Origin of the sequence: Actinomadura coerulea (assembly GCF_014208105.1) — a bacterium.
In the GTDB taxonomy this organism is placed as follows: domain Bacteria; phylum Actinomycetota; class Actinomycetes; order Streptosporangiales; family Streptosporangiaceae; genus Spirillospora; species Spirillospora coerulea.
This window is the reverse complement of record NZ_JACHMQ010000001.1, coordinates 5,157,217-5,384,585: the sequence shown is the minus strand read 5'-3', so window position 1 is coordinate 5,384,585 and position 227,369 is coordinate 5,157,217. Positions and strand designations below refer to the sequence as shown.

The 227,369-nt window shown below is 70.9% G+C and carries 221 protein-coding genes and 4 tRNA genes (1 of these 225 running past the window's edge); 162 read left to right on the top strand and 63 right to left on the bottom strand.

Annotated features, from left to right (window positions below; all coding sequences use genetic code 11):
• The first annotated feature begins 145 nt into the window (after positions 1-145).
• The 20 genes from BKA00_RS24725 (at position 146) to BKA00_RS24630 (ending at position 21,185) form a co-directional block, all read left to right on the top strand.
• Positions 146-1,159 (top strand): threonine ammonia-lyase, encoded by a 1,014-nt coding sequence (locus BKA00_RS24725; RefSeq protein ID WP_185028689.1) that lies wholly within the window; start codon positions 146-148, stop codon positions 1,157-1,159.
• Positions 1,160-1,171: 12 nt separating this feature from the next.
• Positions 1,172-1,429, top strand: a complete 258-nt coding sequence (locus BKA00_RS24720) for a DUF4229 domain-containing protein (protein WP_185028687.1) — start codon at positions 1,172-1,174, stop codon at positions 1,427-1,429.
• 69 nt (positions 1,430-1,498) lie between these two features.
• Positions 1,499-2,212 carry a demethylmenaquinone methyltransferase gene (locus BKA00_RS24715; RefSeq protein WP_185028685.1) on the top strand — a complete coding sequence of 238 codons (714 nt, stop codon included), beginning with the start codon at positions 1,499-1,501 and terminating at the stop codon, positions 2,210-2,212.
• Between the two features lie 135 nt (positions 2,213-2,347).
• Positions 2,348-3,604 (top strand): geranylgeranyl reductase family protein, encoded by a 1,257-nt coding sequence (locus BKA00_RS24710; protein WP_185028683.1) that lies wholly within the window; start codon positions 2,348-2,350, stop codon positions 3,602-3,604.
• Positions 3,605-3,761: 157 nt separating this feature from the next.
• Positions 3,762-4,121 (top strand): NADH-quinone oxidoreductase subunit A, encoded by a 360-nt coding sequence (locus BKA00_RS24705; RefSeq protein WP_089315506.1) that lies wholly within the window; start codon positions 3,762-3,764, stop codon positions 4,119-4,121.
• Position 4,122: 1 nt separating this feature from the next.
• Positions 4,123-4,668: a NuoB/complex I 20 kDa subunit family protein gene (locus BKA00_RS24700; protein ID WP_185028681.1), complete on the top strand. Its 546-nt coding sequence runs from the start codon at positions 4,123-4,125 to the stop codon at positions 4,666-4,668.
• A gap of 1 nt (position 4,669) precedes the next feature.
• Entirely contained in the window at positions 4,670-5,416 is a 747-nt protein-coding gene (locus tag BKA00_RS24695) for an NADH-quinone oxidoreductase subunit C (protein WP_185028679.1), read from the top strand.
• A complete protein-coding gene (locus BKA00_RS24690; RefSeq protein WP_185028677.1) occupies positions 5,413-6,759 on the top strand; it encodes an NADH-quinone oxidoreductase subunit D in 1,347 nt (448 codons plus the stop codon). The genes BKA00_RS24695 and BKA00_RS24690 overlap by 4 nt, the downstream gene beginning before the upstream one ends.
• A complete protein-coding gene (gene nuoE / locus BKA00_RS24685; protein ID WP_185028675.1) occupies positions 6,756-7,535 on the top strand; it encodes an NADH-quinone oxidoreductase subunit NuoE in 780 nt (259 codons plus the stop codon). Before BKA00_RS24690 ends, nuoE begins: the two co-directional genes overlap by 4 nt.
• Complete coding sequence (nuoF, locus tag BKA00_RS24680; RefSeq protein WP_185028673.1) at positions 7,532-8,830, top strand: NADH-quinone oxidoreductase subunit NuoF; 1,299 nt, start codon at positions 7,532-7,534, stop codon at positions 8,828-8,830. The genes nuoE and nuoF overlap by 4 nt, the downstream gene beginning before the upstream one ends.
• The gene (locus tag BKA00_RS24675; RefSeq protein ID WP_185028671.1) at positions 8,827-11,292 is read left to right on the top strand and encodes an NADH-quinone oxidoreductase subunit G; all 2,466 of its coding nucleotides are present in this window, start codon (positions 8,827-8,829) and stop codon (positions 11,290-11,292) included. Before nuoF ends, BKA00_RS24675 begins: the two co-directional genes overlap by 4 nt.
• On the top strand, positions 11,289-12,629 hold the full coding sequence (gene nuoH / locus BKA00_RS24670; RefSeq protein ID WP_185028669.1) for an NADH-quinone oxidoreductase subunit NuoH: 1,341 nt from the start codon (positions 11,289-11,291) through the stop codon (positions 12,627-12,629). The genes BKA00_RS24675 and nuoH overlap by 4 nt, the downstream gene beginning before the upstream one ends.
• Positions 12,616-13,251 carry an NADH-quinone oxidoreductase subunit NuoI gene (gene nuoI, locus BKA00_RS24665; protein WP_185028667.1) on the top strand — a complete coding sequence of 212 codons (636 nt, stop codon included), beginning with the start codon at positions 12,616-12,618 and terminating at the stop codon, positions 13,249-13,251. Before nuoH ends, nuoI begins: the two co-directional genes overlap by 14 nt.
• The gene (locus BKA00_RS24660; protein WP_185028665.1) at positions 13,248-14,168 is read left to right on the top strand and encodes an NADH-quinone oxidoreductase subunit J; all 921 of its coding nucleotides are present in this window, start codon (positions 13,248-13,250) and stop codon (positions 14,166-14,168) included. The genes nuoI and BKA00_RS24660 overlap by 4 nt, the downstream gene beginning before the upstream one ends.
• Complete coding sequence (nuoK, locus tag BKA00_RS24655) at positions 14,165-14,464, top strand: NADH-quinone oxidoreductase subunit NuoK (RefSeq protein WP_185028663.1); 300 nt, start codon at positions 14,165-14,167, stop codon at positions 14,462-14,464. The genes BKA00_RS24660 and nuoK (BKA00_RS24655) overlap by 4 nt, the downstream gene beginning before the upstream one ends.
• A 10-nt stretch (positions 14,465-14,474) precedes the next feature.
• Positions 14,475-16,391, top strand: a complete 1,917-nt coding sequence (gene nuoL, locus BKA00_RS24650; RefSeq protein WP_185028661.1) for an NADH-quinone oxidoreductase subunit L — start codon at positions 14,475-14,477, stop codon at positions 16,389-16,391.
• Complete coding sequence (locus BKA00_RS24645) at positions 16,388-17,968, top strand: NADH-quinone oxidoreductase subunit M (RefSeq protein ID WP_185028660.1); 1,581 nt, start codon at positions 16,388-16,390, stop codon at positions 17,966-17,968. Before nuoL ends, BKA00_RS24645 begins: the two co-directional genes overlap by 4 nt.
• Positions 17,965-19,551 carry an NADH-quinone oxidoreductase subunit NuoN gene (nuoN, locus tag BKA00_RS24640; protein WP_185028659.1) on the top strand — a complete coding sequence of 529 codons (1,587 nt, stop codon included), beginning with the start codon at positions 17,965-17,967 and terminating at the stop codon, positions 19,549-19,551. The genes BKA00_RS24645 and nuoN overlap by 4 nt, the downstream gene beginning before the upstream one ends.
• A gap of 49 nt (positions 19,552-19,600) precedes the next feature.
• Positions 19,601-20,602 (top strand): polyprenyl synthetase family protein, encoded by a 1,002-nt coding sequence (locus BKA00_RS24635; RefSeq protein WP_185034736.1) that lies wholly within the window; start codon positions 19,601-19,603, stop codon positions 20,600-20,602.
• A 334-nt stretch (positions 20,603-20,936) separates the two neighbouring features.
• Complete coding sequence (locus BKA00_RS24630; RefSeq protein WP_185028657.1) at positions 20,937-21,185, top strand: hypothetical protein; 249 nt, start codon at positions 20,937-20,939, stop codon at positions 21,183-21,185.
• On the opposite strand, the gene BKA00_RS24625 is transcribed toward BKA00_RS24630, so the two are convergent.
• From BKA00_RS24625 to rarD, 9 genes are all read right to left on the bottom strand, one after another.
• Positions 21,182-21,796 carry a GTP-binding protein gene (locus tag BKA00_RS24625; RefSeq protein ID WP_185028654.1) on the bottom strand — a complete coding sequence of 205 codons (615 nt, stop codon included), beginning with the start codon at positions 21,794-21,796 and terminating at the stop codon, positions 21,182-21,184. The genes BKA00_RS24630 and BKA00_RS24625 overlap by 4 nt on opposite strands.
• Entirely contained in the window at positions 21,777-22,205 is a 429-nt protein-coding gene (locus BKA00_RS24620) for a DUF742 domain-containing protein (RefSeq protein ID WP_185028652.1), read from the bottom strand. The genes BKA00_RS24625 and BKA00_RS24620 overlap by 20 nt, the downstream gene beginning before the upstream one ends.
• The gene (locus BKA00_RS24615) at positions 22,202-22,627 is read right to left on the bottom strand and encodes a roadblock/LC7 domain-containing protein (protein ID WP_185028649.1); all 426 of its coding nucleotides are present in this window, start codon (positions 22,625-22,627) and stop codon (positions 22,202-22,204) included. Before BKA00_RS24615 ends, BKA00_RS24620 begins: the two co-directional genes overlap by 4 nt.
• A complete protein-coding gene (locus BKA00_RS24610) occupies positions 22,624-25,068 on the bottom strand; it encodes a sensor histidine kinase (RefSeq protein WP_185028647.1) in 2,445 nt (814 codons plus the stop codon). The genes BKA00_RS24615 and BKA00_RS24610 overlap by 4 nt, the downstream gene beginning before the upstream one ends.
• A 176-nt stretch (positions 25,069-25,244) precedes the next feature.
• Complete coding sequence (locus tag BKA00_RS24605) at positions 25,245-26,948, bottom strand: prenyltransferase/squalene oxidase repeat-containing protein (RefSeq protein WP_185028645.1); 1,704 nt, start codon at positions 26,946-26,948, stop codon at positions 25,245-25,247.
• Positions 26,945-27,895, bottom strand: a complete 951-nt coding sequence (locus tag BKA00_RS24600; RefSeq protein ID WP_185028643.1) for a terpene synthase family protein — start codon at positions 27,893-27,895, stop codon at positions 26,945-26,947. Before BKA00_RS24600 ends, BKA00_RS24605 begins: the two co-directional genes overlap by 4 nt.
• Positions 27,892-29,256, bottom strand: a complete 1,365-nt coding sequence (locus BKA00_RS24595; protein WP_268248241.1) for a cytochrome P450 — start codon at positions 29,254-29,256, stop codon at positions 27,892-27,894. The genes BKA00_RS24600 and BKA00_RS24595 overlap by 4 nt, the downstream gene beginning before the upstream one ends.
• Before the next feature lie 467 nt (positions 29,257-29,723).
• Complete coding sequence (locus BKA00_RS24590) at positions 29,724-30,137, bottom strand: hypothetical protein (protein WP_185028639.1); 414 nt, start codon at positions 30,135-30,137, stop codon at positions 29,724-29,726.
• Positions 30,138-30,176: 39 nt separating this feature from the next.
• Positions 30,177-31,085, bottom strand: coding sequence for an EamA family transporter RarD (gene rarD / locus BKA00_RS24585; RefSeq protein ID WP_230299115.1), 909 nt, complete (start codon positions 31,083-31,085; stop codon positions 30,177-30,179).
• Positions 31,086-31,159: 74 nt separating this feature from the next.
• Here rarD and msrA point away from each other — a divergent pair, with 74 nt between their 5' ends.
• Positions 31,160-31,810, top strand: a complete 651-nt coding sequence (gene msrA, locus BKA00_RS24580; protein ID WP_185028637.1) for a peptide-methionine (S)-S-oxide reductase MsrA — start codon at positions 31,160-31,162, stop codon at positions 31,808-31,810.
• A gap of 22 nt (positions 31,811-31,832) precedes the next feature.
• On the opposite strand, the gene BKA00_RS24575 is transcribed toward msrA, so the two are convergent.
• Together BKA00_RS24575 and BKA00_RS24570 are read right to left on the bottom strand one after the other, a co-directional pair.
• Complete coding sequence (locus tag BKA00_RS24575) at positions 31,833-33,068, bottom strand: helix-turn-helix domain-containing protein (RefSeq protein ID WP_230299116.1); 1,236 nt, start codon at positions 33,066-33,068, stop codon at positions 31,833-31,835.
• 1,289 nt (positions 33,069-34,357) lie between these two features.
• The gene (locus BKA00_RS24570; RefSeq protein WP_185028635.1) at positions 34,358-34,621 is read right to left on the bottom strand and encodes a hypothetical protein; all 264 of its coding nucleotides are present in this window, start codon (positions 34,619-34,621) and stop codon (positions 34,358-34,360) included.
• A gap of 27 nt (positions 34,622-34,648) precedes the next feature.
• On the opposite strand from BKA00_RS24570, the gene BKA00_RS24565 reads away from it, so the two are divergent.
• A complete protein-coding gene (locus BKA00_RS24565; RefSeq protein ID WP_338072154.1) occupies positions 34,649-35,053 on the top strand; it encodes a helix-turn-helix domain-containing protein in 405 nt (134 codons plus the stop codon).
• A 339-nt stretch (positions 35,054-35,392) separates the two neighbouring features.
• Here the strand turns inward: BKA00_RS24565 and BKA00_RS24555 are convergent, their stop codons facing one another.
• Together BKA00_RS24555 and BKA00_RS24550 are read right to left on the bottom strand one after the other, a co-directional pair.
• Entirely contained in the window at positions 35,393-36,007 is a 615-nt protein-coding gene (locus tag BKA00_RS24555; protein WP_185028633.1) for a maleylpyruvate isomerase N-terminal domain-containing protein, read from the bottom strand.
• Entirely contained in the window at positions 36,004-36,891 is an 888-nt protein-coding gene (locus tag BKA00_RS24550) for an NAD(P)-dependent oxidoreductase (protein ID WP_185028631.1), read from the bottom strand. The genes BKA00_RS24555 and BKA00_RS24550 overlap by 4 nt, the downstream gene beginning before the upstream one ends.
• Before the next feature lie 114 nt (positions 36,892-37,005).
• Here BKA00_RS24550 and BKA00_RS24545 point away from each other — a divergent pair, with 114 nt between their 5' ends.
• From BKA00_RS24545 to BKA00_RS24525, 5 genes are all read left to right on the top strand, one after another.
• On the top strand, positions 37,006-38,019 hold the full coding sequence (locus BKA00_RS24545; protein WP_185028629.1) for a GlxA family transcriptional regulator: 1,014 nt from the start codon (positions 37,006-37,008) through the stop codon (positions 38,017-38,019).
• 133 nt (positions 38,020-38,152) lie between these two features.
• Entirely contained in the window at positions 38,153-39,250 is a 1,098-nt protein-coding gene (locus tag BKA00_RS24540; RefSeq protein ID WP_185028628.1) for a hypothetical protein, read from the top strand.
• 349 nt (positions 39,251-39,599) lie between these two features.
• Positions 39,600-40,013: a hypothetical protein gene (locus tag BKA00_RS24535; protein WP_185028626.1), complete on the top strand. Its 414-nt coding sequence runs from the start codon at positions 39,600-39,602 to the stop codon at positions 40,011-40,013.
• A gap of 434 nt (positions 40,014-40,447) precedes the next feature.
• Positions 40,448-41,008 (top strand): flavoprotein, encoded by a 561-nt coding sequence (locus BKA00_RS24530; protein ID WP_185028624.1) that lies wholly within the window; start codon positions 40,448-40,450, stop codon positions 41,006-41,008.
• A 124-nt stretch (positions 41,009-41,132) separates the two neighbouring features.
• Entirely contained in the window at positions 41,133-41,516 is a 384-nt protein-coding gene (locus BKA00_RS24525) for a thioesterase family protein (protein ID WP_185028622.1), read from the top strand.
• A 280-nt stretch (positions 41,517-41,796) separates the two neighbouring features.
• Here the strand turns inward: BKA00_RS24525 and BKA00_RS24520 are convergent, their stop codons facing one another.
• From BKA00_RS24520 to BKA00_RS24510, 3 genes are all read right to left on the bottom strand, one after another.
• On the bottom strand, positions 41,797-42,627 hold the full coding sequence (locus BKA00_RS24520) for an ABC transporter permease (protein ID WP_185028620.1): 831 nt from the start codon (positions 42,625-42,627) through the stop codon (positions 41,797-41,799).
• Positions 42,624-45,098 (bottom strand): alpha/beta fold hydrolase, encoded by a 2,475-nt coding sequence (locus BKA00_RS24515; RefSeq protein WP_185028618.1) that lies wholly within the window; start codon positions 45,096-45,098, stop codon positions 42,624-42,626. Before BKA00_RS24515 ends, BKA00_RS24520 begins: the two co-directional genes overlap by 4 nt.
• Positions 45,099-45,187: 89 nt before the next feature.
• Positions 45,188-45,796: a TetR/AcrR family transcriptional regulator gene (locus tag BKA00_RS24510; protein ID WP_185028616.1), complete on the bottom strand. Its 609-nt coding sequence runs from the start codon at positions 45,794-45,796 to the stop codon at positions 45,188-45,190.
• 120 nt (positions 45,797-45,916) lie between these two features.
• Between BKA00_RS24510 and BKA00_RS40570 the strand changes: the two genes are divergently transcribed.
• The gene (locus BKA00_RS40570; protein ID WP_185028614.1) at positions 45,917-48,520 is read left to right on the top strand and encodes an MFS transporter; all 2,604 of its coding nucleotides are present in this window, start codon (positions 45,917-45,919) and stop codon (positions 48,518-48,520) included.
• Positions 48,521-48,590: 70 nt separating this feature from the next.
• The gene (locus tag BKA00_RS24500; RefSeq protein ID WP_185028612.1) at positions 48,591-49,412 is read left to right on the top strand and encodes a YceI family protein; all 822 of its coding nucleotides are present in this window, start codon (positions 48,591-48,593) and stop codon (positions 49,410-49,412) included.
• A 202-nt stretch (positions 49,413-49,614) separates the two neighbouring features.
• On the opposite strand, the gene BKA00_RS24495 is transcribed toward BKA00_RS24500, so the two are convergent.
• The 5 genes from BKA00_RS24495 to BKA00_RS24475 all read right to left on the bottom strand — a co-directional run bounded on the left by BKA00_RS24495 (position 49,615) and on the right by BKA00_RS24475 (position 57,059).
• The gene (locus tag BKA00_RS24495) at positions 49,615-50,604 is read right to left on the bottom strand and encodes a SecDF P1 head subdomain-containing protein (protein ID WP_185028610.1); all 990 of its coding nucleotides are present in this window, start codon (positions 50,602-50,604) and stop codon (positions 49,615-49,617) included.
• Positions 50,605-50,794: 190 nt separating this feature from the next.
• Positions 50,795-51,907: a 2-oxoacid:ferredoxin oxidoreductase subunit beta gene (locus BKA00_RS24490; protein ID WP_420829719.1), complete on the bottom strand. Its 1,113-nt coding sequence runs from the start codon at positions 51,905-51,907 to the stop codon at positions 50,795-50,797.
• A gap of 1 nt (position 51,908) precedes the next feature.
• A complete protein-coding gene (locus tag BKA00_RS24485) occupies positions 51,909-53,750 on the bottom strand; it encodes a 2-oxoacid:acceptor oxidoreductase subunit alpha (protein ID WP_185028608.1) in 1,842 nt (613 codons plus the stop codon).
• Between the two features lie 427 nt (positions 53,751-54,177).
• Entirely contained in the window at positions 54,178-55,767 is a 1,590-nt protein-coding gene (locus tag BKA00_RS24480; RefSeq protein WP_185028606.1) for a LolA-like protein, read from the bottom strand.
• Positions 55,768-56,027: 260 nt separating this feature from the next.
• Positions 56,028-57,059, bottom strand: coding sequence for a hypothetical protein (locus BKA00_RS24475; protein WP_230299117.1), 1,032 nt, complete (start codon positions 57,057-57,059; stop codon positions 56,028-56,030).
• 383 nt (positions 57,060-57,442) lie between these two features.
• On the opposite strand from BKA00_RS24475, the gene BKA00_RS24470 reads away from it, so the two are divergent.
• The 4 genes from BKA00_RS24470 to BKA00_RS24455 are packed head-to-tail and all read left to right on the top strand — an operon-like array spanning position 57,443 to position 60,481.
• A complete protein-coding gene (locus BKA00_RS24470) occupies positions 57,443-57,814 on the top strand; it encodes an NADH-quinone oxidoreductase subunit A (protein ID WP_185028602.1) in 372 nt (123 codons plus the stop codon).
• 27 nt (positions 57,815-57,841) lie between these two features.
• A complete protein-coding gene (locus BKA00_RS41000; RefSeq protein ID WP_185028600.1) occupies positions 57,842-58,972 on the top strand; it encodes an NADH-quinone oxidoreductase subunit B in 1,131 nt (376 codons plus the stop codon).
• Positions 58,969-59,535 carry an NADH-quinone oxidoreductase subunit C gene (locus BKA00_RS24460; protein ID WP_185028598.1) on the top strand — a complete coding sequence of 189 codons (567 nt, stop codon included), beginning with the start codon at positions 58,969-58,971 and terminating at the stop codon, positions 59,533-59,535. The genes BKA00_RS41000 and BKA00_RS24460 overlap by 4 nt, the downstream gene beginning before the upstream one ends.
• The gene (locus BKA00_RS24455; protein ID WP_185028596.1) at positions 59,528-60,481 is read left to right on the top strand and encodes a complex I subunit 1/NuoH family protein; all 954 of its coding nucleotides are present in this window, start codon (positions 59,528-59,530) and stop codon (positions 60,479-60,481) included. Before BKA00_RS24460 ends, BKA00_RS24455 begins: the two co-directional genes overlap by 8 nt.
• Before the next feature lie 20 nt (positions 60,482-60,501).
• Here the strand turns inward: BKA00_RS24455 and BKA00_RS40560 are convergent, their stop codons facing one another.
• Positions 60,502-61,098 (bottom strand): helix-hairpin-helix domain-containing protein, encoded by a 597-nt coding sequence (locus tag BKA00_RS40560; RefSeq protein WP_185028594.1) that lies wholly within the window; start codon positions 61,096-61,098, stop codon positions 60,502-60,504.
• A 344-nt stretch (positions 61,099-61,442) separates the two neighbouring features.
• On the opposite strand from BKA00_RS40560, the gene BKA00_RS24445 reads away from it, so the two are divergent.
• The 7 genes from BKA00_RS24445 (at position 61,443) to htpX (ending at position 68,783) form a co-directional block, all read left to right on the top strand.
• A complete protein-coding gene (locus tag BKA00_RS24445) occupies positions 61,443-62,003 on the top strand; it encodes a NuoI/complex I 23 kDa subunit family protein (RefSeq protein ID WP_185028592.1) in 561 nt (186 codons plus the stop codon).
• Complete coding sequence (locus BKA00_RS24440; protein WP_185028591.1) at positions 62,000-62,581, top strand: NADH-quinone oxidoreductase subunit J family protein; 582 nt, start codon at positions 62,000-62,002, stop codon at positions 62,579-62,581. Before BKA00_RS24445 ends, BKA00_RS24440 begins: the two co-directional genes overlap by 4 nt.
• Positions 62,581-63,000 (top strand): NADH-quinone oxidoreductase subunit NuoK, encoded by a 420-nt coding sequence (gene nuoK / locus BKA00_RS24435; RefSeq protein WP_185028588.1) that lies wholly within the window; start codon positions 62,581-62,583, stop codon positions 62,998-63,000. Before BKA00_RS24440 ends, nuoK (BKA00_RS24435) begins: the two co-directional genes overlap by 1 nt.
• A complete protein-coding gene (locus tag BKA00_RS24430; RefSeq protein ID WP_185028587.1) occupies positions 62,997-64,859 on the top strand; it encodes an NADH-quinone oxidoreductase subunit 5 family protein in 1,863 nt (620 codons plus the stop codon). The genes nuoK (BKA00_RS24435) and BKA00_RS24430 overlap by 4 nt, the downstream gene beginning before the upstream one ends.
• The gene (locus tag BKA00_RS24425; RefSeq protein ID WP_338072153.1) at positions 64,856-66,364 is read left to right on the top strand and encodes a complex I subunit 4 family protein; all 1,509 of its coding nucleotides are present in this window, start codon (positions 64,856-64,858) and stop codon (positions 66,362-66,364) included. Before BKA00_RS24430 ends, BKA00_RS24425 begins: the two co-directional genes overlap by 4 nt.
• A complete protein-coding gene (locus tag BKA00_RS24420; RefSeq protein WP_185028584.1) occupies positions 66,364-67,851 on the top strand; it encodes an NADH-quinone oxidoreductase subunit N in 1,488 nt (495 codons plus the stop codon). The genes BKA00_RS24425 and BKA00_RS24420 overlap by 1 nt, the downstream gene beginning before the upstream one ends.
• Before the next feature lie 77 nt (positions 67,852-67,928).
• A complete protein-coding gene (gene htpX, locus BKA00_RS24415; RefSeq protein ID WP_230299124.1) occupies positions 67,929-68,783 on the top strand; it encodes a zinc metalloprotease HtpX in 855 nt (284 codons plus the stop codon).
• A gap of 95 nt (positions 68,784-68,878) precedes the next feature.
• On the opposite strand, the gene BKA00_RS24410 is transcribed toward htpX, so the two are convergent.
• Complete coding sequence (locus tag BKA00_RS24410; protein ID WP_185028580.1) at positions 68,879-69,367, bottom strand: YajQ family cyclic di-GMP-binding protein; 489 nt, start codon at positions 69,365-69,367, stop codon at positions 68,879-68,881.
• A gap of 129 nt (positions 69,368-69,496) precedes the next feature.
• Here BKA00_RS24410 and BKA00_RS24405 point away from each other — a divergent pair.
• Positions 69,497-69,578, top strand: a tRNA-Tyr gene (locus tag BKA00_RS24405).
• A gap of 212 nt (positions 69,579-69,790) precedes the next feature.
• On the opposite strand, the gene BKA00_RS24400 is transcribed toward BKA00_RS24405, so the two are convergent.
• Positions 69,791-70,579: a tyrosine-type recombinase/integrase gene (locus BKA00_RS24400; protein ID WP_185028578.1), complete on the bottom strand. Its 789-nt coding sequence runs from the start codon at positions 70,577-70,579 to the stop codon at positions 69,791-69,793.
• 495 nt (positions 70,580-71,074) lie between these two features.
• On the bottom strand, positions 71,075-71,809 hold the full coding sequence (locus BKA00_RS24395; protein ID WP_185028576.1) for a DUF6891 domain-containing protein: 735 nt from the start codon (positions 71,807-71,809) through the stop codon (positions 71,075-71,077).
• Positions 71,810-72,516: 707 nt separating this feature from the next.
• Here BKA00_RS24395 and BKA00_RS24390 point away from each other — a divergent pair.
• Positions 72,517-73,104, top strand: a complete 588-nt coding sequence (locus tag BKA00_RS24390) for a hypothetical protein (RefSeq protein WP_185028574.1) — start codon at positions 72,517-72,519, stop codon at positions 73,102-73,104.
• Between the two features lie 97 nt (positions 73,105-73,201).
• Here BKA00_RS24390 and BKA00_RS24385 read toward each other — a convergent pair whose 3' ends face one another.
• The gene (locus BKA00_RS24385; protein WP_230299118.1) at positions 73,202-73,981 is read right to left on the bottom strand and encodes a tyrosine-type recombinase/integrase; all 780 of its coding nucleotides are present in this window, start codon (positions 73,979-73,981) and stop codon (positions 73,202-73,204) included.
• Between the two features lie 55 nt (positions 73,982-74,036).
• On the opposite strand from BKA00_RS24385, the gene BKA00_RS40875 reads away from it, so the two are divergent.
• Entirely contained in the window at positions 74,037-74,351 is a 315-nt protein-coding gene (locus tag BKA00_RS40875) for a transposase (RefSeq protein WP_185028572.1), read from the top strand.
• A 509-nt stretch (positions 74,352-74,860) separates the two neighbouring features.
• Here BKA00_RS40875 and BKA00_RS24370 read toward each other — a convergent pair.
• Positions 74,861-76,174 carry a tetratricopeptide repeat protein gene (locus BKA00_RS24370; RefSeq protein WP_185028570.1) on the bottom strand — a complete coding sequence of 438 codons (1,314 nt, stop codon included), beginning with the start codon at positions 76,172-76,174 and terminating at the stop codon, positions 74,861-74,863.
• A gap of 473 nt (positions 76,175-76,647) precedes the next feature.
• Here BKA00_RS24370 and BKA00_RS24365 point away from each other — a divergent pair, with 473 nt between their 5' ends.
• On the top strand, positions 76,648-77,217 hold the full coding sequence (locus BKA00_RS24365) for a GNAT family N-acetyltransferase (protein WP_185028568.1): 570 nt from the start codon (positions 76,648-76,650) through the stop codon (positions 77,215-77,217).
• 686 nt (positions 77,218-77,903) lie between these two features.
• Here the strand turns inward: BKA00_RS24365 and BKA00_RS24360 are convergent.
• The 3 genes from BKA00_RS24360 to BKA00_RS24350 are packed head-to-tail and all read right to left on the bottom strand — an operon-like array spanning position 77,904 to position 79,153.
• A complete protein-coding gene (locus BKA00_RS24360) occupies positions 77,904-78,512 on the bottom strand; it encodes a cadmium resistance transporter (protein WP_185028566.1) in 609 nt (202 codons plus the stop codon).
• Positions 78,513-78,522: 10 nt separating this feature from the next.
• Positions 78,523-78,990 (bottom strand): glycosyltransferase, encoded by a 468-nt coding sequence (locus BKA00_RS38350; RefSeq protein WP_221493280.1) that lies wholly within the window; start codon positions 78,988-78,990, stop codon positions 78,523-78,525.
• A 1-nt stretch (position 78,991) separates the two neighbouring features.
• A complete protein-coding gene (locus tag BKA00_RS24350) occupies positions 78,992-79,153 on the bottom strand; it encodes a class F sortase (RefSeq protein ID WP_230299119.1) in 162 nt (53 codons plus the stop codon).
• Positions 79,154-79,583: 430 nt separating this feature from the next.
• Between BKA00_RS24350 and BKA00_RS24345 the strand changes: the two genes are divergently transcribed.
• The gene (locus BKA00_RS24345) at positions 79,584-80,312 is read left to right on the top strand and encodes a protein phosphatase 2C domain-containing protein (protein WP_230299120.1); all 729 of its coding nucleotides are present in this window, start codon (positions 79,584-79,586) and stop codon (positions 80,310-80,312) included.
• 40 nt (positions 80,313-80,352) lie between these two features.
• Here the strand turns inward: BKA00_RS24345 and BKA00_RS24340 are convergent, their stop codons facing one another.
• Entirely contained in the window at positions 80,353-81,384 is a 1,032-nt protein-coding gene (locus BKA00_RS24340; protein ID WP_185028562.1) for a hypothetical protein, read from the bottom strand.
• Between the two features lie 79 nt (positions 81,385-81,463).
• On the opposite strand from BKA00_RS24340, the gene BKA00_RS24335 reads away from it, so the two are divergent.
• The 4 genes from BKA00_RS24335 to rpmG all read left to right on the top strand — a co-directional run bounded on the left by BKA00_RS24335 (position 81,464) and on the right by rpmG (position 83,393).
• A complete protein-coding gene (locus BKA00_RS24335) occupies positions 81,464-82,591 on the top strand; it encodes an acyl-CoA dehydrogenase family protein (protein ID WP_185028560.1) in 1,128 nt (375 codons plus the stop codon).
• Positions 82,592-82,671: 80 nt separating this feature from the next.
• Positions 82,672-82,744 (top strand) — tRNA-Thr (locus BKA00_RS24330).
• 292 nt (positions 82,745-83,036) lie between these two features.
• A tRNA-Met gene (locus tag BKA00_RS24325) sits at positions 83,037-83,110 on the top strand.
• A 118-nt stretch (positions 83,111-83,228) separates the two neighbouring features.
• Positions 83,229-83,393: a 50S ribosomal protein L33 gene (rpmG, locus tag BKA00_RS24320; protein ID WP_067466611.1), complete on the top strand. Its 165-nt coding sequence runs from the start codon at positions 83,229-83,231 to the stop codon at positions 83,391-83,393.
• A gap of 282 nt (positions 83,394-83,675) precedes the next feature.
• Here rpmG and BKA00_RS24315 read toward each other — a convergent pair whose 3' ends face one another.
• Positions 83,676-84,254 (bottom strand): NUDIX hydrolase, encoded by a 579-nt coding sequence (locus BKA00_RS24315; RefSeq protein WP_185028558.1) that lies wholly within the window; start codon positions 84,252-84,254, stop codon positions 83,676-83,678.
• Between the two features lie 455 nt (positions 84,255-84,709).
• Between BKA00_RS24315 and BKA00_RS24310 the strand changes: the two genes are divergently transcribed.
• From BKA00_RS24310 to BKA00_RS24285, 6 genes are all read left to right on the top strand, one after another.
• Positions 84,710-85,312 (top strand): LOG family protein, encoded by a 603-nt coding sequence (locus BKA00_RS24310; RefSeq protein WP_185028556.1) that lies wholly within the window; start codon positions 84,710-84,712, stop codon positions 85,310-85,312.
• Positions 85,313-85,688: 376 nt separating this feature from the next.
• Complete coding sequence (locus BKA00_RS24305; RefSeq protein WP_089315429.1) at positions 85,689-86,126, top strand: MaoC family dehydratase N-terminal domain-containing protein; 438 nt, start codon at positions 85,689-85,691, stop codon at positions 86,124-86,126.
• Entirely contained in the window at positions 86,126-86,551 is a 426-nt protein-coding gene (locus BKA00_RS24300; RefSeq protein ID WP_185028554.1) for a MaoC family dehydratase, read from the top strand. Before BKA00_RS24305 ends, BKA00_RS24300 begins: the two co-directional genes overlap by 1 nt.
• A 104-nt stretch (positions 86,552-86,655) precedes the next feature.
• Entirely contained in the window at positions 86,656-87,723 is a 1,068-nt protein-coding gene (locus BKA00_RS24295; RefSeq protein WP_185028552.1) for a UDP-N-acetylmuramate dehydrogenase, read from the top strand.
• Between the two features lie 239 nt (positions 87,724-87,962).
• A complete protein-coding gene (locus tag BKA00_RS24290) occupies positions 87,963-88,544 on the top strand; it encodes a TMEM165/GDT1 family protein (protein ID WP_185028550.1) in 582 nt (193 codons plus the stop codon).
• A gap of 81 nt (positions 88,545-88,625) precedes the next feature.
• A complete protein-coding gene (locus tag BKA00_RS24285; RefSeq protein WP_221493278.1) occupies positions 88,626-89,327 on the top strand; it encodes a GntR family transcriptional regulator in 702 nt (233 codons plus the stop codon).
• Positions 89,328-89,360: 33 nt separating this feature from the next.
• Here the strand turns inward: BKA00_RS24285 and BKA00_RS24280 are convergent, their stop codons facing one another.
• The gene (locus BKA00_RS24280) at positions 89,361-90,422 is read right to left on the bottom strand and encodes an adenosine deaminase (protein ID WP_185034725.1); all 1,062 of its coding nucleotides are present in this window, start codon (positions 90,420-90,422) and stop codon (positions 89,361-89,363) included.
• Positions 90,423-90,692: 270 nt separating this feature from the next.
• Here BKA00_RS24280 and BKA00_RS24275 point away from each other — a divergent pair, with 270 nt between their 5' ends.
• The 3 genes from BKA00_RS24275 to BKA00_RS24265 all read left to right on the top strand — a co-directional run bounded on the left by BKA00_RS24275 (position 90,693) and on the right by BKA00_RS24265 (position 93,059).
• Positions 90,693-91,658 carry a hypothetical protein gene (locus BKA00_RS24275; RefSeq protein WP_185028548.1) on the top strand — a complete coding sequence of 322 codons (966 nt, stop codon included), beginning with the start codon at positions 90,693-90,695 and terminating at the stop codon, positions 91,656-91,658.
• A 135-nt stretch (positions 91,659-91,793) separates the two neighbouring features.
• On the top strand, positions 91,794-92,303 hold the full coding sequence (locus BKA00_RS24270) for a SigE family RNA polymerase sigma factor (protein WP_185028546.1): 510 nt from the start codon (positions 91,794-91,796) through the stop codon (positions 92,301-92,303).
• A 3-nt stretch (positions 92,304-92,306) separates the two neighbouring features.
• Complete coding sequence (locus tag BKA00_RS24265) at positions 92,307-93,059, top strand: hypothetical protein (RefSeq protein ID WP_185028544.1); 753 nt, start codon at positions 92,307-92,309, stop codon at positions 93,057-93,059.
• A 172-nt stretch (positions 93,060-93,231) separates the two neighbouring features.
• On the opposite strand, the gene BKA00_RS24260 is transcribed toward BKA00_RS24265, so the two are convergent.
• A complete protein-coding gene (locus BKA00_RS24260) occupies positions 93,232-94,443 on the bottom strand; it encodes a pyridoxal phosphate-dependent aminotransferase (protein ID WP_185028542.1) in 1,212 nt (403 codons plus the stop codon).
• 268 nt (positions 94,444-94,711) lie between these two features.
• Between BKA00_RS24260 and BKA00_RS24255 the strand changes: the two genes are divergently transcribed.
• The 25 genes from BKA00_RS24255 (at position 94,712) to BKA00_RS24135 (ending at position 124,906) form a co-directional block, all read left to right on the top strand.
• A tRNA-Trp gene (locus BKA00_RS24255) sits at positions 94,712-94,784 on the top strand.
• 122 nt (positions 94,785-94,906) lie between these two features.
• Positions 94,907-95,161, top strand: coding sequence for a preprotein translocase subunit SecE (gene secE / locus BKA00_RS24250; RefSeq protein ID WP_185028540.1), 255 nt, complete (start codon positions 94,907-94,909; stop codon positions 95,159-95,161).
• Positions 95,162-95,241: 80 nt separating this feature from the next.
• Positions 95,242-96,123: a transcription termination/antitermination protein NusG gene (gene nusG, locus BKA00_RS24245; protein ID WP_185028538.1), complete on the top strand. Its 882-nt coding sequence runs from the start codon at positions 95,242-95,244 to the stop codon at positions 96,121-96,123.
• Between the two features lie 318 nt (positions 96,124-96,441).
• Positions 96,442-96,873 (top strand): 50S ribosomal protein L11, encoded by a 432-nt coding sequence (rplK, locus tag BKA00_RS24240; RefSeq protein WP_173396320.1) that lies wholly within the window; start codon positions 96,442-96,444, stop codon positions 96,871-96,873.
• A gap of 61 nt (positions 96,874-96,934) precedes the next feature.
• Positions 96,935-97,651 (top strand): 50S ribosomal protein L1, encoded by a 717-nt coding sequence (gene rplA, locus BKA00_RS24235; RefSeq protein ID WP_149259625.1) that lies wholly within the window; start codon positions 96,935-96,937, stop codon positions 97,649-97,651.
• A 179-nt stretch (positions 97,652-97,830) separates the two neighbouring features.
• Positions 97,831-99,372, top strand: a complete 1,542-nt coding sequence (locus BKA00_RS24230) for a class I adenylate-forming enzyme family protein (RefSeq protein ID WP_185028536.1) — start codon at positions 97,831-97,833, stop codon at positions 99,370-99,372.
• 115 nt (positions 99,373-99,487) lie between these two features.
• On the top strand, positions 99,488-100,360 hold the full coding sequence (locus BKA00_RS24225) for a hypothetical protein (RefSeq protein WP_185028534.1): 873 nt from the start codon (positions 99,488-99,490) through the stop codon (positions 100,358-100,360).
• A 162-nt stretch (positions 100,361-100,522) separates the two neighbouring features.
• Positions 100,523-101,374: an SCO4651 family lipoprotein gene (locus tag BKA00_RS24220; RefSeq protein ID WP_221493276.1), complete on the top strand. Its 852-nt coding sequence runs from the start codon at positions 100,523-100,525 to the stop codon at positions 101,372-101,374.
• Positions 101,375-101,464: 90 nt separating this feature from the next.
• Entirely contained in the window at positions 101,465-102,346 is an 882-nt protein-coding gene (locus tag BKA00_RS24215) for an SCO4651 family lipoprotein (protein ID WP_185028532.1), read from the top strand.
• Positions 102,347-102,670: 324 nt separating this feature from the next.
• Positions 102,671-103,234 (top strand): 50S ribosomal protein L10, encoded by a 564-nt coding sequence (gene rplJ / locus BKA00_RS24210; RefSeq protein ID WP_185028530.1) that lies wholly within the window; start codon positions 102,671-102,673, stop codon positions 103,232-103,234.
• A gap of 54 nt (positions 103,235-103,288) precedes the next feature.
• Positions 103,289-103,675: a 50S ribosomal protein L7/L12 gene (rplL, locus tag BKA00_RS24205; protein ID WP_185028528.1), complete on the top strand. Its 387-nt coding sequence runs from the start codon at positions 103,289-103,291 to the stop codon at positions 103,673-103,675.
• 619 nt (positions 103,676-104,294) lie between these two features.
• Entirely contained in the window at positions 104,295-105,419 is a 1,125-nt protein-coding gene (locus BKA00_RS24200) for an ABC transporter ATP-binding protein (RefSeq protein WP_230299121.1), read from the top strand.
• Positions 105,419-106,270, top strand: coding sequence for an MlaE family ABC transporter permease (locus BKA00_RS24195; protein WP_185034717.1), 852 nt, complete (start codon positions 105,419-105,421; stop codon positions 106,268-106,270). Before BKA00_RS24200 ends, BKA00_RS24195 begins: the two co-directional genes overlap by 1 nt.
• Complete coding sequence (locus tag BKA00_RS24190) at positions 106,271-107,119, top strand: MlaE family ABC transporter permease (protein ID WP_185028526.1); 849 nt, start codon at positions 106,271-106,273, stop codon at positions 107,117-107,119.
• Between the two features lie 6 nt (positions 107,120-107,125).
• A complete protein-coding gene (locus tag BKA00_RS24185; protein ID WP_185028524.1) occupies positions 107,126-108,430 on the top strand; it encodes an MCE family protein in 1,305 nt (434 codons plus the stop codon).
• Complete coding sequence (locus BKA00_RS24180) at positions 108,427-109,458, top strand: MCE family protein (RefSeq protein WP_185028522.1); 1,032 nt, start codon at positions 108,427-108,429, stop codon at positions 109,456-109,458. Before BKA00_RS24185 ends, BKA00_RS24180 begins: the two co-directional genes overlap by 4 nt.
• The gene (locus tag BKA00_RS24175; RefSeq protein ID WP_185028520.1) at positions 109,459-110,535 is read left to right on the top strand and encodes an MCE family protein; all 1,077 of its coding nucleotides are present in this window, start codon (positions 109,459-109,461) and stop codon (positions 110,533-110,535) included.
• 15 nt (positions 110,536-110,550) lie between these two features.
• Positions 110,551-111,819: an MCE family protein gene (locus tag BKA00_RS24170; protein ID WP_185028518.1), complete on the top strand. Its 1,269-nt coding sequence runs from the start codon at positions 110,551-110,553 to the stop codon at positions 111,817-111,819.
• On the top strand, positions 111,816-113,138 hold the full coding sequence (locus BKA00_RS24165) for an MCE family protein (protein ID WP_185028516.1): 1,323 nt from the start codon (positions 111,816-111,818) through the stop codon (positions 113,136-113,138). The genes BKA00_RS24170 and BKA00_RS24165 overlap by 4 nt, the downstream gene beginning before the upstream one ends.
• Entirely contained in the window at positions 113,135-114,604 is a 1,470-nt protein-coding gene (locus tag BKA00_RS24160) for an MCE family protein (protein WP_185028514.1), read from the top strand. The genes BKA00_RS24165 and BKA00_RS24160 overlap by 4 nt, the downstream gene beginning before the upstream one ends.
• Positions 114,605-114,614: 10 nt before the next feature.
• Positions 114,615-115,103, top strand: coding sequence for a nuclear transport factor 2 family protein (locus BKA00_RS24155; protein ID WP_185028512.1), 489 nt, complete (start codon positions 114,615-114,617; stop codon positions 115,101-115,103).
• Positions 115,100-116,218 (top strand): hypothetical protein, encoded by a 1,119-nt coding sequence (locus tag BKA00_RS24150; RefSeq protein ID WP_185028510.1) that lies wholly within the window; start codon positions 115,100-115,102, stop codon positions 116,216-116,218. Before BKA00_RS24155 ends, BKA00_RS24150 begins: the two co-directional genes overlap by 4 nt.
• A gap of 474 nt (positions 116,219-116,692) precedes the next feature.
• The gene (gene rpoB, locus BKA00_RS24145) at positions 116,693-120,169 is read left to right on the top strand and encodes a DNA-directed RNA polymerase subunit beta (RefSeq protein WP_185028508.1); all 3,477 of its coding nucleotides are present in this window, start codon (positions 116,693-116,695) and stop codon (positions 120,167-120,169) included.
• Positions 120,170-120,188: 19 nt separating this feature from the next.
• Positions 120,189-124,061, top strand: a complete 3,873-nt coding sequence (locus BKA00_RS24140) for a DNA-directed RNA polymerase subunit beta' (RefSeq protein ID WP_185028506.1) — start codon at positions 120,189-120,191, stop codon at positions 124,059-124,061.
• A gap of 647 nt (positions 124,062-124,708) precedes the next feature.
• Positions 124,709-124,906 (top strand): hypothetical protein, encoded by a 198-nt coding sequence (locus BKA00_RS24135; protein WP_185028503.1) that lies wholly within the window; start codon positions 124,709-124,711, stop codon positions 124,904-124,906.
• An 87-nt stretch (positions 124,907-124,993) separates the two neighbouring features.
• Here BKA00_RS24135 and BKA00_RS40555 read toward each other — a convergent pair whose 3' ends face one another.
• Entirely contained in the window at positions 124,994-128,320 is a 3,327-nt protein-coding gene (locus BKA00_RS40555) for a DUF4132 domain-containing protein (RefSeq protein WP_185028501.1), read from the bottom strand.
• A gap of 239 nt (positions 128,321-128,559) precedes the next feature.
• Between BKA00_RS40555 and BKA00_RS24125 the strand changes: the two genes are divergently transcribed.
• Positions 128,560-129,477: an NADP-dependent oxidoreductase gene (locus tag BKA00_RS24125; RefSeq protein WP_185028499.1), complete on the top strand. Its 918-nt coding sequence runs from the start codon at positions 128,560-128,562 to the stop codon at positions 129,475-129,477.
• Between the two features lie 92 nt (positions 129,478-129,569).
• Here the strand turns inward: BKA00_RS24125 and BKA00_RS24120 are convergent, their stop codons facing one another.
• Positions 129,570-130,445, bottom strand: a complete 876-nt coding sequence (locus tag BKA00_RS24120) for an NmrA family NAD(P)-binding protein (RefSeq protein WP_185028497.1) — start codon at positions 130,443-130,445, stop codon at positions 129,570-129,572.
• 51 nt (positions 130,446-130,496) lie between these two features.
• Here BKA00_RS24120 and BKA00_RS24115 point away from each other — a divergent pair, with 51 nt between their 5' ends.
• From BKA00_RS24115 to BKA00_RS24100, 4 genes are all read left to right on the top strand, one after another.
• Positions 130,497-130,865, top strand: coding sequence for a MerR family transcriptional regulator (locus BKA00_RS24115; protein ID WP_230298924.1), 369 nt, complete (start codon positions 130,497-130,499; stop codon positions 130,863-130,865).
• A 160-nt stretch (positions 130,866-131,025) separates the two neighbouring features.
• Positions 131,026-131,922, top strand: coding sequence for a phosphotransferase family protein (locus BKA00_RS24110; protein WP_185028496.1), 897 nt, complete (start codon positions 131,026-131,028; stop codon positions 131,920-131,922).
• A gap of 112 nt (positions 131,923-132,034) precedes the next feature.
• A complete protein-coding gene (locus BKA00_RS24105; protein WP_185028494.1) occupies positions 132,035-133,057 on the top strand; it encodes a DNA polymerase IV in 1,023 nt (340 codons plus the stop codon).
• Positions 133,058-133,187: 130 nt separating this feature from the next.
• Complete coding sequence (locus BKA00_RS24100) at positions 133,188-133,436, top strand: hypothetical protein (RefSeq protein WP_185028492.1); 249 nt, start codon at positions 133,188-133,190, stop codon at positions 133,434-133,436.
• Positions 133,437-133,497: 61 nt separating this feature from the next.
• Here the strand turns inward: BKA00_RS24100 and BKA00_RS24095 are convergent, their stop codons facing one another.
• On the bottom strand, positions 133,498-134,706 hold the full coding sequence (locus BKA00_RS24095) for a CU044_5270 family protein (protein ID WP_185028490.1): 1,209 nt from the start codon (positions 134,704-134,706) through the stop codon (positions 133,498-133,500).
• 2 nt (positions 134,707-134,708) lie between these two features.
• The gene (locus BKA00_RS24090) at positions 134,709-135,272 is read right to left on the bottom strand and encodes an RNA polymerase sigma factor (RefSeq protein ID WP_230298922.1); all 564 of its coding nucleotides are present in this window, start codon (positions 135,270-135,272) and stop codon (positions 134,709-134,711) included.
• 237 nt (positions 135,273-135,509) lie between these two features.
• Here BKA00_RS24090 and BKA00_RS24085 point away from each other — a divergent pair, with 237 nt between their 5' ends.
• From BKA00_RS24085 to BKA00_RS23925, 33 genes are all read left to right on the top strand, one after another.
• Positions 135,510-135,965: a hypothetical protein gene (locus BKA00_RS24085; protein WP_185028488.1), complete on the top strand. Its 456-nt coding sequence runs from the start codon at positions 135,510-135,512 to the stop codon at positions 135,963-135,965.
• Positions 135,966-136,247: 282 nt separating this feature from the next.
• Complete coding sequence (locus tag BKA00_RS24080) at positions 136,248-136,847, top strand: EamA family transporter (RefSeq protein WP_185028486.1); 600 nt, start codon at positions 136,248-136,250, stop codon at positions 136,845-136,847.
• A gap of 11 nt (positions 136,848-136,858) precedes the next feature.
• Complete coding sequence (locus BKA00_RS24075) at positions 136,859-137,839, top strand: aldo/keto reductase (RefSeq protein WP_185028484.1); 981 nt, start codon at positions 136,859-136,861, stop codon at positions 137,837-137,839.
• A 242-nt stretch (positions 137,840-138,081) separates the two neighbouring features.
• Positions 138,082-139,614, top strand: a complete 1,533-nt coding sequence (locus tag BKA00_RS24070; protein ID WP_185035389.1) for a hypothetical protein — start codon at positions 138,082-138,084, stop codon at positions 139,612-139,614.
• 589 nt (positions 139,615-140,203) lie between these two features.
• Positions 140,204-140,578: a 30S ribosomal protein S12 gene (rpsL, locus tag BKA00_RS24065; protein ID WP_021597495.1), complete on the top strand. Its 375-nt coding sequence runs from the start codon at positions 140,204-140,206 to the stop codon at positions 140,576-140,578.
• A complete protein-coding gene (gene rpsG / locus BKA00_RS24060) occupies positions 140,578-141,048 on the top strand; it encodes a 30S ribosomal protein S7 (protein WP_179845939.1) in 471 nt (156 codons plus the stop codon). The genes rpsL and rpsG overlap by 1 nt, the downstream gene beginning before the upstream one ends.
• A gap of 43 nt (positions 141,049-141,091) precedes the next feature.
• Positions 141,092-143,203 carry an elongation factor G gene (gene fusA / locus BKA00_RS24055; RefSeq protein ID WP_185028482.1) on the top strand — a complete coding sequence of 704 codons (2,112 nt, stop codon included), beginning with the start codon at positions 141,092-141,094 and terminating at the stop codon, positions 143,201-143,203.
• 82 nt (positions 143,204-143,285) lie between these two features.
• Positions 143,286-144,479, top strand: a complete 1,194-nt coding sequence (gene tuf, locus BKA00_RS24050) for an elongation factor Tu (RefSeq protein WP_185028480.1) — start codon at positions 143,286-143,288, stop codon at positions 144,477-144,479.
• Positions 144,480-144,586: 107 nt separating this feature from the next.
• Positions 144,587-144,895 (top strand): 30S ribosomal protein S10, encoded by a 309-nt coding sequence (rpsJ, locus tag BKA00_RS24045; RefSeq protein WP_018657599.1) that lies wholly within the window; start codon positions 144,587-144,589, stop codon positions 144,893-144,895.
• A gap of 15 nt (positions 144,896-144,910) precedes the next feature.
• Positions 144,911-145,561, top strand: a complete 651-nt coding sequence (rplC, locus tag BKA00_RS24040) for a 50S ribosomal protein L3 (RefSeq protein ID WP_179845942.1) — start codon at positions 144,911-144,913, stop codon at positions 145,559-145,561.
• Positions 145,558-146,160 carry a 50S ribosomal protein L4 gene (gene rplD / locus BKA00_RS24035; RefSeq protein WP_185028478.1) on the top strand — a complete coding sequence of 201 codons (603 nt, stop codon included), beginning with the start codon at positions 145,558-145,560 and terminating at the stop codon, positions 146,158-146,160. Before rplC ends, rplD begins: the two co-directional genes overlap by 4 nt.
• 12 nt (positions 146,161-146,172) lie before the next feature.
• On the top strand, positions 146,173-146,472 hold the full coding sequence (gene rplW / locus BKA00_RS24030) for a 50S ribosomal protein L23 (RefSeq protein ID WP_173394922.1): 300 nt from the start codon (positions 146,173-146,175) through the stop codon (positions 146,470-146,472).
• Between the two features lie 45 nt (positions 146,473-146,517).
• Positions 146,518-147,351, top strand: coding sequence for a 50S ribosomal protein L2 (rplB, locus tag BKA00_RS24025; RefSeq protein ID WP_141580631.1), 834 nt, complete (start codon positions 146,518-146,520; stop codon positions 147,349-147,351).
• 12 nt (positions 147,352-147,363) lie between these two features.
• Positions 147,364-147,645 (top strand): 30S ribosomal protein S19, encoded by a 282-nt coding sequence (gene rpsS / locus BKA00_RS24020; RefSeq protein WP_089314946.1) that lies wholly within the window; start codon positions 147,364-147,366, stop codon positions 147,643-147,645.
• Between the two features lie 40 nt (positions 147,646-147,685).
• On the top strand, positions 147,686-148,069 hold the full coding sequence (gene rplV, locus BKA00_RS24015; protein ID WP_179845945.1) for a 50S ribosomal protein L22: 384 nt from the start codon (positions 147,686-147,688) through the stop codon (positions 148,067-148,069).
• A complete protein-coding gene (gene rpsC, locus BKA00_RS24010) occupies positions 148,069-148,929 on the top strand; it encodes a 30S ribosomal protein S3 (protein ID WP_185028476.1) in 861 nt (286 codons plus the stop codon). The genes rplV and rpsC overlap by 1 nt, the downstream gene beginning before the upstream one ends.
• 7 nt (positions 148,930-148,936) lie before the next feature.
• The gene (gene rplP / locus BKA00_RS24005) at positions 148,937-149,356 is read left to right on the top strand and encodes a 50S ribosomal protein L16 (RefSeq protein WP_089314943.1); all 420 of its coding nucleotides are present in this window, start codon (positions 148,937-148,939) and stop codon (positions 149,354-149,356) included.
• A gap of 76 nt (positions 149,357-149,432) precedes the next feature.
• Positions 149,433-149,672, top strand: a complete 240-nt coding sequence (rpmC, locus tag BKA00_RS24000; protein WP_185028474.1) for a 50S ribosomal protein L29 — start codon at positions 149,433-149,435, stop codon at positions 149,670-149,672.
• A complete protein-coding gene (gene rpsQ / locus BKA00_RS23995) occupies positions 149,669-149,941 on the top strand; it encodes a 30S ribosomal protein S17 (protein WP_179845947.1) in 273 nt (90 codons plus the stop codon). Before rpmC ends, rpsQ begins: the two co-directional genes overlap by 4 nt.
• A 110-nt stretch (positions 149,942-150,051) precedes the next feature.
• Complete coding sequence (rplN, locus tag BKA00_RS23990; protein WP_021596728.1) at positions 150,052-150,420, top strand: 50S ribosomal protein L14; 369 nt, start codon at positions 150,052-150,054, stop codon at positions 150,418-150,420.
• Positions 150,420-150,728: a 50S ribosomal protein L24 gene (rplX, locus tag BKA00_RS23985; RefSeq protein ID WP_141580642.1), complete on the top strand. Its 309-nt coding sequence runs from the start codon at positions 150,420-150,422 to the stop codon at positions 150,726-150,728. The genes rplN and rplX overlap by 1 nt, the downstream gene beginning before the upstream one ends.
• Before the next feature lie 5 nt (positions 150,729-150,733).
• The gene (rplE, locus tag BKA00_RS23980; protein WP_185028472.1) at positions 150,734-151,309 is read left to right on the top strand and encodes a 50S ribosomal protein L5; all 576 of its coding nucleotides are present in this window, start codon (positions 150,734-150,736) and stop codon (positions 151,307-151,309) included.
• A gap of 2 nt (positions 151,310-151,311) precedes the next feature.
• Complete coding sequence (locus BKA00_RS23975; RefSeq protein ID WP_018657585.1) at positions 151,312-151,497, top strand: type Z 30S ribosomal protein S14; 186 nt, start codon at positions 151,312-151,314, stop codon at positions 151,495-151,497.
• 146 nt (positions 151,498-151,643) lie between these two features.
• Positions 151,644-152,042, top strand: coding sequence for a 30S ribosomal protein S8 (rpsH, locus tag BKA00_RS23970; protein WP_089314938.1), 399 nt, complete (start codon positions 151,644-151,646; stop codon positions 152,040-152,042).
• Positions 152,043-152,058: 16 nt separating this feature from the next.
• Positions 152,059-152,595, top strand: coding sequence for a 50S ribosomal protein L6 (gene rplF / locus BKA00_RS23965; protein WP_185028470.1), 537 nt, complete (start codon positions 152,059-152,061; stop codon positions 152,593-152,595).
• Between the two features lie 2 nt (positions 152,596-152,597).
• Positions 152,598-152,984: a 50S ribosomal protein L18 gene (gene rplR, locus BKA00_RS23960; protein WP_173394929.1), complete on the top strand. Its 387-nt coding sequence runs from the start codon at positions 152,598-152,600 to the stop codon at positions 152,982-152,984.
• A gap of 34 nt (positions 152,985-153,018) precedes the next feature.
• Complete coding sequence (gene rpsE, locus BKA00_RS23955) at positions 153,019-153,639, top strand: 30S ribosomal protein S5 (RefSeq protein ID WP_372505490.1); 621 nt, start codon at positions 153,019-153,021, stop codon at positions 153,637-153,639.
• Positions 153,636-153,818 (top strand): 50S ribosomal protein L30, encoded by a 183-nt coding sequence (gene rpmD / locus BKA00_RS23950; protein ID WP_179837680.1) that lies wholly within the window; start codon positions 153,636-153,638, stop codon positions 153,816-153,818. Before rpsE ends, rpmD begins: the two co-directional genes overlap by 4 nt.
• A gap of 1 nt (position 153,819) precedes the next feature.
• Positions 153,820-154,305: a 50S ribosomal protein L15 gene (rplO, locus tag BKA00_RS23945; RefSeq protein WP_185028468.1), complete on the top strand. Its 486-nt coding sequence runs from the start codon at positions 153,820-153,822 to the stop codon at positions 154,303-154,305.
• Positions 154,306-154,533: 228 nt separating this feature from the next.
• Positions 154,534-155,829: a preprotein translocase subunit SecY gene (secY, locus tag BKA00_RS23940; protein ID WP_185034711.1), complete on the top strand. Its 1,296-nt coding sequence runs from the start codon at positions 154,534-154,536 to the stop codon at positions 155,827-155,829.
• Complete coding sequence (locus BKA00_RS23935; protein ID WP_185028466.1) at positions 155,829-156,479, top strand: adenylate kinase; 651 nt, start codon at positions 155,829-155,831, stop codon at positions 156,477-156,479. Before secY ends, BKA00_RS23935 begins: the two co-directional genes overlap by 1 nt.
• Before the next feature lie 144 nt (positions 156,480-156,623).
• Entirely contained in the window at positions 156,624-157,448 is an 825-nt protein-coding gene (gene map, locus BKA00_RS23930) for a type I methionyl aminopeptidase (protein WP_185028464.1), read from the top strand.
• A gap of 30 nt (positions 157,449-157,478) precedes the next feature.
• Positions 157,479-157,925 (top strand): DUF1707 SHOCT-like domain-containing protein, encoded by a 447-nt coding sequence (locus tag BKA00_RS23925; protein ID WP_185028462.1) that lies wholly within the window; start codon positions 157,479-157,481, stop codon positions 157,923-157,925.
• Between the two features lie 39 nt (positions 157,926-157,964).
• Here the strand turns inward: BKA00_RS23925 and BKA00_RS23920 are convergent, their stop codons facing one another.
• The gene (locus BKA00_RS23920; RefSeq protein WP_185028459.1) at positions 157,965-158,780 is read right to left on the bottom strand and encodes a phosphodiesterase; all 816 of its coding nucleotides are present in this window, start codon (positions 158,778-158,780) and stop codon (positions 157,965-157,967) included.
• A gap of 214 nt (positions 158,781-158,994) precedes the next feature.
• Positions 158,995-159,606, bottom strand: a complete 612-nt coding sequence (locus BKA00_RS23915) for a hypothetical protein (RefSeq protein WP_185028457.1) — start codon at positions 159,604-159,606, stop codon at positions 158,995-158,997.
• 260 nt (positions 159,607-159,866) lie between these two features.
• On the opposite strand from BKA00_RS23915, the gene infA reads away from it, so the two are divergent.
• The 8 genes from infA (at position 159,867) to truA (ending at position 164,792) form a co-directional block, all read left to right on the top strand.
• Positions 159,867-160,088 carry a translation initiation factor IF-1 gene (infA, locus tag BKA00_RS23910; RefSeq protein ID WP_034519601.1) on the top strand — a complete coding sequence of 74 codons (222 nt, stop codon included), beginning with the start codon at positions 159,867-159,869 and terminating at the stop codon, positions 160,086-160,088.
• 66 nt (positions 160,089-160,154) lie between these two features.
• Positions 160,155-160,268, top strand: coding sequence for a 50S ribosomal protein L36 (gene rpmJ, locus BKA00_RS23905; RefSeq protein WP_021596712.1), 114 nt, complete (start codon positions 160,155-160,157; stop codon positions 160,266-160,268).
• Positions 160,269-160,466: 198 nt separating this feature from the next.
• Positions 160,467-160,847 carry a 30S ribosomal protein S13 gene (rpsM, locus tag BKA00_RS23900; RefSeq protein ID WP_141580668.1) on the top strand — a complete coding sequence of 127 codons (381 nt, stop codon included), beginning with the start codon at positions 160,467-160,469 and terminating at the stop codon, positions 160,845-160,847.
• Between the two features lie 48 nt (positions 160,848-160,895).
• On the top strand, positions 160,896-161,297 hold the full coding sequence (gene rpsK / locus BKA00_RS23895) for a 30S ribosomal protein S11 (RefSeq protein WP_021596710.1): 402 nt from the start codon (positions 160,896-160,898) through the stop codon (positions 161,295-161,297).
• Between the two features lie 19 nt (positions 161,298-161,316).
• Positions 161,317-161,943, top strand: a complete 627-nt coding sequence (gene rpsD / locus BKA00_RS23890) for a 30S ribosomal protein S4 (RefSeq protein ID WP_185028455.1) — start codon at positions 161,317-161,319, stop codon at positions 161,941-161,943.
• Between the two features lie 103 nt (positions 161,944-162,046).
• The gene (locus BKA00_RS23885) at positions 162,047-163,060 is read left to right on the top strand and encodes a DNA-directed RNA polymerase subunit alpha (RefSeq protein ID WP_067454600.1); all 1,014 of its coding nucleotides are present in this window, start codon (positions 162,047-162,049) and stop codon (positions 163,058-163,060) included.
• A 95-nt stretch (positions 163,061-163,155) separates the two neighbouring features.
• The gene (rplQ, locus tag BKA00_RS23880; RefSeq protein ID WP_185028453.1) at positions 163,156-163,686 is read left to right on the top strand and encodes a 50S ribosomal protein L17; all 531 of its coding nucleotides are present in this window, start codon (positions 163,156-163,158) and stop codon (positions 163,684-163,686) included.
• Positions 163,687-163,898: 212 nt separating this feature from the next.
• Complete coding sequence (truA, locus tag BKA00_RS23875; protein ID WP_185028451.1) at positions 163,899-164,792, top strand: tRNA pseudouridine(38-40) synthase TruA; 894 nt, start codon at positions 163,899-163,901, stop codon at positions 164,790-164,792.
• A gap of 31 nt (positions 164,793-164,823) precedes the next feature.
• Here truA and BKA00_RS23870 read toward each other — a convergent pair whose 3' ends face one another.
• The 3 genes from BKA00_RS23870 to BKA00_RS23860 all read right to left on the bottom strand — a co-directional run bounded on the left by BKA00_RS23870 (position 164,824) and on the right by BKA00_RS23860 (position 168,420).
• Positions 164,824-166,296, bottom strand: coding sequence for a hypothetical protein (locus BKA00_RS23870; RefSeq protein ID WP_185028449.1), 1,473 nt, complete (start codon positions 166,294-166,296; stop codon positions 164,824-164,826).
• Between the two features lie 24 nt (positions 166,297-166,320).
• A complete protein-coding gene (locus tag BKA00_RS23865; RefSeq protein ID WP_185028447.1) occupies positions 166,321-167,520 on the bottom strand; it encodes a hypothetical protein in 1,200 nt (399 codons plus the stop codon).
• A 120-nt stretch (positions 167,521-167,640) separates the two neighbouring features.
• Positions 167,641-168,420, bottom strand: coding sequence for a CAP domain-containing protein (locus tag BKA00_RS23860; protein WP_185028445.1), 780 nt, complete (start codon positions 168,418-168,420; stop codon positions 167,641-167,643).
• A gap of 761 nt (positions 168,421-169,181) precedes the next feature.
• On the opposite strand from BKA00_RS23860, the gene rplM reads away from it, so the two are divergent.
• The 3 genes from rplM (at position 169,182) to glmM (ending at position 171,731) form a co-directional block, all read left to right on the top strand.
• Positions 169,182-169,634, top strand: a complete 453-nt coding sequence (gene rplM / locus BKA00_RS23855) for a 50S ribosomal protein L13 (protein WP_089314922.1) — start codon at positions 169,182-169,184, stop codon at positions 169,632-169,634.
• Between the two features lie 101 nt (positions 169,635-169,735).
• Positions 169,736-170,245, top strand: a complete 510-nt coding sequence (gene rpsI, locus BKA00_RS23850; RefSeq protein WP_185028443.1) for a 30S ribosomal protein S9 — start codon at positions 169,736-169,738, stop codon at positions 170,243-170,245.
• 142 nt (positions 170,246-170,387) lie between these two features.
• Positions 170,388-171,731, top strand: coding sequence for a phosphoglucosamine mutase (gene glmM / locus BKA00_RS23845; protein ID WP_185028441.1), 1,344 nt, complete (start codon positions 170,388-170,390; stop codon positions 171,729-171,731).
• A gap of 34 nt (positions 171,732-171,765) precedes the next feature.
• Here glmM and BKA00_RS23840 read toward each other — a convergent pair whose 3' ends face one another.
• Both BKA00_RS23840 and BKA00_RS23835 read right to left on the bottom strand, forming a co-directional pair.
• Entirely contained in the window at positions 171,766-172,089 is a 324-nt protein-coding gene (locus tag BKA00_RS23840; protein WP_185028439.1) for a hypothetical protein, read from the bottom strand.
• A gap of 19 nt (positions 172,090-172,108) precedes the next feature.
• On the bottom strand, positions 172,109-172,801 hold the full coding sequence (locus BKA00_RS23835; RefSeq protein ID WP_185028437.1) for an HNH endonuclease family protein: 693 nt from the start codon (positions 172,799-172,801) through the stop codon (positions 172,109-172,111).
• Between the two features lie 135 nt (positions 172,802-172,936).
• On the opposite strand from BKA00_RS23835, the gene BKA00_RS23830 reads away from it, so the two are divergent.
• The 5 genes from BKA00_RS23830 to BKA00_RS23810 all read left to right on the top strand — a co-directional run bounded on the left by BKA00_RS23830 (position 172,937) and on the right by BKA00_RS23810 (position 177,438).
• Positions 172,937-173,893 carry a DUF389 domain-containing protein gene (locus BKA00_RS23830; RefSeq protein ID WP_185028435.1) on the top strand — a complete coding sequence of 319 codons (957 nt, stop codon included), beginning with the start codon at positions 172,937-172,939 and terminating at the stop codon, positions 173,891-173,893.
• 86 nt (positions 173,894-173,979) lie between these two features.
• Positions 173,980-174,939: an ABC transporter ATP-binding protein gene (locus tag BKA00_RS23825; RefSeq protein WP_185028433.1), complete on the top strand. Its 960-nt coding sequence runs from the start codon at positions 173,980-173,982 to the stop codon at positions 174,937-174,939.
• Positions 174,936-175,814 (top strand): ABC transporter permease subunit, encoded by an 879-nt coding sequence (locus BKA00_RS23820; protein WP_185028431.1) that lies wholly within the window; start codon positions 174,936-174,938, stop codon positions 175,812-175,814. The genes BKA00_RS23825 and BKA00_RS23820 overlap by 4 nt, the downstream gene beginning before the upstream one ends.
• On the top strand, positions 175,814-176,725 hold the full coding sequence (locus tag BKA00_RS23815; RefSeq protein WP_185028429.1) for an ABC transporter ATP-binding protein: 912 nt from the start codon (positions 175,814-175,816) through the stop codon (positions 176,723-176,725). The genes BKA00_RS23820 and BKA00_RS23815 overlap by 1 nt, the downstream gene beginning before the upstream one ends.
• Positions 176,722-177,438 carry an ABC transporter permease gene (locus tag BKA00_RS23810; protein WP_185028427.1) on the top strand — a complete coding sequence of 239 codons (717 nt, stop codon included), beginning with the start codon at positions 176,722-176,724 and terminating at the stop codon, positions 177,436-177,438. The genes BKA00_RS23815 and BKA00_RS23810 overlap by 4 nt, the downstream gene beginning before the upstream one ends.
• Here the strand turns inward: BKA00_RS23810 and BKA00_RS23805 are convergent, their stop codons facing one another.
• From BKA00_RS23805 to BKA00_RS23790, 4 genes are all read right to left on the bottom strand, one after another.
• Positions 177,439-178,065, bottom strand: a complete 627-nt coding sequence (locus tag BKA00_RS23805) for a response regulator (RefSeq protein ID WP_185028425.1) — start codon at positions 178,063-178,065, stop codon at positions 177,439-177,441.
• A 1-nt stretch (position 178,066) separates the two neighbouring features.
• Positions 178,067-179,236 carry a sensor histidine kinase gene (locus BKA00_RS23800; RefSeq protein ID WP_185028423.1) on the bottom strand — a complete coding sequence of 390 codons (1,170 nt, stop codon included), beginning with the start codon at positions 179,234-179,236 and terminating at the stop codon, positions 178,067-178,069.
• Between the two features lie 5 nt (positions 179,237-179,241).
• Positions 179,242-181,410, bottom strand: a complete 2,169-nt coding sequence (locus BKA00_RS23795) for an MMPL family transporter (RefSeq protein WP_185028422.1) — start codon at positions 181,408-181,410, stop codon at positions 179,242-179,244.
• 97 nt (positions 181,411-181,507) lie between these two features.
• Entirely contained in the window at positions 181,508-183,724 is a 2,217-nt protein-coding gene (locus BKA00_RS23790) for a DUF4132 domain-containing protein (protein WP_185028420.1), read from the bottom strand.
• A gap of 153 nt (positions 183,725-183,877) precedes the next feature.
• On the opposite strand from BKA00_RS23790, the gene BKA00_RS23785 reads away from it, so the two are divergent.
• Positions 183,878-185,248 carry an alkaline phosphatase PhoX gene (locus BKA00_RS23785; protein WP_185028418.1) on the top strand — a complete coding sequence of 457 codons (1,371 nt, stop codon included), beginning with the start codon at positions 183,878-183,880 and terminating at the stop codon, positions 185,246-185,248.
• A gap of 6 nt (positions 185,249-185,254) precedes the next feature.
• On the opposite strand, the gene coaA is transcribed toward BKA00_RS23785, so the two are convergent.
• Positions 185,255-186,196: a type I pantothenate kinase gene (gene coaA / locus BKA00_RS23780; RefSeq protein ID WP_185028416.1), complete on the bottom strand. Its 942-nt coding sequence runs from the start codon at positions 186,194-186,196 to the stop codon at positions 185,255-185,257.
• A 121-nt stretch (positions 186,197-186,317) separates the two neighbouring features.
• On the opposite strand from coaA, the gene glmS reads away from it, so the two are divergent.
• From glmS to BKA00_RS23765, 3 genes are all read left to right on the top strand, one after another.
• Complete coding sequence (glmS, locus tag BKA00_RS23775) at positions 186,318-188,162, top strand: glutamine--fructose-6-phosphate transaminase (isomerizing) (RefSeq protein WP_185028414.1); 1,845 nt, start codon at positions 186,318-186,320, stop codon at positions 188,160-188,162.
• Positions 188,163-188,259: 97 nt separating this feature from the next.
• Positions 188,260-189,201, top strand: coding sequence for an ABC transporter ATP-binding protein (locus BKA00_RS23770; RefSeq protein WP_185028412.1), 942 nt, complete (start codon positions 188,260-188,262; stop codon positions 189,199-189,201).
• 46 nt (positions 189,202-189,247) lie between these two features.
• Positions 189,248-190,228, top strand: coding sequence for an ABC transporter permease (locus BKA00_RS23765; RefSeq protein ID WP_221493271.1), 981 nt, complete (start codon positions 189,248-189,250; stop codon positions 190,226-190,228).
• Between the two features lie 157 nt (positions 190,229-190,385).
• Here the strand turns inward: BKA00_RS23765 and BKA00_RS23760 are convergent, their stop codons facing one another.
• The 3 genes from BKA00_RS23760 to BKA00_RS23750 all read right to left on the bottom strand — a co-directional run bounded on the left by BKA00_RS23760 (position 190,386) and on the right by BKA00_RS23750 (position 191,968).
• On the bottom strand, positions 190,386-190,652 hold the full coding sequence (locus BKA00_RS23760) for a DUF397 domain-containing protein (RefSeq protein WP_230298921.1): 267 nt from the start codon (positions 190,650-190,652) through the stop codon (positions 190,386-190,388).
• Between the two features lie 194 nt (positions 190,653-190,846).
• On the bottom strand, positions 190,847-191,068 hold the full coding sequence (locus BKA00_RS23755; RefSeq protein WP_185028410.1) for a DUF397 domain-containing protein: 222 nt from the start codon (positions 191,066-191,068) through the stop codon (positions 190,847-190,849).
• Between the two features lie 39 nt (positions 191,069-191,107).
• Positions 191,108-191,968 carry a helix-turn-helix domain-containing protein gene (locus BKA00_RS23750; RefSeq protein ID WP_185028408.1) on the bottom strand — a complete coding sequence of 287 codons (861 nt, stop codon included), beginning with the start codon at positions 191,966-191,968 and terminating at the stop codon, positions 191,108-191,110.
• A 225-nt stretch (positions 191,969-192,193) separates the two neighbouring features.
• Between BKA00_RS23750 and BKA00_RS23745 the strand changes: the two genes are divergently transcribed.
• From BKA00_RS23745 to tsaD, 8 genes are all read left to right on the top strand, one after another.
• The gene (locus tag BKA00_RS23745; RefSeq protein WP_185028406.1) at positions 192,194-193,669 is read left to right on the top strand and encodes an NAD(P)H-hydrate dehydratase; all 1,476 of its coding nucleotides are present in this window, start codon (positions 192,194-192,196) and stop codon (positions 193,667-193,669) included.
• Between the two features lie 144 nt (positions 193,670-193,813).
• A complete protein-coding gene (gene alr, locus BKA00_RS23740) occupies positions 193,814-194,938 on the top strand; it encodes an alanine racemase (RefSeq protein WP_185028404.1) in 1,125 nt (374 codons plus the stop codon).
• Positions 194,939-194,949: 11 nt separating this feature from the next.
• Positions 194,950-196,029 carry an alpha/beta fold hydrolase gene (locus tag BKA00_RS23735; protein WP_185028402.1) on the top strand — a complete coding sequence of 360 codons (1,080 nt, stop codon included), beginning with the start codon at positions 194,950-194,952 and terminating at the stop codon, positions 196,027-196,029.
• The gene (gene tsaE, locus BKA00_RS23730) at positions 196,026-196,496 is read left to right on the top strand and encodes a tRNA (adenosine(37)-N6)-threonylcarbamoyltransferase complex ATPase subunit type 1 TsaE (protein ID WP_268248228.1); all 471 of its coding nucleotides are present in this window, start codon (positions 196,026-196,028) and stop codon (positions 196,494-196,496) included. Before BKA00_RS23735 ends, tsaE begins: the two co-directional genes overlap by 4 nt.
• 125 nt (positions 196,497-196,621) lie before the next feature.
• A complete protein-coding gene (locus BKA00_RS40005) occupies positions 196,622-197,644 on the top strand; it encodes a hypothetical protein (protein ID WP_268248227.1) in 1,023 nt (340 codons plus the stop codon).
• A 55-nt stretch (positions 197,645-197,699) separates the two neighbouring features.
• The gene (gene tsaB, locus BKA00_RS23710) at positions 197,700-198,380 is read left to right on the top strand and encodes a tRNA (adenosine(37)-N6)-threonylcarbamoyltransferase complex dimerization subunit type 1 TsaB (protein ID WP_185028396.1); all 681 of its coding nucleotides are present in this window, start codon (positions 197,700-197,702) and stop codon (positions 198,378-198,380) included.
• Positions 198,377-198,868, top strand: coding sequence for a ribosomal protein S18-alanine N-acetyltransferase (rimI, locus tag BKA00_RS23705; RefSeq protein ID WP_268248226.1), 492 nt, complete (start codon positions 198,377-198,379; stop codon positions 198,866-198,868). The genes tsaB and rimI overlap by 4 nt, the downstream gene beginning before the upstream one ends.
• A gap of 70 nt (positions 198,869-198,938) precedes the next feature.
• Entirely contained in the window at positions 198,939-199,976 is a 1,038-nt protein-coding gene (gene tsaD, locus BKA00_RS23700) for a tRNA (adenosine(37)-N6)-threonylcarbamoyltransferase complex transferase subunit TsaD (protein ID WP_230298920.1), read from the top strand.
• Positions 199,977-200,012: 36 nt separating this feature from the next.
• Here the strand turns inward: tsaD and BKA00_RS23695 are convergent, their stop codons facing one another.
• The 3 genes from BKA00_RS23695 to BKA00_RS23685 form a co-directional block, all read right to left on the bottom strand.
• Positions 200,013-200,951: an aminoglycoside phosphotransferase family protein gene (locus BKA00_RS23695; protein ID WP_185028394.1), complete on the bottom strand. Its 939-nt coding sequence runs from the start codon at positions 200,949-200,951 to the stop codon at positions 200,013-200,015.
• Positions 200,952-201,139: 188 nt separating this feature from the next.
• Positions 201,140-202,789, bottom strand: coding sequence for a hypothetical protein (locus BKA00_RS23690; RefSeq protein ID WP_185028392.1), 1,650 nt, complete (start codon positions 202,787-202,789; stop codon positions 201,140-201,142).
• A gap of 682 nt (positions 202,790-203,471) precedes the next feature.
• Complete coding sequence (locus tag BKA00_RS23685) at positions 203,472-204,725, bottom strand: class I SAM-dependent methyltransferase (RefSeq protein WP_185028390.1); 1,254 nt, start codon at positions 204,723-204,725, stop codon at positions 203,472-203,474.
• A 266-nt stretch (positions 204,726-204,991) separates the two neighbouring features.
• Here BKA00_RS23685 and groES point away from each other — a divergent pair, with 266 nt between their 5' ends.
• The 4 genes from groES to BKA00_RS23665 all read left to right on the top strand — a co-directional run bounded on the left by groES (position 204,992) and on the right by BKA00_RS23665 (position 208,831).
• On the top strand, positions 204,992-205,300 hold the full coding sequence (gene groES, locus BKA00_RS23680) for a co-chaperone GroES (RefSeq protein ID WP_089324409.1): 309 nt from the start codon (positions 204,992-204,994) through the stop codon (positions 205,298-205,300).
• An 85-nt stretch (positions 205,301-205,385) separates the two neighbouring features.
• On the top strand, positions 205,386-207,014 hold the full coding sequence (gene groL / locus BKA00_RS23675) for a chaperonin GroEL (protein ID WP_185028388.1): 1,629 nt from the start codon (positions 205,386-205,388) through the stop codon (positions 207,012-207,014).
• Positions 207,015-207,302: 288 nt separating this feature from the next.
• Complete coding sequence (locus BKA00_RS23670; protein ID WP_244994426.1) at positions 207,303-207,953, top strand: sigma-70 family RNA polymerase sigma factor; 651 nt, start codon at positions 207,303-207,305, stop codon at positions 207,951-207,953.
• The gene (locus BKA00_RS23665; RefSeq protein ID WP_185028386.1) at positions 207,950-208,831 is read left to right on the top strand and encodes a hypothetical protein; all 882 of its coding nucleotides are present in this window, start codon (positions 207,950-207,952) and stop codon (positions 208,829-208,831) included. Before BKA00_RS23670 ends, BKA00_RS23665 begins: the two co-directional genes overlap by 4 nt.
• 36 nt (positions 208,832-208,867) lie before the next feature.
• On the opposite strand, the gene BKA00_RS23660 is transcribed toward BKA00_RS23665, so the two are convergent.
• Entirely contained in the window at positions 208,868-209,257 is a 390-nt protein-coding gene (locus BKA00_RS23660; protein ID WP_179845994.1) for a DUF5319 domain-containing protein, read from the bottom strand.
• A gap of 260 nt (positions 209,258-209,517) precedes the next feature.
• Between BKA00_RS23660 and guaB the strand changes: the two genes are divergently transcribed.
• The 3 genes from guaB (at position 209,518) to glpD (ending at position 214,050) form a co-directional block, all read left to right on the top strand.
• On the top strand, positions 209,518-211,014 hold the full coding sequence (gene guaB, locus BKA00_RS23655; RefSeq protein ID WP_185028384.1) for an IMP dehydrogenase: 1,497 nt from the start codon (positions 209,518-209,520) through the stop codon (positions 211,012-211,014).
• A gap of 83 nt (positions 211,015-211,097) precedes the next feature.
• Positions 211,098-212,213: a GuaB3 family IMP dehydrogenase-related protein gene (locus BKA00_RS23650; RefSeq protein ID WP_185034687.1), complete on the top strand. Its 1,116-nt coding sequence runs from the start codon at positions 211,098-211,100 to the stop codon at positions 212,211-212,213.
• 97 nt (positions 212,214-212,310) lie between these two features.
• Positions 212,311-214,050 (top strand): glycerol-3-phosphate dehydrogenase, encoded by a 1,740-nt coding sequence (gene glpD, locus BKA00_RS23645; RefSeq protein WP_185028382.1) that lies wholly within the window; start codon positions 212,311-212,313, stop codon positions 214,048-214,050.
• Between the two features lie 16 nt (positions 214,051-214,066).
• Here glpD and BKA00_RS23640 read toward each other — a convergent pair whose 3' ends face one another.
• Positions 214,067-214,726: a TetR/AcrR family transcriptional regulator gene (locus BKA00_RS23640; RefSeq protein ID WP_185028380.1), complete on the bottom strand. Its 660-nt coding sequence runs from the start codon at positions 214,724-214,726 to the stop codon at positions 214,067-214,069.
• 266 nt (positions 214,727-214,992) lie between these two features.
• Between BKA00_RS23640 and BKA00_RS23635 the strand changes: the two genes are divergently transcribed.
• Together BKA00_RS23635 and BKA00_RS23630 are read left to right on the top strand one after the other, a co-directional pair.
• Positions 214,993-216,594 (top strand): succinic semialdehyde dehydrogenase, encoded by a 1,602-nt coding sequence (locus tag BKA00_RS23635; protein ID WP_185028379.1) that lies wholly within the window; start codon positions 214,993-214,995, stop codon positions 216,592-216,594.
• Between the two features lie 9 nt (positions 216,595-216,603).
• On the top strand, positions 216,604-218,355 hold the full coding sequence (locus BKA00_RS23630; RefSeq protein WP_185028377.1) for a GMC oxidoreductase: 1,752 nt from the start codon (positions 216,604-216,606) through the stop codon (positions 218,353-218,355).
• 55 nt (positions 218,356-218,410) lie between these two features.
• On the opposite strand, the gene BKA00_RS23625 is transcribed toward BKA00_RS23630, so the two are convergent.
• Positions 218,411-219,313 carry a zinc metalloprotease gene (locus BKA00_RS23625; RefSeq protein ID WP_185028375.1) on the bottom strand — a complete coding sequence of 301 codons (903 nt, stop codon included), beginning with the start codon at positions 219,311-219,313 and terminating at the stop codon, positions 218,411-218,413.
• Between the two features lie 168 nt (positions 219,314-219,481).
• Between BKA00_RS23625 and BKA00_RS23620 the strand changes: the two genes are divergently transcribed.
• A complete protein-coding gene (locus BKA00_RS23620; RefSeq protein ID WP_185028373.1) occupies positions 219,482-220,228 on the top strand; it encodes a DNA alkylation repair protein in 747 nt (248 codons plus the stop codon).
• A gap of 32 nt (positions 220,229-220,260) precedes the next feature.
• Here BKA00_RS23620 and BKA00_RS23615 read toward each other — a convergent pair whose 3' ends face one another.
• A complete protein-coding gene (locus tag BKA00_RS23615; protein ID WP_230298917.1) occupies positions 220,261-221,250 on the bottom strand; it encodes a zinc metalloprotease in 990 nt (329 codons plus the stop codon).
• A 245-nt stretch (positions 221,251-221,495) separates the two neighbouring features.
• Here BKA00_RS23615 and guaA point away from each other — a divergent pair, with 245 nt between their 5' ends.
• Positions 221,496-223,082 (top strand): glutamine-hydrolyzing GMP synthase, encoded by a 1,587-nt coding sequence (gene guaA, locus BKA00_RS23610; RefSeq protein ID WP_185028369.1) that lies wholly within the window; start codon positions 221,496-221,498, stop codon positions 223,080-223,082.
• Between the two features lie 108 nt (positions 223,083-223,190).
• Here the strand turns inward: guaA and ahpD are convergent, their stop codons facing one another.
• The 3 genes from ahpD to BKA00_RS23595 all read right to left on the bottom strand — a co-directional run bounded on the left by ahpD (position 223,191) and on the right by BKA00_RS23595 (position 225,475).
• Positions 223,191-223,733, bottom strand: a complete 543-nt coding sequence (ahpD, locus tag BKA00_RS23605) for an alkylhydroperoxidase, AhpD family (protein WP_185028367.1) — start codon at positions 223,731-223,733, stop codon at positions 223,191-223,193.
• A gap of 99 nt (positions 223,734-223,832) precedes the next feature.
• Complete coding sequence (locus BKA00_RS23600) at positions 223,833-224,387, bottom strand: peroxiredoxin (RefSeq protein WP_276530155.1); 555 nt, start codon at positions 224,385-224,387, stop codon at positions 223,833-223,835.
• A gap of 410 nt (positions 224,388-224,797) precedes the next feature.
• Positions 224,798-225,475: a TetR family transcriptional regulator gene (locus BKA00_RS23595; protein WP_185028363.1), complete on the bottom strand. Its 678-nt coding sequence runs from the start codon at positions 225,473-225,475 to the stop codon at positions 224,798-224,800.
• A gap of 178 nt (positions 225,476-225,653) precedes the next feature.
• Here BKA00_RS23595 and BKA00_RS23590 point away from each other — a divergent pair, with 178 nt between their 5' ends.
• A complete protein-coding gene (locus BKA00_RS23590) occupies positions 225,654-227,087 on the top strand; it encodes a carotenoid oxygenase family protein (protein ID WP_185028361.1) in 1,434 nt (477 codons plus the stop codon).
• 86 nt (positions 227,088-227,173) lie between these two features.
• Positions 227,174-227,369: the 5' portion of a LysR substrate-binding domain-containing protein gene (locus BKA00_RS23585; protein ID WP_185028360.1), read on the top strand. 782 nt of this gene lie beyond the right edge of the window; only the first 196 of its 978 coding nucleotides appear in the window; the start codon lies at positions 227,174-227,176; its stop codon lies off the right edge, out of view.

Below are 227,369 nucleotides of genomic sequence, written 5' to 3'. Positions count from 1 at the left end.
AAGATCACCGACCGTAGTCCGCCGAACAGGGGTGATCACGGACGGTGATTCCGGCATGGGTCACAGTGATCACCCTGACCCCCGCTGACCTGCCATGTCACGCCCCCGAGGCCCCCGCGACCGGCCGGAGAAGTAGTCTCCGGGCATGTCCGACCTCGTATCGCTGCCGGAGATCGAACGGGCCGCCGAGCGCATCGCGGGCGTCGCCGTCCGGACGCCGCTCGTCCCGTTCTCCCGCGACCCCGCCCCGGCCGCCGCCGGCGCGCCCGCGCTGCTGGTGAAGGCCGAGTCGCTGCAGCCGGTCGGCGCCTTCAAGCTGCGCGGCGCCTACTCCGCCATCTCCTCCCTCGACCCGGAGGAGCGCGAGCGCGGCGTCGTCACGCACTCCAGCGGCAACCACGCGCAGGCCGTCGCCTACGCGGCCCGCGCACTCGGCATCAGGGCCGTCCTGGTCATGCCGCACACCGCCCCGGTCGTGAAGGTCGAGGCGTGCGTCGCGCTCGGCGCCGAGGTCGTCCACGTCGAGCCGACCGCCGAGGCCCGCGCCGAGACCGCGGACAAGCTCGCCGCCGCGCACGGCTTCGCCCTGATCCCGCCCTACGACGACGCCCGGGTCATCGCCGGCCAGGGCACCACCGGGCTGGAGATCGTCCAGGACCGCCCGGACGTGGACGTCGTGCTCGTCCCGGTCAGCGGCGGCGGCCTGATCGCCGGCGTGTCCGCCGCGGTCAGGGCGCTGCGCCCGGAGGCGAGGATCGTCGGCGTCGAGCCGGAGCTCGCCGCGGACGCCCGCGACTCGATGGCGGCGGGGCGTCCGGTCGGGTGGGCGGCGGAGGAGACCGGCCGCACCATCGCCGACGCGCTGCGCGTCCAGCGGATCGGCGACCTGCCGTACGCGCACATGCGCGCCCACGTCGACGGCGTCGTCACGGTCACCGAGGACGAGATCCGGCAGGCGATGCGGCGCCTCGCCCGCGAGGCCCGCCTCATCGCCGAGCCGGCGGGCGCCGTCGCCACCGCCGCCTACCTCTACCACCGCGCGGAGCTTCCCGAGGGCCGTACCTACGTCTCGATCCTGTCCGGCGGCAACGTCGACCCGGCCCTCCTGCTGGACGTGCTGAGCCGACCCCGGGGCGAGGGCGGTCAGGGCCGGGGATAACCTCGAAGGGCCATGCGTTCCGTCATCCTCTACACCCTGGCCCGGGCCGTGATCTTCGCGGTCACCGCGGGGGTGCTCGCGCTGTTCGGGGCCCGCGGGTTCCTGCTCCTGCTGCTGGCGCTGCTGATCAGCGGCGTCGTCAGCTACGTCCTGCTGTCCGCGCAGCGCGACCGGATGTCCGCCGTCGTCGTGCGGGGCGTGCGCTCGCAGCGCGAGAGGTTCGAGAAGTCGGTCGCCAAGGAGGACGCCCCGCGCAGCCGCGCGGAGTGATCCGGCGCACCGGGTGAGGAGTGCCCCCCGCCCCCGCGCGCGGGGGCTCGCGCGGCCTAGGCTGGGAGCATGACCCGCGCTTCACTCGACAAGCAGCCCGCCGACGTCGCGGCGATGTTCGACGGCACCGCCGAGCGGTACGACCTGATGAACTCGCTGATGACCGGCGGCCAGGACCGGCGGTGGCGGCGGGAGGTCGTCCGTGCCCTGGAGGCGCGGCCGGGTGAGCGGGTCCTCGACCTCGCGGCCGGCACGGGGACGTCGTCGGTGCCGTTCGCCGAGGCCGGGGCCGACACGGTCGCGTGCGACTTCTCGCTCGGCATGCTGCGCGTGGGGGTGCGCCGCCAGGCGGACGTCACGGGCCTGCGCTTCGTCGCCGGGGACGCGCTGCGGCTGCCCTTCGCGGACGCCTCCTTCGACGCCGTCACCATCTCCTTCGGGCTCCGCAACGTCGCCGACACCGGCCTCGCGCTGCGCGAGCTGCGCCGGGTCGCCAAGCCCGGCGGGCGGCTGGTGATCTGCGAGGTGAGCCACCCCCCGAACGCGCTGCTGGCGCTCGGCCACAAGGCGCACCTGCGCTACGGGCTGCCGCTGCTGGCGCGGGTCAGCTCCAACCCCGACTCCTACCGCTACCTCGCCGAGTCGACGCTCGCCTGGCCCGACCAGGCGGGGCTGGCGCGGCTCATCCAGGACGCGGGATGGGGCGGGGTGCGCTGGCGCGATCTCACGTTCGGCGTGGTCGCCCTGCACCATGCCGTCAACCCGTCCGTCAAGACTGCTTGACAGACGGCGGCTGGTGGTTGGGACCGGTCCAAACTTGGATCGGCCCGGAAGTACCCACCAGTCGTGATAAAGGAATAGACTCCCCACCGGATCCTTGTGAAGTACTTCACAAGCGAACGAGCGAAGAGGACCATCGTGACCGACTCCACCCGACACGCGGATGCCATCGTCGTCGGGGCGGGCCCCGCCGGATCGTCGACCGCCTATTGGCTCGCGCAGGCCGGCCTGGACGTCTTCCTGCTGGAGAAGGCCACCTTCCCGCGCGACAAGATCTGCGGCGACGGCCTCACCCCGCGGGCCGTCCGCGCCCTCATCGGCATGGGCGTCGACATCAACGACCCCGGCTGGGGGCGCAACAAGGGCCTGCGCATCTACGGCGGCGGCGTCAAGGTCGAGCTGCCCTGGCCGGAGCTCGCGTCCTTCCCCGACTTCGGCCTCGTCCGCAAGCGCACCGACCTCGACCAGCTCCTCGCCGAGCACGCCGCCAAGGCCGGCGCCCAGCTGCTGCAGGGCTGCAACGTGACCGGCCCCATCGTCGACGACCGCACCGACCGCATCACCGGCGTCACCGCCGAGTACCAGGGCGAGGAGATCGAGTTCCACGCGCCGCTGGTCGTCGCCGCCGACGGCAACTCGACCCGGCTGTCGCTCGCCATGGGGCTGCGGCGCCGCGAGGACCGTCCGATGGGCGTCGCGGTCCGCCGCTACTTCAAGACCCCGCGCCACGACGACGACTTCATGGAGGCGTGGCTGGAGCTGTGGGACGGCCAGCGCCTCCTGCCCGGCTACGGCTGGGTGTTCGGCGTCGGCGACGGCACCTCCAACGTCGGCCTCGGTCTGCTCAACACCAGCAAGGCGTTCCAGAACGTCGACTACCGCGGCATGCTCAAGCGCTGGTGCGCGCAGATGCCGGAGGACTGGCAGTTCGACGAGGAGCACGCGACCTCCAAGATCCGCGGCGCGGCGCTGCCGATGGGCTTCAACCGGCAGCCGCACTACACCCGCGGGATGCTGCTCGTCGGCGACGCCGGCGGCATGATCAACCCGTTCAACGGCGAGGGCATCGACTACGCCCTGGAGTCCGGCCGGCTGGCCGCCGACATCATGGTGCAGGCGCTCGCCCGCCGCACTCCCGCGCAGCGCGAGCGGACCCTGTACGAGTACCCGCGCATCCTCAAGGACGACCACGGCGGCTACTTCACCCTCGCCCGCGTGTTCGTCCAGGCGATCGGCGACCCGCGGGTCATGAAGTTCCTGACCGCGCACGGCCTGCCGCACCCCACGCTGATGCGCTTCACGCTGAAGCTCCTCGCGAACCTCACCGACCCCAAGGGCGGGGACGCGATGGACCGCGTCATCAACGCGATGCAGAAGGTGGCGCCGGCGGCATGAACGCACGCGTGGAATTCAGGCTTCCGCAGGTGAGCGGACTAAAGTGCAGTACCCGACCCCCTGAGGGGAGCGCTATTGATCACCTTGGCTAGGGTGGCGGGTCGCAGGCGGCCCGTCCCGTACAACGCCGTACGTCCCGAGGAGAGGCTGTAGAGATATGGATCTCTATATTCCGATCATCGTGCTGGGGGTGCTCGCCTTCGCCTTCGCCGGCGGTTCGGTGGCGATGGCCGCGCTCACGGGACCCAAGCGCTGGAACCGGGCCCGGCTCGACGCCTACGAGTGCGGCATCGAGCCGACCCCGCAGCCGGTCGGCGGCGGGCGCTTCCCGATCAAGTACTACCTGACGGCGATGCTGTTCATCGTCTTCGACATTGAGATCATCTTCCTTTACCCCTGGGCGGTCGCGTTCGACCGGATGGGGCTCTTCGGCCTTGTCGAGATGGTTCTTTTCATCGTCACCGTCCTCGTGGCGTACGCCTACATCTGGCGGCGCGGCGGTCTGGAGTGGGACTGACATGGGCCTAGAGGAGAAACTCCCCAGCGGCTTCCTGCTGACCACGGTCGAGCAGGTCGCGGGGTGGGCGCGCAGCAGCTCGATGTGGCCGGCGACGTTCGGCCTGGCGTGCTGCGCGATCGAGATGATGGCGACCGGCGACCCCCGGCACGACTTCTCCCGGTGGGGGATGGAGCGCGCCTCGGCGACGCCGCGCCAGGCCGACCTGATGATCGTCGCGGGCCGGGTGAGCCAGAAGATGGCGCCGGTGCTGCGGCAGATCTACGACCAGATGACCGAGCCGAAGTGGGTCATCGCGATGGGCGTGTGCGCCTCGTCCGGCGGCATGTTCAACAACTACGCGATCGTGCAGGGCGTGGACCACATCGTCCCGGTGGACATCTACCTGCCCGGCTGCCCGCCGCGGCCGGAGATGCTGCTGGACGCGATCCTCAAGCTGCACGACAAGGTCCAGAACACCAAGCTCGGGCCGCAGCGCGCGAAGCAGATCGCCGAGCTGGAAGAGGCCAAGCGCCGGCGTCTTCCGCTGCTGGGACAGGGAGCGTGACGTGAGTTCCGAGAACCCTGAGCAGCGGGCCGAGCAGAACGCCGACAAGCTCCCCGCGCAGGCCGAGGAGGAGCGCCGCGAGCAGCCGGTCGTCCGCAAGGGCATGTTCGGCGCGCGGACCACCGGCGACACCTCCGGCTACGGCGGGCTCGTCATCCGGCAGAGCCCGAAGGTGTCCGCGCAGCGCCCCTACGGCGGGCCCGGCGGCGCCGCGGAGGCCGGCGAGTTCGACGAGGTCGCCGACGAGCTGGAGCGCGCCTACCCGCACTTCGGTGACGCCGTCGAGCGCGTCGTCGTCGACCGCGGCGAGATCACGTTCTTCGTGAAGCGCGAGCACCTGCTGGAGGTCGCGCGGACCATGCGGGACGAGCCGTCCCTGCGCTTCGAGATGTGCTCGGGCGTGTCGGGCGTGCACTACCCGAAGGACGAGGGCGCCGAGCTGCACTCGGTCGTGCACCTGCTGTCGATCACGCACAACCGGCGCGTCCGGCTGGAAGTGACCTGCCCGGACGCCGACCCGCACGTCCCGTCGCTGGTGCCGGTCTACCCGACGAGCGACTGGCACGAGCGGGAGACCTACGACTTCTTCGGGATCGTCTACGACGGCCACCCGGCGCTCACGCGCATCGAGATGCCCGACGACTGGGTCGGCCATCCGCAGCGCAAGGACTACCCCCTCGGCGGTATTCCCGTCGAGTACCGCGGAGCGGAGATCCCGCCGCCCGACGAGCGGAGGTCGTACGTATGAGTTCCACGAAGTACACCGAGTACGACGCCTACGCCGCGGAGGAGGCGGCCGAAGGCAAGGTCTTCGACGTCAACGGGCAGGACTGGGACCAGGTCGTCGCCGGCGCGGAGGACCTCGGCGACGAGCGGCTCGTCGTCAACATGGGCCCGCAGCACCCGTCCACGCACGGGGTGCTCCGGCTCATCCTGACGCTCGACGGTGAGACGGTGAACGAGGCCCGGGTGGGCATCGGCTACCTGCACACCGGCATCGAGAAGAACATGGAGTTCCGCACCTGGACGCAGGGCACCACGTTCTGCACCCGGATGGACTACCTCGCGCCGATCTTCAACGAGACGGCGTACTGCCTGAGCGTGGAGAAGCTGCTCGGCGTCACCGAGCAGATCCCGGAGCGGGCCCAGATCATCCGCGTGATGATGATGGAGCTGAACCGGATCTCCTCGCACCTGGTCGCGATCGCCACGTTCGGCCTGGAGCTCGGCGCGACGACGGTGATGCTGAACGGCTTCGTCGAGCGCGAGTACACCCTCGACCTGTTCGAGGAGATCACCGGCCTGCGGATGAACATGGCCTACGTCCGCCCGGGCGGGGTCGCGCAGGACCTGCCGAGCGGCGCCACCAGCAAGATCCGCGACTACCTGGACCGGATGCCGAAGCGGATCCAGGCGCTGCGCAAGCTGATGGACGCCAACCCGGTCTACCTGGCGCGCACCCAGAACATCGCGTACCTGGACCTCACCGGCTGCATGGCGCTCGGCATCACCGGCCCCGTGCTGCGCTCGACCGGCCTGCCGTGGGACCTGCGCAAGTCGCAGCCCTACTGCGGCTACGAGACCTACGACTTCGAGGTCGCCACGCAGGACACCTGCGACGTGTACGGCCGCTACCTCGTCCGGATGGACGAGATGGAGGAGTCGCTGAAGATCGTCGAGCAGTGCCTGGACCGGCTCCAGTCGGTCAAGGGCCCGGTGATGATCGAGGACAAGAAGATCGGCTGGCCGGCGCAGCTGGCGATCGGCGCGGACGGCATGGGCAACTCGCCCCGGCACATCGCGCACATCATGGGCACCTCGATGGAGGCCCTGATCCATCACTTCAAGCTGGTGACGGAGGGCTTCCGGGTGCCCGCCGGGCAGGCGTACGCGCCCATCGAGTCGCCGCGCGGCGAGCTCGGCGCCCACGTGGTCAGCGACGGCGGCACCCGGCCGTACCGCGTCCACTTCCGCGAGCCGTCCTTCGTCAACCTTCAGGCCGCCCCGGCGATGGCGGAGGGCGGCATGGTCGCCGACGTCATCGCGGCGGTCGCGAGCATCGACCCGGTCATGGGGGGAGTGGACCGATGACATACGGACCTGAGGTCCGCGAGCGGCTGGAGCGCGACGCCAAGGAGATCATCGGCCGGTACCCCCGGCCGCGCTCGGCGCTGCTGCCGATGCTGCACCTGGTGCAGTCGGTGGAGGGCCACGTCACCGAGGACGGGATCGAGTTCTGCGCGGAGCAGCTCGGCATCACCCCGGCGCAGGTGACGGGCGTCGCGACCTTCTACACGCAGTACAAGCACGCGCCGGTCGGCGAGTACCACGTCGGCGTCTGCATCAACACGCTGTGCGCGGTCATGGGCGGCGACCAGATCTGGCAGGAGCTGAGCGAGCACGCCGGGGTCGGGCACGACGAGGCCACCCCGGACGGCAAGGTCAGCCTTGAGCGGATCGAGTGCAACGCGGCCTGCGACTTCGCGCCCGTGATGATGGTCAACTGGGAGTTCTTCGACAACATGACTCCCGAGAAGGCCAAGCGGCTCGTCGATGACCTGCGCTCGGGTAAGCAAGTGCTTCCTTCGCGTGGGCCGGAGAGCCTGGCCACCTGGAAGGAGGCGTCCCGCGTGCTCGCCGGGTTCCCGGACGGGCGCGCGGGCGAGGGCGTCCAGGCGGGGCCGGAGTCGCTGCGCGGGCTGAAGCTGGCGCAGGAGCGCGGGTGGGAGGCGCCCCGCACGGACGTCGACCGCGAGCGTCCCGAGGAGCCGGTGAAGGCCGAGGAGATGGCCGAGCCGCCGCAGGAGCCGGGCAAGCCCATCGGCGGCGACGCCAAGCCGGGATCCCAGGAGGGGCGGAACAAGTGACCACGCTGACCCCCATCCTCACCAAGAACTGGGACCAGGCCGACTCGTTCACCCGCGCCGGCTACGAGCGCGACGGCGGCTACGAGGCCCTGCGCGCGGCGTTCCGCATGCAGCCGGAGGAGATCGTCCAGGCGGTCAAGGACTCCGGTCTGCGCGGCCGCGGCGGCGCGGGCTTCCCCACCGGGATGAAGTGGGGCTTCCTGCCCCCGACCAGCCCGAACCCGCGCTACCTCGTCGTCAACGCCGACGAGTCCGAGCCGGGCACGTGCAAGGACATCCCGCTGATGATGGCCAACCCGCACGTCCTCGTCGAGGGCGTGATCATCAGCTCGTACGCGATCAAGTCGAACCTCGCGTTCATCTACGTGCGCGGCGAGGTCCTGCACGTGATCCGCCGCCTGCACCAGGCGGTGGCGGAGGCGTACGAGGCCGGCTACCTCGGCAAGGACATCCTCGGCTCCGGCTACGACCTGGACGTGGTCGTGCACAGCGGCGCCGGGGCCTACATCTGCGGCGAGGAGACGGCGCTGCTGGACTCCCTCGAAGGGTTCCGCGGTCAGCCCAGGCTCAAGCCCCCCTTCCCGGCGGTCGCGGGCCTCTACGGCGGGCCCACCGTCATCAACAACGTCGAGTCGATCTCCTCGGTTCCCTCGATCATCGCCAACGGGCCCGAGTGGTTCGCCTCGATGGGCACCGAGAAGTCCCAGGGCTTCGGGATCTTCTCGCTGTCCGGGCACGTCACCCGGCCCGGGCAGTACGAGGCGCCGCTCGGCATCACGCTGCGGGAGCTGCTCGACATGGCGGGCGGCGTCCGCGAGGGCCACCGGCTGAAGTTCTGGACGCCCGGCGGGTCGTCCACCCCGATCTTCACCGACGAGCACCTGGACGTCCCGCTGGACTTCGAGTCCGTCGGCGCCGCCGGGTCCATGCTCGGCACCCGGGCCCTGCAGATCTTCGACGAGACGACCTGCGTCGTCCGCGCCGTGCTGCGCTGGTCGGAGTTCTACGCGCACGAGTCGTGCGGCAAGTGCACGCCGTGCCGCGAGGGCACCTACTGGTACAAGCAGATGCTGAAGCGGCTGGAGGCGGGCCAGGGCTCCGAGGAGGACCTGGAGACCCTGCTGGACCTGTCCGACAACATCCTCGGCCGATCGTTCTGCGCCCTCGGCGACGGCGCCACGAGCCCGGTCGTCTCGTCCATCAAGCTGTTCCGGGACGAGTACCTCCGGCACTTCGAGCTCGGGGCCTGCCCGTTCGACCCGGCCAAGTCCACCCTCTGGGGAGGTGCCAAGTGACCGTCACCGACGACAAGTCGGCGGTGGAGCGGCCGGTGGAGATGGTCTCCTGCACCATCGACGGCTTCGAGATCGAGGTGCCCAAGGGCACGCTCATCATCCGGGCCGCCGAGCTGCTCGGCATCCAGATCCCCCGGTTCTGCGACCACCCCCTGCTGGACCCGATCGGGGCCTGCCGGCAGTGCCTGGTGGAGATCCCCGACGCCGGCAACGGCCGCGGCATGCCGAAGCCGCAGGCGTCGTGCACCACCGCGGTGATGCCGGGGATGGTGGTCAAGACCCAGCTCACCTCGCCGGTCGCCGACAAGGCGCAGCACGGCGTGATGGAGCTGCTGCTGATCAACCACCCGCTGGACTGCCCGATCTGCGACAAGGGCGGCGAGTGCCCGCTGCAGAACCAGGCGATGTCCAACGGGCGCGGCGAGTCCCGGTTCGTGGAGGCCAAGCGGACCTTCCCCAAGCCGATCCCGCTGTCCAGCCAGGTGCTGCTCGACCGGGAGCGCTGCATCCAGTGCGCCCGCTGCACCCGGTTCTCCGACCAGATCGCCGGCGACGCGTTCATCGACCTGTTCGAGCGCGGCGCGAAGGAGCAGGTCGGCGCGGCGGACGGCAAGCCGTTCCAGTCCTACTTCTCCGGCAACACCGTGCAGATCTGCCCGGTGGGCGCGCTGACCGGCGCCGCGTACCGGTTCCGGTCCCGCCCCTTCGACCTGGTCTCGCAGCCGAGCGTCTGCGAGCACTGCGCGTCCGGCTGCGCGATGCGCACCGACCACCGCCGCGGCAAGATCACGCGGCGGCTGGCCGGGGACGACCCGCAGGTCAACGAGGAGTGGAACTGCGACAAGGGCCGCTGGGCGTTCACCTACGGGACGCAGCCCGAGCGGCTCACCCAGCCGCTCGTCCGCGGCGAGGACGGCGAGCTGGAGCCGGCGTCCTGGCCCGAGGCGCTCACCATCGCGGCGCGCGGCCTCGCGGCGGCGCGCGGCTCGGCCGGCGTTCTGACCGGCGGCCGCGTCACCCTTGAGGACGCCTACGCCTACGCCAAGTTCGCCCGGATCGCGCTCGGCACCAACGACGTCGACTTCCGGGCCCGGCCGCTGTCGCGGGAGGAGTCGGAGTTCCTCGCCTCCTCCGTCGCGGGCCACCCCATCGAGGTGACCTACGCCGACCTGGAGAAGGCGCCGGTCGTCCTTCTCGCCGGGTTCGAGCCCGAGGAGGAGTCGCCGATCGTCTTCCTGCGGCTCCGCAAGGCGTTCCGCAAGAACGGCCTGAAGGTGTTCGCGGCGGCCCCGTTCGTGACGCGCGGGCTGGCGAAGGTCGGCGGCACGCTGCTGCCGACGCTCCCCGGCGCGGAGGCCGAGGTCCTCGGCTCCCTCATCGGGGACGACGCCAGATCCGACATCCGCACGCTGCTGGAGACGCCCGGCGCCGTGATCCTCGTCGGCGAGCGGCTCGCCACCAGCCCGGGCGCGCTGACGTCGGCGACCCGGGTGGCGCAGGCCACCGGCGCCCGGCTGGCCTGGGTGCCGCGCCGGGCCGGGGAGCGCGGCGCGATCGAGGCCGGGGCGCTGCCCGGGCTGCTGCCGATCGGCCGTCCGGTCACCGACCCCGCCGCCCGCGCCGAGGTCGCCCGCACCTGGGGCGTCGCCGACCTGCCCGCCGGTCCCGGCGAGGACACGGCCGGCATCATCGCGGAGGCCGCAGCCGGGCGGCGCGGCGCGCTGCTCGTCGGCGGCGTCGACCCCTACGACCTCGCCGACCCGGAGGCGATGCTGCGGGCGCTGGAGGCCACCCCGTTCGTGGTGAGCCTGGAGCAGCGGCCGAGCGCGGTCACCGACCGCGCCGACGTCGTCCTGCCGGTCGCGGCGGTCGCGGAGAAGTCCGGGACGTTCGTCGACTGGGAGGGCCGCGGCCGCCCGTTCGAGGTCGTGCTCAAGTCCGCCGGGCGGATGTCCGACCTGCGGGTCCTGGCCGCGCTGGCCGACGAGATGGACGTCCACCTGGGCCTGCCGGGCCCGGAGGCCGCCCGCCGCGAGATGGCCGGCCTCGGCGCCCACCGCGGCGAGCGCCCGGACGCGCCGAGCGTCGCGCAGGGCCTGGCGCCGCACCCCGAGCGGGGCGAGGCGCTGCTGTCCACCTGGCGGCTGCTCCTCGACCGGGGTCGCCTGCAGGACGGCGAGCCGTTCCTCGCGGGCACCGCCAAGTCCGCCGTCGCCCGGCTGTCGCCCGCGACGGCCGCGGAGATCGGCGCCACCGGCGCCGTGACGGTCTCGGGCCCGCGCGGCGAGGTCACTCTCCCGCTGGAGATCACCCCCGACCTGCCCGACCGGGTGGTGTGGCTGCCGACGAACTCGGCGGGCTGCGCCCTGCACCGGGACCTCGGAGCGGCCGCGGGAGGCGTCGTCAAGATCGCGGGCGCGGTGCCCGCGACCGCGACCGAGAACGCTGGAGGCATCGAATGAGCTCCCTGGCCGCGGCCCCGGCGCCCGACCCGCAGCTGCAGGACTTCGGCTCGGACCCGTGGTGGCTGATCGGCGGCAAGGTCCTCGCCATCTTCGTGTTCCTCGTCGTCACCGTGCTGATGACGATGTGGATCGAGCGGCGCGTCATCGGCCGGATGCAGCTGCGCGTCGGCCCCAACCGCGCCGGGCCCTTCGGCCTGCTGCAGGGCCTCGCCGACGGCGTCAAGCTGGCGCTGAAGGAGGACATCGTCCCCCGCCAGGTCGACAAGATCGTGTTCGTCCTGGCGCCGGTGATGGCGGCGGTGCCCGCGTTCATCTCCTTCATCATCATCCCGTTCGGGCCGACGGTGTCGGTCTTCGGGCACCAGACGGCGCTGCAGGGCACCGACCTTCCGGTCGCGGTGCTGCTCGTCCTCGCGATGTCCTCGATGGCGATCTACGGCATCGTGCTGGCCGGCTGGTCCTCGATGTCGCCGTACTCGCTGCTCGGCGGGCTGCGCTCGTCCGCGCAGATGATCTCCTACGAGATCGCGATGGGCCTGTCGTTCGTGGCCGTGTTCATGTTCGCGGGCTCGATGTCCACCTCGGAGATCGTCGCGGCGCAGCACGACAAGTGGTTCGTGGTGCTGCTCGCGCCGTCGTTCGTCGTGTACGTCATCACGATGATGGGCGAGTCGAACCGCATCCCGTTCGACCTGCCCGAGGGCGAGGGCGAGCTGGTCGGCGGCTTCCACACCGAGTACTCGTCGCTGAAGTTCGCGATGTTCTTCCTCGCGGAGTACATCAACCTCGCGACGCTGTCGGCCCTCGCCACCACCATGTTCCTCGGCGGCTGGCGCGCCCCCGCGCCCATCTCCACGGTGTGGGCGGGCGCCAACTCCGGCTGGTGGCCGGTGCTGTGGTTCCTGATCAAGATCTTCCTGTTCATCTTCTTCTTCATCTGGCTGCGCGGCACGCTGCCGCGCGTGCGCTACGACCAGCTCATGAAGCTCGGCTGGAAGGTGCTGATGCCCTTCTCGCTCGGCTGGATCCTGCTGGTCGCGACGATCCGCGCGCTGCGCAACGACGGCTACGAGATGCGGCAGCTGTTCATCGCCGCCGCCGTGGTCGCCGCGATCGTGCTGGTCGCCACGGTGCTCTGGGAGATGCTCCGCGGCCGCGAGGACGACAAGGAGATCGTCCCGGGGGCGGCGCCGGGGCCGCGCACCGACCCGTCGGCGGGCGGGTTCCCGGTGCCGCCGATGGACGCGCCCCACTACCACGGCCGCGCCCGCGAGCCGGTCCGGCCGGCCACGATCGAAAAGCCCTCCGAGGAGGTCACCAGTGGGACTCACTGATTTCCTGAACCCGGTCAAGGGGTTCGGGGTCTCGTTCCACCAGATGTTCATGAAGAGCGAGACCGTCCAGTACCCCGAGGTGAAGAAGCCGACGGCTCCTCGCTTCCACGGGCGGCACCAGCTGAACCGGTGGCCGGACGGCCTGGAGAAGTGCATCGGCTGCGAGCTGTGCGCGTGGGCGTGTCCCGCGGACGCCATCTTCGTCGAGGGCGCCGACAACACGGCGGACGAGCGGTACTCGCCCGGCGAGCGCTACGGCCGCACCTACCAGATCAACTATCTGCGGTGCATCCTGTGCGGGCTGTGCATCGAGGCGTGCCCGACCCGGGCGCTCACGATGACCAACGAGTACGAGCTCGCCGACGACAGCCGCGAGAGCCTCATCTACACCAAGGAGATGCTGCTCGCGCCGCTGCGCGAGGGCATGGAGGCGCCGCCGCACGAGATGCGGCTCGGCGACACCGAGGAGGACTACTACCGCCTCGGCCTCCAGGAGGGCGAGCAGTCGTCCGGCACCCCGTCGGCTCCGAAGATCCCCTCGGAGGACGGCGGGCGCGCGAGCGTCGACGAGGCCGCCCGGCGCGAGAAGGCGAAGGCGCGCAAGGGCGGTGAGGCCAAGTGACCGGCTCCATCGCGGGCGCGCACGTGCTCGCCGCCGAGGTCGCCGACAAGCAGTCCGGCGAGCCGTTCTTCTTCTGGCTGCTGGCGATCGTCTCGGTGCTCGCCGCGCTCGGCATGATCTTCATGCGGAAGGCGGTGCACTCGGCGCTGCTGCTGGCGACCGTGATGCTCTGCCTGGCCGCGCTGTACGCGATCCAGAACGCGCCCTTCCTGGCGTTCGTCCAGGTGATCGTCTACACCGGCGCGGTGCTGATGCTGTTCCTGTTCGTGCTGATGCTCGTCGGGGTCAGTTCCACCGACTCGCTGGTGGAGACGATCCGGGGCCAGCGGTTCTGGGCCGTGATCGCCGCGGTCGGCTTCCTCGTCCTGCTCAGCGTCGGGGTCGGCAACGCCGCGCTCGGCGGCTCGGCCGGACTGACCCAGGCCAACTCCGAGGGCAACGTCGTCGGGCTGGCCCGGCTGCTGTTCTCCAAGTACGTGTTCGCGTTCGAGGCGACCAGCGCCCTGCTGATCACCGCGGCGCTGGGCGCTATGGTGCTGGCGCACCGGGAGCGCACCGAGCCGAAGGCGACGCAGAAGGACCTGTCGCGGCAGCGGTTCCTGTCCGGCTCCCACCCGGGCCCGCTGCCGGGCCCCGGCACCTACGCCCGGCACAACGCCGTCGACATGCCGGCGCTGCTCCCCGACGGGACGCCCTCGGAACTGTCGGTCAACCCGGTCATCGCTGCCCGCACCGACACCGCGGAGCGGCACCCCGACCTGTACGGCGGCTCCGAGGAGGAGGCCCTCGAACGGGACGTGGCCGCGGTCAAGGCGGTCACCGAGGACGTCCGCGACACCGATGCCGAGGCGCGCTCGGTCAAGTCGGGGACGCCCGCCGCCGGCGGCGGCGCGAGTGAAGGCGAGGCAGGAGAATGAGCCCGGGGCACTACCTGGCGCTCTCGGCGGTCCTGTTCACCATCGGAGCGCTCGGCGTCCTCGTGCGCCGCAACGCCATCGTGGTGTTCATGTGCGTCGAGCTGATGCTGAACGCGACGAACCTTGCGTTCGTCTCGTTCTCCCGAATGCACGGCAACCTGGACGGCCAGATCATCGCCTTCTTCGTGATGGTGGTGGCCGCGGCGGAGGTCGTGGTGGGTCTGGCGATCATCATGACCATCTTCCGGACCCGCAGGTCCTCGTCGGTCGACGACGCGAACCTGCTGAAGTACTGAGAGGCCAGGGATGAAAGCGGAAGGCATCCAGGCCGCGTCCTGGCTCCTCGTCGCGCTCCCGCTGGCGGGCGCGGCGATCCTCCTGCTGGGGGGACGGCGGACCGACAGGTGGGGCCACCTGCTCGGCGCCGCGATGTCGCTGGCGTCGTTCGCGGTGGGCGCCGCGATGTTCGCGCAGATGCTCGGGTACGACGCCGAGGCCCGGCGCCGCACCCTGCACCTGTGGGACTTCATCGACGTCGGCACGTTCAAGGTCGGCATGGACCTGCTGGTGGACCCGCTGTCCATCACCTTCGTCCTGCTGATCACCGGGGTGGGCTCGCTCATCCACATCTACTCCATCGGCTACATGGCCGAGGACCCCGACCGGCGCCGCTTCTTCGCCTACCTGAACCTGTTCCTGGCGTCGATGCTGGTGCTGGTCCTGGGCGGCAACTTCCTGATCCTGTTCCTCGGCTGGGAGGGCGTCGGTCTCGCCTCCTACCTGCTGATCGGGTTCTGGCAGCACAAGCCGACGGCCGCGACCGCCGCGAAGAAGGCCTTCGTCGTCAACCGGGTCGGCGACATGGGGCTGATCATCGCGATCGCGCTGATCTTCGCCTCGTTCGGCAGCATCGACTTCGGCTCGGTGCTCGGCACCGGCGCCGAGCACGTGGGGCTCGCCTCCAAGCTCGGCACCGGCACCGCGACGGCCATCGGCCTGCTGCTCCTGGTCGGCGCGTGCGGCAAGTCGGCGCAGCTCCCGCTGCAGTCCTGGCTGCTGGACGCGATGGAGGGCCCGACCCCGGTGTCGGCCCTCATCCACGCCGCCACGATGGTCACCGCGGGCGTCTACCTGATCGTCCGAGCCGGGCCGATCTTCGAGATGTCCGAGACCGCGCAGCTGGTGGTGACGATCGTCGGCGCGGCCACGCTGCTGGCCGGTGCGATCATCGGTTGCGGCAAGGACGACATCAAGAAGGCCCTCGCCGGATCGACGATGTCGCAGATCGGCTACATGGTGCTGGCCGCCGGGCTCGGCCCGGCGGGCTACGTCTTCGCCATCGCGCACCTCGTCGCGCACGGCTTCTTCAAGGCGGGCCTGTTCCTCGGCGCCGGCTCGGTCATGCACGGCATGAAGGACGACGTGAACATGCGCCACTACGGCGCGCTGCGCACGGTCATGGTGATCACCTACGCGACGTTCGGGCTCGGGTACCTCGCCATCATCGGGTTCCCCGGCCTGTCCGGCTGGTTCACCAAGGACGGCATCATCGAGGCCGCCTACGCCAAGGGCGGCACGTCCGGGATGATCCTCGGCTCCTGCGCCCTGGTCGGCGCCGGGATCACCGCGTACTACATGTCGCGGGTCATGTTCATGACGTTCTTCGGCGAGAAGCGCTGGGAGGACGACGTCCACCCGCACGAGTCGCCCGCCGTCATGACCTGGCCGCTGATGCTGCTCGCGGTCGGCTCCGTCTTCGCGGGCGGGTTCCTCGTCCTCGGCGGCTTCCCCGAGTTCATCGAACCGGTCGTCGGGGCGCCCGAGCACGCGCACGAGTTCAAGTGGCTCACCGCGCCCGGCGCCGCCACCTTCGTCCTGATGATCGTCGGTGCCGGGATCGCCTGGATGCAGTACGGCGCCCGCAAGGTGCCGCGCGAGGCGCCCAAGGGCTCGTTCGTCACCGTCGCGGCCCGCAAGGACCTCTACGGCGACGCGCTCAACGAGTCGCTGCTGATGCGCCCCGGCCAGTGGCTGACCCGGCTCGCGGTCTGGTTCGACGGGCGCGGCGTCGACGGCGCCGTCAACGGGACGGCCGCCGGCGTCGGCGGCAGCTCCGGCCGGCTCCGGCGCGTCCAGACCGGCTTCGCCCGCTCCTACGCCCTCTCGATGCTGGGCGGCGCGGCCCTCGTGGTCGCGGCGCTCCTGGTGGTGAACGTGTCATGAGCGACTTTCCCTGGCTGAGCGTCCTCATCGCGCTGCCACTGGTCGGCGCGGTGCTGCTCAGCGTCATTCCCCGCGAGCGGGAGGCGCTGGTCAAGCGGTTCTCGCTCGGCGTCTCCCTCGTCGTCGCGGTCCTCGCCGGGGTCATGGCGTCGGGCTTCGACGCGGGCGGCGCCCGGTTCCAGTTCACCGAGAAGTACTGGTGGATCAAGGAGTTCGGCGTCCACTGGGCGGTCGGCGTCGACGGCGTCGCGCTGGTGCTGATCCTGCTGTCGGTGGTCCTCGTCCCGCTGGTCATGCTGGCGTCGTGGAGCGAGGCCGACCGGTCCGGGGGCGTGGACGTCCCGGCGAAGCGGTCGGTGAAGACGTACTTCGCGCTGCTGCTGACGATGGAAGCGGCCATGATCGGCGTGTTCGCCGCGACGGACGTGTTCCTGTTCTACGTCTTCTTCGAGGCGATGCTCATCCCGGTGTACTTCATCATCGGGTACTACGGCGGCGCCCAGCGGTCCTACGCCGCGGTGAAGTTCCTGCTGTACTCGCTGTTCGGCGGGCTGCTGATGCTCGTCGCCGTCATCTGGCTGTACCCGCTGTCGAGCCGGTCGGTCGACGCGGGCGGCCTCGGGCAGGGCACGTTCATGTTCGACGAGCTGTCGAAGATGAACATCGACCCGACGACGGCCAAGTGGCTGTTCCTCGGCTTCTTCGTCGCGTTCGCGATCAAGGCGCCGATGGTGCCGGTGCACACCTGGCTGCCGGACGCGGCGCAGCAGTCCCCGGCGGGCGCGCTCGTGCTGATCGTCGGCGTCCTGGACAAGGTCGGCACCTACGGGATGCTCCGGTTCTGCCTGGAGCTGTTCCCCGGCGCCGCCAAGTGGGCGACCCCGGTCGTGCTGGGGTTCGCGGTGCTCAGCATCATCTACGGCGCCGTCCTCGCGATCGGCCAGGTCGACATGAAGCGCCTCATCGCCTACACGTCGGTGTCGCACTTCGGGTTCATCGTCCTCGGCATCTTCGCGATGACGTCGCAGGGCCAGTCCGGCGCGGCGCTCTACATGGTGAACCACGGGTTCTCCACCGGCGCGCTGTTCCTCGTCGTCGGCTTCATGATCGTCCGGCGGCGGTCGGCGCGGATCTCCGACTTCGGCGGGGTGCAGAAGGTCGCGCCCGTCCTCGCCGGGATGTTCCTGATCGCCGGCCTGTCCGCGCTGTCGCTGCCCGGCCTGTCCACGTTCGTCTCGGAGTTCCTCGTCATCGTCGGGACGTTCAGCCGGTACGAGTGGGCGGGCGCGCTCGCGGTGAGCGGCGTCGTGCTCGCGGCCATCTACGTCCTGTGGATGTACCAGCGGACCATGGGCGGCCCGAAGGCGCCCGCGGTCGAGGGCATGAAGGACCTGTCCGCCCGGGAGAAGTGGGCCCTCGCCCCGATCATCGCGATCATCGTGGCGATGGGCTTCTTCCCGCAGCCGGTGCTGCACGTGATCAACCCGTCGGTGGACCACACGCTGGCGCGGGTCGACCAGCACGACCCGGCGCCGGACATCACCGGTAACGTCGCCGAGAACGGAGCCCGTCCATGACCACCACCAGTCAGGTGAGCGCGGTCCTCGCGCAGGGGGGTGACATCCCCGCGCCGCACATCGAGTACGGGCAGATCGCCCCGCTGCTGCTGGTCCTCGGCGTCGCCGTCGCGGGCGTGCTCGTCGAGGCGTTCGTCGGCCGGAACGCGCGCTACTACGTGCAGGTGCCGCTCGCGTTCCTCGGCCTCGCGGGCGGGTTCGCCTGGACGATCGTGCTGGGGTGGCGCGACAACCCGCACCACGTCGCCGCTGAGGGCGCCCTGGGCGTGGACGGCCCCACCCTGTTCATCCAGGGCACCATCCTGGTGCTGGCCCTGGTCAGCCTCCTGCTCATCGCCGAGCGGGGCGACGGCAGGGCCGGCGGCCACTTCGCCGCGCAGGCCTCCGCCCTGCCCGGCAGCGAGGCCGAGCAGCGCACCACCGAGGCGGGGTTCACCCAGACCGAGGTGTTCCCGCTGATGATGTTCGCCGTCGGCGGCATGGTGATGTTCCCGGCGGCCAACGACCTGCTCACCATGTTCGTGGCGCTGGAGGTCATGTCGCTGCCGCTGTACCTGCTGTGCGGGCTCGCCCGCCGGCGCCGCCTCCTCTCCCAGGAGGCGGCGGTCAAGTACTTCCTGCTCGGCGCGTTCTCCTCGGCGTTCTTCCTGTACGGGGCGGCGCTGCTGTACGGGTACGCCGGGTCCGTCCGGCTGTCGGACATCTCCGCGCAGATCGGCAAGGACGCGGGCAGCGAGACCCTGCTCCTCGCGGGCGTCGCGCTGCTGTCGGTCGGGCTGCTGTTCAAGCTCGGCGGCGTCCCCTTCCACATGTGGAAGCCGGACGTCTACCAGGGCGCCCCCACGCCGATCACGGCGCTGATGGCGTCCTGCACCGTCGTCGCGGCGTTCGGCGGAATCCTGCGCGTCTACTACGTCGCGTTCGAGACGCTGAAGTGGGACTGGCGGCCCCTCATGTGGGGTGTGGCCATTCTCACCATGGTCGCCGGATCGATCATCGCGATCACGCAGACCGACATCAAGCGGATGCTGGCCTACTCCTCCATCGCGCACGCGGGCTTCCTGCTCATGGGCGTGATCGCCAGCTCCGCGGACGGCCTGTCCAGCACGATGTTCTACCTGGTCGCCTACGGCTTCACCTCGATCGGCGCGTTCGCCGTCGTGACGATGGTGCGGGACGCCGGCGGCGAGGCCGGCCACCTGTCGCGGTGGGCGGGCCTCGGCAAGCGGTCCCCGGTGGTCGCGGGCGTGTTCGCCTTCTTCCTCCTGGGCTTCGCGGGCATCCCGCTGACCAGCGGCTTCACCGGGAAGTTCGCGGTGTTCAAGGCGGCCGTCGAGGGCGGCGCCACGCCCCTGGTGATCGTCGCCGTGATCTCCTCCGCGGTCGCCGCGTTCTTCTACGTCCGTGTGATCGTCGTCATGTTCTTCAGCGAGCCGGACGCCGAGGGCCCGGTCGTGGTGGCCGGCCCGGCGACCGCGGTCGCGGTCGCGCTCGGCGTGACGGCTACTGTGGTACTCGGCGTGATCCCGCAGCCCGTTCTGGACCTCGCGGGGCAGGCCACGACCCACATGTTCGTCCGGTAGGGAGTCTTGGGTGAGCAACCCATTCGCTGAGAAGTCCGGCGGGCCGGCCATCCAGGAGACCGGCCCGTTCGGGCTTCCCGTCGACGCCGCGCTCGCGTCCGACGCCAAGGACCGCCTCGCCGCCGTCGAGTCCCTTCTGCTCGACTGCGTCCGGGGCGAGGACCCGCTGCTCACCGAGGCCTCGCAGCACCTCGTCGAGGCGGGCGGCAAGCGCTTCCGGCCGATGCTGGTGCTGCTGGCCTCCCACTTCGGCGACCCGGCGGCGCCCGGCGTCGTCCCCGCCGCCGTCGTCGTCGAGCTCACCCACCTCGGCACCCTCTACCACGACGACGTCATGGACGAGGCCACCATCCGCCGCGGCCAGCAGTCCGCCAACTCCCGCTGGACGAACACCGTCGCCATCCTCACCGGCGACTACCTGTTCGCCCGCGCGTCCGACCTGCTCGCCGACCTCGGCCCCGAGGCCGTCCGCATCCAGGCCCGCGCGTTCGCCCGCCTGGTCCGCGGCCAGATCCAGGAGACCGTCGGCCCCGGCGAGGACGCCGACCCCCTCAAGCACTACCTCCAGGTCGTCGCCGACAAGACCGGCTCCCTGATCGCCGTCTCCGGCCAGTTCGGCGCCCTGCTGTCCGGCGCCCCCGCCCACGTCGTCGACACCGTCACCTCCGCCTGCGAGAAGATCGGCATCGCCTTCCAGCTGTCCGACGACATCCTCGACGTCGCCTCCGAGACCGAGGAGTCCGGCAAGACCCCCGGCACCGACCTGCGCGAAGGCATCCGCACCCTCCCGACGCACCACGTCCTCGCCGGCATCGGCTCCGGCCCCGACGACGCCCGCCTCCGCGAGCTCCTCACCCAGGACCTCACCGACGACGCCCTCCACGCCGAGGCCCTCACCCTCCTGCGCGCCCACCCCGCCATGGACCGCGCCCGCGCCGACCTCCGCCGCTGGGCCGAGGACGCCCGCACCGAACTCCTCACCCTCCCCGAAATCCCCGCCCGCGAAGCCCTCACCAACCTCTGCGACTACGTGATCACTCGTACTGGCTAGCTTTTCTCTCCTCCTTCGGGCCTTGAAGGCCCTGGGGTCGGTGCGGTGTTCACGGCAGTGCTCTGCTCCTTGAGGGCCTTCATCGTCGGGTGCTCCGGTGATCGATGCTCTCTGCGCGATCAGGTCCTTGCTTGGCTTGAGCATGCCTTTGGACGCGGTTGCGATGCCCGCCACGCCGTACACCAGCAGCAGCGTGCTGATCAGGTCCGGGTTCACGCCGGATACCCGCTCCAGCACGGGACGCACGTAGGTGTACGCCGCGAAATGTCCGGTGACCAGGAGGAACGTCACCAGCAGACCGACCTGCGCGCGGGGTGCGCGAAGCACCTGCGGCATGGCGGCCAGACCCGCCGTGCCCGTCCCGGGCAACGCCGGCACCAGCGGCGCCGCCGGCCCGCCGGCGATCGCCCACACGCCGCCGATCGCCACGCCGACCAGGACCCGCGACGCCGGCAGTGCGGGCAGCCCGGGCGCGACCGCCGAGCCGAGGTTGGCCGCGGCCAGCAGGCCCGCCAGCCCGGCCAGCACAGCCCGCCGGTCCGGCCGGGCGGCCGGGTTCGTCGCCGCGGGTGTCCGCGGCTAGGCGTTCTGGGGTTCGGGCTCCTCCGTGAGGCCGCGGGTCTTCATGGCGTGCAGGACGAGGTCGATGAGGACCTCCTTGCAGGAGCCGAGGCTGCGGGCGTCGCAGAGCATGACCGGGACCTTGGGGCCCAGGTTCAGGGCCAGCTGGATCTCCGCGAGGTCGTAGCGCTGGGCGCCCTCGAAGCAGTTCACGGCGACGATGAACGGGGTGCCGCGGCGCTCGAAGTAGTCGACGGACGGGAAGCAGTCCGACAGGCGGCGGGTGTCGGCGAGCACGACGGCGCCGAGCGCGCCGAGCGAGACCTCGTCCCACATGAACCAGAAGCGCTCCTGGCCGGGGGTGCCGAACAGGTAGAGGACGTACTCGTCGCGCATCGTGATGCGGCCGAAGTCCATCGCGACCGTGGTGGTCTTCTTGCGCTCGACCCCGGAGATGTCGTCGACGCCGATGCCCTCGTCGGTGAGCAACTCCTCGGTGCGCAGGGGGGCGGTCTCCGAGACCGTGCCCACCATCGTGGTCTTGCCGACCCCGAAGCCGCCCGCGATCACGATCTTGACCGCGGTGGGGAGCCGGCGGGCGCGCGTGTCGCGCCTAGAGGGCCCGGAGACCATCGATCACCGCCTTGTAGAGCCTGATGTCGTGCATGTCCGCCTCCGGTTCGGGTTCCTGCATGGAGACGAACCCCTTGTCGAGCAGGTCTCCGAGCATCACCCGCACGGTCGCGACGGGCAGGTCGAGATGCCCGGTGATCTCGGCGACCGACATCACCGACTGGCAGAGCCGGATGATGGCCACGTGCTCGGGCCCGAGGCCGATCGCGCCCTCGGGCTCGGGGCCGGCCGCCACCACCAGGGTGATGAGGTCGAAACTTCCGCGGGTCGGCTCGATGCGGCCGCTGGTCATCACGTACGGCCGCACCATCGGGCCGGCGTGCTCGTCGAGATACCGGTCCTCGAACGGGGAGTGCGTCGCCGTCTCTTCCCCCCAGGGCTCCTGGGCGGGATCCTCGGGAGGCATCATGCCGGGCGCCCCTCCTGCGGGGACTCCGAGCGCGACGGCGAGGTGAGGTGGTGGCCCATGGCCGTGACGAGCATCGCCATCTCGTAGGCGACGAGCCCGACATCGGCCTCCTCGTCGGCGAGGACGGCGAGGCAGGCGCCCTTGCCGGCCACCGTGACCAGCAGGAACGCCGACGCCATCTCGACGATCGTCTGCCGGACGGGGCCGCCGCCGAAGCGGGTGCCCGCGCCCTTGGCCAGGCTCTGGATGCCGGCGGCGACGGCGGCGAGATGCTCGGCGTCGTCCTGCGACATGGCCTCGGAGGACGCCATGAGCAGGCCGTCCGCCGAGAGCACGACCGCGCTGCGGGCGTTCGGCAGCCGGTGCACCAGGTCGTCCAGCAGCCAGCCCAGATCGGAGGAGGAACTGGTCTTCTGCGTCACTGATCTGCCTCGCCTTCCGCTGCGTTGGTGCCGAGGGCTTCCGCCGCGGCGGAGCGGCCCCGCTGGGTGCCGCGCTGATAAGAGCCCATGATCTGCTTGATCTCCTCGGGGGAGCGGCCTGGGTCGCCCTGCTCCTCGAGCTCGTCGGCGACGACGGGCTCATCGGTGCGCAGGGGTTCGGCCAGGTTCGCCTGCGGCACCCGGACGGGGAGACCGGACGGAGTGGTGGAGATGTCGGGCACGGGTGGCACGTCCTCCAACTGGGTGGGATCGTGTCGGTCGCCGTCCGCGAGGACCTCGTCCTGCCGCAGGCGCGGCTCGGGACCGGTCGCGGGCGGCTCGGAACCGTTCGTTCCGCGGGGCTGCGGCTCGGTGGCCGGCTGTTCCAGGGGAGGGGGCACCGCGACCAGGGCGGGCCCCGTGGACTGCGGGCCGGTGGTCGACGGGCCGAGCGGCGTCGCGGCGCTGAGGGGGCGCCCGCTTGCGGGGGCCCCGACGGCGGCGGGGCGGCGCACCTCGAGGCCGTTGCGGGTGGTGGTGCCCGCCGCGACGGGCGCCGGGCCCTGCTCGGCGATCAGTTCTCGCGGGATGACGACGACCGCCGTGGTCCCGCCGTACGCGGAACGCTTCAGCGAGACCTGCACGTTGTACCGCTCGGCGAGCTTGCTGACCACGAACAGGCCGAGCTGCACCGAGCTCTGCAGGTGGAAGTCGGGCGGGTCGGCGATCCGCGAGTTGATCTCGGCGAGCTTCTCGTCGGTCATGCCGAGCCCGCGGTCCTCGATGTCGATGGCGAAGCCGCTGGCGACCAGGTGCCCGCCGACCTGCACGATGGTGTCGGGCGGCGAGAAGGAGACGGCGTTCTCGATCAGCTCGGCGAGCAGGTGCGTGACGTCGCCGACCGCGCGCCCGGCCAGTTCGACCGGGCCGAACGGCAGGACCGTGACGCGGGTGTAGTCCTCGACCTCGCCGACGGCGGCGCGGACGACGTCCACCATCGGGACGGCGTTGCGCCAGCCGCGGGCGGGGAGGGCGCCGGAGAGCACGATCAGGTTCTCGGCGTTGCGCCGCATGCGGGTGGCGAGGTGGTCGAGCCGGAAGAGCTCCTCCAGCTCCTTGGTCTCGATGTCGCGGCGGCGCTCCATGGTGTCCAGCATGGTGAGCTGCCGGTGCACCAGCGTCTGGGTGCGGCGGGCCAGGCTCAGCAGGACGTCCCGGATGCCGCGGCGCAGCTCCGCCTGCTCGACGGCGGTGCGGATCGCGGTCTCCTGGACGGCGTTGAACGCGCGCCCCACTTGCCCGATCTCGTCAGTGCCGAAACGCAGCGGCGGCGCCTCGACGGCGACGTCCACCTTCTCGCCGTGTCCGAGCCGCTCGACGACGCCGGGCAGCCGCTGCTCGGCCAGCTCCCAGGCGGCGCGGCGCAGGCGTTCGAGCTGCTGGACGAGGGCGCGCGCCGTGGTGATCGACACGACGACGGACGCGATGACCGCGAGGAGCCCCAGTCCGCCCGCCAGCATCAACCTGATGACCACGCCGACCGCGACCGGTGTGGCGCGTTCCACGACGCCGTCGCCGCCCTTGAGGACGAGCTGCTCGTGCGCGGTCAGGACCGGCTGGGCGGTGGTCCGCCAGTTCTCGGCGGAGGTCGGCGGCTTGAGGCCGGTGCGCGCCCGCTGGATGATGCGGTCTTCGAGGAGCCGCAGCCGGCCGTACTCCGCGCCGCCGCGGAACCGCTCGTAGGCGTTGCGGTCGGCGGTGGGAAGCTCGGCCACCGACTCGTCGAACAGGAAGCGCTGGGTGCCGACCAGCTCCGTGAAGTCGATCAGCTCGGCCCCGCTGAAGCGGCCCGCCGTGAGGACCCCGGAGATCAGTGCGTCCTCGCGGGAGAGCACCTCGCGTGCGCGGGTCAGGTCGATCAGCGTCCGGCTGTCCTTGGCGATCTCCTCGTCGTCGACGCCCGCGCTCGAACGGAAGATGCGGAACGTGGAGTCGATGACGGCGTTGTAGGGCTGCGCGGCCTGGCCGCGGTCGATGCCGGCGTCGACGGCGCGGCGGCCCGCGGCGAGACCGTTCAGGGCGGAGAGGGTCTCCTTGATGCGCTTCCAGCCGATGGCGCTCGCGGCGTCCTTGGTGTCGCCGCTGCCGGCGAGACGCCGGAACTTCGCGACGGCCTTGTCGGACTTGGCGCGCTGGGTGGTCAGCGCCGTGCGCTGCTGGGGGCCGGGACGGCCCAGGTAGACCATCGTCGCCCGTCGTTCCGCCTGGAGCGCCGTGATCATGTCGGAGCCGGGCCTGCCGGTGTTCTCGTCGAGCGTGCTGACCGACAGCAGGTCGAGGCCCTCGCGCAGGGTCACCCACGCCGCGAATCCCCAGAGGGCCACAAGGGACAGCAGCAACGCTGTGATCTTGGTCCGCACACGCGAATTGCGCAAGCGCATTTTACCTGCCCAGGAAAATAGAAAGCCTCCCAGAGGCTGCTCCAGGGGCCGGAGGATCCAAAGCGCCCGACGGGTGAGGGCATGGTGGGCTGAAACAGATACGTTCCGCGCCGGGAAGAACCCTAGCAATTCCGTCAATACGACTCAAGGCGGAGGCCTGAGGGGGCCTTGATGTCCTATATGTTAACTTTGGGGCTTTGTTGGCCCTGCTGGGAGGGGCCGCTGCCGCCCGGCCGTGCCGCCGCGAGGTGAAGTGCCGCGAGGATTTCCGCCTCCACCACCGCGGTGGGCAGATACAGATCCTTATCGTGCCACAGTGCGGGACGCTCGTCCTGCCGGGCCGCGCGCAGAAGATACCGATGGCCGGCCGTGACCGCGCGTTCGGTCGCGGGGTCCGCCGAGGGGCCCGCAAGGAGCAGAATCTGGAGCGCGTAGGCGGTCTCTTCGGCGGTGCCGCCCCATATGCCCCAGGAGCCGTCCGGGCGTTGCGTCGCCAGCACCCAGGCCACCGCCCTGCCCACCGCGGCCCCCGCGTTCCCGACGCCGAAGTCGGATAGTGCGAGCGCGCAACACACCGTCGCGTAATACGGGGATGCGTGCCATCGGTCGTGCCAGCTGCCGTCTTCCCGTTGCTCGGCGCACAGCCACGATGAGAGCTTTCTCACGACTTCGACAAAGCGGTTGTGAGTGGCGTCCTGATCGCCGTCCGTCCGCTCTCCGGTTTGCCGGAGATATTGGCCGAAAGCGTCGAGGACGTGCGCGTTCACGCTGGTCGAATGACCGTTCTCTCCCTGCCACGTGCAGAAATGGGTCTCCATCTCGTACCGCAGCAGCGCGTCGGGCGTCCTCCTGACGCCCAGGAGGGAGAGCGCGTACAGCGTCATCGCGGTGGTGTCCGCGTCGGCGGGCAGGCCCGCGGCCGCCGGGGTGCCGTCCGGACCGAGGGCCGCCGCGAGTTCGGCGGACAGGCGGGCGGGGATGGCGGGGGAGAGCCCGGCCCGCAGCAGGCCGCCGACCACCCACGAGCGCTCGAAGACCGTGATGGGAAGCCCGCAGGGCACCGGGCCGCCGAACTTCCGCACTGCGGTCTCCAGGTAACGCAGCGCCGCGCGCTCGCCAGAGGGACCTGGGGCCCGCCCGCCCAGCCACGCCGCGGTGGCCGCCGGGGACGCGCCGACCGTGCCCGTCGAGGCGGGCGGGACCCCCACCGCGCCGACGGCGGCGACGCCGGTCACCTCCAGCGCGTGGAAGAGCTTGCCGGGCAGGGCGGCCCCCGCGTTCAACGCGGCCAGCGCGAGGTCGAGGCGGTCGCGGTCGAAGCCGGGGAGGGCGGGCAGCGTCCACGAATGCCACGACTCCCGACCTTCGGGACGGTTCTCGCGCAGAACGCGCAGATGCTCGGCGATCGAGGACGTCAGCGAGACGGTGATGATGTCCAGGGCGGGCGTGTCCGGTACGTCCACCGTGCCCGCTCCGCCGCCTCCCGTGTCCAGGCTCGGGAGCAGCGATGACAGCATGCGCAGACCACGTTCGGCGGATCTCGCGAGGGCCGCGTCGCCGGCGTCTTCCGGCTCCCGCCGGAGGGTCGCCAGGAGTGCGTCGACCGCGCTCAGCGTCGGGACGAGCGCGTATCCCCCCGGGCCGCCCCACCCGCCGTCCTCCCGCTGGACGTCGAGAAGGTAGGCCAGCCGTTCTTCGTGGCCGGTCAGCCAGGGGGCGAGGGAGACCAGGCGCGCGGTCTCGTAGACCGAGGGCGACACCTGCCCCCAGGGTTCGCGGAAGAGACTCATGACCAGTTCGCCGGCCCGGGCGGTGTAGCCGCCGGCCGCGGCGTGCCGTGCGGGGATCGCGGCGAGGGCCGGGCGGTCATCGACGCTCATAGGGAACCCCAGTAGTCGGTGACGCCGTAGAAGCCGGTGCTGTAGGCGATCTGCCGCTCCAGGTAGGCGGCCTCGACCGGGCAGGTCTCCTTCAGCGGGACGAGCTGCTCCCGGCACTCGCCGACGATCTCGGTGATGCGCTCCATCACCGCGGGGCGGTCCACGCCCAGCATGAGCGAGTTCAGATCACCCCAGGTGAGGTCACGCTCGTAGGTGGCGAGGTCATTGAGCAGGCGCAGGACGCGCTGCACCCCCGCGCTCACCTTCCCCAGGTCGTCCAGATGCGCGAACGTGCGCTCGTCCCCGGTGAAGATCCAGTGCGCGATGTTGACCAGCGAGGACCCGAAGTTGTCGGCGTTCGCCACGTACTCGTCGAAGTCCGGGAGTCCGGGGGCCTTGCGATCCGCGGTGAAGGCGGCCTTCCATTCCCACTCCCGCGCCATCGCTTCGAGGTAGCGGCGAAGCTGACCGCCCCACAGTTCCCTGTGGGCACCGAACGCGGGCGAGGTGGCGAGATCGGCCTGGAGATCGGACAGGCAGCGCGCGAGCCCGACGGCGGCCGTCTCGTCATCCGCGCTCACCAGCCCGGGGTTCAGGTTCGTTCCTTCGGGCTCCAAGAGGGTGAGGCATTCCCGCGTGGCGCGCTCGACGTCGGCCCGCGTCCGGGCCATGTAGTCCACGACCCAGTCGGCCGCGAAGACCCACAGCGACGCGCGGGCCGCGATGCGCAGCCGGTCGGGAGACTCCCAGGGGGCACCGAAAGCGTTGGCCAGGGCGACCGTGCTGAACAACCGCGCGTCGAAGGGGCGCGCCGAGAAGAGGACGGGGAAGGAGGCCGCCCACTCCTGGAGGTCGCGCTGGCAGTCCGCCGCCAGGGCGGCCGTCCGGCCGGACTCCAGTGCCCTCTGGAACTCGTCCTCCACGGCGGGAGCCGCGCCGGCGGTCACCGTGAGCCCACGGGTTCGAGCACCATCTCGACGCGTTCCCGGGGGATCAGCGTCAGCCTCACCTGGGGTTCGACCGGGCCGTCGCCCAGGACCACCGGACGGAACCGCTGAAGCATCGTCGCGGCGATGAGCTGGGCCTCGATGGTGAAGAAGAGGGTGCCCACGCATTGGTGGGGACCGGCCCCGAACGCCATGTACGCGAATCGGTGACGGGACTTGGAACGCGCGGGGGAGAAGCGCTCCGGGTCGAAGACCTCCGGCCGCGGCCACACGTCCGGTAGGCGGTGGGTGAGGTACGGGCTGATGAGGACGGTGTTGCCGCCCCTGATCCGCACACCGTCGATGACGTCGTCGGCGACGGACGTCCGCGGAATGATCCAGCCGATCGAGTACACCCGCATGAGCTCCTGCATGACCATCTTGGTGTAGCGCAGTTCCGGCAGGTGGGCGCGGGTCGGGTGGTCGGACCCCAGCACCCCGTCGATCTCCGCGCGGAGCCTGGCGGCGATCTCGGGCTGGCTGTTCAGGACGACGCAGAGCCACACCAGGGCCGTGGCCGTGGTCTCCGTCCCGGCCGTGAACATGGCGACCACGCCGTCGCGGACCTGCTGGTCGTCGAGGCTGCGGCCCTGCTCGTCGTGCGTCCCGATCAGCATCGAGACGATGTCCCGGTCGAAGACCTCGCCCCGCCGCGCCTCGCGCACCAGGGGGAGGATGACGTCGTCGACGGCCTGGACGGAGCGCTGGAAGGCCCGGTCGCCGGGGAGCGGGACCGAGAGAGGAACGAAGGGCAGCAGCATCCGGGCGCCCATCGATCGCGTCGCCGTCCTGATCGCGTCGGCCAGGTGGTCGGCCTCGGACAGCGGGATCCTGTTGCCGAAGAAGGCGCGGATGACGGCGCGCTGGACGATGCGGGTGAGTTCGGTCTGCGCGTCGACCGGCTGACCCGGCGGGGTGCGTTCGGCCAGGTCGTCCACGCCCTCGACGATCGTCCGCGCCAGCTCGTCGGTGACCTTGGCGATGTTGGGTCCCGACAGCAGCTTCTGGAAGATCCCCCTGTTCAGCGCCCATTCGGGCCCCTCGCCCGCGATCTCGCCGACCAGCCGGGTCAGCGGCTTCCACATCATGCCTCTGCGGGGATAGTTGGCCGCGTTGTCGCGCAGGACGTGCTGGACGTGCTCCGGACGGGTGATGAGGTAAGGACGGGTGAGGCCCAGATTCACCCTCGTAATCTCGCCGTCCGACTCTCGGCCGATCTGCTCGAATGCTCTAAGCGGATCCCGCAACAGCCGGGGAAAGCCGTGTTGGAAGGGAATTTTTCCGGGCTTTCTGATCGCCAGGTCAGCGCCGTCGACGGTCATGCTGCGTGTCCTCATCTGAAGTTGTCCGTGCTGGAGAATTCAGGATGGCGGCGGGACGTCCGGCGCGCCTTTACTGATGCGATCGGGACGAATGTTCTGAGGAGGGTTACTTGTGCAGTTTGCGGCCAGTGGGGCCATCTGGGCGGTTACCCGGAAGTATCACATGATCAACTGTCTGGATCAAGGTTAAGGTCAGGGTGAAATCTGCCACAATGCGTATTGTTCACATCACTGACGGGCGACAAGTCAGGAAAGTCGGCACCGGCTTGACCTCAGAAGTGTCACTGTCCGCACAGGCGAAGTCACCTCGTGCCGCCTCGGTGTTCGAAGAGAGAACCCCGGAGACCAAATCCGAACAATTGTTCGAACATCTGTAGCGGATCGAGCGGATTTCCGCCAGACGTATGTGTGGCCGGAGTGCGCCCGCCCGCGCGGCGAAGCCGGGCCCTCGCCCGCTTCGCTATGGGTCAGCCGACGCGTTGCCCACCATTGGAACCGGTTGAGAGCGCGGCCGGAAGAATGGACGGCCACGGCCGCATCGCGGAGACGACCAGCGTGCCGGACCTCAGATGGGACCCGCAGTGCGCGACCACTTTGTAACTACCCGGATCCGCGGCCTCGCCGACCGTCGCGGCGCCATGACCGGAGTGGAGCGTCACGCGTCTGGCAAAGGCCGCCGACGAGACCCGCGGCCGCGGTGCGTCCGGGCAGCCGCGCACCGTCAATTCCACCCGGTCGCCTGGGTGCACCGTCCCTGGGGTGAACGTCACCCCGCCGTGCTGATCGCCGGTCCCCGTCGCCAACGCCTCGCCCGTCGTCGGCGCGGCCAGGCCCGCAGTGACGAGCGTGGTCCCGAGAACGGCGATGCTGAGCAAACGCAACGTAGGCTCCTGGGCCAGGGGGATGTGACCTCCGGCACTCTAATGCCTCTGTAGCGTTCCCTCCAGACGAACTCGTGCCTGCTCCGACGTCCGCCTCGCGGAGCGCGCCCCGTCCCATGTGAGCGTCACCAGCGCGAGCCAGACCAGCAGGAACCCCGCCCACCGGCTCGGCGGCATCTCCTCATGCTGCACGAACAGCCCGATGGCGAACTGCAGCACCGGCGCCAGGTACTGCAACATGCCGATGACGCTCAACGGCAGCCTGACGGCGGCCGAGTTGAACAGCATCAACGGCACGGCCGTCACGATCCCGGCCCCGGCCAGCAGCACCGCGTGCCCCACCCCGTGATGCCCGAACGCCGCCTCGCCCCGTCCCTCGATCAGCAGCACGAACCCCAGTGCCGGCAGGAACGTCACGGCCGTCTCGACCGCCAGGCTCTCCGCCGAGGGCATGTCGGCGAACTTCTTCAGCAGGCCGTACACCGCGAACGCGGCCGCCAGCACCAGCGCGATCCACGGAGGCCGGCCGTAGCCGACGGTCAGCGCGACCACCGCGGCCGTCCCCATCCCGACCGCCGCCCACTGCCACGGCCGCAGCCGCTCCCGGAAGATCACCACGCCGAACAGCACGGTGATCAGCGGATTGATGAAGTACCCCAGCGCGGACTCGATCGTGTGCCCGCTGTTGACGGCGTAGATGTACGTCCCCCAGTTGACGCTGATCACCAGCGCCGCCAGCGCCAGCAGCACGAGACGCCGCCATCCGAGCGTCCGCAGCCACCCCCGGCTCCGCCGCGCGGCCAGCACCGCGACCACCGCGACCAGCGACCACATGATCCGGTGCGCGAGGATCTCGCCGGCCCCCGCCGGCTTCAGCAGCGGCCAGTAGAGCGGGAACAGCCCCCACAGCACGTACGCCGCGACCCCGCACACCACACCCCGCTTCACGCAGGCAACATATCAGCATGTAATCAACCAAAAGGAGCGACAGTCCTGACGAGTGGGACGAGTAGCCTGAGCGCATGTTCGGCTTTGCGAAGACCAAGATGGTCTCTCCGGAGAAGGCACTCCCCGGCAGGGACGAGCCCATCGCGGTACCGCCGCGCCACGAGGTCCTCGACGCCCCCCTCGCGCCGCCCTACCCCGACGGCGCCGAGATCGCCGAATTCGCCCTCGGCTGCTTCTGGGGTGCGGAACGCAGGTTCTGGGAGACTCCCGGCGTCATCTCCACCTCGGTCGGCTACGAGGGCGGCTACACCCCGAACCCCACCTACGAAGAGGTCTGCAGCGGCCTGACCGGCCACACCGAGACCGTCCGCGTCGTCTACGACCCCGCCAAGACCACCTACGACGACCTGCTCCGCGTCTTCTGGGAGGCCCACGACCCCACCCAGGGCATGCGTCAGGGCAACGACATCGGCTCCCAGTACCGCTCAGCGATCTTCACCCGCACCGCCGCCCAGCACCAGGCCGCCGAAACATCCCGAACCGCCTACCAGCAGACCCTCACGAACGCCGGCTACGGCCCCATCACCACGGAAATCACCACAGCCCCCGACTTCTACTACGCCGAACAAGACCATCAGCAGTACCTCCAGAAGAACCCAAACGGCTACTGCGGCACTGGCGGAACTGGCCTGTCCTGTCCAGTAGGCGTCGCCCCTGCCGAGTAGCGTCTGACCTGCTGCGCTGCGGTCAAGCGGCGTAGGTGTCGAGGACCTCGCGCACTTCGGGGACGTCCCGGTATGGCTCCAGCTTGGTCAGCACGACTCGCCCGCGCTTCGCAGTCCGATCGCTGGGGAAGCGGGCCGAGAGGTCGAGCATGCGCCGCGCGGTGCTGGCCGCCTCTTCGGGCTCGTTGGCGTCCACCAGGGCGACAGCAAGCCATGAGAGATAGAGGGCAAGTTCGCGCGTGCGGGTCGAGTCGTACCGGCTGAGCACCTCTTGCAGAAGCGGGACGGCCCGCAGGGGCTTGTGAAGTTCGGTGTAGACGCGGGCGTCCATCACATTGAGTTCCTCGGGCGAGACCCAGTAGGCCCAATCCGGGGCCTCGCGCGAGCCCTCCTCGTCCATGGCCTCGTGGGCTTGGGCAAGGGCGCGCATGGCTGGTTGGGCATTGCCCGCCTTGGTATTCGCCCAAGCGACTCGATCGAGGTAGAGCGCGCGGGCCTTGGGTGGTGCGTCCGGTCCGGCCTCTTCCAATGCGGCGCGGGCCAGACTCAGCCCGTCCTCTTCGTGGCCGGTGTTGGTGAGCTGGTAGGCCAGACTCCCCGCGAGGTGACCGACGAGTGCGAGGTCTCCGGCCTCCCTGGCCGCCGAGATCCCGAGCCGGTAGGCGCGCGCCGCCTGGTCGTGCTGGCCCGCGTCGCTGGCGATCCACCCGGTGATCTGGGCTATCTCGCCGATACTGCCGAGGAGTGAGCGGCCGGTCTGCTCGGAATGCGTCGTCTCCCGGTAGAGCTGGACTGCGCCGTCCAGCTCTCTGAAGGCTGGCGCGAGCAGATCACGGCTGGCGATGACGTCGTCCCCGAGTCTCAGGCCGTGCGCCCGGTCGGCGAGCGCGACCGCAGTGGACGTCCCGACTCGACGGCCTGTGCTGCTCGCCAGCGGTCCGAGTTCGACGTCTTCGGGCAGGAAATATGAGAGTGCTTCCGCTGGGCTGGGCGCTTCGGGCGGGAAGTCCTCGCCGCGTGCATGGGCGGCGGCCCGTTCAAGGGTCTGAAGAGGTACGTCTAGCGCCTCGGAGAGGGAAGAAATCCAGACATCGGGGATTCGCTCGCCTCGTTCCCATCGGCTGATCTCGTGACGCGTCAGGGACGCCGTTCCTGAGATGTGGCACAACAACTCCGCTAACTGCCGCTGGCTCTTGCGCGCGTCTCGCCGCAACCCCGCGAGATAAAGACCGAACCGTTGCCGCTTTTCGTTGATCACGCTGGCCCCTCCCTCACTCCTCAGTCTGGCCCCTCTCCGGCCCCCTGGTAGGCGCCTCTGAGGAGACAGCCCGAAAAGACAGGCTCTAGCCATGGAAGAGGCGGCAGGTACCAACGGTCAACCCCCGTCCTGTGCCTCGACGAAAGGGTCGGCTTTCATGGCAACGGAGGCTTCGGAGGTGACGGAGGCGCGGCGTCTGCGGGTGTGGGCGCTGGCGAAGGCGCTCAAGGCGCACGGGTACGCGGTGGAGATCGCGGAGTCTCTGCCGCTGCTGGCGGTTCCGGCCGCGTGCGGGTCGCCCGTCGTAGTGCGTTGTGATCGGCGGGCGATCTGTGGGGGTGAGTTATGGTTCGTCTTCGCTGGTGGTGGCGCAATAGCTCCGGCAGACGACGCGCACATTCCTGACGCGGTGGTGGCAGTGAAGGGCCGGCTCGCCGCGCAAGCCGATGGGTAGGCACGCGTCGGCCGAAGCGGTCACCTGGTACGGACGGGCTACCGGAGCGTGGTGGGCGTTGGTCCCTACACCGGACGGGATGCGGTTGCTGGAAGCGGCCACCCGTGACGAGTTGCGGAAAGCGCTCCGTAACCCGGCGGCTTGGCCGTGGCCTGTCCACAAGTTCGCTCCCGGATCTCAGCGCTGATCAGGCGCACCCGGAAGGCCACAAGAGGGACGACTCTATGGGGCGGGCCCAGGGGTCATCCCTCATTCCTGGCGGTGACGCGTGGTCTTGGACCGGGGAGTAAGACCGCTGCTGTCGTCCGCCGCCCCGCCTTTCTGCCTTGCCCCCATGGCAGAGAGGCGGGGCATTCTGATGATCTGCCGCAACGGGGCGAGGGCCGCGGCTTTCCTTTCGCGCTGACAGGGCCGGCGCCGTGTCGGCAATTCCGTCTCAAGCGTCGCCCGGCCTGGAATCCACTGCCCTGCACCTCATGCGGCGAGCCTTTGCACGGGGCCCGCCTCAGGTTGTGCGGTGCGATACGGGCCAAACCCCGCACCCGGCCCCGCGCCCGCTCTTCGCCCCGAACGTACTCGCCGGCCCAGGACCGATGGACGCCGTGCCTTGCCAGACGCGGTGGCCATCGGACGGTCAAAGGTGCAAGGCACAAACAAAAGAAAGGAAGTGGTCGCCGTGACGGACGATCATCCCGAATGCGGGACCTGTGAAGGAACCGGCATCGTCATGGGTGAGGTCTGCTACAACTGCCACGGAACAGGTCGCCTGGGCAAGAAGTTCCGCTTTTTGCGGAACATCTTCCGGATGACGTTGCGATAGCAAGATGATTTTTTTCTAAACTAAATGCCGATAACCTTTTGATTGAATGACGCCCGGCTCCACCTTCTGCAGGTGGAGCCGGGTCTTTGCGTCCAGACGGACGACGGCGTGGAAGTGGATCAGGCCGCGCCGCTGGTACTCGATCACGCAGAGGCCGGCCGCGTAGGCGGCGACCTTGTGTTTCACCACCTTCCAGGCCACCACAAGACGCGCATGCGAGAAGATCGAGAGGTGGAGCGCGCTCGTAGGGCGCTGCGGCTGTGCGTGGCCGAGGCGCACTCGGCGGAGGCTGAGGAAGGTGAGCCGATGGGTGATCGGGCGGACTGGAGTGCGCTGCGCGAGCGCCGCATGTCCGAACCCGGTGCTGCCGAGGCGTACGACGTTGCTCGCTTGGCCTATGAACTGGGGCGGAGTGTTCGGGCGCTCCGTGAGGAGCGTGGCTGGAGTCAGAGCGAACTCGCCAGGGGGGCGGACATGACGCAGTCGGCCGTGGCCCGGTTCGAAGCCGGCGGCACCGTCCCGACACTGGCGGTCCTGAACGCCTGGCCCGAGCTCTCGGTGTCGAACTCGTCGTCGAACTGCGGAGTCCGGCCGCCTGAGGCGGCGACCATGCGCAGAGACGGGTACCACCTGCGGTACCTCGACAAGAACCCGAACGGCTACTGCGGCACAGGCCTCACCTGTCCGGTAGGCGTCGCCCAGGCTGAGTGATCTTGATGGTGGGTGGCGAGGTCTCGGCCCTTTGGGCCGAGCATCTGGAGCTCACGTTTCCGGACGCTCTGCGGTGGCTGGACGCTCCAAGTGGTGAGTCGGTGGCGGCGCTCGACGCCTGTGTAGCGGGGTGCATCTCGGCCTACCTGCGGGGAGGGACCCTTGATAGCGAACGTCGGTCGGCCCTGAACGGCTTGCTGAGCGATCTTCGGGGTGTCCTTCCGCGACTGAGTGGCGAGGGCGCCGAGTATGTGGCCCGCCTGCTGCGGATGGCGGAACTGGTCGATGCTGCTCTGCGGTAGCGGCGTCGGTGTCGAGCGCCTCGCTTACATCAGGGTGTCAGCGGAGGGTGCCGTTCCACTTCCAGTTTGTCTGCCGGGGCAGTTCCGGTAGCGGGACGCGGCCGGTGCACCACAGCAGGGTGTCGGAGGGGGCATGCGTCGTTGGCGCGTGCGGGAAAAGGCGGTCGATGACGGCGGCGCTGGCCTCCTCGGGCGGTGTCCAGCGAACGCCGAGGGCGTGGGCGATGTCGTAGGTGTGGCAGGCCAGCTCCGTGATTCCCATGGCGGCGAATCCGGTGCGGTCGGAATGGCCCCAGGGATGCCAGGCGCGCGCATCGGCGGGCGTGTCCCGGATGGCGGAGGTGAGGAGGGAGGTGGCGATACCGATCCCTTCCAGGCAGGTGGGGATGGGGGCGCCGGCGTCGAGTGAGGCGAAGAGGGCGATGTAGCGGTCGCTGGGCCGGGCGATGAGCAGGCCGGCGTAGCCGATCAGCCCGAGGGCGAGGTGATCGAGAGTTTCGCGGCACGTCCAGTCCAGGTCGTGGGCCGGGCGCGTCCAATCTGAGTCGGCCACGCCGGACAGGAGGTCAAGGCACTCGTCGGCGGTCGCGCGCACCAGGCCCGGCCAGGGCGTCGGCGCCGGACCGGTGAGTGCGGTCGGTGCCGTGGTCACTGGCCCTGCTCCTTTCGCGCCTTCAGGACCTCGATCACGCTGGCGTAGCTGTCGAGGCCGTGGCCGGCCGCCTTCGTCTTCTCCATGACGGTCTTCAGCAGTTCGGGCAGGGCGTTGTCGACGCCTCGGGACTCGGCGGCGTGAAGGAGATGGCCGATGGCCGCGATCTGCACGTCGACGGTGGCGTCGTCGCCCGGGTAGCGGCCGGCGTCCACCTGCGGCGCGTACGTGGTCAGGAAGACCGACACGGTCTTCAGCCAGCGCAGTGCGACGGAGGTGAAGTCGGTGGCCGCGACGCCGTCCGCGCCGACCAGCGCGGTGCCGTGCAGCCAGCCGGTCATCGTGGACCACATCAGGCCGAGCAGGGCGGCGTCGTAAAGAGAGGCCAGCCCCGTGTTCTCCCCAAGGTGGACGGGGTCGCCGAGGGCCGCCAGCGTCGGACGGTGTGCCTGGAAGACGGCCTGAGGGCCGCTGTACAGGAACATCACCTCGGCGCCGCCGACACCGGGCGGGGTGGTCATGATGGCGCCGTCGAGGTAGTCGGCGCCGTGCTCCCGGGCCCATCCGGCCGCCTCGTGCGCCTGCTCCGGCGCGCCGGAGGTGAGATTGACCAGCGTCTTGCCCGCCAGCGCGCTCGTGTCCTGGTCGAGGACGCCGTACAGCGCGTCGTAGTCGAGTACGCAGGCGATGACGAGCGGGCTCGCCGCGACCGCCTCACCGGGTGTCGCGGCAAGGCGTGCGCCCTGTTCCACCAAGGGGGCGGCCTTCTGCGGCGAACGGTTCCACACTGTGGTCGGGTGACCGCGGTCCAGCAGCGCGGTGGCGAGCGCCGAGCCCATCGAACCCAGCCCGATGACGGTCACGGCCTGCTTGTCTGCATCCATCTCACGGCTCCTTGAGTGTCCGAACGTGTGCGGATCACGCTCGCAGGGGGCCTGGAGCCGGACCAGTGACAGTAATGACGGCCGTCACCAAATTCCTGCCATAGCATTCGGCGCATGGGCGCCGGTTCTGTCGCTGTGGTCGTGACCGAGGACATCGACGTCCCCTCCTGGGACCTCTACGAGCTGAGCATCCCGTGCACCGTCTTCGGCAAGCCGCAGTCCGATCTGGCCGATCCCTGGTACGAACTGCGGCTGTGCGGAACCGGAGCGCCGGACCGGGACGGGGCGGCGGCCGGCACCGGGCTCGCGCTGCGGACCCGGTACGGCCTGGACGATCTCGCCGGCGCCGACACGGTCATCGTCCCCTCGGTGCCCGACGCCTGCGTCGAGGACGGCGCGCCGCTCAGTCCGGCGTTGACCGCGGCCCTGCGCGACGCGTACGACGCGGGCGCCCGCATGGTCTCCCTGTGCACCGGCGCGTTCGCGCTCGCCGAGGCGGGACTGCTCGACGGCCGCCGCGCCACGGCCCACTGGATGCACGCGGCCCAGTTGGCCGAGCGCTACCCGAAGGTCCAGGTCGACGCCTCGGTTCTGTACGTGGACGACGGGGACGTGCTGACCAGCGCGGGGCTGACCGCCGGTCTCGACCTGTGCCTGCACCTGGTCCGCCGCGACCTCGGCGCGCAGGTCGCCAACGAGCTCGCCCGCCGGATGGTCGTGGCCGCCCACCGCGCCGGCGGCCAGGCGCAGTTCATCCCCATGGCCGTGGCCGGTACGGATGACGAGGGGATCGGTCCCGTCCTCGACTGGGCCCGCGCCCATCTGGACCGTCCGTTGACGGTCCAGGATCTGGCGCGGCGCGCCGCGATGAGCCCGCGGACGTTCTACCGCCGGCTCCAGGCCGCCACCGGGACGACCCCGGTCCAGTGGCTGCTCAACGAGCGCCTGGGACAGGCCCGCCGCCTGCTGGAATCGACGGACCTCCCCATCGAGCGGATCGGTGAGCTGACCGGCCTGGGCACGGCCAACAACCTCCGCCACCACTTCCTCAAGCACGTCGGGATTCCGCCCAGCGAGTACCGGCGGGCCTTCCCTCGCACTGTGCCTGAGTCGTCCGTCCGGCCCTGACACTCGTTGGCCTGGGCGGTAGCTCATGTGAACGGTTTCGTCTGTTTGAGCGAAGCGATCTTGGGATAGGTAGATCCCGAGAGCTTGCCAGCAAATGGCGGCAAGATCGTCGCTAGGGGCCCCGGGAGTATTGATGGCAGTACATCGAGTTCTCCGCGTCACCGCCTGGACCGCCGCCCTCTCCGGCCTGCTGCTCACGCCGTCCACCGCGGCTGCGGCACCCCTGGAATGGGAAAGAGCGCCCACTCCGCCTCTCGACGGCCTCGGGGTGGTCACCGAGATCGCGGCGGCCGGACCGCGGGCCGCGTGGGCGGCCGGGATCGAGGACGCGACGTCGAGTGGGAGACCCGTCATGCTGGCCTGGAACGGTCGGCAGTGGCAGCGCCAGGTGCTGCCGCCGGGCACGGGCCAGGTCGTCGACCTTGCCGCCGCCGGACGGCGGAACGCCTGGGGCATCTACCTGAACGAGGACGGCTCACCGGCACTGCATTGGAACGGCACCGCTTGGCGCAAGGTCGGTTACCCGGCCGGGGTCCGGCCCACCATGCCGTCCCCCCTGCCCACCTATCTGCAGATCGTCTCGGCGGCGCCCGGCGGACCGGCCTGGTCGCTCGGGTACGACTCGCAGGCGAAGAAGGCCGTCGCCCTGCGCTTCAAGAACGGGCGATGGGTGCGCCAGCAGACCCCGGTGCCGATGGTCAGTGCCTCCACCGTCGCCGTCCGGTCGGCGAAGGACATCTGGATCGCCTGCACCTGCGACATTCCGGACGCTGGGCCGACCGAGGCCATGCTGCATTGGAACGGCACCAGATGGAGCACCGTCCGGTACCCGTCCAAGGGGCAGACCTACATCGCGAGGATCGCGCCGGTCTCGGCCACGAGCGTCTGGGCCTACCGTGCCAGCACTGCCTACGCGACACCCGAACTCATGCACTGGGACGGGGAGAGCTGGACGTCCACGACGGTCCCCGCGTCCCCGTTCGCCTACCACTTCCCCACGCTCGCCGACGACGGCGACCAAGGCGCCTGGGTCTCGGTGAGCACGGTCGACGACGACGAGAGCTACCTGCACTACAGCGGCGGCAGCTGGACCGCCGAGAGCGGCGAAGGACGCCCCGGCACCGCCGTCTGGATCCGCGACCTGGCCCGAGTGCCGGGAACGCGCTCGATCTGGTCGACCGGGCTGCCCAGTTCCCTCGCCGGCGTCCCTTTCATAGAGCGCCGACAGTGACCGTGCGGCCTCCGTACGGGGGATGTGGATCTCAGGCGATCGCTCCGGCGGAATAGAGTCCGCTTCGGTCGGTGAGACCTGGACCGTTACCGCGCGCGGGACGCGCCTCCCGCCCATGGATGGGTGCCCCGAGCGGCAGGCGGTGTCCCGACCCCGGTTCGTTGGACGTGCGTTTAGACGACGAGCGCCGTCTTTTCGGAGCAAGAACCTGATCGCCTGGTCGTTCTGCTGGAGTCTGTGCCGATGTTCCATCGGAACGGTTGCCGTGGCAGCCGAGGGGCGGACGGTCATCCCCGGCAGTCGGTATGCACGGCTGCCCGCTCCGGAACACGAAGAGAGAGGTGGCCGGTTGAAGATCGGCAAGGCATCGAGGCGGATCCTGTCGGCGGCGGTCGCGGGCGCGGCGGTCGTCTGCGGCACGCTGCTCACCACGGCGCCTGAGGCATCGGCTGTCACGTGGAAGTACACGATGCACACCGACGACGGCGACCCCGGCGCGGTCATCAAGTTCCAGCCCAACGGCGACTACGTCCAGGTGTGCGACATCGAGGCCGACGGCAAGGGTGCCTTCGGGGTGGTCTACCTCAACGGGTCCCCGTACTACAACCTGATCGCCGGCGGCAAGGGAAACTGCTCCACGACTAACGCCAATTATCACAATCTCCCCGAATACAAGACCATCGCATTCAAGATCTGCCTGAGCGGCTACTCGACCACGAGCGGTCTCAAGTACTGCGACTCGGCCGCCTGGTACAACGGATGATTTCGCTTATTTGAGTTCTTCCCGATCGAGGCCGCGTCCTCACGCTCTGAGGTCCCCGCCCCTGCACCGAAGGCGCGGGGGCCCAGTTCGTGTCCGACCTCTCGCCAAGCTCTAGGGACCGCGTCCAGGTCGAGTTTGTCGTCGGACTCGCTCACGTGCCGGGCGTTCCTTCGCTCGTGAGCAGCCTCCGGGCCGGTCGCTCGGGAGCCTGCCGGTTGCGGTCGGGCTGAGGCTGGATGCCATGCTCGTCACTGGTCGGCGGAGTACGTGCGTAAGGAGGGCAGGACGATGCCACGCTCGGTCACTTCTACCGGAGGCCCCCTTCCAGGGACTGGAACGAGGTACGCGTCCCGCCGGCCGTACTTCCACAGGGGCCCGCACGGGGCCGTCCGCAGTCGAGGTCTGGGCCCCCTGGCCGGCATCGCGCGGGCCGCATGAAGATGAGCTCGGGGAAGGTGCTCTACGCGATCGTGTGCGGGGCCGGTGCGGCGTCCGATCTGGAGGCTTTCGTGCTGCTGGCCCAGGGCGCGGGCTGGCATGTCCGGGTGATCGCGACCCCCATGGGGGCCAAGTTCCTGGACATGGACCGGCTCGCGGCGCTGACCGGCGGTCCGGTGCGGACCGACTTCCGCGAGCCGCACGAGACGTCGAACGGCCTGCCTCCGGCCGACGCCGTGGTGGTGGCTCCGGCCACGTTCAACACGATCAACAAATGGGCGCTGGGCATCACGGACACCGTCGCCGTCGGCATGCTCTGCGAACACCTCGGCATGGGCGTGCCGACGCTGGCCGTGCCGCAGGTCAAGGCGGAACTGGCCGCCCATCTGGCGTTCGCCCGGAGCCTGGACGCCCTCCGCTCGATGGGCGCCCATGTCCTCTTCGACCCCACCGCCCCTCCGGACGCGCGCATGCCGAGTTGGCGGGAGGTCCTTACCGAGTTGGACGGCATCCTGGACGGGCGGACCGGTGGACGTCCGAAGACGGAGGCGCAGTGACGGACGGCTCGGTCGTCTGGTCCAGGCTCACCGACTCGGATCATGAGCGGGTCTGGGACGACTTCGTGGATCTGACATCGTTTCGCCGCGCCGGTCCCGGCGGGTGGCCGGGCAGGATGGGCGCATGGAGTTGACGCCGGGGTTGCGGGCCGAGGTCGAGGTCGTTGTCACGGAGGCCGACACGGCCGTCCGCATGGGGAGCGGGGACGTGCCCGTGCTGGCGACGCCCAGGCTGCTCGCGCTCGCCGAGGCCGCCACGGTGAAGGCGGTCGGGCCCCGCCTGGGGGACGGGGAGACCTCGGTCGGGACGCGAGCCGAGGTGCGCCATCGCGTCGCCACGCCCGCCGGTGGACGGGTGACCGTGACGGCGGAGTTGCGGGAGGTGGACGGGAGGCGCCTGGCCTTCGTCTTCGAGGCCGTCGACGAGCAGGGCGCGGTCGTGGGCGACGGCCGCGTCGAGCGGGCCGTCGTCGAGCGGGAGGGCTTCCTTTCGCGGCTCTCCCGGTGAGGTCAGTACGGCAGGAGGCGGCCCGAAGGGGTCCGCAGGTCGGATGGGCTCGGTTGACGTGGGGGCCTGGGGCGCTTGACGAGCTGCTGCCGTGCCATGGTGATCATCTCCCCCCGCCGGGCTGCGTTTAAAACCCGGGGATCGGGCCGTTGCCTCGTATGACGCGGCCGGGCCGGTCGAGGTTCGCCGAGCTTATGCCACCTGACCTGCCGGTTCGACCGGTTTTCGGGGCGTTGTGATCGACGGTTCGCGTCCGGGGGAAACCGGAGCGGGGACGGAATCAGGAGACGATGTCGCGCGACCGGAAGCGGCGGAAGGCCAGCGCGAACAGGACGGCGGCGTAGGAGAGGGAGACGGCGGCGCCCTTGGCCATGCCCGCCCACTGGATCTCGGGCTGCAGGGCGTCCATCCAGGAGTACATCCAGTGCGTCGGGAGGAAGTCGCGCCAGGACCCGAGCGCGGTGACGGCGTCCAGGATGTTGCTGACGATGACGAGCCCGACCGCGCCGCCGACCGCGCCGAGGGGCGAGTCGGTCGTCACCGAGAGCAGGAACGCCAGCGCGGCGACGACGAGCTGCGCCACGAGGGAGTAGCCGATGATGATCGCCATGCGGCCGAGTGCGGTGCCGACCGGGACGGTGCCGCCGGTCGGGAGCTCGACGTCGCCCCAGCCGAACCCGGCCGTGCCCGCGACCAGCGACATCAGCGGCAGGCTGACGACCGCGACGACCGCGTAGGAGAGGGCGACGATCAGTTTCTGGCGCAGCAGCCGGGCGCGCGGCACGGGCGCGGCGAGCAGGTAGCGCAGGGACGACCAGCCCGCCTCGCTCGCCACCGTGTCGCCGCAGAACAGGGCGACCGCGACCACCAGCAGGAAACCGGTGGAGACGAACAGGGCGAAGAGGGCGAAGTTCAGCGCGGACGACGTGGCGACGTCGACCAGGCTGGGGACGCCGTCCGGCCCCGGATCTCCGCCGATCTTGAACGCGGCGACCAGCACCCACGGCAGCACGAGCAGGAACGCGAAGGCGACCAGCGTGCGGCGGCGCCGGAACTGGCGGACGGCCTCGACCCGCAGCGGAAGGGTGCGCCGGACGTGGTAGGCGGTCATGAGCCCTCCCCGATGATCTCCAGGAACGCGTCCTCCAGGCGGCGGCCGGATCCGGTGATCTCGGCGACCGGGCCGGCGGCGACGCGGCGGCCGCCCGCCATGACGACGGCGTGGGTGCAGGTCTGCTCGACCTCGGCGAGCAGGTGGCTGGAGACGATGACCGTCCGCCCGGCCGCCGCGTACCGGACGAGTACCTCCCGCATCTCGCGGATCTGGGGCGGGTCCAGGCCGTTGGTGGGCTCGTCCAGGACGAGGAGGTCCGGTAGGCCGAGCATGGCCTGCGCTATGGCGAGACGCTGCCGCATCCCCTGCGAGTACGTGCGGACGGCCCGGTCCAGCGCCGAACCCAGGTTGGCTATCTGCAACGCCTCGTCCAGGTGGGCTTCGTCCAAGGGACGCCCGGTGGCGCGCCAGTAAAGGTCCAGGTTGTCGCGACCGGAGAGGTGTGGCAGGAACCCGGGCCCCTCTACGAAGGAACCCAGTCGGGACAGCACGGGTGCGCCCGGGTACACGCGGTGCCCGAAGATGCGGATCGAGCCTGAGTCTGGGTGGATCAGACCCATCAGCATGCGCAGTGTCGTTGTCTTCCCCGCACCGTTCGGACCCAGGAGCCCCAGCACCTGCCCCTTCTCCACCCGGAACGACAGGTCGGAGACGGCGAGGTGCCCGTTCTTGTACGCCTTCGTCAGCCCCGCTATCTCCAGGGGCACGTCACTGTCGGTTTCGGCGCCGCGCTTACGGCGTCCAGGGAGAAGGATGGCGAGCGCCAAAGCGACCGCAGCGACGGGCAGAGCCCACACCCAGACGGGCAGAGGCGCCGGCGCGGCCTTCAACGACGGGACGGACGGGACGGTCAGCGGCGACACCACCTGCACCTTGTACGACGACGGTTCGGCGGGTGTCGCGAACCCCATGTCGGTGGTGGCGACGACCAGGCGGAGCCGGTGCCCGCGGTCGAAGCGGTAGTCCATCGCCGGGAGCGTCACCGTGACCTCGCCGCCGGACACCCGGAAAGGCGCCGCCAGCCGCCGCGCCGGAGCGGCCGCCCCGCCCGGCGAGACGTCGTAGAGCTTCGCGAACAGCGGACCGTCCCCGGTGACCTTCAGGCGTACGGTCGCGGCGCCCGTCAGCCACAGCGGACGATCCAGTGGACGCGTCTCGAAGGTGGCGGTCTGCCCTGGCATGTCCGACGGCAGCTGCCCGCCCAGGGAGCCTCCCAGCGACCCGCCCAGGGATCCGAGCGCCCCGAGCCCGGGGAGGGCGGAGACCGACGCGGGCGAACCGCCCGCCGGATTGAAGATCGTCTGCTCGCGTCCGGCCAGCGGCAGGCTCGACGCATCACCCGAAAGCCCCGGATAGCGCCGCGTCGACGCCTCGTCCACGACGACCGCCTGGGTGGAGGAGTCGAGACCGCCCGCCCGCGTCACCGTGAAGCCGTCCGGCGAAGCCGCGGACGACCGCATGAGCCGGGCGTCGAAGAAGTCGCGCACGAGCCCTTCGACCCGTGCCGTCTCCGGGTCGCCGCCGTCGTGCCCGCCCTGGAACCACACCACCGACACCGGCGCGCCGTTCCGCGCGATCGCCCGCGCGTTGGCGTCGGCCTGGTCGAGCGGGAACAGCGAGTCGGACTGCCCCTGGACGAGCAGCGCCGGCACCCTGATCCGGTCGGCGACGGACGCGGGGCTCGACCGGTGCAGCATCGCGATCGCCGATTCGGTGGCGCGGCCCTTCTCCGCCACCTCCTGGTACATGTCGCACACGGAGGGCAGGAAACGCCCGCACGCCGTCCGGTCCGCGCTGCCCGTGAAGAAGATCCCCGCCCAGAGCTTCTTGAAGACGCCGTCCACCGGCTTCGCGCCGGAGGCGGCGTCGGGGAAGAGCGCGCCGGGGAGGCTGTTCCAGGTGATCCGCGGGGCGATGGCGTCCACCCGCCGGTCGTAGGCGGCGGTCATCAGCGCGATCGCGCCGCCGTAGGACTCGCCCGCCATCCCGACGCGCGGGTCGCCGGGGCCGTCGAGCCGGACCTCCGGCCGGCGCGCCAGCCAGTCGATCAGCTGCCGGACGTCCTTCACCTCGTAGTCGGGCGAGTTGAGGGCGATCTCGCCCGTCGAGCGCCCGAACCCGCGCGCCGACCAGGCCAGCACCGCGTAGCCGGCGCGGGCGAGCTCGCGCGCCTCGCCCGCGACGTCCCGCTTGCTGCCGCCGAAGCCGTGGCCGAGCAGGACCGCCGGGCCCTTGGCCCGTCCGACCGGCTTGTAGAACGTCGTGTCGAGCGTGACGCGCTGGTCGTCCTTCGGCCCGTCGACGACGGCGACGCGCTGTTCGGACGTCCGGACGGGGGCCTCGCCGCCGGCCGCCGCGCCCCAGGCCGCGGCCCCGCCCGCGAGCGCCACGGCGACCGCCGCCGACGCCCACCGCGCGGGCCGTCCCGTCCTGTCCCACCGCGCCCTGAAAGCGCCCGCCCGCCCCATGACCGAAACCCTATGCGCGGCCCGCGGCCGCCCGCTCCGCCCTGAAGCCGATCCCGCCTGCTCCCGCCGGGGTACGCGGCCCTGGGGCGCTACGTCTCGCGGTGGACGGACGGTGCGAGGGCGGCGGTGAACATCGCGGTGAGGCGGTCGGTGAGGTCGGCGGGGTCGGCGGCGCGCAGGTCGCCGAGGCCGACCAGGCGCCGCACCGGCCCGCCGCCCATGATGATGGTGGACGCGAGCAGCGCCCGCGCCCGCGCGTCGGGCCCCTCCAACTGCGCCACCATCGGCTCGACGATCACGTCCTCCAGGTAGCGGAGCAGGATCTCCTTGACCTCGGGATGGCCGGCCGACCGGTCCAGCATCCGGGACATGGCGGTGACCGAGCGCTGGTCGACCTGCCGGACGAAGTGCTCGGCGAGGCGGCGCGGCAGCCCGCCGGGGTCGCCCGCGATGACGCCGCGGATCACCGACTCCCCGGCCAGCACCTCGCCGAACAGCGCCGCCTTGGAGCCGAAGTACCGGTGGACCAGCGCGGTGTTCGCCTCGGCGTGCGCGGCGATCATGCGGACGGTGACGCCGTCGTAGCCGTGCTCGCCGAACAGGTCGCGGGCGGCGTCCAGGATGCGGCGCCGGGTGGCCTCCCGGTCGCGCTTGCGCCGCCGCGCCGCCGCGCCTGCGGCCTGTTCCCCGACCTGCATTCCGCCAGCCCCCGCCCGCCGTTACAGTCGGTGTCCATTATGTACTGAGTTGCAAGTAAACAAGCGTCTACATAAGATATATGCAAAACACAGGTAATTCATCTGAGTTGTGGGGGCAATGTGGCTCAGGCGAGCGTGGCGTCGCACGGCCCGGCGGCGCCAGAGCAAGCGAGACCGCAGTACACGCACCGACAGATCCTGGAGATCCTCGCCGGTCTGATGATGGCGATGCTGACGTCGATGATCTCGACGTCGGTGGTCGCCACCGCGCTGCCGACGATCGTCGGTGACCTCGGCGGCCAGGACAAGCTGTCCTGGGTCGCGAGCGCGTCGCTGCTGACCATGACCGCGTCCACGCCCCTGTGGGGCAAGCTGTCGGACATCGCCGGCCGCAAGCTCATGTTCCAGACCGCTCTGCTCATCTTCGTGGCGGCCTCGGTGGGCGCGGGCCTGTCGCAGAACATCGGCCAGCTCATCGCCGCCCGCGCGTTCCAGGGCCTCGGCGTCGGCGGCCTGTCGGCCCTGGCCCAGGTCATCCTCGGCGACGTCGTCGAACCCCGCCAGCGCGGCCGCTACGCCGGGTACATGGGCGCGGTGTTCGGCGTCTCGACCGTCGCCGGGCCGCTGCTCGGCGGGTTCATCGTGGACGCCGACGGCCTCGGCTGGCGCTGGTGCTTCTACGTGTGCGTGCCGCTCGCGATCGTCGCGTTCCTCGTCATCCAGAAGGTCCTCAAGCTGCCGAAGGTGCGGCGCGACACCCGCATCGACGTGTTCGGGGCGTTCACCATCACCGGCAGCGCCGCCGTGCTGATGCTGGTGCTGTCCATGGGCGGCACGGAGTTCGAGTGGAACTCCCAGTGGACCTACGTCCTGCTCGGCGCCGCCGCCCTGCTGCTCGTCCTCGCGATCGTCGCCGAGCGCATCGCGCGCGACCCGATCCTGCCGCCCCGGCTGTTCCGCAACCCCACGTTCCTGCTGACCTCGTTCGTGTCCGTCTGCGTCGGTATGGCGATGTTCGGCGTGATGATCTACATGCCGCAGTACCTGCAGATCGTCAAGGGGATGAGCCCGACGGCGTCCGGCCTGATGACGCTGCCGCTGGTCGTCGGGATGCTGATCACCTCCACCGGCTCCGGCCAGATCGTCACCCGCACGGGCCGCTACAAGATCTTCCCGGTGGTCGGGCTGCTGTGCGTCGCCGGCGGGCTCTACCTGCTGTCGCTGCTGCACACCGACTCGCCCGAGGTCCTCGTCGGCGCCGACCTGGCCGTCCTCGGCGTCGGCATGGGCCTCAGCCTGCAGATCCTCATCCTGGCCGCGCAGAACGCCGCCGCGCCCTCCGACCTCGCCTCGACGACGTCCGGCGTCTCGTTCTTCCGCAACCTCGGCGGCGCGATGGGCGTGGCGGCCTTCGGCGCGATCCTCACCAACCGGGTCGCGGAAGAGATCACCAGCGGCTTCCGCGCGGCGGGCATCCCCGTGCCGGCCGGCGGGGGCGCGACCGACCTCGGCTCCCCGGAGGAGATCAGCAAGCTCGATCCGCAGATCAGGGGCATCATCCAGGACGCCTTCACCGACTCGCTGCAGACCGTCTTCCTCGTCGGCATCCCCGTCGCCCTGGTGGGCTTCCTCGCGATGCTGGCGCTGAAGGAGCTCCCGCTGCGCGGCTCGGCGCACCGCGGCAAGGACGCGCCGCCCGAGGCGCCCGTGACCGACGCCCCCGCGGAGAGCGGCGTCGTGCGCCCGCCGTCCGCGGCGGTGCGGACGGGCGCGGTCGGCGCGGTCGGCGCCGGCAGGCACGCACGCGGCAACGGCCGCCCGGACGACGGCCGCTTCGCCTCCGTCGCCGCGCCCCCGGCCCCGCCGGAGGCGCCCGCCGCCGCGGCGGAGACCCCGGCCGCGCCGGAGCTGGCGGCCCAGGCGAAGCTCCTCGCCCAGCAGATCGAGCAGGACGCCCACGGCGGCGGCGTCCCCGTGCGCGGCGTGGTGCGGACCCGCGACGGGGAGCCCGTCCCGTCCGCCGCCCTCACCCTCATCGGCGTCGACGGCCACCAGCTCGCCCGCGCGATCACGCGGGAGGACGGGCGGTACGCGCTGCCGACGCCGGGCCCCGGCAGCTACGTGCTGATCGCCGCGACCGGCGGGCACGAGCCGCAGGCCGCCACCCTCGTCGTCGGCGACCGGCCGATCGAGTTCGACCTGCTGCTGGCCGGCAGCGGCGGCCTCGCCGGAACGGTCCGCAGCGCCGACGGCACCCCCATCGTGAACGCGATGGTCGTCGTCACCGACGTGCGCGGCGACGTCGTCGGCACCGGCCGCACCGACGCGGACGGCCGCTACACGTTCAACGACATCGTGTCCGGCGGCTACACGCTCGCCGTCAGCGCCGCCGCGCACCGCCCGGTCGCGATGCCGGTGGAGGTCACCGGCAACGGCCAGACGCGGCTGGACGTGGAGATGCCGCCCGGCGCCCGCATCCGCGGGACGGTCCGCAACGAGACGGGCGAACCGGTCGGGGACGCGCGGGTCACGCTCGTCGACGCCGCCGGCAACGTCATCGCGATGGTCATCACCGGACCCGACGGCGAGTACGCCTTCACCGACCTCACCGGTGGCCAGTACACGGTGATCGCGTCCGGATATCCTCCGGTCGCGACCGGCCTGTCGCTTTCCGGCGGCGGGCTGGACGACCACGACCTCAAGCTCGGCTACCCGGACGAGTGACGGACCCGAGCGAGCCGGGCCGCCCGCAAGCGGCGGCCACGAGACACGGAACCTGGAGTGCGGGTCGTTGATGGACGCGAACCGAGGTCTGCGCGGAACGGTGCGGACGAAGGACGGCTGGGCGGTGCGGCACGCCATCGTCACGGTCACGAGCCTGGCGGGCGAACAGGTCGCGCGCGAGCAGACCGGGGAGGACGGCGTGCTCGCCGCCGGCCCGCTGCCCCCCGGCACCTACACGGTGATCGTGACGGCCATGGGCTTCCAGCCCGCCGCCGCCACGATGATCGTGTCCAGCGCGGGCAGCGCCGACATCGGCAGGATCGTCCTCGGCCGGGCGGGCGGCACCGAGCTCCCGCCGCCCGGCGTCTGGACGATCGACCCGGCGCACTCCAACATCGGCGCCGTCGCCCAGCACCTCGGCCTGTCGAGCGTCCGCGGCCGGTTCGCCGCCTTCGAGGGGCGCATCGAGATCGCCGAGCCGGTCGAGGAATCCCGCGTGACGGCGCGCATCGAGGCGGCGTCCATCGACACCGGCAACAAGATGCGCGACGACCACCTGCGCTCGGCCGACTTCCTGAACGCCGACGTCCACCCCGTCCTCACCTACGAGGGCGACGGGCTGACCGGCGCCGGCCCCGACCGCTGGACCGTCCACGGCCGCCTGACCCTGAACGGCATCACCCAGCCCGTCGACCTCGACATGACCTACCTCGGCATGGGCACCGACCCATGGGGCGGCCTCCGCGCCGCCTTCCGCGCCACCGCCGAACTGCCCCGCACCGACTTCGGCATCCGCTTCAACCAGATCCTCGAAGCGGGCATCTCCCTCGTCGGCGAAAGCCTGAAGGTCGAGCTGGAGATCCAAGCCGTCCAAGGCGAAGCCCTGCCGTAAGACCGTCCAGCCGCGCACTGACCTAAGCCATCACCGCGACCGCGCAACAACCTCGCTGGTTGCGATCGCGTCCGAAGGCAGGTTCGAGCCTGCGAGAACCTGATCGCGCAGCGAGCCGCCAAGGCGAGTCGGAGCGATGCCAGCGATCGCCCGCTTTTTCGACGATGGAGGGCCGCCAGGCCCGAAGGAGGAGAAAAAGCAATCAAGAACGGAGCTGGCGGACCAGGGCGTTGGCGGAGGGGCGGTCGGGGGAGCCGGTGACGACGACTTTCCCGTCGGTGATGGCCATGTCGACGCGCGGCAGCGTGACCAGGCGGTCGCGGACGACGAAGGCGAGGTCGCGGCCGACCGTCGCGCGGGTCAGTTCGGCGAAAGCGCGGCGGTCGCCGGGGCGCAGCGTCACCGCGACGTCGTACCCGCCCGGCCTCACCCGCGACTTCTGCACGCGCAGGTCGGCGACCTTGTGGATCGCGATCCCCTGGGTGAGCCGGTAGCAGGTCGCCCCGGTGGCGGCCTGCCCGGTGATGCCCTGCGTCCCGGCGGGGCACGGCCCCGGCAGCACCTGCGCGACCGGGTAGACGTGCAGCGGCGCGGCCAGCGTCACCGGGCGCGTCCGCATCGAGGACGCGATCATCCCGCCGGTGACCGCGACGGCCGCGATCAGCAGGCCGAGCGTCAGCACCATGACCAGCATCGCCGACCGGTGCTGGTCGGCGGCCCTCGCGGGCGCGGCCTCCCGGTACGCGCGGCCCCGGCGCCGCGCCGCCCGGCTCCGCTTCATCTCCGCGGCTTCCCGCTGCCGCTGCGCGGCCCGCGCCCGCCGCCTCTCGGCCTCGGTGCCCGGCGGCCGCGCGGCCGCCGGGAGGACGGCCGTCGTGGCCTGCGAGCGCCGGTTCGCGTCCCGGAGGCTCTCCTGGCCCAGCGCCTCCGCGGGGTCGCGGCCCGGCTCCGACCCGGTCTTCATGGGACGGGTGTCCGCGGTGGGCGAGGCCTCCCCGGGCGGGCCGGGGACGGGAGGCTGGGGCCGCGTCGTCTCGGCCGCGTCCTCGGGGATGACCGGGGCGGGCGGGGGCGGCCACTTCAGGCTCGGGTCAGGGGCCGCCGGTTCGGGGGACGGGGCGGGAGGCGCCGGGGCGGGGGCGGGTTTCTCGTCCCGCTGAGGACCCTTGTTACGGCGCGGTATGACCCGCATCGTCACCTCCCGGTTCGTGATCCCCTCAGTCTGTCAGGCGGAGACGCCGCCGCGCACGGCCTCCCGCCCGGAAGACCACGGCGGACCGGCGGCCGACCGGCACGTGGGAGACCGTGCCCCGTCCGAAGGGTTTCAAAGCGCGAAAAGGCCCGGCCCCGGTGCAGCGGGGCCGGGCCTGCGGAGACGCCGTCTAGTCGATGCGCCAGGTGTCGCCGCTGCCGAGCAGGGCCGCGAGGTCGCCCTCGCCCTGCGCCTGGACGGCCTCGTCGAGCTGGGCCCGCATCAGCTCGTCGTAGGACGGGCGGTCGACGTCCCGGAAGATGCCGATCGGGGTGTGCTCGAACGCCGGCTGGTCCAGCCGCGACAGCGCGAACGCCTGCGACGGGTCCGGGTTGTGGGCGTCGTGCACGGCGATCTCGGCCGGGTCGACGTCCGCGACGTTCACGACCTCGAACGACCCGGTCGGGGTGCGGCGCAGCGCCTTGGAGCGGTCCGCCCCGAAGACGATCGGCTGGCCGTGCTCCAGCCGGACGGTGACGTCGTCGCGCACCTCGGCGTCCTTCAGCGGGTCGAACGCGCCGTCGTTGAAGATGTTGCAGTTCTGGTAGATCTCGACGAGCGCGGTGCCGCGGTGCTGCGCGGCGGCCCGCAGGACCGACTGCAGGTGCTTGCGGTCGGAGTCGATGGTGCGGGCGACGAACGTGCCCTCCGCGCCGATCGCGAGCGACAGCGGGTTGAAGGGGGCGTCGAGCGAGCCCATCGGCGTCGACTTGGTGATCTTTCCGATCTCCGAGGTCGGCGAGTACTGGCCCTTCGTCAGCCCGTAGATCCGGTTGTTGAACAGAAGGATCTTGAGGTTGACGTTGCGGCGCAGCGCGTGGATCAGGTGGTTGCCGCCGATGGACAGCGAGTCGCCGTCCCCGGTCACCACCCACACCGACAGGTCCGGGCGGGACGTGGCGAGGCCCGTCGCGATCGCGGGCGCGCGGCCGTGGATCGAGTGGAACCCGTAGGTGTTCATGTAGTACGGGAACCGCGACGAGCAGCCGATGCCGGAGATGAACGTGATGTTCTCGCGGCGCAGCCCGAGCTCGGGAAGGAACGACTGGACGGCCGCGAGGATCGCGTAGTCACCGCACCCGGGGCACCAGCGCACCTCCTGGTCGGTCTTGAAGTCCTTCATCGTCTGCTTCCCGTCCGCCTTCGGGACGAGGGAGAGCAGGCCGTGGCCGCTCGCCGAGCCGTTGCCGTTGCCGTTCGGCGAGCCGCCGCCGTTGGCCGAACCGTTGCCGTTGGCTCCGATGTCACTCACTGTCGATCACATCCTGGATGACGCCCTGGAGCTCCTCGGCCTTGAAGGGCAGGCCGCGGACCTGGTTGTAGCCGATCACGTCGATGAGCAGCCGGCCGCGCAGCAGCAGGCCGAGCTGGCCGAGGTTGATCTCAGGGACGATCACCTTGTCGTAGGAGCGCAGCACCTCGGGCAGGTTCGCGGGGAACGGGTTGAGGTGCCGCAGGTGGGCCTGGGCGACGGTGTGCCCGGACGCCCGGACGCGCCGGACGGCCGCGGAGATGGCCCCGTACGTCCCGCCCCAGCCCATCACCAGGACGCGGGCCGCGCCGGACGGGTCGTCCACGGCGAGCGGCTCGATGTCGTTGGCGATCCCGTCGATCTTGGCCTGGCGGAGCCGGACCATGCGGTCGTGGTTGGCCGGGTCGTAGGAGATGTTGCCGGTGACGTCGGCCTTCTCCAGGCCGCCGATCCGGTGCTCCAGCCCGGCGGTGCCGGGCACCGCCCACGGGCGGGCGAGGGTGGCCGGGTCGCGCTCGAACGGCTGGAACTCCTCCTGCGACGGCTGGGCGAAGTCCGGCTCGATCGTCGGCAGGGTCGCCACGTCCGGAAGCCGCCACGGCTCGGAGCCGTTGGCGAGGTAGCCGTCCGACAGCAGGATGACCGGCGTGCGGTACTTCACCGCGATCCGCGCCGCCTCGATCGCCGCGTCGAAGCAGTCCGACGGGGACTGCGGCGCGATCACCGGGACGGGCGCCTCGCCGTTGCGGCCGTACATGGCCTGGAGCAGGTCGGCCTGCTCGGTCTTGGTGGGCAGCCCGGTGGAGGGGCCGGCCCGCTGCACGTCGATGACGAGCAGCGGCAGCTCGGTCGCGACGCCGAGGCCGATGGTCTCGCTCTTGAGCGCGAGGCCGGGCCCCGACGTGGTGGTGACGCCGAGCGACCCGCCGAACGAGGCGCCGAGCGCCGCGCCGACCGCGGCGATCTCGTCCTCGGCCTGGAAGGTGCGCACGCCGAACCGCTTGTGCTTGGAGATCTCGTGCAGGATGTCGGACGCCGGCGTGATCGGGTAGGAGCCGAGGAAGATCGGCAGCCCGCTCTGCACGCCCGCCGCGACCAGCCCGTACGCCAGCGCGAGGTTCCCGGTGATGTTGCGGTAGAGCCCCGGCTCGTGCTCGGCCGGCTTGATCTCGTACTGCACCGAGAACGCCTCGGTGGTCTCGCCGTAGGACCAGCCCGCCTGGAAGGCCGCGATGTTGGCCTTCATGATCTCGGGCTTGCTGGCGAACTTGCGCTCCAGAAAGGCCAGTGTCCCCTCGGTGGGACGGTGGTACAGCCACGACAGGAGCCCGAGCGCGAACATGTTCTTCGCGCGCTCGGCGTCCTTCTTGGAGATGTCGAAGTCCTCGAGCGCCTTCACCGTCATCGAGGTCAGCGGCAGCGCGTGGACCCGGTACTCCGACAGCGAGCCGTCCTCGACGGGGCTGGCCGCGTAGCCGACCTTGGCGAGGTTGCGCTTGCTGAACTCGTCGGTGTTGACGATGAGGTCGGCGCCGTTCGGGAGATCCCCGAGGTTCGCCTTGAGGGCGGCGGGGTTCATCGCGACCAGGACGTTGGGCGCGTCGCCCGGCGTGAGGATGTCGTGGTCGGCGAAGTGCAACTGGAAACTGGACACGCCGGGGAGGGTCCCGGCGGGGGCGCGGATTTCGGCCGGGAAGTTCGGCAACGTGGAAAGGTCGTTGCCGAACGCCGCGGTCTCCTGGGTGAAGCGGTCGCCGGTCAGCTGCATGCCGTCGCCGGAGTCTCCGGCGAAGCGAATGATGACGCGGTCGAGCTGCTGGACCTGTTTGGTCACAGAGGAAGACCTCCTCGACGCGCAGCATCCGTCCTGGGGGAGGCACCCAGGATCGTGATGCTACTTAGGCTTACCTTCATGGTATGTCCGGGACGGGATGGGTTAGCGGGGACGGGCCGCACACCGGGATGACCGCGCGGGGAAGGCGCGCGTGTCCCGTCCGGCGGCGGTGGCCGCGCGTCATGGAGGCGAGCGACGGGCGGCGAACGCTCCGCGGGTCCTATCGGGCGATACGACCTGCACGGGTCCCCGGGTTCATCCCGAACACAGGCAGCTGCGCTGGCGGCACAGGTCGACGTGCAGACGCCGGACCAGCAGCCGCGCGGGACTCGTCGAGGAGCATCCGCTCCCCAGAGGCGTGGAGTTCACGACCCGAAGTGTAGACATCCGGAATCCCGTTCGACCGCACCGCCCCTCGGCGTGGGGCTCATGGTGTCCCTGGTGTCTGGGATGTGGCGATTTCCGGCGGCCCCGAGCGCTTGCCGGACGGCTCGCCCGACACCGTCGGACCCGGCGTGCCCGCGGCCGCCTTCACCACCGCCTTGCGCTCGCGGTCGACGCGGGCGAGGAGTTTCGGCACGTCGGCGACGTCGACGGCCTCGCCGACGACGCGCGCCTTCGCCTCGTAGGGGTAGGAGCCGGGGTTGTCGAGGGCGGCGCGCATCCAGTGCCGCCACAGTTTGCTCGTCACGGTGCAACGCAGGACGATCGACCGGTTGGCCGGGACCGGTCCCGACCCTGTGCACCCCCCCAGCGGCTCGCCCTTGGAGGAGAGCGCCGCCCGCAGCGCCGCGCGCGCGCCGTGCGGCACCGTCGCGGGCTCGGTGAGCGTGGCGGGCATGCTCACCGTGCAGCCGCTGGTGTTCTGGTCGCAGTTGCTGAACGCCAGCGTCCCCGGTGTGAAGCGCAGGCCGGGATCGAACGCGCCCCCGAGCCGGGCCACCCGCGGACGCAGCTCGGCGAACAGCGTCGCCGGGGCCGCCACGGGCGCGACGGTGAAGCGCTGCGCCGCCTGCCCCTCCGGCCGGACCGCCAGCAGCTGGTGCGGGGCCTCCGCCGTGAGCACGTACTCCGCGCCTGACGCCTTCGCGCCTGACGCCTTGACCCTGAAGGCGCGGACGCCGTTCACGTCCTCCGTGGGCGGCTTCGCCGGGGCCTTCGCCAGCGACTTGGCGATCGCCTTGGGCCCGAGGACGTCCGGGACGTCGAAACCGGGCACCGACGCGGGCGCCTTGGACCAGCGTCCCGCGTAGTACTCCGGGTGCGCGACGCCGCTCGCGTAGGTCTGCCAGAAGGCCGTCCCGGCCCTGATGAAGGTGTCGCCGCCGATCGCGACGACCTCCGCCGTCAGCACGCCCGCCGTGAGCGTGCCGCTCGCGGCCCCCGCCGGTGTCACGCGCAGCCGCGCCTGGACGGGCCGGCCGCTGATCGTCAGGGTGCCGTCGTAGCGCAGGCCCGTCCCGGCGGTGAGGGTCCGGCCCGCCGCGACCGTCCACGCCGGAGGCGGAGCCGGCGCGGTCGCCTTCGGCTTCCTCTTCGGGGCTTCCTCGCCGCCGGTGAGCGCCACGGCCGCCACGGCTCCGACCACCACGACGGCGGCCGCCGCCCCGGCGGCGACGAGCACGCGCCTGCCGCGAGGCTTGCGCTGCCGCCCCGGCGGGACGGGACCGCTCTGCGAGAACGCCGCGCCCGGCTCGCCCGGGACGCCCGCGTCAGGCGCGAAGCCGGCGCCGGAGGAGGCGGCGGAGACCGGCGCCGGGGGGACGAACGAGGGCGTGCCGCGCGGATCGGTGGGGGTCGCGCCCGGGTCCGAGCCGGGGGACCCCGTGTGAGCCGCCTCCGCATCGGATGGCGGGGCCTGGCCCCCGGCGACGCGGACGTCCCCGGGGTGGGGGCCCTGCGGGACGGGAGCGCCCTGGTGGGGGCCGCCGTCCGGGCGGGAGGCGTCTCCGGACTCGTCCGGGGACGGGGGTCGGGAAGAGGCCGTCGGTGACGGCTCGTCCTGTTCAGCGCTCACTCGGGGCTCACTCTGCTCACTTCCGGGGCCAGGTGCCGGCCCGACCGTCAGACACAAAGCAAGGGGTCATGGAGGCGTCCCCCGGTGGGTGCCGACGGGCTCGGGAACGTTCCGGGGGGGAAGGGCGGCCGCCGGGCCCTGGAGGGGCCGTCCACAAAGAGCATAAGGGTGCCCGGCGGCGCGTCCTCCCGGAACGGGAGGAGCGCCACCGGGCACCCTCATGGACGCGGGTCAGCGCGCGGGGCGCCTCACCTGCGGCGTCATTCGCTGTCGAGGCCGTTCTGCAGAGCGGACACCTCGGCGGAGGTGGCGCCGATCACCTTGTACTCGGCGTGCTTGAAGAACGTGCCGCCGGTCGCCTTCGCCCAGCTCGTCCACGCGCTGCTCACGACCCGGCAGCTCGCCCACTGGGAGAGGGTGCTGGAGATCGTGATGCGGGTGGTGCAGTTGCCGAGGTCGCGGCCGGTCAGCGTGCCGGCGGTGAGCCGGAACCGGACGTCGACCGTGACGGGCTTCTCCACGTCGTACGGGGGCCGGATCTTGGCCTCGACCGTGCAGCCGGTGTTGCCGTTGCAGCCGCCCTTCTTCCACTCCTCGACGGTCGGCTTCGACGAGCCGTTGAAGGAGTCCTTCAGCTCGCCCATGCTGGTGCGCATGTCGGAGATGATGGACGAGGCGTCGCCGGAGTCCTTCGGCGTGACGTCCAGCGCGACCCGCGGCGTGGTCGCCTCGTAGCGGATCAGCTCGGCGTCGTCCTCGTCGGTGATGTAGAGCGTGGAGGAGAAGGTGCTGAACTTGAGCGCCTTCTTGCCCATCCACGTCGTCTCGATCGGCTTGACGCGCGACAGCCGGGCCGAGCGGATCTTGCTCGCCAGCGCCGTCGGCGACAGCTGCTCCTTGAAGTCGAGGTCGAGCTCGTCCGCGCTCAGCCGGCCCCACTGCTCACCCGAGGTGAGGTAGTAGGGGTCGTCGGTGGAGGAGATCTGCCGCGTCCAGTAGGACCTGTCGCCCTTCACGAACAGCTTGCCGTCGGCCGACAGCACGGTGACCTGGTCGGTGTTCCAGGTGACGGGTCCCATGGCGCGGCCGCCCTTGGTGACGTTCAGTTCGCCGCGCAGCGTCTCGCTGCCGCCGAACGTGCCCTTCAGCGAGACCGCGCGGGCGGCGTCCATGTTGGTCGCGGCCGCGGTCAGCTTCTCCTCGGGGGACTTGCCGCCGCCCTTGGCCACCACGAACACCACGACCGCGATGATCACCAGCAGGACGAGGCCGCCGCCGATGAGGCCGATCACCAGGCCACCGCCACCACCGCGCCTCGGCGGCGGCATGGGCGGGCCCATCGGCCCGCCGGGGGGCGGGGGGAAGAAGGGGGGCGGTGTTCCGGGACCTCCGAAGCCGCCGGGCGGGGGCGGTCCGCCGGGGCCGCCGGGACCGGGCCCGCCCGGGCCCGCTGGCGGCGGCGGAGGCGGCCAGGAGGCCCCACCCGGGGATTCCCAGCCCGGGGGAGGCGGGGGGTTGCTCATCCGGTCACGTCCTTCCAGGTCAAAACCGACCCATGCGAACCTAGTGTGCAGCAAGAGCATGACATTGTGATCCTCCAGGGTGGAGGTACGACGTCACACTCGTCGATGCTGCTTCGCGAGATACTGGATGTGACGCACGCGAGGAGGATCTGGTGCATAACTATTTCGACACATATGTCGTTCTGGTCGTGTTGCTCCTCGTGGGCGCCGGGCTCGTCGGGGGAGCTCTCGCGGCGAACCGCCTGCTGCGGCCCCATCGTCCCACGGTCGAGAAGCTCACGACGTACGAGTGCGGCGTCGACCCCGTCGGCGAGGGCTGGGCCCACTCCTACGTGCGCTATTACGTCTTCGCCTACCTCTACGTGGTGTTCGCGGTGGACGCGGTGTTCCTCTTCCCCTGGGCGACCGTCTTCTCCGCCCCCGGCTACGGGGCGACGACGCTCGGCGAGATGTTCGTCTTCCTGGCGTTCCTGGCCGCGGGCCTCGCCTACGCGGGCAAGAAGGGCGTCCTGTCCTGGGTCTGACCCCTCGGGCGCTGTAACAATGGCGTCGTGGGCACCATCGATCTTCCTCCGCCGAGCGTCGGGCCGCTGTCGCGGCTCGCGCCCAAGCCGATCAGGTTCGTGCTCAACTGGGGCCGCCGCTACTCGCTGTGGGTCTTCAACTTCGGCCTGGCCTGCTGCGCCATCGAGTTCATCGCGACGTCGATGAGCCGGCACGACTTCATCCGGCTCGGCGTCATCCCGTTCGCGCCGGGCCCCCGGCAGGCCGACCTGATGGTCGTCTCCGGCACCGTCAGCGACAAGATGGCCCCCGCGGTGCGCCGCCTCTACGAGCAGATGCCCGAACCCAAGTACGTCATCTCCTTCGGCGCCTGCTCCAACTGCGGCGGCCCGTACTGGGACTCCTACTGCGTGACCAAGGGCGTCGACCAGATCATCCCGGTGGACGTCTACGTGCCCGGCTGCCCGCCCCGCCCGGAGGCGCTGCTGCAGGGCATCGTCCACCTCCAGGAGAAGATCGCCGGCGAGTCGCTGGGCGACCGCTACGGCGGGGACGGCGGCGGTGAGCCCGTCGCCCCGCCGCCGGCGCCGCGTCCGCTCCCGGCCACCGTCCTGCGCCGCCCGCTCCAGCCGCCGCCCCCGTCCGACCAGCACGAGACCTTCGATCACTGGCACAGCCTGGAGGACGACGGCCACGAGGCCGAGCCCCCGAAGGACGAGGCCGCGGAGACCGAGGCCGCGGAGACCGAGGCCGCGGACAACGAGACGCTGCCCGTCCAGCACGTCGGCGACGCGGAGGTCTCGGCCGAGCGTGAGGCGCCGCCCGTCAAGCCGACCGACACGACGCAGCCCGTCCGGCATCTCCCCGAGGCCGCGCCGGAGCCGCCCGCCGATCCGACCGACGTCACCCAGCCCGTCCGGCACCTGGGTGACGTCGAAGTTTCGGCCGAGCCCGGACCGGAGCCCGAGGCGCCGCCCGTCCGGCCGGAGGACACGACGCCGCCCGCCGGGCCGACGGACACGACGCAGCCCGTCCACCTCGTCGAGGACCAGTACGTCACCGCGCCCGTTCCGGTGGTGGAGGACGACGATCCGGGCGCGGACCCGTCGCACGATCCCTCGATCATCCCCGGCCTGGTGGACGACGACCACGACGACCAGATCGGACGCGACCGATGAGCCCGCGACCCACGGGTGCGGAGCTCGCGGACGCCTGGACGGCGCGCTTCGGCGACGAGGTCACCACCGAGGAGACCTTCGGCGGGCTGGCCGTCGGGGTGGCGCCCGAGCTCTGGGTGGACGCGCTCACCTTCGCGCGCGACGACCTGGCCTGCGGCTTCTTCGACTGGCTGACCGGCGTCGACGAGATGGAGGACGGCTTCGCGGTCGTCGTCCACGTGTACTCGCTGGAGCGCCGCCACCACCTGCTGGTCCGCACGCGCGTCACGAAGCGGGCGCCCGTGCTGGCGACGGCGACGGGCGTCTACCGGGGCGCCGGGTGGCACGAGCGGGAGACGGCGGAGATGTTCGGCATCCTCTTCGAGGGCCACCCGAACCTCGTCCCCCTGCTGCTGCCCGACGGTTTCGAGGGCCACCCGCTGCGCAAGGACTTCGTGCTCGCCGCCCGCGTCGCCAAGCCGTGGCCGGGCGCGAAGGAACCGGGCGAGTCGGGGCACGGGGCGCCGAGCCGCCGCCGCGTCCGTCCGCCCGGGGTCCCGGAGGGCTGGGGGCCCAATGCTTGAGGTCGTGGTCAAGCTGGTGCTGGTCGCGGGCGCGTTCGCGGTGCTCCCGCTGCTGGTGGGGCAGGCCGAGCACAAGGTAATGGCGCACATGCAGGGCCGTCTCGGCCCCATGTACGCGGGCGGTTTCCACGGCTGGGCGCAGCTCGTCGCCGACGGCGTCAAGTTCGCGCAGAAGGAGGACGTGGTCCCGCGCGACGCCGACCGGTGGGTGTTCAGGCTGGCGCCGGGCGTGGCGATCGTCCCGTACCTGCTGGTGCTGCTGGTGGTCCCGGTCGGGCCCGGCGGGCAGGTCGCGCTCGACCTCGGCCCCGGGGTGTTCTTCGCGCTCGCCGTGATGGGCGTCGGCGTGATCGGCGCGATCATGGCGGGCTGGGCGAGCGCGAACAAGTACTCGCTGCTCGGCGGGATGCGGGTCGCGGCGCAGCTGATGTCCTACGAGCTGCCGATGGTGTTCGCGGCGTCGTCGGTGGCGATGGCGGCGGGGAGGCTGTCGCTCCAGGGCGTCGTGGAGGAGTGGCGCTGGTGGTGGCTGCCGTGGCAGGCGGTCGGAGGCGTGGTCTTCTTCGTCGCGGGCCTGGCGGAGCTGAGGCGCCCGCCGTTCGACATGCCGGTCGCCGACTCGGAGATCATCTTCGGCCCGTACACGGAGTACGGCGGGCTGCGCTTCGCGCTGTTCATCCTGGCCGAGTACGCCGGGATCGTCGTGCTGTGCGCGCTGACGACCGTGCTGTTCCTCGGCGGGTGGAAGGGCCCGTTCCTGAACACCGAGCTGGGCTGGCTCTGGACGCTGCTGAAGGTCGCCGTGCTGGCGTTCTGCGTGATCTGGCTGCGGGTCAGCTACCCGCGCATGCGCGAGGACCAGCTGCAGAAGCTCGCCTGGGCGTGGCTCGTCCCGCTGTCGCTGGCCCAGCTCGCGCTGACCGGCGTCCTCAGGGTCGCCCTCTGAGCGCCCCCGGCGCCCGGAGGTCAGCGGAGGAAGATCGTGAAGTCGGCGAGCTGGGGGAGGACGTCCGGCGGGACGTCGGCGTCGACGGCCATCTCCTCGGCGGAGACGAACCCGCCCGTCTGCGCGCGGCGGCGGACGATGCGGTCGGCGAGCTCCGGGGTCATGCCGGGCAGGGCCTCGATGATCCCGCGGGGGGCGTGGTTGACGTCCACGAGCCCGCCGTCGTCGTAGGCGCGCGGCATGTCGGGGCGGCCGATGCGCAGCTCTCGGGCGAGCGCCGGGTCCTCGGCGGCGAGCGCGCGGGCCTGCTCGCGCAGCGACCGCCGGTACTTGGCGACCTCGATCGCGTGCTCGTTCAGCACGTTGCGGGGGATCTCGCGGGGGAACACCGACGACCGGACGGCGAACGCGTGCCCCGTCCCGGCGATCCACAGCAGGAGCATCATGAACGAGCCGATGACGAGGAAGAACGGGTCGCCGGACTGGAGCATCATCAGCACGGCCGCCGTGCCGGCGCCGTAGCCGGCCGCGGTGCCCCCGAGTCCCATGGACCGCCGCCGGGCGGCCGCGTACAGGAACGAGGCCGGGGTCCCGAAGCCGAGGGTGACGAAGGGCACGAAAGCCCACACGATGCCGCGGGCCGTCTCCGGGGTGGGCGCCGGAATGGGCGACGGCATGGGCGGCTGCGGGGCCACGGGCGGACCCGGATACGGAGGGCGCCATCCGGGCGACGTGCGCGGGGGCCGCGCGGGCCCCGGCGGGGGCCGGTGAGGAAGATCGGGCTGGTCGGACGCCGGCCGGGAGCGGGGCTCGGGCTCGGGACCATAGGGGCGCTCCGCGTGATGACCCACATGCCCTCCCCGGCCGCAAGCCTGCGCTCTAGCACCCGACCTATACCTCGTTGGACGAACGCCGAACCCGCCGCGTTCCCCCCGCGCCGAACGTGCGCAATCATGGGGCGGTGGGACGGCTACCAGGAGGCGGGCTGGCCAAGGGGCTGGCGGTCACGTTGCGGACGATGACGCGGCGGTCCATAACGCGCCAGTACCCCGAAGTTCAACCGGACCTGCCGCCGCGCAGCAGGGGCGTCATCGCGCTGTTCGAGGAGAACTGCACGGTGTGCATGCTGTGCGCCCGAGAGTGTCCCGACTGGTGCATCTACATCGATTCGCACAAGGAGACCCTCCCGGCCGAAGGCGGCGGGCGGCCCCGGACCCGCAACGTCCTCGACCGGTTCGCGATCGACTTCGCGCTGTGCATGTACTGCGGCATCTGCATCGAGGTGTGCCCGTTCGACGCGCTGTTCTGGTCGCCGGAGTTCGAGTACGCCGAGTACGACATCGCCGAGCTGACGCACGAGAAGGAGCGGCTGCGGGAGTGGATGTGGACCGTCCCGCCGCCGCAGGCGCACGACCCGTCCGCCGAGCCTCCGAAGGAGGTGGCCGCGGCGGAGAAGGCCGCCGCGCGGGCCGCCCGGTCTCCCCGCACGGGCCCGCCCCCGGGGCCGGGGGAGCGCGGATGAGCGGCCAGGAGATCGTGTTCACGCTGCTCGGCGTGGTGGCGGTCGGCTCCGCGGTCCTCGTGGTCACGACGCGGCAGCTCGTCCACGCGGCGCTGTGGCTGGTGGTGTCGTTCGGCGCGCTCGCGGGCGGCTACCTCGTCCTCACCGCGGAGTTCGTGGCCTGGGTGCAGGTCCTCATCTACGTCGGCGCCGTCGTGGTGCTGCTGCTGTTCGGGGTCATGCTGACGCGGGCGCCGATCGGGGAGTCCGCCGACCTCGACTCCGGGAACCGGTGGGCCGCGCTGGCCGTCGCCGCAGCGACGGCCGCCGTCCTGGTCACCGTGATGGTCATGGGGTTCGGCGGCGCGCGGATGCCGCTGCGCGCGGGCGGCGGGTCGGCGGAGGAGCTCGGCGGCGCCGTGTTCCGGACGTGGGTGCTGCCGTTCGAGATCCTGTCGGTGCTGCTGCTGGCGTCGCTGGTCGGCGCGATCGTCCTGTCGCGGTCCGACATCCGGGCCCGGCCGGCCGCCGAGGCGGAGCCGGACCGCGGGGCCGCCGGGAAGCCGGGCGCGAAGCCCGGCGGGAAGGCCGGCGGCTGATGCATCTCGCCTACCCGACGGTCGTCGCCGCCCTGCTGTTCTCCGTCGGCGTGTACGGGGTGCTGGCGCGCCGCAACGCGATCCTCGTCCTGATGTCGGTCGAGCTGATGCTGAACGCGGTGAACCTCAACCTCGTCACGTTCGACGTCTGGTACCGGGACCGCCTGCACGGCGGCCAGGTCCTCACGCTGTTCACCATCGTGATCGCCGCGGCGGAGATCGGGCTCGGCCTCGCGATCGTGCTGCTGGTGTTCCGCAACCGGCAGATGATCGACGTCGACCGCCTCCGCGCCCTCTCCGAGGACGCGAAGGACACCGAGGGCATCGAGGTCGCGGCCCCCCGCCCGGCCGGACGCGCATCCGCGGGAGGGGACGCCGCTCCCGAACCGGCGCCCGCCCACGAGGAGGCGGCGCCGTGATCTGGCTCGCGTCCCTCGTCGCGCTGCCGCCGTTCCTCGCCGCCTTCGCCGGCATGCTGTTCGGCCCGTCCCTGACCCGGGTCCTGCGCGGCGCCCCCGCGGGGTCGCCGCTGCGCAACGGCCCCGCGCTGATCGCGTGCGCGCCGGTCGCGGTGTCGCTCGTCCTGTCGGCGGTCGTCGCGTTCGCCGTCTGGCGCGACCCCGGCGAGCGCACCGGCGCGCTCACCCTCGTCGAGACCGGGTCGGTGCCGATCAGGGTCGGGCTCCAGGTGGACGGCCTGGCCGCGGTGGTCGGCCTCATGGTCTGCTGCGTGGCGCTCGCCGTCCAGGTGTTCTCGGTCGCGTACATGTCCGCCGACCGCCGGTACTCCTCCTACGCCGCGTTCATCTCGCTGTTCACGTCCGCGATGCTGCTGGTCGTCTACTCCGGCGACCTGCTCGTCCTGTATGCCGGCTGGGAGGTCATGGGCATCTGCTCGTACTTCCTGATCGGGCACCACTGGGAGGAGCGGGCCAACTCGCGGGCGGCGGTCAAGGCGTTCCTCGTCACGCGGCTCGGCGACGTCGGCTTCCTCATCGGCGTGATCGTGCTCGGCGCGGGCGCCGGGACGTTCCAGATCGACCGGATCGTCCGGACGGCCGGCGACCTCCCCCAGTCGACGGCGACGGCGGCCGCGCTGCTGCTGCTCGCCGGGGTCGCGGGCAAGAGCGCCCAGTTCCCGCTGCACACCTGGCTCCCGGACGCCATGGCGGGCCCCACGCCGATCAGCGCCCTCATCCACGCGGCGACGATGGTCGCGGCGGGGATCTACGTCGTGGCGCGCCTGGACGGGGTGTTCCTCGCGGCGCCGACCGCGCTCGCCGTCCTGGGCGTCCTCGCGGTGGTCTCCATGGTCGGCTCGGCGTGCGCGGCCCTCGCCCAGGACGACCTGAAACGCGTCCTGGCGTACTCCACGATCAGCCAGCTCGCCGTCATGGCCGCCGGTCTCGCGGTGGGCGCGAAGTCGGCCGCGGTCTTCCACCTGCTCACGCACGCGGCGTTCAAGGCGCTGCTGTTCCTCGCCGCCGGATGCGTCATCGTGACCGCAGGGTCGAACATGCTCGCCCACTACGGAGGCCTGCGGCGCGGCATGCCCCTCACGTTCTGGTCGATGACCGTGGGTTTCGCCGCCCTCGCGGGCGTCCCGCCGTTCAGCGGATGGTTCAGCAAGGACGCCGTCATCGAGGCCGCCCAACACGCCGCCCTGCATGGCGGCGAGGTCACATCGGGCGGGATCGCGTGGCTGGTCTATCTCGGATTGCTCGTCACGGTCGTCCTGACGGCCGCCTACGCGATGCGTGCGTGGTTGATGACGTTCTTCGGTGAGCATCGCGGAACCTACGAAGTCCGCGATCCGGGGCGCGTCATGCCGTGGACCGTGGCGGCGCTGGCCGTCCCCGCCGCGATCCTCGGATTCTTCGGTCTCGGGGCTACGGAGCTGCGGCCCCAACTCGGAGCCTCGCTGCTCAGCGTCCTACTGCTCGCGGTGGGCGCGGGCGGGGCCTTCCTGGTGTGGAACCGCGATCCGGCCTTGGATCCCGCGCGCGCGCTCGGCCCCGTCCGTACCGTCTTCGCGCGGGCCTTCTTCGTGGACGAGCTCTATGCGGCGGTCATCGTCCGACCCGTCCAGACCCTGGCGCGTCACGTCGTCCAGTTCGACCAGCGCGGCGTGGACGCCGCCGTCATCGGCACCGGACGGGGCGCCCGGCGGCTCGGCGGCCTGGTCAGATTCGTCCAGAACGGAAACCCGCAGACCTACCTCACCGGCCTGCTCGCCGGAGTCGCCGCCATCGCGGCCGCGGTGGTGATCTTCCAGTGATCTTCGTGCTGATGATGGCGATCCCGCTGCTCGGGGCGCTGGCGATGCTCGTCCCGGCGAACCGGTTCCTGCGCACCGGGTTCGCCGTCCGCGCGTTCGGGACGGCGGTGTCCGCCGCGACCCTCCTCGTCGCGCTCTCGGCGCTGACCGCGTTCGACTTCGCCGACACGTCCCGCATGCAGTTGGAGGTCGACCGGCCCTGGGCGCCCGCCATCGGCCTGCGCTTCCACCTCGGCGTCGACGGCATCTCCCTGCCGCTCGTCGTGCTGACCGCCCTGCTGACGTTCCTGTGCTTCCTCTACACGCTGCGGCACCCGCCGGAAGGCGGCCGGATCCGGCTGCTGACCGCGCTGCTGCTCGTCCTGGAGGTCGGGATGCTCGGCACCTTCACCGCACTCGACCTCGTCCTGTTCTTCGTGTTCTTCGAGACCGTCCTGGTCCCCATGTACGTGGTGATCATGCTGTGGGGCGGGACGGGACGCCGCGCCGCCGCCACCAAGTTCATCCTCTACACGCTCCTCGGCTCCGGGCTCCTGCTCGCCGGGATGCTGCTCGTCGGCGTCGAGGCCGGCACGCTCGACATGACCGACCTGGCCGCCCGGCACGGATCCGGCCTGTCGCACGGACTCCAGGTCACGGCGTTCGCCCTGATGGGCATCGGGTTCGCGGTCAAGGCACCGATGTGGCCGCTGCACACCTGGCTGCCGGACGCGCACACCGAGGCCCCCACGGTCGGGTCCGTCCTGCTGGCCGGGGTGCTGCTGAAGATGGGCACCTACGGCCTCGTCCGCGTCGCGCTCCCGCTCGCCCCCGGCGGCGCGCAAGTCTGGGCGCCGTGGCTCGGCCTCCTCGCCGTCATCGGCATCGTCTACGGCGCGCTCGCCTGCCTCGCCCAGCGCGACCTCAAACGGATGATCGCCTACTCGTCCGTCGGGCACATGGGGTTCGTCCTCCTCGGCATCGCCACCCTCACCCCGGTCGGCGTCAACGCCGCCCTCTTCGGCAACATCGCGCACGGCCTCATCACCGGCCTGCTGTTCTTCCTCGCCGGGTCGGTCAAGGAACGCTGGGGCACCGCCGACATGAACGCCATCGGCGGCGGCATGCTCGGCACGTCCCCGCGGCTGGCCTCCATCCTGACCTTCGCGTCCGTCGCGTCCCTCGGGCTCCCCGGCCTCGCCGGGTTCTGGGGCGAGGTGCTCGCCCTCATCGGCGCGTACCGCCCGCACGCCGACCTGCCCCGCGAGACGTTCGTGACGTTCATGGCCGTCGCCGCGCTCGGCACCGTCCTGACCGCCGCCTACTTCCTGCGGATGCTCGCCCGGCTCACCCACGGGCCGTCCGACGGCGTCGCCGTCCCCCGCGGCCCGGTCGCGCCGGTCTCCCTCCAGGAGTACGCCGCCTGGGCGCCGCTGATCGCGCTGACGCTGCTGGTCGGCCTCTGGCCGAAGACCCTGCTGGACGTGACCACGGGCCCGGTCCGCGCGCTGCTCGGAGGCGGCTGATGATCCAGGACATCGACTACGCGGCGGTCGCGCCGCCGCTCATCCTCGCCGTCGCCGCGATCGTGCTGCTGCTCGCCGACGCCTTCGACGCGCCCCGCCGCGTCCTGTCCCTGCTGTCGGGCGGCTCCCTGGCCACCGCGCTCGCCGCCGTGATCGCGCTCGCCGCCGGGGACCGCCGCGCCACCTTCTGCCTGCCGGACGGCCTGCGCTCCGGCGGCCCCGCCTCCTGCTCCTACGTCGCGGACGACTTCACCCTGCTGTTCCAGGGCATCATCCTCGGCGCCGCCGTCATCGTCGTGCTGCTGTCCCTCCAGGAGATCACCGACTCGAAGATCCCGGTGGGGGAGTACCACTTCCTGCTGCTCGCCGCCGTCATCGGTGCCCTCACCCTGGTCGCGGCCCGCGACCTCATCCTCCTGGTCGTCGCGCTGGAGACCCTCTCCCTCCCGGTGTTCGCCCTCGCCGCGCTGCGCCGCTACGACGGGACGTCCTCCGAGGCCGCGCTGAAGCTGTTCCTCGTCTCCGTCGTCTCCACCGCGGTCATGCTCTTCGGCATCAGCCTCGTGTACGGCGCGACCGGCGCCATGCACCTGGACCGCATCGCGCCCGCCCTCGCCCGGCTCCCCGCCGCCCTCGACCCCGTCGCCGCACTGGGCTCCGTGCTCGTCCTCGCCGGGTTCGCGTTCAAGGTCGCCGCCGTCCCGTTCCACTTCTGGGCCCCGGACGTCTACCAGGGCTCCCCGCTGCCCGTCGCCGCGTTCCTCGCCGTCGTCTCCAAGGCCGCCGGGTTCGCCGGGCTCGCGATCGTCCTCGCCCTCGGCCTGCCCGCCTACGGGCACGTGTGGGGCCCCGTCGTCGCCGTCCTGGCCGCGCTCACCATGACCCTCGGGAACCTCGCCGCGCTCCGCCAGCGGACCGCGATCCGCCTGCTGGCCTGGTCGTCGGTCGCCCAGTCCGGCTACATGCTCGCGCCCCTCGCCGTCGGCTCCCGCCGCCTCCCCGAGGCCGTCGCCGCCACCACCGCCTACGTCGCCCTCTACGCCGTCATGAACATCGGCGCGTTCGCCGTCGTGATCGGCTTCCACCGCCGCGGCACCGCCCCCGGACGCTGGGACACCCTCGACGACTACCGCGGCCTCGCCCGCCGCAGCCCCGCCGTCGCCACCGCCCTCGCCTTCTTCCTCATCTGCCTCGCAGGCCTGCCCCCCGGCGTCATGGGGCTGTTCGCGAAGGTCGTCGTGTTCCGCGCCACCCTCGCCGGCGGCGTCACCTGGCTCGCCGTCGTCATGGCGGTCAACACGGTGATCGGGCTGTACTACTACCTCGCATGGGCGGTCCGCCTCTTCACCCCCTCCGCCACCAGCGAGGACTACGACGCGGCCCCCGGCCTCGGCGTCCGCGCCGCCATCACCGCGGCGACGGCCGGCGCGGTCGTCCTGTCGGTCGCGCCCCAGATCGTCCTGCAGACGGTCGGGAACGCCACGTAACCGGGGAAACGTTTGGGAACGTTCCCCCAGGTCAAACCGTTGATGTTCATGCCGGGGTCGACGGGGAGGCAATGCAGGTGCGGTTCAACGGCGTCAAGACGGCAGCACTGATCGCTGCGCTGTCGGCATTGGTGCTCGCCGCCGGCTGGACGTTCGGCGGCGGCACCGGCCTGGCGATCGCGCTGGTCATCGCCCTCGGAACCAACGGCGTCGCGTACTTCTTCAGCGACCGCATCGCGCTCCGCTCGATGCGCGCCCACCCGGTCGGCGAGGTCGAGGCGCCCGTGCTGTACCGGCTCGTCCGGGAACTGGCGACCTCGGCCCGCCAGCCCATGCCGCGCCTGTACGTGTCCGAGACCCGCCAGCCCAACGCCTTCGCGACCGGCCGCAACCCGCGCAACGCCGCCGTCTGCTGCACCCGCGGCATCCTCCAGATGCTGGACGAGAGGGAACTGCGCGCCGTCCTCGGCCACGAGCTGTCCCACGTCTACAGCCGCGACATCCTCATCTCGTCCGTCGCCGCCGCCATCGCCACCGTCATCACCTACCTGTCCCACCTGGCGATCTTCCTGCCGATCGGACGGTCCGAGGACGACGACGGCCCCGGCATCCTCGGCGCCCTCCTGATGCTGATCCTCGGCCCGGTCGCCGCCGCCGTCGTCCAGATGGCCATCAGCCGGACCCGCGAGTACTCCGCCGACGCCGCCGGCGCCCGCCTCACCGGCGACCCCCTCGCGCTGGCCTCCGCCCTCCGCAAGATCGACGCCGGGACCCGCGCGCTGCCGCTGCCGCAGGACCCCGAGCTCGCCACCACCAGCTCCCTGATGATCGCCAACCCGTTCCAGGGCGCCGGCATCGGCAAGCTCTTCTCCACCCACCCGCCGACCGCCGACCGCATCGCCCGCCTGGAGCGCATGGCCGGCCGCCGCTGAATTCGACCGAACCACTCCGGACGCCGCCGCGTCATACCCAACAAGAGCGCGCCGGCCACTTCTGCGGGGGATGGGGCCGGCGCGCTCCCCTCGTCCTACCGGTAGTTGACGAACTGCAGCGCGACGTCGAGGTCCTTGCCCTTCAACAGGGTGATGACCTGCTGGAGGTCGTCCTTCTTCTTCGAGCTGACCCGCAGCTCCTCACCCTGGACCTGGGCCTTCACACCCTTGGGGCCCTCATCCCGGATGATCTTGCCGATCTTCTTGGCGTCCTCCTGGGCGATGCCCTCCTTCAGGCCCACGCCCAGCTTGTACACCTTGCCCGACAGCTTCGGCTCACCCGCGTCGATCGCCTTCAGCGAGATCCCCCGCTTGACGAGCTTGTCCTTCAGCACGTCCAGCACGGCGTTCGCCCGCTCCTCGGTGTTCGCCTGGATCTCGATCGACTCCCCGGACCACTTGATCCCCGCGTCCACGTTCCGGAAGTCGAACCGGTTCGCCACCTCCTTGGCGGCCTGGTTCAACGCGTTGTCGACCTCCTGCCGGTCGAGCTTCGACACGATGTCAAACGACGAGTCGGCCATCGCCCACACATCCCCTCAGCAGCAGCATCACGATCTACAGAGCGTATCGACTCCCCACCCCCCGCACGCCCCGCCTCGATGTCACACCCACCCCGATGGTCCGCTATCCTTTCCAGCGAAACACCCCACGGCGGGTTGCCCGAGTGGCCAATGGGAGCGGACTGTAAATCCGTCGGCTTAGCCTACGCAGGTTCGAACCCTGCACCCGCCACACCAAGCGAAACAGCCTCTGACCAGTGCAAACGGTCGGAGGCTGTTCGCGTTCCAAGATCCCCCCGCATGCAGGCAGACGCCACCAGATGCAGCCGTACGTCACTGGTCCCGGAATATACGCGGAATGAGTCCGAGCGCGTTCCCGCAGGTCGGCCCAGGAACGACGAAGGGGCCCCGGAATGAACCGGAGCCCCGACAGCGTAGGCGGGATCAGTCATCGAGAGCATCGTCGATTCGCTGGTTCGCACGGTCGTGCTGGCCGAGGATGCACTTGGCGTAGACCTGCAACAGAACCTTGACGCTGTGCCCAGCGCGTTCGGCGACCTCGGTTGCCGGAACACCGGAGTTGAGCCAGAGCGACACCCCCGCGTGGCGCAGGTCGTACGGCCGCCGCGCCAGGGGAGAGGCGACCTGTTCCGGGGTCAGGGCCAGAGCCCGAGTCGCGGCCCACACATCGCCGTAGGCGGTAGAGCCGACGACCCCGCCCAGCTCAGTCTGGAAAACCCGCCCATCGTCAGCCGTCCCAAACTCGGCGATGTGCTCCCGGAGGATCTCCACCAGGACCGGAGGGATCGGAACCGTCCGAACCTCGGCCGCCGGACGGAGCTTGAGCCCGCGCTGTTCGTGAGTCCTCCCGCTGTCCGTCCAGCGCGCCCCCGTTTCAGGCAGCGAGCGAGTCAGGACCAGACGACCCCAGCCGGTTGCCGGAAGATGGCAATCACCTTTGAGCAGCGCCACCGCCTCAGCCGGACGAAGCGCCGCGAAGTACATGCACGCGAACAGCGCACGCAGCCGCCGGCCCCGCCCCCGCTTGCCCACGTAGGTGACCGCCGTCAGGCACTCCCGCATGAGCCGAGGCCCGATCACGACGCGCCAGTCCACCTCTTCGGCGATCTTAGGCGGAGTCCATCTGACCTTGTCGATCGGGTTCCGGTCGAACTCCTCCAGCTCTACCGCGTACTCGAAGGCGTTGTAGAGAACCGCCCGCTTACGCGCCACCGTCGCAGCCGCCGCCGGTTTGCCGTCCAGCCGAAGCGAGAGCGCGTCAAGGGGCGGCGGCGCTCGGGCCGCTGTGCGGCCCGGCGGCTGGCCGCCCGGAGCGTGCGGCGTGGGCGCCGGTCTCCAGACGGCCGCGCCGGGCCGCACATCCTGCCCACGCCCGCCGGCCTTTCCCTGACCGGTCGCCGCGGGGACCGCGCCGCCGCCAAGTCCTTGCACCCGTTGAGGCTCAATCGCCTCCGGCGGGGGCCTCTGACTCTGGGAAGCCCATCCCGCGCCCGTGACGGGTCGTCGGTGGTCGGGGGATGCCTGAGCTTCCGTCTGCCGCCGTCCCGATCGGAGATCTACCAGACCAGGGCCAGGGGGCCAAGGTCGTTCGTCCAGTCGGGCGCTCCACCTTGGCCCCCTGGCCCAGGCCCGGCAGCGCGGAGCGCGGGACGACGGCAGACGGGAAGCTCAGGCGGGGGGTGGTGCATGTCGCACCACTCTGGCCACTCAGCCGACCAGGCGCTTGCGCCACTTCATGAACACGGTGATGCGGGCCGCGGGCGAGCCGTCCCATTCGACGCGGAGTCCCTCGGTCTTAAGTGCCGCCACCACACGCTCGCCGACCTCGACAGCCTTCTGCGGCTCTGATTCCGGACCGAATGTGCCGTACGAGAGGAGAAGTTCGTCGTCGAACAGCACGCTTTCGGTGTCCTGCTCATGGAAGAAGGTGTATCCGTCCATGACGGAACCCTCGGGAATCTGACCACCGATCTCGGTCACGCCGCATGACTGGCAGCAGGTGAAGTTCTCCTCGGCCACGATTCCAGTTCGCCAGAGCCGGGTGAAGGCCCGCTCCAGCAGGTCGTTATCCGTGACCTCCGGCCACTTCCGCTGTTCCTCGACTTGTGCGTTCCACAACGCATCGACGGTGTCCTCGATGGCGTCCTGGCTGTACTCGACCCCGGCGTCTTCCACCATCTCCACCATCTGGTCGACGATGTCCTCGGGGCTGATGGGCTCGTCATGGCCGGAGTACCCCAGGAGCAGGAGGAATTCGGTCTTTGCTTCGATCAGGGTTGAGGCGGCGATCGTGTGGAGTTCGGTCGGGGAAACGGTCAGATCATGCTCCTCCGCGTGGGCATCAAGTAGTTCGACCAGGTCATCGATGTCTTCGTAGCCCTCATCGAGGTTCGCGGCGTATGCACGCAGCCGAGTCAGCGGGGTATCGGTCGTACGGGGCATGTGACAGCCTTTCCCAAGCGCGATGGCGGGCGGGGACAGCGCCCGGAAGCGATGACAGCAACCGTGACAGCAACACCAGCGAGCACCACCTAACATGATCAACCCTCAACCTGAGGACATCACGATGCAGCGTGCCAACTGCCTTGGCCGTGATCGAACTGATAAAGATGCGCTCAGACGGTCAACCGACCGGTAGAGCAAGATCCGGAAAATACGCGGATTCTGTTCGCGGTTGCGAGGGAGCACACCGGAAGTCTGTGCAGGTCAACGCGGCGGAGCCGCCAAGATCCATGACGGGCTGTAAATCCGTCGGCTTAGCCTACGCAGGTTCGAACCCTGCACCCGCCACACCAGCAGAAACAGCCCCTGACCAGGCGTAACCCGGTCAGGGGCTGTTCTCGTCTTGTCCGGCTGTCTCTGATCGTTAACGGGCCTCTACGGCTGCCTGTGCCGAATACGTGCCGAAGTTCTAAGCGCCGCTCAGACCGAGCCCGGCGGCCGGTTAGACCGGCACCGTCACCGCATGTCGCCGATGACGATGAGGTCGAGGAGCTGCACGGGCGTAGACATGTATCCACTGTCAGCACTCCCGCTCTGACCGGCAAGCCGCTCGGGCGGCGCATTGCCGATCGGCGCCGACCAGCGACGGTCCTCTGAGAACGACCGCCAGGAAGAGCGGTCCACAAAGAAAACTCGGAGGACCCAACGTGTCTACCAAACGACGCGGGGCCATCGCGCTGCTCCTGGCGCTGCTGGCACTGCTCGCGAGCGGCTGCGGTCTCGGAGAGACCGACGGCCGGCCGCCGACCTACGCCGAGGTCTGCGCGCAGGACGCGAAGATGCTGGCGAACCTGCCCGGCACCGATGCCCTGACGCGGGACCTGGAATCCCAGAGGGAGTCGGAAGACGTCTACGCCGTCATCTGGGTCGACGTCCATCGCCTCCAGGCACCCGGCTGTCCCGGCAGTTCCGAAGCCGATCCCCAGTCCATGGCGATCGAGAAGACCATGTTGACCTTCGCGATCGACAAGGTCGAGCCGGCAGTCTTGAGCAAGACCATCTACCTGCCGGTCGCTTCCGAGCTCGCGGCGGTGGTCCGTCTCTCCAGCTCCAAGGAGACCGCGCTGGAGAGTTTCCACCGGCTGATGGAAACGGTCGACGGGGATCTCACGAAGACCGGCATCGGCGGGAATGGCCCGCTGAGCGACACCTCGGTCTCCGGCTACCTGTTCGTCGGAGCACGAGGGTACGGTCACTGGCCCGACCGGGACTCCCGGCTCGGTCCTGGCCGATGAACTACTCCCAGCGTCACTGACGGCGCCGGGACGCCAGTCGAGGGCGGGACGGATCACAACGATCCGCCCCGCCCTTCCATGTCGTGCAAGTCTCTTCCTAAGGGCGCTTTGGCCTGGTCACTTCACTGATTCGGCGCTTGGCGTCCTCCTCCTGTCCGGCCACGCACTTGGCGTACACGCGCAGCAGGACGGCGACGCTATGCCCCGCCCACTCGGCCACTTGCGCCGGAGGCGCCCCGCCCCCGAGCCAGGTCGACACCGCCGCGTGCCGCAGGGCGTACGGGGTCTCAGCGAGCGGTGAGGCGGCCTCACGCTCGCTCAGGGCCGCCGCCCTTGCCTTGCGCCAGGCCCCGAGGTACGTCCGGTCAGTCATGATCCCGCCGCGCGGCCCGACGAACAGCCGGCCACCGGCCGGGATGTTGAACGCCTTGACGTGATGGCGCAGCAGCATGACCAACTCCGGGTGGATCGGCACGGTCCGAGTCTCGCCGGGCGCCCGATGCTTGAGAGGCTGCCGGTCCCGCGGCTTCCCGCTGTCGGTCCACCGCGAGCCGCTCCGCGGTTCGGCATGCGTCAGCCGCATCTCGCCCCACCCGTCATCCGGCAGGCTCACGAGGTGATCCCGCCGCAGGTCCACCGCTTCCTCAGGCCGCAGCGCGGCGTAGTACATGACGCCGAAGAAGGCCACCACGCGCTCACCGCGTTTGCCCTGCGCCCGGACGGCGTCGAGCAGCCGCCGCGCCTGGTCGGGATTGGCGACCACCCGAAGGTCAAGCGTCTGCGCCACGCGAGGCCGAGTCCACCGCACCAAGGTCAGCGGGTTGACCGGGATGACGCGCCGCTCACAGGCGTACTCCATGGCGTTGTTGAACGTCATGACGTTCCCCCGGTAGCATGGACAGCTTGATGTTGCCCCCGTTTGACGGGCGCGGATGTTGAGAGAGGTAGGGTTCGGCGATCTTGCGAAGGAGATCGTTTTCGTGCCCAAGCCTTACCCGCCAGAGTTTCGTCGGCGTGCCCTGGATCTGCTGGAGTCGGGACGATCGGTGCGGGACGTGGCCGCGGCGCTGGGCATCGCGGAGTCGTGCTTGCACCGCTGGAAACGGCGGGAGGGTGGAGTCCAGCGGCCTCTCCGAGGTCATGCAGCGCATGGTGAAGGATGCCCACGCGGGAGACGCCAGCGAGAGAGCGGAACATTCCGCTATCGCCTCAGCACGAGAGCGGCGGCTCTACCAAGCAGTCAGTGAGTTTCGTGTCCAAGCCCGCAACGTCCTCGGCAACACCGACTGACAGTTCATACGGGTTGCATGCGGGGAGGGCGCGGGACTCGCCCGATCTCGGTCTGTCGAGGATGACGGGCGCCGGCGGCGTGCTGGTGGGCGCGCACGATCGCGTCGTCGTGCACCTGGACGTGCGCCGGGAGCCGGTCCCAGCTCCCGTCTGCGCCGGTCCGGATCTTCCACTGGAACCCGTTGATTACCTGCCGGGGGCACGCCACCGCCCACCAGGAACGGTAGCGACCGGCTGCAACGGCTCAAAGGCGCTTAGTCGGCAAGCCGCCCAGCGTGGCCCTTCGAAACCGACTGTGGGTTCCTCGAGAGGGTCACCTGTTGCTCACCTCCTCACATCGAGCCGAGCGGGAAGTGGTGGCTCGAAGGATTTGCCGAGTTAGAGGGAGACATCCGCGCTCGGGGTTGCCCTACTTGTCGCGATGGGCGAGTTGGAACCGTACTGCCTGGTCGGGGGCCTGGGGTGTTCAGGCGGCTTTGCCGCGGGCGATGTAGAGGTTCATGTTGGTGAAGTCGAGGGTGATGTTGTAGGGCTTCCAGAAGCTGTGGGCGAAGTGGCCTATCCCGTCGATCCCTGAGCCGTAGGGCCAGGGGACGTTGACCGGCATGTTCGGGTCCGCCTCGCAGTAGATGTCGTTGGCGACGGCGTCGCCGAGGCGGATCTCCCTGGGGTAGCAGGGATAGGTGATGGTCGGGTGGCTGTGGGCGAAAGTCTCGATCGGACGGTCGTAGTCCGTGCGGACCCCCAACCGCTTGGCGACCTCGCCGGGCATGCCCGCGGCGATCTCGCCGATGCCGCCGAAGTTCACGCCCATGACCCGCGGACCGGAGCCGGCGATGCTGCCCGTGCTGCTGAGATCGTGGTCACGGGACAGCCACAGCGGCAGTGGCTTGGTGCCCGCCCGTGCGGCGTCGGCGCGTACTTTGCTGATCGCTTCTGGGGTCGGACGGCGCAGGATCAGCGACTGGCCCGCGTAGTCGAAGGTGGTCAGCAGGTGGTAGAAGAACCACGTGCCGATCAGGCCGTCGTTGTCGGTGCTGACATCTGCGCCCGACTCCGTCGCCGACCAGCCCACCGGGACGTTGCGCAGTTCGATGCCGCCCAGCTTGAAGGAGTCGAGGACCCCGTAGTAAACCCAGATGGCGGTGCCCTCGAAGTCGGTCTTTTCCGCGTACACGGGGTTCAGCCCGGCTTCCTTGGCCACCGACGCGGTCAAGCTCAGGTTCGGGGCGCCTGTGTAGAACGAGAACTTCTTCGGCGGTCCGCCGTTGACCGAGGCCTCTACCAGTGGTGCAGGGTCCTGCTGCCGCCATGGCACACGGCCGATGTCGCCGTGAATCTGGTAGGTCTCGCCGCTGATTGCCGCGAACCATTTGGCATACCCTTCCTCACCGCCCACCTGCCAACGGGGTGCGGCGAGGGAGAACTTGTCCTGCCTGATGTAGCAGTCGCCTAGGAGCTGGTTGGTTTGCTTGTCGTCGGGTGCCAGTCTCAGGGCCATCGTGAGGTACTTCTCCGCGTCGGGGAACCTGTTGGCCAGTAGCCCCACATAGCCGCGCTGGCGCGCCGCGTGCAGGTTCGAGGGGTCTTTCTTCAGGATCTCCTCATATGCCCGGGCGGCCTCATCGAACTTTCCCGCCCTGAACAACGCGTCCGCGTCACTGCCGTCGGCGTGCGCTCTGGTCGCCTTGCCCAGCAGCGGTGTCGTCGCGGCGGCACCGGCCACCACGGCCGCGCCCCGCAACAGCGAACGCCGGTCCCAATTCCCGTCACCAGCCACGGCTTCTCCTCTTCCGCGATCGCGTTCGTCCGGGCATCGTGCCCTCGGCATGGACCCCTGCGGCCCATGGCTTCACCTAAGACGGAAGGGGGTTGCGGTGGCGTATGCGGTTTTCGATACGCCCGCGATACGTCCAATCCCCGCCTCATGAATCTCTGGGAACACGGAGGCGGCACACCCCGGCCGTTCTCCTATGCGGCCGCCGGCTGAAGGAGCCCTGGTCTCGGACGTGCTTAGCCTTGGTCGTCTTTTGAGAGGCGCCTCGCCCCCAGGGCGTGGTCGTTCGCGGGGGTTGACGGCGTGCCCGGTTCTGCGCGAGATCATGAAGGGGTGACGGATTCTCCGCGTTGTCCGCCTTCCGTCGCTCTGGTGGTGGGCGGACACCGGCGCTGTTCGGGTGGTGGACGGGTCCCGAGGGGACGGTCGGCGGCGCGTTCGTCCGCCCGTCCTTCGGCCCTTTGCTCCTTGGCGACATGCCGTTGGAGGCCGCTGCCGCGCTGCCAGGGCACCTGGACGGCCCACCCCATGCATGGGAGGGCCGTAACGACCTTGTCGAGGCGTTCGCGTCGGTATGTCCTGGGCGGCCCGTTGGCCACAGATTGCGGCTGCATCGGCTGGAGACGCTTCGGGCCTGTGCGGCGCCGGACGGCTTCGCGCGGCCCGCGGCGCCGACGGACCACGACCTGCTGGACCGCTGGTACGAGGCCGTCACCCGGGGGCACGGCACGCTCGGCGCCGTTTCCGGCCGACTCGCTTCTGGTGACCTGTACCTCTGGGAGACCGATGGCCGCGTGGTGGCGGTGGTCGGTCACGGGCCCCGGTTCGGCTCGGCGGTACGCCTCGACCTGATTTACACCCCGACCGAGCACCGGGGACACGGCTACGCGACCGCCCTGGTGGCCGCCGTCACCCGCTCGCTACTGGCCGCCGGCGCGACCGAGATCGTGCACGTCACGACTCCCGCGAATCCCGCTGCCTACGAGCGTCTCGGTTACCGGTTCGACGCCGAATACGTGACGCTGGTCGCGTTCAGCCCGTTCTAGGCCTGGCGGATGGAAGCGGTCCAACTTATGTGTGAGGGGGCGCCCAGCCCGGCGTCCAGGAGCCGCCCGGGTCAATAGGCGTCGTAGCAAAAAAAGACGACGGGAGGTGTGCACCTGCCCGCCGTCGTGTAAGGCGTGAGGGAGGGCTCTCCCCCAACGCCCGCTGGGGGCGGCAGAGAGGCGAACCTCTCTCCGCGGGTAAGGCGCAGCAGCATGGCCGCTGACCTCATCGGGGGGGTTCCAAGCCCACCGTTGTGCATAAGGCTAGGTCTGGCGGACCTTGACCTCACGATGGTGCCTTGCCGAGACACCGATTTGGGATGTAGAACGAGAGGTGCCGGCCCTCGTTGACATCCCGCACCCTCGGACAGGGATCCTTGGGTGCGGCGAACAAGAGTGAGCCCGACTCTCGTGCCGATCATGATAAGGCATGTGCTCGCCGGGCTGTGGCGGGAGGGCGCTGCGGCCCTGTCCCGGCAACTTCGCCAGGAGCGCTGAGAAGCGTTCGACCTGCGTGAACGGGCTCGGCGGCTTCTCTCGTCCGTCTGACTTCCGCCGCGACCTCGGTGGCCGGTCTGGCGGAATAAGGTCATCTCGATTCCCGGTGCCCGCTCCGCTATATGAAACGTACGCTTCGGTGTCGCGCTTGGGGCTCCCGGCAGCGTTGCGTAGGGCCAGAGGGCCGGTCACTGGGTGAGGGCGTGGTGGAGGTCGGTGGCGGACTCTAGGACGATCAGCGTTCCGATGGTGATGAAGGCGATCGGGACGAGCCGGCGGCCGTGCCGGTCGAGGAGGTCGATGACCTTCTTGTGCGAGCCCAGCCAGGACGCGGCCAGGCACCACAGGGCCACGCCGGCCGCGAAGACCGCGACGGTGATGAGGGTGGGTCTTGGGCCGATGGTGCGGAAGACCGGCGTGTAGGCCGAGATGTTGTCGGCGCCGTTGGCGATCGTCACGCCGGCGATCGGAAGCAGGCCCGAGGCCACCGCGGGAGGGACGTCGTGGTCGCCGGCGCGGACGGCGGCGACGAGGCCGCGGACGCCGAGGGCCAGCGGGACGAGGCCGAGCAGGCCGATCCATTCGTCCGGGACGATCGTCAGGCCCAGCGCGGCGACCACCGAGACGAGGACGAGGGCGGCGATGCCCGCGTACTGGCCCGCCCAGATCTGCCAGGCCCGCGGGGATCCGGTCGCGCGTCCGGACAGGAAGAGGACGGTCAGGACGATGAGGTCGTCGACGTTCGTCGCCGCGAACATTCCGCACGCCGTCGCGACCGTGCCCGCTATCGCGTCCATCCGCCGGAACCTACCGGAGGGGGTGAAGGCCGGGGAGGGGCCCGGCCTTCACCGTCAGCCCCTGCGGGCGGGGAGCGTCGGTGCAGTTGTCGGCGATCACGAGGATGTGGTCCGGGGGGCGCTCGTGGCGGCGGAGCGAGGCGATCGTCTCGGTGATCTGCTTCGCCTCGTTGTGCGCCGGGATCAGGACGGTCACGCGCATCGCGTCCGCGCGCACGGGCGGCTGGTCGCGCTTGCCGTCCCGCTTCTCCTGGCGGGACGGAGCTGGAGTGGGGCGCGGTCGGACGTGGGCGGGCGGGCGCGGCGGCAGGGTGGGGGCCGGGCCTCCCCATGCCACCGGGGACGCGAGGTGTCCCGGGCCGGGCGTCCGCCGGACGGGGGACGCCCCGCCGCGCGGCCCCGGGTGGGCTGTGCGGGGGAGGCGGTGCCGGCCCTGGTGGGGTCGGGGCCCCTCGGGGGCGCCGGAGGCGGGGCGCATGTCAGCGGGTCCCTTCGGTGCGCGTCAGATGGCCGAAGGCGATGACGTTGTCCACGTAGTGCCCGGTGGCGCGGTCGAAGCGCCCGCCGCAGGTGATCAGGCGGAGCGCCGCGTAGCCGGGGTCGGACAGGCGGGTCGTCCGGGTGGGGGCGCGGCGGGCCATGAAGCCTGCCTGAATGCACTTGACCTAGGGAAACGTTGAGAGGGCCGGTGGTGGGTGGTCACGGTCGCGTCGGCCGGTGCCGGCCGGGTCGCCCGGCGATGGATACAAAGATCGCTGTCCGAAAGTGGACTATCTCTCAGCCGAAAATGATCTCCGCAGGTCACAGTGCTGCCGACATGGTCCAATCGCCGAGGCCGAAACGGTTGTGCGGAGGGGGCCACGACCGGCGGCGGTCCAGCGTGACCAGGGCTCCTTGCCGGGGTCCGTGCTGAGGCACGCGGCTCGGGCGGCGGGCACCACAAGGCGGCGGTCGCATCCCCGTGGCGACCACATCAGGACGCGGGCGGGGACGCGGGGCGAGGGGAATTGGTCTAGCGGCCCCGCAAGGGGCGGGCCAGCGGGTAGACCTGCATCTGTGCAGGTGAGTTATGTGAGTGTGGCGACGCCGGGACGGGAGAACGAGGACTTCGTGGCGGCCGGGCCCGGATGGGTGGTGCTGCTGGACGGCGCCACGGCCCCGCAAGGCGTGGACAGCGGCTGCCGGCACGATCCGTCGTGGCTGGTGCGCAGGCTCGGCGGACGGATCGCGGCGCTGCTGGCGCTGGAGGACGGCAAGCCGCTGCCCGACCTGGTCGCCGAGGCGATCAAGGTGACCGGGGAGGCGCACACCGACACGTGCGACCTGGGAAACCCGGACAGCCCGTCCGCGACCGTGTCGCTGCTGCGCCGCCGCGGCGGGGCCGTGGAATGGTACGTCCTCGCCGACTCGCCGATCGTGGTGGACCTCGGCGAGATCAAGGTCTTCCGGGACGACCGGGTCGACCATCTGCCGAGCTACACCCTGGAGGGCGTGCGGCGGTCGCGCAACAGCCCCGGCGGGTTCTGGGTGGCGAGCACCAGGCCGGAGGCCGCGTACGAGGGGCTGACCGGCGAGGTGCCGGTCGAGGGGCTGCGGCGGGCGGCGGTGCTGAGCGACGGCGCGTCCAGGCTCGTGGAGCGGTTCGGCCGGATGGGGTGGGGCGACCTGCTCCGCCTCCTCGACGAGGAAGGCCCCCGGGAACTCGTCAGGAGGACCAGGGCCGCGGAGGCGGAGGCGAGCGCGGCCCGCGGGAAGCGGTACGACGACGCCACCGCCGTCTTCGTGCGCTTCGACACCTGACCGCCGCCCCCCGCCCGACGGTGTCGGAGCCGCCTTGCCGTCAGCTCGTCGGAGCCGCGATGTGCGGCCACCAGGCGCCCAGATCCTCCGGCAGGTGCATGCCGTCCACGCGGAGGGTGGCGGGCATGAGGGGGAAGCGCCGGCCGGCCGGGAACGTGCGCTCGTAGGACGGCGGATCGATCACGACGACGCGGGTGCCGTTCACGACCGGGATGTCGGCCGGGACGCCCTCGTTCCAGATCGGTTCGCCGTGCGCGTCGACGAGGTTCCACGGGCTGGAGATGATCGGGCGCCCGGGCGGGGTGTCGGCGTTCAGGAAGCAGGCGATGATCTCCGGGGCGGGACGGTCGCCGGTCAGCCCGCCGGGGCGTCCGATGAGCGCGCCGCCGAGCAGGACGTGCAGCTGGAAGTTGTCGCCGATCCCGCCGATCGTGACCGTCCACCCCTTGCGGCTCGCGCGGTCGAGGATGAGGAGGCGCTCGCCGTCCAGGACGCGCAGCAGCGCCTGGTAGTGCTCCATCTGCCCGAGGTACTGGGCGGCCTGCCCGGCGGCGAAGGCGCAGAAGTCGCGGTCGGCGATGCCCGCCCGCACCGAGGGCCCCATCTGCAGGACGGTGCAGCCCGCCATCGTGAACTGCGGCAGCGCGAACCACGACATCATCGCGGTCACGGCGCCGTCCCCGAGGTGCGGCGCGACGGTGTCGAAGACCTGCTGGGACGGCTGCTCCTCCTGCATGTCCGGCGGCGGCTTGCCGCCGGCGGCCTGGTCCCACGCGTTCGCGAACGCCAGCGCGGCGGCGGTGACCTCGGAGAGGCGGTGGACGAGCGGGGCGCCGACGGGCTCGGGGTCGGCGCCGTTCTCGACCCAGGCGCCGGAGACGATGGCGAGCCACCCGCCGAGGTTCGGGGGCGCCTCGGCGATGCCCTCGGCGAGGCGGGGCATCGCGGCGTTCATCTCGGCGGGGGAGGCCGTCTGGAACACCTGCATGAGCTGGGGGAGGAGGTCGCCGAAGGAGCGGTCCTCGACCACCGCGGCCCGGACGATCTGATCGACGAGAGGCTGGAGCGACATAAACGATCACCTTGGCATATCGGGCGCGCCGGGCCGGAATCCGCCCACCATCTTGGAATCTGATTCTAGAATGAACCGCATGGAGCCCCAGGATTTCGCCGACGTGATCAAGGCCGTCCGCAGCTTCGTCCGCGAGCAGGTCGTCCCGTGCGAGGAGGAGATCGAGGAGACCGACGCGATCCCGGAGCGGCTCCGGCGCACGTCCCGCGACATGGGCCTGTTCGGGTACGCGCTGCCCGAGGAGTACGGCGGGCTCGGCCTCTCGCTGAGCGAGGAGGTGCGGCTGGTCTTCGAGATCGGCTACGCCAGCCCCGCGTTCCGCTCCATGTTCGGCACCAGCAACGGCATCGCCGGGCAGGTCCTGGTGAACTCCGGGACGGCGGCGCAGAAGGACGCGTGGCTGCCGAGGCTCGCGTCCGGCGAGGTCATCGGGGCCTTCGCGCTGACCGAGTCCGAGGCGGGGTCCGACCCGAGCGCGCTGACCACGACCGCGGTCCGGGACGGCGACGACTACGTCGTCGACGGCGCCAAGCGGTTCATCACCAACGCGCCCGAGGCCGACGTCTTCATGGTCTTCGCCAGGACGGGCGGCCCCGGCTCCCGCGGCATCTCCACCTTCCTCGTAGAGAAGGGCGCGGACGGCCTGCGCGTCGGCCCGTCCGACCAGAAGATGGGACAGCGCGGAGCCCACACGGCCGAGGTCTTCTTCGACGGCGTGCGCGTACCCGCCGACGCCATGGTCGGGACTGAGGGGACGGGCTTCCGCACCGCGATGGCGTCACTGGCCCATGGCCGGGTCAGCATCGCCGCCGTCTGCGTGGGCCTCGCCCAGAGAATCCTGGACGAGACCGTCGCGTACGCGAAGGAACGCAGTCAGGGAGGCAAGGCGATCGGCGAGTACCAGCTCGTCCAAGGGCTCATCGCCGACTCCCAGGCCGAGCTGTACGCCGGACGCTCGATGGTCCTGGAGGCGGCCCGCGCCTACGACGCCGGCGAGGACACCAAGCTCGGCCCGTCCTGCGCCAAGTACTACTGCTCGGAGATGGTCGGACGGGTCGCCGACAGGGCCGTCCAGGTCTACGGGGGCATGGGCTACATGCGCGGCGTCGCCGTCGAGCGCTTCTACCGCGACGTCCGGCTCTTCCGCATCTACGAGGGGACGAGCCAGATCCAGCAGCTCGTCATCGCCCGGAACCTGCTGCGCTGACCAGCGCGGACACCGGCGCGGGAATCCGGTTCGCACCACGCGCCCGGACCCTGTATGGTTTCACTGCGCGAACGACGCAGGCCCCTTTAGCTCAGTCGGCAGAGCGTCTCCATGGTAAGGAGAAGGTCTACGGTTCGATTCCGTAAAGGGGCTCACGGCACATCGGCCGCCATCCGCACTCCGGACGGCGGCCTTCGTCGTACCGGGGAGCGGCCGCCGCCGCCCCCGCGGCGCCGACCGCCCTGATTCGCTCGATACCTGGGCCTGTGGTACCGTCCCACCGGTTCCAGCAGGACGTTTCGCAGCTCACCGGCGCAGCCGGTATTCTGGGGACGGTCCCGCGGAGCCCGCGGAACCGGTTCCCCGATCATCATCCGGGTTCTCGTGTTCCCAGGGCTCGGTGAGCATCCGGTATCCTGGCAATCCGGTCCACACCGACCATCACGGCGGGGTAGCTCAGTCAGGCAGAGCAAGCGGCTCATAATCGCTGTGTCGCCGGTTCAAGTCCGGCCCTCGCTACTACCCAGGTCTCTCACCCCCCGGCGGGGGTGAGAAGGCTGGGTCGAATCGCCGGCCGTCCCCCGGGGACGGCCGAGGTCCGAAAGTCCATGTCCCTAGCTCAGAAAGGCACTCCATCGTGGCTGCCACCGACGTCCGGCCGAAGATCACGCTGGCCTGCCAGGAGTGCAAGCACCGCAACTACATCACGCGGAAGAACCGGCGCAACGACCCGGACCGCCTGGAGATCAAGAAGTACTGCCCGAACTGCCGGACGCACCGTCCGCACAAGGAGACCCGCTAACCGAGGTCCCGGACGGAGAAGTACTGCCCTCCCGCAGGGCCAGGACCCGCCGTCCGCATCGGGTACCCGCCGGCACCACGCACTCGTGGTCCGCACCTGGGAGACCCGTCCACGGTGCGAGTCCGCCCAGCAGACTTCTTCGCACGCTTGCCACTGACACGCATCAGCCCGTTCTCGCACTCCGCGAGGGCGGGCTGAACGTCGTTCCGGCGCCGTCCGTCCGAAGCGCAGGTCCCGGGGACCGGCCGGCAGCGTGGCTGCCGACCGGTCCCCGGGCGGGTTTCACGGACGGTTGCTCTTGTCGTTGAGCATCGCCTTCTCGATCTTTCGCAGGTTCCACCAGCCCATCTTGACCATGCCGGCCAGGACGAACCACTTGACCCACGACAGGGTGAGACCGGGCTCCTGCTTCCACTCGTCAGGCGTGATCTCGCCCTTGACGTAGAGCAGGGTGCGGTCGGCCAGTTCCTGCAACTGGGCCTCGGAGACCCATCGCAGGTTGTGGAACGACTTCTCGTCGCAGCGGAGTTCCTCCACGTCGGCCACGGTGGCGCGGTACAGCTGCCACTTGTGGCCGACTCCGAACGGGCCGTCCCCCCGCTTGCAGGGGTTGCGACGCCGCTTCGGCTTCCGGAACAGCGGGTCCAGCGACACGACCTCCAGGCCCGTCTCCTGGCGGACTTCCCCGCGGGCGGCTTCGCCGTAGCTGGGGAACTCGTCGAAGACGTGCCCGCCGACTCCGGACCAGCCCCGGCCGTCGGGGATGACGCCGATCAGGACGCCCAGGACCGGATCGGTGATGATGACGCCGGCGGAATGACCGTCGCACCTTTTGGGATTCTTACTTTGGGCAGCACTCATGGCTGCTTCACTCCCTTTTCGTCTTGTTTGTCGGATTTGCTTCGCGGCACTGTGCCGCAGTTTGGACAGTCCAGGGCGGGTGGCCCTTGGCAATCGCCGGGGAGCGCTCAGCGGGCGGCTACTTCGGCTCATGCGCAGAACGATCAGAGCGGTGCGCGCACCGGGCATCGCCCGCCGAGAACTCGTTCGCCGAGGGTGGTTGCGGCCGGTCCGAACCAGCGGACGATCAACAACGCATCCCGAAATCCGGGGTGCCCTTGCGACCGTCTCGGACGGCGTAAGGCAGGCTCAAACGGAGCATCAATATGACAGATCCGATTTGTTTCTCCGGTTCGGAGGAACGCGGCATACACCTGCCCGCCTCACTGGCGGCCGAGCTGACACTGGGCGGGCCCATCTCGCCCCAGGGCCTTCGGTCACTGCTTGAGCTGGCACTGGCCGAGCCCGTCTCGAACATGGTCTTTCAGGCAATGGTCGAGCTCTACGAGGGCGACCGGGTGCTCAACGGCATCGGCTCGGGTGTCTGGGTGTGCGGCAGCGCCCGCACGAAGCCCGGCACGAAGAACTACGAGCTCGGCGTCGAGGTCGGCGCCGCGCTGGCCGCAGCCGGCTTCGCGGTGTTCACGGGCGGCGGTCCCGGCGCCATGGAGGCCGCCAACAAGGGGGCCAAGCAGAACGGCGGGGTCTCGGTCGGGGTGGGCATCGTCCTCCCCAACGAGCAGCAGTTCAACTTGGAACTCACCATCAAGTTCCTGTGCAAGTACTTCTTCATCCGCAAGGTGCTGCTCACTAAGCACACGGAAGCGCTCGTGGTGCTGCCGGGTGGCAACGGCAGCATGGACGAGCTGTACGAGGTACTCACCCTCGTCCAGACCAAGACGATCCCCCCGCGACCGATCGTGCTGGTCGGCCGGAAGTACTGGAAGCGCGTGGACGCCTTCAGCCGGAAGACGATGCTGCCCAACGGCATGATCTCCCTGGGGGACCCCGACCTGGTCAAGGTCGTCAACACGGTGGGCGAGGTCATGGACCTCATGCCCAAGCACGCCGCCTCCTAGGAGGCGGCGTGAAGTAGGGGACCCGCTCTCCAGGCGGGAGCCCTGAGCATCACTGGACTCCCGGTCGGACAGCACCTCGCTGCCCGACCGGGAGTTTCACGTATTAGCAGGAGACTTTCGCCCCACGCCCCAAAGAGCCGCGAGCACCGCCGTCCGCCGCTCCTCGATGGGCGCTCATTCCACCGGCCGTCCGGAACGCCGAGGCCTGTCCGTTCTGGCGGTGAGACCCGCGCGGACGGTGTGAATGCCGTTCTGTTACCGTCCGTCCGGAGAGGCGGAACCAGCGCGCTCAGAAGGCGCCCGGGCACCCCGGCCGGCGTAGCGGTGCGGCCGGCGAGTCCGCGGGGCCCTGGTCCATCTGGAGGGAACGGACTGCATGGCACTCAACCGTGATTTCATCGGGCGGAGCTTCCCGCCCAGCGAGCCCTACGAGGTCAGCCGGGTGAAGATCCGCGAGTTCGCGGACGCGATCGGCGACCGCAACCCGGTCTACCGCGACCGCGAGGCGGCCAAGGCGGCCGGGTACCCCGACGTCATCGCGCCGCCCACCTTCCCGATCGTGGTCTCCCTCGGCAACCCCGGCCTCGCCGACCCCGACCTCGGCCTCAACTACGCGATGGTCGTGCACGGCGAGCAGCGCTTCGAGTACACGCGCCCCCTGCGCGCCGGGGACGTCATCACCTGCACCTCGACGATCACCGAGATCAGGTCGATCGGCAACAACGAGAAGATGGTCGTGGAGACCGAGATCGCCACCGTCGAGGGCGAGCCGGTCTGCAAGTCCTACAACACGATCGTGGAGCGGGGTGCCTGATGACCGCCAAGGTGAACTACGCCGACGTCGAGGTCGGCACCGAGATCCCCAAGCAGACCTACGCCGTCGACCGCGCCAACCTCGTCATGTACGCGGGCGCGTCCGGCGACTTCAACCCGATCCACTGGCGCGAGGGCGTCGCCAAGGCCGTCGGCCTCCCGGACGTGATCGCGCACGGCATGTACACGATGGCGCAGGGCGGCCGGTTCGTCACCGACTGGGCCGGCGACCCGGGCGCCGTCCTGGACTACGGGGTACGGTTCTCCTCTCCGGTCGTGGTCCCGGACGAGGGCGGCGCCACGCTGGAGATCAGCGGCAAGGTGGAGGAGAAGCTCGACGACAACAAGGTCGTCGTGGCGCTCACCGCCAGGTCCAACGACCAGAAGGTCCTCACGCGCGCCAAGGCGGTCGTCAAGCTCGCCTGAGCGCGGCGGCACACCGGCCGGGGCCGCCCCGGCCGGTGCGCACGTCGAGGGGACGAGGGCGGGCCGGCCCGGCGGCGCGGGGCACGGCAGGAGGGGGAGACGACGTGGCGGTGTTCGCCGAAGACGTGAACCTGGCCGGATACACCACGCTGCGGCTGGGCGGTCCCGCGCGGCGCTTCGTCGAGGCGACGACCGAGGCGGAGCTGGTCGCGGCCGTCCGCAAGGCCGACGACGAGGGCGAACCGGTCCTCGTGCTCGGCGGCGGCAGCAACCTCGTGGTGTCCGACGACGGGTTCCCCGGCACCGTCGTGCACGTCGGGACCCGCGGCACCGAACGCGTCGCCGCCGAGGGCGGCCGGGTGCTCGTGCGCGTCCAGGCCGGCGAGGACTGGGACCCGTTCGTCGCCCGCTGCGTCGCCGACGGCCTCGCCGGCGTCGAGTGCCTGTCCGGCATCCCCGGGCGCGTCGGCGCGACACCGATCCAGAACGTCGGCGCCTACGGGCAGGACGTCAGCGAGACGATCGCGGAGGTCCGCGCCTACGACCGGGAGGCCCGCGCCTGCGTCACCCTCGACCGCGACGCCTGCCGGTTCACCTACCGGCACAGCGCCTTCAAGGGCAACGACCGGTACGTCGTCCTGGACGTCACGTACGCCCTGGAGGAGTCCGAGGAGTCGCACCCCGTCGCCTACGCCGAGCTCGCGCGCAGGCTGGGCGTCCAGCCGGGGGACAGGGTCACGCTGAAGGAGGCCCGCGACGCCGTCATCGAACTGCGGCGCGGCAAGGGCATGGTCCTGGACGCGGCCGACCCCGACACCCGCAGCGCCGGGTCCTTCTTCACCAACCCGATCCTCGACCCGGACCAGGTCGCCGACCTCGAACGCCGCGTCGCCGAGCGCCTCGGCCCGGACGCGACGTTCCCGCGCTACCCGGAGGCCGGCGGCCGGGTGAAGACGTCCGCCGCCTGGCTCATCGACCGCGCCGGGTTCGCCAAGGGCCACGCGCGCGGACCGGCCCGCATCTCCACCAAGCACACCCTCGCCCTCACCAACCCGGGCGGCGCCACCACCGCCGACCTGCTCGCGCTGGCCCGCGAGGTCCGCGGCGGCGTCCGGGACGCGTTCGGCGTCGAGCTGGTCAACGAGCCCGTCATGGTGGGCGCGGCCCTCTGAACGCGGGCGCGGCCCTCTGACCTCGGGCCCCGCCCGAGGCTCCTTGGTAGGGTGGACGGCGTCGAGGGGGAGTAGTCCCAATCGCGTGGTCGACATGCTGGCGCCGCCGACGGCGCCCGGTCACGCGGGCCCGATCACCATCGCGGCGGACGAGACCTTCGGCCCGGCAGTCATGCCGGGCCGAGGTCGTGCGCGCGAGCCCCCGCCCTTCGCCCGGCAGCACGAGCGAAAGGGAACAGGTGTCCGCCTTCCTCATCAGCCTGGCCGTGATCTTCGTGGCCGAGCTGGGCGACAAGAGCCAGCTCATGGCCATGACGTTCGCCACCCGCTTCCGCGCCCTCCCGGTGCTGATCGGCATCACGGCCGCGACCGCGATCGTCCACCTGGCCAGCGTCGCCCTCGGCGCGGCCCTCGGCGCCGCGCTCCCCACCGGCCCGATCTCGATCATCGCGGGCGTCGCGTTCCTCGGCTTCGCGCTGTGGACGCTGCGCGGCGACGAGCTGGACGACGACGAGCGCGACAAGGCGCGGCTGGCCACCGGGTCGGCGATCCTCGCCGTCGGCGGGGCGTTCTTCCTCGCCGAGCTGGGCGACAAGACGATGCTCGCCACCGTCACCCTCGCCGCCGACCACGGCGGCATCGCCGGGCTGACCGGCGTGTGGCTCGGCTCCACGGTGGGGATGGTCGCCGCCGACGCGCTCGCCATCGTCGTCGGCCAGATGCTCGGCCGCAGGCTGCCCGAGCGCGTCATCAAGTACGGCGCCGCGGCCGGGTTCGCCGTCTTCGGCGTCCTGCTGCTGATCGAGGGCATCACCGCGTGACCCGGCGGGAACAATCCCTTCAGGGTCCGTGAGCGACCGCGGGGCTCCACCGCGGCAGGGGCCCGGACGGGAGTCACCGCCGTGGCCCTACCCGCCTCCCTCCCCCCGCCGCGACCGGCGCTCGGCACGCGGCTCCAGTTGAGCGACGAGGCCGCCGCCCGCATCCGCGAACTGATCATGGACGGGCGCATCCGGCCCGGCGACCACCTGCGGCTGGAACGGCTGGCCCTGGAGTTCGGCATCAGCGTCACGCCCGTCAGGGAGGCGCTGAAGTCGCTGCGCAGCGAGGGCTTCGTCGTCCTGGAGCCGCGGCGCGGGTTCGCCGTCGCGCCGCTGTCGCGGCGGGACGTCCAGGACCTGTTCTGGGTGCAGGCGGGCATCGCCGCCGAGCTGACCGTGCGCGCCGCGCCCCGGATCGGACCCGCCGCCCTGGAGCGCCTGGACGGCCTCCAGCACGCCCTGGCGCGCGACAAGGCCGCGCGCCGCTCCGACCTCATGGAGGAGCGCAACCACCTGTTCCACCGCGAGATCAATCTGGCCGCCGACTCCCCGAAGCTCGCCTGGTCGCTCGGCACGGCCGCCCGGTACGTGCCGCGCGGCCTGTACGGGCGGCTGGCCGGCTGGCCGGACGTCGCCGTCCGCGACCACGGGCGGATCCTGGCGGCGCTCCGGGACGGCGACGCCCGCACGGCCGGCGAGGAGATGCGGGCCCACATCGTCCGGGCCGGGGAGCTGCTGACCGGCCACCTCGAACGCCGGGGCCTGTGGCGCCCGGCCCCGTGATCGCCGCCAGCCCCGCCTTCGCCGGCCCGGCCGTCAGCGCGGCGGGTCCCCGAGCCAGGCGTCGACGCCCGCCAGCAGCCGGCGCCGCACGTCCTCCGGGGCCGCCGAGGCCCGGATCGACTGCCGGGCCAGCTCCGCCAGCTCGGCGTCGGTGAACGCGTGCTCGGTGCGGGCCAGCTCGTACTGGCGCGCGAGGCGCGAGCCGAACAGCAGCGGGTCGTCGGCGCCGAGCGCGATCGACGCGCCCGCCTCGAAGAGCCGCCGCAGCGGGACGTCCGACGCCGTCGCCGCCACGCCGAGGCCCACGTTCGACGCCGGGCAGACCTCCAGCGTCACCCCGCGGTCCACGATGCGCTCCAGCAGCCGCGGATCCTCGACGGCGCGGACCCCGTGCCCGATCCGGTCGGCCTCCAGGGTCTCCAGGCACTCGCGGACGCTCGCCGGGCCGAGCAGCTCGCCGCCGTGCGGGTCCGACAGCAGCCCGCCGCGTTTGGCGATCCTGAACGCGCCCTCGAAGTCGTAGGCGCGGCCCCGCCGCTCGTCGTTGGACAGGCCGAACCCGACGACGCCCCTGCCGGTGTAGCGCACGGCGAGGCGCGCGAGGGTCTTGGCGTCCAGCGGGTGCCGGGTCCGGTTCGCCGCGATCACCACGCCGATGCCGACCCCGGTCGCCTCCGATGCCTGCCGCGCGGCGTCCAGCACCAGCTCGACGGTCGGGGTCAGGCCGCCGAAGCGCCCCGCGTACCCGCTCGGATCGACCTGGATCTCCAGCCAGCCCGACCCCTCCGCGGCCTCGTCCTCGGCCGTCTCGCGCAGCAGCCGGCGCAGGTCGTCCGGCGTCTGCAGGACCGAGCGGGCGATGTCGTACAGGCGCTGGAACCGGAACCAGCCGCGCTCGTCGGTCGCGTGCAGCCGGGGCGGCCAGTCCTCGACGAGGGCGTCGGGCAGGTGGACGCCGTGCAGGCCGGCGAGCTCCACGAGCGTGGAGTGCCGCATCGACCCGGTGAAGTGAAGGTGCAGATGCGCCTTGGGGAGCAGGGCCACGTCCGGGCGGGCGGAGCCGCGCGCGGGCGCGGGCTCCCGGGGGTCCGGCATGGGACGGTGCTCGGCCGGACGGGCTGAAACGGTACGGGCCTCCATGACCCAATGTTGCCGGATCATCGTCGTCCTCGAACGCCCGGCCCCGCAGGATCACTACACCGGACTACCTCGCATGACACCCGGCGGCCATCGCGCCCCATGGGCATCCCCGAAAAAAACTTTGGAATCCCGTGCAACCCCCCACCGGCACCGTGCGTATACGAGGGGCGCCAGAGAGAGACAGGCACCCCCGAAAGCAACACCTTGCCTCCGAAGGGATTCACGATGATCACGCTGAAGGCCGCCTTGATCGCAGCGTCCGCCGTCGGGACCGTGGCCGTGGGCGGCGGCGCGACGTGGGCCATGGCCGGCTCCCACCACGAGGCCGGTCTCCAGTCGAGCAGCGCCAAGGCCCCTGCCGTGGAGCGCAAGGTGCCGGACGCCGCGCCCAAGACCGTCCCGACGTGCCTTCCGGCGGACCTGCCCGCCAAGCCCGGACTGCCCAAGGTCCCGGCCGACGGGGCGAAGAAGCAGGTCGAGCAGCACCTCAAGCAGAACCCGGTCACCGGGCACCTCCCGGAGGGGCGGCTGCCGAAGGCCGGCGTCCCCGGCAAGGACCTGCCGCAGGTCGGCATCCCGAACACCGAGCTCCCCGGCGCGAAGCTCCCGGACGGCAAGACCCTCCCCGCCAAGCCCGGCGTTCCCGCCAAGCCCGGCGTCCCGGCGAACCTGCCCACCTGCGTGCCGTCCACCGGCGACCTGCCCGGCGGCGCCCCGGCCGCCAGGCCGGACGCCCGCGTTCCCGGCAAGCCCGCCAAGCCCGCACTGCCCGCGCTGCCCAAGCTCGACTGCGGCACGCTGAAGCCCGCCGTGCAGGTCGGCGGCACCGTCGAGAAGACCGTCATGACCGCCAAGGGCCTGCGCTACGTGTCGGCCGTCCCCGGCTCGGCCGACCTGCGCAAGGCGCAGATCTGCGCCGTCACGCAGAAGTGGACCGGCAAGGCCGGCCAGTGGCTCACCGTCGAGACGATCAAGACGCGCGCCGGCATGACCCAGGAGCAGCTGCGCCAGGCGCTCGGCCTCAAGGGCGGCACCCCGCTGACCATCGGCGGCGTCGCCGCCTGGCAGAGCCCGAACGGCAGCGGCGTGCTGCTGTTCGACCCGAACGGCACCTCGCTGTTCGTCAACGGCAGCCCCGTCCTCGCCGGTGGGACGAAGGACGTGGCCGCCGCCCTGCGCCACGCGGGATGACACCCGGTAACGGACCAGGGCGAAACCAGTAACACCAGTAACACAACACAGGCGTGGGCGGGCGGCCTTGGCGCGGAGGCCGCCCGTCCCCGACGAGATGAACTGCCGGAACCGCTCTAGCCGGGACGGAGCACTGTGGGGCGTCGAGACGACGAGTCGTTCGTGGAGTTCGTGGCGGCACGCGGCGATGCCCTGCTGCGCACCGCGGCACTGATGTGCGGGGCCCGGCAGGACGCCGAGGACATCCTGCAGACCGCGCTGGAGAAGGCCTACCGCCACTGGGGGCGGCTTGAGGCGGGCAGCGACCCCGAGCCCTACGTCCGCCGGATCCTGGTCAACCTGGTCATCAGCCGCTCCCGGCGGTGGAAGGTGCTCCGGGAGATCCAGATGGCGAGGCTCCCGGAGACGCCGGCCGACTCGCCGAACCATTCCGTCGAGCTGAGGGGGACCCTCATGGACGAGCTGCGCAAGCTCGGCCCGCGGCAGCGCGCGGTCCTGGTCCTGCGCTTCTGGGAGGACCTTTCGGAGGCGGAGACGGCCCAGGCTCTCGGCTGCTCGGTCGGAACGGTGAAGAGCCAGGCGTCCCGGGGGCTCGCCAGGCTCCGGGAACGCCTCGACAGGAACCTGGCCCCACTGGGGAGATGAGCGATGGATCTGGAGAGTGAACTGCGGAAGGCCATGGCCGAGCAGGTGGCCGGGGCGACCGCGTCACAGTCGCTCGTCACCGAGGTCAAGCGGCGCCACCGCCGCCGCAAGGCCCGGCTCCACGCGGCCGCCGGCGTCGCGGCCGCCTCGGTCGCGGCCCTGGCCCTCGTGCCCACCTATCAGTCGTTCCGGGCCACACCGGCCGGAGACACCGAGACGACCCGTCCCGGCGGCACCGTCTCGCCTCTCCGGCTGCCGGAGCGACCTCCCGCGTCGGGCCTCCCCGTGTCCCCGTCCTCCAAGGGGAGGCCCGAGGCGGGAGCCTCGCGGAAGCCGGAGGCGCGCGGCTCGTCCGGCGACGGGCGGACCCCCTCCAAGCCGGAACCGGGCGGCCTCACCGCCGCGCTGCCGAAGTGGATCACGTATCTGCCGGACGGCCTGGCAGCCTCCGGCCCCTGCGAGGTCACCGGCGACGCGGACCGCAGGACCACGACCTGCGCGTGGCGCGGCGACGGCGGCTGGGTGGAGATCGCGCTCGTGGAGGGCGGCGGGCTGACGGGCCCGCAGGACCTGATGCGCGTGCCCGGAATCCCCGGGCGCACGTCCGTCCACGGCATGCCCGCAATGACCGGCGACCGCCCCGACTCCTCGCGGCAGATCTCCTGGCTGGCGCGGCGCGGGGTCGGCGTCACCGTGACCGCCTCCGGTCCGGCCAAGGACCGGCTCATGCGCATCGCCGAGGGCGTGCGCCCCTGAACCCCGTTCCGGCGGGGCGTCCCAAGGCGGAGAGGGGCCGCGAGGGACGTCCCGCCGGACTTCCCGGGACGGGAACCGGCGGAACCCGTCCCACACGAAACCGGCCCCGGGAGTTGTGCGCCCGGGGCCGGCTTCGTGTGCGCGGGATCGTGCGCGCGCGTGCTCGTGGAGGTCAGCTCGCCTCGGACAGCAGCTTCGCGACGCGCGAGACGCCCTCGGTCAGGTCGTCGTCGCCCAGGGCGTAGGAGAGCCGGAAGTAACCCGGCGTGCCGAACGCCTCGCCCGGCACCAGCGCGACCTCGGCCTCCTCGAGGATCAGCGACGCCAGCTCCACCGACGTCTCCGGGCGCTTGCCGCGCAGCTGCTTGCCGAGCAGCGCCTTGACGGACGGGTAGGCGTAGAACGCGCCCTCCGGCTCGGGGCACACGATGCCGGGGATCTCGTTCAGCATCCGCACCATCGTCTGCCGGCGCCGGTCGAACGCCTTGCGCATCTCCGCGACCGCCGACAGGTCGCCGGTCACGGCGGCGAGGGCGGCGGCCTGGGAGACGTTCGCGACGTTGGACGTCGCGTGCGACTGCAGGTTCTGGGCGGCCTTCACGACGTCCGCCGGGCCGATCAGCCAGCCGACCCGCCAGCCGGTCATCGCGTAGGTCTTGGCCACCCCGTTCAGGACGAGCGTCCGGTCGGCCAGCTCCGGCACCACCACGGGCATCGAGTGGAACTCGGCGTCCCCGTAGACGAGGTGCTCGTAGATCTCGTCGGTGACGACCCACAGGCCGTGCTCGTCGGCCCAGCGCCCGATCGCCTCGATCTCGTCGCGGCCGTAGACCGCGCCCGTCGGGTTGGACGGCGACACGAACAGCAGCACCTTCGTCCGGTCGGTGCGGGCCGCCTCCAGCTGCTCGACGCTCACCTTGTAGCCGGTGGTCTCGTCGGCGACGACGTCCACGGGCACCCCGCCCGCCAGCTTGATCGACTCGGGGTAGGTCGTCCAGTACGGCGTCGGGACGATCACCTCGTCGCCCGGGTCGAGCAGCGCCGCGAACGCCTCGTACACCGCCTGCTTGCCGCCGTTGGTCACCAGCACCTGCGACGCCTCGACGCGGTGGCCGGAGTCGCGCTCGGTCTTCTCGGCGATCGCGGCGCGCAGCTCGGGGAGACCGCCCGCGGGCGTGTACTTGTGGAAGCGCGGCACCCGGCAGGCGGTCACCGCGGCCTCGACGATGTAGTCGGGCGTCGGGAAGTCGGGCTCGCCCGCGCCGAACCCGATGACCGGGCGGCCCGCCGCCTTCAGCGCCTTGGCCTTGGCGTCGACGGCCAGCGTGGCGGACTCGGATATCGCGGCGATGCGCTTGGAGATGCGAGGACGGTCGATGCTCATGCCTCTATCGTTACAGACGTCGCGCCGGGACCCGCAGCCATATATCCGGGCCGGTCGGGCGGGTCCCCGCCGCGGCCTTCCGGCGGGCCTTCCGGAGGGCCTCCGTTATCCGGTTCGACGCGGGCCTCTCCGGCACGTAGACTCCTCCTCCAAGTGACGTGTCGCCGGTATACGAGCCTGTCCGCACGCGGGCACCGATCAGGCCGTAAGCTGGGACCCGGCACCCACCCGATCCTGTGGTCGGGGTTCTCCTTAGCCGGAGAAGCGAAGGGCAGTGGCTCAATTGGTAGAGCTCCGGTCTCCAAAACCGGCGGTTGGGGGTTCGAGTCCCTCCTGCCCTGCGAGGTGCGGTGCGCGCACCCGTGCCGGCCGCGCCATGGCGTCGCCGTGGCACTCCGCGGCACGGGACCGCGCGGCAACCACAGGGTGGTTGGATCACGACCTATGAGGTGAACGGCGGCAAATGGCGACTGAGACTCGCGACGAGCCCGAGGCCAAGGACGAGGGCAAGGGCAAGCGGAAGGCCCCTTCCAAGCGGACCTCGCCCGCGCTGTTCGTGCGCCAGATCATCGCCGAGCTGCGCAAGGTCATCTGGCCGACGCGGCGGGAGTTGATCACCTACACGACCGTCTCGCTGGTGTTCGTGCTGGTCATGGTCGCGATCGTCTCCGGCGTCGACTACGGGTTGCAGAAGGGCATCTACGAGCTCTTCGGCTGACGCCGACCGGCCCGGGCCGGTGACGGGGCCCCGCCGTACCTTCGCAAGTCCATCACCGCAGACCGAGAGAAGAGTTGACCGTGTCCGAGTCCTCACAGCCCTACGACGAGGCCGTGGAAGAGGCCCAGTCCGCTGCGGCTGCTGCGGCCGACCAGGCGGCTGAGCCCGCCGACGAGACGGCCGAGGCGGTCGTCTCCGCCGGCGACGCCGAGCCCGCGGACACGAAGCTCGAGGGCGAGGGCCCCGCGCCGGACGCCGCCGAGGGCGCCGCCGAGCTCGCCGCGTCCGTCGAGGGCGAGGAGCCGGCGTCCGCCGAGGACGAGGCCGCCGAGGAGGCGGACGGGGAAGAGGCCCCCGCCGAGCCGCCGGCCGACCCGTACGCCGACTTCAAGATGCAGCTGCGCCTCCAGCCGGGCGACTGGTACGTCGTGCACTCCTACGCGGGCTACGAGAACCGGGTCAAGACCAACATCGAGACCCGCACGCAGACCCTCAACATGGAGGACTACATCTTCCAGATCGAGGTCCCGCAGCACGAGGTGACCGAGATCAAGGGCGGCAAGCGCCAGAAGGTCAACGAGAAGGTCCTGCCGGGCTACATCCTCGTCCGCATGGAGCTCACCGACGAGTCGTGGGCCGCGGTCCGCAACACCCCCGGCGTCACCGGGTTCGTCGGCCTGCTGAACAAGCCGTCCCCGCTCAGCCTGGACGAGGTCGCCAACCTCCTGGCCCCCGAGCCGGAGGAGGGCGTCGCCAAGGCCGCCAAGGAGCAGGCCAAGGCCCCCGCCACCGTCGACTACGAGGTCGGCGAGTCGGTCACCGTCATGGACGGCCCGTTCGCCACCCTTCCCGCCACCGTCAACGAGATCAACGCCGAGCAGCAGAAGCTCAAGGTGCTGGTCTCCATTTTCGGTCGCGAGACGCCGGTCGAGCTCTCGTTCAACCAGGTCTCCAAGATCTGACGTTCCCCAGGTCTCACCCGTCCCCGAGACGCGTCCGGGCCGCCAAGGCCAGGCCGTATCCTGGACGGGCCGTCCCCGCCCAGGCGGGGACGGGTCCGGGTTCCCGGTCTCCGATCCTCGGAGACCGGCGCCCATCGGCCCCGCTCGCGCGGGGATGGCCCCAAAACGTCGCCGCGCTCGTGAACGTGCGGTGCGACTCCCCGCGCACGCGGGGATACGGGGTCGGCCAAGGTCCCAACGCGGCGGTCTAGTTCCGCCCGCCGTGTTGCCCGGTCTCCGGGAGTCGGGACCACACGAAACGGAACACGAGGGAGAGGCATGCCTCCCAAGAAGAAGAAAATCGCCGCTCTGGTGAAGGTCCAGCTGCAGGCCGGGCAGGCCACGCCCGCGCCGCCCGTCGGTACCGCGCTCGGTCCGCACGGCGTCAACATCATGGACTTCTGCAAGCAGTACAACGCTGCCACGGAGGCCCAGCGCGGCAACGTCATCCCCGTAGAGATCACCATCTACGAGGACCGGTCGTTCAGCTTCGTCACCAAGACCCCGCCGGCCGCCCAGCTCATCCTGAAGGCCGCGGGCGTGGAGAAGGGCAGCGGCGAGCCGCACAAGACCAAGGTCGGCTCGGTCACCCGCGACCAGGTCCGTGAGATCGCCACGACCAAGATGCCCGACCTCAACGCCAAGGACCTCGACGCCGCCGAGAAGATCGTCGCCGGCACCGCGCGGTCGATGGGCATCGAGGTCAAGTAAGACGTCCCAGTGGGAGGGCCGGCGCAGGCCCCTACCACGAGTTCCGTCTGGAGGAACGAACATGAAGCGCAGCAAGGGCTACCGCGCCGCCGCGGAGAAGATCGACCGGGAGCGGCTGTACAGCCCGGTCGAGGCCGTGAAGCTGGCCAAGGAGACCGCGGTCACCAAGTTCGACGCGACCGTCGAGGTCGCCATGCGGCTGGGCGTCGACCCGCGCAAGGCCGACCAGATGGTCCGCGGCACGGTCAACCTGCCGCACGGCACCGGCAAGACCGCCCGCGTGCTCGTCTTCGCCGTCGGCGCCAAGGCGCAGGAGGCCGAGGCGGCGGGCGCCGACCTGGTCGGCTCGGACGACCTGATCGAGCGCATCCAGGGCGGCTTCCTGGACTTCGACGCCGTGGTCGCGACCCCGGACCAGATGGGCAAGGTCGGCCGTCTCGGCCGGGTGCTCGGTCCGCGCGGCCTGATGCCGAACCCGAAGACCGGCACGGTCACGATGGACGTGTCCAAGGCGGTCTCCGACATCAAGGGCGGCAAGATCGAGTTCCGGGTCGACCGGCACGCGAACCTGCACTTCATCATCGGCAAGGCGTCCTTCGACGAGCGCCAGCTGGTGGAGAACTACGCCGCCGCGGTCGACGAGATCCAGCGTCTCAAGCCGTCCGCCGCGAAGGGCCGGTACGTCAAGAAGGCGGCGCTGACCACGTCGATGGGCCCGAGCATCCCCGTGGACCCGAACGCGGTCCGCAACCTGACGGCCGAGCTCGAAGAGGCCTGATCGAGCCCGGCGTCGAACGCGTCGAACAGGGCGTCCCCACGATGGGGGCGCCCTGTTCGCTTTTCCACAGGTTGTGGATAGTCGGGCCGCCTCACCGGGTCGCGGTCAGCGGGACGCGGCCGGCCCCGCCCGCCGGTGCGCCGCTAGATTCGGCGCCGATCGTCGGCGAAGGGGATGTGATGGACGGGACGCGGCACCGGGACGTCCACCGGCTGTACGACGTGCTCGACGCGGCCGCGCAGGAGGCCCCCGAGGCCCCCGCCCTGTCGGTCGACGGCACGACGTGGACGTTCCAGGAGCTGCGCGCACGGACCGACGCGCTCAGCGCCCATCTGTCCGGGCGCTGCTCGCCCGGGGCGCGGGTGGCGCTGCTCGCGCACAACCGGCTGGAGTACGTGGCGGCCTACTACGGGGTTCCGCGCGACGGCAGGATCCTCGTGCCGCTCAACCAGAGGCTGCATCCGCGCGAATGGGCCGACCAGGTCGTCCGCAGCGGAGCCGAGCTCGTCGTCGGCGAGCCGGATCTGCTGGAGAGGCTGGAGCGGGAGGGCGGGCTTCCCGCCGGGCACCCGCCGCTCGTGGACGTCGCCGATCTGCCGTGGGACGGCCCGGCCCCCTCGCGGGAGGACGACCGGGATCCGGCCGAGGTCGCCTGGCTGATGTTCACCAGCGGCACGACCGGCAGGCCGAAGGGCGTGCGGCTCACCCACAGGAGCCTGCTGGCGGGAGTGGCGGTGACGGCGTCGGGGCGTCCCGTGCTGCCGGACGACGTGTTCTGCACGCCGTTCCCCTTGTGCCATGTGGCGGGCTACCAGGTCATCCTGCATCACCTGTTCCGGCGGCACGCCGTCGTGCTGCGCCGGTTCGATCCGGCGGTCCTGGTGGACGCGGCGCGCCGGCACGGTGTCACGAACCTCTCGCTCGCACCGACGATGCTGGAGGACCTGCTCGCGCACCTGGACGGGGACCCGGCGGCGCTGGGGGCGCTGCGGGCCACCGTCCGGGTGGTCGCGTACGGGTCGGCGCCGATGCCGGTGCCGCTGCTGCGCCGTGCGGACGCGGTGCTCGGCTGCGACCTGAACCAGGGGTACGGGATGACCGAGCTGTCGGGCAACGCGACGTTCCTGTCCCCGGCGGACCATCGCGCCGCGGTGGCGGCGAGGCCGGAGCTGGCGGCGTCGGCGGGCCGTCCGGGCGACGGCGCGGAGATCGCCGTGGTCGGTGAGGACGGGGCGCCGCTGCCGCCCGGCGAGCAGGGCGAGGTGGTCGTCCGGGGAGCGCAGGTCGCGGACGGGTACTGGGACGATCCCGAGGCGACCGCCGAGGCGTTCGCGGGCGGCTGGTTCCGCACCGGCGACGCGGGCCGCGTCGACGGGGACGGTCGCCTGTACCTCGCCGACCGGATCAAGGACGTGATCATCACGGGCGGGGAGAACGTCTCCTCGCGCGAGGTCGAGGACGTCCTGCGCACGGTGCCGGGGGTGGGCGAGGTCGCGGTCGTGGGGCTGCCCGATCCGCGCTGGGGCCAGTCGGTGTGCGCGGTGATCGTCCCGGACGGCGTCCCGCCGCGGGAGGAGGACCTGGTGGCGGCGTGCCGCGCCCGGCTCGCCGGCTTCAAGGCGCCGCGGCGCGTGGAGTTCGTCGCGGCCCTGCCCCGCACCGGGACCGGCAAGGTCCGCAAGGCCGCCCTCCGCGCCGAGCTGACCGGCCGTCCGAGCTGACAGACCACCTCGAAGGCTCCTGAACCGGCGGATAAGCGTCTCGCAGTCCAGAACCGGACAATTTGGTATCTGATTGTTTTGTTACCGCTGAGGAACCTGGTGTTGAATTGCCCGCGTGAAGCGTCGTACGGATCGGGCCATCGCCATCTCCGCCGTGGCCGCGGTGGCCATCGTGCCCACGGCGATCCTGATGGTGGTGAAGACCGGGGGCGACTCGCCGACGGACGCGGCGGCGCTGCCCCCCTCCGCGGCGATGGCCCAGCGTGACCCCGCCAACCCCAACGGCGCCGCGTCCGCCACGGTCACCCCGGGCACGCCCGGCGCGCCGGGGGCCGCCCCGGGCGCGAGCGCGCGTCCCGGCGCGCGCACGCCCGCAAGCGGGGGCGCCGCGCACGGCCTGCCGACGGCGCCGCCCCAGCCCGGCCCCAGCCTGCACTCCTTCACCCGCAAGACGGACCTGAAGGTGACGGTCGGGTCGGGCGGCGACTACCAGCAGGCCACCGAGACGGCCTCGTTCACGCTGTGGCCGAAGTTCGCGATGACCGCCACCGGCGTCACGCAGACGATGAAGGGCGGCGAGCTGTCCAAGGTCACCCAGAAGGTGATCGTCCAGGGGAGCACGCTCAAGGGCTACGACGGGCAGAAGTGGACGCGGTCCACGCTGACCCCGGCGCAGCTGGGCAGCCTGCAGAACGGCTCCGACCCCCAGCAGTTCACCTTCATGATCGGGACGCTGCCCGGCATGACGGCGAGCGAGCCGGACGCCGCCGGGCTGACGCGCTTCACCGCGCAGGCGCTCATGGGCGGCGTGTATTCGCTGCTGCCGCAGGACGCGGTGGCCGCGTTCCGCAAGTGGGTGCCGGACGACACCGGATGCGGGCTCGACCTGCTGGCCGACGGCGAGGCCCGCCCGACCACGATCGGCCTCAGCGCCCAGGGGCCCGCCGCGGGGCTGTCCGGGTCGATGACCTTCGGTTCCTACCGCTGACGCGGGCCGGGAAGACCGGATCACCCCGACGTCGGCTCAGGGAGCGGCTACGCCGTTGGTCGTACCGGGCGGGGGGCCATTCGTACCACCGGGGGATGCCCCTCCGTTAACGCCCGAAGAGACTGGGAACACCAGCAGGGCGACAAGGGAGGCTCAACCCTCATGAACCGACGACTTGTGGTCGCGGCCGGCGGCACCGCAGTGGGCGCCGCCCTCCTCCTGTCCGGATGCAACGGGGACGGGTCGGAGAACACCGGCAACATGAAGCTCAGCGCGAACCAGGCGCTGCTGAAGGCGTCCGAGAAGACCGGCAAGACCGACACGTTCAAGGCCGACCTGACGGTGACGGGAACCGGCGACGGCGGCGGGAAGGTCCACGCCAACGGGCAGTTCCGGCTGCGCCCGTCACTGGAGTTCAGCGCGAAGCTGGACGACTTCAGCCAGAACGGGCAGAGCGTGCCGGGCGCCAAGGGCCAGGCCGTCTTCACCGGGAACGTGCTGTACGCGAAGGTCCCGCAGCTCGCGCAGTTCGTCAGCGGCGGCAAGCCGTGGGTGAAGGTCGACGTGAACCAGATGGCGCAGCGGACCGGCTTCGACGTCCGGGGCGTGGTCGACCAGGTGCAGAAGGTGGACCCGGCCGAGCAGACGAAGATGTTCACCGGCTCCAAGGACGCCCGCAGGGTCGGCACCGAGACGGTCGACGGCGTCAAGACGACGCACTACGCCGGAACGGTCACCGTCGAGGACGCGCTGAACCGGCTCGACGCGCAGGCCCGCGCGAAGGTCCAGCAGTGGCTGCCGAAGGACCGCGCCAACGGCAAGATCAACTTCGACCTGTGGACGGACGGCGACAACCTGCCGCGCAAGCTCGTCTCCAAGGCGACCGGCTCGAACGGCGAGAACGGCTCGGTGACCGTCCTCTACAGCGACTACGGCAAGTCGTTCAAGGTGAACACGCCTCCGTCCGACCAGGTGGGGCAGCTGTCCCTCCCGGGCGCGCTCGGCGGCAACTGAGAACGGTGAACCTCAGCGGGGTCTTTTGCGTCTGATGTACCGTTCGGGCCCTACCCCTCGGGTGCCAAGGAGAGCAAGGAGATCCCCCTGATGATCCGTCGTTTCGCGGCCGGCACGGTGCTGGCCACCGGCCTCGCCCTCTCGCTGACCGGCTGCCTCGGCGAGGCCGGGAAGACGGTGGACGACGCCGGCAAGGGGCTGCGGCTGTCCGCCGCGCAGGTCCTCGGCAAGGCCGCCGAGAAGACCGGCCAGATCGACTCGTTCCAGGCCGACCTGACGATGAAGTCGACCGGCTCGTCGACCGGCGACGTGTCGATGAACGGCACGATGCAGTACCGCACGAAGCCCGACCTGGCCTACAGCATGAACTTCGGGCAGATGACGGTCGCGGGCAAGCCGATGCCCGGCATGGAGCAGCGGCTCGTCGGCCGGACCATGTACATGAAGATGCCGATGCTGTCCCAGCTCGGCGGCGGGTCCAAGCCCTGGATCAAGATCTCGCTGGACGAGCTGGGCGCCAAGTCCGGGATGAACATCGACGAGCTGCTCCAGCAGTCCCGGCAGATGGACCCGGTGCAGAACACCAAGATGCTGACGGCGTCCAAGGACGTGCGCGAGGTCGGCAAGGAGACGGTCGACGGCGTCGAGACGACCCACTACACGGGCACGTACCGGATGGAGGACGCGGTGGCGAAGCTCTCCCCGGAGACGCGGGAGGCCTACCGCAAGAGCCTCGGCACGACCGGCCTCCAGGCCATGCACTTCGACCTGTGGGTGGACGGCCAGCAGCTGCCGCGCCAGATGACGATGAAGTCCACGGAGTCGACGCAGGGCGACATGACCATGACGATGAAGTACCGCGACTTCGGCAAGCCGGTGCAGGTCACCGAGCCTCCGGCCGGCCAGGTCACGGACTTCGGCGAGCTCATGAGCCGGCTCGGCAGCGGCGGGGGCCTGCCCGGCGGCGCCTGATCCAGGCCTGAGCACGACCGAGGGACCGCGCCCCGCCCGGGGCGCGGTCCCTCGCCCTGTCCGCCGATTTGGCCTCGTTGGCCAGGGCACGTATGCTGTCCGATGCCGAAGACCGCCGGTCGTCACCTCCCGCGAGGTGACCGAAGGACCCGACTCAGTTCGGGCGGCCTGCGTAGGTGAGACGAGAGCTTCCCCGCATGGCCTCCGTGCCGTGCCTGGACGCCCCGTGCGCCTGCGCCGGGGCGTTTTTTGGTGGATCGGCGCCCCAGTTCGTCCGTGGACTGCGGCGTGGATCGGACCACCCAGGTAATCGGAAGGAGGGCTATGGCCAAGGCCCACAAGGACGCGGCGATCGCCGAGCTCAAGAACGAGTTCGAGAGCTCCAACGGCGCCGTGCTGACCGAGTACCGCGGGCTTTCCGTCGCGCAGGTCAAGGAGCTGCGCGACAACCTCGGCGAGACCGCGCGGTTCCGCGTGGTGAAGAACACGCTGACCAAGCGCGCCGCGAACGAGGCCGGTGTCGACGAGCAGTTCCGTGAGCTGCTCGAAGGCCCGTCGGCCATCGCGTTCGTCCGCGGCGACGTGGTCGAGGCCGCCAAGGGCCTGCGCGACTTCGCCAAGGCGAACCCGATGCTGGTGATCAAGGGCGGCTTCATCGACGGTCAGTCGATGGACGCGGCCGAGATCACCAAGCTGGCGGACCTTGAGTCGCGCGAGGTGCTCCTCGCGAAGCTGGCCGGTGCGATGAAGGGCTCGATGGCCAACGCCGCCGCGCTGTTCAACGCTCTGCCGACGCAGGCCGCCCAGCTCGCCGAGGCGCTGCGCGCCAAGCGCGAGGCCGAGGGCGAGACCGCCGAGGCACCCGCCGCCGAGGCGTCCGCCGAGTAGGCAACCCGCGGTTCCATACCACCCCAGATCACAAGCCATAGCGGAGGAATCATCATGGCGAAGCTCAGCACCGACGACCTGCTCGACGCCTTCAAGGAGATGACCCTTCTCGAGCTCTCCGAGTTCGTGAAGCAGTTCGAAGAGGTCTTCGACGTCAAGGCCGCCGCCCCCGTCGCGGCCGTGGCCGCCGCCCCCGGCGCCCCGGCCGGTGGCGAGGAGGCCGCGGTCCAGGACGAGTTCGACGTCATCCTCGAGGGTGCCGGCGACAAGAAGATCCAGGTCATCAAGGAGGTGCGCGCCCTGACGAGCCTCGGCCTCAAGGAGGCCAAGGACCTGGTCGACGGCGCCCCCAAGCCGCTGCTGGAGAAGGTCAACAAGGAGACGGCCGACAAGGCCAAGGAGGCCCTGGAGAAGGCCGGCGCCTCGGTCACCGTCAAGTAACGACGCTCCAGAGCTCCGGAGCCCGCGCGGCTCCACCGCTCTCGAAGGAGGCGGTCACCCCGATGGGGTGGCCGCCTCCTTCTGCGTTCCCGGTGCTCGTCTTCGGCGCTCGACTGGGCGGTCTTGTCGCGGAACGTGGAGCGACGGTGCCGGAAGGGTCCGATTTCTGTGCTGAGGTGACAAACACCTGCGGGAAACCGTGTGTCCCGGCGGGTTGTGCGGCTTCCCGCCCGCGGCGTAGCGTCCCGTCTGACGCTGTGGCCACACCCGGCCGCTCGCGTCCCCGCAGTGCGGCGGGCCGCAGGGTCGCGGCCGTCCCCCGGCACCCCGCTCTTGAGGCTCCGGTTCTTGGACCACTAGTCTCATAGGCGCCGTAAGTAACGATTGTCTTACGACGTCGCATTTAGCCGCTGATCTGGGGCGCAACCCCTTCCATTTGGACGGGGGGCCGCTACGGTAGTGGCACCCGTCACGCCTACCGGACGGTAGCAATGCGGCGGACACGCGGTGTGACGACAGAACGCGGCGTGGAGACAGAGCGCGGTGTGACGACAGAAAGAGCCTGAGTGCTACTCGCTCATTGGTTCGGGATTCCCCCGGCCTGGACGAAAGGTGACGAGTGGGCGTCGAGATCAGAGTCGAGGGCCTGACGAAGTCCTTCGGCCGCCAGGTGATCTGGCAGGACGTGTCGCTGACCATTCCCGCAGGTGAGATCTCCGTTCTCCTGGGTCCGTCCGGTACCGGAAAGTCGGTCTTCCTGAAGTCCCTTGTGGGGCTGCTCAAGCCCGACCGCGGGCACATCTGGGTCGGCGACCGGGACCTGCCGTACCTGCCCGAATCGCAGCTCTACGAGACCCGGAAGCTGTTCGGCGTCCTGTTCCAGGACGGCGCCCTGTTCGGCTCCATGAACCTGTTCGACAACATCGCGTTCCCGCTCCGCGAGCACACCAAGAAGTCCGAGTCCGAGATCAAGCGCATCGTCATGGAGAAGATGGACCTGGTCGGTCTTCTCGGCGCCGAGCACAAGCTTCCCGGTGAGATCTCCGGCGGCATGAAGAAGCGCGCCGGCCTCGCCCGCGCGCTCGTCCTGGACCCCGAGATCCTGCTGGTGGACGAGCCGGACTCCGGCCTCGACCCGGTCCGCACCGCGTTCCTCAACCAGGTGTTCATCGACCTCAACGCGCAGATCGGCGCGACGTTCCTGATCGTCACCCACGACATCAACACCGCCCGCACCCTCCCGGACAACATCGGCCTGCTGTACCAGCGGCACCTGGCGATGTTCGGGCCGCGGGAGATGCTGCTGTCCAGCGAGGAGCCGGTCGTCCGGCAGTTCCTCAACGCCAGCAAGATCGGCCCGATCGGCATGTCCGAGGAGAAGGACGAGTCCGAACTGGAGGCCGAGGCGAAGATGGGCCACGACCCCGGCAAGCTGCCGCCGATCCCGCCGCAGCAGATGCCGAGCAACGGGCTGATCCGCGCCGGCATGCACGCGCCCGGCGCGTGGTGCGCGGCGCACGGCGTCACGCCGCCGCCCGGCTCGTTCGTCGACGACCTCGGCCGCAACTGGGTGGAGGAGTGGCCCCGGTACGTGGCGTCCATGACGCCCGTCGGCACTCCCGCCGGCGGCGCGCACGGCGCGCCCGGCGGCATGCCGCCCGCCGGCCCCCCGCCCGGCGATCCCGGGGGCCGGTTCCCCGGCAGCCCGCCGCCTGGCCAGCCGGGAGCGGGTGCAGGCTACTGATGTCCACTCCTGGTATCGGCGCGGACCAGCGAGGGGCACGGAAGGGCGGGGGCTCTTCGGCGACGTTCCGCAAGATCGGGGACGGCGCGGTCAACGTCGCGATCAAGGAACCGGGACGGTTCTTCGCCCTGTGCCTGGACACCGGCCGCGCGATGTTCCAATGGCCGTTCCAGTGGCGCGAGTTCATCCAGCAGGCCTGGTTCATCGTCAGCGTGACCGTCGTTCCCACGATGCTGGTCGCCATCCCCTTCGGCGGCGTGCTGTCCCTCCAGGTCGGCGGGCTGATCCGGCAGCTCGGCGCGCAGTCCTACACCGGCGCGACCGCGGTGGTCGCGATCGTCCGGGAGGCCAGCCCGCTGGTCACCTCGCTGCTGGTCGCGGGCGCCGCCGGGTCGGCGATGTGCGCCGACATCGGCTCCCGGAAGATCCGTGAGGAGATCGACGCCATGGAGGTGCTGGGCATCAACCCCCTGCACCGCCTGGTGGTGCCGCGGATGCTCGCCTGCGCGTTCGTCGCGCTGTTCCTCAACGGGCTGGTCTCGGTGGTCGGCCTGCTGGGCGGCTACTTCTTCAACGTGATGCTGCAGGGCGGCACCCCCGGCGCCTACCTGGCCTCCTTCAACGCCATCGCGCAGCTGCCCGACCTGCTGCAGGCGGAGTTCAAGGCGTTCGTCTTCGGCATCACCGCGGGCCTGGTCGCCGCGTACAAGGGCCTGAACGCCAAGGGCGGCCCCAAGGGCGTGGGCGACGCGGTCAACCAGACCGTCGTCATCACGTTCATGCTGCTCTTCCTGGAGAACTTCCTGATCTCCACGCTGTACTTCCAGTTCGTCCCGTCGAAGGGGATGTAGATGGCTGCCCCTGGCAAGACGGGCAAGGCCGCCCGGCGGGTGGTGAGCGCGCCGCTCGACCGGCTGGACGACTTCGGCCACCAGATGTCGTTCTACGCCCGCGCGTTCGCGTGGGTGTTCCGGGTGCTGCGCCGGTACCGCACGGAGGTGCTGCGGCTGCTGGCCGAGGTGAGCCTCGGCACCGGCGGCCTCGCGGTGATCGGCGGCTCGGTGGTGATCGTCGGGTTCATGACGTTCTTCACCGGCAGCCAGGTCGGCCTGCAGGGCTACGAATCGCTTAACCAGATCGGCACGGCCGCGTTCACCGGGTTCGTCGCGTCCTACTTCAACACCCGCGAGATCGCGCCGCTGGTGTCGGCGCTCGCCCTTTCGGCGACGGTCGGCTGCGGGTTCACCGCCCAGCTCGGCGCGATGCGGATCTCCGACGAGATCGACGCGCTGGAGGTCATGGCCGTCCCGTCGATGCCCTTCCTCGTCACCACCCGGATGCTCGCCGGAATGATCGCGGTCGTTCCGCTGTACATCGTGGGCCTGCTCGCCTCCTATGGCGCGACCCGGGTCATCGTGACGATGTTCTACGGCCAGTCGACCGGCACCTACGACCACTATTTCCATTTGTTCCTACCGCCGTACGACATCTTGTGGTCGTTCGGAAAAGTAATCGTCTTCGCGGTGCTGGTGATGCTGATCCACTGCTACTACGGCTACCACGCCTCCGGCGGCCCCGCGGGCGTCGGCGTCGCGGTGGGCCGCGCGGTGCGCACCAGCATCGTGGTGATCAACGTGGTCGACCTGATGCTCGGCATGGCGATCTGGGGCACGACGACCAGCGTCCGGATCGCGGGGTGACCACCAATGAGTGAGCGGTTGCGTTACCGGGTGCTCGGCACGTCGATGATCGTCGTGATCGTCCTGCTGCTGGCGCTGACCGTGGCGCTGTACAACAAGGCGTTCACGCCGACGCTCGACGTGAAGGTGCGGACCGAGCGGGCGGGGCTCCAGCTGCTGCCGCACTCGGACGTGAAGATCCGCGGTCTGATCGTCGGCGAGGTGCGGGGCACCGACGCCGACGCGCGCGGGGCGACGCTCCACCTGGCGCTGGACCCGGGCAAGGCGAAGCTGATCCCGCGCAACGTCCAGGCCCGGCTGCTGCCGAAGACGCTGTTCGGCGAGAAGTACGTGGACCTGGCCGCTCCGGCGCAGGCGGGCCCGCCCGGACTGCGCTCGGGCCAGGTGATCCAGCAGGACCGCTCCCAGGCCGCCGTCGAGATCGACAAGGTGCTGAACGACCTGCTCCCGCTGCTGCAGGCGGTCAAGCCGGCGGAGCTGAACGCGACGCTGAACGCCCTGGCCACGGCGCTGCAGGGCCGCGGCGACCAGATCGGCCGGAACCTGGAGGAGGCCGACGAGCTGCTGCGGAAGATCAACCCGCAGCTCGGCACGCTGGTGCACGACCTGAACGCCCTGGCCGACGTCTCCGACATCTACACCGCCGCGGCGCCCGACCTGCTGCAGACGCTGCGCAACCTCAACGTCACCAGCCGGACGATCACCGACAAGAAGGCGACGATCGAGCAGCTGATCCCGGCGACGACCGCGCTGGCCGAGGACGGCGACGTGTTCATGCGGCAGAACGCCCCGAAGATCATCGGCTTCAACATCGCGAACCGGGACGGGCTGGACCTGGTCGCGCGCTACTCGCCGTCGCTGCCGTGCGTGTTCGCGGGGCTGATGAAGCTCAAGCCGGAGTCCCAGCGGGTGGCGGGCGGCAACGGGTCCAAGACCTTCAACCTGACGATCGAGATCGTCAAGCCGGTGCCGGGCTACAAGTACCCGCTGGACAAGCCGGAGGCCAAGGACCAGCGCGATCCGCGCTGCTACGGGCTGCCGAACCCCAAGGTCCCGTCCCCGACCTACCTGGCGCTGGACGGCACGCAGGACGACCTGTGGTGGAAGAACCCCGATGACCCGAACGGCGGCGGGAGCCGCGGCCGGGCGCTGTCGAACGTCTTCGTGGACCCGGGCTCGATGAGCGAGAAGGACAAGATCAAGAACGTGCTCGGACCGGTGACGCGGACCCGCGCCGACGAGCTGTCCGACGTCGCGGCGCTGATGTTCGGGCCGCTGCTGGGCGACGGATCGGTGGTGACGGTCAAGTGAGGACGACCAGTGCGGCGATCAAGCTGACGATCTTCGTGGTCGTCACCTCGCTGGCCACCGGCGTGCTGGCGATGACGATCTCCAACATGCGGTTCCGGGAGACGACCACGTACAAGGCGATCTTCTCGGACGTGACGGGCCTGCTCGACAACGACGACGTGCGCGTCGCCGGCGTCCGGGTCGGCCAGATCGAGCACATCGAGCTGTACAAGGGCGACAAGGCCGAGGTCACGTTCAGCCTGCAGAAGGAGGACGTGTTCAAGGCCGGGCTGCCCGCGTCCACGCGGGCGCAGATCCGGTACCGCAACCTCATGGGCCAGCGGTACCTGGCGCTGACCGACGGCGCCGGCCGGGCCAACGACTACCTCAGGCCCGGCGACACGATCCCGGTCGGGCAGACCACGCCCGCGCTCGACCTGACGACCCTGTTCAACGGGTTCCGGCCGCTGTTCCGCGCGCTGGAGCCCAAGGACGTCAACACGCTCGCGATGCAGATCATCCAGGTCCTCCAGGGCGAGGGCGGGACGATCAACAGCCTGCTCGCGCACGTGGCGTCGCTGACCAACACCCTCGCCGACCGGGACAAGGTCATCGGCCAGGTGATCGACAACCTGAACACCGTGCTCGGCACCATCGACGAGCGGCACGACGAGGTCGACCAGCTGGTCACGGACCTGCGGGGGTTCGTCAGCGGGGTCTCGGGGGACCGCAAGGCGATCTTCGACTCGGTGGCGGCGATCAACGAGCTGACCGGCACCACGCAGGACCTGCTCGCCGACGCCCGCCCGGACATCCGCGACGACATCGCGGGGCTGCGCAAGCTCACCGCCACGTTCGACGCGAACGGCAAGGAGCTCGACGCGGGCCTGCAGCGGACGCCGAAGCGGCTGGAGGGGCTGGTGAACATCTCCTCCTACGGCTCCTGGTTCAACATGTACATCTGCGGCCTCGACGCGCGGGTGCGGCTGCCGGGCGGACCGGTCTACCAGACGCCGGCGATCGTGAACGAGAACGCGAGGTGCAAGTAGATGAGGATCCCGTTCCGGGAACGCAACCCGGTCCCCATCGGGCTCTCCGCGTTCGCGATCATCATCGTGCTGGTGGTGCTGGCGATGAACCTGGAGAACATCCCGCTCATCTCCGGCGGCAGGACCCACACCGCCGCGTTCCGGGAGGCGGCCGGGCTGCGGTCCGGCGAGGAGGTCCGGATCGCGGGCGTCAAGGTCGGCAAGGTCACCGGGCTCGAACTGGCCGGCGACCACGTCAGGGTGACCTTCCGGGTCGACGACGGCGTGCGGCTCGGCGACCGGACCGAGGCCGACATCAAGATCAAGACGGTGCTCGGCGCCCACTACCTCGCGCTCAACCCGCGCGGGCGCGGCCGGCTCGCCCGGGGCATCCCGATCGAGCGGACCCACACCCCGTTCGAGGTCGTCCCCGCGATCAGTGAGCTGAGCCAGCGCGTCGGCGCGATCGACGTGCAGCAGGTCGCCAAGTCCTTCGACGTGCTGTCGGACACCTTCAAGAACTCCCCGGAGGAGGTCAGAGCCTCCCTTCAGGGGCTGCGCCGGCTGTCCAACACGGTCGCGTCCCGCGACGACGAGCTGCACGAGCTGGCCGGCAAGGCCAAGGACGTCTCCAAGCTGCTCGCCGACCGCAACCAGGACTTCGCCAAGCTCGTCCAGGACGGCGACAAGGTGCTCCAGGCGGTGCAGGCCAGGCGCGAGGTCATCCACCAGCTGCTGATCAACACCGTGACCCTGTCCCAGCAGGTGAACGCCCTGATCAACGAGAACGACGCGCAGCTGCGCCCGATGCTGGACAACCTGGCCAAGGTCAACCGGATCCTGCTGAAGAACCAGAACAACCTGGACCGGATCCTCCAGCTGTTCGCGCCGTTCGCCCGGCAGTTCTCCGACGTGACGGGCACCGGCCGCTGGTTCGACTCGTGGATCCAGAACCTGATCCCGATCCCCGCCTCGATCCACAACCCCCCGTCCGGCGGAGGCGCGACGACGAACAGGCAGGGCGCCCAGCCGGGCGGCGGAACGCCCGGCACCGGCAAGACCGGCAACACCGACAACCCGTTGCCCTTCCTCCCGTGAGCAGGCAGGTCACCAGTGCGTAACTCCACGAGCATCCTCCGCCTGGGCGGCGCGATCCTCGCCGTCGCGGTGCTGGCCGCCGTGCTCCTGCTGGTCCTCCAGGAGCCGAAGCAGCGCCACATGACGGCGTACTTCACCAAGGCGGTCGGCCTGTACAAGGGCGCGGACGTCCGCATCCTCGGCATCCCCGTCGGCGAGGTCACCAGCGTCGAGCCCGTCGGCGACGCGGTGAAGGTCGAGTTGAGGTACGACGCCCGGTACAAGGTCCCCGCGGGCGCGCAGGCCGTGATCGTCAACCAGACCCTCGTCGCCGACCGCTACGTCCAGATCACGCCCGTCTACCGGGGCGGCGCCGTCCTCGCCGACGGGGCGACGCTCGGCACGAACCGCACCGCGGTGCCGGTCGAGGTCGACGAGGTCGGCGGGAGCCTGAACGAGCTGTCCAAGGCGCTCGGCCCGCAGGGCGCGAACGCGCCCGGCGCGAACGGCGAGCAGGGCTCGCTGTCGCGGCTGCTGCAGGTCGGCGCGGCGAACCTGGACGGGCAGGGCGAGGACATCCGGCAGACGATCGCCGACGCGTCCAAGGCGCTCAGCACGCTGAGCACCGACCGCGGCGACGTCGCCGAGACGATCAAGAATCTGCGGATCATCACCGACGCGATGAAGGCCAACGACCAGCAGATCAAGTCGTTCTCCGGACACCTCAACGGCGTCTCCGGGCAGCTGGCGGGGGAGAAGGAGGAGCTGAGCGCGGCCCTCAACACCCTGGCCCCGACGCTGAAGAACGTGCAGCGGTTCGTCAAGGGCAACCGCACCGAGCTGGCCGCCAACGTCCGGCAGCTCGCGCAGATCACCGGCGTGCTGGTGAAGGAGAAGGGCGCGCTCGCCGAGATCCTCACCGCCGGCCCGCTCGCCGTGAACAACCTGGCCCGCGCCTACGACCCGATCAGCGGCACGATCCACACCCGCGACAACTTCCGCCAGTTCCACGACCTGGCCGACTGGATCTGCTCGCTGGCGTACTCGGTGGGCACGCCCGCCAAGGAGTGCCTCGACTTCGTCACGCCGTACAACGGCATCGGCAAGGCCCTCACCGGGTTCAGCCTCGACCTGTCCTGGATCACCGCGCTGACCACCCACTACGACCCCGTGCCCGTCCCGCCGGACGCCTACGGCCCGCAGGGCAGGCCCGGCAAGACGAGCACCACGAACAAGACCGCGGCGACCGGGACGCAGAAGAGGCCCACGGACATCACGGCGCTGCTGCCTGGAGGTGGCCGATGAGCAGGCGGACGATCGGCGGGGCGCGGCTGCTCGGCGCCGCCGCGCTCGCGGGCGTGACGGCCCTGTCGGGCTGCTCCTTCAACGGCGTGGAGTCGCTGCCGCTGCCCGGCGGCCCCGACCTCGGCTCGCACCCGCGCACCGTGAAGATCGAGTTCGCGAACGTGCTGGACCTCGTCCCGCAGTCGGCGGTCAAGGTCAACGACGTGTCGGTGGGCAAGGTCGAGAAGATCGAGCTGGCCGGGGCACCCGGCGGGCAGGGCGGGGCCGGGAAACCGGGGGCCGGCTGGCACGCCGTCGTCACGGTCAAGTTCCGCGGCGACGTCAAGCTCCCCGACAACGCGATCGCGACGATCAGCCAGACCAGCCTGCTCGGCGAGAAGTTCGTGCAGCTCGAACCGCCGAAGAACGAGGCGCCGGTCGGAGAGCTCGCCGACGACGACCTGATCCCGCTGAACCGCACCTCCCGCGGCACCGAGATCGAGGAGGTGCTGTCGGCGATGTCGCTGCTGCTGAACGGCGGCGGCCTGGAGCAGGTCTCCACGATCAGCCACGAGCTGCAGGCCGCGATGGGCGGCCGGGAGTCGACGATCAAGTCGGTGCTGCAGCGGGTGAACACCTTCGCGGGGACGCTGGACCAGAACCGCGCCGCGATCACCCGGGCGCTGGACAGCATCGACCGGCTGACCGGCAAGCTGTCGGCCGAGCGCAAGACGATCCGGGACACCATCGACCAGACCGGGCCCGCGATCGCCGTCCTCAACCGCAACCGCGCCGACCTCACCAAGATGCTGGTCGCGCTGAACAAGCTCAGCCGCACCACCACCTACGTGATCAACCAGTCCAAGGCCGACATGCTGGCCAACCTCCGGGACCTCGACACGATCCTGCGCAACCTCAACAAGGCCGGCTCCGACCTGCCGAAGTCGCTGGAGACGCTGATCACCTTCCCGTTCCCCTCCACGTTCGAGAACGTCATCGCGGGCGACTACGGCAACGTGCGGCTGACCGTCGACCTCGACTTCGAGTCCATCGCGCAGAACCTGCTCGGCGGCACCGACCTGGAGGGGCTGCTCGGCAGCGGCAAGCAGATGCGCGGCATGCTCCAGGTCCCGAACGTGACGCTCCCGGACTCCCCGCTGGGCGTCCTGCCGCAGATGCCGGGCGGCGCGGGCCAGGGCGGGCTGCCCGGGCTTCCCGGCGGCACCACACAGACCCCGGGGAACCCGGCCGGCGGGAACGGCCAGGGTCGGCCGGGCGCGCTCGCCCCCGACCCGGGTGACGGCGGTCTGCGGACCCTGATGACGGGCGGTCTCTCGTGATCCTCAAGCGCGGCGTCATCGTCCAGCTCATCGCCTTCGCGGTCATCACCGTCGTCGGCGTGGCGATCGTCTCGGTCAACTACATCGGCATCGGCCGCGACCTGCTCGGCAAGCAGTACATCGCCTACGTCGACCTCACCGACTCCGGCGGCGTGTTCACCAACGCCGAGGTCACCTACCGGGGCGTCCCGGTCGGGCGCGTCGGCCCCCTGGAGCTGACCAAGGACGGCATCCGGGTCAAGCTCCTGCTGGAGCGCGGCAAGCGGATCCCGCGCGAGGGCACCAAGGCCGTCGTGGCGAACCGGTCGGCGGTCGGCGAGCAGTACATCGACCTGGAGCCCACCACGAAGTCCGGGCCCTACCTGGACCAGGGCGACCCGTACACCATCCCGCGGAGCCGCACCACGCTTCCGGTGTCCACCGCCGAGCTGCTGCGCAACGTCGACTCCCTCGTCGGCTCGGTGAACACCAAGGACCTCGGCGTCATCGTGGACGAGCTGAACAAGGCGTTCACCGGCTCCGCCTCGGACCTGCAGTCGATCCTGGACGACACCGACCGGCTGCTGAAGACCGCCAACGAGGCCTACCCCGACACCGAGCGGCTGCTGAACAACAGCGTGACCGTCCTGGACACCCAGCGCGGTCAGGGCGCCAACATCCAGGGCTTCGCCCGCAACCTGAACGCGCTGACCACCTCGCTCCGCAACGACGACCCGGCGCTGCGCAAGACCATCGACAACGCGCCGGGCGCGGTGAACGAGACCCACCAGGCCATCAACCAGCTGGCGCCGACGCTGCCCGTCCTGCTGGCCAACCTCACCACCACCGGCCAGGTCATCGCGTCCCGCAAGGCCGGCCTGCGGTCGCTGTTCATCCTCTATCCGGTGACGGTCGCGGGCGCGTTCACCGTCACCCCCGGCGACGGCACCCAGCACCTGGGCCTCGACCTGAACATCGACGCGCCGCCCGCCTGCACCCAGGGCTACGAGAAGGTCAAGCACCGCTGGCCGCAGGACACCTCGAAGAAGAAGCCGCTCCTGGACGTCGGCTGCAAGGCGCCCCACAACGCGCCCACGTCCGTGCGCGGCGCCCGCAACTTCCCGCGCGACGCCATAGCGCCGTTCCCGCAGGTCCCGCCGGGCGCCACTACCGGCGCCGGGTTCCCCGAGGGCGGCGCGTGGGGCACCCGCGGCGGCGGTGACGGCGGCGGTGACGGCGACGGAGCCAAGACGGACGCGAAGGGCTCGGGCAAGGCCGGGGCGGCCCCGACGGGCCAGCTCGCGGACGGAAACCTGTACCTGTCGTATCCGGCCGGTTCAGTGGAATTCGCTGGATACGATCCATCGACGGGTGCCGTCTACGGCCCCGATGGCAAGCGATACGTCATGCCGCGCAGCGCCGGTACACGCCAGTTGGGAGAGGAATCCTCGTGGAAGTGGCTCCTGCTCGGACCGCTGAGCCAGTGAGGCGGGCACGATGAGGCGCCGTCTACCTCTGATCACCGCGATCGCGCTGAGCGTCGTCGTCGTGGGGCTCGCCATCGCGTCCGGCTGGCTCGGCGTGGTCTCCCTCAGGAACAAGGACGAGGCCGACCAGAAGGCGAAGGCGATCCAGTCCGCGCGCCAGATGGGCGTCAACCTGATGTCGCTCGACGCCGCGACCGCCCAGCGCGACCTGGACCGCATCGTGGGAGGCACCACGGGCGACCTCAGGAACAAGCTGGGAAGCCAGTCGAACGCCTTCATGCAGCAGATCACCAAGGCCAAGGCCAAGTCGACGGTCAGTGACGTCGACGCCGCGCTGGTCTCCATCGACGGCGACTCCGCCGAGGTGATGGTGGCCCTCACCGGGACCGTCACCAACGACAAGGTGCAGAACGGTACGCCGCAGGGCTACCGGTACCAGATGGACCTCACGCGGGTCGACGGCCGCTGGCTCGTGTCCGGACTGGAGGTTGTCCCGTGACGATCAAGGCGGATCGAGCGGCCAGGGCCGAGGAGGCCGCCGAGGCGGCGCGCCTGGCGGAGGAGGCCGCCGCGAAGGCCCGCGAGGCCGCGCGCCTCGCCCAGATCGCCGCGGACGAGGCGGCCGCCGCGGAGGCGGCCGCGGCCGGGGAGCGGCCCGAGGAGCCCGAGACGCCCGAAGGGGACGTTGCGGAAGAGGCTCCGAAGGCTCTCAAAGCCCCCAAGAAGCCCCGTCGCGGCCGGAAGGCTCCCGAAGTCACGCCCGACGACGTCGGCGCCGCAGAGGACGACTCAGCGGCCGAGGCGGACGACGAGACCGTCGTCGACGACGACGCGAAGGCCGAAGAGGACGAGAGCGAGTCCCTCAAGACGGCCAAGCCCGCCAAGGTGACCAAGCCCGCCAAGGTGACCAAGGCTGCGAAGAGCACCAAGGTGGCCGAGGCCGAGGACGCGGAGGCCGAGGAGGACGGCGACGACGCCAAGTCCGCCAAACCCGCCAAGCCCGCCAGGACCAAGCGTCTGGACCTCAAGAAGCCCGCCAAGGCGACCGACGAAGACGCCGAGGACTCCGAGGCCGATGAGGGCGCCGAGTCGGACGAGGAGGACGACGAGCCGGCGGGCCGGTCCCGGCTGGGCGGCCGGTCGACCGTCATCGCCGTCCTGGTCGTCCTGGCGATCGCGCTCGCGGCCGGCACCACGGCGCTGGCGCTGAAGGTCCGCGAGCAGGACGCGACCGAGCAGGCGTCCAAGGAGGCGTCCTTCGCGGCGTCCCGCGCGGCTCAGAAGCTGTCCTCGTACGACTACCAGACGCTGGACACCGACCTGAAGGCCGCGTCCGCGACCACGACGGGCAAGCTGCACACCCAGTACGACAAGCTCGCCCAGCAGCTCAAGACCGTCGCCGTCCAGCAGCAGGCCGTCTCCAACACGACCGTGATGAAGGTCGGCGTCGTGAGCGCGACCCCCGACAAGGTCGTCGCGCTCGTCTACGCCAACCGGTCGTCGGCGACCAAGACCGACAAGCAGCAGCGCCTCCCCGAGCCGCTGCGCATCAAGCTGACGATGGTCAAGCAGGACGGCAAGTGGCTCGCCTCCGAGCTCACGGTCCTGTCCTAGGCGCCCGTCTCCTCTGGAGGCTTCCAGACGGCCGTCACGGCCTCTGGGCGAGTCGCTGTTAACCCCCTCGGGCCGCACCTAGACGAGGTCGCGGGCGGCGTGCCCCGAGGGCGCGCGACCCGCCGCCTCGGGCGGTTCGCGGGCTGTCAACCCGGATCCCTAAACTATGGCCTTCCTCACTGCAGGTCAGGGCCTGAAAAGTCCAAGTCCGCTCTTGACTGAGAGGCGCTGAGGGGCGATGCTCCATGGCAACGTGATGCATACTGCGGCGCTAGAGTTGCGAGCGGTGTACCGGTTCGGCTACACTGCCCCTTTGCGCTGCCCTCTGACTATCCACGTGTGAGAGCACACCTGTGAAGGTCCGGTTCGGCCCCTTTTGAGGGTCCGGTTTGGCCCTCTTTGACCAGGTCTCGAACGTGGATCGTCTGGCGTGCGTGTCATCTGTTACGCCGCGAGCCCTCGGAAGGACCACTCTTGGCAGCCTCGCGCAACGCCTCGAATACCGCAACCGGTCCGAACCGCGTCTCCTTCGCGCGCATCAAGGAGCCGCTCGAAGTCCCGGACCTCCTTGCTCTGCAGACCAACTCGTTCGACTGGCTGCTGGGCAACGAGAGGTGGAAGGCCCGGGTCGAGGCGGCCCAGAAGGCCGGAAGTAAGAGCGTCCCGACGCAGTCGGGGCTGGAGGAGATCTTCGAAGAGATCAGTCCGATCGAGGACTTCTCCGGGACCATGTCCCTGTCGTTCCGGGATCACCGGTTCGAGCCTCCGAAGTACTCCGTGGAGGAGTGCAAGGACAAGGACATGACGTACTCCGCCCCGATGTTCGTCACGGCGGAGTTCATCAACAACACCACCGGTGAGATCAAGAGCCAGACGGTGTTCATGGGCGACTTCCCGCTCATGACCCCCAAGGGCACCTTCATCATCAACGGCACCGAGCGTGTCGTGGTCTCGCAGCTGGTGCGTTCGCCGGGGGTGTACTTCGACCGGGCGCTGGACAAGGCGTCGGACAAGGACATCTACGGGTGCCGGGTGATCCCGAGTCGGGGTGCCTGGCTTGAGTTCGAGATCGATAAGCGCGACAACGTGGGTGTGCGCATCGACCGCAAGCGCAAGCAGCCGGTGACGGTGCTGCTGAAGGCGCTGGGGTGGGATGAGGCGCGGATCCGGGAGCGGTTCGGCTCGTATGAGTCGATCAATGTGACGCTGGAGAAGGATCACACTTCCGGGCAGGATGACGCGCTGCTGGACATCTACCGCAAGCTGCGTCCGGGTGAGCCTCCGACGCGGGAGTCGGCGCAGACGCTGCTGGAGAACCTGTACTTCAATCCCAAGCGGTACGACGTGGCGAAGGTCGGCCGTTACAAGATCAACAAGAAGCTCGGTCTGGACCTGGACATGAACCAGGGGACGCTGACCGAGGACGATGTCGTGGCCACGATCGAGTATCTGGTGCGGCTGCACGCGGGTGAGGAGGAGGCGACCCTGGGCAGTGTGGCGGTGCCGATCGAGGTCGATGACATCGACCACTTCGGCAACCGGCGGCTGCGCACGGTGGGGGAGCTGATCCAGAACCAGGTGCGTCTGGGGCTGGCCCGCATGGAGCGGGTGGTTCGTGAGCGGATGACGACGCAGGACGTCGAGGCGATCACGCCGCAGACGTTGATCAATATCCGGCCGGTGGTGGCCTCCATCAAGGAGTTCTTCGGCACCAGCCAGTTGTCGCAGTTCATGGACCAGACCAACCCCCTGGCCGGCCTGACCCACAAGCGCCGCCTGTCCGCACTGGGCCCCGGTGGTCTGTCGCGTGAGCGGGCGGGCATGGAGGTCCGTGACGTCCACCCGTCGCACTACGGGCGGATGTGCCCGATCGAGACGCCCGAAGGCCCCAACATCGGCCTCATCGGCTCGCTCGCCGCGTTCGGCCGCGTCAACCCGTTCGGGTTCGTCGAGACTCCGTACCGGCGCGTCACCGAGGGCGTCGTCCGGGAGCAGATCGACTACCTGACGGCCGACGAGGAGGACCGCTACGTCATCGCGCAGGCCAACTCCCTGCTGAACGACGACGGCACCTTCGTCGAGGACCGCGTTCTCGTCCGCCGCAAGGGCGGCGAGGTCGAACTGGTCCCCGCCCGCGAGGTCCAGTACATGGACGTCTCGGCGCGCCAGATGACCTCGGTCGCGACGGCGATGATCCCGTTCCTGGAGCACGACGACGCCAACCGGGCGCTGATGGGCTCGAACATGCAGCGCCAGTCGGTGCCGCTGCTGCGCAGTGAGGCGCCGCTGGTGGGGACGGGCATGGAGTACCGTGCCGCGACCGACGCCGGTGATGTGATCACGGCGGAGAAGGCGGGTTCGGTCGAGGAGGTCTCGGCCGACTACGTGACGGTGATGAACGACGACGGCACGCGGACGACGTACCGGGTGTCGAAGTTCAAGCGGTCCAACCAGGGCACGTGCTTCAACCAGAAGCCGATCGTGGACGAGGGTCAGCGCGTCGAGGTCGGTCAGGTGATCGCCGATGGGCCGTGCACCGATGACGGTGAGATGGCGCTGGGCAAGAACCTGCTGGTGGCGTTCATGCCGTGGGAGGGCCACAACTACGAAGACGCGATCATCCTGTCGCAGCGGCTGGTGCAGGACGACGTCCTGTCCTCGATCCACATCGAGGAGCACGAGGTCGACGCCCGTGACACCAAGCTGGGCCCCGAGGAGATCACGCGCGACATCCCCAACGTGTCCGAGGAGGTCCTGGCCGACCTGGACGAGCGGGGCATCATCCGGATCGGTGCCGATGTCGTCCCCGGCGACATCCTGGTCGGGAAGGTCACCCCGAAGGGGGAGACCGAGCTGACGCCCGAGGAGCGGCTGCTGCGGGCGATCTTCGGTGAGAAGGCGCGCGAGGTGCGCGACACCTCGCTGAAGGTGCCGCACGGCGAGCAGGGCAAGGTCATCGGCGTGCGGGTGTTCTCCCGCGACGACGGCGACGAGCTCCCGCCCGGCGTGAACGAGCTGGTCCGGGTGTACGTGGCGCAGAAGCGCAAGATCACCGACGGGGACAAGCTCGCCGGCCGGCACGGCAACAAGGGCGTCATCTCCAAGGTCCTGCCGGTGGAGGACATGCCGTTCCTGGAGGACGGCACCCCCGTCGACATCGTCCTGAACCCCCTGGGCGTGCCCGGCCGCATGAACGTCGGACAGGTCCTGGAGACCCACCTCGGCTGGGTCGCCTCCCGCGGCTGGAAGGTCGAGGGCGACGACGCCGAGTGGAAGCAGGCCCTCAAGGCCATCGGCGCCGACGAGGCCCCGGCCTGGACGAACACCGCCACGCCGGTGTTCGACGGCGCCCGCGAGGACGACGTCACCGGCCTGATCGAGAGCACGCTCCCGAACCGCGACGGCCAGCGCATGGTCGGTCCGGGCGGCAAGGCGCGGATGTTCGACGGCCGCACCGGCGAGCCCTACAAGGACCCGATCTCGGTCGGCTACATCTACATCCTCAAGCTGCTCCACCTGGTCGACGACAAGATCCACGCGCGCTCGACCGGCCCGTACTCCATGATCACCCAGCAGCCGCTCGGCGGTAAGGCCCAGTTCGGCGGCCAGCGCTTCGGTGAGATGGAGGTCTGGGCACTGGAGGCCTACGGCGCCGCCTACGCCCTCCAGGAGCTGCTGACCATCAAGTCCGACGACGTCCTCGGCCGCGTGAAGGTCTACGAGGCCATCGTCAAGGGCGAGAACATCCCCGAGCCCGGCATTCCCGAGTCCTTCAAGGTGCTCATCAAGGAGATGCAGTCGCTGTGCCTCAACGTCGAGGTGCTCTCCAGCGACGGCATGTCCATCGAGATGCGCGACACCGACGAGGACGTCTTCCGCGCCGCGGAGGAGCTCGGCATCGACCTCTCCCGCCGTCCGAACGAGGGCGCGATGAGCGTCGACGAGGTCTGAGAACTCAAGGGGAAAACAGTTGCTTGACGTCAACTTCTTCGACGAGCTTCGCATCGGTCTGGCGACCGCCGACGACATCCGCCAGTGGTCGCACGGTGAGGTGAAGAAGCCGGAGACGATCAACTACCGGACCCTCAAGCCGGAGAAGGACGGGCTCTTCTGCGAGAAGATCTTCGGTCCTACCCGCGACTGGGAGTGCTACTGCGGTAAGTACAAGCGCGTCCGGTTCAAGGGCATCATCTGTGAGCGCTGCGGCGTCGAGGTGACCCGCGCCAAGGTGCGCCGTGAGCGGATGGGCCACATCGAGCTGGCCGCGCCCGTCACGCACATCTGGTACTTCAAGGGCGTCCCGTCCCGGCTCGGCTACCTGCTGGACCTGGCCCCGAAGGATCTAGAGAAGATCATCTACTTCGCGGCCTACATGATCACCAGCGTGGACGCCGAGCGGCGCGACCGCGACCTGCCGACGCTGGAGGCCCACATCTCCGTGGAGCGCCAGCAGATCGAGCAGGCCCGCGACGCGCAGGTCGAGGCCCGCCAGCAGAAGCTGGAGGGCGACCTGGCGGAGCTGGAGGAGGCCGGCGCGAAGGCCGACCAGAAGCGCAAGGTGCGCGACGGCGCCGAGCGGGAGATGAAGCAGCTGCGCGACCGCGCGCAGCGCGAACTCGACCGCCTCGACGAGGTCTGGAGCCGCTTCAAGAACCTCAAGGTCCAGGACCTCGAGGGCGACGAGCTGCTCTACCGCGAGATGCGCGACCGGTTCGGCAAGTACTTCGAGGGCGGCATGGGCGCCGCGGCCATCCAGGCGCGGCTGCAGAACTTCGACCTCGACGCCGAGGCCGAGAAGCTGCGCGACATCATCCGCACGGGCAAGGGCCAGAAGAAGGCCCGCGCCCTCAAGCGGCTGAAGGTCGTCTCGGCGTTCCTCAACACCCGCAACAGCCCGCTCGGCATGGTGCTGGACTGCATCCCGGTCATCCCGCCGGACCTGCGTCCCATGGTCCAGCTGGACGGCGGCCGGTTCGCCACGTCCGACCTGAACGACCTGTACCGCCGGGTGATCAACCGCAACAACCGGCTCAAGCGCCTGCTCGACCTCGGCGCGCCCGAGATCATCGTCAACAACGAGAAGCGGATGCTGCAGGAGGCCGTCGACGCGCTGTTCGACAACGGCCGCCGCGGCCGCCCGGTCACCGGGCCGGGCAACCGTCCGCTGAAGTCGCTGTCCGACATGCTCAAGGGCAAGCAGGGCCGGTTCCGGCAGAACCTGCTGGGCAAGCGCGTCGACTACTCCGGCCGTTCGGTCATCGTCGTCGGCCCGCAGCTGAAGCTGCACCAGTGCGGCCTGCCCAAGCAGATGGCGCTGGAGCTGTTCAAGCCGTTCGTCATGAAGCGGCTGGTCGACCTCAACCACGCGCAGAACATCAAGTCCGCCAAGCGGATGGTCGAGCGGGCCCGCCCGGTCGTGTGGGACGTGCTGGAAGAGGTCATCACCGAGCACCCGGTGCTGCTGAACCGGGCGCCGACCCTGCACCGGCTCGGCATCCAGGCGTTCGAGCCGCAGCTGGTCGAGGGCAAGGCCATCCAGATCCACCCGCTGGTCTGCACCGCGTTCAACGCGGACTTCGACGGCGACCAGATGGCGGTGCACCTGCCGCTGTCCGCCGAGGCGCAGGCCGAGGCGCGGATCCTGATGCTGTCGACCAACAACATCCTGAAGCCGTCGGACGGCAAGCCCGTCACCATGCCCACCCAGGACATGGTGATCGGCCTGTACTGGCTGACGACGCAGAAGGACGGCGCGGTCGGCGAGGGTCGCGCGTTCGGCTCGATCGGCGAGGCGATCATGGCCTACGACCGGCACGAGCTGGACCTGCAGGCCCGGATCCAGATCCGGCTCAAGGACGTCCCGCCGCCGCGCGGCTGGAAGGCGCCCGAGGGCTACGAGCCCGGCCGGCCCTACCGGCTGGAGACGACGCTCGGCCGCGCGATGTTCAACGAGACGCTGCCGGACGACTTCCCGTTCGTGGACGACGAGATCGGCAAGAAGCAGCTCTCGGCGATCGTCAACGAGCTGGCGGAGACCTACCCGAAGGTGGCCGTCGCCAACGCGCTGGACGCGCTGAAGAGCACCGGGTTCCACTGGGCGACCAGGTCCGGCGTCACGATCGCGATCGACGACGTCATCACGCCGCCCAACAAGGCGGAGATCCTGGGCGGTTACGAGGCGCGCGCCGAGAAGGTGCAGCGGGAGTTCAACCGCGGCCTGATCACCGACGACGAGCGCAAGCAGGAGCTCATCGAGATCTGGAACAAGGCCACCGCGGACGTCGCGGTGGACATGGAGAAGGCGTTCCCGAAGGCCAACCCGATCTGGATGATGATCCAGTCGGGCGCCCGAGGCAACCCGCTCCAGCTCCGCCAGATCGCCGGTATGCGCGGACTGGTCTCCAACCCCAAGGGCGAGACCATCCCGCGTCCGATCAAGTCGTCCTTCCGCGAGGGCCTGTCGGTCGTCGAGTACTTCATCTCGACGCACGGCGCCCGCAAGGGCCTGGCCGACACCGCGCTGCGCACCGCCGACTCGGGTTACCTGACCCGGCGCCTGGTGGACGTCGCGCAGGACGTCATCGTCCGCGAGGAGGACTGCGGCACCGACCGCACGATCCCCTTCGAGGTCGCCGACCGGCTGCAGGACGGCACCCTGGTCAAGCTCGCCACCTCGGAGACGAGCCTGGTCGGCCGCACCATCGCCGAGGACGTCGTCGTCGACGGGACGGTCATCTTCCCCGCCGACACCGACCTGTCCGACGCGGTCGTGACGCGCCTGGTCGAGGCGGGCGTGGAGAAGGTCCGCACCCGCAGCGCCCTGGTCTGCGAGGCCAAGATCGGTGTCTGCGCCGCCTGCTACGGCCGCTCGCTGGCCACCGGCAAGCGGGTGGACGTCGGTGAGGCCGTCGGCATCATCGCCGCGCAGTCCATCGGTGAGCCCGGCACGCAGCTGACGATGCGCACCTTCCACACCGGCGGTGTGGCGGGCGGCGACATCACGCACGGTCTGCCGCGTGTCCAGGAGCTGTTCGAGGCCCGCATCCCCAAGGGTGTGGCCCCGATCAGCGAGGTCGCCGGCCGCGTCAAGATCGACGAGACGGAGAAGGCCCGCAAGGTCGTCATCGTCCCGGACGACGGCTCCGACGAGATCGCCTACCCGGTGCCGATGCGGTCCCGCCTCCTGGTCAAGGAGGGCGAGTCCGTGGGCGTCGGCCAGCAGCTCATCGCGGGTGCGATCAACCCGCACGAGGTGCTGCGCATCCTCGGTCCCCGCGCCGTGCAGCTGCACCTCGTCCAGGAGGTGCAGGAGGTGTACCGGTCGCAGGGCGTGTCGATCCACGACAAGCACATCGAGATCATCGTCCGCCAGATGCTGAAGCGGGTGAACATCCTGGAGTCGGGCGACACCGACCTGCTCCCGGGTGATCTGGTCGAGCGTCCGATCTTCGAGGAGACGAACCGGAACGTCGTGGCCGAGGGCGGGGTCCCCGCCGCCGGCCGCCCCGTCCTGATGGGCATCACCAAGGCCTCGCTCGCGACCGAGTCGTGGCTGTCGGCGGCGTCCTTCCAGGAGACGACCCGGGTGCTCACCGAGGCCGCGATGCACGCCAAGAGCGACCCGCTGCTCGGCCTCAAGGAGAACGTCATCATCGGCAAGCTCATCCCGGCCGGTACCGGCATGCCGCAGTACCGCAACGTCCGGGTCGAGCCGACCGAGGAGGCGAAGGCGGCGGTGTACTCCGTCGGCTCCTACGACGACGGCGCCGAGTACGCCTTCGGCCAGGGCTCCGGCGAGGCCGTCCCGCTGGAGGAGTACGACTTCGGTCAGTACAACCGCTGAGGCGGCTGACGCGCACTGACGACGCGCAAAGGCGAGGCCCCTTCCGGGAGGTTCCGGAAGGGGCCTCGCCCGTTTCCAGGCACGGCGGATGTCGTGCGGACGGCGGGTCCGCCAGGAGGAGTCCTTCCAGCGAGTGGTCGTGAGCGTGCTCCGACGCGGCGAATGGCGTCGTGGGGCACCCCGCCGAAGGAGGTCGAGCGGGCCTGGCGCCAAGCGGCCCACCGGTCGCGGTGATCTGATCGCCGCCCAGGTGATCTGACCGCCGCCTACAGGAAGCGGGTTCGGCTCTGCCGGGCCCGCTTCTTCTGCTCTGCGGACGAACGCGCGCCGCGCCGATGCCCGGGTCAGCGTCCCGCCGGTCGCGTGTCCGGCACTCGAAGTGCGCTCTGCGGGCGCCTTCGACGGCGGCTCTGACCCCGCCGCACGCGTACAAGGGACGGTCCAGCCCGAGGCCCGAGCCCCCCGAACCGGCGGGCACGCTCACCTCGAACCGATTCGGGCAGGCGCGGTTCAAGTGGGATCGATCACTAAAAAGGGATGGCCGTAAAGCATGCGCCCACGGCTCTGCTGCGTACAGTCTCACGTGTCCCGGCTGATCAGGCAGCAGGGCGATCACTATCGCGCAAAGCAGAGGATGGAGCTTACCGATGTCCGGAAACGGCAACGGCAGCAACAACGGCACCAACAACAACGGCGGCAACGGCAACGGCGGATCCGCCGGGTCCGGGCCGTCCCTCGAACAGACCCTGGCGACGACCAAGGGTCTCCTGGAGGCCAACCTGGAGGCGGGCGTGCCCGCCCCGGAGGCCCTGGAGAACTCGCGCCCGCGGAACTGGAACAGCTGACGGTTCCCGCGCTCGCACCACTTTTCGCCCCCCGCACGCTGTGCGGGGGGCACTTCTCTTTGGTGCGCGCGGCCCGGGGGAGGGATGTCAGGTGATCGACCGCAGGTCCGCCAGGACCTCGGAGGCGGTCACCTCGTCCAGCTCGGCGAACCGGTGCCCGGAGCCCGGCTTCCAGGGGTGGTGGTCGCCCGGCTCGTCGGCGAGCCACACCGTGCGGAGGACCTGGTCGCCGTTGGCGTCGCCCCAGCCGACCTGGATTCCCGGGTCGAGTTCGACCACGACGTGCAGCCCGCCGGGGACGGGGCGCGAGATCCAGCGTTCGGTGCCGTTGTCCATCGGCGTGCCGCGCCGCCATCCGCGCCGCTCCAGCCCGACGACCTTGCCCCAGGGGGCGGTGAGGCCCTCCAACCGCGCGAGCCGGACGGCCTCCCGCTCCTCTTCGGTGAGCCGGTGGACGTCCCTGCCGAGCTGCGGGAAGGGCTGCGTGATCTCGTAGTCGGCGAAGATCTCCGACCAGGTGCCGAGCGAGTCGCCGAGCGACAGGGGATGCGCCACCCCGATCCGGGTGCCGTCCGGCGTGACCAGCTCGTCGTCGCCGGCATCGGCGAACGTGCGGTCCTCCGCGAGCCGGAACGCGGTGGCGTCGCCGTCCGGCTCGGCGAGCCAGACAAGGCGCCGCACGATGTGCCACATCAGCGGATGGCCGACCAGCAGCGACCGGAACTCCTGCGGCGTCCACCGGCGCCCGGTCACCATCGCCAGTTCCAGCCGCCGGACCTGGTTCGGCATGGTCGCCCGGACGTCCTTCTTGAACTGCGTGAACGCGGCGTGGGCGGCGGGCGCGAGGCCAGGGTCGTCCTTGGCGCCGGGCTTGGGCAGCGCGGCGCGGCGGCGGCCGTCCTCGGCCGTCACGAACGGCTTGAGCTGCTCGTCGAAGCCGACGACGAAGCGCCGGGGCCCGTAGTCGAGGGTCATGCTCCCGTCCGGTGCGAGGCCGATCCCGGGGACGAGGCGGTCGGCGAGCTGCTCTCCGGTCAGCCCGAGCCGCGCGGCGACCTCCTGAATCCTCTCCTCGGCCCGCTTCTTGATCGCTTTGAAGGGGGCCTTGTGCGCGATGCCGTCGAGCAGCATCAGCGAGGTCTCGGTGCCGATCAGCGCCAGCACGTCCAGGCCCTTGACGGCCTTGTGGTGGCCGTTCTCGCCCGGCCAGGCGCGGATGACCGGGGCGAGGCGCCGCGCGGCGCCGTCGTCGCCGAACCACCCGACCGCCGTGAGCGCCCACGCGTCCTCGGACCGTTCGCCGAACCGGCTCCACCGCTCGAAGAGCGCCCACACGAACGCGGCCAGCGACTCGCCGTCACACGCGCGCCGCACGATCTCGACGCCGGGGTCGGGGGCGTCCGGCGGAGACATCGCCAGGATGGTCAGCAGATGCCGGACGGCGGTGGCCGGGAGCGCGCGCCCGCCGTCCGCCAGCCGTACCGGGGGCAGAACGGCCGGGTCGGCGAACGGCCCGATCTGGGGGATCGTCCGCGGGACGAGGTCGTCGGTGCCGCGGTCCAGCACCTCCGCCAGGGCGTCGCCCGCCTCGCTCCGGACCTCGCGCGCGATGCGGACCACGCGGTCGCGTCCCAGCTCGCGGGCGAGGAGGTGAAGGGCGTACTCGGCCGCGTCACGGCGCTTGCCCGGCTTGCCGAACGCGGCGGGCAGCAGCAGGCGCACGGCTTGGGGACCGTGCCTGCGCAGCCAGGCCTCCGCGTGCGGGCCGCCCGCGCCGCCGCGCAGCAGCCAGCCGGAGACGAGCTCGGCGGCCGGTTCGGCGGCGTACGGGACGACCACGTGCCCGCAGTCCGACGGCCGGCTCCGGGCGCCCTTCAGGACGGCGGTGAGCGCGTCCAGGCCGAACCGTTCGGCGATGCCCGGCACCCACCTCTCCGGCTCCCGGTGGGTGCCGTAGCCGTCCTTCGACACGTACCAGCCCGGGACGAGATGCCGGACCTGCTCGACGGGAGCGAGGCGGAGAAGGGCCACCTGTTCGAAGCTCCGCAGCCGGCCCGCCTCGAAGTCGGCGATCCGCCCCTCCCACGGTCCGCGCACCTCGCCGTGGCGGCCCCATTCGTGGGGGACGGGCAGCGCCCACTCACACCGGGTGTCGCGCCCGTCCTCGGCCCAGGCGATGGACGGTTCCGGGGCGGAGAGCCCCTTGATGATCACCGGTTCCGGCCGTTCCCGCTCCCAGGCCCACGGGGGGTCCGCGAGGACGGCCGGCAGGTCCGCCGGGTCGGCGTCGGCGATCGCGTCGAGGCCCGCGGTGATCTGTTCGACCGCCGTGCGGACGTCCGCCGGAAGCAGCGGGAGCGCGGCCGTGATCACTTCGAGGCTGCCGCGCACGTGCCCGTCGAGCAGGTCCGTGCCGCCCTCCGCGGCCAGTTCCCGCACCGCCCGGACCGGGAACCGCCGCATCGCGTTCATCAGCTCACCGCTGACGTGCGGGTTCGCCCGCCTCTGGAGCAGCGCGCGGAACGCCTCGTCGGACGGCAGCACGCCCAGTACGTCCAGCAGCGCGTCCCGGCGCCGGGGGGAGTCCAGGTGCTCGTCCAGGGCGGGCACGAGGAGCGGGACGGCGGCCGCCCCGAGACCGTCGGCGAGCGCGTGCAGGTTCTCCGCGTAGTAGCAGTCGGCCGCGGTCAGCCCGGCCCGGATGCCGAGAAGATCGAGGTGCGCGGACGTCCCGAGGCACCGGAGGAGCACGTCGCGGGGTGCCTGGTCGGGGCGCGCGCACAGCTCGCTCACCCAGTCCTCCCGCGTCGGGACCAGGTAGGCGGTCAGGAGTCGCTGCCGGACCGAGGACCGCCGCTCGGCGAGCCGTTCGGCGGCCTCGGCGTACTGCGCGTCGGTCGCGGCGGCCAGCAGGGAGCGAACACGCAGCGCACCGTCCGGCAGGCCCCGGACAGCGCCCCTGCTCGGGTCGACCTGCCGGACGGACTTGCCGCGCCGCCCTTCCCCGGTCAGAGCCGTCTCCAGGCCCCACCGGTCGACGAGCGCACACGCGGCGAACACGACGCCGTGCTCGAAGGCCCACGCGTCCACGTACCGCTGGTGCTCGCGTCCCCAGACGGACTCACCCGCCGTGACCATTGACAGGACGGCCGCGCCGCGCGGGTCGGGAGCCCCGCCGAGATGTGCCCGCGCCGCGGCGGCGAGGTCGGGCGCGGTCTCCGGACGGCTCAGGATGAGGTCGATCTCGTCCCGCGCCTCGTCCACCGCCCGCGCTACCGCCTTGCTCGCCGCCGCGTCGAGCGGGATCTCCGGACCGGGCGCGCCTCCGCGCCGCGGATGCAGGCCGCTCAGCCACCGTTCCGGCACGATCAGAACGTCTTCGTCGGGGAGAGTCGCGGGAGGGGTGTTGATCACGGCCGCGACGCTAACAGCGACGCCCGACACCAGGGCGCCCATCGGAATTCCACCACTCGAGGCGGAGCTCGGGGACCGTGCGGCGGCGGGCCTGAGCGAGGAACCGCGGTGCGGCGCCGCTCATCATCGGACCGGTGATCCTAGGGAAAGCGGTCCGTTCTTACGCCGCCGGGATCAAGGCAGGCTCATGTCGCGGCCATCCGGGGCCTGCCCGAACGAGGAAGAGCGGTGATCACGCGATGAAGGCGGTGCGGTTCCACGAGTACGGCGGGATCGATGTCCTGCGGGTGGAGGAGGTGGAACGTCCGGTGCCGGGCCCCGGGCAGGTACTGGTGGAGGTCCGCGCGGCCGGGATCCAGCCCGGCGAGACGCATATCCGGGAGGGCGGGCTGCACAGGCGCTGGCCGGCGACGTTCCCCTCGGGGCAGGGCACCGACCTGGCCGGTGTCGTGGTGGAGCTGGGCCCGGAAGTGCGCGGCTTCGCGGTGGGGGACGAGGTCCTCGGCTTCACCCATGACAGGGCGAGCCACGCGGAGTTCGTCGCGGTCGACGACGTGCGGCTGACCCCGCGTCCGGAGGGCCTGTCCTGGGACGTGGCCGGGTCGCTGCAGGTGGCGGGCGCGACCGCCTGGGCCTGCGTGTTCGCGGTCGACCCCGGACCGTCCGACACGGTCGTGGTCTCCGGCGCCGCGGGCGGCGTCGGGTCCCTCGCCGTGCAGCTCGCGCGGCGGCGCGGCGCCACGGTGATCGGGCTGGCGAGCGAGCCGAACCACGCCTGGCTGAAGGAGCACGGCGTCATCCCGGTCGAGTACGGGGACGGTGTGGCCGAGCGGATCAGGGAGGCCTCCGGCGGGACGTTGGACGCGTTCATCGACACGTTCGGCACCGGCTACGTCGACCTGGCGGTGGAGCTGGGCGTGCGGCCCCGGAGGATCAACACGATCCGCGACTGGGGGACCGCGGCCAAGGTCGGCGCGCAGACCGCCGGAGAGAGCACGGCGGCGTGCGCGGCCGTCCTCGGCGAGCTGGCCCGCCTGGCCGCGCGCGGGGAGCTGGACGTGACGATCGCCCGTGTCTACCCGCTGGACCAGGTCCAGGACGCCTTCCGCGAACTGGAGCGGCGCCACACCCACGGCAAGATCGTCCTCCGCCCCTGACCGGCGGAGACGCACCCCGGAGCGTGAGGTACGGCGCCGTTCCGTGGACGGACCGGTGGCCCTGGCCGTCCCGGGACGTGCGGCGGTTGTGCTCAGTTGAAGTCGGCCGCGTGGTCCACGGCCCACTGAGCGAAAGTACCGGCGGGTCGGCCGGTCAGGCGCTCAATGTGATCGGTGACGCGGTTCGATTCCGGTCGCCGCACCGAGGCGGCGATCAGCGCTTCCACCAGGGGTTCTGGACGCCCGTCCGCGAGCATCCGTGAGCGCGCGAGATCGGCGGGGAGCGCCTGGAAACGCAGCCGGCGCCGGAGGGCGGAACCGAGGTGAGCGACCTGCTCGGCGCGGCTGAGGACCTCGGGTCCGGTCAACACGTGCACCCCCTGGTCCGGCCGGTGTGCGAGCAGGACGGCCACGGCCGCGTCAGCGACATCGCGCTCGTCTACGACGGCTGTGCGCGCGATGTCCAGGCCTGAGACCACGTCGCCCATCCGCAACTGTGATGCCCAGCCGCGAGCGTTGGAGGCGAGCGTGTCGCTACGCAGTACCACTGGGCGCAGGTCGGCTTCGTGGAGTAGAACTTCCACGTCCATGTGCACCTGAGCGATGGGATCACTCTGCCGAGCGGCCCCGTCGTCTATCGCGGTCGTGGACAGGTAGACGACACGTGGTGCCGCCGCAGCGAGCTCCGCGACCGGGGCGTGGGCGGAGGCGGAGTCAAGCAGCGGCCAGATGAGGAAGACGGCGTCGATTCCCACGAGAGCCTCGCGGACGGCAGCGGGATCTGTGAGGTCGCCGACCACCGACTCGACGCCCGCACGTGGAGGAGTCTGATGGCGCACGAGGCTTCGGACGCGCACGCCGTGTGCTCGGAGACGGTCGACGACCTCTCGGCCGAGGTTGCCGGCCGCGCCGGTGACCAGTACCGATGAGGGGGGACGGGGGCCCGCGGGCCGGGTGCTGTCAGGCATGATCGGGACGCTAGGGGTTCAGGTCGACACGAAGGCAAGGCGCGTGTGGTGATGAAGATCGGGAAAGTGGCCGCAGAGCTCGGGATCGAGGCCCACGTGCTGCGGCACTGGGAAGACGCCGGAGCCCTCACTGTCCGCCGCGATGGCAACGGCTACCGCGTCTACGACGACAGCGCTCTGGAGCAGGCACGGACCGTCCTGAAATTGCGGCGAGTGGGACTTTCGCTGCCCGAGGTCACCGCCGCCATGTCACCGACGAAGTCGGCGGCGCAGGCGGTCGTCAAGGCGAAGATCGGCGCACTTGAGAGCGAAGTCGTCCACAGACAGCAGGCAATCGCCTTTCTGCAGCACACCGTCGAGTGTCGGCATCGGTACCTCGACGACTGCCCGGACTGCGCGACTTTCGCCCGCGAACCTTGAGCCGCATGGTCAGTTTGTCGGCGGGCCGGGCGGTACGCCGCCAGATGACTGGTTCTGCGTGCTCATGCGGCATCTCCGTTGGTTGTTGGGCGCCTGACCTCAGGCGGTAGCGTCGGTGGGGTGACGAAAGTCGAGGTTGGGACTAGTGGGGCGCATGGTGATGCAGGGGCGTGACCGTGCCGCGGACGTCCGGGACGTGGTGGCGGCGCATATGCCCGGCTACGGGATCGACTCCGTGGTGCTGTTGGGGGAGGGCGAGGACAACATCGCCTTCCTGGTCAACGACGAGCTGATCGTCCGTTTCGGCAAGGAGGACGATCCCGAGGGCCGGGCCGCGCGGGCCGGCGCCGAGGCCCGCCTGCTCGCCGCCGTCGCGGGCGTGTCGCCGGTGCCCGTGCCAGAGCCGAGCTTCACGGTGGACGAGCGGGGCTGCCTGGCCTACTTCAAGCTTCCCGGCCTCCCACTGATCGACGCGGACCCGCTGCGGCGGCCGGCCGAGGTCGGCTCGGTCGCCGTCGCGCTCGGCGAGTTCCTCGGCGCGCTGCACGCGGTTCCGGTCGGTGAGATGGCGGGCCTGGTGGAGACCGATGACGAGCCGATGGCGGTGTGGGCGGAGGAGTCCGCGCAGATCTACGCCTCGATCTCCGGAGTGGCGGTGCCGCCCGCGCACCGTCCCGCCGTGGAGGCGTTTCTCGGCACCCCGCCCCCGGCCGACCCGCGTGACCTGGTGTTCTCCCACAACGACCTGGGGATCGAACACGTCCTCGTCGACCCGGACGCGTGGACCGTGACCGGGGTCATCGACTGGAGCGACGCCGCGATCACCGACCCCGCCCGCGACTTCGGCCTGCTCTACCGCGACCTCGGTTCCGAAGCCCTCGACCGAGCCCTGAGCGGATACCGGGCCGATGCCGAGGACGTCAGAGCGCGCGCGGGCTTCTACGCCAGATGCGGCGTGCTGGAGGACATGGCCTACGGACTTCAGACCGGGCACCGCAAGTACCTCGACAAGTCTCTCGCCGCGCTGGAATGGCTCTTCCCGGCGGACGGCCTTTAGAAGCGCGGCGTCCGGGCCCGAGATCTTGCCACGTCATGGTGGCAGGGTAGCGGCGGGAAGCCGGCGGGGCAGGTCATCGCGGGGTTCAGGCGGGTAGAGGGACAATGGGGAGGTGGGTCGGTGGGTCCTGCATGTGGACTTGGACCAGTTCATCGCCGCCGTAGAGGTGCTCCGGCACCCGGAGCTTCGCGGGCGGCCGGTCGTCGTCGGGGGGGACGGCGATCCGACCAAGCGCGGCGTGGTGAGCACGGCCTCGTATGAGGCACGCGAGTACGGCGTCCACTCCGGGTTGCCCTTGCGCACGGCGGCGCGGCGATGTCCGGACGCCGTGTTCCTGCCGGTCGACAGGGAGCTCTACGAGTCGGTCTCGGAACGGGTCATGGCCACGCTGCGCGGCTTCGGCGTCGTGGTGGAGGTGCTCGGGTGGGACGAGGCGTTCCTGGCCGTCGGCGGCGACGACCCGGAGGCCGTGGCCCGGGAGATCCGTGACCGGGTACGGGCGGCGACGGGGCTCGAATGCACCGTGGGCATCGGGGAGAACAAGCTCCAGGCGAAGCTCGCGACCGGGTTCGGCAAACCTGCCGGGGTCTTCCGGCTCACCGGCGAGACCTGGTTCGAGGTGCTCGGTGACCGGCCGACCGACGCGCTCTGGGGCATCGGGGCCAAGACGGCCAAGCGGTTGAAGGGGCTCGGCATCACGACGGTGGGCGACCTCGCGACCGCGGATCCCGATGCCCTGGCGGGGGAGATCGGTCCCACGACCGGGCCGTGGCTGGTGCGCCTCGCCCGGGGGCTGGACGGTTCCCCGGTCAGCGACGCGCCGTACGTCCCGCGCTCGTGCGGCCGGGAGACCACCTTCCAGCGCGACCTGGACGACTGGGAGGACGTGCGCCGCGAGGTCGTCCGGCTGGCGCGGAGGGTCGCCGGGGACGCGGCCGCGGACGGCAGGAACGTCGCCCGCGTCGTCGTCAAGGTCAGGTATGTACCGTTCACCACGCGCACCCACGGCCGGACGCTGGGGGCGCCGTCGCGCGAGCCGGCCCTCATCGAGGAGGCCGCCCTCGCCGCGCTCGACCTGTTCGCCGGGCGGCGCCCGGTGCGGCTGCTGGGCGTCCGCGCCGAGTTCACCCGATGACCTGGGAAGTTGCCCGGAGGATGGCGAGAGGGTGGGCGTCGATTTCTTGACCCTTTGACAGGTTTTGGGGTTTTTGGCGGTGGGGATGAAGGCGGTCGTTGCCCGAAGTACGCGACGGGGGAGAGAGCACATGAAGAGGGTCATGACCGGGGCACTGATCGCCGCTGTCGTCGGGATCGGGGGAGTGGGCGGCGCGGCCGCCGCCCAGGCGTCCGATCCCGGAGACCAGAACACGCGCCAGGACTGCCGCACCTACTCCAGCGTCAAGGAGTGCGGCCAGCCCAAGCTGAACGACAAGCAGCGCGCGTGCGTGACCTCGTCGGTCCAGCAGGGCATGACCGAACGCCGCGCCACCGTGGAGTGCTCAGCCTTCGCGTAGAACGCTGCCTGTGAAAGGGGCCCGCTCTGGGGGAGCGGGCCCCTTCGGCTTGGCCGGGGAGTCAGCGCGGCGGTTGCGCGTCGGTCCATTCGGCGATCTCGAAGGCCCGGTAGGCGGCGACCTCGCCGGGCTTGTGGAAGCGGTCGGGCATGTCCCTCGCCCTCAACGCGCGCGGCCGGCCGTTGTCACCGGGGGGCAGCTCCCTGCTGCCGCGCGGCGGCTTCGCCACCAGATCACGGACGGCCAGCAGGGAACCGGTGGCGGGGTCGACGATGAACTGGCGCCGGTAGGTTCCGAGCTGCTTGGGGGCGGTGAACAGGCCGAGGGGCGTGGTGGTCTTCAGCGGCAGCGACACCACCGTTCCGACGCGGCCGAGCGGATCCGTCGTCCGGCCCTCGGGCTTGACGCCAGGCATTTCGGAGAGCATCCGGAAGACCGCCGCTCGCACCTTGGGCGGCGCCGGTTGGGTGGACAGCAGCTCCCCGGCGACGTCGCTGAGAGCCCGTATACGCTCCTGCCCCCGCAAGGCGCGGATCGGCTCCTTCTTCTCACCGTCCGTTGAGACCGCGTGCCAGTGCCCCTTGAGGCCCAGCAAGACCTTCTTCAGCGCCTCCGGTTCCGTGGGCAGCGCGGCGATCTGTCCCGGCGTCATGCCGTAGAACCGTTCGACGTACGGCGGCCACGGGGCTCCCCTGCCCGTCTTCGGGGACATGTCCAGGTTCACCTGTCCGCCTCCCCCTTCGGGATTCGGGGCGTGGACCCAGGACGGTGACCCCGCCGCCTGCCACTTCTGCTTGTCCTGCGGGGTGACGGGGAGACCCTGGAGGTCGAAGTGGGTGCCGCGGCTCAGACCGGTCCGGTCTGTCCACATCTCCATCGCCTGCCTCGAATCGACCTTGTAGTGGTCCTCGGCGCTCTTGCCGACCGCGTAGATCTCGCCCATGACGGTCTTGATGTGCCAGTACTTCCCCGCCGGCGCCTTCGCGGCGTTGGCCGCGGCCACCAGGAGCACGTTCCCGTTCAGGGGGATGGTGTTCTCCACGCGGGGCTTGCCGGCCGGGTCGCCGTCCCCGGTGGAGACGACGGCGGCGACCGTCCCGGCGGCCACGGCGGCCGTCGCCGCCACGCTCACCAGCTGGATCCGGAGACGGCGCCGAGGACGGGAAGGCGCTCCGCCGGGCCGCCAGTCGATGCGCCGGGCGAGCAGCTCCGGGGCCTCCTCCACGGCGAGCCCCGTCCGCATCTGCCGCAGGGCGTCGATTTCATCCATGGTCACTCCTCGGAGAGGGCCTTGCGCAGCTTGGCCCGGCTTCGGTGGATCTTTGCCTTGACGGTGCCGACCGGCAGGCCGAGCGTCACCGCGATCTCGGCGTAGGACATCTCGCCCCACGCCAGCAGCAGCACGGCGTTGCGGTCCTGCGCGCCCAGCGACGCCAGCGCCCGCGCCAGGCCGGGGCCGCACGCCGCCGCGGAGGCGCGCTCGTTCGCCCTGTCGGCGACGCCGTCCTCCGCGGGATCGGCGCCGGTCCGGGCGAACGCCCGGTACATGCGGGTCTCGTGGCGGTGGTGCTTGGCGATCAGGTTGCTCGCGATGCCCCACAGCCAGGCGCCGAACTCCGCGCGTCCGTCGTACCTGTCGCGCCGCCGGAAAGCGGTCGCGAAGGCCTCCGCCACCACGTCGTCGGCGAAGGACCCGCCGAGGCGCCGCCTGACGTAGGAGTGAAGCCGCGGCGAGTGGCGGCGGAACAGCTCGCCGAACGCTTCGGGGTCCTCCAGGGAGGCGGCGACGATCCGCGAATCGTCCAGCTCGTCCCTGGCATGGCTCACCATGGCCATAGGCGTCTCTTCATGGAGTGCGGTCTCCGTGTCCGGGGGAGTGCTGACACCCCCTCTCTCCCGAACCCCGTCCCCGGGTTGCACGTCGGTGTCGCGGTGTCCCGCGGAGAACGCTGCGCCTGGCGCTCCTCCTTGCCGGAACGAAGTACGTGAGGACGGTCCCCAACGCATAGAGCAAAAACAAGATCGGGTTACGCCGCCTCGACGGCTGCGCTGCCCTTACACAAAGGAGCTCTCATGAGCTACCCGAAACCCGTCTTCGAACTCCCTGCCGTCTACGGCGACAACGCCGCTGAGCTGGAAGCGGAGATCCAGCGCCTGGCGGGCGAGTTCTACGGCCTGGGCACCAAGCTGGCGCTTCCCCACCAGTACCACGCGAAGCTGACGACCGACCGGGCCAGCACCTCGAAGCTGTACGTGGTCGAGGGACTGATCGTTCGGCGTCACTGGTCCGGCTGGCAGAACCAGCTGAGCCGCAGGGCCGACCTTCCGAGCGTCCTCGCCGACAGCGCCATCGAGGTCGAGGCCGAGATCGAGCGTCTGACGGCCGAGTTCTTCGGTTCGGACGCCGACGTCACGCCCTGCATCACCACGGAGTGCAAGGTGAGGGTCGTGACGGACGCGAAGGACGGCAAGAAGTACGAGAGCGACGGCGTGACCCTCACGCAGATGGCCAAGTGGCCGGAGGCGTGACGTCCGCGTCGTGAACCTCACCAGGTCGTCATCACTCCGGTGACGTCCCCCCACCAGGTGGCCCTTCGCGCGAGCGAGGGGCCACTCTGCCGCGCGCTCACCTCTCCACCGGGACCCTGGCGGCCGGCGGGTCGGCGAGGTGATCTCGCCGCCGGTGATCTGCTCCGGCGACCGGGCGTCACGGCCCGATGGCCGAGCCGGCGTCAAGCGAGGGGCAGCGGGCGCCGGGGGACCGGGGACGACTGGAGGACAGTCCTGCTGTGGGGCGTTGTGCTCGCGGCGATGAACGCGTCCTTCTATTTGGCGATCGCACGATTGCCCCTGGCGACGGTGGCGGCGATCGAGTTCCTGCCCGTCATCCTCCTGGCCGCTCTAGGGGTGAGGACAGGACGCAACATCGTCGCGCTCGGCGCGGCCGTCGGAGGCGTGTACGTCCTGACGGAGGTGCGGATCGAAGGAGAGCCGCTCGGGTTCGTCTTCGCGTTCGCCAACGCCGCACTGTTCGCGGTGTACATCGTCGTCGCCCACAAGGCCGCGCGGTCCGACGCCGGGGGCATCGACGGGTTGGCGATGGCGATGGTGGCCGCGAGCGTGGTCGTCCTTCCCATCGGCGGCGTGCAGGCCGTGCCGGTCCTGGGCGATCCCGTCGCGCTCGCCGCGGGGATCGGCGTCGGGGTCTCCTCGTCCGTCATCCCGTACGTGTGCGACCAACTCGCGATGGCGCGTCTCGGCCGCGCCACCTACGCGCTGATGGTGTCGCTGCTCCCGGCGACCGCGGCCGTGACCGGGCTCGTGGTGCTGCGGCAGGTGCCCGCGCCGGTGGAGATGGCCGGGGTCGGGTTGGTGATCGCCGGGGTGGCGGTGCACCGTGGAGAACGTTGAGAGGAGAGGTCATGGAACAGGTGAGGCTCGGAAAGACCGGTATGAAGGTCTCGCGGATCTGCCTCGGCATGATGAGCTACGGCGACCCGGCGGTGCGGCCCTGGGCGCTGGACGAGGCCGCGGCGGAGCCGATCGTCCGGCGGGCCGTGGAGGGCGGCGTCACGTTTTTCGACACCGCCGACGTGTACTCGATGGGCGTCAGCGAGCGGATGACTGGACGGCTCCTGCCGAAGTTCTTCTCCCGCAGGGACGACTACGTGCTGGCGACCAAGGTGTGCCTCCCCGTGGGAGACGGCCCGAACGACCAGGGGCTGTCGCGCAAGCACATCATGGCGGGCATCGACGACTCCCTCACGCGTCTCGGCACCGACTACGTCGACCTGTACCAGATCCATCGCTGGGACTACGGGACGCCGATCGAAGAGACCATGGAGACCCTGCACGACGTTGTCAAGGCGGGCAAGGCCCGCTACATCGGGGCGTCCAGCATGTTCGCCTGGCAGTTCGCCAAGGCGCAGCACGTCGCCGACAAGCACGGCTGGACGAGATTCGTGGCCATGCAGAATCACTACAACCTTGTCTACAGAGAAGAGGAGCGGGAGATGATTCCGCTCTGCCTCGACCAGGGGGTGGGCGTCATCCCCTGGAGCCCGCTCGCGCGGGGGATGCTCGCGGGCAACCGGGAGAGGGGCGGCGAGCGCAAGACCGTCCGGTCCCAGAACGACTCCTACGGCGACAGCCTGTACGAGGACTCGGACTTCGACGTCGTGGACGCCGTTCGCGGGGTCGCGGCGGAGCGGGGCGTCCCGGCGGCGCAGGCGGCCCTCGCGTGGCTGCTCACCAGGCCGGGGGTGACCGCGCCGATCGTGGGAGCGACGAAGCTCACTCACATGGACGACGCGATCGCCGCGGCGGACCTCCGGCTGGAGGACGCGGAGATCGACCGGATGCAGGCCCCGTACCGGCCCCACCGGGTCATCGGGCATTCCTGACGTTTCTGGCGGAGGACGCCTCCGGGGCGGAACGCTCCGGAGGCGTCCCGCGTCTATCAGGGGTGGTGATTTGCGATACCACCGGCGATCGGGGCAGGCTGGTGGCGAGAACGCCCACGCATGGCAAGCCCGCCAGGTGGGGACATGGGTGACAAGGTTCGGAGGCCGCGTTATGCGCCGCGCGTCTCCGGACTTCCGGGAGCTGAGGAGCCCCGGGACGACGGCGCTGAAGGAGCCCGACGATGACCGAGAACGACGGCACGCAGGGACCGCAGCGCCCGATGCCTGAGGACGAGGGACACCCCGGCCCGCCGGAGGGCCAGGAGCCCCCCGCCCGGCCGCTGGGTGACCGCACCGTGGTGTTCGGTGCTCCGCAGTTGGGCGGCCGGCCCCCGGCACAGCCGGCGCAGCCCCGCGACGAGGAGCGGCAGGCGCCGCCCCCGCCGCCTCCCACGATGGTCGAACAGCCGATGCAGCAGTTCGGCGAGCAGCCCCCGCCCCCGCCTTCCTATGGCGCCCCGCAGGACCAGCAGCCGCAGTACGGGCAGCCGCCCGCCGGGCAGATGCCCTACGGCACGCCTCCCGGGCCGGGCGGATTCCAGCCCCCGCAGGAGCAGCAGCCCCAGTACGGGCAGCCGCAGTACGGGCAGCAGCCCGAGCAGGCCCCGTACGGCCAGCAGCCTGAGCAGCAGTACGGGCAGCAGCCTCCGCAGCAGCAGTCCGGGTACCCGCAGCAGCCGATGCACGGCGCGCCCCAGGACCAGCAGCCGCAGTACGGCCAGCCCCAGTACGGCGAGCAGGCGCCGCGGCCCGCGCAGCCGCAGGAGGGCGGGATGGAGCGGACGCTGATCGTCCCGGGTCCGGCCGGCGGAGCGCCCGAGCAGCCTCAGCGCCCCGTGGTGGACGACCAGGCGACGCTCCACTGGTCGCCCGGCACCGACATCCCGGTGGCCACCGGCCCCGAGCGCAGGCAGGAGCCCCCGGCCGAGCCGTGGCAGGCCCCGACGCCGCCGTCGACGCCCGAGCCGTGGTCGCCGGAGTCGTCCCAGCCCGGCGGGCAGCAGGGGCAGGCCGACCACGAGCGGACGATGATGGTCCCGCCGCCCGACGCCGGCTACGGCGCCGGGTCCCAGCAGACCGGTCCCTCCGTGGACGACCTGTACCGTCCGCCCGGCGAGGGCAATGTGGAGGACGCGCGCCCGACCGAGGCGTTCGACCCGTCCGCCGCCTCCCAGGGGCGCCACGCGGGCGAACCCCAGGGACGGCACGCCGCCGAGTCCTCCGGCATGTCCGAGCACACCCGGCTTGACATCGGCCAGCAGCAGTGGGGGCAGCAGCAGGCGCAGCAGCCGGGCTACGGCCAGCAGCAGTACGGGCAGCCCGAGCAGCAGCAGGGATTCGGCCAGGGCGGCGAGCAGCAGGGCTACGGCCAGCAGCAGTTCGGCGAGCAGGGCCAGGGGCAGGGCCAGCAGTACGGCCAGCAGCAGTACGGGCAGCAGCAGGGCTACGGCGAACAGCAGGGCTACGGTCAGCAGCAGTACGGCCAGCCCGGTGGCGAGCAGCAGCAGGGCCAGCAGTTCGGACAGCAGCAGTACGGCCAGCAGCAGGGGCAGCACGGCCAGCCTCAGCAGTACGGTCAGCAGGCGCAGTACGGCCAGCCGTCCACCTACGGCGGCGAAGAGGGCAAGGGCAACAAGAACACGCTCCTGCTGGTCGGCGGCGCCGTCGCGGCCGTAGTGATCATCGTCGTACTGGTGGTCGCCTTCGTCCTGTAGGACGCGAAACGCCCAGAACGCAAGACGGCCGGGGACGCAAAAGCTGCTCCACGACTTCCCCAAAAGTGGGATCGTGGGTCACAATGCAGCAGAGGCGCCCCGGCCGTCGACGGCCCGGGCCCCCGCGATCGCGTGCGAAGCCGGGTTCGAGACCGCGAGAACCTGATCGCGCAGCCAGCCGCCAGGCGAGCCGAAGCGATGCGGCGATCGCCGCAGTACCCGGCGATGGAGGGCCGCCAGGCCCGAGGAGGAGCGCGCCGCGACAGGCGCGGCCCTTCTCGCTTTGCACTTTGGCGGAGTGGTCGGTAACCTCTTCACTTGTGCCCGCTGTGCGCGGGCCGCTATGCGTGCGTGTCGGCGAGGCCGGTTTGGCCGGCCCCAGCGCGCCGCATCTACTCCCCGGCTTGATTCGGCCCAGTTAGGGCCGGGCGGTCTGTGTCGGTTTCGCGCGGTTGTATTTCCGTGGGGCGGCGACACGCCCGACCGCGTGGGTCGGAGAGGTCGGGAAACCGGCAGGTCACAGCCTCACCTGAGGTGGTGATTGCAGCAATAGGACTTACCGGCTCGGTACGAGGAAGACGGAGACGCGGTGCCCACGATCCAGCAGCTGGTCCGCAAGGGCCGCCAGGACAAGGTGACCAAGAACAAGACGCCCGCGCTCAAGGGCAGCCCCCAGCGCCGGGGCGTCTGCACGCGCGTCTACACCACGACGCCAAAGAAGCCGAACTCCGCGCTCCGGAAGGTCGCCCGTGTCCGGCTGACCAGCGGGATCGAGGTCACGGCCTACATCCCCGGCGTCGGCCACAACCTGCAGGAGCACTCGATCGTGCTCGTGCGCGGCGGCCGTGTGAAGGACCTCCCCGGCGTTCGGTACAAGATCATCCGCGGTTCCCTCGACACCCAGGGCGTCCGGAACCGCAAGCAAGGGCGCAGCCACTACGGCGCGAAGAAGGAGAAGAGCTGATGCCGCGCAAGGGCCCCGCTGGCAAGCGCCAGCTGATCGCTGACCCGGTGTACAACTCGCCGCTGGTCACCGCGCTCATCAACAAGGTTCTGCTGGACGGCAAGCGCTCCATCGCGCAGAGCATCGTGTACGACGCCCTGGAGGGCGCCCGCGAGAAGACCGGCAACGACCCGGTCGTCACGCTCAAGCGCGCGCTCGACAACGTCAAGCCCACCCTGGAGGTGCGCAGCCGCCGCGTCGGTGGCGCGACCTACCAGGTCCCCGTCGAGGTGCGGCCGGCTCGCAGCACCACCCTCGCGCTGCGCTGGCTGGTGCTCTACGCCCGGCAGCGGCGTGAGAAGACCATGATGGAGCGGCTGATGAACGAGCTGCTCGACGCGAGCAACGGCCTCGGCGCGTCTGTCAAGAAGCGCGAGGACACGCACAAGATGGCGGAGTCCAACAAGGCCTTCGCCCACTACCGCTGGTAATCCCGGCGGATCTGCAACGACGAGAGACGACGCGAGGACGGCAGTGGCTACCAAAACCGGTGTAGACCTGGCCAAGGTCCGCAACATCGGGATCATGGCCCATATCGACGCGGGCAAGACCACCACGACCGAGCGCATCCTGTACTACACGGGGATGAGCTACAAGATCGGCGAGGTGCACGACGGCGCCGCCACCATGGACTGGATGGAGCAGGAGCAGGAGCGGGGGATCACCATCACCTCCGCCGCCACCACCTGCGAATGGCCGGTCGACGACGTCAAGCACACGATCAACATCATCGACACCCCCGGCCACGTCGACTTCACCATCGAGGTGGAGCGCAACCTGCGGGTGCTCGACGGTGCGGTGGCGGTGTTCGACGGGGTCGCCGGCGTGGAGCCCCAGTCCGAGACGGTGTGGCGCCAGGCCGACCGGTACGGCGTGCCGCGCATGTGCTTCGTCAACAAGCTCGACCGGGTCGGCGCGGAGTTCCACCGCTGCGTCGACATGATCGAGAACCGGCTCAGCGCGACGCCGCTGGTGCTGCAGCTGCCGATCGGCGCCGAGTCCGACTTCAAGGGCGTCGTCGACCTCGTCCGGATGAAGGCCCTCGTGTGGAACGAGGAGGCCAAGCTCGGCGAGATGTACGACACCGTCGACATCCCCGAGTCGCACGCCGAGACGGCCCGCGAGTGGCACGACAAGCTCGTCGAGACCCTCGCGGAGAACGACGACGAGATCATGGAGCTGTACCTGGAGGGCAACGAGCCCACCGTGGAGCAGCTGCACGACGGCATCCGGCGCGCGACGATCGCCGCGAAGCTCACCCCGGTGACCTGCGGCACGGCCTTCAAGAACAAGGGCGTGCAGCCGCTGCTGGACGCGATCGTCCGCTACCTGCCCTCGCCGCTGGACGTGGAGGCCATCGAAGGCCACGCCGTGCGCGACGAGGAGAAGGTCCTCATCCGCAAGCCGAGCGAGGACGAGCCGTTCTCCGCGCTCGCGTTCAAGATCGCGAGCGACCCGCACCTGGGCAAGCTCACCTTCGTGCGCGTCTACTCCGGTGTCCTGGAGTCCGGCGCGAGCGTGATGAACTCCGTCAAGGAGCGCAAGGAGCGCATCGGCAAGATCTACCGGATGCACGCCAACAAGCGCACCGAGATCGAGCGCGCGGGCGCCGGCGACATCGTCGCGGTGATGGGTCTCAAGCAGACCACCACCGGTGAGACGCTGTCCGACGACAAGAACCCGATCGTGCTGGAGTCGATGAACTTCCCGGCGCCGGTCATCCACGTCGCGATCGAGCCGAAGACCAAGGCCGACCAGCAGAAGCTGGGCACCGCGATCCAGCGGCTGGCCGAGGAGGACCCCTCCTTCCAGGTCCGGACCGAGGAGGACACCGGCCAGACCGTCATCTCGGGCATGGGCGAGCTCCACCTGGAGATCCTCGTCGACCGGATGAAGCGGGAGTTCAAGGTCGACGCCAACGTCGGCAAGCCGCAGGTGGCCTACCGCGAGACGATCACCCGCAAGGTCGAGAAGGTCGAGTACACCCACAAGAAGCAGACGGGTGGCTCGGGCCAGTTCGGCCGCGTGATCATCGACCTGGAGCCGCTCGGCGGCGGGTCCGACGGCTACGAGTTCGAGAACAAGGTCACCGGTGGCCGCATCCCGCGGGAGTACATCCCGTCGGTCGACACGGGCTGCCAGGAGGCCGCTGAGTTCGGGGTCCTCGCCGGCTACCCGATGGTGGGCGTCAAGGTCACCCTGCGGGACGGCGCCTACCACGAGGTCGACTCCTCGGAGATGGCGTTCAAGGTCGCCGGTTCCATGGCGTTCAAGGAGGCCGCCCGCAAGGCGTCCCCCACGCTGCTGGAGCCGATGATGTCCGTCGAGGTCACCACGCCCGAGGACAACATGGGCGACGTGATCGGCGACCTCAACAGCCGTCGCGGTCAGGTCCAGTCCATGGACGAGCGGCATGGCATGCGCGTCATCAAGGCGCTCGTGCCTCTGTCCGAGATGTTCGGCTACGTGGGTGATCTGCGCAGCAAGACCCAGGGCCGGGCTGTCTTCACCATGCAGTTCGACTCCTACGCCGAGGTTCCGGGGAACGTCGCGCAGGAGATCATCGCCAAGGCGCGGGGCGAGTAAGCACCCGGGCCTGCCCACAGATCACCAGGACGTAAACGAAGCGGTCGTCTAGGCGGCCGAGGATCGCAACAAGGAGCAACCAGTGGCGAAGGCCAAGTTCGAGCGGACGAAGCCGCACGTGAACATCGGCACCATTGGACACATCGACCACGGTAAGACCACCCTTACCGCGGCGATCACCAAGGTGCTCCACGACAAGTACCCGGACCTCAACCCCTTCACGCCGTTCGAGGACATCGACAAGGCGCCGGAGGAGCGCGAGCGCGGCATCACGATCTCGATCGCGCACGTCGAGTACCAGACCGAGGCCCGGCACTACGCGCACGTGGACTGCCCGGGGCACGCGGACTACATCAAGAACATGATCACCGGTGCGGCGCAGATGGACGGCGCCATCCTGGTGGTCGCCGCCACCGACGGCCCGATGCCGCAGACCAAGGAGCACGTGCTCCTGGCCCGCCAGGTCGGCGTCCCCTACATCGTCGTCGCCCTGAACAAGTGCGACATGGTGGACGACGAGGAGATCCTGGAGCTCGTCGAGCTCGAGGTCCGCGAGCTGCTGTCGGAGTACGAGTTCCCGGGCGACGACGTCCCGGTCGTGCGCGTCTCCGCCTTCCAGGCGCTGCAGGGCGACGAGAAGTGGGCCGCGTCGATCGGCGAGCTGATGGACGCCGTCGACGAGAACGTGCCGGAGCCGGTGCGTGACACCGAGAAGCCGTTCCTGATGCCGATCGAGGACGTCTTCTCGATCACCGGCCGCGGCACCGTCGTGACCGGCCGCATCGAGCGCGGTGTCGTCAACGTCAACGAGACCGTCGACATCATCGGCATCAAGCCGGAGTCCACCTCGACCACCGTCACCGGCGTCGAGATGTTCCGCAAGCTGCTCGACCAGGGCCAGGCGGGCGACAACGTCGGCCTGCTCCTGCGCGGCATCAAGCGCGAGGACGTCGAGCGCGGCCAGTGTGTCATCAAGCCGGGCACGAACACCCCGCACACCGAGTTCGAGGCGCAGGTCTACATCCTGTCCAAGGACGAGGGCGGCCGGCACACGCCGTTCTTCAACAACTACCGCCCGCAGTTCTACTTCCGGACCACGGACGTCACCGGCGTGGTGAACCTCCCCGAGGGCACCGAGATGGTCATGCCGGGCGACAACACCGAGATGCGCGTCGACCTGATCCAGCCCGTCGCCATGGAGGAGGGCCTGAAGTTCGCCATCCGCGAGGGTGGCCGGACGGTCGGCGCCGGTCGCGTCACCAAGGTCATCAAGTAGCACCTCTCGTCACGCGGCGGCCCGGTCGACGGGCAACCCGAACCGGGCCGCCGCGTCACGACCACTGAAGTAACAGCGGCACTACAGCAAAGGACACCGAGGCCACCATGGCGGGACAGAAGATCCGCATCCGGCTCAAGGCCTACGACCACGAGGTCATCGACACCTCCGCGAAGAAGATCGTTGAGACGGTGACGCGGACGGGCGCCAAGGTCGCGGGCCCGGTGCCGCTGCCGACCGAGAAGAACGTGTACTGCGTCATCCGCTCGCCGCACAAGTACAAGGACAGCCGCGAGCACTTCGAGATGCGCACGCACAAGCGGTTGATCGACATCATCGACCCGACGCCCAAGACGGTCGACTCGCTGATGCGACTCGACCTTCCGGCCGGCGTTGACATCGAGATCAAGCTCTAAGGGACGCACCGAGAGATGAGTACGCAGAGGAAGGGCGTCCTGGGCGAGAAGCTCGGCATGACCCAGGTCTTCGACGATGAGGGCCGGATCGTTCCGGTGACCGTCGTCCAGGCCGGGCCGTGTGTCGTCACCCAGCTCAAGAGCCAGGAGAAGGACGGCTACACCGCCGTCCAGATCGGGTTCGGGCAGATCGACCCGCGCAAGGTGAACAAGCCGAGCACGGGTCACTTCGAGAAGGCCGGCGTCACGCCGCGCCGCTACCTCGTCGAACTGCGGGCAGACGACACCACCGAGTTCGAACTCGGCCAGGAGATCACCGCCAGCGTCTTCGAGGCCGGCCAGAAGATCGACGTTACCGGCACGAGCAAGGGCAAGGGCACCGCCGGTGTCATGAAGCGCCACGGCTTCAAGGGCCTCGGCGCCTCGCACGGCACCCAGCGCAAGCACCGCTCGCCGGGTTCGATCGGCGGCTGCGCGACCCCGGGTCGCGTCTTCAAGGGCCTCCGCATGGCGGGACGGCACGGCAACGCCCGTACCACCGTGCAGAACCTGACCGTCCACGCCATCGACGCGGAGAAGAACCTGCTGCTCATCAAGGGCGCGGTTCCCGGTCCCAACGGCGGCGTGGTGCTGGTCCGCGACGCAGTGAAGGGAGCGGGCAAGTGACTTCGAAGCTCGACATCGATCTGCCCGCCGAGGTCTTCGACGCGAAGACCAGCGTGCCGCTGATCCACCAGGTCGTGGTGGCGCAGCTGGCCGCGGCGCGCCAGGGCACGCACGCCACCAAGACCCGGGGCGAGGTCTCCGGCGGTGGCAAGAAGCCGTACCGGCAGAAGGGCACCGGCCGCGCCCGCCAGGGCTCGACCCGCGCGCCCCAGTTCGCCGGCGGCGGCGTCGTGCACGGCCCGCAGCCGCGGGACTACTCGCAGCGGACGCCCAAGAAGATGAAGGCCGCCGCGCTGCGCGGCGCCCTGTCCGACCGCGCCCGGTTCGGCCGGGTGCACGTGGTCGACAACCTCGTCGAGGGCGACACCCCGAAGACGAAGACGGCGCTGAAGGCGCTGCGCGACGTCACCGGCGCCAAGCGCGTCCTGCTGGTCCTGGACCGCGAGGACGACGTGACCTGGAAGAGCCTGCGCAACGAGCCGAGCGTGCACGTGATCGTCTCCGACCAGCTCAACACGTACGACGTGCTGGTGAACGACGACGTCGTCTTCACGAAGACGGCGTACGACGAGTTCGTCTCGCGCGCGAAGAAGAAGTGAGGAGGGTCGCACATGAACAAGATCGCTGACCCCCGCGACATCATCATCGCGCCGGTCGTCTCGGAGAAGAGCTACGGGCTGCTGGACGAGAACAAGTACACGTTCGTCGTCCGCCCGGACGCCAACAAGACCCAGATCAAGCAGGCGGTCGAGTCGGTGTTCGGCGTCAAGGTGACGAGCGTGAACACGATCAACCGGCAGGGCAAGCGCAAGCGCACCCGGTTCGGCTACGGCAAGCGCAAGGACACCAAGCGCGCCATCGTCAGCCTGGCCGAGGGCGAGCGGATCGACATCTTCGGCGGCCCGGCCTAGACAGGCCAGGTCGTCCCGAAGACTGACAAGGGATGAACGAAAAAGATGGGCATCCGTAATTACAAGCCGACGACTCCGGGTCGTCGCGGGTCCAGCGTGGCCGACTTCGTCGAGGTCACGCGCCGCGAGCCCGAGAAGTCGCTGCTGCGTCCGCTCCCCAAGAAGGGCGGCCGCAACAACCACGGCCGCATCACGACCCGGCACCAGGGCGGCGGGCACAAGCGCGCCTACCGCGTGATCGACTTCCGCCGGCACGACAAGGACGGCGTCCCGGCCAAGGTCGCGCACATCGAGTACGACCCGAACCGCACCGCGCGTATCGCGCTGCTGCACTACGCGGACGGCGAGAAGCGCTACATCCTCGCCCCGCGCGGCCTGCGGCAGAACGACCGCGTGGAGAACGGGCCGGGCGCGGACATCAAGCCGGGCAACTGCCTTCCGCTGCGCAACATCCCGACCGGTACGGTCGTGCACGCCATCGAGCTCCGCCCCGGCGGCGGCGCCAAGATCGCCCGCAGTGCGGGCGCCGGCGTCCAGCTGCTGGCCAAGGAGGGCAAGTACGCCACGCTGCGCATGCCCTCCGGCGAGATGCGGATGGTGGACGTGCGCTGCCGCGCGACGGTCGGCGAGGTCGGCAACGCCGAGCAGTCGAACATCAACTGGGGCAAGGCCGGCCGCATGCGGTGGAAGGGCAAGCGCCCGACCGTCCGCGGCGTGGCCATGAACCCGATCGACCACCCGCACGGTGGTGGTGAGGGCAAGACCTCCGGTGGCCGGCACCCGGTGAACCCGGCCGGTAAGAAGGAAGGCCGCACTCGCCAGGCGAACAAGTCGAGCGACCGGCTGATCGTCCGTCGTCGCAGCAAGAAGAAGCGGTAGGAGTCGCTCGTCATGCCACGTAGCCTGAAGAAGGGCCCGTTCGTGGACGACCACCTCATCAAGAAGGTGGACGTGCAGAACGAGAAGGGCACCAAGAACGTCATCAAGACGTGGTCGCGGCGCTCCATGATCGTGCCGGACATGATCGGTCACACGATCGCCGTGCACGACGGCCGCAAGCACGTCCCGGTGTTCATCACCGACTCGATGGTGGGACACAAGCTCGGCGAGTTCGCGCCGACGCGCACGTTCCGCAGCCACGTCAAGGAAGACCGCCGCAGCCGCCGAGGCTGAGCAGGCAGAGCAGTTAGCACGTAGGAGAGAGGGAACAGCGATGGAAGCCAGGGCCCAGGCGCGGTTCATCCGCGTCACGCCCAGGAAGGCCCGCCGCGTGGTGGACCTCATCCGCGGCCTGCCTGCCGCGGAGGCTCAGGCGGTGCTGCGGTTCGCCCCCCAGGCAGCGAGTGAGCCGGTGGGCAAGGTGCTGGCGAGTGCCATCGCCAACGCCGAGCACAACTTCAAGCTCGACTCGGGGACGCTCGTCGTCAGTCGCGCGTGGGTGGACGAGGGGCCGACGCTCAAGCGTTTCCGCCCTCGCGCCCAGGGCCGGGCTTACCGCATCAACAAGCGCACGAGCCACATCACCGTGGTCGTGGAGTCGCGAGACGACGCGGTCGCCGCGTCCGGCGGCGGTAAGAAGACGAGGAGGGCCCGGTAGTGGGTCAGAAGATCAACCCGCACGGGTTCCGGCTCGGCATCACCACCGACCACAAGTCCGTGTGGTTCGCCGACAAGCTCTACAAGGACTACGTCAAGGAAGACGTCCAGATCCGGCGCATGCTGCAGAAGGGCATGGACCGGGCGGGCATCTCCAAGGTGGAGATCGAGCGGACCCGTGACCGCGTCGAGGTCAACATCCACACCGCCCGGCCGGGCATCGTCATCGGCCGTCGCGGCGCGGAGGCCGAGCGACTGCGCGGCGACCTGGAGAAGCTGACCGGCAAGCAGGTCCGGCTGAACATCCTCGAGGTCAAGAACCCCGAGATCGACGCGCAGCTCGTCGCGCAGGGCGTGGCCGAGCAGCTGTCCAGCCGCGTCGCGTTCCGCCGCGCCATGCGCAAGGCGATCCAGTCCGCGATGAAGTCCGGCGCCAAGGGCATCAAGGTCCAGTGCGGCGGCCGTCTCGGCGGCGCCGAGATGTCGCGGTCGGAGTTCTACCGCGAGGGCCAGGTCCCGCTGCACACGCTGCGCGCCGACATCGACTACGGGTTCTACGAGGCCCGGACGACGTTCGGCCGCATCGGCGTCAAGGTGTGGATCTACAAGGGCGAGGCCGCGCAGACGCGCGCCGAGCGCGAGCAGCAGGCCGCGCAGCAGCGCGCCGCGGGCGGCGGCGGTGGCCGCGAGCGCCGCGGTGAGCGTCGCGGCGGTGGCGGCGGCGGTGGCGGCCGCGGCGGTCGTGGCGGCCGCGGCGGTGCCGGTGGCGGCGGCGGCCGTGGCGGCGAGCAGAAGCAGCAGCAGGGTTCCGAGCAGCCGGCGCCGACCGCCGAGGCTGCTCCGCAGGGTGAGGGGAGCTGAGTAACCGATGCTGATCCCTCGCAAGGTCAAGCACCGCAAGCAGCACCACCCGAAGCGCCGCGGCATGGCCAAGGGCGGCACGAGGGTGACGTTCGGCGAGTACGGCATCCAGGCCGTCGAGAGCGCGTACGTGACCAACCGGCAGATCGAGGCCGCGCGTATCGCCATGACCCGCCACATCAAGCGCGGCGGCAAGGTCTGGATCAACATCTTCCCGGACCGTCCGCTGACCAAGAAGCCCGCCGAGACCCGCATGGGCTCCGGCAAGGGCTCCGTGGAGTGGTGGGTGGCGAACGTCAAGCCGGGCCGCGTGCTGTTCGAGATCTCCTACCCGAACGAGCAGGTCGCTCGGGAGGCGCTCACCCGCGCGATCCACAAGCTGCCCATGAAGTGCAAGATCGTCAAGCGGGAAGTCGGTGAGAGCTGATGTACAAGCCTCACAAGCTGCCCATGCTGTGCTCATTGACCTGCAAGATCGTTAAGCGAGAGGTGGGTGAGTCCTGATGGCCAAGGGTCTTACCGCCGACGACCTGCGGACCGAGCCCGAGGACGTCCTGGTCACCAAGCTCAGGGAGGCCAAGGAGGAGCTGTTCAACCTCCGCTTCCAGGCCGCCACCGGCCAGCTTGAGAGCCACGGGCGGCTGCGCACCGTCAAGCGCGAGATCGCCCGCATCTACACCGTGATGCGTGAGCGCGAGCTCGGCATCGTGACGGTCGAGGACGCCGCGGAGGGCAACGAATGACCGAGCAGACGACCGAGCAGCGGAGCAGCCGCAAGATCCTTGAGGGTCTCGTGGTCAGCGACAAGATGGACAAGACCGTGGTCGTGTCCGTCGAGGACCGCGTGAAGCACCCCAAGTACCACAAGGTGATCCGCCGCACGAAGAACTACAAGGCGCACGACGAGGCCAACGAGTGCGGCGTCGGCGACCGCGTCCGTCTCATGGAGACCCGCCCGCTGTCGGCCACCAAGCGGTGGCGCGTGGTGGAGATCCTCGAGAAGGCCAAGTAGGGCCTCGGGCCCGCGGGACGCAGTCCCGCTATTGACCACAGTCTGGTTCCACCAGGCTCGGCGCCCGCGAAGGGGGCGCCGAGAACCGGTGTGACGAACAGGAGTTAGACGTGATCCAGCAGGAGTCGCGACTCAAGGTCGCCGACAACACGGGTGCGAAGGAGATCCTTTGCATCCGCGTTCTCGGCGGCTCGGGTCGGCGCTACGCGGGAGTCGGCGACATCATCGTCGCGACGGTGAAGGACGCCCTTCCCGGTGCCGGCGTGAAGAAGGGTGACGTCGTCAAGGCGGTCGTCGTGCGCACCCGCAAGGAGCGCCGGCGCCCGGACGGCTCCTACATCCGCTTCGACGAGAACGCCGCCGTCCTCATCAAGGACGGCGGCGACCCCCGCGGCACCCGTATCTTCGGCCCGGTGGGCCGCGAACTGCGCGAGAAGAAGTTCATGCGCATCATCTCGCTCGCGCCGGAGGTGCTCTGATGAAGATCCGTAAGGGCGACGAGGTCATCGTCATCGCCGGCAAGGACAAGGGCGCGACGGGCAAGGTCCTGCGCGTCATCCCCCGCGAGGAGCGGGTCGTCGTCGAGGGCGTCAACCTCATCACCAAGAACATCAAGGCCGACCAGCAGCGTGCCGGCAAGGAGAGCGGTCGCGTCACGGTCGAGGCGCCGCTGCACGTCAGCAACGTCGCGATCGTCGAGGACGGCAAGCCGGCCCGGGTCGGTTACCGCACCAACGACGACGGCACGAAGGTTCGGATCTCGCGCCGTAGCGGTAAGGAGATCTGAGACCGATGACCGAGACCGTTACCGAGCGTCCCGTGCCGACGCCGAGGCTGAAGCTGCGCTACCGCGAGGAGATCGCGGGCCAGATGCGCGAGCAGTTCGGCTACGCCAACGTCATGCAGATCCCCTCGCTGACCAAGATCGTGGTCAACATGGGGGTCGGTGACGCGGCCAAGGACGCCAAGCTGATCGAGGGCGCCATCCGCGACCTGGCGGCGATCACCGGGCAGAAGCCCGCGGTGAACCGGGCCCGCAAGTCCATCGCGCAGTTCAAGCTGCGCGAGGGCATGCCGATCGGCGCGCACGCCACGCTGCGCGGCGACCGGATGTGGGAGTTCCTGGACCGCCTGCTCGCCACGGCGCTGCCCCGTATCCGCGACTTCCGCGGGCTGTCGCCGAAGCAGTTCGACGGCAACGGCAACTACACCTTCGGGCTGACCGAGCAGGTCATGTTCCACGAGGTCGACCCCGACAAGATCGACCGCTCGCGGGGCATGGACATCACGGTCGTGACGTCCGCGAAGACCGACGACGAGGGCCGGGCGCTGCTCAAGCTCCTGGGCTTCCCCTTCAAGGAGAGCTGAGCATGGCGAAGAAGTCGCTGATCGCCAAGGCGGCGCGGAAGCCGAAGTTCGGCGTGCGCGCGTACACTCGGTGCTCGCGCTGCGGGCGTCCGCGCTCCGTCTACCGGAAGTTCGGCCTGTGCCGCGTGTGCTTCCGGGAGATGGCCCACCGCGGCGAGCTGCCTGGCATCACGAAGTCCAGCTGGTGACCGCGTCCCCGGAGCGCGGCTCCGGGGGCGGCGGGAGCCGGCCTGTAATGACCAACCGGGCGCCTGAGAGGGCGCCCACGACCGCGCCAAAGGTCCACGGGCCGCATCAACCCGAGGAAACCGTGGCGAGGGAGGGCCAGTAGGCCATGACGATGACCGACCCGATCGCAGACATGCTGACGCGTCTGCGCAACGCGAATTCGGCATACCACGACTCGGTGGCAATGCCGTACTCGAAGATCAAGGCGCACATCGCCGAGATCCTCCAGCAGGAGGGCTACATCTCGGGCTGGACCGTGGAGGACGCCGAGGTCGGCAAGAAGCTCCTGATCGAGCTGAAGTTCGGCCCGACCCGCGAGCGTTCGATCGCCGGCATCAAGCGCGTCTCGAAGCCGGGTCTGCGTGTGTACGCGAAGAAGGACAACCTGCCGAAGGTCCTGGGCGGGCTGGGCGTCGCGATCATCTCGACGTCCTCGGGCCTGATGACGGACCGTCAGGCCGGCAAGCGCGGAGTGGGCGGGGAAGTCCTCGCCTACGTCTGGTGAGGGGAGGGCACTTCTAATGTCTCGTATCGGACGTCTCCCCATCAGCGTGCCGAGCGGTGTCGAGGTCAAGCTCGAAGGCCGCGAGGTCACCGTCAAGGGCCCGAAGGGCACGCTCTCGCACATCGTCGCCGACCCCATCGAGGTCAAGCAGGAGGACGGCCAGCTCGTCGTCTCCCGGCCCAACGACGTCAACAAGGTGCGCGGCCTGCACGGGCTCACCCGGACGCTGATCAACAACATGGTCGTCGGTGTCACCGACGGCTACAAGAAGACCCTGGTCATCCAGGGCGTCGGCTACCGGGTGGTGGCCAAGGGCAAGAACGTGGAGTTCTCGCTCGGCTACAGCCACCCGATCCCGTTCGAGGCGCCGGAGGGCATCACCTTCACGGTGGAGAAGCCGACGCAGCTCGTCGTCGAGGGCATCGACAAGCAGCTCGTCGGTGAGATCGCCGCCCGCATCCGCAAGCTGCGCAAGCCCGACCCGTACAAGGGCAAGGGCGTGCGCTACGAGGGCGAGCAGATCCGCCGCAAGGTCGGAAAGGCTGGTAAGTAGTCATGGCAGGCACCAAGACCCTGGCCGGCAAGGCCACGAGCGGTCGCCAGCTTGCTCGCAAGCGCCGGCACCTGCGGGTCCGCAAGAAGGTCGTGGGCACCGCCGCGCGGCCGCGCCTGGTCGTGACCCGCTCCAGCCGTCACGTGTTCGTCCAGGTCATCGACGACGACAAGGGCCACACGCTGGCCAGCGCGTCGACGATGGAGGCGGACCTGCGCGCCGACTCCGGCGACAAGACGGCCAAGTCCCGCAAGGTCGGCGAGCTCGTCGCCGAGCGGGCCAAGCAGGCCGGCGTCCACGCGGTCGTGTTCGACCGCGGCGGCAACAAGTACCACGGTCGCATCGCCGCTGTCGCGGACGGTGCGCGTGAGGGGGGCCTGGAGCTCTGATGGCCCTTTACAAGGTGAACGAGAGGAACCACTGATGGCAGCGCAGAGGCGTGGTGGCGGTCAGGGTGGCGACCGTCGCGACCGCCGCGACGACCGCCGCGGTGGCGCCGACAAGGGCCAGTCGTACATCGAGAAGGTCGTGGCGATCAACCGTGTCGCCAAGGTCGTCAAGGGCGGGCGTCGCTTCAGCTTCACCGCCCTGGTGATCGTCGGTGACGGCAACGGCACCGTCGGCGTCGGCTACGGCAAGGCCAAGGAGGTGCCCGCGGCGATCGCCAAGGGCGTCGAGGAGGCCAAGAAGCACTTCTTCAAGGTGCCGCGGATCCAGGGCACCATCCCGCACCTGGTGCAGGCGCGCGACGCGGCGGGCGAAGTCCTGCTCCGTCCGGCCAGCCCCGGTACCGGCGTCATCGCCGGCGGCCCGGTGCGCGCGGTCCTGGAGTGCGCCGGCATCCACGACGTGCTGAGCAAGTCGCTGGGCAGCGACAACGCGATCAACATCGTGCACGCCACGATCGCGGGTCTGAAGTCGCTGAAGCGTCCCGAGGAGATCGCGGCCAAGCGCGGCCTGCCGATCGAGGACGTCGCCCCGGCGGCCATGCTGCGCGCGCGTGCCGCGGGCAGCGAGCCGAGGGCGGAGGTCGCGTCGTCGTGAGCAACCTGAAGATCACGCAGACCAAGTCCGTGATCAGCGAGAAGCAGAACCAGCGTGACACGCTGCGCACCCTGGGCCTGAAGAAGATCGGGCAGAGCGTGGTCCGCGAGGACCGCCCCGAGGTGCTCGGCATGATCCGGACGGTGGCGCACCTGGTCGCCGTCGAGGAGGTCGACTGACATGGCGGCTGATCTCGGTAAGGACTCCTCCGCGGAGACCGAGGGCGCCCCGCTGAAGGTGCACGACCTGCGTCCGGCCCCCGGCGCCAACAAGGCCAAGACCCGCAAGGGCCGCGGCGAGGCGTCCAAGGGCAAGACCGCCGGTCGCGGCACCAAGGGCACCAAGGCCCGCAGCACCGTCCCCGTCGGTTTCGAGGGCGGCCAGATGCCCCTGATCCGCCGGGTTCCGAAGCTCAAGGGCTTCAAGAACCCGAACCGGGTCGAGTTCCAGGTCGTGAACCTGGACAAGCTCTCCGCGCTCTACCCCGAGGGCGGCGAGGTCACGGCTGAGGACCTGGCGGCCAAGGGCGCGGTGCGCCGCGGCCGTCCGGTCAAGATCCTCGGTACGGGCGACATCTCCGTCGCGGTCCAGGTGAAGGCGCACGCCTTCTCCGGCGCCGCGAAGGAGAAGATCGCCGCGGCCGGCGGATCCGCCGACGAGCTGTAAGAAGGACACCTTGATGCCGGGGCCGTGCCCGCATGAGGCCCGGGGCCGTGAGGCCACCGGGTCCGGCGGGGCGGCCCCGGTGTCATCTGCTGTTAGAGTCACACGAGCGAAGGTACTCCGCGTGAGATTGCGCACTCTGCCGTCACACCGGGTATTCTCCGCCCGAACTCATGGATCTGAAACCGCCCCCTCGGCGGCCATGAACCCGCCAGTCGCGCAGGAGGAATGGTGCTGACCGCGTTCGCTCGGGCTTTCCGTACGCCTGACCTGCGTAAGAAAATCTTTTTCACGTTGTTCATGATCGTGGTGTTCAGGATCGGCTCGATCCTGCCGACGCCCAACGTGAACGTGAAGGTGCTGAAGGAGACCGCGGACGCGGCCAAGGGCAGCAACCAGCTCTACGGGCTGGTCGACCTGTTCAGCGGCGGCGCGCTGCTGAAGCTGTCGGTCTTCGCGCTCGGCATCATGCCGTACATCACGGCCAGCATCATCTTGCAGCTGCTGACGGTGGTGATCCCTCGACTGGAGGCCCTGAAGAAGGAGGGCCAGGCCGGTACGACGAAGATCACCCAGTACACCCGGTACCTGACGGTCGGGCTGGCGATCCTGCAGGCGACCGGCATCGTCGCGATGGCGAGCACGGGTCAGTTGTTCCAGGGCATCTCCGGTAGCGGCGACATCCTGTACGACAAGGGTATCTTCCCGATCATCACGATGGTGATCATTATGGTGGCGGGCACGACCGTCATCATGTGGCTGGGCGAGCTCGTCACCGACCGCGGCGTCGGCAACGGCATGTCCATCCTGATCTTCACCCAGGTGGTGGCGGTCTTCCCCGCCCAGTTCTGGAGCATCTACAAGACCAAGAACGGGTTCGTCTTCGCGGTCGTGGTCCTGGTGGGTCTGGCGATCATGGCCGGGGTGGTGTTCGTCGAGCAGGCGCAGCGGCGCATCCCCGTCCAGTACGCCAAGCGGATGGTCGGGCGCCGCATGTACGGCGGCACGTCGACCTACATTCCGCTGAAGGTCAACCAGGCCGGCATCATCCCGATCATCTTCGCGTCCTCGCTGCTCTACCTGCCGGTTCTGGCCACCCAGTTGTGGCCCGAGACCAAGTGGCTGCAAAAGGTGCAGCCCTATCTCCAGCAGGACAACGCCTGGCACATGGGGATCTTCTTCGTCTTCATCATCTTCTTCACGTACTTCTATGTGGCGATCACCTTCAACCCCACTGAAGTCGCCGACAACATGAAGAAGTATGGTGGATTCATCCCAGGTATCCGTCCTGGTCGGCCGACCGCCGAGTACCTCGACTTCGTGCTGACCCGGATCACCACACCCGGTGCGCTCTACCTGGGGCTCGTGTCCCTCATCCCGATGGTGGCCTTCGCACTCATGAAGGCGAGCTCGGACTTCCCGTTCGGCGGCACGAGCATCCTCATCGTCGTCGGCGTCGGACTGGATACCGTGAAGCAGATCGAGAGTCAGCTCCAGCAGCGCAACTACGAGGGCTTCCTCCGGTAGTGCGTATCGTCCTGGTGGGCCCCCCGGGTGCGGGCAAGGGGACGCAGGCCCAGTTCATCGCATCTCACCTGTCGGTCCCGAAGATCTCGACAGGTGACATCTTCCGCGCGAACGTCAGCGGCGGGACGCCGCTCGGCCGGCAGGCCAAGCAGTACATGGACCGGGGCGACCTCGTCCCCGACGAGGTCACGATCGCGATGGTCCGCGACCGGCTCGGCGAGGACGACGCCCGCGACGGCTTCCTGCTGGACGGGTTTCCGCGCAACGTCCCGCAGGCCGAGACGCTGAAGAAGATCCTCGCCGAGTGGGACACCCGCCTCGACATCGTGCTGGAACTCGTCGTCGACGAGGACGAGGTCGTCCGGCGGCTGTCGGGCCGGCGCACCTGCGACAAGTGCGGCCGGATCTGGCACGTCGACTTCGACGACAAGCAGGACGACATCTGCGACGACTGCGGCGGTCGCCTGTTCCAGCGGGACGACGACAAGGAAGAGGTCGTCATGCACCGCCTGGAGGTGTACCGGCACGACACGGCGCCGCTGGTGCAGTTCTACGCCGACGAGAACATCCTCGTCGGCATCGACGCGACGGGGCCGGTCGAAGAGGTCACCAAGCGCGCCCTCACCGCGCTGCGCCCACTGGAGAAGTGACGCGCCCGCCGGAGAGGTGACGGGTCCGCCGGAGCGGCGGGTCCACTGGAGATGTGACGGCCCGCCCTGAGGCGGGAGGCGCGGACGCGGGTGATCCCGCGTCCGCGCGGTCGTTTCGGCGCGAGGACCGGTGCAAGGGGAGAGATGTTCAAACGGCGCAGGCTCACGATCCAGATGAAGACCGCGGAGCAGGTCGAGTTGATGCGCGCGGCGGGGCTGCTCGTCGGCCGGACGCTGGAACTGCTGCGCGAGGCCGTGAGGCCCGGCATGAGCACCCTGGACCTGGACACGCTCGCCGAGCGGCACATCCGCGACAACGGCGGGATTCCGTCGTTCAAGGGCTACCACGGCTTCACCGGGACGATCTGCGCGTCGGTCAACGAGGAGATCGTGCACGGCATCCCGCGGGCGGACAAGATCCTGCGCGAGGGCGACGTGCTGTCCATCGACTGCGGCGCGATCGTGGAGGGCTGGCACGGCGACGCGGCGATCACGGTCCCGGTGGGGGAGATCACCGACGAGGAGCGGCGGCTGCTGGAGGTGGCGGAGGAGTCCCTGTGGCGCGGCCTCGCGGCCGGGCGCGCCGGTGCCCGCCTCACGGACATCTCCCATGCGATCGAGTCCCACATCCGCTCTCAGGGGCCCTACGGCATCGTCGAGGGCTACGGCGGGCACGGCATCGGGACCGAGATGCACATGGACCCGCTGATCCCCAACCACGGGGCGCCCGGGCACGGGCCCGTCCTGGAGCCGGGCATGTGCTTCGCGGTGGAGCCGATGGTGAACCTCGGCACGAAGGAGACCGCCGAGCTCGACGACGGCTGGACGGTCGTGACGACCGACGGGCGCTCCTCGGCGCACTTCGAGCACACGTTCGCGGTCACCGCGGACGGCCCCCGCGTCCTGACGGCGCTCGACGAGGGACGGGACCGGTTCGCGAACCTCGCATCCGCGCCGCAGAATGGATAGTGAGGACAGGTCCTGAGGAGCGGAGGAGCGATGGCGCCGAACCCTGAGATCCGGGCGTCGGACGCCGACCGCGACCGTGTGGCGGCGAGCCTGCGCGAGCACTGCGCGGAGGGCCGGATCACGATGGACGAGCTGCAGGAGCGGCTGGACGCGGTCTACGGCGCCAAGACGCTCGGGCAGCTCCAGGAGGTCACGTCCGACCTGCCGGAGGAGGACCTCTACCAGCTCCCGGTCCCCGCTGCGCAGAGCAAGGGCACCGCGTCGCCGGCACGGCGGCCGTCCGGCGACGTCGAACCGCAGCGGATGCTGGCGATGTGGGGCGCCTGGGCGACGGTCAGCGCGATCAACCTGACGGTGTGGCTGATCATCCTGGTGACGTCGGGCGCGGTCTACCCGTGGTGGGTCTGGGTGGCGGGCCCGTGGGGCGCCGTCCTGCTGGCGCGCACGATCTTCGGCGGGCGCCAGGGCGACCGCTGACGCCCGGGCCGGCAGGGGCCGACGCGTGGCCCCGCGGGGTCACTCCACGTCCATCAGGGGCCGGTAGTTCCCGGTCGGGGCGAAGTGGGTGGTGGCGGTGCCGTCCTCGCCGACGAGGTGCAGGGCGAACCCGGCGGGCTCCCCGGTGACGGCGGCGCGGCCCCGCTGGGTGAGGTCGAGGAACAGCTGCCGGTAGGTGCTCGGGCAGGTGGTGCAGACCCGTCCCGCCAGCGATCCGACCGTCGCCCGGTGCGCGTGCCCGGAGATCACCCGCACGACCTGCGGGTGCCGGGAGATCACGGACGCGAACCCGGCGGGGTCGACGAACCTCAGGTCGTCGATGAACCGCATGCCGATCGGGTACGGCGGGTGGTGGGTGGCGATGACGGTCGGGACGCCGGGCGCGGCGCTCAGCGTCTCCTCCAGCCAGGCGAGCCTCTCCTCGCTCATGTGCCCGTGGGGGTGGCCGTCGACGGTGGTGTCGCAGCAGACCAGGCGCACGCCGGCCACGTCGACGGCGTACTGGACGGGTGCCCCGGGCCCGGTGCCCGTCGCCGCGACCGCGGGGTGGTCGGCGAATATCCGGCGCATCTCGTCGCGGTCGTCGTGGTTGCCGCACATCGGGTGGACGGCCATCGGCAGCGGTGACAGCAGCGCGTGCAGCCGGGCGTACTCGGAGGGCAGGCCGCGGTCGGCGAGATCCCCGGTGAGGACGACGGCGTCGGGCCGCGCGGGAAGCGACAGCAGGCTCGACACGGCGGCCCGCAGCGCGCGGACCGGCCCCGAGTCGTCGTCCATCCCGCCGCCGCGTCCGGCCGCCAGATGGATGTCGCTCAGCTGCGCGATGATCGCCATCGATCCCCTCCCCGTCGCCCCCAGCACATCACGGAACCCCGCGTCCGGGCAGCCCTGGGCGGCGGGCGCCGGGACGATCTTCGCGTCCGGATGCCGGGACTGTCGACTCGCCCCCCGGGGCGGAGTCCGGGCGCGCCCGGAATGACGTCCGCCTGTGCTCGGGGGCGCGCTCTCGGGCGGCGCGCTCGGGCGACATGGGCCGGGCGGCGTGCGCTCAGGCGACGTGGGGGATGACCAGGGACAGGGCCGAGGTGACGTCCTCCGGGGCGGGGGCGATGTCGGGGACGACGTCGCGCAGGGCGAGCCAGCCGTTGATGGCCTGGACGGTCGGCTTGGCCTCGATGAGCTGGGGGTCGTCCAGCCCGTACCAGGCGGCGACCTTGGACCACCGCCACAGCCGGTGACCGGCGGTGGACATCTCCGAGGAGGGGAACCCGGTGGCGCCGCGCGCCCCCGTGATCGCGTGCCGGACCGAGTCCAGGGACCGGCCGACCCGCTCGGCGATGTCGCGGATGGTCAGCAGCGGGTCGGCCTCCACCTGCAGGACGTGCAGGCCGGGCGCGCTCTCCTCGACGTGCCCGACCACCTCCATGATCGCTGCGGCGAGGGTGGCGCCGGGCCAGGTGCACGAGGCGTTTCCGCGGCGGTCCGCGGAGCGGAGCTCGTCGTCCGGATGGCGGTGGGCGGGGGCTGGAGGACGGTCGGCGTGCTGCGGCTCGCTGATGATCGACACGGTGACCGCGCCGTGGGTGCGGTCGAACAGCGGGTCGAGCTCGTCCTCGTAGAGGGGACGGCTGAGGATCAGCGCGAAGTCATAGCTCGGCATGCTGACCCTCCTCGTACGTCGCTCTCCTGGAAAGGTACAACGCGCAGGCGATGTATGCTTGACTCGGGAGCAGTCTCCGGACACGTATCATGCGTCGATTTCGCATTGGACGGCCGGTTGACGTAGACTCCCTTGTCGGTCCGTCGATGGCCGCTCGATTCCCCTTCCCGGCGCATCAGCGCCGCGGTGCGGGTCGCGGCCGATTCTCCTCTGGAGAGCCGGGCCGCGTCCAATGAGCCGATCAGCGAAGCGCGGAGGACATGCCCAAGAAAGAAGGGGCCATCGAGATCGAGGGCACCGTCATCGAGTCGCTGCCGAACGCCATGTTCAAGGTGGAGCTCGACAACGGGCACAAGGTGCTCGCCCACATCAGCGGCAAGATGCGGATGCACTACATCCGAATCCTGCCGGACGACCGCGTTGTTGTGGAGCTGAGCCCCTACGACCTCACGCGCGGTCGGATCGTCTACCGCTACAAGTAAATCCCACTGGGGTTGCCTTCCCCGTGCGTGGCGGCGCGGGGGTGACCCTTATCTCTAGGAGACCCAGTGAAGGTCAAGCCGAGCGTCAAGAAGATCTGCAACAAGTGCCGCGTCATCCGCCGGCACGGCCGGGTCATGGTCATCTGCTCCGACCCGCGCCACAAGCAGCGTCAGGGCTGACGCTCACAACCCAGCAAGCGCACCGCAGCCTTCACACGGCCGTACGCGCCGGGTCCGGGAACTCCGGGATCCGGCCGTACGGCAGTGTCGTGTGGAGGGGCACCCCCGGACCTCCGGAGGCCGGGGCCGCCACCCGGGCAGGGTGTACGCGGAGGCGGTGCGTCCATACCTCCGGACGAATGAAGGGAACTGCCCACTATGGCACGCCTCCTCGGCGTCGACCTCCCGCGCGACAAGCGCCTCGAGGTCGCTCTCACCTACATCTTCGGCATCGGCCGGACGCGGGCGCTGGAGACCCTCTCGGGTACCGGCATCAGCGGCGACCTGCGCGTGCACCAGCTCGGCGATGACGAGCTGGTCAAGCTCCGCGACTGGATCGAGGCGAACTACAAGATCGAGGGTGATCTTCGCCGCGAGGTCCAGGCGGACATCCGCCGCAAGATCGAGATCGGGTGCTACCAGGGCATCCGGCACCGTCGCGGGCTTCCGGTGCACGGTCAGCGCACGCAGACCAACGCGCGCACCCGCAAGGGCAAGAAGAAGACCGTGGCCGGCAAGAAGAAGGCCGGCAAGAAGTAGTCCGGAGTCGGTCCTCCGGATCGATGACCTCAAGAGTAGAGAGAGCACATGCCTCCTAAGAGCCGTGTCGGCGCCAAGAAGGTGCGCCGCAAGGAAAAGAAGAACGTCGCTCACGGGCACGCCCACATCAAGAGCACGTTCAACAACACGATCGTTTCGATCACCGACCCCAACGGCAACGTGATCTCCTGGGCCTCCTCGGGCCACGTCGGGTTCAAGGGCTCGCGCAAGTCCACCCCGTTCGCCGCGCAGCAGGCCGCCGAGGCCGCCGCCCGGCGCGCGATGGAGCACGGCATGCGCAAGGTCGACGTCTTCGTGAAGGGCCCGGGCTCGGGCCGCGAGACCGCCATCCGGTCGCTGCAGGCCACCGGCCTCGAGGTGGGCTCGATCCAGGACGTCACGCCCGTTCCGCACAACGGCTGCCGCCCGCCGAAGCGTCGCCGGGTCTGAGCAGGGGAGATCTAGAACAATGGCTCGTTACACCGGTGCGGACTGCAAGCTCTGCCGCCGCGAGAAGATGAAGCTGTTCCTCAAGGGCAGCAAGTGCGAGGGCCCGAAGTGCCCGATCGAGATCCGTCCCTACCCGCCGGGTGAGCACGGTCGCGGTCGGCCGAAGGAGACCGAGTACCTGCTCCAGCTCCGCGAGAAGCAGAAGGCGCGGCGCATCTACGGCGTGCTGGAGCGGCAGTTCCACAACTACTACGTCGAGGCGACCCGCCAGCAGGGCAAGACGGGTGACAACCTGCTCATGCTGCTGGAGCGCCGGCTCGACAACGTCGTCTACCGGGCAGGCTTCGCCAAGTCCCGCGACATGGCCCGCCAGCTCATCCGGCACGGCCACATCCGGGTCAACGGCAAGAAGGTCAACATCCCGTCGGCCCTGGTCGGCGAGGCCGACATCGTCGACGTGAAGCCCAAGTCGCTGGAGATGACGCCGTTCCAGGTCGCCAAGGCCGAGGTCGGCGACCGCCAGGTTCCGGCGTGGCTCGGGGTCGACGGCGAGAAGATGCGGATCCTCGTGCACTCGCTGCCCGTCCGGCAGCAGATCGACGCTCCCGTCCAGGAGCAGCTGATCGTCGAGCTCTACTCCAAGTAGGGGCTCAACGCCCGCCGGGGCCCCTGTTGGGGTCCCGGCGGATCGGGGAAGAATCCAGAACGCGGTAGTCAAATAGCGGGCACCGCGGAAAGAAGGCACCACCATGCTCATCGCTCAGCGTCCGACTCTCACCGAAGAGCAGGTCGACGAGTACCGGTCGCGGTTCACCATCGAGCCGCTGGAGCCGGGCTTCGGCTACACGATCGGCAACTCGCTTCGCCGTACCCTGCTCTCCTCCATTCCCGGTGCGGCCGTCACCAGCATCCGGATCGAGGGCGTCCTGCACGAGTTCTCGACCGTGCCCGGGGTGAAGGAGGACGTCACCGACATCATCCTGAACCTCAAGGAGCTCGTCGTCTCCTCGGAGCACGACGAGCCCGTCGTCATGTACCTGCGCAAGCAGGGCCCGGGCGAGGTGACCGCGGCCGACATCGCGCCGCCGGCGGGCGTGGAGGTCCACAACCCGGACCTGCACATCGCCACGCTGAACAACAAGGCCAAGCTGGAGATGGAGCTGACGGTCGAGCGCGGCCGCGGCTACGTCTCGGCCGCGCAGAACAAGCAGCCGGGCCAGGAGATCGGCCGGATCCCGATCGACTCCATCTACTCGCCCGTGCTCAAGGTCACCTACAAGGTCGAGGCCACCCGAGTCGAGCAGCGCACCGACTTCGACCGCCTCATCCTGGACGTGGAGACCAAGCAGGCGATGCTGCCGCGCGACGCGGTCGCCTCCGCCGGCAAGACCCTCGTCGAGCTGTTCGGGCTGGCCCGGGAGCTCAACGTCGAGGCCGAGGGCATCGACATGGGCCCGTCCCCGACGGACGCCGCGCTCGCCGCGGACCTGGCCCTGCCGATCGAGGAGCTGAACCTCACGGTCCGCTCCTACAACTGCCTGAAGCGCGAGGGCATCCACTCGGTGGGCGAGCTCGTCGCCCGCAGCGAGCAGGACCTGCTCGACATCCGCAACTTCGGCGCCAAGTCGATCGAAGAGGTCAAGCAGAAGCTCAACGACATGGGCCTGTCGCTGAAGGACTCCCCGCCCGGGTTCGACCCGAGCGCGGCGGCCGACAACTACGGCGACGACGACCAGGGCTACGCCGAGACCGAGCAGTACTAGGAACCCGAGTCCGGCGGCCGGGGGCCCGCGGTCCCCGGCCGGCCGGAACCAGCTGACACCGGTACCTGACACGGCCGGTGCAGGAAGGAAACGACATGCCCCAGCCCACCAAGGGCGCCCGCCTCGGCGGCAGCGCGGCGCACCAGCGCCTGATCCTGGCCAACCTGGCCACGGCGCTGTTCGAGCACGGCCGCATCACCACCACCGAGGCCAAGGCCCGGCGGGTGCGTCCGCTGGCGGAGAAGCTGATCACCAAGGCGAAGAAGGGCGACCTGCACAACCGCCGCCTGGTCGCCAAGACGATCCGCGACAAGGGCGTCCTGCACGAGCTCTTCACCGAGATCGCGCCGCGCTTCGAGAACCGTCCCGGCGGCTACACCCGCATCACCAAGATCGGGCCGCGCAAGGGCGACAACGCCCCGATGGCCGTGATCGAGCTGGTGCAGGAGCAGCTGGCGGCGTCCGGCGGCGTGGCCGCCCCGGCGCCGAAGGCCGAGGAGACCGAGGCCGAGACGGACGAGACCGCGACCGAGGCCGGGACCGAGGCCGACGACACGGCCGCCGTCGACGCCAAGGACGAGGCCGCCGGAGACGCGGAAGCCAAGGACAAGGGCGAGAAGGAGTAATCCGCCGCTTGAACTGGGCGAGCGTTTGCTCGACATTCGTGAGGGCCCGCCGTTTCCATCGGGACGGCGGGCCTGAACTTTGCCAGACTTGATCGCATGGTCATGGCAGGAGGGCGAGGGTTCACCGGGGAGCGCGTCAGGGGAGTGCCCGACGAACGCGGGGTGGTGCCCGGAGGGATGGACGGACGTTGCAGAAGGACGACTCGGCTGACATGACCGCACTGGTACGACTCCGGCTCGACATCTCCTACGACGGGTCGGACTTCGCGGGCTGGGCGAGGCAGCCGAACCAGCGGACCGTCCAGGGCGTCATCGAGGACGCCCTGGCCCGGATGCTGCGCCTGGACCCGCCTCCCATGCTCACCGTCGCCGGCCGCACCGACGCCGGCGTCCACGCCCGCGGGCAGGTCGCCCACCTCGTCGTCCCCGTCGCCGCCTACTCGGCGATCAACGGGACGATGCCGCGCCGTCTCGCCGGGCTGCTGCCCCCGGACGTGCGGGTGTGGCGCGTGTCGATCGCCCCGGAGGGGTTCGACGCGCGGTTCTCCGCGCTGTCGCGCCGCTACGTGTACCGGGTGTGCGACAACCCCTTCGGGGTGGAGCCGCTGCGCCGCCACGACGTGCTGTGGCATCCGCGTCCACTGAACCTCGGCCTCATGAACGAGGCCGCGCGCAGGCTGGTCGGCGAGAACGACTTCGCCGCGTACTGCCGCAGGCGGGAGGGCGCGACGACGATCCGCGAGCTGCTGCGCTACGAGTGGGCGCGCGACGACCGCGACCCGCATCTCGCGCTCGCCACCGTGGAGGCCGACGCGTTCTGCCACTCGATGGTCCGCGCGCTCGTCGGCGCGCTGCTAATGGTGGGGGACGGGCGCCGCGAGGTCGAGTGGCCCGCGCAGGTGCTCGCGGCTCGCGTCCGGGACTCCGGCGTGAACGTGGCGCCCGCGCACGGCCTGTCGCTGGAGGAGATCCGCTACCCGGAGGCCGAGAGCCTGGCCAGGCGCGCCCAGGAGACCCGCCGCGTCCGGACGCTGAACGCGACGGCCGCGGCGGCCGCCGACCAGCCCGCCCCGCCCGGCGGCGCGGCGCCCCGGCCGGGCGCCTGACCCCGCGGTCCCCGGGGCGGGGCTCCGCGCCTCAGCCCCGGGACCGCGCCACGATCGGGCGCAGGTCGTAGTCGAGGAACAGCTGCGCCGCCTTCTTGATCGTCGGGTCGCCGGGCTTGGCCTTCTTCCCGTTCGCCCACTGGACGTAGGCGTAGGCGACGTAGCGGCCGCGGACGGTCGCCGCCGCGTACCCGCCGGCCTGGTCGATGTCGGGGGACCGCTTGCCCGCCATGCCGCGGAACCACTCGTAGCGGGCGGGGTCGCCGGCCTTGCTCACGGCGATCGCGGCCGCCTTCGTCGGCATCACCGCGATGCCGGAGGTGACGGCGAGCTTGGTCTGCGGGTCGATGTAGGTGGCGCGGACTATCTTGCGGCACTGGTCCCTGCGCAGGGCGGCGAGCATGGAGCCGCGGGCGGCGTAGGTGACGTCCCGGTTGAGCGACCAGCGGTCCCGGAGGTAGGTCCGGTCGCCGAAGCGGATGGTCTCGGTCGGGAAGACGTCGCGGAACGTCAGGTCGGCGGTGTCGGTCTTCTCGTTGGTGATGTCCACGGGGACGGTGGCCGTGGCGGACGGGGTGACCGCGGGAGTGGTCCGCGCCGCGGCGGGGGCCTCCGGGGTCTTGCCGCCCTTGTCCTGGTCGCCGTCCGAGTCCGTTCCGCCGATGAGGAAGAGGGCGCCGACCGCGGCGAGGATGACCGCGGCGACGCCGCCGATCAGCACCGGGCGCCCCTTGCCGGCGCTCCGGCCGGTGACGGGCATGCCCTGCGGCGGGTGTCCGGGCGGCGGGGCGTCCGCCGGGGCGGTGCCGTCGGTGTGGAAGAGCGGTGTGCTCCCCGGGGCCTGGTCGGCGCCCGCCGCGCCCACCGCGGCCGGGTCGGCGTGCGGGAACGGGCCGCTTCCGGTGGGCGGGACGACGCCGGGCGGCAGGATGGCGTCCGGGACGAGAACGGGCGCGAGCGAGGCGGCGTCCTCGGCCTCCTTGGCTTTCTCGAACGCCGAAAGCGACGCGGGGGTGCCCGTCGCGCTGTCGGTCACGGCGGGGTGGTCCACGGTGGCCTCGGTCTCTGGTGTGACGGCCCCCGCGCCCCCGCCTCGCGGCCGCGCGTCCCGGAACCCGCCCTGGACGGGCGGGACGGGCGGGAAGCCTTCGGGGTCGGTCTCGTCGGGGGAGATCGGCGGCTTGACGATCGGCTCGGCGGGGACGGCGCCGCGGGAGTCGACGCGCGGGACGCCCGCCCCGGCGACGAGGGTCCCGGGCGGTGCCGAGGCGGCCGGGGGAGCGGCGGGGACCTGGGGGGCGGAGACGCCGGCCTCGTCCCGGGCGTCCTCGACCACGGGCGCCGAGAGCATCTCCGGCATCGCGGGCGCCTGCTCGGCCGACGGAGCGGTGTCCGCGGACTCCGCGGCCCACCAGGGGGCCTCCAGCCCGAAGGCGGGGAGCTTGAGGGGAGCGGCCTCGCCGGCCGGCTCGCCGGGCTCCCGTGCGTCTCTAGGTCCAGACATAAGCAGTGAGGGTAGTCATGGGGGTCACTTCCGGAGGGGCTTGCCTTCGGTCTCCCGGTAGTGCAGCGCCAATGCCAGGTTGCTGCCCTTGACCAGCTGGGTGCCGAAGACCCGGACGGCGGCATGGTACTTGGTGGAGATCTTCTTGCCGTCCGGCCGCTGCACCCAGGTCATGATGACGTAGTGGCCGCGCGCCTGCGAGGTGCCGAGCGCCTCGCCCTTGCCGACGTTCTTGCTGGCGCCCTTGCCGGGCAGCGCCACCAGGAACGCGTCCTTGGCGGCGGCGGCCTTGACGGCCTTCTTGGCGGCGGCCTCGGTCTGCAGGTTGAACACGCCGACCGTGCCGACGAGGGAGCCGTTGCTGAGCGCGTAGGTGGCCCGGAGCGCCTGCGTGCAGCGTCCCTTCTTGAGCGAGGCCGCCAGGGTGGTGCCGCCGACGACGCCGGCGCAGGACTTCTTCGCGACGGCGGCCGTCCGCACGTACTTGAGTTTGCCCGTCTTGAACGACGCCTTGCCGAAGACCTCCTTGAGGGTCAGCGGCGCGGGGTCGGTGGTGCGGCTCTGCAGCTTCACCGGAGCCAGGACGGGCTGCGTGGGGCTCGGCGTGGCCTGCGGCTGCTGGGACACGGCCTGCGTCGGCTCCGTCTTCGGCTTGGAGTCGCCCTTCAGCATCGACGACAGCCCGACGCCGCCGCCGATGAGGAGGATCCCGGCGACCGCGGCGCCTCCGATGATCAGCGGCAGGTTGCGGCGGCGCTCGGGGCGCTCGGGCGCGCCGGACGGCCCGGGCGGCATGCCCTCGTAGGAGCCGAACCCGCCCTCGCCCGGGGAGTTCTGGCCGAAGGCGCCGCCGGCCGCGGACTCGTCGCCCCACGCGGGCGGCTGGTCGGACCAGGCCGCGGTCCGCTCGCCGGGCGCCTCGCTTCCGGGCGCGCCGCCGCCGTAGGGGGCGCCGCCGAACGCCTCGTTGCCGAACTGGTCCTGACCAGATTTGTCCTGGCCGAACTGGTCCTGGCCGGACTTGTCATCGCCGAAGCCGCCGCTACCGAAGCCGCCGTTGCCGAACGCCGGCGGCGTGCCGGTGCCCTCGTCGCGCGCCGCGAGAGGGGATTCGTCGTTGTCGGGGCCGTACGGCGGCGCTTCGGCTCCGGGGCCGTACGGCGCGTGCGGCGACTGCCGGTGAGGCCAGTCGCCGGGTTTGCCTTGATCGCCCGGATAACCCATGGGTTGGACCTTACCGTTCCTCGTTCAGGGCTCTGGACCTTCGCGACACCCACCATGACATGGGGGCGAACCGGACGCCGGTGATTTGCCGAAGGTCGTGTCCCCGCCGGGTGGGGGCGGTCACTTCCAGCCGAAGTCCTGCGTCCACAGCGGCCCGCCGGACCCCGAGGCCATCCCGACGCCGATGGCGCGCAGGCCGCAGTTCAGGATGTTGGCGCGGTGGCCGGGGCTGTCCATCCAGCCCTTCACGACGGCCGACGCGGTCGGGTAGCCCTTGGCGATGTTCTCCGCCCCGGGGCTGTCGTACCCCGCGTCCCCCATCCGCTTCCACGGGCTGTCGCCGTTGCGGGACGTGTGGTCGAAGTAGTTGTTGGCCGCCATGTCCGCCGAGTGCTTGCGGGCCGCGGTGACGAGCCGCGCGTCGGTGCGCAGCGCCGGGCAGCCGTGCTTGGCGCGTTCGGCGTTGGTCAGCGACACCACGCTCGCCTCGGGGCCGGACGAGCCGCCGGAACCACCGGAGCCGCCGCTCGGGGGCTTGCTCGCGCCCGGCGTCGAAGGGGCGTCCGACCCGGAGGGCCTCGTGGTCTTCGAGGGCTTGGCCGACGCGCTCTTCGGCGGGTGGATCACCTTCAGCGGCGGCGTCTGCTCCTCGGCCGTCGGCGCGGGAGCGGCTCCGGTCCGGCCGCCGCGTGCTCCCGTTCCCGAGCCGGAACCCGAGCCGGAACGCGAGCCTTTGCCGGTCGCGGCGAGCGGGTCGCTCTGCGGCCCGGCCGGGACCTCCACCGAGGGGCTGCGCTCCGTCCCGGAGGCGGACGTCTGCTCCGACCGGAACTGGGGCAGGACGAGCCGGTCGATCACGACGCCGGTCCCGAGGGCGAGGGCGGACGCGGTGGCGGCCACGACGATCCCCTTCGCGCCCTTCTTCTTGGGGCGCTTCCCGCCCGGCGGGCGGCCGTTCCAGAACGCGTCGCCGTCGCTCGGCCGCCGCTCGGCGGGCGGGGGTTCCCGGCGGGCGCGCCGCGGGCCGCTGGCGACGAGTTCGTCACGGTAAGGAGGGACACCGGGCCGCGGGGGAACGTCACGCGGCGCGGAGGCGTCGCGTCCTGCGGGGCCGGGGCGCCCGGCGTGGCCGGGCCGGCGGCCTCCGGCGGGGTCTGCTGGTCTGCGGGGAGTGGTCAGCGGGGGCTCCCGGGTGCGGGCCGGCGTGAGCCGGCGTGGACCGGTCGCCCGGCACCATATCCCGATATGGACCCTCTGTTACGGAAATGTTTCCAGAAAGAGCTGAATCGCAACAAAGAGTGATCACTGCGGTGCTGACCGTCTACTTCCCGGCAATCCTGGCCATACGGCATACTGGGCACGCGGCTGGAAGTGCCACGGCGGCTCGTTTTGACCCGTGCGCGTGTGGCCGAGTATCCTGCGTGTTTGTTGTGTGCGTCGGCGCCTGCTCGCTGCAGGCGGGAGGCGCGACGACCTGTCGGTGTGTCCCCATCATGTGCGCCCCCGTGGCCGCGTGCGCGGGCCCCGGCATCCCGGAGCGCCGGGTCGGATGATCCTCTGATCGGCGCGAGCAGGATTCCGCTGCCAAGTGGCACCCGTCCGCCAGGACGGGTGGAGGATCGAAACCGCTGAGAGTCGACGAGAAACGAAGGCTTACGACCGTGCGCACGTACACCCCTAAGCCCGCTGACGTCCAGCGTCAGTGGTACGTCATCGACGCGACCGATGTCGTGCTGGGCCGTCTCGCCAGTCAGGTCGCACAGCTGCTCCGGGGTAAGCACAAGCCGATCTACGCCCCGCACCTCGACACCGGTGACTTCGTCGTCATCGTGAACGCCGACAAGGTGGCGCTGTCGGGCAACAAGCTGGAGCAGAAGCGGGCCTACCGGCACTCCGGCTACCCGGGCGGTCTGCGCTCGGTGAGCTACGGCGACCTGCTGGCCAAGCACCCCGAGCGGGCGGTCGAGAAGGCGATCAAGGGCATGCTGCCCAAGAACTCCCTCGGCCGGAAGATGTTCGGCAAGGTGAAGGTCTACGCCGGGCCGGAGCACCCGCACCAGGCGCAGAAGCCGGTCCCGTTCGAGATCACCCAGATCAGCCAGATCAAGAAGTGACGCCCGCGCACGAGCCGATCGTGCGCGACCCGGAAGCAGAGGCCGCCGGGGCACCCGCCTGACGGGCCAGCCGCCCTGGCTAGAACACCCATAGGAGAACCGTGGACGACACCACCGGCGCCGAGCAGGCCGCCGAGCTCGACTCGTACGAGGAAGCGCCCTCCGAGTACAGCACCGAGACCCCCGAGGCCGCCGGCGAGGGCTTCCTCGGCCAGCCGGTCGCGACCGGCCCCGCGGCCGGCACCGGCCGCCGCAAGCAGGCCATCGCGCGGGTCCGCATCGTCCCCGGCAGCGGCCAGTGGAAGATCAACGGCCGCACCCTGGACCAGTACTTCCCGAACAAGGTGCACCAGCAGATCGTGAACGAGCCGTTCGTGCTGCTGGGCCTGGAGGGCCAGTTCGACGTGCTCGCGCGCGTGAACGGCGGCGGCACCACCGGCCAGGCCGGTGCGCTGCGCCTCGGCATCTCCCGCGCGCTGCAGTTCGCCAACATCGAGCACCGCCCGGCGCTGAAGAAGGCCGGCTTCCTCACCCGCGACGCGCGGGTGCCCGAGCGCAAGAAGGCCGGTCTCAAGAAGGCCCGCAAGGCTCCGCAGTACAGCAAGCGTTGATCGACGGCACGAGCCGTCGCACCCCGTGGCTTCTCCGCAGCCGGCCCGTACGGCCGGCGCACCCGGGTGCGGCGGCTCGTCCGCTTTTCCGGGTGTCCTCTCCCTGTTTTCCGGAACCTTCTCTCTGATCGGGAGTTGAACTGTGGCTCGTCTGTTCGGGACCGACGGCGTGCGCGGACTCGCCAACCGCGACCTGACCGCCCCGCTCGCCATGGACCTGTCCGTCGCGGCGGCGCGGGTGCTGGGGGAGCAGGGCGCGTTCAAGGGGCACCGCCCGGTCGCGGTGGTCGGCCGCGACCCCCGCGCCTCGGGAGAGTTCCTGGAGGCCGCCGTCGTGGCGGGCCTCGCGAGCGCCGGGGTGGACGTGCTGCGGCTCGGCGTCCTGCCGACGCCCGCGGTGGCGCACCTGACCCACGCGCTGGACGCCGACCTCGGCGTGATGCTGTCGGCCTCGCACAACCCGGCCCCCGACAACGGGATCAAGTTCTTCGACCGCAGCGGCTACAAGCTCCCCGACGAGCTCGAGGACCGCGTCGAGGCGCGGCTCGGCGACGCGTGGGAGCCGCCGACCGGCGCGGGCGTCGGCCGCGTCCGGGAGGCGCACGGCGCGGTCGAGCAGTACGTCGCGCACCTGCTGACCACGGTCCCGGTGTCGCTGGACGGCCTGCGCGTCGTCGTCGACTGCGCCAACGGGGCGTCCAGCGACGTCGCCCCCGAGGCGCTGCGCCGCGCGGGCGCCGAGGTCATCACGATCGGCACGGCCCCCGACGGGCTGAACATCAACTCCGGTTGCGGCTCCACGCACCTGGAGGCGCTGCAGAAGGCCGTCCGCGAGCACGGCGCCGACGCCGGCATCGCCAACGACGGCGACGCCGACCGGTGCCTGGCGGTGACCGCGGGCGGCGAGGTCGTCGACGGCGACCAGATCATGGCGATCCTGGCGCTGGACCTGCGCGAGGCCGGCGCGCTCGCCGCCGACACCGTGGTCGCGACCGTGATGTCGAACCTCGGCTTCAAGCTGGCCATGCGGGAGGCGGGCATCACCGTCGTGGAGACCGCGGTCGGCGACCGGTACGTCCTCGAGGCGATGAAGGAGGGCGGATTCGGCTTCGGCGGGGAGCAGTCCGGCCACGTCATCATGCTGGACCACGCCACGACCGGGGACGGCGTCCTCACCGGCCTGCACCTGCTCGCCGCGATGGTCCGCCGCGGTCGCCCGCTGGACGAGCTGGCCAAGGTCATGACGCGGTTGCCGCAGGTCCTCGTCAACGTCAGGGACGTCGACAAGGACCGTGCCAAGACCTCCCCGGAGCTGGCCGCGGCCGTCGCCGCCGCCGAGGCCGACCTCGGCGACACCGGACGCGTCCTGATCCGCCCGAGCGGCACCGAGCCGATGGTGCGCGTGATGGTGGAGGCGGCGTCCGAGACGCAGGCCCAGTCGGTGGCCGAGCACCTCGCCGGCGTGGTCCGCACGGTCCTCGGCTGACCACGACCCGGCCGGGCGGGCACGGCCCGCCCGGCTAGCGCTCGTCGATCTCCAGCCGGCCGACCCTCAGGTGCCCGATCTCGACGGTCCCGGCCCGCAGGTGCTCGATGACCGCCCGCTTCACCGTGAGCCTGCCGATCGCGACCGCGCCGACCGCGACCGCGCCGAGGGCCATGGCCCCGAGCGCCAGGGAGCCGAGCCCGTTCCCGGCCCGCAGCGTGAGCCCGGTCGCGGACGCGCCGGTCACCTCCGCGCCGGTCGCCCGCGCCCCCACGCCCCGCTCGGTCCGCACCCGCGGCAGGCCCCGCTCGGTGCTCTCCACGTCCTTCTCGGCGCCCTCGCCGCGCGATTCGCTCATGGACCGAGCTTAGGGCCGGTCAGCAGCGGGCGAGGAAGTCCTGGAGCGCGTCGTGGTCGGAGCGCGTCACCGGCAGCGAGTACTCCTTCGCGACCGCGACGTACTTGATCGCGTAGACGCACTGGAACCCCTTCTGGGGCTTCCACTCGCCGGGGCCGGAGTCGCTCTTGTCCCGGTTGGGCACGCCCCAGACGGCGAGCAGGTTGTCATGGTCGTTGGCGAACTGCTCGCGCTTGTCCTCGCTCCAGCGGGAGGCGCCCATGCGCCAGGCGAGGGCGAGCGGGTAGACGTGGTCGATCTGCACCTCGGCGGCGTCCTTCTTCTCGAAGGCGATCTGCTTGCCGCTGTAGGGGTCGTCCAGCCTCCCGGCGAGCACGATGCAGCGGCCCTTCTTCTCCACCTTCGTCAGGTCGCGGGCGAGGACGTCGTTGCGCTGGTCGCAGCCGTTGTGGTCGGTGTCCTTCCAGCGGGTGCCGAACTTGTCGCGCCGGTAGCCGTCGCGGTCCCCCTCGGATGCGATCCGGAGCCCGGACAGGTTCTTGCGGGCCTTGGCCTCGTCGCCGGAGGCGGGCTTGGTCGAGCCGGACGAGGGCGAGCCCGTCTCCGAGAGGCCGACGTCGCCCTCGCAGCCCGCCGCCGCCAGCGGGACGGCGAGCGCGAGGCCCGCCGCGGCCGTCCGAGCGGCCTTCAACAGCACCGACGCCTGTTTCATGACTTCACCGTCCTGGGGGAGTTTCTGGGCGTTTTTGCCATCTTGAAGGCAAATAATCGATCAAACATTGTGGCCTGGGCTTTCTCCGGCCGGGCGCGTGACCCACCGCCGCGACGCTTACGGCACGATTGGCCCGTGTTGCATCTCAGAGCGATCGTCCCGGCCGAGCGCACGGAAGCGGTCTGCAAGGAGCTGGCGGCCTGCGCCGGGGCGACCAACATCGTCGTGATCGAAGGCGCGGCCCGTGCCCCGCGGGGCGACCTCGTCACCGCCGACATCGCCCGCGAGTCGGCCAACGAGGTACTCGACGCGCTGCGCACCCTGGGCGTCGACCGGGACGGGTCGATCGCCCTCGACAAGGTCGACCTGACGCTGTCCGACCGCGCCGAACTCGCCAAGGACCTGGCGCCCGGGCACGGCGACGACGCCGTCGTCTGGGAGGAACTGGACCGGCAGGTGAGCGAGGGCACCGCGCTGACCTGGTCGTTCGTGGCGTTCCTCGTGCTGGCCACGCAGCTCGCCGCGATCGCCGCGCTGATCGACTCGCCGGTGCTGGTGGTCGGCGCCATGGTCCTCGGGCCGGAGTTCGCCGCGATCGCGGCCATCTGCTACGGGCTCGTCCGGCTCCAGCCCGGGCGCATCGTGCACGCCGTGCGGGCACTGGTCATCGGGTTCGCCGTGGCGATCGCGGTCACCTACGCGTGCGCGCTGGCCGCCCGGTGGACCGGCGTGATCGAGCTGGACCGCCTGCCGGACGACCGCCCGCTCACCGCGTTCATCTACAGCCCGGACCGCTGGTCGTTCATCGTCGCGCTGCTCGCCGGCGCCGCGGGCGTGCTGTCGCTCACCGCGGGCAAGTCGTCGGCGCTGGTCGGGGTCTTCATCTCGGTCACCACCGTGCCGGCGGCGGGCAACCTCGCGGTCGCGATGGCGCTCAAGCACGGCAGCGAGGTCAACGGGTCGCTGCTCCAGCTGGGCGTGAACGTCGCCGGAATGATCATCGCGGGGACGCTGACCCTGCTCCTCCAGCGCGCCGTGTGGTACGTCGTGCTGCGGCAGCGCGGCCGAAGGAACGCGGTGCGGGGAACTTAGGTCGCACCGGGCATCGGACGAAAGGCTCCCCCTGATCGCCCTTCAGGGTGACGTGCCGCGCGGAGCCAGCCGCTAGGTTCGACGGTATGCCCATCATCGCCACCCAGGGCCTGACGATGAGGTTCCCCCGGGTGACCGCCTTGGACGATCTGTCCGTGGCCGTCGAGCCCGGAGTCGTCGGCCTGGTCGGCGCCAACGGCGCCGGCAAGTCGACGCTCATCAAGATCCTCCTCGGGCTGCTGCCGCCCACCTCCGGGACCGCCACCGTCCTCGGCCTCGACATCGCGCGCGAGGGTCTGCGGATCCGGGAGAGCGTCGGGTTCATGCCCGAGTACGACTGCCTGCCGCCGGACGTGTCCGCGACCGAGTTCGTCGTGCACATGGCCCGGATGTGCGGGCTGCCGCCGACCGCGGCCCGCGAGCGCGCCGCCGACACCCTGCGCCACGTCGGCCTGTACGAGGAGCGCTACCGTCCCATCGGCGGCTACTCGACGGGGATGCGCCAGCGGGTGAAGCTCGCGCAGGCCCTCGTCCACGACCCGAAGCTCGTCTTCCTGGACGAGCCCACCAACGGCCTCGACCCGGCCGGGCGCGACGAGATGCTCGACCTGATCCGCCGGATCGGCACCGAGTTCGGGATCAGCGTCCTCGTCACCTCGCACCTGCTGGGGGAGTTGGAGCGGGTCTGCGAGCACGTCGTCATCGTCGACGGCGGGAAGCTGCTGCGCTCCCAGGCGGTCGAGGCGTACACGGCCGAGAGCGGCGTGCTCACCGTCGAGGTGGACGACGGGCGCGACACGCTCGGACGGCACCTCTACGACCAGGGCGTGGCCGTCCGTCCGGAGGGCCGGTTCCTCGTCGTGGACATCGCCGGCGAGCAGACCTACGACCTGGTCCGCGACGGCGTCGCCGAGCTGGGGCTCCGGCTGATCCGCATGGAGCAGCGCCGCCACCACATCGAAGAGGTCTTCCAGACGCCGCCCGCACCCACGGCCGCGGCCGGAGGGGTGCAGTCCGGCGACGTGCAGGAGGGGGCGCCGCGATGAGCACCAGCACCATCCACGACATCGGCTACCGGCACTACGAGGGGCGCCGCAACGGCCGCGCGTACGTGCTGCGGTCCCTGTACGTGCACAACCTGCGCGCCGCCTACGGCCTCGGCCGTCCCGCGAGGGCGAAGGTGATGCCGTTCCTGCTGGGGGCGATCATGCTGCTGCCGGCCGCCGGGTCGGTCGCGGCGTTCGCGTTCACCAAGCAGGAGGACGCGCTGTTCCGCTACGCGTCCTACGCCAACATCATGCAGGTCATCGTGGCGATCTTCCTGGCCACGCAGGCGCCGGTGCTGGCCTCGCGGGAGGTGCGCTTCCACGTCATCCCGCTGTACTTCTCGCGCCCGGTCGGCCATCTCGACTTCGTGCTGGCGAAGGCCGCCGCGATGGCGACCGCGCTGTTCGCGCTGATGGCGGTGCCTGTCACCGTCCTGTACGTGGGCGGCCTGATCTCCAAGATGCCGGACTCCGGCGAGCAGCTGCTGAAGTACCTCGGCGCGCTCGTCGGCTGCGTGCTGTTCGCGCTCGTCCTGGCCGCCATCGGGATGGTGGTCGCGGCGTTCACCCCGCGGCGCGGGTTCGGGGTCGCGGCGGTCATCGCCGTCTACATGATCAGCGCGGCGTTCGTCGGCGCCGTCCAGGGGATCGCCGAGGCGCAGACGAACTTCACGCTCCAGGGCTGGGCGGGGCTGTTCACGCCGTTCAACCTGGTCGACATCGTCCAGGTGCGGCTGCTCGGCGCCCAGTCGTCGTCCGCCGGGGTTCCGTCCGGCGTCGCCGGCGGCGTGGTCGCCCTCGCGGTGTGCGCCCTGATCGTCGTCGGCTCGGTCGCGGTGCTGTACCGCAGGTTCCGGAAGGCGGGCCTCTCCTAATGAGTGAGCTGGTACTGGAGAACGTGTCCCGGTGGTACGGGAACGTCGTCGCCGTCAACGGCGTGACGATGAAGGTCGGGCCGGGCGTCACCGGGCTCCTCGGCCCGAACGGGGCGGGCAAGTCGACGCTCATCCACATGATGGGCGGGTTCCTCGCGCCGTCGTCCGGCTCCGTCACGCTCGACGGGACGCCGATCTGGCGCAACCCGGGCGTGTACCGCAGCCTCGGGCTCGTGCCCGAGCGGGAGTCCGCCTACGACTTCCTCACGGGCGAGCAGTTCATCCTCGCGATGGCCAAACTGCACAAGCTGCCCGATCCGCGCGCCGCGGCCCGCCGCGCGATCGGCCTGGTGGAGATGGACTACGCGGCCGGGCGCCCCATCGGCAACTACTCCAAGGGCATGAAGCAGCGCATCAAGATGGCGTCGGCGCTGGTGCACGACCCGCCCGTGCTGCTGCTCGACGAGCCGTTCAACGGCATGGACCCGCGGCAGCGGCTCCAGCTGATGGACCTCATCCAGCGGATGGCCGCCGAGGGCCGCACGATCCTGTTCTCCTCGCACATCCTGGAGGAGGTGGAGCGGCTCGCCAGCCACATCGAGGTGATCGTGGCGGGGCGGCACGCGGCGTCCGGCGACTTCCGCAAGATCCGGCGGCTGATGACCGACCGGCCGCACATCTTCCTCGTCCGCTCGTCCGACGACCGGCGGCTCGCCGCCGCCGTCATCGCCGACGGGTCGGCCCGCAGCGTCCAGCTCACCGACAAGGGCCTGCGGGTCGAGGCGGTCGACTTCCAGCGCTTCACCTGGCTGCTGCCGCAGGTCTCGCGGGACGCCGGCGTGCGCCTGTGGGAGGTCTCCCCGTCCGACGAGTCCCTCGAAAGCGTCTTCTCCTACCTGGTGGCCCGATGAATGGCACGATCGCGATGATCACGTTCCGGGCGATGCTCGGACGCAAGCGCGCGCTGCTCCTGCTGGGGCTGCCGCTGCTCCTGCTGGTGCTGGCGGTGGCGCTGAAGGTGACCGGCAACGACGACCTGGACGTCTCGGCGAACGTCCTGCAGAAGTTCGGCCTGGCGACGCTGCTGCCGCTGCTCGCGCTGATCGCCGGGACCGGGGTGATCGGCCCGGAGATCGACGACGGCCAGATCATGTACGTGCTGACCAAGCCGATCCCGCGCGAGGTGATCGTGCTGACGAAGCTGGTCGTGGCGATCGTGCTGGTGACGGCGTTCGCGGCGGTGCCGACGCTGCTGGCGGGGCTGATCCTCACGGGGACGACCGCGCAGCTGACGCCGGCGTTCGCGGTCGGCGTTCTGGTCGGCGGTGTCGTCTACAGCGCGGTGTTCGTCGCTCTGGCCGTCGCGAGCCGCAACGCCGTCACGATCGGCCTGCTGTACGCGCTGGTGTGGGAGTCGCTGCTCGGCAACTTCGCGCCGGGCGCCAAGTCGGCGTCCATCCAGCAGTGGTGCCTGTCGGTCGCGGACGCGCTGACCGGCGCGTCGCCGGTGAGGTCGACCGTGGACCTGCCCGTGGCGGTCGGGCTGCTGGTCGCGGTGACGCTGGTCGCGGCGTTCCTCGCCACCTTCCGGCTCCGCTCCCTGCCCGTCGCCAGCGCCGACTAGCTAGCGGGTGAGGAGGCCGCGGTCCATGGCGACGACGACGGCGTGCGTGCGGTCGCCGACGTCCAGCTTCGCGAAGACGCGGAGCAGGTGCGTCTTGACGGTGGCCTCCGCGATGACGAGCCGCCGCCCGATCTCGGCGTTGGACAGTCCGTCGGCGACCGCCCGGAGAACCTCGATCTCCCGGGCGGTCAGCGCGGCCGGCTCGGGGCGGCGCATCCGGGCGACGAGCTTCTCGGCCACGCGCGGCGCGAGGACGGTCTCGCCGCGCGCCGCCGCGCGGACGGCGTCGGCCAGCTGGTCGCGGGTGGTGTCCTTCAGCAGGTAGCCGACGGCCCCGGCCTCGATCGCGCGCTCGATCTCGGTGTCGGTGTCGTAGGTGGTGAGGACGAGGACGCGGGTGCCGAGGCGGCCGATCTCGCCGGTGGCCGCGACGCCGTCCAGCACGGGCATCCGCAGGTCGAGCAGCGCGACGTCGGGCCGCAGGCGCTCGGCCAGGGCGATCGCCTCGCGGCCGTCGCCCGCCTCGCCGACGATCTCGATGCCGGGATCGGCGGCCAGCAGCGCGACGACGCCCGCGCGCATGACGGTGTGGTCGTCCACCACGATGATCCTGAGTTTCGCGGTCATCTCACGCCCTCGCGGGGATCATGGCGAGGATCCGGGTGCCCTCGCCGGGGGAGCTGGTCACGGTGAGCTCGCCGCCCAGTTCGGCGAGGCGGCGGCGCATGCCGTCGAGGCCGAAGCCGCGCGACCCGGCCACCGCGAAGCCGCGCCCGTCATCGGTGATCTCCAGCTCGACGCCGTGCGGGTGCCGTTCGAGGACGACGCCGACCGTGGAGGCGGCGGCGTGCTTGCGGACGTTGGCGAGCGACTCCTGCGTGCAGCGCAGCAGCGCGATCCGGGTCGTCTGGTCGCACTCGACGTCGGGCAGCTCGGCGTGCACGGTGAGCCCGGTGTCCTCGGCGAACCGGTCGAGGGTGCGGCGCAGGGTCCGGGCGACCGACGCGGGCGCGACGCTGCCCTGCGACGCCGCCCCGACGAGGACGCGGGCCTCGGCGAGGTTCTCCCGCGCCGTCTGCTCGATCGACACGAGCTGGCGGCCGCTGCGGTCCGGGTCGGAGCGCAGGCCGTCGCGGGCCGCCTCCGCCAGGACGACGATGGACGCGAACCCCTGCGCGAGCGTGTCGTGGATCTCGCGGGCGATCCGTTCGCGCTCGTCGGCGGCCCCCTGCCGGCGCTGCGCCTCGGCGAGGCGGCGCTCGGCCTCGGCCAGGTCGGCTTCGAGGAGCCGGGCGCGCTCGTCGTGCTGCCCGACGACCCGGTGCATCCACAGCCCGAGCAGGACGCCCGCCGCGTACCCGATCAGCGCGGCGATCGAGTTGCCGGTGAGCGGCTCCCCGTCCGGGACGCCCCGGGCGGCGTCGCCGGCGACCGCGGCCGCGGCGGCGGCGCCGCTGAGCAGCACCGCGCGCCGCGGGGTCCCCGCGAGGATCCAGAAGTGCGGGAGGGACGTGATGAGCAGGGACGCGGCGCCGCCCATCAGGTAGGAGACGGCGCCGATCCCCGCGATCAGCGCGCCGAGGAACGCGTTCCGGCGCGTCACCGGGTTCCCGGGGAACGTCTCCGTGATCGGGTAGCAGAGCCCGAGCGCGGACAGCAGCGCCAGCGTGGGAGCCCGGGTGCCGTCCGGCTGGTCGGCCACCGCCAGGGCGGGCGGGACCAGTCCGAAAAGGATCCAGGCGGCGGCGTACCACCTGCGGAGCGCCCGCACCTGGGGGCGTTCACCGGGCTGAACCATGCCGGTCAGCCTATGGTCTGCGGCAGGGCCCCGGCCTCGCCGTCCGGCGTCCGGCGGGCGCCGGGCCGGCGCCGCCCGCCGGGCCACCAGCACCGGTCGCCGAGCAGCAGCATCAGGGCGGGCAGGACCGTGATCCGGATGACGGCCGCGTCCAGGAGCACCGCCACGGCCAGCGCGAAGCCCATCTGCTTCAGCTCCATGATGTGGACGGTGGCGAAGCCGCCGAACACCGTGACCATGACGAACGCGGCGCTGGTCACCACGCTCGCCGAGCCGCCGACCCCGTCCAGCACCGCCTGCCGGGTCGGGACGCCGCGCAGCGCCGCCTCCCGGATCCGGCTGATCACGAACACCTGGTAGTCCATCGACAGCCCGAACAGGATCACCAGCAGGAACAGCGGGACGCGGGAGCCGACCGAGCCGGTGGAGGTGAAGCCGAGCGGCCCCTCCGCCCACGTCCCCTGGAACACCAGGGTGAGCAGGCCGAGGGAGGCGCCGGCCGACAGCAGGTTCAGCACCACGCCGATCAGCCCGAGGACGACGGAGCGGAACGCCCACACGGTCATCGCGAACGTCACCAGCAGCAGCGCCCCGATGACGAACGGCAGCTTGCTCTCCTGGTGCTCGGGATAGTCGGCGTAGCGTGCCACGTCCCCGGTCACGGCGGTCTCCGCGCCGAGCTTCCCGACGGTCTCGGGGACGTACTCGCCGCGGACCCGCTCCAGGGAGCGCCGCGCCGCGTCGGTGGACACGTGGTGCGGCACCGCGAGTTCGAGCAGGCTGATCCGCCCGTCGGGCGAGGTGCGCAGCTCGGACGTCCCGGCGAGCAGAGGGTCGGCCTTGGCCCGTTCCGCCAGGGCGCGCAGGGACGCGGTCACCTCGCCGGCGCGTCCGGCGTCGGCCCTGACGACGATCTGGTGCATGGCCTTCAGCTCCGGGAACGCCGCGTTCAGCCGGTCGTAGGTCCGCATCGCCGGGATCTCGCGCGGGTGGCTGTCGCGGCCCATGTCGGTGAGGTCGATGCTCAGCAGCGGCGCGGTCAGCGCCAGCATCGCCGTCACGGTCACGGCCAGCGTCGCGGCCGGGTGCCTTCCGGTGGGACGCAGCATCGCCCGGGTGATCCGGCCGCCGCCGGTCCGCGGCGGCTTCGGCGCCCGCCCGCGCCGGACGGCCCGCCGCTCGGCCCATCCGCCGAGCTTGGCCAGCACCGCCGGGAGGACGGTCAGCGAGCTGACGACGGCGATGAGCGTGACCACGATCGCCGCGGTCGCGATCGAGGAGAAGATCACGTCGTCGGCCAGGTAGAGGGTCGCGCTGGACGCGGCGACCGCCAGCCCGGACACCACCACCGAGCGCCCCGACGTCGCCGCGGCGGTCTCCACGGCCGCCCGCGCGTCCAGCCGGCCGCCCGAGCGGGCCCGCTCCTCGCGTTCCCGCTTGAGGTAGAAGAGGGTGTAGTCGACACCGACCGCCATGCCGATCAGCAGGATCACGCTGGCGCCCACCCCGGCGTCCGGGAAGACGTGCGAGGCGAGCATCGACAGGCCGATCGCCGCCGCGATCGAGGTCAGCGCGAGCACCACCGGCACGACCGCCACCGCGAACGAGCCGAACACCAGCAGCAGCGTGACCAGGGTGATCGGCAACGCGATCATCTCGGTTCGGGCGAGGTCGTCGTCGCGCAGCTCGCCCACGCCCTTGCTGATGGACGGGCCGCCGGTCTCCTCCACCCGCACGTCCGGGTGCGCGGCCTGGACCGCGGCGGTCTCGGCCCGCAGCGGCTCGACGTGCTCCTTGCCCTGGAGTTCGGAGCCCTTCAGCGTCACGTCGACGCGTACCGCCGAGCCGTCCTTCGACCGTACGGGCGCCGACACGGACGCGACCTCGGGCAGGCGCCCCATCCGCGCGGCGGCGTCCCGCGCCGCCGCGTCGGCGGCCGCGCCCCCGCCGGTGACCAGCACGCGCTCGACGGGCCTCTGCTGGAGCCCGCCCTCGGCGGCGATCGCCTCACCCCGGCCGGCCTCGCCGATCCGGAAGTCCTCGGTCGTCGCCGCGTGCCCGCCGGCCGCGACGCCGATGCCGAGGCACAGCACCACGAACAGCAGCCAGGCCGCCATGCCGCGCCAGGGATGCCCGGCGCTCCACCGGGCCATGCGTACGAGTAGATCCGTCATACCCGAAATGCTGGCCGCGGGGCCCCGGCGCGCATGAGCCTCGACCGGTGGAACCTTCCGTCCACCGATCGGTGGACGGAAGGCGCCGGTCCGCGGGTCAGGCGGTGAGGCGGGCCAGCTCGGCGAGCATCTCCGACGCGGTGACCGGGTCGAGCGCGCCGAAGGGATGCGCCTTCCCGGAGTAGCGGCCCGTCATCAGCATGACGCGCTCGATCTTCTGCTCCGCGAACTCCTCGGGGTCCAGGACGCGGATGCCGGGCTCGAACGCGACCATCACGTGCCGGTCGTCCGGGGTGATCAGGTTGACCTGGCGGCGGAACCCGCCGGTCTCCTTGTCGCCCAGCTCCCAGCCCCGGGACGTCATGCCCATGAACTTGCCGAAATGGGCGGTGACCCCCTCGAAGCGGGCCAGCCGACTGGCGTCGCGCTCGCCGTCCTCCAGCTCGTGGACGGGGCGTCCGAGCTGCGGGAACGGCTGGAGGATCTCGTAGTCGCCGAAGACCGACGCCCAGGCCGCCGCGGTGTCCTTCCCGAGCAGGACCGGGTGGGGGAGCGTCACGCGGGCGTCCTGCGGGAGGACGTACTCGTCGTCGTGGACGTCGGCGAGCGTGCCGTCCTCGGCGACCCGGAACGCGGTGCCGTCCGCCGACCACACCAGGCGGCGCGCGATGTGGCGCATCAGCGGGTGACCCGCGAAGACCGAGCGGAACTCCCCGGGCGCCCAGGAGCGCCCGGCCACCATGGCCTTCTCCAGCCGCTTGATCTGGTCGGCGGCGACCGCCCGGGCCTCCTTCTTGAGGTCGGCGAACCGCTTGTAGGCGAGCGGCGCGAGCGTCTCGTCGTCCCTGACGCCCGGCTTCGGCAGCGTCGTGCGGGGCTTGCCGTCCTCGTCGGCCACGAAGGGCTTGAGCTGCTCGTCGAAGCCGACGACGAAGCGGCGCGTGCCGTAGTCGAGCGTCATCGACCCCTCGGCGTTCAGGCCGAGGTCCGGGACGAGCAGGTCCGCCAGCTGCTCGGAGGTCAGCCCGCGCTCCCGGGCGGCGGCGTTCAGCAGGCCCTGCGCGCGGGGGCGCAGGTGCTTGGGGTCGGCGCCCCGCCGGACGATGCGGTCCAGGTGGCGCAGCCTGTCGTCGGCGGGCATGTCGATCGCCATGAGGACGCCGAGCGCCGTCCACCCCTTGAACGTCCAGGTGTAGTAGTTGTCCCAGCGCACCATCCGGTCGGCCAGCCGGGCGGCCGTCGTCGCGTCGCCGAGGCGCCGGAGGGCGTACTGCACGCCTTGCGACGCCCACAGGCCGCTGCCCCGGTCGTGGACGCTGAGGGCGAGGGCGAACTCGGTCAGGGAGGCCGGGTCGCACAGCTCGATGACCTGCTCACAGCCCGGGTACGGGTCCTCCGGAGTGGAGATCAGCAGCATCGTCACGAAGTGGCGGACGGCCTCCGCCGGCAGCGCCCTGTCGCGGCCGCGCAGCAGCAGCCGCGGAAGCTTGCCGACGGTCTCCTCGTTCCACTCCGGCAGGTCGTCGGGGTACTGGTCCAGGGGGTCGGTGCGCAGCGCCTCTATCGCCGCGACCGCCTCCTCCCCGTAGGCTCGCGCCGCGTCCGCGAGGCAGCCGCTGCCGTGCTCGCGGGCGATCAGCGTGAGGCCCTGCTCGGCCTTCGTGCGCTTGGGTCCGGGCTTGCGCAGTGCTTCCGGAACGACGAACGGGGCCGCGCCGGCGCCGTGCCAGGTGAACCAGAGCCGCGCGGCATCGTCGACCCGGCCGAGCGCGCCGATCATGATCTGCGCGGTGGCGTCGTCCAGGAACGGGACGAGCGCCGCCGCGCAGGAGATGTGCCCCTTCGCCGCGTTGAGCAGCAGCCGGTGGGCGGCGAGGCCGCGACGCGCGGCGAAGTGCTTCAGCGGGACCACGTCTACGTAGCTGTTCCAGTCGTCGTGGTAGCGCTCGTCGGCGAGAAGCTCGTCGGCGAGGTCGTCAGGACCCTGCATCATCAGCCAGTAGTAGCCGCGGCGCCGGTCCCCGCCCCGCGGGGACTCCAGCATCTCGCCACTGCGGAACCGCTCGGCCAGAGCCTTCCAGTCCGGCTCCTCGGGGAACGGCTCGTACGCCTTCGGGAACGTGTGCGGGGTCTTCGACCACCCGTCCCGCAACCCGGGCGGCCAGGACTCCACCGTGGGCGTCTTGGGCCGCTTCAACCCCTTCAGAACGACCGGTTCGGCACTCGCGGGAGGCCGACGCTTCCATGGCGGTTCGACGAGCAGGCGGGGCAGCGCGCTGATGGGGGCGTCCTCGACGCCGGGAATGTCGGTCATCGCTCCAGTTTCACGGCAGGCACGGACAGTATCGATCTTCAGACGCCGCGCCCCGATCCACGGTTCGCCCGGCTCCGAGGCGGTTCACTTTCGATGTGACGCGTGTTACAACGGGCAAGAGGATCTTGTAACGATCCATCAGGGAGTGTGCTCATGACAGTTTCGCGCCGCCAGCTCCTCGCCAGGACGGGTGCGGTGGGGGCGGGGATCGCCTTCACCGGAGCCGTGGAGCAGTTGTTCGCCGGAAGCGCGTCCGCCGCCCCGACCGGCGGCCACGACGGGTACGGGCCCCTCGTGCCCGACCCGAAGGGGCTGCTGGACCTGCCGCGCGGCTTCCGCTACACCGTCCTGTCCCGCGAGGGGGAGCCGCTGCGCTCGGGAGAGGGCCCGGTACCGAGCCACTGCGACGGGATGGCGGCCTTCCCCGGGCGCCGTGGCCGCACGTGGCTCGTCCGCAACCACGAGAACCGGCCGACCGCCGAGCACCGGGTCCCGGCTGTCGAGGGCGTCACCTACGACCCGGGCGGCCTCGGCGGCTGCACCGCGCTGGAGGTCGACGCGGCCGGGCGCGTGCACACCGAGCGCGTCGCCATCGCCGGGACGGCCGTCAACTGCGCGGGCGGCCCCACCCCGTGGCACACCTGGCTGACCTGCGAGGAGACCGAGGACAAGGCCGGCACCGGGAACTACACCAAGGACCACGGGTTCATCTTCGAGGTCGACCCGTACGACCAGGGCCGCACCGTCCCCGAGCCCCTCACCGCGATGGGCCGGTTCCAGCACGAGGCGGTCGCCGTCGACCCGCGCGACGGGACCGTCTACGAGACCGAGGACGCCTTCGAGAAGCCGTTCGGGCTGTTCTACCGGTTCCACCCGGAGCGGCCGCGCGGCGGTTTCGGCAGCCTGCGGGCCGGCGGGCGGCTTGAGGCGCTGTGCGTTCCCGGCGTCCCGGACCTGTCGGTCGTGCAGGAGCCCGGCACCGTGTTCGACCACGTCGAGTGGAAGAAGGTGCCCGACCCGCTCGCGGCGCAGACGCCGATCCGCTTCCAGGACTTCGGGTCCGGCGGCATCACCCACGCCCAGAAGCTGGAGGGCTGCTACTGGGGCGGCGACCGCGTCTACTTCGTGTCGAGCTTCGCGAAGAAGAAGGACGGCTCCCAGGCCGACCACTTCGGGCAGGTGTGGTCCTACGAGCCGCGCCACCGCCGGCTCACCCTCGTCATCGTGTTCGGCCCGGACACCGACGTCGAGAAGCCCGGCGAGTCGCCCGACAACATCTGCCTGGCGCCGCAGGGCGGCCTCATGGTGTGCGAGGACGGCAACGGCGCCCAGCACGTCTTCGGCGTCTCCCGCCGCCGCACGGTCTACCCGATGGCCCGCAACCGCCAGAACATCGGCACCGAGGACGAGCCGGAGTGGGGCGAGTTCGCCGGAGTCACGTTCTCCCCCGACGAGCGCACGATGTACGTGAACGTCTACACCCCGGGCACCACGTTCGCCGTAACAGGCCCCTGGTCCCGCTGACCCGCCTCAGATCCGACGCAGTCGGATCCTTTGCACGCTGTGCTTTTTGTCCTTGTGGAGGACGAGGGTGGCGCGGGCTCGGGTCGGGAGGATGTTGGAGACGAGGTTGATCTCGTTGACGTCGCGCCAGACGCGCTGGGCGAAGGCGGCGGTCTCGTCCTCGTCCAGTTCGTGGGCGTACTTGTGGAAGTAGGAGCGCGGGTCGGTGAAGGCGGTGCGGCGCAGCGCGAAGAGCCGGTCGATGTACCACTGCCGGATGTCCTCGACCCGCGCATCCACATAGATGGAGAAGTCGAAGAAGTCGGACACGCCCAGGGTGCCGGGCGGGGGCGCCTGCAGCACGTTCAGGCCCTCGACGATCAGGATGTCGGGGCGCCGGACGGTCTGCGCGGCGCCCGGGACGATGTCGTACTCCAGGTGCGAGTACACGGGGATCGACGCCTCCGCCGCGCCCGACTTGATCGCCGACACGAACCGGACGAGGGCGCGGCGGTCGTAGGACTCGGGGAAGCCCTTGCGGTCCATGATCCCGCGCTCGGCCAGAACGGAGTTCGGGTGCAGGAAGCTGTCGGTCGTGACCAGTTCCACGCTCGGGTGCTCCGGCCAGCGCGCGAGGAGCGTGCGCAGCAGCCGGGACGTCGTGGACTTGCCGACCGCGACGCTGCCCGCCACACCGAGGATGAACGGCGTGGGCCGCACCTCGCCGCCGAGGAAGCCGCTGACGGTGTCGCGCAGCCGCCCGTCCGACAGGAAGAACAGGTTGAGCAGCCGGGACAGCGGCAGGTACACCTCCTCGACCTCGGTGATGTCGATCGGGTCGCGCAGGCCGCGCAGGGCGTCCAGCTCACCGGGCGTGAGCGGGAGCGGGGTGTTCTCGCGAAGGCCGCGCCAGGCCTCACGGGAGAGTTCCACGTAGGGGCTCGGCACGCTGTCCCATCCGCTCGTCATGCCTGAACAGTAACCGGGCTGCGTTCCGGTCACCGGGTTTCCACCGGTCGTCCACGCTAGCGTCATGCCCCGGGACCCTCGCAGGTAGGTCCTGTGCGCCGCACCGAATAGAGTTGCCGCCATGTGCGGAATCGTGGGTTACGTGGGCGGCCGGTCCGCCCTCGACGTGGTCGTCGACGGGCTGGCGCGGCTGGAGTACCGCGGCTACGACTCGGCCGGAGTGGCCGTGCTGGCCGACGGGAAGCTGGCGACGGCGAAGCGCGCGGGCAAGCTGGTGAACCTGCGCGGTGCCCTTGAGGAGGAGCCCCCGCCCGCCGGGACGCTCGGCATGGGGCACACCCGGTGGGCGACGCACGGCGCGCCGAACGACCGCAACGCCCACCCGCACGTCGACTGCACCGGCTCCGTCGCGGTGATCCACAACGGCATCATCGAGAACTTCGCGGAGCTGCGCGCGGAGCTGGAGGAGGCCGGGCACGGGCTCGGCTCCGACACCGACACCGAGGCCGTCGCCCACCTGCTGGAGGACGAGCTGAAGAGCGGCGGCGACCTCGCCGACGCCATGCGCCGCGTCTGCGGCCGGCTGGAGGGCGCGTTCACGCTGGTCGCGACGCACACCGGCTCGCCGGGCCTGGTCGTCGGGGCGCGCCGCAACTCCCCGCTCGTCGTCGGCGTCGGGGACGGTGAGAACTTCCTCGCCAGCGACGTGGCCGCGTTCATCGAGCACACCCGGGACGCGATCGAGCTGGGCCAGGACCAGATCGTCGAGCTGCGCGCCGAGGGCGTGACGGTCACCGACTTCGACGGGCGCCCCGCCGAGGTGAAGGAGTACCACGTCGACTGGGACGTGTCCGCCGCGGAAAAAGGCGGCTACGACTACTTCATGCTCAAGGAGATCGCCGAGCAGCCGCGCGCCGTCGCCGACACGCTGCTCGGCCGGATCGGCGCGGACGGGCGCCTGCACCTGGACGAGATGCGCATCCCGGACCAGGAGCTGCGCGAGGTCGACAAGATCATCATCGTGGCGTGCGGGACGTCCTACCACGCCGGTCTGATCGCCAAGTACGCGATCGAGCACTGGGCGGGGCTGCCCTGCGAGGTCGAGCTGGCCAGCGAGTTCCGCTACCGCGACCCGATCCTGTCCCCGACGACGCTGGTCATCGCGATCTCCCAGTCGGGCGAGACGATGGACGCGCTGATGGCCGTCCGGCACGCCCGCGAGCAGAAGGCCAAGCTGCTCGGCATCTGCAACGTCAACGGCTCCACGCTGCCCCGCGAGTGCGACGGCGTCCTCTACACGCACGCCGGGCCGGAGATCGCGGTCGCGTCCACCAAGGCGTTCCTCACCCAGCTCGTCGCCGTCTACCTCATCGCCCTCTACATCGCGCAGGTGCGCGGCACCAAGTGGGGCGACGAGGTCTTCGCCATGGTCCAGCTCCTCGAACGGATGCCGGAGAAGGTGGAGAAGGTCCTGGAGACCATGGAGCCGGTGCGGGAGCTGGCCCGCTCGCTGGCCGGCGAGCGGTGCGTGCTGTTCCTCGGCCGCCACGTCGGCTTCCCGGTCGCCCTGGAGGGCGCGCTCAAGCTCAAGGAGCTGGCGTACATGCACGCCGAGGGCTTCGCCGCCGGTGAGCTCAAGCACGGCCCGATCGCGCTGATCGAGGAGGGTCTGCCCGTCGTGGTCGTCGTGCCGCCGCGGGCGCGGGACGTCCTGCACGACAAGATCGTGTCGAACATCCAGGAGATCCGGGCCCGCGGCGCCCGGACGATCGTGATCGCCGAGGAGGGCGACGCGTCGGTCGAGCCGTACGCGGACACGCTGATCAGCGTCCCGGCCGTCCCGACGCTGCTGCAGCCGCTGGTCACGACCGTCCCGCTGCAGGTCTTCGCGTGCGAGCTGGCCACCGCCAAGGGCCACGACGTCGACCAGCCCCGCAACCTCGCCAAGTCCGTCACCGTCGAATAGCGGCCGGTTCGGGCGAGCGGCCCGAATTCGACTGAACCCTCCGGCGCCGGGCCGCGTCCCATCGGAATCGGGACCGGCCCGGCGGCGGAGGTGACGGGTGGCAGGAGACGGCGGCCTCGCGATCGAGGCGCGCGGGGTGGTGCGGCGCTTCGGGCCGGTGGAGGCGCTGCGCGGCCTCGACATCACCGTCCCGTACGGGCAGGTCACGGCGCTCGTCGGGGCCAACGGGGCGGGCAAGACGACGCTCCTGCTCATCCTGGCGACCCTGCTCGCGCCCGACGCGGGCACGGTGCGGATCGGGGGGCACGACGCGCTGGCCCGCCCCGCGCTGGCCCGCGGAGCGCTCGGCTGGATGCCGGACACGTTCGGCGTGTACGACCAGCTCACGGTGGACGAGTACCTGGGGTTCTTCGCCGACGCCTACGGGCTGCCCAGGCAGGAGCGCCCGCGCCGCATCAGGGCGCTGCTCACCCTCGTCCACCTGGAGGACCACCTCGGGCTGCCCGTCCACGCCCTGTCGCGCGGGCAGAAGCAGCGCCTCGGGATGGCGCGGGCCCTCGTGCACCGGCCGCGCGTCCTGCTGCTGGACGAGCCCGCGTCCGGCCTCGATCCGCGCTCCCGCATCGAGTTGCGCGACCTGCTGCGCTCCCTCGCGGCCGACGGGGTCGCGGTGCTCGTGTCGAGCCACATCCTCAGCGAGCTGGAGGAGATCGCCGACAGGGTCGTCCTGGTCGACCACGGCCGGACGGCCGGGGACCACGCGATGGCGGAGATCGCCGGCGCGTCGGCCCGGGTCCGGTGGCGGATCCGCTCGCTCGACCCCGAGCCGTTGGCGGCGGCGCTGGACGGCGAGCCGGACCTGCGGTGGGAGCGGGCGGCCGACGCGGCGGGAGGCGCCGAGGTCGGGCCGCTGACCGAGGGCGAGGCGGCGGGGCTGCTGGCCAGGCTCGTCGCCGCGGGTGTGCCCGTCAGCGGCCTCGCGCCCGCCGGCAGCGCGCTCGAATCGGCCTACCTGGCGATGACCGAGGACCGCAGATGACCCGGCCCGGAGACGGCCGAGGACCGCAGATGACCGAGGACCGGAGGTGAGCGCCGTGACCGCGCGCGGAATCGGCCTGGTGGCCCGGCAGGAGATCAGGACACGGCTGCGGACCGGCCGCTGGAAGGTCCTCCTCGCGGCCTGGTTCCTGGTGGTCAACGGGCTCGGGGTGCTGTTCCGGGTGTCGCTGGAGTACGGCGACACCTCCACCTTCGGCGAGCCCGGCGTCCCGATGTTCGGCGGGGTCCTGCTCGGGGTGCTGGTGCTGACGCTGCTCGTCACCCCGGCGCTCGGCGGGCAGTCGGTCAACGGGGACCGGGAGCGCGGGACGCTCGCGACGCTGCAGGTCACCCGGCTCACGCCGGGCGAGATCGCGCTCGGCAAGCTCGCCGCGGCCTGGGGGACCGGCCTGGTCACCCTGCTCCTGACGCTGCCGAGCCTGCTGCTGCCGGTCGCCGAGGGCGCCATCGGCGCGGGGCGGGCCCTCGTCGTCCTCCTCGTGACGGCGCTGATGATCGGCGTCGTCTGCGCGGTCTCGCAGGCCTGGTCGGCGGTGGTGGCCCGCAGCGTCACCTCGATCCTGCTGTCGTACCTGACGGTGTTCGGCCTGCTCGTCGGGACGCCGCTGCTGTTCACGCTGGCGGTTCCGCTCACGTCCGAGCATGTGCCCGGAGCCTACGGCGGGTACGAGCGGGAGCACACCGAGCGGATCTGGTGGCTGCTGGCCCCGAACCCGGTCGTCGCGCTCGCCGACGCGGCGCCGCGCCTGCCCGAGCGCCGGATCGTCGTCGGCGACCAGGTGATCACCCGGTCGGCGTCGTCCGACCCGCTCGGGCAGATCAGCCGCAGCGTGCGGGGGCTCCGGGCTGGGGACGACGACCACGGGCCGCGGCGCCGGGACGGGGCGGCGGTATGGCCGTGGGGACTGGCCTTCGACCTGGCCCTCGCGGGAGGCGCGGTAGCGATCACGGCGTCCCGCCTGCGGACGCCTCTGTACCGGGTTCCCCGGGGCGTTCGCGTGGCGTGAGCGGGCCCCGATGTGATCATCTTCTGTAAATGCGATCAGCGGGAGCGGAGTGTCGCGGGAGAACATGTGACCTACCATGCGCCGGCGCGCATCCGCTCCCGCTGGACGCAATTCTCCGGCCGGTTGGAATTCTCTCCGGAGATGCAAGTTGCAGTGACTATTTCAGCGGGTGGTCGAAACGGCCGTCTTTGGCGTCCTCGGTGAACCTGCGCCATTCGTCGGACCGGAACGACAGGATCGTCGCGGTGTCCTCGGTGTCGCGTACGGATACGGTGCCCTCGACGCGCCGTGCGACCTCGACGCACCCGTTGCTGGCGCATCGGGTGCTCTTTCTCCATCGAGCGGACGGTGTCCCCTGGAAACTCATTCCGGCTCCCTGCATCGAAAGTTGCATTTGGCCCGCGGCCGCGCTGCCGGTGCTCAAGCACACGGTAACAAGATCGCAAAAAACGCCTGATCACGTCCGGGTGGCGCGGTACCCGTGTGACAGGCGTGCCGAGGTAGTTGCCGAGTTGCGGGTGGGAGGGCGACGAGCCGGGTCAGCGGTGGACCCGGCCCCTGCGTCGTGGCCCCGCGCCGCACCGGGCGGACGGGGCCGGACGGCGCGTCGGCGCCGGATCAGCAGCCCAGGTCGAAATCACCCTTCTTGGCTCGTTTGAGAAATTCCCGCCATTCGGCCTGGGAGAAGGACAGGACCGGACTCTGCGTGCCGTGCTTCGCGTCTCGCGCCCCGATATAACGGGATGAATCGACCAGTGTGGCGATCTCGACGCAGGTATTGCTCGCCCCGCAGTGGGCGCTCTTCCTCCATTGTGGAACAGGAGTGGCGAAAGGGGACACTCGGTGCCTTTCACAAGGATTGAGCCCCTTGGCGGACCGTCACCACGCCTCTTTGACCTCGGCTATGCGCCGCCGCGATTCCGCGGCGTCCAGCGCCTGCCGGGACAGGCTCGAATAGGCGAGCCGGTACATATAGGTGACGGCTTCATCCGCGAAGTGGCTGATCGTCAGGGATTCCGTGTGAACGATATCAGGAAAGGTGATGTCGTGCACCGAAGAGAATTCTAGAAGGATAAACGATTCAGCCAACACCGAGTGTGCTATGTCCAAGGGCAAGATCTGTACGGTCACGTTCGGCCGCTCGGTCATCTTGTACAGATGATCGAGCTGCTCGCGCATGACCTTGTGGTCGCCGATGCGGCGCCGCAGAACCGCCTCGTCGATAATCGCCGACAGTTCCAGCGGGGTGGGCCCGTCCAGCAGTTCGCGCCGCCGCATTCGCACGTCTAGCCGGCGTTCGAGTTCCTGCGGGGGCAGGGTGGCCAGGTCGCTCCAGCCGCCGATCACATTTCGGGCGTAGCTCTCCGACTGGAGAAGCCCCGGAATGACCGTGCTGCCCCATTCCCTGGCCGCCGTGGCCTCGGACTCCAGCGCGATGAAATCCGCGAGCGGGCTCGGCAGGTCGCGGTAGTCCTCCCACCAGCCCCGCTGGGCGGCGTCGTGCGCCAGGGCGATCAGGTCGCCGTGCCGCGCGCCGTCGATCTCGTACAGATCGAGCAGCCGCCGCACATCGCCGATCTTCGCGCCGGTCCGCGCGTTCTCGATCCGGCTGACCTTGGCTGTGGACCAGGCGAGCCGTTCGGCGACCTCGTCTCCGGTCAGACCTCTGCGCTCGCGCAGTCGCCGGAGCTCGGCGGCCAGCCGCCGCTGCCGGACGGAGGGACCTCGGGAAGTGCTCATTGCTCGGGCCTCTCCAGTCCCGGCGGACTGATCTGGGCGCATTCTGCCGCACCGGGGGGTGGCGGCGCGAATACATCGGACCGGTGGACCAGGATTCTACGGCTGAAGATTCTTTTACGCACATGACACCGAAACTTGCGGTGCAAGTTGTGATCACCCCTGCCCGAGGTTGCGGACGGTCCCCACGTGGCACTCTAAGTGTGTGATCGACTTGGGGAGCCGCGGATGAGGTACGCGCACGAGGTCGGCAAGGTCCGGGCGGCCGAGCGGGCCCTCATGGCCCGCCTGCCGGACGGCGCCCTGATGCAGCGTGCCGCCGCCGGGCTGGCCTCGGTCTGCGCGCGCCTCCTGCCCGCCGTGTACGGGGCCCGCGTCGTCCTGCTGGTCGGCGGCGGCGACAACGGCGGCGACGCCCTGTACGCCGGGGCCCGCCTCGCCCGGCGCGGCGCCCGCGTCCGGGCCGTCCAGGCCGGGTCGAGCATCCACCCGGGCGGGCTGGCGGACCTGCGCGCCGCCGGCGGACGCCTGCTCGACTCCGAGGCCGAGGCCGCGATCGCCGGCGCCGACCTGATCATCGACGGCCTGACCGGCATCGGCGGTTCCGGCGGCCTCCGCGAGCCCCACGCCGGCTACGCCGCGCTCGCCTCCGAGTCCGCCGCGCTCGTCGTCGCCTGCGACGTCCCCAGCGGCGTCGACGCGAGCACCGGGCGCGTCGAGGGCGCGGCCGTCCACGCCGACGTCACCGTCACCTTCGGCACGCACAAGCCGGGCCTGCTCATCGACCCGGGCGCGGCCCACTGCGGCGTGGTCGAACTGGTCGACATCGGGCTGGGCCCCGACCTGCCCGACCCCGACGTCGTCGCGGCCCGGCCCGCCGACATCGCCCCGCCCGAGCCCCGCCCCGAGTCCGACAAGTACCGCCGCGGCGTCGTCGGCATCCTCGCCGGCGGCGACCAGTTCACCGGCGCGGCCGTCCTCAGCACCGGCGGCGCCGTCCGCGGCGGCGCCGGCATGGTCCGCTTCGCCTCGGTGGCCCGCCCGGTCGAGCTCGTCCGGCACCGCTGGCCCGAAGCGGTCACCACGGTCATCGAGCCGGGCCGCCACGACGCGGGGGTCCTGGCGCGCGTCGGGCGGGTCCAGGCCTGGGTCGTGGGCCCCGGCCTCGGCACCGGCGACGCCGCCGAGTCGCTGCTGGAGGCCGCCCTCACCACCGATCTGCCCGTGCTGGTGGACGCCGACGGCCTCACCGTCCTCGCCCGCCGCCGCGACCTGCTGCGCCGCGCCGCCCCGACCGTCCTCACCCCGCACGCGGGCGAGCTGTCCCGCCTCGTCGACGCCGCCCGCGAGGACATCGAGGCCGCCCGCCTCGACCACGTCCGCCGCGCCGCCGCCGAGCTCTCCGCGACCGTCCTGCTCAAGGGCTCCACGACCCTCGTCGCCGAGCAGGACCGCCCCGTCCGCGTGAACCCGACCGGCACCCCGCGCCTCGCCGCCGCCGGCACGGGCGACGTCCTGTCCGGCCTGATCGGCGCCCTGCTCGCCGGCGGCATGCCCGCCCTGGACGCGGCCGCCGCCGGCGCCTACCTCCACGGCCTCGCCGCCCGCCTGGCCGCGTCCCCCGCCCCGGGCCCCGAGGCCCCCATCACCGCCCAAGACGTGATCGAAGCCCTCCAACCCGCCTTCAGAACGGTGCAGGGCTAGCCGCAGGCCCGGCGTCGAGTTGCGGCGTGTTGCCCTTATGAGGGCGCAGTTAAGGGCAACACGCCGCAAGTCAACGCGGGTCGCCGGGCGTGACCTGGGAGATGAGGCGCGGGCATGGGGGTGGGGACGGCAGACTGGGTGACCATGAGGGTTCCTGCGGAGGCACGGGTCGATCTCGGCGCCATCGGCCACAACATCGGGGTGCTGCGCGAGCGCGCGGCGGGCGCCGAGGTGATGGCCATGGTGAAGGCCGAGGCGTACGGGCACGGGCTGGTGGAGGCCGCCCGGGCGGCGCTCGCCGGCGGCGCGTCCTGGCTGGGCGTCGCGAAGCTGGCGGAGGCACTGCGCCTGCGGGACGCGGGCATCACCGTCCGGACGCTGGTCTGCCTCGGCGTTCCCGGCGAGCCCTACGAGGAGGCCGTCGCGCGGGACGTGGACCTGACCGTGGGGGCGGTCTGGCTGCTGGACGAGGTCGTCCGGGCGGCGGAGCTGTCCGGACGCGAGGCGCGGATCCACCTCAAGGCCGACACGGGCATGTCGCGCGGGGGTGCGCGGGGCGACGGGTGGGAGGCGCTGGTCGACGCGGCGCTCAAGGCGGAGGCCACCGGGCACGTGCGGGTGGCCGGGGTCATGTCGCACTTCGCCTGCGCGGACGAGCCCGGCCACCCCTCGATCGCGGCGCAGGTCGGCGCGTTCACCGAGATGGTCGCGCACGCGGAGAAGGCGGGGGCGCGGTTCGAGGTCCGCCACCTCGCGAACTCGGCGGCGGCGCTGACGCTGCCGGAGGCGCGGTTCGACCTCGTCCGGCCCGGCATCGCGACGTACGGGCTGACGCCGGTGCCGGCGCTCGGCGGGTTCGGGCTGCGGCCCGCGATGACGCTCGTGGCGGACGCGGCGCTGGTCAAGCGGGTTCCGGCGGGCAGCGGAGTGTCGTACGGTCACACCTACCACACCGAGCGGGAGACCACGCTGGCCGTGGTGCCCGTGGGGTACGGCGACGGCATCCCGCGGAACGGGTCGAACGTCCTGGAGGTCCTCGCGGGCGGGCACCGCAGGACGATCGCGGGGCGGGTCTGCATGGACCAGTTCGTCGTCGACATCGGAGACGACCCGCTCACGGCGGGGGACGAGATCGTCCTGTTCGGCCCGGGGGACCGGGGCGAGCCGACCGCGCAGGAGTGGGCGGAGGCACTGGGGACGATCTCGTATGAGATCGTCACCCGCATCGGAGCCCGGGTACCGAGGGCGTACCCGGGAGGGGGGCTGTAGGGGGCACGGGCATGGACAGCAGGAACAGGCGCAGGATCGGCCTCGCCGGTGTCGTCGCGGGCGTGGGCGCCGCGGGGGTGGGCGCGGCGGTCGGGCTGCGGCACCTCGCCGTCGGCCGGGTGCGGCTGCGCCCGGACCCCGACGCGGCCGAGCCCTTCGGCGAACTGCGCGGGCGGGAGCTGGCCGTCCGGGCGGACGACGGCGTCCCGCTGCACGTGGAGGTGGACGGCCCCGACGACGCCGACCTCACCGTCGTGTTCTGCCACGGCTACACCCTCAACCAGGACTCGTGGCACTACCAGCGCCGAGACCTGCGGGGTTCGCTGCGGCTGGTGTTCTGGGACCAGCGCAGCCACGGCCGTTCGGGACGCGGCAGGCCGGGGGACGCGACGATCGAGCAGACCGGCGACGACCTGCGCGCGGTGCTGGACGCGACCGTTCCGCCGGACCGCCCGGTCGTCCTCGTGGGGCACTCCATGGGCGGTATGTCGATCATGGCGCTGGCGGACCGGCATCCCGGGCTGTTCGGGTCGCGGGTCGTGGGCGTGGCGCTGGTGAACACCTCCTGCGGCGACATGGGGGAGATGACGCTGGGCCTGCCGCTGCTGCTGGCGAAGGCCGTCCGGCCGCTCGCCCCGGGGACGCTGCGCGGCCTCGGCCGCCGCGCCGAGCTGGTCGACAAGGCCCGCGGGCTGGGCGCCGACCTGGCGTTCGTCGTCACGCGGAAGATGGCGTTCGCCGACAAGTACGTCAGTCCCTCGGTGGTGGGCTTCCTGGAGCAGATGATCAGGGAGACGCCGATCGACGTGATCGCGGAGTACTACCCGGCGCTGATGGCGCACGACAAGATCGGGTGTCTGGACGTCCTGCGCGGCGTGCCGACGCTGGTGCTGGCGGGCGGCCGGGACCGGCTGACCCCCGCGGAGCACGCCCGCCGGATCGCCGCGGCGCTGCCGGACGCCGAACTGGTAGAGGTGGAGGAGGCCGGGCACGTGCTGCCGCTGGAGTACCCGGGCGTGGTGACCGGGGGGCTGCGCCGGCTGGTCGAACGGGTCCGTCCCGCGTACGAGGAAGAGGAGCGCACCGCGTGAAAGCCGTCACCGTCACCGTCCCGACCGCCGAGGACATGCGCGAGCTCGGCCTGCGCCTGGCCGGGCTGCTGCGGGCGGGCGACCTGCTCGTGATGACGGGCCACCTCGGCGCGGGCAAGACGACCCTCACGCAGGGCATCGGGGAGGGGCTGAAGGTGCGCGGCCCGATCACCTCGCCCACGTTCGTCATCGCGCGGGTGCATCCGTCGCTGGCCGGCGGCCCCTCGCTGGTGCACGTGGACGCCTACCGGCTGGGCGGTTTCGCGGAACTGGACGATCTCGATCTCGACGCGTCGGTCGAGGATTCGGTGACGATCGTGGAATGGGGAGAAGGGCTCGCCGAGGGCCTCGCCGACGACCGGCTGGAAGTGATCATTTCTCGCGGAGAAGGCCCCGGCGAGGGGCGCGAGGTAAGGATCGTCGGGGTCGGTGATCGCTGGTCGGACCTGCAACTCGGCCCCGAATGACCTGGATCTGGCAACTTCTACGGTTTTTGCCTAGCCGGTTGGTCCATTTTGCGGCTTGATGTCGTACTCTTTGCCGGAACGAACCTCACCTTCGCGACATATCGATTCCGAACGGGAGTGGGGCGGTGAGTGGTAGCCATCGCAGCGGGAATTACCGCGACAGCTACCGCGCTTCGGGCGGTGGCCGGGGATCAGGCGGCGGTTACCGGCCGGACGGCGGTGGGAACGGCACGGGCGACGACCGGTACGAGCGGTACTCCTCCGGACGTCCGGGCAGCGGTCCGTACCAGCGTGAGACGGGGCCGTACGAGACCGGTGGCGGCGGCCACCGCACGGGCGGCGGCGGGTACGGCGCCGAGAGCGGCGGGTACCCCACTGACGGCGGTGCGTACCGGGCGGGCGGCGGAACCCATCGCGGTGGGAGCGGCGGATACCGCACCGGCAGCCACCGGGCGCGCGAGCGCCGGACCGGGCGGCGCTGGGCCGTCGTCCTCGGCGGTGTCGCCGCCGGTGTCGCCGTCTGCGGGTTCGCGGCGTTCGCCGTCCTGGCGGGCGTCGGCGCGAGCGGCGACAAGAGCACCGGCCAGATCGTCGGCAGCGGCGCCACGGACAACTCCTCCGCGGCCAGAGGGGAGCGCACCGCCGTCCCCGACTCCTGCACGATCGTCGGCGACGACCTGATCAGCCGGCTGGCGCCCGACTCCGAGCGCACCGACGCCGACAACTACCAGGGCGGCGATCAGCAGAACCAGTGCGTCTGGGGCGCCTACGCGGGGGAGAAGAGGCGGCAGCTCACCATCGAGCTGCGCGCGATCGCGGCCGGGGGCGCGGCGTCGCCCACGGACGCCGCCCGCAGGACGTTCGCCGCCGAGCGGACCGCCGACGAGTCCGGCAAGGCGCTGCTGGCCGGGCAGGAGCTCACCGACAAGCTCCGGCTCACCGGCGTCGGCGACGAGGGCTACATCGTCTACAGCGTGGACGACAACCAGGGCTCCGGCGAGGCCGTCGGCAACGTCCGGGTCGCCAACGTCCTCGTCACCGTCCACTACTCGGGCTCGGACAAGGGCGACCCCCTGTCGTCGGACGCCGCCACCGACGGCGCCACCGAGGTCACCAAGGCCGTGGTCACCGCGCTGAGCCGGCGCTGAACCGTCTGGCGGGAGCCGGACCACTGCGCGCCGGCGGCCGGTAGGCTTACAACCCGTGCTGGTCTTGGCTTTCGATACCGCGACCGCCGCGATCACCGTGGCGCTGTACGAGTGGACCCCGGGCGAGGGCGCGGTGCCGCGCGGCCTGGCGGATGCCGTCGACCGGCGGCGCCACACCGAGCTGCTCACCCCGTCGATCGCGGAGGTGATGGCGGAGGCGGGCGCGGCGCCCGATGATCTCAGCGCGATCGCCGTGGGGGTCGGGCCGGGGCCCTACACGGGCCTGCGGGTCGGGCTGGTCACCGCCCGCGCGATGGGCGAGGCGCTCAGCGTCCCCGTGCACGGCGTCTGCACGCTCGACATCATGGCCTGGGCCACGAAGCGGGACGGGCCGTTCGCCGTCGCGACCGACGCCCGCCGCAAAGAGGTCTACTGGGCGCGGTACGACTCCGCGCGGTTCCGCGCCACCGAGCCCGCCGTGGGCCCGGCGGCGGACGTCCTGGACGGGGCGCCCGAGGGGCTGCCCGTCGTGGGCGAGGGCGCGGCCCTGTACCCGGAGGTGCTCGGCGAGGCCGGGCACGAGCCGCTGCTGCCCACCGCCGGCGCGCTCGCCGAGCTCGTCGTCGCGCGGCTGTCCGGGCTGAAGGGCCCCGAGCTGCTGCCCCCGGAGCCCCTCTACCTGCGCAGGCCGGACGCGAAGGAGCCGGGCCCCCGCAAGAAGGTGACGCCGGCGTGAGCGACGTCGTCCTGCGGCCCATGACCGCCGCGGACCTTCCGGCCGTCCACCGGCTGGACCGGGCGCTGTTCCCGGAGGACACCTGGAGCGAGGAGATGCTCGCCGGGGAGCTCGCCGACCAGCCCCGCACCCGGTACTACGTCGTCGCGGAGGCGCCCGGCGGCGAGATCGTCGGCTACGCGGGCCTGGCCGCGGCGGGCGGGCAGGCCGACGTGCAGACCATCGGCGTCCGCGCGGACCGCCGCAAGGGCGGCATCGGCGCGGTGCTGCTCACCGCCCTGCTGGAAGAGGCCGTACGGCGCGGCAGCGAGTCGGTGTTCCTGGAGGTCCGGGCCGACAACGACGCCGCCCACCGCCTGTACGAGCGGTTCGGCTTCGAGCGGGTCGGCATCCGCAAGCGCTACTACCAGCCCTCGGACGTGGACGCGATCGTCATGTGCCGCAAGCTCCGCGACCGCCCGCCCATGGGCTTCACCAGAGCCGAATGAGGCGGACCGGCAGAAGGCGCCCCGGAGGCGGGCGGGCGGACAGGGCGAACGGCGAGACAGGGAGACACACGTGATTCGGGACGAGCCACTGGTGCTCGGCATCGAGACGTCCTGCGACGAGACCGGGGTCGGGATCGTGCGCGGGCACACGCTGCTGGCGGACGCGATCGCCTCGAGCGTGGACCAGCACGCCCGGTTCGGCGGCGTCGTGCCGGAGGTCGCGTCGCGGGCGCACCTCGAGGCCATGGGGCCGACCGTCGAGCGCGCCCTCGCGGACGCCGGAGTGGCGTTCGGCGACGTGGACGCGTTCGCGGTCACCGCGGGCCCGGGGCTGCCGGGCGCGCTGATGGTCGGCGTCGCCGCCGCCAAGGCGTACGCGCTGTCGCTCGGCAAGCCGCTCTACGGCGTCAACCACCTGGCCGCGCACGTGTGCGTCGACCAGCTCGAACACGGCCCGCTGCCGAAGCCGTGCGTGGCGATGCTGGTCTCGGGCGGGCACTCCTCCCTGCTGCTGGTCCCGGACGTGGCGGGCGATGTCCGCCCCCTGGGCAGCACGGTGGACGACGCGGCGGGCGAGGCCTTCGACAAGGTCGCCCGCGTCCTCGACCTCGGGTTCCCCGGCGGTCCCGTCATCGACCGCATGGCCCGCGAGGGCGACCCGGCGGCGATCGCGTTCCCGCGCGGCAAGTACAACGACGGCACCTACGACTTCTCGTTCTCCGGCCTGAAGACGGCCGTGGCGCGCTGGGTCGAGGCGAAGGAGCGGGCGGGCGAGCCCGTCCCGGTCGCCGACGTCGCGGCGTCCTTCCAGGAGGCCGTCGTGGACGTCCTGACGCAGAAGGCGCTGAAGGTCTGCAAGGACAACGGCGTCGACCACCTGCTGATCGGCGGCGGCGTCGCGGCCAACTCGCGCCTGCGCGCCCTCGCCGCGGAGCGCTGCGCGGCCGCCGGGGTGCACCTGCGGGTCCCGCGCCCGAAGCTGTGCACCGACAACGGCGCCATGGTCGCCGCCCTCGGATCGGAGCTGGTCGCCTCCGGCGTCGGCCCGTCCGATCTGGAACTGCCCGCCGACTCCAGCCTCCCGATCGAGGCCGTCACCCTGCCCTGACCGCCCGCGAGGCGGCGTCCCGGCACCGGGCGAGCCTCAGCACTGGGCGAGGAGCCGGTCGAGGTAGTCCTCGTAGAGGGGGACCTGGGGCTCGTCGATCATGCGGACGCCGTCCTCGGGGAGCAGGTCGAGGAGGCCGCGGACGTCCCAGTACGGGTCGTGCGCGTGGCCGCCGGAGACCTGGTCGAAGGAGCACAGGAAGCGGTCGGCGACGGACGGGCCGTACCGCAGGGCCAGGCCGCGGCGCATGCAGGCGATGTCGACCGAGACGGGGCCGGACGAGGCGTCCGACCAGTCGACGATGCCGGTGAGCCTGCCGTAGGACCACAGCGTGTTGTCGGCGTGGTAGTCGCGGTGGATGAACCGGGCGGGCGCCTCCGGGGCGGGGCGGGCGGCGACCTCGAAGGCGCGTTCCCACAGGTCGGGGCGGAGCGCGTGCTTGGGCGGGAGCCGCACGTCGAGGTGGTTGTGCGGGACGTAGGGCGGCATCGTGGACGCGCCGTTCAGCTCGTGCACCGACAGCAGCGCGGCGGCCAGCTGGATCAGGTACTCGGGCAGGTCGTCGTGGGACGGGCGCGGCGGGTGGCCCCGGAGCCGGGTGATGAGAAGCGCCGGGACGTCGCAGTAGGCGCCCGACGGGTCGGCGGCCACCAGGGACGGTGCGGGGATCTTGCGGCCGGCGAGCAGCGCGAGCGCCGCGATCTCGCGCTCGGGGGAGAACTCGGCGTCGCCGTAGCAGCGGCGGGGAGCGGACTCGCGGGAGGTCCAGCGGCGCAGGACGAGGTGGTGCGCCTCGCCGGAGCGGCTCTCGACGAGGAGGGCGTGGTTGGCGTGGGCGGAGCCGCCGGCGAGGGGCCGCACCATGCGGACCTCGGCGCCCTTGCCGAGGCACTCCTCCACCCATCGCAGGGTGGTGTGCCCGGGCGGGACGCCGGTCGGCAGGCAGGGAGCCGGTAGGTGGGTCACCTGATCCATGAAAACGGATTCCGAAGGGTATTGGGAGTGATTTTGCGAAGACGGAAAGTAACAAAACGCACGTCATCGGGGTGACATGAAGGAAGCATCTTCGGTCGTCCCGGCGGATCGCGGGACGAATGCCGCGGATACCGGGAGGCATCCGGGGGTGCCGGGTGGGGCCCGCGCCGGCCCCACCCGGACGCTCGTCAGTCCTTGGTCTCGCGGCGGGGACGCAGCAGCGCCTCGGCGAGCGCGAGCATGGTCTCCTCCAGGGTGGACAGCCGCTTCAGCACGTCCTCGTGCACCGCGTTGACCTGCTTGGACACATCGTCGTGGACGCCGTCCATCTTCCGGCCGACCTCGTCCTCGACATGGGAGAAGCGCTTGACGAAATCCGCCTGCGCCGCGTCGGCGCGCCGCGCGGCCTCGTCCTGCATGATCTCCACCCGCCTCGCGAGTTCGGCCTGGACGCCGCCGACCTGCCGCGCGACGTCCTCCTGCATGGTCCCGACCTGCTTGGCGACGTCGTCGTGGATGCTGCCGACCTGCCGCGTGACGTCCTGGTGGATGTCGCCGATCCGCTTGCCGAAGTCGTGGTGGACGCCGCTGACCTGCCGCGACATCTCGCTGTGCACGGACTCGACCTGCTTGGCGACGTCGGCGTTCACCGACTCGACGCGGCGGGAGACGATGTCGACCTGCGTGGTGAACTCCTCCAGCGCGCTGTCGACCCGCTTGGCGACCTCCTCGTGGATGTTCTCGATGCGCTTGCGGACGTCGTCGTGCACGTCCTCGAACCGGCGGGAGAACTCGTCCATGCGCTTGGCGACGTCGCTGTAGGCGGTCTCGGCGATCTGCGACATGGTGGCCTTGACCTCGTCGCGGTCCGGCCGGGCGCGCAGCTCCTCGATCAGCGGGTCGACGGCCTCGGCGAGGTGCTTCTCCAGCGCGTCGAACCGGTCGCCGTACTCGGCCGCCGGGCGCCGCGCGAGCTCGGCCAGCAGCCGGTGCACCTCGGCGATCTCCAGCGTGGCGGGCAGCCGGTTGATCCGCTCGCCGAGCCCGTCGAGGCGCCCGTCGATGCTCTCGAACCGGCCGTCCAGCCCGCCGAGCTTGCCCGAGACCCCTTCGAGGCGTCCGTCGACGCCGTCAAGCCGCCCGTCGAGCCCGTCGAGGCGGCCGCCGACGCCCTCGACCCGGCCGCTGACCGCCTCAAGACCCTGCTCCATCCGCTCGGCCATCTCGCCGAGCGCCTGGTCGACCCGTGAGGTGACCCCGTTGACCGAGTGTTCGAGCCGCTCGGACCGGTGGCCGAGCTCCGCGAGCGACTTGTCGAGCCGGTTGAAGCGGACGGACGCGGCCTCCATGCTGCCCTGGAGCTTGTCCAGCCGCTTGGCCATCTCGTCCATGCGCTGCGACGCCTGCTGCGTGGCGTCGGTGATCTGCTGCGCGGAGTCGAGGACGGCCTGGATGCGGGTGAGGCCCTCGTCGACGTTCTCGGCCACCACGCCGACGTCGGCCCACAGCGCGGGCAGCTCGGCGACGGGCTTGACCCGCTCGCCGAACGCCTCGATGTGCTCGGCCAGGCCCTCGGCCCATTCAGGGGGCTTGCCGGACAGGTCGTCGACCTGCCCGCGGACGCTCTCGATCTGCCCGGTCAGCCCGCTGAGCTCGCGCTCCCGGACCTCACGGAGAAGCCACTCCATGCCTTCCAGGCGCTGGCGGATCTCATCGAGGACCTGACCCTGTGAGCGCTGTTCGTAGACGTGGTCCTGCGCCGCACGGGCGAGCAACTCCCGCATCCGATCCGAGACCGGTTGACCCCCCGTCTGCAGGAAGTTGTGATTCGTTTCCACCCGATGCTCCTTCGTGTGCCGGCGCGATGAAATGACGCCGGCAAATGAATCTCTGGAGTGGCCACTGTAGTGCGTGTAGAGCGCGGCCAAAACGGGTAGCAGAGAAGATTGCGAGTTCTGCGGAATGCGCCTGTTATCCGACTAGACGGGATAGCGAGGTATCACCGAATGCATGGTTGGCTTCCCGCTTCACGGCTATTGCCCTTATTGGGGGGATAGATGGGGTGGGGAGTGCGGGCGGTGCGGGACGGGTCCGGCGTTCCGGGTGCCGTTCTGTCCGTACATCTCGTCCAACATCGGCAGTTCCCGACCCCCGCGGACGGCTACACCGGTCTGACGCGTGTGCGTCGGGCGTGATGCCGAGGGGCGGCTTCCGGGCCTTTTCGGGAGGGCTTTTGGGGGACGGGCGTCCCGGCCGGTGAACCTGTCTTGGTGTTTTCGCGGCGGTTGATCTCGGCGCGCCGATTCCCGCGCCGCGCCGCGCCCTTGCCGGGCGGCCGCAATCCCTGGTGCGCGCAATGCCGGAAAGCGTCGATGATTTGCACCGCCATGGCGCGTCGCCCGGTCCCGCTTGGCGTTGCGCGGCCGAGTGGGAGATCTTTGGGCAGGGTTGCCGGACGGGCCCGCCCCGGGCGGGTCAGGCCCCCGCGACCGGCCGGGGAGGCCCCGGGAGGCCGATCGGTCAGGCCCCGGCGACGGGGTGCGTCAGCAACGCGACGGGATCGCGTCCCACGCGCGTCACCACGAGGGTCAGCTCCCTGGCGCCGCGTCCCGCCCGGCGCCCGCCGAAGCCGAGGTCGCGGCGGAGCCGGTCGACGTCGACGGCGGACCCGCGCTTCTTGACCGTCAGCACGCCGATCTCGCGGCGGCGCAGCTCGGCGCGCAGCCGCTTCACGGAGAACGGCAGCACGTCCTCCACCTCGTAGGCGGAGGCGAAGGCGGTCGGGCGCAGCTCGTCGGACGTGACGTACGCGATGTGGGGGTCCGCCAAGCCGCCGCCGACCAGTTCCGCGACCTCGCCGACCAGATGGGCCCGGATCACGGCGCCGTCAGGTTCGTACAGGTAACGGCCCCACGGGCGTACGTCCGGGGCGTCCAGCCCACGGGGAGTCAAGGTCGACACCTCAGGCTCTGTCTCCGAGAAGGGCTCAGATCCCGAGGGATGGGTGTCGGACGGCAGGAGGGTGGCCCGCCGCCCCACATCCCCGGCCAGCTCGCCCAGCCAGAGGGCCGCTTCCTTGACCTCGCCCCCGACCGAGACCCACTCGGCCTCTGCGCCGTCCGGTACGGCCTCGTGGGGGATGCCGGGCGCGACCTTCACGCAGGCCGCGGGTACCCGGCCGGCCATGGACAGGACGACGTCGAGCGGCGGCTCATACGAACGGGGGTCGAAGACACGGCCCCGCGCCGTGCGCCGTCCAGGATCGGCGAAGACCGCGTCGAACCCGGACGGGTCCTCCTCAGTGGCGTCCCCGACCCGGACAGAGGCGAGACCGTCCAATCCGAAGGCGGCCACGTTGGCGCGGGCCACCTCGGCGGTCAACGGGTCCAGTTCCACACCGTCCCCGGCCAGGCCCGCGCGCGCTCGGGCGATGAGGTCGGCGCCTATCCCGCACCCCAGTTCCAGCACACGCGCGCCGGGCAGGCGGTCCGCGAACCTTCCGGCGCGGTAGGCCGCCACGCTCGCGCGCGTCGACTGCTCAAGCCCCGCCTGCGTGAAGTACATGCGGTCGGCGTCCGCCCCGAACTTCGCCCGTGCCCTCTGCCGCAACCGGACCTGCGTCAGCGCGGCGGCCACGAGCGGGGGATCGTGCCGCTCGCGCAGCCGCGACGCCGTGGTGAGCAGGCCGTCCTCGCTCACGTCCGCCTCGGCCGCCTCCTTGAGGAGCGCCTGACCGGAGGGGGTGCGCAGGGCCCGGAACGACGCGATGTCCATAGGGTGGAAGGTAGCGGGAGCGCCCGCTGGAGGCGGCGGGTGAACGTCCGGAGACGGCCGCCGGGCGGGTTCGTGTCCGTGTTGACGAGGTAACGGGCACGGAATAGTCTCACGACTGGCACTCTCAAGGGTAGAGTGCCAAATACAGCGACGAAGGTCGGTCTGGCACCCGCGACGGCAGGCCGGTCCAGGGTCGCCTCTTCTGTCACATGTGCTGGTCGGTCATCCATGGCCGGCCGAGGACCAATCGAAGGGGAGGTCAGATCGTGACGACCGCCACCAAGGTTGTTCTCAAGCCGCTTGAGGACCGCATCGTCGTCCAGCCGCTTGAGGCCGAGACCACCACCGCGTCGGGCCTGGTGATTCCGGACACCGCCAAGGAGAAGCCCCAGGAGGGCACCGTCCTTGCCGTTGGCCCGGGTCGCGTCGACGACAAGGGCGAGCGCGTCCCCGTCGACGTCAAGGTCGGCGAGGTCGTGCTCTACAGCAAGTACGGCGGCACCGAGGTCAAGTACAACGGCGAGGAGTACCTCGTCCTCTCGGCCCGCGACGTGCTCGCGGTCATCGAGAAGTAATCACCGAGACGTGATGCACCCGCCCCGGTCGGCGCCGCCTTCGGGCGGCCCGCCGGGGCGGATCGCGTGAAAGAGGAGTATCCGCATGGCGAAGATCCTGGAGTTCGAGGAGGACGCTCGCCGGGCTCTTGAGCGCGGCGTCAACGCTCTCGCGGACGCCGTCAAGGTGACGATCGGCCCGCGCGGCCGCAACGTCGTCATCGACAAGAAGTTCGGCGCGCCGACGATCACCAACGACGGCGTCACCATCGCCCGCGAGGTGGAGCTGGAGGACCCCTACGAGAACCTCGGGGCCCAGCTCGCCAAGGAAGTGGCGACCAAGACCAACGACATCGCGGGCGACGGCACCACCACGGCGACCGTCCTCGCGCAGGCACTGGTCCGCGAGGGGACCCGCAACGTGGCGGCCGGCGCCTCGCCGCTCGCCCTCAAGCGGGGCATCGACGCGGCCGCCCAGTACGTCTCCGACCAGCTGCTGAAGTCGGCCCGCGAGGTCGAGGAGAAGGGCGAGATCGCGCACGTCGCGACCATCTCCGCGCAGGACCCGCAGATCGGCGAGCTGATCGCCGAGGCGTTCGAGAAGGTCGGCAAGGACGGCGTCATCACCGTCGAGGAGGCCCACACGATGGGCCTCGAGCTGGAGTTCACCGAGGGCCTCCAGTTCGACAAGGGCTACCTGTCGCCGCACATGGTCACCGACCACGAGCGCATGGAGGCCGTCCTAGAGGACGCCTACGTGCTGATCGTGGACGGCAAGATCTCCAACGTGCAGGAGTTCCTGCCGCTGGCCGAGAAGGTCGCCCAGACCAAGAAGCCGCTGCTCGTGGTGGCCGAGGACGTCGAGGGCGAGGCGCTGGCGCTGCTGGTCGCCAACAAGATCCGCGGCACCTTCCTGTCCGTCGCGGTCAAGGCCCCCGGCTTCGGCGACCGCCGCAAGGCGATGCTCGGCGACATGGCCACCCTGACCGGCGGCCAGGTCGTCAGCGAGGCGATCGGCCTCAAGCTCGACTCGATCGGGCTGGAGGACCTCGGCCGCGCCCGCCGGATCACCGTCACCAAGGACGCCACCACCATCGTCGACGGCGAGGGCTCCGCCGACGAGGTCTCCGCCCGGATCAACCAGATCAAGGTGGAGATCGAGAACAGCGACTCCGACTGGGACCGCGAGAAGCTGCAGGAGCGCCTGGCCAAGCTGGCCGGCGGCGTCTGCGTGCTGCGCGTCGGCGCCGCCACCGAGGTGGAGCTGAAGGAGAAGAAGCACCGCCTGGAGGACGCCATCTCGGCGACCCGCGCGGCGATCGAGGAGGGCATCGTCTCCGGCGGCGGCAGCGCCCTGGTGCACGTCGCCAAGGAGGGCTTCGGCGCCCTCGGCCTGTCCGGCGACGAGGCGACCGGCGCCGAGGCGGTCCGCCGCGCGCTGCCCGAGCCGCTGCGCTGGATCTCCGAGAACGCCGGCCAGGAGGGCTACGTCGTCGTCTCCAAGGTGGAGGCGCTGCAGGCCGGGCACGGCTACAACGCCGCCACCGGCGAGTACGGCGACCTGATCGCCCAGGGCGTCATCGACCCGGTGAAGGTCACCCGCTCGGCGGTCACCAACGCCGCCTCCATCGCGGGCATGCTGCTCACCACCGAGGCGCTCGTGGTCGAGAAGCCGGAGGAGGCCGACGAGGCCGCCGGCGGCGGACACGGCCACGGCCACGGTCACGGCCACTGAGATCGGCCGACCGGCGGGCTCGTCCCGTCCGGGAAGCGTTGGCGAGACCCCCGTCCGTTCCGGGCGGGGGTCTCGCTGTGCCGCCGCCGGGAACTCGGCCTCGCCGTCCGAGAAAGCGGGTTCCCGTCCGGAGAGGTCCGCCACGTCGGGCAGCGCGATGACCACGACGCGTAGTAACTCCAGGTTCGCTCTCGCACTGTGACCATTCCGTTGTAGACGACAGTGGAGACACGCCCGGGGGTGCTGGGCATCATGCTTGACGTGACCGAGGGATGCTTCGCCGGGACCATGACCGCGCGCGCTGCCGACCCCTCGAACGGGCCCGCCCCTCCCGCTCCCGGCGACGCCGCCCGTTCGGCGCGGGCGCTGCGCGCCGCGGGCGACGGCGACCTCAGGGAGCTGACCCATCTCGCCGTGCAGGGCGACCCGGGCGCCATCGAGGTCCTCATCGCCGAGGTGCGGCCCATGATCGTCCGGTACTGCCGGGCCCGGCTCGGCCGGGTCTCCGGGCAGTACCACATCGCCGACGACGTGGCGCAGGAGGTCTGCATCGCCGTCCTGTCGGCCCTGCCCCGCTACCGGGACATGGGCCGGCCGTTCGCGTCCTTCGTCTTCGGCATCGCCGCGCACAAGATCGCGGACGCGCTGCGCAGCGCGGTCCGCGCCGCCGTGCCCACCGAGGACCTGCCGGACGGTCCGGACGACCGCCCGGGCCCCGAGGAGACGGTGGTCCGCTACATCGAGGCGCAGCGCGCCCGCGACCTGCTCACCCGGCTGCCCGAGCACCAGCGCGAGCTGGTGCTGCTCCGGGTCGTCGCGGGCCTGTCGGCGGAGGAGACCGGTAATGTGCTGGGCATGTCCGCGGGGGCGGTACGGGTCGCGCAGCACCGGGCCCTGGCCCGGCTGCGCGCGATGGCCAGAGAGGAGTCGATCGCTTGACGGAGCGCGGCCCCCTCACCGGCCTGCGGGGCGCCCCGGATCCGGACGAGCCCGCCCGCCGCGGCGACGCCCCGGCGCAGGCGCCGCCGTCCCGCCCGTCCGCCGCCCCGCCCGTGGACCTGTCCGCGGTGCGCCGTACCGACGCGCTCTTCGAGTCGCTGGCGGCACGGGACGCTGCCGGTTCCGCCGCCCCCGTTGAAGGCCCGGCCGAAGGCCCCGGCGGGGCCGCGTCGCAAGCCCGCCGCGCCGCCCCGCGGGACGACGACCGCGACCAGGCGGAGGAGGGGCGCGCCGACGACCGCGACCCGGCGGTGCGGCTCCTGCGCGCGCTGATCGTCGACGTCGACGACCAGGCCGGGGAGGCCCCCGGCCCGCCGGCCCCCTCGGGGCCCGGCCCGCGCCGCCGCGGCCCGCGCACCATCGTGGCCCTGGGCGTGGCCGGCGCCGTCCTCGCCAGCAGCGGCGTCGCGGCCGCCGGCGGCGGCGTCGCCGAGCGCACCACCGCCTCCCCGGCGCCGAGCGCGTCCGGCGTCGCGGAGGACGCGGACAAGACGGCCGACACCGACGCCGGCACCCACCAGCGCCCGCGGCCACCCGCCCGCCCGGCTCCGCACGAGGGGCGCCCCGCCGCGCGGACACCGTCCGCCGATCCTGACCGCGGGGAGAACCGGCAGTTCAGGCGGCGCCTGGAGAGCCCGTTCCCCCGTCACCTGCCGCGCCGCCCCACCCGCAGGCAGGAGGCCCCGACGATGTTCACCGAGCCGGTCGAGAGGCCCGACGCGCAGCCGGCCGCCGACCCGCGCCCCCGCTTCGACGACCTGCGCCGCATGGCCCGCAAGCGCGCCCTCGACTACCAGAACCGCCGCTTCGACGACTGACGGGCGCCCGCCGCGTTCGTGCCGGCGGCGCGCGGGTCAGTTCTCGTCGCGCCCCTCTTCGCTGTCGATCACGCCGTCGACGTAGCCGCGGGCGTACTCCCAGCTCACGTAGTCGACGGGGTCGGGGGAGAGGGCGGGCTCGTGCACGCGGGGGAGGCCCTCGTCCAGCAGGTGGCGCAGGTTGCCGTGCAGGAGCTCCCAGTCGATGTAGTGCATCTTTCCGCAGTCGCCGCAGTCGACGGTGAGGCCGCGGACCCCGAGCGGCTCCAGCAGGGCCCGGAAGACCTCCAGGTCGGCGAGGTCGGCCAGCACGTCCTCCCGCTCCGTCACGCTGAGCGGAGCGGTCTCGTCGCCCGGGTCGCCGAGCGCCGCCGCCGGATCCTCCGGGTCTCCGGCGAACGGGTCGAGCGGAGCATCGTCGTGCACACCCCCACGCTACTGCGCGAGCCCCCGGCAGGTGCACCCCCCGGCCTCCTCCGCACGCGAACGGCCCGAAGCGCGCGTGCACGGAGGGGAATGCGACGGACCGCCCGGCGTGTTGGCAGATGTCATCAGGACCGCGGGTGTCGCCAAGACCACGTGAGCGCCGCGCGCAAAGCCCGCCCGGCCGCGGGCCCAGCCCCTACCATGGGGACAGGGTCCCTTGTGACCTGGCCCGATGCCGCAACCACCACGGGAAGGTTGTCATGAACCCCGCCGCCGAGTCCGACAAGTTCCTCCCGCAGGGACTGACCTTCGACGACGTGCTCCTGCTGCCGGGGTACTCCGACCTCCAGCCCGGAGAGGCCGACACCACGACCCGGCTGACCCGCGAGATCTCGCTGCGGATCCCGCTCGTCTCGGCGGCGATGGACACCGTGACCGAGGCCCGCACCGCGGTCGCGATGGCGCGCCAGGGCGGCATCGGCGTGCTGCACCGCAACATGTCGATCGAGGAGCAGGCCGCGGAGGCCGACCGGGTCAAGCGCTCCGAGGCCGGGATGATCACCAATCCGGTGACCTGCCTGCCGGACGCCACGCTCGCCGACGTCGAGGCGCTGTGCGCCCGCTACCGGATCTCCGGCGTGCCGGTCACCGACGTGCGCGGCGTCCTCGTCGGCATCGTGACCAACCGGGACATGCGCTTCGAGACGGACCTCTCGCGTTCCGTCCGCGAGGTGATGACGCCGATGCCGCTCATCACCGCCCCGGTGGACGTCTCGCGCGCGGAGGCGTTCCGCCTGCTCGCCGGCAACAAGGTGGAGAAGCTCCCGCTCGTCGACGGCGAGGGCCGCCTCAAGGGCCTGATCACCACCAAGGACTTCACCAAGAGCGAGCAGTACCCCGACTCCACCAAGGACGCAGACGGCCGCCTGCTCGTCGCCGCGGCCGTGGGCGTCGGCGAGGACGCCCTGCGCCGCGCCCGCGCCCTCATCGAGGCCGGCACCGACGTGATCATCGTGGACACGGCGCACGGCCACTCCAAGGGCGTCGCCGACACGATCGCCGCGATCAAGGGCAACTCGTCCGTCCAGGTCGTCGGCGGGAACGTCGCCACCGAGGCGGGCGCCCAGGTGCTGGTGGACGCGGGCGCCGACGCGATCAAGGTCGGGGTGGGCCCCGGCTCGATCTGCACCACCCGCATCGTCGCCGGCGTCGGCGTCCCGCAGATCACCGCGATCTTCGAGGCGGCCCGCGCGGCGAAGGCGGCGGGCGTCCCGGTGATCGGCGACGGCGGCCTGCAGTACTCGGGCGACATCGCCAAGGCCCTGGTCGCGGGCGCCGACACCGTGATGCTCGGCAGCCTGCTCGCCGGCGTCGAGGAGTCCCCGGGCGAGCTGATCTTCGTCCACGGCAAGCAGTACAAGTCCTACCGCGGCATGGGCTCGCTCGGCGCGATGCGCAACCGGGAGCGCGGCGCCTCCTACTCCAAGGACCGCTACGCCCAGGCCGACGTCAACGCCGAGGAGAAGCTGATCCCCGAGGGCGTCGAGGGCCAGGTCCCCTACCGGGGTCCGCTCGCCAACGTCGCGCACCAGCTCGTCGGCGGGCTCCACCAGTCGATGTGGTACGCGGGCACCCGCACCGTCCCCGAGCTCCAGGAGCGCGGCCGGCTCATGCGCATCAGCGTCGCGGGCCTGCGCGAGAGCCACCCGCACGACATCCAGATGACGGTGGAGGCCCCGAACTACCAGGGCCGCTGACTGACGTAAGCTCTTCCGGGGCTTGGTCCCGCGAACCGCGGGAAGACCGATTCAGGTGGAGGAAGGGCGCAGTGGCTGCTGAGGTGGAGATCGGCCGTGGCAAGAGCGGCCGCCGGGCGTACGCCTTCGACGACATCGGCATCGTGCCGTCCCGCCGGACGCGCGATCCCGAGGAGGTCAGCGTCGCCTGGCAGATCGACGCCTACCGGTTCGACATGCCGCTGGTCGTCGCGCCGATGGACAGCGTCGTCAGCCCCGCCACGGCGATCGCCGTCGGACGGCTCGGCGGCCTGGCCGTGCTCGACCTCGAAGGGCTCTGGACGCGCTACGACGACCCCGGGCAGCTGCTCGCCGAGATCGCCTCGCTGGACGACGTCCGCGCCACCCAGCGGCTCCAGGAGATCTACTCCGAGCCGATCAGGGAAGAGCTGATCGGCCGGCGGATCCAGGAGGTCCGCGAGGCGGGCGTCACCGTCGCGGCGCGGCTGTCGCCGCAGCGCACGGCCCAGTTCCACAAGGCCGTGATCGACGCCGGCGTCGACCTGTTCGTGATCCGCGGGACGACCGTGTCCGCCGAGCACGTGTCGGGGCGCGCCGAGCCGCTGAACCTCAAGCAGTTCATCTACGACCTCGACGTCCCCGTGATCGTCGGCGGCTGCTCCACCTACACCGCGGCGCTGCACCTGATGCGCACCGGCGCGGCCGGCGTGCTGGTCGGGTTCGGCGGCGGCTCCGGGCACACGACGCGGACGGTCCTCGGCGTCGCCGTCCCGATGGCCACCGCGGTCGCCGACGTGGCCGCCGCCCGCCGCGACTACATGGACGAGTCCGGCGGACGCTACGTGCACGTGATCGCCGACGGCGGCATGGTCAACAGCGGCGACATCGCCAAGGCCTTCGCCTGCGGCTCCGACGCCGTGATGGTCGGCTCCCCGTTCGCCCGCTCCACCGAGGCGCCCGGGCGCGGCTACCACTGGGGCAGCGAGGCCCACCACGGCGACGTCCCCCGCGGCACCCGCATCGAGATCGGGACGATCGGGACGATGGAGCAGATCCTGCACGGCCCGTCCCATGTCGCGGACGGCTCCATGAACCTCATCGGCGCGCTGCGCCGCTCGATGGCCACCGCGGGATACACCGAGCTGAAGGAGTTCCAGCGGGTCCAGGTCGTGGTAGCCCCCGGGCAGTCCACCGACTGAGAGCGACCCCACGCCCGTTCTTTCGCATCTCGGTGTGAACCGGTCCTTACTCTTGGGTAAGAACGGTTCGGAACCGACCGCTGTGGGGGGATGCGCGATGACGGGATCACCGGTGACCGGTCTTGGAAGCTCGCGGCTCGGCCCGGCCGAGCGCGCGGCGTCGCTCGACCGCATGGCCCGCGAGGAGTTCGACGTGGTCGTCGTGGGCGGCGGCATCGTCGGCGCGGGCGCGGCGCTCGACGCGGCCACCCGGGGCCTGTCGGTCGCGGTGGTCGAGGCGCGCGACTTCGCGTCGGGCACGTCGTCCCGGTCGTCCAAACTGATCCACGGCGGGCTGCGGTACCTGGAGCAGTACAACTTCGACCTCGTCCGGGAGGCGCTGACCGAGCGCGCGCTGCTGCTCCAGCAGATCGCGCCGCACCTGGTGCAGCCCGTCCCGTTCATGCTGCCGACCACGCACCGCGTGTGGGAGCGCGCGTACCTCGGTGCGGGCGTGGCCCTCTACGACGCGCTGGCCTTCCAGATGGGCAGCACCCGCGGCGTCCCGCACCACCGCCACCTGACGCGCCGCGGGGCGCTGCGCCTCGCGCCGTCCCTGCGCAAGGACGCCTTCACCGGCGCGATCCAGTACTGGGACGCGATGGTCGACGACGCCCGCTACGTCATGACGGCCCTGCGGACGGCCGCGGAGTACGGCGCGCAGATCGCGTCGCGCACCCAGTGCCTGGGGTTCCTGCGCGAGGGGGAGCGCGTCACCGGCCTGCGCATCCGCGACCTTGAGGGCAACACCACCAGCGAGGTCCGCGCCAAGCAGGTCGTCAACGCCACCGGCGTGTGGACCGACGACATCCAGGAGCTCGTCGGCGGCCGCGGCCAGATCCACGTGAAGGCGTCCAAGGGCATCCACCTGGTCGTTCCCAAGGACCGCATCCACTCCGCGACGGGGATCATCCTGCGCACCGAGAAGTCGGTGCTGTTCGTGATCCCCTGGGGCCGCCACTGGATCATCGGCACCACCGACACCGCCTGGGACCTCGACAGGGCGCACCCGGCCGCGTCCAAGGCCGACATCGACTACGTCCTGGACCACGTCAACTCCGTCCTCGCGACGCCGCTCACCCATGACGACGTGGAGGGCGTCTACGCGGGCCTGCGCCCCCTCCTCACCGGCGAGACCGAGGAGACGTCGAAGCTCTCCCGCGAGCACGTGGTCGCGCACCCCGTCCCCGGCCTTGTCCTCGTGGCGGGCGGCAAGTACACGACCTACCGCGTCATGGCCAAGGACGCCATCGACGCCGTCGCGCACGGCCTCGACGGCAAGGTCGCCGAGTCCTGCACCGACCGCATCCCGCTCGTCGGCGGCGACGGCTTCCAGGCCATGTGGAACGCCCGGCACCGCCTCGCCGCGCGCTCCGGCCTGCACGTCGCCCGGATCGAGCACCTGCTGCGCCGCTACGGGACGCTCCTGGACGACCTGCTCGAACTGATCTCCGACAAGCCCGACCTGGCCAAGCCGCTGGACGGCGCCGACGACTACCTGCGCGCCGAGGTCGTCTACGCCGCCACGCACGAGGGCGCCCGCCACCTCAACGACGTCCTCGCCCGCCGCACCCGCATCTCCATCGAGACGTGGGACCGCGGCGTCGGCGTCGCCCAGGAGGCCGCCGACCTCCTCGCGCCCGTCCTCGGCTGGTCCAAGAAGCAGCGCGACCGCGAGATCGAGTACTACCGCAAGCGCGTCGAGGCCGAACGGGCCTCCCAGACCCAGGACGGCGACCAGGAGGCCGACGCCCGCCGCAGGGGCGCCCCCGACATCGTCCCCGTGGCCACCCCCTGACCCGGCCGCGGGCGGTTCAGGGCCGGGGCCGTCCCTGGACGAGGGTCTTGCCGGTGCGGTAGAGGTCGGCCGGGACCCGGACGGGGTCGAGGAGGTGCTGGAAGGCCAGGCCGAAGTCGAGGGCCATGGTCAGGGTGGCGCGGTCGCCCGGGGCGAGCTCGCCGGGGGCCGGTCCGTCGGCGGGGCCCTCGGAGGCGGGCCCGTCCGCGGGCGCCAGTTCCCGGGCCAGCCGCTCCCGGCGTTCGGCGTACCAGTCGGCGATGCGCCATCCGGCGGCGTAGTCGCGCATGCCGTAGAGCCAGAACTCGACCAGGAGCAGGGCGAGGCGGCGGGGGGCCTCGTCGGAGTCGCGGCGGGACGGGCGGCCGGTGCGGTCGGCGTCCTCGGCGGCGGCGCGCAGCTCGTCGCAGACGTCGGGCCGGGTGCGGTCGCTGGTGATGTGCTCCATCAGGGCGAGCAGCAGGTCGGTCTTGCCCGCGAAGTTCGAGTAGACGGCGCCCTTGGTGAGGCCGGCGGCCGCGGCGATGTCGTCGAGCGAGGCGCCGTGGATGCCGCGCTCGGCCCAGAGGCGCTCGGCGGCGGCGAGCAGGGCGGCGCGTGTCTGCTCGCGGCGGTCCCGGCGAGCGCCGGGGCGCCCGGCGCCGCTCTCGGGCCTTCGGCCGCGGGCGTCCGTCATTCGCTGTCCCCTCCCCTGGGCAGCGCCGCCCCCCCGACGGCGCTGGAATTCTCCTCCTGCTTCGGGATACACCGGGCGGGGCCGGTCAGTCTTCCACTTGCACAACTCCACCCTGCTTGGAACGGTCCGTTCGGCAGAGTTTCGTCAGTCGCGGACGAGGCGGCGGGAAATCCGGGCGGAGATAGCGGATCTAGTGGGACATATCACTGCAAGTAGCGCATTACTTGCGGGTAGCCAAACTGGGCGGGTGGTCATACCCTGCGTGCATGGCATCCCCGACGGTTCCCGCCGAAGGCGCGGCGGACTCTGCCAAGGGCGCGGCAGAGCACACGCTTCCCCAGACTCTGATCGACCGGCTGGTCGCGCACGTCGCCTCGGACGGTGCCGGGACCGCGACGATCCCGAGCCCCTTCACCGGTGAGCCCCTCGCGACCGTGCCGCTGTCCGGCCCCGAGGACGTCCGGGCCGCCTACGACCGGGCGCGCGAGGCGCAGCGGGCCTGGGCGGCGCTGCCCGCGGGCGAGCGGGTCAAGCCCTTCCTGCGGCTCGCGGACGCGCTGGTCGACCGGCGCGCGGAGATCCTCGACATCATCCAGCTGGAGACCGGCAAGGCGCGCCGGCACGCGATGGAGGAGTTCCTCGACGTCGCGCTGTGCTCGCTCTACTACGCCCGGAGGGCGCCGCGGCTGCTGAGGCCCCGGCGCCGCAAGGGGATGATGCCGGGGGTGACCCGCGTCCAGGAACTGCGGCACCCGAAGGGCGTCGTGGCGCTGATCGCGCCGTGGAACTACCCGTTCGCGCTCGGGGCCAGCGACATCGCGCCGGCGCTGATGGCGGGCAACGCGGTGATCCACAAGCCGGACACCCAGACGTGCCTGTCCAGCCTGTGGGTGCTGGACCTGCTGGTCTCGCTCGGGCTGCCCCGCGACCTCTGGCAGATCGTCGTCGGGGAGCCCACCGAGATCGGCGACCCGCTGGTGGAGGACGCCGACTACGTCTCGTTCACCGGCTCGACGCGCGGGGGCAAGGCGATCGCGGAGAAGGTGGCGCCGCGCCTCGTCGCCTACTCGCTGGAGCTCGGCGGCAAGAACCCGATGATCGTCATGCCGGACGCCGACGTCGAGCGCGCCGCGCGCGGCGCCGTCCGCGCGTGCTTCACCAACGCCGGGCAGCTGTGCATCTCGATCGAGCGGATGTACGTGCACGAGGACGTCTACGACCGGTTCGTGCCGCGGTTCGTCGAACTGGTCAAGGGCATGCGGCTCGGCACCGGCCTGGACTTCGACGCCGAGATGGGCTCGCTGACCCACAGGCGCCAGCTGGACGCGGTGACGGCGCACGTCGACCAGGCCGTCAAGGAGGGCGCGACCGTCCTGGCCGGCGGGAAGGCCCGCCCGGACGTCGGCCCGCTGTTCTACGAGCCGACGGTCCTCGCGGACGTCAACGGCGACATGGACCTGTGCGCGAACGAGACGTTCGGCCCCGTCGTCGCGGTCTACAAGTACCGGGACGAGGACGAGGTCGTCGCCCGCGCCAACGACACGCCGTACGGGCTGAACGCGTCGGTGTGGACGAAGAACCCGGCGCGGGGCCGGCGCCTCGCCGCCCGCATCCAGGCCGGGACGGTCAACATCAACGACGGCTACGGCGCCGCCTACGCCTCCTACGACTCCCCGATGGGCGGGATGAAGCAGTCCGGTGTGGGGCGCCGCCACGGGGCCGAGGGGCTGCTGAAGTTCACCGAGGTCCAGACCGTCGCGAGCCAGCACTTCATGGACCTGGAGCCGCCCGGCGCGATCGGCTACGACACGTTCGCCGACTACATGGCCACCGGCATCAAGCTCATGAAGAAGCTGCGGATCAAGTAGGGATCGCCTGTGAAGCATGACTTCGACGTGCTCGTCGTCGGGTCGGGGTTCGGCGGCAGCGTCTCCGCGCTGCGGCTGACCGAGAAGGGCTACAGGGTCGGCGTCATCGAGGCCGGCCGCCGCTTCGACACGAACCCGGACGGCGCGCCGGGGTCCCGCTACCCGGAGCTGCCGAGGACGAACTGGCGCGTCGCCCGCTACCTGTGGGCGCCCGCGCTCGGCCTGACCGGCATGCAGCGGATGCACCTCGTCCGCGGCGCGAAGTCGAGCCGCGTGATGGTGCTGGCGGGCGCGGGCGTCGGCGGCGGATCGCTCAACTACGCCAACACGCTGTACGTCCCGCCGGAGCCGTTCTTCAAGGACCGGCAGTGGGCGCACATCACCGACTGGCGGGACGAGCTGGCGCCCTACTACGAGCAGGCGAAGCGCATGCTCGGCGTCGTCCAGAACCCCACGACGACGGCGGCCGACGAGGTCATGAAGCGGGTCGCCGACCGGATGGGCAAGGGCGAGACGTTCGTGAGGACGCCGGTCGGCGTCTACTTCGGGAGCGGCGCCGGGATCGAGAGCGCCGACCCCTACTTCGGCGGGGCGGGCCCGCGCCGGCGCGGCTGCCTGGAATGCGGCGAGTGCATGGTGGGCTGCCGCCACGGCTCGAAGAACATGCTGACGGAGAACTACCTCTACCTGGCCGAGAGGGCGGGCGCCCGGGTGATGCCGCTCAGCCGCGTCACCTCGGTGCGGCCGCGCGCCGGCGGCGGGTACGAGGTCGAGATCGTCCGGACCGGCTCGTTCGGCCGCAACCGCAAGACGCTCACCGCCGAGCAGGTGGTCTTCGCCGCCGGCACCTACGGGACGCAGAAGCTCCTCCACAAGCTCAGGTCGACCGGGCTGCTGCCGCGCCTGTCCGACCGGCTCGGCGCCCTGACCCGCACCAACTCCGAGGCGATCCTCGGCGCCGGGCGCCGGGGCGGCACGCCGGGCCCGGACTTCTCCGAGGGCGTGGCGATCACGTCGTCGTTCCACCCGACGCCGGACACCCACGTCGAGCCCGTCCGGTACGGGCGGGGCTCGAACCTGCTCGCCGCGCTGCAGACCCTGCTGGTGGACGGCGACCGGCCGGGCGAGAGGCACACGCCCCGGATCCGCAGGTTCGCCCGCGAGGTGGCGCGCCGTCCGGGCGACCTCCTCCAGCTCTTCGACGTCCGCCGCTGGTCGGAGCGCACGGTCATCGCCCTGGTCATGCAGACCCGCGACAACTCGATCACGCTGAGGCCGAAGCGGGGCCCGTTCGGCTGGGACGTCCGCGCGACCGCCGGGCACGGCGAGCCGAACCCGACGTGGATCCCCGAGGGGCACGAGGCGACCCGCCGGATCGCCGAGGAGATCGGCGGCATCCCGGGCGGCGCCTGGGGCGACCTGTTCGACATCCCGATGACCGCGCACTTCCTCGGCGGCTGCGCCATCGGCGACTCCGCCGAGACCGGGGTGATCGACCCCTACCACCGCGTCTACGGGCACCCCGGCCTGCACGTCGTGGACGGCTCCGCCGTCTCGGCCAACCTGGGCGTCAACCCGTCCCTCACCATCACGGCGCAGGCCGAGCGCGCCATGTCGTTCTGGCCGAACCGCGCGGAGGAGGACCCGCGTCCCGCCCTCGGCGACTCCTACCGCCGCCTGGCCCCCGTCGCCCCGAAGAACCCGGCCGTCCCGGCCGGCGCCCCCGCGGCCCTGAGGCTCCCGATCGTCGGCATCACCTGAGGGCGGACGGTTCCGGCGCCGGAGCGGCGACCCGCTCCGGCGCCGGACGCCGCGATCAGGCGCGGTAGGCGGCCCACTGGTTCTTCATGCGGGTGGACTGGCCCGGCGTGAACTCGTACATGCACGAGTCGTAGCTGTAGTCCATGAAGTTGTGGATGGGGTCCGCGCCGGCCGTGGAGCAGGTGTCGCGGCCGGTCGGGCAGCCCGAGGCCGGGCTCTGCTCGGCGGGCGTGTCGGAGACGCTGTCGCCGGTGCTGCTGCACCCGCCCTGGAACGTGTGGTAGAGCCCCATCCAGTGGCCCACCTCGTGGGTTCCGGTGTCGCCCTCGTTGTAGTTGCTCAGCGAGCCGCCCGGAAGGCTCTGGTAGTGGATGACGACGCCGTCCAGCTTGGGCTTGGAGCGGTAGCTGCTCGGGAACGTGGCCCAGCCGAGAAGACTGCTGCCGAGGTCGGCCGTGTAGAAGTTGAGGTCCTGCGCGGTGCCGGTGTGCAGGGCCGACTTCATCTGCGACTCGTAGCCCTCGGGGTCGGAGAACCAGGCCGAGTTCTGCGTCCGCCTGATCTCGGCCAGAGTGAACGTGACGCCGCTACTGGCGTAGGCGCTGTTGAGGACGCTGAGCTGCTTGGTCAGGACCGAGTCGGACACGTTGCCCGCGCTGCCGTAGACGACCTGGAAGTGCACGCGGACGGTGATGGCCGCCGCCGTGCTCGCCTTCCTCAGCTTGCCGAGGCGGTTCTGGAAGTCCTTCTCCATCGCGGCGACCTGGGCCGTTCCGGGCTGGTTCCGCTCGGTGGCGTGGGCTCCGGCGCGGACGCGGGCCTGGGCGGGCTGGTTCGCGCAGACGGTGGACGAGGCGGACGGGGCCGGCGGGGCGGCCAGGGTGGCGGGGGCGGCGGGGGCGTACGCCGTGAAGGCGGCGGTCATGCCGAGGACGGCGGCGATTCCGGCGCGTTTCATGGAACTCCTTGGGGGTGCGGCGCGTGCGGGGGAGCGCGCGCGTGGGAGCGGAGTCATCGCTGGAACCAGGGTGGATGCGAACAAAGAGTGCGTCTTTAGCAAACCTGGACGAACAGGAATAGGTAATGCTGAATACGGCGCCGTAGCGCGGCGGCGTAGCGTGTCCCCATGGACGTGGAGGGCGAGGCGGCGCGGATCCTGGCCGAGCTGGCAGCACAGGCGGACCCGGTGCGCGCCGAAGGGGAGAAGCGCTACCTGAAGAGCGACTTCGTCCATATCGGCGTCCCGGTGCCCGCGCTGCGCAAGGTCGCGCTGTCAGCGGTCAAGAGCAAGCCGACACGGGGGGAACTGGTCGCCCTGGCCGCGGCCCTCTGGGACGTCACCGAGGAAGGCCGCCCGGTCCACGAGGCCCGCATGGCCGCCATAGAGGTCCTCATGAAGCGGGTGGCGCTGCTGGAGCCGCGTGACGTGGCTCTGGCCGAACGCCTCGTCCGGGACTCGACGAGCTGGGTGTACATCGACCAGCTGGCGGAGAAGGTCGTCGGCGCACTGGTCTTCCGCCACCCGGAGCTGGCGGCGGTCCTGGACGCGTGGGTCGCCGATCCCGACATGTGGGTGAGGCGCACGGCCATGCTGGCGCTCCTGCCGGGCGTCAGGGCGGGCAGCCCCGATCTCGACCGCGTCGACCGCTACGGGGACGCGCTCATAGGCGAGCGCGAGTTCTTCATCCGCAAGGCCCTCGGCTGGGTGCTCCGGGAACTGGCGAAGAAAGACCCGGAGTGGGTGGCCGCCTGGGTCGAGCCACGCGTAGACGCGGTCTCAGGCGTCACGCTACGCGAGGCCCTCCGCTACCTCCCCCCGGAAGTCGCCGCCCGCCTCAAGCCCGCCACCCGCCTCAAGCCCGCCTCCCGGTAGAACCGTGGCCGGGCCGGAGGCGGGAAGACGCGCTAGGCGCGATAAGCCGTCCACACGTTGTGGATGCGGGTGCCCTGGCCTGGGGTGAAGGACGTCATGCAGGTGTCGTAGCTGTAGTCCATGTAGTTGTGCACCGGGTCTTCTCCAGGAGTGGGGCAGGTGTCCTTGGAGGAGGGGCAGCCGTTCGTGGGGTCGCGCTCGGCGGGAGTGTCGGCGACGCGGTCGCCCTCTCCGCTGCAGCCGTCCTGGAAGGTGTGGTAGAGCCCCAGCCAGTGCCCGACCTCGTGGGTCGCGCTGAACCCCTTGTTGAAGTTCTCGATGGAACCGCCGGGCATGCTGGCGTAGTGGATGGTGACGCCGTCCATCTGGGGTTCGGACTTGTACTTCCAGGGGAACGTCGACCAGCCGAGCAGGTCGCCGCCGATGTAGGTGCTGTAGAGGTTCAGCGACGACTTGTCGCCCTTGTGCAGCCTCGGCTTGTAGGTGCCCTCGTAGCGTTCAGGGTCGCCGAACCATGCCGCGTTGTCGGTGCGGCTCACGGCCTTGAGCGTGAAGGAGACGCGCGCGTTCGCGCCTCCGTTTCCACCGCCGTAGGACGTGTTCATGGTGCTGATCTGACGCTGGATCATCGCGCTGGACACGTTGCCCTTCGCGCCGGCGTGGATCACGTGGAAGTAGACCGGGATGCTGATCTGTGCGGCCCTGCGCAGGCTCGCGCTCTCCGAGGCTCCGTGCCTCCCCTTGCCGGGACCGTGCCCGCCCTGGCCGAGACCGTCAAGGATCCGGTTCAGGCGCGCCTCCACGGCGGCGGCCTCGGCGGGGCTCAGATCCATGCGGTCCCGGGGGTGGCCGTCCGTCCGGTGGCGTGCCTCGGCTGACGCCGGGGGCCGCGCGCAGTCGTCGCCGCGGCTCTCGTGCCCTGGCCGCGCGGACGGCCCGGTGCTCGCGGACGGTGCGGACTGCCCGAAAGGCGCGGCGGGGACGAGGGCGGCGAGCAGAGCGGCGGCGGCGAGCAGCTTCACGGCACTCCTAGGGACGGCGTTCCGGCGAGCACGGCGTTTTCGGAGAAACGACACTTCACCGAACACAGCGCGTCATCAACTGATATCAGACCGGAGTCAACCTGTGCGTGTGATCAAGGTAAATGGATGCCGACCGTTATAGGAGGGTCGCCCCCAGTGACGATCACGCCCGGGCCCGGGCGCGTCGGCGCAGGCAGCGGCCCGTAGACTGGGAGTCCCTTCCGGCCGGGCGAAAGGCATAGTTGGTGGTCGCAGACCAGTCCTTTGACACCGTCCTCGTCGTCGACTTCGGCGCGCAGTACGCGCAGCTGATCGCACGACGGGTCCGCGAGTGCCATGTGTTCAGCGAGATCGTCCCGTCCACCATGCCGGCGGCGGAGATGCTCGCCAAGCGGCCCAAGGCGATCATCCTCTCGGGCGGCCCGGCGTCGGTGTACGCCGAGGGCGCCCCGGTGGTGCCGGAGGGGCTGTTCGACATCGGCGTCCCCACGCTCGGCATCTGCTACGGCCACCAGGTGATGGCGCAGGCCCTCGGCGGGACGGTCGAGAACTCCGACGTCGCCGAGTACGGCGGCGCCACCGTCGCGGTCGCCTCCCCCGGCATGCTGTTCGCGGGCCTGCCGCACGAGCAGGCGGTGTGGATGTCCCACCGCGACTTCGTGAGCAGCGCCCCGGCCGGTTTCACCGTGACGGCCAGCACGGACGTCACCCCCGTCGCGGGCATGGAGGACCTGGACCGCGGCTTCTTCGGCGTCCAGTTCCACCCCGAGGTCCTGCACACCCAGCACGGCATGGAGATCCTGCGGCGCTTCCTCTACGAGGGCGCCGGGTGCCGGCCGAACTGGACGATGGTGAACATCGCGGACGAGTCGATCGAGGCCGTCCGGGAGCGGGTCGGGGAGAAGCGGGTGATCTGCGCGCTGTCGGGCGGCGTGGACTCCGCCGTCGCCGCGGCGCTCGTCCAGCGCGCCATCGGCGACCAGCTGACCTGCGTGTTCGTCGACCACGGCCTGCTGCGCAAGGGCGAGCCCGAGCAGGTCGAGAAGGACTTCGTCGCCGCCACCGGGGTGAACCTGCACGTCGTGGACGCCCAGGAGCGCTTCCTGTCCGCGCTCGACGGCGTCACCGACCCGGAGGAGAAGCGCAAGATCATCGGCCGCGAGTTCATCCGGGTGTTCGAGGAGGCGGCCCGGGAGATCGTCCACGGCGGCGCGGGCTCCGCCGGAGAGCCGGCCGAACCGGTCGAGTTCCTCGTCCAGGGGACCCTCTACCCTGACGTGGTCGAATCGGGCGGCGGCACCGGCGCGGCCAACATCAAGTCGCACCACAACGTCGGCGGCCTCCCTGAGGACCTCCAGTTCAAGCTGGTCGAACCGCTGCGGACGCTGTTCAAGGACGAGGTCCGCGCGCTCGGCGAGCAGCTCGGCCTGCCGGCCGAGATCGTCTGGCGTCAGCCGTTCCCCGGCCCCGGCCTCGGCATCCGCATCATCGGCGCCGTCACGCGCGACCGCCTGGACATCCTGCGCGACGCCGACGCCATCGCCCGCGAGGAGCTCACCCGCGCGGGCCTCGACCGCGACATCTGGCAGTTCCCGGTCGTCCTGCTCGCGGACGTGCGGTCGGTGGGCGTGCAGGGCGACAGCCGCACCTACGGCCACCCGATCGTGCTGCGTCCGGTGACCAGCGAGGACGCGATGACGGCCGACTGGGCGAAGCTGCCCTACGACGTCCTGCAGCGGATCTCCACCCGCATCACCAACGAGGTCCGCGAGGTCAACCGCGTCGCCGTCGACATCACCTCCAAGCCCCCGGGCACCATCGAGTGGGAGTAGGGGCGGCCAGGTAGGCACGGCCACGTAGGCACGGCAAAGGCCCGGACGGAATCCGTCCGGGCCTTTCGCCTGCCACCGGGCGGTCGAGCCCGCCTGCCGGGGCGGCCGTCAGACCGCGGCGGGGGCCAGCGCTGCCTCGGCGTCCAGCGTCGCGGCGGTCGCGTTCACCACGGCGGCGATCCGCAGCACCTCCTGGACGAGCTCGCGCGACAGGCCGGCCTCGCGGACGACCTTCTCGTGCGACTCCAGGCACCGCCCGCAGCCGTTGATCGCCGACACGGCGAGGCACCACAGCTCGAAGTCGACCTTCTCCACACCGGGCCTGCCGATGATCGACATCCGCAGCCGGGCCGGGAGGGTCGCGTACGTCTCGTCCCCGATGAGGTGGGTGGCGCGGTAGTACACGTTGTTCATCGCCATGATCGACGCGGCGCCCTTGGCCGCCTCGAACGCCTCGGCGGACAGGTTGTCGCCCGCGTCCTCGGCCAGTTCCCGGATGACGACGGCGCTCCGCGTGGCGAGGGCGCAGGCCAGGACCGTCCCCCACAGCTGCTGGTCGGTGAGCTGGGAGGTCGAGGTCAGCGAGCCCAGGTTGAGCTTGGTGTCCTTGGCGTAGCCCGGGAGGGCGCCCTTCAGCGCGTCAACGCTCATGATCATGCGTCCTTTCGTGCGGACGGCCGGCCGCGGGTCGCGCGGCCGGCCGCCGTCTGTCCGTGGTCGGACTTCGCCGGTTCGGGCCCGGCTCGGGGCTCAGGCTCCGGCGAGCAGCTTGGCCGCGTCGAGCGTGTCCTCGCCCTTGTTCCAGTTGCAGGGGCACAGCTCGTCGCTCTGCAGGGCGTCCAGCACCCGCAGGACCTCCTTGACGTTCCGGCCGACGGAACCGGCGGTCACCATGGCGAACTGGATCTCGTTGTTCGGGTCGACGATGAACGTCGCGCGCTGGGCGACGCCGTCCTCGGTGAGGATGCCGAGCGACTCCGACAGCTCGCGCTTGAGGTCGGACAGCATCGGGAACGGGATCTCCCGCAGGTCCGGGTGGTCCTTGCGCCACGCGTAGTGGACGAACTCGTTGTCGACGGACGCGCCGAGCACCTGCGCGTCGCGGTCGGCGAAGTCCTCGTTGAGGCGGCCGAACTCCGCGATCTCCGTCGGACAGACGAACGTGAAGTCCTTGGGCCAGAAGAACACGACGCGCCACTTGCCCTCGTAGGACTTGTGGTTGATCGTCTCGAACGCGTTCTCGGCGTCCAGCGAGACGCAGGCGGTGAGCTCGTATTCGGGGAACTTGTCACCGACAGTAAGCACGCATGCTCCTTCATCATGAAAAAGGGGTCGCCTCGCCATGAGAGGCGCGGGAGGGCCGCCGGCTTCCGCCGCGGCGGCCGTGTCACTCAGCGTGCCGCGACCCGTTTCCCAAGAGAAATCGATCGATCACAAGTGATCGATAGGAGTTTCTTATCAATAGCGCGCAAGGCTCTCTGACCTGCGAGAGAAGGGTCGAGTGGCGCCGGTGGCGAGCCGGACGGTAGATGTACGTCACACCGACTCGCCCCAACTGGTCTTCACGCTCGGTAGCGAGCCAGTGTAGGGCCACCTGGCCTCACAATACGCATCTAGTGACCAATACCTCAAAAGCGCACGCTCGTTTCCGGCGCGCTCACTTCCGGCCGAATTTCCGCGGCGGTCATTCTCCGCCGCTTTCCGGGGGCTTCTGCTCAGCCGGCCGATCCCGAGGCCGGCCGTTCCGGGGCGGCCGTTTCCCGAGGGCGGGCGGCGGCGTGGGTGGCGAGGGCCTCCGCGGCGTCGGCGAACAGGTCGGCCAGACCGGACAGGGACGTCTGGATCTCGCCGTCCAGCCAGCCGATGAGGTTCTCGTTCCATCCGGCCACCAGCATCGTGGCGATGAAGTGCAGGCGCGCGTCGGCGTCGGGCGGGATGTCGTAGAACGTGCGGGCGTACTGGACGACCAGGCGGGTGTAGTCGCGGCGGGCCGCGTGCTGGCGCGCCCGCAGGACGGGGCTGGCGGCCGCCTCGACCAGCATCACGCGGATCCTGCGGGGGTCGGTGCGGCCCGTGTCCAGCGCGGCCATGGCGGCGGAGCGGACGGTCGTGCGCAGGTCGGCGCCCGGCCCGGCGGCGGCCACTCCGCGGGCGGCGGCCTCGGCGATCTCCGCGACGATCCGGTCGTGGACCTCGGTGAGCAGGGCGTCCAGGTCGGTGAAGCTCTCGTAGAAGTAGCGCGGGTTGAGGCCGGCGCGCGCGCAGACCGCGCGCAGGGACGTCCCCCGGACGCCCTCCGCCGCGAGCAGGTCGAGGGCCGCGTCCAGGAGCGCGGTGCGGCGGTCGGCGCGGCGGCGGTCGGCGGTCACGCCGCCGTACGGGCGAGAGCTCACGCCGCAATCTTGACACAGCCGTTGCCAGAACCTACTTTTCTGGCAACACGCGTAGCCAAATGGGGAGGCCCCCGTGCCCCGCTCCAGCGATCCAGAGCCCCGAGTCGACGTCCCAGAGCGCGGTGCCGGTGAAACCGCGTCACCTCCGATCAGCGAGGCCCCGAACGGTGCGCCGGACATGGCGCGCGTCTTCGCGCCGCTCATGCGCGAGCACGACTACGTCGTCGACCAGATCGACGGGGAACTCCCGTCCGGCCTCACCGGGACGCTGTACCGGATCGGCCCGGGCAAGTGGGAGGTCGGGCGGACGCTGATGCACCACCTCTTCGACGGCGACGGGATGGTCTCGCAGTTCGCGTTCGACGGACGGTCCGTGCGGTTCCGCAACCGGTACGTCCGGACGCCGCAGTTCAAGCACGGCCTGGTCTCCGCCGGGCCCGTCCGCCCGGGCGTCGGGACGCCGCTTCCCGGCGGCTTCTGGGCGAACTTCGTGAAGGGGAAGGGCCCGGCGAACCCCGCCAACACCGGCATCGCCCTGCACGCCGGCCGGCTGCTGGCCCTGTGGGAGGGCGGCCCGCCGCACCGGCTCGACCCCGACACGCTGGAGACGCTCGGCACCTACGACTTCGACGGACGGCTGCGCGGCGCGCTCAAGGCGTTCTCAGCCCACCCGAAGTGGGATCCGGTGACGGGCGAGATGTTCAACTTCGGCCAGGATCTCAGTCCGCTGCCGTCCCTGAACTGCTGGAAGGTCGACCGGCGCGGCCGGCTGCGGCGTCTCGCCCGGGTCCCGATGCCGAACATGCCGTGGAACCACGACGTGGCGCTGACGACCGAGCACATGGTCTTCGTCCTCGACCCGTACATGTTCGACCTGCGCACGATGTTCGGCGGCGGCGCGTCGGTGTTCGACGCGATCCGGCACCGTCCCGAGAAGGGGACGCGGTTCGTGCTGGTGCCGCGCGACGGCGGGCCCGCGCGGATCGTGGAGCACGAGGCGCTCGTGCACGTCCACGTGGCGAACGCCTTCGAGGACGGCGCCGACACCGTCGTCGACCTGGTGCTCTTCGACGACTTCGAAGCGATCAGGCGCGACCTGTCCGACTTCCGCGCGCGTTTCACCGACCTGCCGCCCAGCAGGCTGATGCGCTACCGGATCACCCCGGCGGGACGCGTGATCGAGACGCCGCTGTCCGACCGGCCCGGCGAGTTCCCCCAGTACGACTGGCGCCGTTCCACGCGCAGGCACCGCTACACCTACATGACGGGACGGACGGGCCCGAGCGGCGCGTACGACACCGTCCTGAAAGTCGACAACGACACCGGCCACACGCAGTCGCACGAGGCCGGACCGCACACCTACGTGGGCGAACCCATCTTCGTGCCCCGCGCGCCGGATTCCGCCGAGGACGACGGGTGGCTCCTAACCGTGGTGTACCTCGCCGCAGAGCACCGCTCGCGGCTCACCATCCTGGACGCCAGAGACCTCTCTCCGGTCGCGGCCCTCCACCTCCCGCACCACATCCCGTTCGGCTTCCACGGAACCTTCACCGCCCGCGTCGCCGACCCCGGCGCCCCCATCCCGCACCCGGACCGCCTGCCCATCCGCTGACCCGGCCCGCTGTGGCAAATCCCACGCCGCCTCGACCTGGGACAAGTCACGGTGCGTGACCGTCGTTGGGTAATGTCGGCGGCAGGATGGGGATCAGCAGACCGACGGTGGCCCAGTTGCGGGCGTTCCTGGCATTGGCCGAGTACCTGCATTTCCGTGACGCCGCCGCCGCTCTGCGCATGAGCCAGCCCGCCCTGTCCGGGGCCGTGGCGGCGCTGGAGGAAGGTCTCGGGACGCAGCTCGTCGAGCGGACGACGCGCAAGGTGCTGCTGACTCCGGCGG

Bases quoted from the DNA above. Each gene is read 5' to 3' on its own strand.
- BKA00_RS24090 (WP_230298922.1), bottom strand. From the start codon at position 135,272: ATGGCCATGGTGAGCCATGCCAGGGACGAGCTGGACGATTCGCGGATC.
- rpsM (WP_141580668.1), top strand. From the start codon at position 160,467: ATGGCACGCCTCCTCGGCGTCGACCTCCCGCGCGACAAGCGCCTCGAG.
- BKA00_RS23885 (WP_067454600.1), top strand. From the start codon at position 162,047: ATGCTCATCGCTCAGCGTCCGACTCTCACCGAAGAGCAGGTCGACGAG.
- BKA00_RS23590 (WP_185028361.1), top strand. From the start codon at position 225,654: ATGGCGCGCGTCTTCGCGCCGCTCATGCGCGAGCACGACTACGTCGTC.
- BKA00_RS24605 (WP_185028645.1), bottom strand. From the start codon at position 26,948: ATGAGCGTCGATGACCGCCCGGCCCTCGCCGCGATCCCCGCACGGCAC.
- BKA00_RS24230 (WP_185028536.1), top strand. From the start codon at position 97,831: ATGGACGGGACGCGGCACCGGGACGTCCACCGGCTGTACGACGTGCTC.
- rpsJ (WP_018657599.1), top strand. From the start codon at position 144,587: ATGGCGGGACAGAAGATCCGCATCCGGCTCAAGGCCTACGACCACGAG.
- BKA00_RS24310 (WP_185028556.1), top strand. From the start codon at position 84,710: ATGGTCTTTCAGGCAATGGTCGAGCTCTACGAGGGCGACCGGGTGCTC.
- truA (WP_185028451.1), top strand. From the start codon at position 163,899: ATGACCGCACTGGTACGACTCCGGCTCGACATCTCCTACGACGGGTCG.
- BKA00_RS23800 (WP_185028423.1), bottom strand. From the start codon at position 179,236: ATGGTTCAGCCCGGTGAACGCCCCCAGGTGCGGGCGCTCCGCAGGTGG.
- BKA00_RS23815 (WP_185028429.1), top strand. From the start codon at position 175,814: ATGAGTGAGCTGGTACTGGAGAACGTGTCCCGGTGGTACGGGAACGTC.
- BKA00_RS24525 (WP_185028622.1), top strand. From the start codon at position 41,133: ATGGAGTTGACGCCGGGGTTGCGGGCCGAGGTCGAGGTCGTTGTCACG.
- BKA00_RS23620 (WP_185028373.1), top strand. From the start codon at position 219,482: ATGGACGTGGAGGGCGAGGCGGCGCGGATCCTGGCCGAGCTGGCAGCA.
- BKA00_RS23805 (WP_185028425.1), bottom strand. From the start codon at position 178,065: ATGACCGCGAAACTCAGGATCATCGTGGTGGACGACCACACCGTCATG.
- BKA00_RS24100 (WP_185028492.1), top strand. From the start codon at position 133,188: ATGAAGAGGGTCATGACCGGGGCACTGATCGCCGCTGTCGTCGGGATC.
- BKA00_RS24365 (WP_185028568.1), top strand. From the start codon at position 76,648: ATGCCGTTGGAGGCCGCTGCCGCGCTGCCAGGGCACCTGGACGGCCCA.
- BKA00_RS23870 (WP_185028449.1), bottom strand. From the start codon at position 166,296: ATGTCTGGACCTAGAGACGCACGGGAGCCCGGCGAGCCGGCCGGCGAG.
- rplB (WP_141580631.1), top strand. From the start codon at position 146,518: ATGGGCATCCGTAATTACAAGCCGACGACTCCGGGTCGTCGCGGGTCC.
- BKA00_RS24215 (WP_185028532.1), top strand. From the start codon at position 101,465: ATGATCCGTCGTTTCGCGGCCGGCACGGTGCTGGCCACCGGCCTCGCC.
- BKA00_RS24420 (WP_185028584.1), top strand. From the start codon at position 66,364: ATGATCCAGGACATCGACTACGCGGCGGTCGCGCCGCCGCTCATCCTC.
- BKA00_RS24500 (WP_185028612.1), top strand. From the start codon at position 48,591: ATGGACGCGAACCGAGGTCTGCGCGGAACGGTGCGGACGAAGGACGGC.
- BKA00_RS23835 (WP_185028437.1), bottom strand. From the start codon at position 172,801: ATGAAACAGGCGTCGGTGCTGTTGAAGGCCGCTCGGACGGCCGCGGCG.
- rplO (WP_185028468.1), top strand. From the start codon at position 153,820: ATGGCGGCTGATCTCGGTAAGGACTCCTCCGCGGAGACCGAGGGCGCC.
- BKA00_RS24595 (WP_268248241.1), bottom strand. From the start codon at position 29,256: ATGACCGTCGACGGCGCTGACCTGGCGATCAGAAAGCCCGGAAAAATT.
- BKA00_RS23670 (WP_244994426.1), top strand. From the start codon at position 207,303: ATGACCGCGCGCGCTGCCGACCCCTCGAACGGGCCCGCCCCTCCCGCT.
- BKA00_RS24340 (WP_185028562.1), bottom strand. From the start codon at position 81,384: ATGTCGCTCCAGCCTCTCGTCGATCAGATCGTCCGGGCCGCGGTGGTC.
- BKA00_RS24510 (WP_185028616.1), bottom strand. From the start codon at position 45,796: ATGCAGGTCGGGGAACAGGCCGCAGGCGCGGCGGCGCGGCGGCGCAAG.
- BKA00_RS24190 (WP_185028526.1), top strand. From the start codon at position 106,271: ATGGCTGCCCCTGGCAAGACGGGCAAGGCCGCCCGGCGGGTGGTGAGC.
- BKA00_RS24360 (WP_185028566.1), bottom strand. From the start codon at position 78,512: ATGGACGCGATAGCGGGCACGGTCGCGACGGCGTGCGGAATGTTCGCG.
- BKA00_RS24410 (WP_185028580.1), bottom strand. From the start codon at position 69,367: ATGGCCGACTCGTCGTTTGACATCGTGTCGAAGCTCGACCGGCAGGAG.
- BKA00_RS24395 (WP_185028576.1), bottom strand. From the start codon at position 71,809: ATGCCCCGTACGACCGATACCCCGCTGACTCGGCTGCGTGCATACGCC.
- BKA00_RS24165 (WP_185028516.1), top strand. From the start codon at position 111,816: ATGAGCAGGCGGACGATCGGCGGGGCGCGGCTGCTCGGCGCCGCCGCG.
- rpsS (WP_089314946.1), top strand. From the start codon at position 147,364: ATGCCACGTAGCCTGAAGAAGGGCCCGTTCGTGGACGACCACCTCATC.
- BKA00_RS23925 (WP_185028462.1), top strand. From the start codon at position 157,479: ATGGCGCCGAACCCTGAGATCCGGGCGTCGGACGCCGACCGCGACCGT.
- BKA00_RS24155 (WP_185028512.1), top strand. From the start codon at position 114,615: ATGAGGCGCCGTCTACCTCTGATCACCGCGATCGCGCTGAGCGTCGTC.
- BKA00_RS24275 (WP_185028548.1), top strand. From the start codon at position 90,693: ATGATCACGCTGAAGGCCGCCTTGATCGCAGCGTCCGCCGTCGGGACC.
- BKA00_RS23790 (WP_185028420.1), bottom strand. From the start codon at position 183,724: ATGACCGACATTCCCGGCGTCGAGGACGCCCCCATCAGCGCGCTGCCC.
- BKA00_RS24075 (WP_185028484.1), top strand. From the start codon at position 136,859: ATGGAACAGGTGAGGCTCGGAAAGACCGGTATGAAGGTCTCGCGGATC.
- BKA00_RS23745 (WP_185028406.1), top strand. From the start codon at position 192,194: ATGAGGTACGCGCACGAGGTCGGCAAGGTCCGGGCGGCCGAGCGGGCC.
- BKA00_RS24610 (WP_185028647.1), bottom strand. From the start codon at position 25,068: ATGCGCTTGCGCAATTCGCGTGTGCGGACCAAGATCACAGCGTTGCTG.
- BKA00_RS23635 (WP_185028379.1), top strand. From the start codon at position 214,993: ATGGCATCCCCGACGGTTCCCGCCGAAGGCGCGGCGGACTCTGCCAAG.
- map (WP_185028464.1), top strand. From the start codon at position 156,624: ATGTTCAAACGGCGCAGGCTCACGATCCAGATGAAGACCGCGGAGCAG.
- rplX (WP_141580642.1), top strand. From the start codon at position 150,420: ATGAAGATCCGTAAGGGCGACGAGGTCATCGTCATCGCCGGCAAGGAC.
- rplQ (WP_185028453.1), top strand. From the start codon at position 163,156: ATGCCCCAGCCCACCAAGGGCGCCCGCCTCGGCGGCAGCGCGGCGCAC.
- BKA00_RS23825 (WP_185028433.1), top strand. From the start codon at position 173,980: ATGCCCATCATCGCCACCCAGGGCCTGACGATGAGGTTCCCCCGGGTG.
- rpmC (WP_185028474.1), top strand. From the start codon at position 149,433: ATGGCCAAGGGTCTTACCGCCGACGACCTGCGGACCGAGCCCGAGGAC.
- BKA00_RS24725 (WP_185028689.1), top strand. From the start codon at position 146: ATGTCCGACCTCGTATCGCTGCCGGAGATCGAACGGGCCGCCGAGCGC.
- BKA00_RS24705 (WP_089315506.1), top strand. From the start codon at position 3,762: ATGGATCTCTATATTCCGATCATCGTGCTGGGGGTGCTCGCCTTCGCC.
- BKA00_RS24495 (WP_185028610.1), bottom strand. From the start codon at position 50,604: ATGCGGGTCATACCGCGCCGTAACAAGGGTCCTCAGCGGGACGAGAAA.
- BKA00_RS24220 (WP_221493276.1), top strand. From the start codon at position 100,523: ATGAACCGACGACTTGTGGTCGCGGCCGGCGGCACCGCAGTGGGCGCC.
- rplJ (WP_185028530.1), top strand. From the start codon at position 102,671: ATGGCCAAGGCCCACAAGGACGCGGCGATCGCCGAGCTCAAGAACGAG.
- BKA00_RS24530 (WP_185028624.1), top strand. From the start codon at position 40,448: ATGAAGATGAGCTCGGGGAAGGTGCTCTACGCGATCGTGTGCGGGGCC.
- BKA00_RS24520 (WP_185028620.1), bottom strand. From the start codon at position 42,627: ATGACCGCCTACCACGTCCGGCGCACCCTTCCGCTGCGGGTCGAGGCC.
- glpD (WP_185028382.1), top strand. From the start codon at position 212,311: ATGACGGGATCACCGGTGACCGGTCTTGGAAGCTCGCGGCTCGGCCCG.
- BKA00_RS23640 (WP_185028380.1), bottom strand. From the start codon at position 214,726: ATGACGGACGCCCGCGGCCGAAGGCCCGAGAGCGGCGCCGGGCGCCCC.
- BKA00_RS23840 (WP_185028439.1), bottom strand. From the start codon at position 172,089: ATGAGCGAATCGCGCGGCGAGGGCGCCGAGAAGGACGTGGAGAGCACC.
- BKA00_RS23750 (WP_185028408.1), bottom strand. From the start codon at position 191,968: ATGAGCACTTCCCGAGGTCCCTCCGTCCGGCAGCGGCGGCTGGCCGCC.
- BKA00_RS24630 (WP_185028657.1), top strand. From the start codon at position 20,937: ATGGCGGCCAGACCCGCCGTGCCCGTCCCGGGCAACGCCGGCACCAGC.
- BKA00_RS24260 (WP_185028542.1), bottom strand. From the start codon at position 94,443: ATGAGCATCGACCGTCCTCGCATCTCCAAGCGCATCGCCGCGATATCC.
- BKA00_RS24315 (WP_185028558.1), bottom strand. From the start codon at position 84,254: ATGAGTGCTGCCCAAAGTAAGAATCCCAAAAGGTGCGACGGTCATTCC.
- BKA00_RS24265 (WP_185028544.1), top strand. From the start codon at position 92,307: ATGGATCTGGAGAGTGAACTGCGGAAGGCCATGGCCGAGCAGGTGGCC.
- BKA00_RS24195 (WP_185034717.1), top strand. From the start codon at position 105,419: ATGTCCACTCCTGGTATCGGCGCGGACCAGCGAGGGGCACGGAAGGGC.
- nuoL (WP_185028661.1), top strand. From the start codon at position 14,475: ATGAAAGCGGAAGGCATCCAGGCCGCGTCCTGGCTCCTCGTCGCGCTC.
- glmS (WP_185028414.1), top strand. From the start codon at position 186,318: ATGTGCGGAATCGTGGGTTACGTGGGCGGCCGGTCCGCCCTCGACGTG.
- BKA00_RS23695 (WP_185028394.1), bottom strand. From the start codon at position 200,951: ATGGATCAGGTGACCCACCTACCGGCTCCCTGCCTGCCGACCGGCGTC.
- BKA00_RS23810 (WP_185028427.1), top strand. From the start codon at position 176,722: ATGAATGGCACGATCGCGATGATCACGTTCCGGGCGATGCTCGGACGC.
- rplA (WP_149259625.1), top strand. From the start codon at position 96,935: ATGAAGCGCAGCAAGGGCTACCGCGCCGCCGCGGAGAAGATCGACCGG.
- BKA00_RS24070 (WP_185035389.1), top strand. From the start codon at position 138,082: ATGACCGAGAACGACGGCACGCAGGGACCGCAGCGCCCGATGCCTGAG.
- rpsG (WP_179845939.1), top strand. From the start codon at position 140,578: ATGCCGCGCAAGGGCCCCGCTGGCAAGCGCCAGCTGATCGCTGACCCG.
- coaA (WP_185028416.1), bottom strand. From the start codon at position 186,196: ATGACGAGCGGATGGGACAGCGTGCCGAGCCCCTACGTGGAACTCTCC.
- BKA00_RS24440 (WP_185028591.1), top strand. From the start codon at position 62,000: ATGAGCGGCCAGGAGATCGTGTTCACGCTGCTCGGCGTGGTGGCGGTC.
- rplC (WP_179845942.1), top strand. From the start codon at position 144,911: ATGAGTACGCAGAGGAAGGGCGTCCTGGGCGAGAAGCTCGGCATGACC.
- BKA00_RS23795 (WP_185028422.1), bottom strand. From the start codon at position 181,410: ATGACGGATCTACTCGTACGCATGGCCCGGTGGAGCGCCGGGCATCCC.
- BKA00_RS24620 (WP_185028652.1), bottom strand. From the start codon at position 22,205: ATGATGCCTCCCGAGGATCCCGCCCAGGAGCCCTGGGGGGAAGAGACG.
- BKA00_RS24715 (WP_185028685.1), top strand. From the start codon at position 1,499: ATGACCCGCGCTTCACTCGACAAGCAGCCCGCCGACGTCGCGGCGATG.
- infA (WP_034519601.1), top strand. From the start codon at position 159,867: ATGCCCAAGAAAGAAGGGGCCATCGAGATCGAGGGCACCGTCATCGAG.
- BKA00_RS24545 (WP_185028629.1), top strand. From the start codon at position 37,006: ATGGGCGCCGGTTCTGTCGCTGTGGTCGTGACCGAGGACATCGACGTC.
- BKA00_RS23785 (WP_185028418.1), top strand. From the start codon at position 183,878: ATGACAGTTTCGCGCCGCCAGCTCCTCGCCAGGACGGGTGCGGTGGGG.
- BKA00_RS24125 (WP_185028499.1), top strand. From the start codon at position 128,560: ATGAAGGCGGTGCGGTTCCACGAGTACGGCGGGATCGATGTCCTGCGG.
- BKA00_RS24110 (WP_185028496.1), top strand. From the start codon at position 131,026: ATGCAGGGGCGTGACCGTGCCGCGGACGTCCGGGACGTGGTGGCGGCG.
- rplR (WP_173394929.1), top strand. From the start codon at position 152,598: ATGGCAGGCACCAAGACCCTGGCCGGCAAGGCCACGAGCGGTCGCCAG.
- BKA00_RS23865 (WP_185028447.1), bottom strand. From the start codon at position 167,520: ATGGGTTATCCGGGCGATCAAGGCAAACCCGGCGACTGGCCTCACCGG.
- BKA00_RS23625 (WP_185028375.1), bottom strand. From the start codon at position 219,313: ATGAAACGCGCCGGAATCGCCGCCGTCCTCGGCATGACCGCCGCCTTC.
- rplF (WP_185028470.1), top strand. From the start codon at position 152,059: ATGTCTCGTATCGGACGTCTCCCCATCAGCGTGCCGAGCGGTGTCGAG.
- BKA00_RS23920 (WP_185028459.1), bottom strand. From the start codon at position 158,780: ATGGCGATCATCGCGCAGCTGAGCGACATCCATCTGGCGGCCGGACGC.
- groL (WP_185028388.1), top strand. From the start codon at position 205,386: ATGGCGAAGATCCTGGAGTTCGAGGAGGACGCTCGCCGGGCTCTTGAG.
- guaB (WP_185028384.1), top strand. From the start codon at position 209,518: ATGAACCCCGCCGCCGAGTCCGACAAGTTCCTCCCGCAGGGACTGACC.
- BKA00_RS24115 (WP_230298924.1), top strand. From the start codon at position 130,497: ATGAAGATCGGGAAAGTGGCCGCAGAGCTCGGGATCGAGGCCCACGTG.
- BKA00_RS24085 (WP_185028488.1), top strand. From the start codon at position 135,510: ATGAGCTACCCGAAACCCGTCTTCGAACTCCCTGCCGTCTACGGCGAC.
- BKA00_RS24460 (WP_185028598.1), top strand. From the start codon at position 58,969: ATGAGCCCGCGACCCACGGGTGCGGAGCTCGCGGACGCCTGGACGGCG.
- nuoH (WP_185028669.1), top strand. From the start codon at position 11,289: ATGAGCTCCCTGGCCGCGGCCCCGGCGCCCGACCCGCAGCTGCAGGAC.
- BKA00_RS24350 (WP_230299119.1), bottom strand. From the start codon at position 79,153: ATGGCCCGCCGCGCCCCCACCCGGACGACCCGCCTGTCCGACCCCGGC.
- rplW (WP_173394922.1), top strand. From the start codon at position 146,173: ATGAACAAGATCGCTGACCCCCGCGACATCATCATCGCGCCGGTCGTC.
- rplV (WP_179845945.1), top strand. From the start codon at position 147,686: ATGGAAGCCAGGGCCCAGGCGCGGTTCATCCGCGTCACGCCCAGGAAG.
- nuoE (WP_185028675.1), top strand. From the start codon at position 6,756: ATGACATACGGACCTGAGGTCCGCGAGCGGCTGGAGCGCGACGCCAAG.
- BKA00_RS24175 (WP_185028520.1), top strand. From the start codon at position 109,459: ATGAGGATCCCGTTCCGGGAACGCAACCCGGTCCCCATCGGGCTCTCC.
- rpsK (WP_021596710.1), top strand. From the start codon at position 160,896: ATGCCTCCTAAGAGCCGTGTCGGCGCCAAGAAGGTGCGCCGCAAGGAA.
- rplL (WP_185028528.1), top strand. From the start codon at position 103,289: ATGGCGAAGCTCAGCACCGACGACCTGCTCGACGCCTTCAAGGAGATG.
- BKA00_RS24720 (WP_185028687.1), top strand. From the start codon at position 1,172: ATGCGTTCCGTCATCCTCTACACCCTGGCCCGGGCCGTGATCTTCGCG.
- BKA00_RS24550 (WP_185028631.1), bottom strand. From the start codon at position 36,891: ATGGATGCAGACAAGCAGGCCGTGACCGTCATCGGGCTGGGTTCGATG.
- BKA00_RS38350 (WP_221493280.1), bottom strand. From the start codon at position 78,990: ATGCGCCCCGCCTCCGGCGCCCCCGAGGGGCCCCGACCCCACCAGGGC.
- BKA00_RS23735 (WP_185028402.1), top strand. From the start codon at position 194,950: ATGGACAGCAGGAACAGGCGCAGGATCGGCCTCGCCGGTGTCGTCGCG.
- rpsQ (WP_179845947.1), top strand. From the start codon at position 149,669: ATGACCGAGCAGACGACCGAGCAGCGGAGCAGCCGCAAGATCCTTGAG.
- BKA00_RS24385 (WP_230299118.1), bottom strand. From the start codon at position 73,981: ATGACGTTCAACAACGCCATGGAGTACGCCTGTGAGCGGCGCGTCATC.
- rplK (WP_173396320.1), top strand. From the start codon at position 96,442: ATGCCTCCCAAGAAGAAGAAAATCGCCGCTCTGGTGAAGGTCCAGCTG.
- BKA00_RS24335 (WP_185028560.1), top strand. From the start codon at position 81,464: ATGGAGCCCCAGGATTTCGCCGACGTGATCAAGGCCGTCCGCAGCTTC.
- BKA00_RS24645 (WP_185028660.1), top strand. From the start codon at position 16,388: ATGAGCGACTTTCCCTGGCTGAGCGTCCTCATCGCGCTGCCACTGGTC.
- BKA00_RS24185 (WP_185028524.1), top strand. From the start codon at position 107,126: ATGAGTGAGCGGTTGCGTTACCGGGTGCTCGGCACGTCGATGATCGTC.
- BKA00_RS24700 (WP_185028681.1), top strand. From the start codon at position 4,123: ATGGGCCTAGAGGAGAAACTCCCCAGCGGCTTCCTGCTGACCACGGTC.
- secE (WP_185028540.1), top strand. From the start codon at position 94,907: ATGGCGACTGAGACTCGCGACGAGCCCGAGGCCAAGGACGAGGGCAAG.
- BKA00_RS23915 (WP_185028457.1), bottom strand. From the start codon at position 159,606: ATGCCGAGCTATGACTTCGCGCTGATCCTCAGCCGTCCCCTCTACGAG.
- BKA00_RS24565 (WP_338072154.1), top strand. From the start codon at position 34,649: ATGGGTGATCGGGCGGACTGGAGTGCGCTGCGCGAGCGCCGCATGTCC.
- rpsH (WP_089314938.1), top strand. From the start codon at position 151,644: ATGACGATGACCGACCCGATCGCAGACATGCTGACGCGTCTGCGCAAC.
- BKA00_RS23975 (WP_018657585.1), top strand. From the start codon at position 151,312: ATGGCGAAGAAGTCGCTGATCGCCAAGGCGGCGCGGAAGCCGAAGTTC.
- rplE (WP_185028472.1), top strand. From the start codon at position 150,734: ATGACCGAGACCGTTACCGAGCGTCCCGTGCCGACGCCGAGGCTGAAG.
- BKA00_RS24300 (WP_185028554.1), top strand. From the start codon at position 86,126: ATGACCGCCAAGGTGAACTACGCCGACGTCGAGGTCGGCACCGAGATC.
- BKA00_RS24280 (WP_185034725.1), bottom strand. From the start codon at position 90,422: ATGCCGGACCCCCGGGAGCCCGCGCCCGCGCGCGGCTCCGCCCGCCCG.
- BKA00_RS24080 (WP_185028486.1), top strand. From the start codon at position 136,248: ATGAACGCGTCCTTCTATTTGGCGATCGCACGATTGCCCCTGGCGACG.
- BKA00_RS23820 (WP_185028431.1), top strand. From the start codon at position 174,936: ATGAGCACCAGCACCATCCACGACATCGGCTACCGGCACTACGAGGGG.
- ahpD (WP_185028367.1), bottom strand. From the start codon at position 223,733: ATGAGCGTTGACGCGCTGAAGGGCGCCCTCCCGGGCTACGCCAAGGAC.
- BKA00_RS23685 (WP_185028390.1), bottom strand. From the start codon at position 204,725: ATGGACATCGCGTCGTTCCGGGCCCTGCGCACCCCCTCCGGTCAGGCG.
- nuoK (WP_185028588.1), top strand. From the start codon at position 62,581: ATGCATCTCGCCTACCCGACGGTCGTCGCCGCCCTGCTGTTCTCCGTC.
- BKA00_RS24515 (WP_185028618.1), bottom strand. From the start codon at position 45,098: ATGGGGCGGGCGGGCGCTTTCAGGGCGCGGTGGGACAGGACGGGACGG.
- BKA00_RS24690 (WP_185028677.1), top strand. From the start codon at position 5,413: ATGAGTTCCACGAAGTACACCGAGTACGACGCCTACGCCGCGGAGGAG.
- rpsE (WP_372505490.1), top strand. From the start codon at position 153,019: ATGGCAGCGCAGAGGCGTGGTGGCGGTCAGGGTGGCGACCGTCGCGAC.
- BKA00_RS24135 (WP_185028503.1), top strand. From the start codon at position 124,709: ATGTCCGGAAACGGCAACGGCAGCAACAACGGCACCAACAACAACGGC.
- BKA00_RS24120 (WP_185028497.1), bottom strand. From the start codon at position 130,445: ATGCCTGACAGCACCCGGCCCGCGGGCCCCCGTCCCCCCTCATCGGTA.
- nuoK (WP_185028663.1), top strand. From the start codon at position 14,165: ATGAGCCCGGGGCACTACCTGGCGCTCTCGGCGGTCCTGTTCACCATC.
- BKA00_RS24305 (WP_089315429.1), top strand. From the start codon at position 85,689: ATGGCACTCAACCGTGATTTCATCGGGCGGAGCTTCCCGCCCAGCGAG.
- alr (WP_185028404.1), top strand. From the start codon at position 193,814: ATGAGGGTTCCTGCGGAGGCACGGGTCGATCTCGGCGCCATCGGCCAC.
- rplP (WP_089314943.1), top strand. From the start codon at position 148,937: ATGCTGATCCCTCGCAAGGTCAAGCACCGCAAGCAGCACCACCCGAAG.
- BKA00_RS24625 (WP_185028654.1), bottom strand. From the start codon at position 21,796: ATGGTCTCCGGGCCCTCTAGGCGCGACACGCGCGCCCGCCGGCTCCCC.
- msrA (WP_185028637.1), top strand. From the start codon at position 31,160: ATGTTCGGCTTTGCGAAGACCAAGATGGTCTCTCCGGAGAAGGCACTC.
- BKA00_RS40875 (WP_185028572.1), top strand. From the start codon at position 74,037: ATGTTGAGAGAGGTAGGGTTCGGCGATCTTGCGAAGGAGATCGTTTTC.
- nuoN (WP_185028659.1), top strand. From the start codon at position 17,965: ATGACCACCACCAGTCAGGTGAGCGCGGTCCTCGCGCAGGGGGGTGAC.
- BKA00_RS24095 (WP_185028490.1), bottom strand. From the start codon at position 134,706: ATGGATGAAATCGACGCCCTGCGGCAGATGCGGACGGGGCTCGCCGTG.
- rpsD (WP_185028455.1), top strand. From the start codon at position 161,317: ATGGCTCGTTACACCGGTGCGGACTGCAAGCTCTGCCGCCGCGAGAAG.
- BKA00_RS24455 (WP_185028596.1), top strand. From the start codon at position 59,528: ATGCTTGAGGTCGTGGTCAAGCTGGTGCTGGTCGCGGGCGCGTTCGCG.
- BKA00_RS24540 (WP_185028628.1), top strand. From the start codon at position 38,153: ATGGCAGTACATCGAGTTCTCCGCGTCACCGCCTGGACCGCCGCCCTC.